This window comes from Mycobacterium sp. 48b (assembly GCF_048282725.1).
Classification (GTDB): domain Bacteria; phylum Actinomycetota; class Actinomycetes; order Mycobacteriales; family Mycobacteriaceae; genus Mycobacterium.
This window is the reverse complement of sequence record NZ_JBLVUL010000001.1, coordinates 5095504-5324522: the sequence shown is the minus strand read 5'-3', so window position 1 is coordinate 5324522 and position 229019 is coordinate 5095504. Positions and strand designations below refer to the sequence as shown.

At 67.1% G+C, this 229019-nt stretch carries 213 protein-coding genes, 2 tRNA genes and 3 pseudogenes (2 of these 218 only partly in view); 148 read left to right on the top strand and 70 right to left on the bottom strand.

Annotation, left to right across the window (positions count from 1 at the left end; genetic code table 11):
- A protein-coding gene (locus ACNQR1_RS25980) for an MmcQ/YjbR family DNA-binding protein (RefSeq protein WP_418048506.1) crosses the window boundary here: on the bottom strand, window positions 1–322 show its 5' portion. It extends 80 nt beyond the left edge of the window; 322 of the gene's 402 nt are visible here — the first part of the coding sequence; the start codon lies at window positions 320–322; the stop codon falls past the left edge of the window.
- A 97-nt stretch (window positions 323–419) separates the two neighbouring features.
- Between ACNQR1_RS25980 and ACNQR1_RS25975 the strand changes: the two genes are divergently transcribed.
- Both ACNQR1_RS25975 and ligA read left to right on the top strand, forming a co-directional pair.
- Window positions 420–1010: a class I SAM-dependent methyltransferase gene (locus tag ACNQR1_RS25975; RefSeq protein WP_418050509.1), complete on the top strand. Its 591-nt coding sequence runs from the start codon at window positions 420–422 to the stop codon at window positions 1008–1010.
- A gap of 30 nt (window positions 1011–1040) precedes the next feature.
- The gene (ligA, locus tag ACNQR1_RS25970) at window positions 1041–3143 is read left to right on the top strand and encodes an NAD-dependent DNA ligase LigA (protein WP_418048505.1); all 2103 of its coding nucleotides are present in this window, start codon (window positions 1041–1043) and stop codon (window positions 3141–3143) included.
- Window positions 3144–3156: 13 nt separating this feature from the next.
- Here the strand turns inward: ligA and ACNQR1_RS25965 are convergent, their stop codons facing one another.
- Complete coding sequence (locus ACNQR1_RS25965; protein WP_418048504.1) at window positions 3157–3816, bottom strand: amino acid-binding protein; 660 nt, start codon at window positions 3814–3816, stop codon at window positions 3157–3159.
- A 103-nt stretch (window positions 3817–3919) separates the two neighbouring features.
- On the opposite strand from ACNQR1_RS25965, the gene gatC reads away from it, so the two are divergent.
- The 3 genes from gatC to ACNQR1_RS25950 are packed head-to-tail and all read left to right on the top strand — an operon-like array spanning window position 3920 to window position 6831.
- Window positions 3920–4258 carry an Asp-tRNA(Asn)/Glu-tRNA(Gln) amidotransferase subunit GatC gene (gatC, locus tag ACNQR1_RS25960; RefSeq protein WP_418048503.1) on the top strand — a complete coding sequence of 113 codons (339 nt, stop codon included), beginning with the start codon at window positions 3920–3922 and terminating at the stop codon, window positions 4256–4258.
- A gap of 5 nt (window positions 4259–4263) precedes the next feature.
- Window positions 4264–5745, top strand: a complete 1482-nt coding sequence (gene gatA, locus ACNQR1_RS25955; protein WP_418048502.1) for an Asp-tRNA(Asn)/Glu-tRNA(Gln) amidotransferase subunit GatA — start codon at window positions 4264–4266, stop codon at window positions 5743–5745.
- A gap of 54 nt (window positions 5746–5799) precedes the next feature.
- On the top strand, window positions 5800–6831 hold the full coding sequence (locus ACNQR1_RS25950; RefSeq protein WP_019343140.1) for an ATP-dependent 6-phosphofructokinase: 1032 nt from the start codon (window positions 5800–5802) through the stop codon (window positions 6829–6831).
- Between the two features lie 6 nt (window positions 6832–6837).
- Here ACNQR1_RS25950 and ACNQR1_RS25945 read toward each other — a convergent pair whose 3' ends face one another.
- Window positions 6838–7530 (bottom strand): NAD(P)-dependent oxidoreductase, encoded by a 693-nt coding sequence (locus ACNQR1_RS25945; RefSeq protein WP_418048501.1) that lies wholly within the window; start codon window positions 7528–7530, stop codon window positions 6838–6840.
- Window positions 7531–7605: 75 nt separating this feature from the next.
- On the opposite strand from ACNQR1_RS25945, the gene ACNQR1_RS25940 reads away from it, so the two are divergent.
- On the top strand, window positions 7606–8079 hold the full coding sequence (locus ACNQR1_RS25940; protein ID WP_418048500.1) for a MarR family winged helix-turn-helix transcriptional regulator: 474 nt from the start codon (window positions 7606–7608) through the stop codon (window positions 8077–8079).
- A gap of 26 nt (window positions 8080–8105) precedes the next feature.
- Window positions 8106–9617, top strand: a complete 1512-nt coding sequence (gene gatB / locus ACNQR1_RS25935; RefSeq protein ID WP_418048499.1) for an Asp-tRNA(Asn)/Glu-tRNA(Gln) amidotransferase subunit GatB — start codon at window positions 8106–8108, stop codon at window positions 9615–9617.
- A gap of 7 nt (window positions 9618–9624) precedes the next feature.
- On the opposite strand, the gene ACNQR1_RS25930 is transcribed toward gatB, so the two are convergent.
- The gene (locus ACNQR1_RS25930; RefSeq protein WP_418048498.1) at window positions 9625–10284 is read right to left on the bottom strand and encodes a TetR/AcrR family transcriptional regulator; all 660 of its coding nucleotides are present in this window, start codon (window positions 10282–10284) and stop codon (window positions 9625–9627) included.
- Window positions 10285–10385: 101 nt separating this feature from the next.
- Complete coding sequence (locus tag ACNQR1_RS25925; RefSeq protein ID WP_418048497.1) at window positions 10386–11507, bottom strand: PQQ-dependent sugar dehydrogenase; 1122 nt, start codon at window positions 11505–11507, stop codon at window positions 10386–10388.
- A gap of 136 nt (window positions 11508–11643) precedes the next feature.
- On the opposite strand from ACNQR1_RS25925, the gene ACNQR1_RS25920 reads away from it, so the two are divergent.
- On the top strand, window positions 11644–12486 hold the full coding sequence (locus ACNQR1_RS25920; protein WP_418048496.1) for a DoxX family protein: 843 nt from the start codon (window positions 11644–11646) through the stop codon (window positions 12484–12486).
- A gap of 15 nt (window positions 12487–12501) precedes the next feature.
- Here ACNQR1_RS25920 and ACNQR1_RS25915 read toward each other — a convergent pair whose 3' ends face one another.
- Entirely contained in the window at window positions 12502–12843 is a 342-nt protein-coding gene (locus ACNQR1_RS25915) for a PH domain-containing protein (RefSeq protein ID WP_418050508.1), read from the bottom strand.
- Window positions 12844–13212: 369 nt separating this feature from the next.
- Here ACNQR1_RS25915 and ACNQR1_RS25910 point away from each other — a divergent pair, with 369 nt between their 5' ends.
- From ACNQR1_RS25910 to ilvC, 3 genes are all read left to right on the top strand, one after another.
- Window positions 13213–15075 carry an acetolactate synthase large subunit gene (locus ACNQR1_RS25910; protein ID WP_418048495.1) on the top strand — a complete coding sequence of 621 codons (1863 nt, stop codon included), beginning with the start codon at window positions 13213–13215 and terminating at the stop codon, window positions 15073–15075.
- Entirely contained in the window at window positions 15075–15587 is a 513-nt protein-coding gene (gene ilvN / locus ACNQR1_RS25905) for an acetolactate synthase small subunit (protein WP_090513090.1), read from the top strand. The genes ACNQR1_RS25910 and ilvN overlap by 1 nt, the downstream gene beginning before the upstream one ends.
- Before the next feature lie 67 nt (window positions 15588–15654).
- Window positions 15655–16656, top strand: a complete 1002-nt coding sequence (gene ilvC, locus ACNQR1_RS25900) for a ketol-acid reductoisomerase (RefSeq protein ID WP_418050507.1) — start codon at window positions 15655–15657, stop codon at window positions 16654–16656.
- A gap of 157 nt (window positions 16657–16813) precedes the next feature.
- Here ilvC and ACNQR1_RS25895 read toward each other — a convergent pair whose 3' ends face one another.
- The 5 genes from ACNQR1_RS25895 to ACNQR1_RS25875 all read right to left on the bottom strand — a co-directional run bounded on the left by ACNQR1_RS25895 (window position 16814) and on the right by ACNQR1_RS25875 (window position 19961).
- Complete coding sequence (locus tag ACNQR1_RS25895; protein ID WP_418048494.1) at window positions 16814–17065, bottom strand: hypothetical protein; 252 nt, start codon at window positions 17063–17065, stop codon at window positions 16814–16816.
- Between the two features lie 57 nt (window positions 17066–17122).
- A complete protein-coding gene (locus ACNQR1_RS25890) occupies window positions 17123–17455 on the bottom strand; it encodes a hypothetical protein (protein WP_418048493.1) in 333 nt (110 codons plus the stop codon).
- 111 nt (window positions 17456–17566) lie between these two features.
- Entirely contained in the window at window positions 17567–17818 is a 252-nt protein-coding gene (locus tag ACNQR1_RS25885) for a hypothetical protein (RefSeq protein ID WP_418048492.1), read from the bottom strand.
- Window positions 17819–17922: 104 nt separating this feature from the next.
- Window positions 17923–18534, bottom strand: a complete 612-nt coding sequence (wrbA, locus tag ACNQR1_RS25880; protein WP_418048491.1) for an NAD(P)H:quinone oxidoreductase — start codon at window positions 18532–18534, stop codon at window positions 17923–17925.
- Complete coding sequence (locus tag ACNQR1_RS25875) at window positions 18531–19961, bottom strand: phytoene desaturase family protein (RefSeq protein WP_418048490.1); 1431 nt, start codon at window positions 19959–19961, stop codon at window positions 18531–18533. Before ACNQR1_RS25875 ends, wrbA begins: the two co-directional genes overlap by 4 nt.
- 60 nt (window positions 19962–20021) lie before the next feature.
- Here ACNQR1_RS25875 and serA point away from each other — a divergent pair, with 60 nt between their 5' ends.
- From serA to ACNQR1_RS25860, 3 genes are all read left to right on the top strand, one after another.
- Window positions 20022–21608, top strand: a complete 1587-nt coding sequence (gene serA, locus ACNQR1_RS25870) for a phosphoglycerate dehydrogenase (protein WP_418048489.1) — start codon at window positions 20022–20024, stop codon at window positions 21606–21608.
- Complete coding sequence (locus ACNQR1_RS25865) at window positions 21605–22615, top strand: 3-isopropylmalate dehydrogenase (protein ID WP_418048488.1); 1011 nt, start codon at window positions 21605–21607, stop codon at window positions 22613–22615. The genes serA and ACNQR1_RS25865 overlap by 4 nt, the downstream gene beginning before the upstream one ends.
- A 169-nt stretch (window positions 22616–22784) precedes the next feature.
- Entirely contained in the window at window positions 22785–23399 is a 615-nt protein-coding gene (locus ACNQR1_RS25860; RefSeq protein ID WP_418050506.1) for a dihydrofolate reductase family protein, read from the top strand.
- A 12-nt stretch (window positions 23400–23411) separates the two neighbouring features.
- Here the strand turns inward: ACNQR1_RS25860 and ACNQR1_RS25855 are convergent, their stop codons facing one another.
- Both ACNQR1_RS25855 and ACNQR1_RS25850 read right to left on the bottom strand, forming a co-directional pair.
- Entirely contained in the window at window positions 23412–24752 is a 1341-nt protein-coding gene (locus ACNQR1_RS25855) for a hypothetical protein (RefSeq protein WP_418048487.1), read from the bottom strand.
- 27 nt (window positions 24753–24779) lie between these two features.
- Entirely contained in the window at window positions 24780–25970 is a 1191-nt protein-coding gene (locus ACNQR1_RS25850) for an MFS transporter (RefSeq protein WP_418048486.1), read from the bottom strand.
- Window positions 25971–26088: 118 nt separating this feature from the next.
- Here ACNQR1_RS25850 and ACNQR1_RS25845 point away from each other — a divergent pair, with 118 nt between their 5' ends.
- The 5 genes from ACNQR1_RS25845 (at window position 26089) to ACNQR1_RS25825 (ending at window position 29888) form a co-directional block, all read left to right on the top strand.
- Window positions 26089–27234, top strand: coding sequence for an alpha/beta hydrolase family protein (locus ACNQR1_RS25845; RefSeq protein WP_418050505.1), 1146 nt, complete (start codon window positions 26089–26091; stop codon window positions 27232–27234).
- A 60-nt stretch (window positions 27235–27294) separates the two neighbouring features.
- Entirely contained in the window at window positions 27295–28071 is a 777-nt protein-coding gene (locus ACNQR1_RS25840; protein ID WP_418048485.1) for a fumarylacetoacetate hydrolase family protein, read from the top strand.
- Window positions 28071–29531 (top strand): glutamate--tRNA ligase, encoded by a 1461-nt coding sequence (gene gltX / locus ACNQR1_RS25835; protein WP_418048484.1) that lies wholly within the window; start codon window positions 28071–28073, stop codon window positions 29529–29531. Before ACNQR1_RS25840 ends, gltX begins: the two co-directional genes overlap by 1 nt.
- A 141-nt stretch (window positions 29532–29672) precedes the next feature.
- Window positions 29673–29747: transfer RNA gene (locus tag ACNQR1_RS25830), tRNA-Gln, on the top strand.
- A gap of 68 nt (window positions 29748–29815) precedes the next feature.
- A tRNA-Glu gene (locus ACNQR1_RS25825) sits at window positions 29816–29888 on the top strand.
- Between the two features lie 191 nt (window positions 29889–30079).
- Here the strand turns inward: ACNQR1_RS25825 and ACNQR1_RS25820 are convergent.
- Entirely contained in the window at window positions 30080–30781 is a 702-nt protein-coding gene (locus ACNQR1_RS25820) for an IclR family transcriptional regulator (RefSeq protein WP_029111385.1), read from the bottom strand.
- Between the two features lie 117 nt (window positions 30782–30898).
- Here ACNQR1_RS25820 and leuC point away from each other — a divergent pair, with 117 nt between their 5' ends.
- The 3 genes from leuC (at window position 30899) to ACNQR1_RS25805 (ending at window position 33832) form a co-directional block, all read left to right on the top strand.
- Window positions 30899–32353: a 3-isopropylmalate dehydratase large subunit gene (leuC, locus tag ACNQR1_RS25815; protein ID WP_418048483.1), complete on the top strand. Its 1455-nt coding sequence runs from the start codon at window positions 30899–30901 to the stop codon at window positions 32351–32353.
- 13 nt (window positions 32354–32366) lie between these two features.
- On the top strand, window positions 32367–32960 hold the full coding sequence (leuD, locus tag ACNQR1_RS25810; RefSeq protein ID WP_418048482.1) for a 3-isopropylmalate dehydratase small subunit: 594 nt from the start codon (window positions 32367–32369) through the stop codon (window positions 32958–32960).
- A gap of 215 nt (window positions 32961–33175) precedes the next feature.
- Window positions 33176–33832, top strand: coding sequence for an HU family DNA-binding protein (locus tag ACNQR1_RS25805; RefSeq protein WP_418048481.1), 657 nt, complete (start codon window positions 33176–33178; stop codon window positions 33830–33832).
- Window positions 33833–33893: 61 nt separating this feature from the next.
- Here ACNQR1_RS25805 and ACNQR1_RS25800 read toward each other — a convergent pair whose 3' ends face one another.
- Genes ACNQR1_RS25800 through cofC form a run of 3 tightly spaced genes read right to left on the bottom strand, consistent with a single transcriptional unit; the run spans window position 33894 to window position 37785 of the window.
- Window positions 33894–34832 carry an NUDIX hydrolase gene (locus ACNQR1_RS25800; RefSeq protein WP_418048480.1) on the bottom strand — a complete coding sequence of 313 codons (939 nt, stop codon included), beginning with the start codon at window positions 34830–34832 and terminating at the stop codon, window positions 33894–33896.
- Between the two features lie 54 nt (window positions 34833–34886).
- Window positions 34887–37094: an RNA degradosome polyphosphate kinase gene (locus ACNQR1_RS25795; protein WP_418048479.1), complete on the bottom strand. Its 2208-nt coding sequence runs from the start codon at window positions 37092–37094 to the stop codon at window positions 34887–34889.
- 22 nt (window positions 37095–37116) lie between these two features.
- The gene (cofC, locus tag ACNQR1_RS25790; RefSeq protein ID WP_418048478.1) at window positions 37117–37785 is read right to left on the bottom strand and encodes a 2-phospho-L-lactate guanylyltransferase; all 669 of its coding nucleotides are present in this window, start codon (window positions 37783–37785) and stop codon (window positions 37117–37119) included.
- Window positions 37786–37867: 82 nt separating this feature from the next.
- On the opposite strand from cofC, the gene ACNQR1_RS25785 reads away from it, so the two are divergent.
- The 3 genes from ACNQR1_RS25785 (at window position 37868) to ACNQR1_RS25775 (ending at window position 41179) form a co-directional block, all read left to right on the top strand.
- Window positions 37868–38848, top strand: coding sequence for an NAD(P)H-dependent glycerol-3-phosphate dehydrogenase (locus tag ACNQR1_RS25785; RefSeq protein WP_418050504.1), 981 nt, complete (start codon window positions 37868–37870; stop codon window positions 38846–38848).
- Between the two features lie 29 nt (window positions 38849–38877).
- A complete protein-coding gene (locus ACNQR1_RS25780) occupies window positions 38878–39984 on the top strand; it encodes a cystathionine gamma-lyase (RefSeq protein WP_418050503.1) in 1107 nt (368 codons plus the stop codon).
- Window positions 39985–40045: 61 nt separating this feature from the next.
- Entirely contained in the window at window positions 40046–41179 is a 1134-nt protein-coding gene (locus tag ACNQR1_RS25775) for a D-alanine--D-alanine ligase family protein (protein WP_418048477.1), read from the top strand.
- Window position 41180: 1 nt separating this feature from the next.
- Here ACNQR1_RS25775 and ACNQR1_RS25770 read toward each other — a convergent pair whose 3' ends face one another.
- Both ACNQR1_RS25770 and ACNQR1_RS25765 read right to left on the bottom strand, forming a co-directional pair.
- Window positions 41181–41744, bottom strand: a complete 564-nt coding sequence (locus ACNQR1_RS25770; RefSeq protein ID WP_418048476.1) for a DUF3515 domain-containing protein — start codon at window positions 41742–41744, stop codon at window positions 41181–41183.
- 10 nt (window positions 41745–41754) lie between these two features.
- Window positions 41755–41997: an Lrp/AsnC ligand binding domain-containing protein gene (locus ACNQR1_RS25765; protein WP_418048475.1), complete on the bottom strand. Its 243-nt coding sequence runs from the start codon at window positions 41995–41997 to the stop codon at window positions 41755–41757.
- Window positions 41998–42103: 106 nt separating this feature from the next.
- On the opposite strand from ACNQR1_RS25765, the gene ACNQR1_RS25760 reads away from it, so the two are divergent.
- The 3 genes from ACNQR1_RS25760 to ACNQR1_RS25750 all read left to right on the top strand — a co-directional run bounded on the left by ACNQR1_RS25760 (window position 42104) and on the right by ACNQR1_RS25750 (window position 44144).
- Window positions 42104–43096 (top strand): thiamine-phosphate kinase, encoded by a 993-nt coding sequence (locus ACNQR1_RS25760; protein ID WP_418048474.1) that lies wholly within the window; start codon window positions 42104–42106, stop codon window positions 43094–43096.
- Window positions 43097–43120: 24 nt separating this feature from the next.
- Window positions 43121–43834 carry a uracil-DNA glycosylase gene (locus ACNQR1_RS25755; RefSeq protein WP_418050502.1) on the top strand — a complete coding sequence of 238 codons (714 nt, stop codon included), beginning with the start codon at window positions 43121–43123 and terminating at the stop codon, window positions 43832–43834.
- A 127-nt stretch (window positions 43835–43961) separates the two neighbouring features.
- Window positions 43962–44144, top strand: coding sequence for a hypothetical protein (locus tag ACNQR1_RS25750; protein WP_418048473.1), 183 nt, complete (start codon window positions 43962–43964; stop codon window positions 44142–44144).
- A gap of 102 nt (window positions 44145–44246) precedes the next feature.
- Here the strand turns inward: ACNQR1_RS25750 and rpmB are convergent, their stop codons facing one another.
- The gene (rpmB, locus tag ACNQR1_RS25745; protein WP_135453593.1) at window positions 44247–44441 is read right to left on the bottom strand and encodes a 50S ribosomal protein L28; all 195 of its coding nucleotides are present in this window, start codon (window positions 44439–44441) and stop codon (window positions 44247–44249) included.
- Window positions 44442–44701: 260 nt separating this feature from the next.
- Between rpmB and ACNQR1_RS25740 the strand changes: the two genes are divergently transcribed.
- The 4 genes from ACNQR1_RS25740 (at window position 44702) to ACNQR1_RS25725 (ending at window position 50928) form a co-directional block, all read left to right on the top strand.
- The gene (locus ACNQR1_RS25740) at window positions 44702–46342 is read left to right on the top strand and encodes a DAK2 domain-containing protein (RefSeq protein WP_418048472.1); all 1641 of its coding nucleotides are present in this window, start codon (window positions 44702–44704) and stop codon (window positions 46340–46342) included.
- On the top strand, window positions 46342–48591 hold the full coding sequence (gene recG / locus ACNQR1_RS25735) for an ATP-dependent DNA helicase RecG (RefSeq protein ID WP_418048471.1): 2250 nt from the start codon (window positions 46342–46344) through the stop codon (window positions 48589–48591). Before ACNQR1_RS25740 ends, recG begins: the two co-directional genes overlap by 1 nt.
- Window positions 48588–49295 carry an HNH endonuclease family protein gene (locus ACNQR1_RS25730; protein WP_418048470.1) on the top strand — a complete coding sequence of 236 codons (708 nt, stop codon included), beginning with the start codon at window positions 48588–48590 and terminating at the stop codon, window positions 49293–49295. The genes recG and ACNQR1_RS25730 overlap by 4 nt, the downstream gene beginning before the upstream one ends.
- A gap of 82 nt (window positions 49296–49377) precedes the next feature.
- Window positions 49378–50928 (top strand): acyl-CoA synthetase, encoded by a 1551-nt coding sequence (locus tag ACNQR1_RS25725; RefSeq protein ID WP_418048469.1) that lies wholly within the window; start codon window positions 49378–49380, stop codon window positions 50926–50928.
- 13 nt (window positions 50929–50941) lie between these two features.
- Here the strand turns inward: ACNQR1_RS25725 and ACNQR1_RS25720 are convergent, their stop codons facing one another.
- Window positions 50942–51784 carry an aldo/keto reductase gene (locus ACNQR1_RS25720; protein WP_418048468.1) on the bottom strand — a complete coding sequence of 281 codons (843 nt, stop codon included), beginning with the start codon at window positions 51782–51784 and terminating at the stop codon, window positions 50942–50944.
- A 5-nt stretch (window positions 51785–51789) separates the two neighbouring features.
- On the bottom strand, window positions 51790–52617 hold the full coding sequence (locus ACNQR1_RS25715) for an aldo/keto reductase (protein ID WP_418050501.1): 828 nt from the start codon (window positions 52615–52617) through the stop codon (window positions 51790–51792).
- A 13-nt stretch (window positions 52618–52630) separates the two neighbouring features.
- Between ACNQR1_RS25715 and ACNQR1_RS25710 the strand changes: the two genes are divergently transcribed.
- The 11 genes from ACNQR1_RS25710 to mutM all read left to right on the top strand — a co-directional run bounded on the left by ACNQR1_RS25710 (window position 52631) and on the right by mutM (window position 63540).
- Window positions 52631–53767: an alpha/beta hydrolase gene (locus ACNQR1_RS25710; RefSeq protein ID WP_418048467.1), complete on the top strand. Its 1137-nt coding sequence runs from the start codon at window positions 52631–52633 to the stop codon at window positions 53765–53767.
- A gap of 27 nt (window positions 53768–53794) precedes the next feature.
- The gene (locus ACNQR1_RS25705) at window positions 53795–54631 is read left to right on the top strand and encodes a DsbA family protein (protein WP_418048466.1); all 837 of its coding nucleotides are present in this window, start codon (window positions 53795–53797) and stop codon (window positions 54629–54631) included.
- The gene (locus tag ACNQR1_RS25700) at window positions 54628–55254 is read left to right on the top strand and encodes a vitamin K epoxide reductase family protein (protein WP_418048465.1); all 627 of its coding nucleotides are present in this window, start codon (window positions 54628–54630) and stop codon (window positions 55252–55254) included. The genes ACNQR1_RS25705 and ACNQR1_RS25700 overlap by 4 nt, the downstream gene beginning before the upstream one ends.
- A 34-nt stretch (window positions 55255–55288) precedes the next feature.
- Complete coding sequence (locus tag ACNQR1_RS25695) at window positions 55289–58708, top strand: pyruvate carboxylase (protein WP_418048464.1); 3420 nt, start codon at window positions 55289–55291, stop codon at window positions 58706–58708.
- Window positions 58705–59259: a 16S rRNA (guanine(966)-N(2))-methyltransferase RsmD gene (rsmD, locus tag ACNQR1_RS25690; RefSeq protein WP_418050500.1), complete on the top strand. Its 555-nt coding sequence runs from the start codon at window positions 58705–58707 to the stop codon at window positions 59257–59259. The genes ACNQR1_RS25695 and rsmD overlap by 4 nt, the downstream gene beginning before the upstream one ends.
- Before the next feature lie 40 nt (window positions 59260–59299).
- Window positions 59300–59776: a pantetheine-phosphate adenylyltransferase gene (gene coaD / locus ACNQR1_RS25685; protein WP_418048463.1), complete on the top strand. Its 477-nt coding sequence runs from the start codon at window positions 59300–59302 to the stop codon at window positions 59774–59776.
- 85 nt (window positions 59777–59861) lie between these two features.
- Complete coding sequence (locus tag ACNQR1_RS25680) at window positions 59862–60428, top strand: hemerythrin domain-containing protein (RefSeq protein ID WP_418048462.1); 567 nt, start codon at window positions 59862–59864, stop codon at window positions 60426–60428.
- Window positions 60429–60546: 118 nt separating this feature from the next.
- Complete coding sequence (gene sepIVA, locus ACNQR1_RS25675; RefSeq protein WP_044517497.1) at window positions 60547–61284, top strand: cell division protein SepIVA; 738 nt, start codon at window positions 60547–60549, stop codon at window positions 61282–61284.
- A 67-nt stretch (window positions 61285–61351) separates the two neighbouring features.
- Window positions 61352–61969: a YceD family protein gene (locus tag ACNQR1_RS25670; protein ID WP_418048461.1), complete on the top strand. Its 618-nt coding sequence runs from the start codon at window positions 61352–61354 to the stop codon at window positions 61967–61969.
- Window positions 61970–61995: 26 nt separating this feature from the next.
- Window positions 61996–62667 carry a ribonuclease III gene (gene rnc, locus ACNQR1_RS25665; RefSeq protein WP_418050499.1) on the top strand — a complete coding sequence of 224 codons (672 nt, stop codon included), beginning with the start codon at window positions 61996–61998 and terminating at the stop codon, window positions 62665–62667.
- A 6-nt stretch (window positions 62668–62673) separates the two neighbouring features.
- Window positions 62674–63540 carry a bifunctional DNA-formamidopyrimidine glycosylase/DNA-(apurinic or apyrimidinic site) lyase gene (mutM, locus tag ACNQR1_RS25660; protein WP_418048460.1) on the top strand — a complete coding sequence of 289 codons (867 nt, stop codon included), beginning with the start codon at window positions 62674–62676 and terminating at the stop codon, window positions 63538–63540.
- Between the two features lie 11 nt (window positions 63541–63551).
- On the opposite strand, the gene ACNQR1_RS25655 is transcribed toward mutM, so the two are convergent.
- Complete coding sequence (locus ACNQR1_RS25655; RefSeq protein WP_418048459.1) at window positions 63552–64406, bottom strand: hypothetical protein; 855 nt, start codon at window positions 64404–64406, stop codon at window positions 63552–63554.
- Between the two features lie 137 nt (window positions 64407–64543).
- Between ACNQR1_RS25655 and ACNQR1_RS25650 the strand changes: the two genes are divergently transcribed.
- From ACNQR1_RS25650 to smc, 3 genes are read left to right on the top strand one after another with little or no spacing between them, the layout of a single operon-like run.
- Entirely contained in the window at window positions 64544–64951 is a 408-nt protein-coding gene (locus tag ACNQR1_RS25650) for an OsmC family protein (RefSeq protein ID WP_044517502.1), read from the top strand.
- Window positions 64948–65256 carry an acylphosphatase gene (locus ACNQR1_RS25645; protein WP_090425053.1) on the top strand — a complete coding sequence of 103 codons (309 nt, stop codon included), beginning with the start codon at window positions 64948–64950 and terminating at the stop codon, window positions 65254–65256. The genes ACNQR1_RS25650 and ACNQR1_RS25645 overlap by 4 nt, the downstream gene beginning before the upstream one ends.
- A 26-nt stretch (window positions 65257–65282) precedes the next feature.
- Window positions 65283–68870 carry a chromosome segregation protein SMC gene (gene smc / locus ACNQR1_RS25640; RefSeq protein WP_418048458.1) on the top strand — a complete coding sequence of 1196 codons (3588 nt, stop codon included), beginning with the start codon at window positions 65283–65285 and terminating at the stop codon, window positions 68868–68870.
- A gap of 77 nt (window positions 68871–68947) precedes the next feature.
- On the opposite strand, the pseudogene ACNQR1_RS25635 reads toward smc, so the two are convergent.
- Window positions 68948–70312, bottom strand: a pseudogene (locus tag ACNQR1_RS25635) (PE-PPE domain-containing protein).
- 599 nt (window positions 70313–70911) lie between these two features.
- Here ACNQR1_RS25635 and ftsY point away from each other — a divergent pair.
- From ftsY to ACNQR1_RS25605, 6 genes are all read left to right on the top strand, one after another.
- Window positions 70912–72279: a signal recognition particle-docking protein FtsY gene (ftsY, locus tag ACNQR1_RS25630; protein WP_418050498.1), complete on the top strand. Its 1368-nt coding sequence runs from the start codon at window positions 70912–70914 to the stop codon at window positions 72277–72279.
- A 183-nt stretch (window positions 72280–72462) separates the two neighbouring features.
- A complete protein-coding gene (locus ACNQR1_RS25625) occupies window positions 72463–73818 on the top strand; it encodes an ammonium transporter (RefSeq protein WP_418048457.1) in 1356 nt (451 codons plus the stop codon).
- A gap of 6 nt (window positions 73819–73824) precedes the next feature.
- Window positions 73825–74163 (top strand): P-II family nitrogen regulator, encoded by a 339-nt coding sequence (locus ACNQR1_RS25620; protein ID WP_003881099.1) that lies wholly within the window; start codon window positions 73825–73827, stop codon window positions 74161–74163.
- An 81-nt stretch (window positions 74164–74244) separates the two neighbouring features.
- Window positions 74245–76743 (top strand): [protein-PII] uridylyltransferase, encoded by a 2499-nt coding sequence (locus ACNQR1_RS25615; RefSeq protein ID WP_418048456.1) that lies wholly within the window; start codon window positions 74245–74247, stop codon window positions 76741–76743.
- Window positions 76744–76806: 63 nt separating this feature from the next.
- Window positions 76807–78360 carry a signal recognition particle protein gene (gene ffh / locus ACNQR1_RS25610; RefSeq protein WP_064931284.1) on the top strand — a complete coding sequence of 518 codons (1554 nt, stop codon included), beginning with the start codon at window positions 76807–76809 and terminating at the stop codon, window positions 78358–78360.
- Between the two features lie 5 nt (window positions 78361–78365).
- Window positions 78366–79430, top strand: coding sequence for an amidohydrolase family protein (locus ACNQR1_RS25605; protein WP_418048455.1), 1065 nt, complete (start codon window positions 78366–78368; stop codon window positions 79428–79430).
- A 17-nt stretch (window positions 79431–79447) separates the two neighbouring features.
- Here the strand turns inward: ACNQR1_RS25605 and ACNQR1_RS25600 are convergent, their stop codons facing one another.
- The 3 genes from ACNQR1_RS25600 to ACNQR1_RS25590 all read right to left on the bottom strand — a co-directional run bounded on the left by ACNQR1_RS25600 (window position 79448) and on the right by ACNQR1_RS25590 (window position 82912).
- A complete protein-coding gene (locus tag ACNQR1_RS25600) occupies window positions 79448–81013 on the bottom strand; it encodes a diflavin oxidoreductase (RefSeq protein ID WP_418050497.1) in 1566 nt (521 codons plus the stop codon).
- A gap of 90 nt (window positions 81014–81103) precedes the next feature.
- On the bottom strand, window positions 81104–81931 hold the full coding sequence (locus ACNQR1_RS25595; protein ID WP_418048454.1) for a D-alanyl-D-alanine carboxypeptidase: 828 nt from the start codon (window positions 81929–81931) through the stop codon (window positions 81104–81106).
- Between the two features lie 78 nt (window positions 81932–82009).
- Window positions 82010–82912 (bottom strand): D-alanyl-D-alanine carboxypeptidase family protein, encoded by a 903-nt coding sequence (locus ACNQR1_RS25590; protein WP_418048453.1) that lies wholly within the window; start codon window positions 82910–82912, stop codon window positions 82010–82012.
- A gap of 32 nt (window positions 82913–82944) precedes the next feature.
- Here ACNQR1_RS25590 and ACNQR1_RS25585 point away from each other — a divergent pair, with 32 nt between their 5' ends.
- The 5 genes from ACNQR1_RS25585 (at window position 82945) to trmD (ending at window position 85523) form a co-directional block, all read left to right on the top strand.
- The gene (locus ACNQR1_RS25585; protein WP_418048452.1) at window positions 82945–83364 is read left to right on the top strand and encodes a nuclear transport factor 2 family protein; all 420 of its coding nucleotides are present in this window, start codon (window positions 82945–82947) and stop codon (window positions 83362–83364) included.
- Window positions 83365–83560: 196 nt separating this feature from the next.
- Window positions 83561–84037, top strand: coding sequence for a 30S ribosomal protein S16 (gene rpsP, locus ACNQR1_RS25580; protein ID WP_211153837.1), 477 nt, complete (start codon window positions 83561–83563; stop codon window positions 84035–84037).
- 8 nt (window positions 84038–84045) lie between these two features.
- Window positions 84046–84288 carry an RNA-binding protein gene (locus ACNQR1_RS25575; RefSeq protein WP_003881089.1) on the top strand — a complete coding sequence of 81 codons (243 nt, stop codon included), beginning with the start codon at window positions 84046–84048 and terminating at the stop codon, window positions 84286–84288.
- A gap of 10 nt (window positions 84289–84298) precedes the next feature.
- Entirely contained in the window at window positions 84299–84826 is a 528-nt protein-coding gene (gene rimM, locus ACNQR1_RS25570; RefSeq protein ID WP_418048451.1) for a ribosome maturation factor RimM, read from the top strand.
- A 13-nt stretch (window positions 84827–84839) separates the two neighbouring features.
- Window positions 84840–85523, top strand: a complete 684-nt coding sequence (trmD, locus tag ACNQR1_RS25565; RefSeq protein WP_418048450.1) for a tRNA (guanosine(37)-N1)-methyltransferase TrmD — start codon at window positions 84840–84842, stop codon at window positions 85521–85523.
- Here the strand turns inward: trmD and ACNQR1_RS25560 are convergent.
- Entirely contained in the window at window positions 85520–86476 is a 957-nt protein-coding gene (locus ACNQR1_RS25560) for a hypothetical protein (RefSeq protein ID WP_418048449.1), read from the bottom strand. The two genes, trmD and ACNQR1_RS25560, sit on opposite strands and share 4 nt — an antisense overlap.
- 324 nt (window positions 86477–86800) lie before the next feature.
- Between ACNQR1_RS25560 and rplS the strand changes: the two genes are divergently transcribed.
- From rplS to ACNQR1_RS25535, 5 genes and pseudogenes are all read left to right on the top strand, one after another.
- Window positions 86801–87142, top strand: a complete 342-nt coding sequence (rplS, locus tag ACNQR1_RS25555) for a 50S ribosomal protein L19 (protein ID WP_029111328.1) — start codon at window positions 86801–86803, stop codon at window positions 87140–87142.
- Entirely contained in the window at window positions 87108–88049 is a 942-nt protein-coding gene (lepB, locus tag ACNQR1_RS25550) for a signal peptidase I (protein WP_418048448.1), read from the top strand. Before rplS ends, lepB begins: the two co-directional genes overlap by 35 nt.
- Before the next feature lie 19 nt (window positions 88050–88068).
- On the top strand, window positions 88069–88854 hold the full coding sequence (locus tag ACNQR1_RS25545; protein ID WP_418050496.1) for a ribonuclease HII: 786 nt from the start codon (window positions 88069–88071) through the stop codon (window positions 88852–88854).
- Window positions 88851–89156, top strand: coding sequence for a DUF2469 domain-containing protein (locus ACNQR1_RS25540; protein ID WP_003881082.1), 306 nt, complete (start codon window positions 88851–88853; stop codon window positions 89154–89156). Before ACNQR1_RS25545 ends, ACNQR1_RS25540 begins: the two co-directional genes overlap by 4 nt.
- Window positions 89157–89178: 22 nt before the next feature.
- Window positions 89179–90270, top strand: a pseudogene (locus ACNQR1_RS25535) (amidohydrolase); the annotation flags it as partial.
- 144 nt (window positions 90271–90414) lie between these two features.
- On the opposite strand, the pseudogene ACNQR1_RS25530 reads toward ACNQR1_RS25535, so the two are convergent.
- The 4 genes and pseudogenes from ACNQR1_RS25530 to ACNQR1_RS25515 all read right to left on the bottom strand — a co-directional run.
- Window positions 90415–91123, bottom strand: a pseudogene (locus tag ACNQR1_RS25530) (dienelactone hydrolase family protein); the annotation flags it as partial.
- Window positions 91124–91147: 24 nt separating this feature from the next.
- Window positions 91148–92614 (bottom strand): protein adenylyltransferase SelO, encoded by a 1467-nt coding sequence (locus ACNQR1_RS25525; protein ID WP_418048447.1) that lies wholly within the window; start codon window positions 92612–92614, stop codon window positions 91148–91150.
- A gap of 19 nt (window positions 92615–92633) precedes the next feature.
- Entirely contained in the window at window positions 92634–93020 is a 387-nt protein-coding gene (locus ACNQR1_RS25520; RefSeq protein WP_418048446.1) for a DUF2237 family protein, read from the bottom strand.
- 27 nt (window positions 93021–93047) lie between these two features.
- The gene (locus ACNQR1_RS25515) at window positions 93048–94652 is read right to left on the bottom strand and encodes a PucR family transcriptional regulator (RefSeq protein ID WP_418048445.1); all 1605 of its coding nucleotides are present in this window, start codon (window positions 94650–94652) and stop codon (window positions 93048–93050) included.
- Window positions 94653–94764: 112 nt separating this feature from the next.
- Here ACNQR1_RS25515 and ACNQR1_RS25510 point away from each other — a divergent pair, with 112 nt between their 5' ends.
- Entirely contained in the window at window positions 94765–96267 is a 1503-nt protein-coding gene (locus tag ACNQR1_RS25510) for a CoA-acylating methylmalonate-semialdehyde dehydrogenase (RefSeq protein WP_418048444.1), read from the top strand.
- 13 nt (window positions 96268–96280) lie between these two features.
- Window positions 96281–97666 carry an aspartate aminotransferase family protein gene (locus tag ACNQR1_RS25505; RefSeq protein ID WP_418048443.1) on the top strand — a complete coding sequence of 462 codons (1386 nt, stop codon included), beginning with the start codon at window positions 96281–96283 and terminating at the stop codon, window positions 97664–97666.
- Window positions 97667–97758: 92 nt separating this feature from the next.
- Here ACNQR1_RS25505 and ACNQR1_RS25500 read toward each other — a convergent pair whose 3' ends face one another.
- Window positions 97759–98019, bottom strand: coding sequence for a hypothetical protein (locus ACNQR1_RS25500; protein WP_418048442.1), 261 nt, complete (start codon window positions 98017–98019; stop codon window positions 97759–97761).
- A 106-nt stretch (window positions 98020–98125) separates the two neighbouring features.
- Here ACNQR1_RS25500 and ACNQR1_RS25495 point away from each other — a divergent pair, with 106 nt between their 5' ends.
- The 5 genes from ACNQR1_RS25495 to ACNQR1_RS25475 all read left to right on the top strand — a co-directional run bounded on the left by ACNQR1_RS25495 (window position 98126) and on the right by ACNQR1_RS25475 (window position 104029).
- Window positions 98126–98899, top strand: coding sequence for an HAD-IIA family hydrolase (locus tag ACNQR1_RS25495; RefSeq protein ID WP_418048441.1), 774 nt, complete (start codon window positions 98126–98128; stop codon window positions 98897–98899).
- The gene (locus ACNQR1_RS25490) at window positions 98899–99804 is read left to right on the top strand and encodes an arginase family protein (RefSeq protein WP_418048440.1); all 906 of its coding nucleotides are present in this window, start codon (window positions 98899–98901) and stop codon (window positions 99802–99804) included. The genes ACNQR1_RS25495 and ACNQR1_RS25490 overlap by 1 nt, the downstream gene beginning before the upstream one ends.
- Before the next feature lie 82 nt (window positions 99805–99886).
- Window positions 99887–101986 (top strand): thiamine pyrophosphate-dependent enzyme, encoded by a 2100-nt coding sequence (locus ACNQR1_RS25485; RefSeq protein WP_418050495.1) that lies wholly within the window; start codon window positions 99887–99889, stop codon window positions 101984–101986.
- A gap of 13 nt (window positions 101987–101999) precedes the next feature.
- Window positions 102000–103229 carry a CoA transferase gene (locus ACNQR1_RS25480; RefSeq protein ID WP_418048439.1) on the top strand — a complete coding sequence of 410 codons (1230 nt, stop codon included), beginning with the start codon at window positions 102000–102002 and terminating at the stop codon, window positions 103227–103229.
- Window positions 103226–104029, top strand: a complete 804-nt coding sequence (locus tag ACNQR1_RS25475; protein ID WP_418048438.1) for an acyl-CoA thioesterase — start codon at window positions 103226–103228, stop codon at window positions 104027–104029. The genes ACNQR1_RS25480 and ACNQR1_RS25475 overlap by 4 nt, the downstream gene beginning before the upstream one ends.
- Window positions 104030–104032: 3 nt before the next feature.
- Here the strand turns inward: ACNQR1_RS25475 and ACNQR1_RS25470 are convergent, their stop codons facing one another.
- Both ACNQR1_RS25470 and ACNQR1_RS25465 read right to left on the bottom strand, forming a co-directional pair.
- Window positions 104033–104899 (bottom strand): hypothetical protein, encoded by an 867-nt coding sequence (locus ACNQR1_RS25470; protein WP_418048437.1) that lies wholly within the window; start codon window positions 104897–104899, stop codon window positions 104033–104035.
- On the bottom strand, window positions 104896–105915 hold the full coding sequence (locus ACNQR1_RS25465; RefSeq protein ID WP_418048436.1) for a hypothetical protein: 1020 nt from the start codon (window positions 105913–105915) through the stop codon (window positions 104896–104898). Before ACNQR1_RS25465 ends, ACNQR1_RS25470 begins: the two co-directional genes overlap by 4 nt.
- A 169-nt stretch (window positions 105916–106084) precedes the next feature.
- Between ACNQR1_RS25465 and ACNQR1_RS25460 the strand changes: the two genes are divergently transcribed.
- From ACNQR1_RS25460 to ACNQR1_RS25415, 10 genes are all read left to right on the top strand, one after another.
- Window positions 106085–106861: a FadR/GntR family transcriptional regulator gene (locus ACNQR1_RS25460; protein WP_418048435.1), complete on the top strand. Its 777-nt coding sequence runs from the start codon at window positions 106085–106087 to the stop codon at window positions 106859–106861.
- Window positions 106862–106993: 132 nt separating this feature from the next.
- Entirely contained in the window at window positions 106994–108112 is a 1119-nt protein-coding gene (locus tag ACNQR1_RS25455) for an ABC transporter substrate-binding protein (RefSeq protein WP_418048434.1), read from the top strand.
- Between the two features lie 523 nt (window positions 108113–108635).
- Window positions 108636–109853, top strand: a complete 1218-nt coding sequence (locus ACNQR1_RS25450; protein WP_418048433.1) for an MCE family protein — start codon at window positions 108636–108638, stop codon at window positions 109851–109853.
- On the top strand, window positions 109850–110878 hold the full coding sequence (locus ACNQR1_RS25445) for an MCE family protein (protein WP_418048432.1): 1029 nt from the start codon (window positions 109850–109852) through the stop codon (window positions 110876–110878). Before ACNQR1_RS25450 ends, ACNQR1_RS25445 begins: the two co-directional genes overlap by 4 nt.
- On the top strand, window positions 110878–111975 hold the full coding sequence (locus ACNQR1_RS25440) for an MCE family protein (RefSeq protein ID WP_418048431.1): 1098 nt from the start codon (window positions 110878–110880) through the stop codon (window positions 111973–111975). Before ACNQR1_RS25445 ends, ACNQR1_RS25440 begins: the two co-directional genes overlap by 1 nt.
- Window positions 111972–113426 (top strand): MCE family protein, encoded by a 1455-nt coding sequence (locus ACNQR1_RS25435; protein WP_418048430.1) that lies wholly within the window; start codon window positions 111972–111974, stop codon window positions 113424–113426. The genes ACNQR1_RS25440 and ACNQR1_RS25435 overlap by 4 nt, the downstream gene beginning before the upstream one ends.
- Window positions 113423–114733, top strand: coding sequence for an MCE family protein (locus tag ACNQR1_RS25430; protein ID WP_418048429.1), 1311 nt, complete (start codon window positions 113423–113425; stop codon window positions 114731–114733). Before ACNQR1_RS25435 ends, ACNQR1_RS25430 begins: the two co-directional genes overlap by 4 nt.
- Window positions 114734–116332 (top strand): MCE family protein, encoded by a 1599-nt coding sequence (locus ACNQR1_RS25425; protein ID WP_418048428.1) that lies wholly within the window; start codon window positions 114734–114736, stop codon window positions 116330–116332.
- A 47-nt stretch (window positions 116333–116379) separates the two neighbouring features.
- The gene (locus tag ACNQR1_RS25420) at window positions 116380–116877 is read left to right on the top strand and encodes a hypothetical protein (RefSeq protein WP_418048427.1); all 498 of its coding nucleotides are present in this window, start codon (window positions 116380–116382) and stop codon (window positions 116875–116877) included.
- A gap of 154 nt (window positions 116878–117031) precedes the next feature.
- Complete coding sequence (locus ACNQR1_RS25415) at window positions 117032–118678, top strand: GMC family oxidoreductase (protein ID WP_418048426.1); 1647 nt, start codon at window positions 117032–117034, stop codon at window positions 118676–118678.
- Window position 118679: 1 nt separating this feature from the next.
- On the opposite strand, the gene ACNQR1_RS25410 is transcribed toward ACNQR1_RS25415, so the two are convergent.
- Genes ACNQR1_RS25410 through ACNQR1_RS25400 form a run of 3 tightly spaced genes read right to left on the bottom strand, consistent with a single transcriptional unit; the run spans window position 118680 to window position 122342 of the window.
- Window positions 118680–119510, bottom strand: a complete 831-nt coding sequence (locus ACNQR1_RS25410; protein ID WP_418048425.1) for a CbbQ/NirQ/NorQ/GpvN family protein — start codon at window positions 119508–119510, stop codon at window positions 118680–118682.
- Complete coding sequence (locus ACNQR1_RS25405; protein ID WP_418048424.1) at window positions 119497–121206, bottom strand: nitric oxide reductase activation protein NorD; 1710 nt, start codon at window positions 121204–121206, stop codon at window positions 119497–119499. Before ACNQR1_RS25405 ends, ACNQR1_RS25410 begins: the two co-directional genes overlap by 14 nt.
- A 5-nt stretch (window positions 121207–121211) precedes the next feature.
- Window positions 121212–122342: a spirocyclase AveC family protein gene (locus tag ACNQR1_RS25400; RefSeq protein ID WP_418048423.1), complete on the bottom strand. Its 1131-nt coding sequence runs from the start codon at window positions 122340–122342 to the stop codon at window positions 121212–121214.
- A 140-nt stretch (window positions 122343–122482) separates the two neighbouring features.
- On the opposite strand from ACNQR1_RS25400, the gene ACNQR1_RS25395 reads away from it, so the two are divergent.
- On the top strand, window positions 122483–122968 hold the full coding sequence (locus ACNQR1_RS25395) for a MarR family winged helix-turn-helix transcriptional regulator (protein WP_418048422.1): 486 nt from the start codon (window positions 122483–122485) through the stop codon (window positions 122966–122968).
- Here ACNQR1_RS25395 and ACNQR1_RS25390 read toward each other — a convergent pair.
- Genes ACNQR1_RS25390 through ACNQR1_RS25375 form a run of 4 tightly spaced genes read right to left on the bottom strand, consistent with a single transcriptional unit; the run spans window position 122907 to window position 129117 of the window.
- Window positions 122907–125477: an AMP-binding protein gene (locus tag ACNQR1_RS25390; RefSeq protein WP_418048421.1), complete on the bottom strand. Its 2571-nt coding sequence runs from the start codon at window positions 125475–125477 to the stop codon at window positions 122907–122909. The genes ACNQR1_RS25395 and ACNQR1_RS25390 overlap by 62 nt on opposite strands.
- A complete protein-coding gene (locus tag ACNQR1_RS25385; RefSeq protein WP_418050494.1) occupies window positions 125474–126517 on the bottom strand; it encodes an ABC transporter ATP-binding protein in 1044 nt (347 codons plus the stop codon). Before ACNQR1_RS25385 ends, ACNQR1_RS25390 begins: the two co-directional genes overlap by 4 nt.
- Before the next feature lie 11 nt (window positions 126518–126528).
- On the bottom strand, window positions 126529–128100 hold the full coding sequence (locus ACNQR1_RS25380) for an ABC transporter permease (RefSeq protein WP_418048420.1): 1572 nt from the start codon (window positions 128098–128100) through the stop codon (window positions 126529–126531).
- Window positions 128101–129117, bottom strand: a complete 1017-nt coding sequence (locus ACNQR1_RS25375) for an iron ABC transporter substrate-binding protein (protein ID WP_418048419.1) — start codon at window positions 129115–129117, stop codon at window positions 128101–128103.
- Window positions 129118–129282: 165 nt separating this feature from the next.
- Here ACNQR1_RS25375 and ACNQR1_RS25370 point away from each other — a divergent pair, with 165 nt between their 5' ends.
- The 10 genes from ACNQR1_RS25370 to ACNQR1_RS25325 all read left to right on the top strand — a co-directional run bounded on the left by ACNQR1_RS25370 (window position 129283) and on the right by ACNQR1_RS25325 (window position 140170).
- On the top strand, window positions 129283–129651 hold the full coding sequence (locus ACNQR1_RS25370; RefSeq protein WP_418048418.1) for a YraN family protein: 369 nt from the start codon (window positions 129283–129285) through the stop codon (window positions 129649–129651).
- A gap of 1 nt (window position 129652) precedes the next feature.
- Window positions 129653–131164 (top strand): YifB family Mg chelatase-like AAA ATPase, encoded by a 1512-nt coding sequence (locus ACNQR1_RS25365; RefSeq protein ID WP_418048417.1) that lies wholly within the window; start codon window positions 129653–129655, stop codon window positions 131162–131164.
- Window positions 131161–132339 carry a DNA-processing protein DprA gene (gene dprA / locus ACNQR1_RS25360; RefSeq protein ID WP_418048416.1) on the top strand — a complete coding sequence of 393 codons (1179 nt, stop codon included), beginning with the start codon at window positions 131161–131163 and terminating at the stop codon, window positions 132337–132339. The genes ACNQR1_RS25365 and dprA overlap by 4 nt, the downstream gene beginning before the upstream one ends.
- A gap of 169 nt (window positions 132340–132508) precedes the next feature.
- Window positions 132509–133375, top strand: coding sequence for a siderophore-interacting protein (locus tag ACNQR1_RS25355; RefSeq protein WP_418048415.1), 867 nt, complete (start codon window positions 132509–132511; stop codon window positions 133373–133375).
- Window positions 133376–133398: 23 nt separating this feature from the next.
- Complete coding sequence (locus ACNQR1_RS25350; protein WP_418048414.1) at window positions 133399–134559, top strand: lactate 2-monooxygenase; 1161 nt, start codon at window positions 133399–133401, stop codon at window positions 134557–134559.
- Window positions 134560–134681: 122 nt separating this feature from the next.
- Window positions 134682–135305, top strand: a complete 624-nt coding sequence (locus ACNQR1_RS25345) for a TetR/AcrR family transcriptional regulator (protein WP_418048413.1) — start codon at window positions 134682–134684, stop codon at window positions 135303–135305.
- Window positions 135306–135327: 22 nt separating this feature from the next.
- Window positions 135328–136374, top strand: a complete 1047-nt coding sequence (locus tag ACNQR1_RS25340) for an oxygenase MpaB family protein (RefSeq protein ID WP_418048412.1) — start codon at window positions 135328–135330, stop codon at window positions 136372–136374.
- Window positions 136371–138293, top strand: coding sequence for an acyl-CoA dehydrogenase (locus tag ACNQR1_RS25335; RefSeq protein WP_418048411.1), 1923 nt, complete (start codon window positions 136371–136373; stop codon window positions 138291–138293). Before ACNQR1_RS25340 ends, ACNQR1_RS25335 begins: the two co-directional genes overlap by 4 nt.
- 68 nt (window positions 138294–138361) lie before the next feature.
- Window positions 138362–139258 carry a tyrosine recombinase XerC gene (locus ACNQR1_RS25330; protein WP_418048410.1) on the top strand — a complete coding sequence of 299 codons (897 nt, stop codon included), beginning with the start codon at window positions 138362–138364 and terminating at the stop codon, window positions 139256–139258.
- 30 nt (window positions 139259–139288) lie between these two features.
- Window positions 139289–140170, top strand: coding sequence for an alpha/beta fold hydrolase (locus ACNQR1_RS25325; RefSeq protein WP_418048409.1), 882 nt, complete (start codon window positions 139289–139291; stop codon window positions 140168–140170).
- 8 nt (window positions 140171–140178) lie between these two features.
- On the opposite strand, the gene ACNQR1_RS25320 is transcribed toward ACNQR1_RS25325, so the two are convergent.
- Entirely contained in the window at window positions 140179–140658 is a 480-nt protein-coding gene (locus tag ACNQR1_RS25320) for a M23 family metallopeptidase (protein ID WP_418050493.1), read from the bottom strand.
- Between the two features lie 318 nt (window positions 140659–140976).
- Here ACNQR1_RS25320 and rpsB point away from each other — a divergent pair, with 318 nt between their 5' ends.
- The 12 genes from rpsB (at window position 140977) to ACNQR1_RS25260 (ending at window position 153754) form a co-directional block, all read left to right on the top strand.
- A complete protein-coding gene (gene rpsB, locus ACNQR1_RS25315) occupies window positions 140977–141807 on the top strand; it encodes a 30S ribosomal protein S2 (protein ID WP_090425122.1) in 831 nt (276 codons plus the stop codon).
- Window positions 141808–141825: 18 nt separating this feature from the next.
- Window positions 141826–142653, top strand: coding sequence for a translation elongation factor Ts (gene tsf / locus ACNQR1_RS25310; protein ID WP_418048408.1), 828 nt, complete (start codon window positions 141826–141828; stop codon window positions 142651–142653).
- Between the two features lie 186 nt (window positions 142654–142839).
- Entirely contained in the window at window positions 142840–143694 is an 855-nt protein-coding gene (locus ACNQR1_RS25305; RefSeq protein WP_418048407.1) for an LLM class F420-dependent oxidoreductase, read from the top strand.
- 23 nt (window positions 143695–143717) lie between these two features.
- Window positions 143718–145202, top strand: a complete 1485-nt coding sequence (locus ACNQR1_RS25300) for an amidase (protein WP_418048406.1) — start codon at window positions 143718–143720, stop codon at window positions 145200–145202.
- A 163-nt stretch (window positions 145203–145365) separates the two neighbouring features.
- Entirely contained in the window at window positions 145366–146541 is a 1176-nt protein-coding gene (locus ACNQR1_RS25295; RefSeq protein ID WP_418050492.1) for an FtsX-like permease family protein, read from the top strand.
- A complete protein-coding gene (locus ACNQR1_RS25290) occupies window positions 146538–147104 on the top strand; it encodes an FtsX-like permease family protein (RefSeq protein WP_418048405.1) in 567 nt (188 codons plus the stop codon). The genes ACNQR1_RS25295 and ACNQR1_RS25290 overlap by 4 nt, the downstream gene beginning before the upstream one ends.
- A gap of 6 nt (window positions 147105–147110) precedes the next feature.
- On the top strand, window positions 147111–147839 hold the full coding sequence (locus ACNQR1_RS25285; RefSeq protein ID WP_418048404.1) for an ABC transporter ATP-binding protein: 729 nt from the start codon (window positions 147111–147113) through the stop codon (window positions 147837–147839).
- Window positions 147840–147865: 26 nt separating this feature from the next.
- Window positions 147866–149425, top strand: a complete 1560-nt coding sequence (locus ACNQR1_RS25280; protein WP_418048403.1) for an APC family permease — start codon at window positions 147866–147868, stop codon at window positions 149423–149425.
- Window positions 149422–151398 carry a primary-amine oxidase gene (locus ACNQR1_RS25275; protein WP_418048402.1) on the top strand — a complete coding sequence of 659 codons (1977 nt, stop codon included), beginning with the start codon at window positions 149422–149424 and terminating at the stop codon, window positions 151396–151398. Before ACNQR1_RS25280 ends, ACNQR1_RS25275 begins: the two co-directional genes overlap by 4 nt.
- A 154-nt stretch (window positions 151399–151552) precedes the next feature.
- Entirely contained in the window at window positions 151553–152113 is a 561-nt protein-coding gene (locus ACNQR1_RS25270) for a hypothetical protein (protein ID WP_418048401.1), read from the top strand.
- Window positions 152114–153277 (top strand): glutathionylspermidine synthase family protein, encoded by a 1164-nt coding sequence (locus tag ACNQR1_RS25265; RefSeq protein ID WP_418048400.1) that lies wholly within the window; start codon window positions 152114–152116, stop codon window positions 153275–153277.
- A gap of 21 nt (window positions 153278–153298) precedes the next feature.
- Window positions 153299–153754 carry a DUF350 domain-containing protein gene (locus ACNQR1_RS25260; protein WP_418048399.1) on the top strand — a complete coding sequence of 152 codons (456 nt, stop codon included), beginning with the start codon at window positions 153299–153301 and terminating at the stop codon, window positions 153752–153754.
- Here the strand turns inward: ACNQR1_RS25260 and ACNQR1_RS25255 are convergent.
- The gene (locus ACNQR1_RS25255) at window positions 153732–154883 is read right to left on the bottom strand and encodes a glycerate kinase (RefSeq protein ID WP_418048398.1); all 1152 of its coding nucleotides are present in this window, start codon (window positions 154881–154883) and stop codon (window positions 153732–153734) included. The two genes, ACNQR1_RS25260 and ACNQR1_RS25255, sit on opposite strands and share 23 nt — an antisense overlap.
- A 74-nt stretch (window positions 154884–154957) precedes the next feature.
- Window positions 154958–155398 (bottom strand): MarR family winged helix-turn-helix transcriptional regulator, encoded by a 441-nt coding sequence (locus tag ACNQR1_RS25250; RefSeq protein WP_418048397.1) that lies wholly within the window; start codon window positions 155396–155398, stop codon window positions 154958–154960.
- Window positions 155399–155434: 36 nt separating this feature from the next.
- Between ACNQR1_RS25250 and ACNQR1_RS25245 the strand changes: the two genes are divergently transcribed.
- The 4 genes from ACNQR1_RS25245 (at window position 155435) to ACNQR1_RS25230 (ending at window position 158474) form a co-directional block, all read left to right on the top strand.
- Window positions 155435–156127 (top strand): class I SAM-dependent methyltransferase, encoded by a 693-nt coding sequence (locus tag ACNQR1_RS25245; RefSeq protein WP_418048396.1) that lies wholly within the window; start codon window positions 155435–155437, stop codon window positions 156125–156127.
- Between the two features lie 146 nt (window positions 156128–156273).
- Window positions 156274–157023, top strand: a complete 750-nt coding sequence (gene pyrH / locus ACNQR1_RS25240; protein ID WP_301683902.1) for a UMP kinase — start codon at window positions 156274–156276, stop codon at window positions 157021–157023.
- Between the two features lie 15 nt (window positions 157024–157038).
- A complete protein-coding gene (gene frr / locus ACNQR1_RS25235) occupies window positions 157039–157596 on the top strand; it encodes a ribosome recycling factor (RefSeq protein ID WP_418048395.1) in 558 nt (185 codons plus the stop codon).
- Entirely contained in the window at window positions 157596–158474 is an 879-nt protein-coding gene (locus ACNQR1_RS25230; protein WP_418048394.1) for a phosphatidate cytidylyltransferase, read from the top strand. Before frr ends, ACNQR1_RS25230 begins: the two co-directional genes overlap by 1 nt.
- On the opposite strand, the gene ACNQR1_RS25225 is transcribed toward ACNQR1_RS25230, so the two are convergent.
- Complete coding sequence (locus ACNQR1_RS25225; RefSeq protein WP_418050491.1) at window positions 158385–159335, bottom strand: DMT family transporter; 951 nt, start codon at window positions 159333–159335, stop codon at window positions 158385–158387. The two genes, ACNQR1_RS25230 and ACNQR1_RS25225, sit on opposite strands and share 90 nt — an antisense overlap.
- Before the next feature lie 197 nt (window positions 159336–159532).
- Here ACNQR1_RS25225 and ACNQR1_RS25220 point away from each other — a divergent pair, with 197 nt between their 5' ends.
- Entirely contained in the window at window positions 159533–160396 is an 864-nt protein-coding gene (locus ACNQR1_RS25220) for a LysR family transcriptional regulator (protein WP_418048393.1), read from the top strand.
- 13 nt (window positions 160397–160409) lie between these two features.
- Complete coding sequence (gene rlmN, locus ACNQR1_RS25215; protein WP_418048392.1) at window positions 160410–161501, top strand: 23S rRNA (adenine(2503)-C(2))-methyltransferase RlmN; 1092 nt, start codon at window positions 160410–160412, stop codon at window positions 161499–161501.
- Window positions 161502–161617: 116 nt separating this feature from the next.
- On the opposite strand, the gene ACNQR1_RS25210 is transcribed toward rlmN, so the two are convergent.
- From ACNQR1_RS25210 to ACNQR1_RS25195, 4 genes are all read right to left on the bottom strand, one after another.
- Window positions 161618–162025, bottom strand: a complete 408-nt coding sequence (locus tag ACNQR1_RS25210; RefSeq protein WP_418048391.1) for a nuclear transport factor 2 family protein — start codon at window positions 162023–162025, stop codon at window positions 161618–161620.
- Window positions 162025–163509 carry an aldehyde dehydrogenase family protein gene (locus tag ACNQR1_RS25205; RefSeq protein WP_418048390.1) on the bottom strand — a complete coding sequence of 495 codons (1485 nt, stop codon included), beginning with the start codon at window positions 163507–163509 and terminating at the stop codon, window positions 162025–162027. The genes ACNQR1_RS25210 and ACNQR1_RS25205 overlap by 1 nt, the downstream gene beginning before the upstream one ends.
- Before the next feature lie 136 nt (window positions 163510–163645).
- Entirely contained in the window at window positions 163646–164203 is a 558-nt protein-coding gene (locus ACNQR1_RS25200) for a TetR/AcrR family transcriptional regulator (RefSeq protein WP_418048389.1), read from the bottom strand.
- Window positions 164204–164246: 43 nt separating this feature from the next.
- Complete coding sequence (locus tag ACNQR1_RS25195; RefSeq protein ID WP_418048388.1) at window positions 164247–165389, bottom strand: phosphotransferase; 1143 nt, start codon at window positions 165387–165389, stop codon at window positions 164247–164249.
- A gap of 56 nt (window positions 165390–165445) precedes the next feature.
- Here ACNQR1_RS25195 and ACNQR1_RS25190 point away from each other — a divergent pair, with 56 nt between their 5' ends.
- Window positions 165446–166627 carry a CaiB/BaiF CoA transferase family protein gene (locus tag ACNQR1_RS25190; protein WP_418048387.1) on the top strand — a complete coding sequence of 394 codons (1182 nt, stop codon included), beginning with the start codon at window positions 165446–165448 and terminating at the stop codon, window positions 166625–166627.
- Here the strand turns inward: ACNQR1_RS25190 and ACNQR1_RS25185 are convergent.
- Window positions 166615–168837, bottom strand: coding sequence for a glycoside hydrolase family 3 C-terminal domain-containing protein (locus ACNQR1_RS25185; protein WP_418048386.1), 2223 nt, complete (start codon window positions 168835–168837; stop codon window positions 166615–166617). The genes ACNQR1_RS25190 and ACNQR1_RS25185 overlap by 13 nt on opposite strands.
- A gap of 36 nt (window positions 168838–168873) precedes the next feature.
- Window positions 168874–169410: a TetR/AcrR family transcriptional regulator gene (locus ACNQR1_RS25180; RefSeq protein ID WP_418048385.1), complete on the bottom strand. Its 537-nt coding sequence runs from the start codon at window positions 169408–169410 to the stop codon at window positions 168874–168876.
- 87 nt (window positions 169411–169497) lie between these two features.
- Here ACNQR1_RS25180 and ACNQR1_RS25175 point away from each other — a divergent pair, with 87 nt between their 5' ends.
- Together ACNQR1_RS25175 and ACNQR1_RS25170 are read left to right on the top strand one after the other, a co-directional pair.
- Window positions 169498–170754 carry a cytochrome P450 gene (locus tag ACNQR1_RS25175; protein ID WP_418048384.1) on the top strand — a complete coding sequence of 419 codons (1257 nt, stop codon included), beginning with the start codon at window positions 169498–169500 and terminating at the stop codon, window positions 170752–170754.
- Window positions 170755–170762: 8 nt separating this feature from the next.
- Window positions 170763–170954, top strand: coding sequence for a ferredoxin (locus ACNQR1_RS25170; RefSeq protein WP_044517572.1), 192 nt, complete (start codon window positions 170763–170765; stop codon window positions 170952–170954).
- Window positions 170955–170979: 25 nt separating this feature from the next.
- Here ACNQR1_RS25170 and ACNQR1_RS25165 read toward each other — a convergent pair whose 3' ends face one another.
- A complete protein-coding gene (locus ACNQR1_RS25165) occupies window positions 170980–172209 on the bottom strand; it encodes a cytochrome P450 (RefSeq protein WP_418048383.1) in 1230 nt (409 codons plus the stop codon).
- A 29-nt stretch (window positions 172210–172238) separates the two neighbouring features.
- On the opposite strand from ACNQR1_RS25165, the gene ACNQR1_RS25160 reads away from it, so the two are divergent.
- Both ACNQR1_RS25160 and ACNQR1_RS25155 read left to right on the top strand, forming a co-directional pair.
- Entirely contained in the window at window positions 172239–173147 is a 909-nt protein-coding gene (locus tag ACNQR1_RS25160) for a cyclase family protein (RefSeq protein ID WP_418048382.1), read from the top strand.
- Window positions 173144–174322, top strand: coding sequence for an alpha-hydroxy acid oxidase (locus ACNQR1_RS25155; protein ID WP_418048381.1), 1179 nt, complete (start codon window positions 173144–173146; stop codon window positions 174320–174322). The genes ACNQR1_RS25160 and ACNQR1_RS25155 overlap by 4 nt, the downstream gene beginning before the upstream one ends.
- 45 nt (window positions 174323–174367) lie before the next feature.
- Here the strand turns inward: ACNQR1_RS25155 and ACNQR1_RS25150 are convergent, their stop codons facing one another.
- Both ACNQR1_RS25150 and ACNQR1_RS25145 read right to left on the bottom strand, forming a co-directional pair.
- Window positions 174368–175189 (bottom strand): thioesterase family protein, encoded by an 822-nt coding sequence (locus tag ACNQR1_RS25150; RefSeq protein WP_418048380.1) that lies wholly within the window; start codon window positions 175187–175189, stop codon window positions 174368–174370.
- Window positions 175190–175198: 9 nt separating this feature from the next.
- Window positions 175199–176068, bottom strand: a complete 870-nt coding sequence (locus ACNQR1_RS25145; protein ID WP_418048379.1) for an SMP-30/gluconolactonase/LRE family protein — start codon at window positions 176066–176068, stop codon at window positions 175199–175201.
- 75 nt (window positions 176069–176143) lie between these two features.
- Between ACNQR1_RS25145 and ACNQR1_RS25140 the strand changes: the two genes are divergently transcribed.
- The 8 genes from ACNQR1_RS25140 (at window position 176144) to ACNQR1_RS25105 (ending at window position 184494) form a co-directional block, all read left to right on the top strand.
- The gene (locus ACNQR1_RS25140) at window positions 176144–176848 is read left to right on the top strand and encodes an NIPSNAP family protein (RefSeq protein ID WP_418048378.1); all 705 of its coding nucleotides are present in this window, start codon (window positions 176144–176146) and stop codon (window positions 176846–176848) included.
- Window positions 176849–176865: 17 nt separating this feature from the next.
- A complete protein-coding gene (locus ACNQR1_RS25135) occupies window positions 176866–178095 on the top strand; it encodes a cytochrome P450 (RefSeq protein WP_418048377.1) in 1230 nt (409 codons plus the stop codon).
- Between the two features lies 1 nt (window position 178096).
- Window positions 178097–179065, top strand: a complete 969-nt coding sequence (locus tag ACNQR1_RS25130; protein WP_418048376.1) for a zinc-binding dehydrogenase — start codon at window positions 178097–178099, stop codon at window positions 179063–179065.
- A complete protein-coding gene (locus ACNQR1_RS25125) occupies window positions 179062–179874 on the top strand; it encodes an HpcH/HpaI aldolase family protein (RefSeq protein WP_418048375.1) in 813 nt (270 codons plus the stop codon). The genes ACNQR1_RS25130 and ACNQR1_RS25125 overlap by 4 nt, the downstream gene beginning before the upstream one ends.
- Window positions 179871–180614, top strand: coding sequence for an SDR family NAD(P)-dependent oxidoreductase (locus tag ACNQR1_RS25120; protein ID WP_418050490.1), 744 nt, complete (start codon window positions 179871–179873; stop codon window positions 180612–180614). Before ACNQR1_RS25125 ends, ACNQR1_RS25120 begins: the two co-directional genes overlap by 4 nt.
- Window positions 180596–182131, top strand: a complete 1536-nt coding sequence (locus tag ACNQR1_RS25115) for a flavin-containing monooxygenase (protein ID WP_418048374.1) — start codon at window positions 180596–180598, stop codon at window positions 182129–182131. The genes ACNQR1_RS25120 and ACNQR1_RS25115 overlap by 19 nt, the downstream gene beginning before the upstream one ends.
- 3 nt (window positions 182132–182134) lie before the next feature.
- The gene (locus tag ACNQR1_RS25110; RefSeq protein WP_418048373.1) at window positions 182135–183058 is read left to right on the top strand and encodes an alpha/beta hydrolase; all 924 of its coding nucleotides are present in this window, start codon (window positions 182135–182137) and stop codon (window positions 183056–183058) included.
- A 197-nt stretch (window positions 183059–183255) separates the two neighbouring features.
- Window positions 183256–184494: a MinD/ParA family ATP-binding protein gene (locus ACNQR1_RS25105; protein ID WP_418048372.1), complete on the top strand. Its 1239-nt coding sequence runs from the start codon at window positions 183256–183258 to the stop codon at window positions 184492–184494.
- A gap of 37 nt (window positions 184495–184531) precedes the next feature.
- On the opposite strand, the gene ACNQR1_RS25100 is transcribed toward ACNQR1_RS25105, so the two are convergent.
- Together ACNQR1_RS25100 and ACNQR1_RS25095 are read right to left on the bottom strand one after the other, a co-directional pair.
- Entirely contained in the window at window positions 184532–185005 is a 474-nt protein-coding gene (locus ACNQR1_RS25100) for an SRPBCC family protein (protein WP_418048371.1), read from the bottom strand.
- A gap of 28 nt (window positions 185006–185033) precedes the next feature.
- A complete protein-coding gene (locus tag ACNQR1_RS25095; protein WP_418048370.1) occupies window positions 185034–185741 on the bottom strand; it encodes a DUF427 domain-containing protein in 708 nt (235 codons plus the stop codon).
- A gap of 208 nt (window positions 185742–185949) precedes the next feature.
- On the opposite strand from ACNQR1_RS25095, the gene ACNQR1_RS25090 reads away from it, so the two are divergent.
- The gene (locus ACNQR1_RS25090) at window positions 185950–186540 is read left to right on the top strand and encodes a hypothetical protein (RefSeq protein WP_418048369.1); all 591 of its coding nucleotides are present in this window, start codon (window positions 185950–185952) and stop codon (window positions 186538–186540) included.
- Entirely contained in the window at window positions 186540–187406 is an 867-nt protein-coding gene (locus ACNQR1_RS25085; RefSeq protein WP_418048368.1) for an acyl-CoA thioesterase, read from the top strand. Before ACNQR1_RS25090 ends, ACNQR1_RS25085 begins: the two co-directional genes overlap by 1 nt.
- Window positions 187407–187428: 22 nt before the next feature.
- Here the strand turns inward: ACNQR1_RS25085 and ACNQR1_RS25080 are convergent, their stop codons facing one another.
- Entirely contained in the window at window positions 187429–187683 is a 255-nt protein-coding gene (locus ACNQR1_RS25080; protein WP_418048367.1) for a DUF2631 domain-containing protein, read from the bottom strand.
- Between the two features lie 87 nt (window positions 187684–187770).
- Window positions 187771–189105, bottom strand: a complete 1335-nt coding sequence (locus ACNQR1_RS25075) for a cryptochrome/photolyase family protein (protein WP_418048366.1) — start codon at window positions 189103–189105, stop codon at window positions 187771–187773.
- Between the two features lie 49 nt (window positions 189106–189154).
- On the opposite strand from ACNQR1_RS25075, the gene ACNQR1_RS25070 reads away from it, so the two are divergent.
- The 3 genes from ACNQR1_RS25070 to ACNQR1_RS25060 are packed head-to-tail and all read left to right on the top strand — an operon-like array spanning window position 189155 to window position 191397.
- Entirely contained in the window at window positions 189155–190024 is an 870-nt protein-coding gene (locus ACNQR1_RS25070; RefSeq protein ID WP_418048365.1) for a TIGR03619 family F420-dependent LLM class oxidoreductase, read from the top strand.
- 56 nt (window positions 190025–190080) lie between these two features.
- Window positions 190081–190557 (top strand): histidine kinase, encoded by a 477-nt coding sequence (locus tag ACNQR1_RS25065; RefSeq protein ID WP_418048364.1) that lies wholly within the window; start codon window positions 190081–190083, stop codon window positions 190555–190557.
- 21 nt (window positions 190558–190578) lie between these two features.
- Window positions 190579–191397 carry a DUF4097 family beta strand repeat-containing protein gene (locus tag ACNQR1_RS25060; RefSeq protein ID WP_418048363.1) on the top strand — a complete coding sequence of 273 codons (819 nt, stop codon included), beginning with the start codon at window positions 190579–190581 and terminating at the stop codon, window positions 191395–191397.
- 73 nt (window positions 191398–191470) lie between these two features.
- Here ACNQR1_RS25060 and ACNQR1_RS25055 read toward each other — a convergent pair whose 3' ends face one another.
- Both ACNQR1_RS25055 and ACNQR1_RS25050 read right to left on the bottom strand, forming a co-directional pair.
- Window positions 191471–191923 carry a nitroreductase family deazaflavin-dependent oxidoreductase gene (locus ACNQR1_RS25055; protein WP_418048362.1) on the bottom strand — a complete coding sequence of 151 codons (453 nt, stop codon included), beginning with the start codon at window positions 191921–191923 and terminating at the stop codon, window positions 191471–191473.
- Window positions 191924–191935: 12 nt separating this feature from the next.
- Complete coding sequence (locus tag ACNQR1_RS25050) at window positions 191936–192790, bottom strand: NAD(P)H-binding protein (protein WP_418048361.1); 855 nt, start codon at window positions 192788–192790, stop codon at window positions 191936–191938.
- A 92-nt stretch (window positions 192791–192882) separates the two neighbouring features.
- Between ACNQR1_RS25050 and sigI the strand changes: the two genes are divergently transcribed.
- From sigI to ACNQR1_RS25015, 7 genes are all read left to right on the top strand, one after another.
- Window positions 192883–193746 (top strand): RNA polymerase sigma factor SigI, encoded by an 864-nt coding sequence (gene sigI, locus ACNQR1_RS25045; RefSeq protein ID WP_418048360.1) that lies wholly within the window; start codon window positions 192883–192885, stop codon window positions 193744–193746.
- A gap of 150 nt (window positions 193747–193896) precedes the next feature.
- The gene (gene dxr, locus ACNQR1_RS25040) at window positions 193897–195081 is read left to right on the top strand and encodes a 1-deoxy-D-xylulose-5-phosphate reductoisomerase (RefSeq protein WP_418050489.1); all 1185 of its coding nucleotides are present in this window, start codon (window positions 193897–193899) and stop codon (window positions 195079–195081) included.
- Window positions 195078–196298, top strand: coding sequence for a M50 family metallopeptidase (locus ACNQR1_RS25035; RefSeq protein ID WP_418048359.1), 1221 nt, complete (start codon window positions 195078–195080; stop codon window positions 196296–196298). The genes dxr and ACNQR1_RS25035 overlap by 4 nt, the downstream gene beginning before the upstream one ends.
- A 10-nt stretch (window positions 196299–196308) precedes the next feature.
- On the top strand, window positions 196309–197466 hold the full coding sequence (gene ispG / locus ACNQR1_RS25030; RefSeq protein ID WP_418048358.1) for a flavodoxin-dependent (E)-4-hydroxy-3-methylbut-2-enyl-diphosphate synthase: 1158 nt from the start codon (window positions 196309–196311) through the stop codon (window positions 197464–197466).
- A gap of 55 nt (window positions 197467–197521) precedes the next feature.
- Window positions 197522–198376, top strand: a complete 855-nt coding sequence (locus tag ACNQR1_RS25025; protein ID WP_418048357.1) for a GNAT family N-acetyltransferase — start codon at window positions 197522–197524, stop codon at window positions 198374–198376.
- 119 nt (window positions 198377–198495) lie between these two features.
- Window positions 198496–200319, top strand: coding sequence for a penicillin-binding transpeptidase domain-containing protein (locus tag ACNQR1_RS25020; protein ID WP_418048356.1), 1824 nt, complete (start codon window positions 198496–198498; stop codon window positions 200317–200319).
- A 23-nt stretch (window positions 200320–200342) separates the two neighbouring features.
- Entirely contained in the window at window positions 200343–200930 is a 588-nt protein-coding gene (locus ACNQR1_RS25015; protein ID WP_418048355.1) for a DUF1707 SHOCT-like domain-containing protein, read from the top strand.
- A gap of 2 nt (window positions 200931–200932) precedes the next feature.
- Here the strand turns inward: ACNQR1_RS25015 and ACNQR1_RS25010 are convergent, their stop codons facing one another.
- The 3 genes from ACNQR1_RS25010 to ACNQR1_RS25000 all read right to left on the bottom strand — a co-directional run bounded on the left by ACNQR1_RS25010 (window position 200933) and on the right by ACNQR1_RS25000 (window position 203629).
- A complete protein-coding gene (locus ACNQR1_RS25010) occupies window positions 200933–201313 on the bottom strand; it encodes a PaaI family thioesterase (protein WP_418048354.1) in 381 nt (126 codons plus the stop codon).
- Window positions 201314–201383: 70 nt separating this feature from the next.
- Window positions 201384–202571 carry a sulfotransferase family protein gene (locus tag ACNQR1_RS25005; protein ID WP_418048353.1) on the bottom strand — a complete coding sequence of 396 codons (1188 nt, stop codon included), beginning with the start codon at window positions 202569–202571 and terminating at the stop codon, window positions 201384–201386.
- The gene (locus ACNQR1_RS25000) at window positions 202568–203629 is read right to left on the bottom strand and encodes a DUF1214 domain-containing protein (RefSeq protein WP_418048352.1); all 1062 of its coding nucleotides are present in this window, start codon (window positions 203627–203629) and stop codon (window positions 202568–202570) included. The genes ACNQR1_RS25005 and ACNQR1_RS25000 overlap by 4 nt, the downstream gene beginning before the upstream one ends.
- A gap of 41 nt (window positions 203630–203670) precedes the next feature.
- Here ACNQR1_RS25000 and ACNQR1_RS24995 point away from each other — a divergent pair, with 41 nt between their 5' ends.
- The 5 genes from ACNQR1_RS24995 to ACNQR1_RS24975 all read left to right on the top strand — a co-directional run bounded on the left by ACNQR1_RS24995 (window position 203671) and on the right by ACNQR1_RS24975 (window position 207956).
- Complete coding sequence (locus ACNQR1_RS24995) at window positions 203671–204255, top strand: TetR family transcriptional regulator (RefSeq protein WP_418048351.1); 585 nt, start codon at window positions 203671–203673, stop codon at window positions 204253–204255.
- Window positions 204256–204271: 16 nt separating this feature from the next.
- Complete coding sequence (gene map, locus ACNQR1_RS24990; RefSeq protein ID WP_418048350.1) at window positions 204272–205129, top strand: type I methionyl aminopeptidase; 858 nt, start codon at window positions 204272–204274, stop codon at window positions 205127–205129.
- Between the two features lie 10 nt (window positions 205130–205139).
- Window positions 205140–206645, top strand: coding sequence for a cobyric acid synthase (locus tag ACNQR1_RS24985; protein ID WP_418048349.1), 1506 nt, complete (start codon window positions 205140–205142; stop codon window positions 206643–206645).
- A gap of 9 nt (window positions 206646–206654) precedes the next feature.
- Window positions 206655–207329 (top strand): hypothetical protein, encoded by a 675-nt coding sequence (locus ACNQR1_RS24980; RefSeq protein ID WP_418048348.1) that lies wholly within the window; start codon window positions 206655–206657, stop codon window positions 207327–207329.
- Window positions 207330–207392: 63 nt separating this feature from the next.
- Window positions 207393–207956: an alpha/beta fold hydrolase gene (locus ACNQR1_RS24975; protein ID WP_418048347.1), complete on the top strand. Its 564-nt coding sequence runs from the start codon at window positions 207393–207395 to the stop codon at window positions 207954–207956.
- A 118-nt stretch (window positions 207957–208074) separates the two neighbouring features.
- On the opposite strand, the gene ngg is transcribed toward ACNQR1_RS24975, so the two are convergent.
- Window positions 208075–209862 (bottom strand): N-acetylglutaminylglutamine synthetase, encoded by a 1788-nt coding sequence (gene ngg / locus ACNQR1_RS24970; RefSeq protein WP_418048346.1) that lies wholly within the window; start codon window positions 209860–209862, stop codon window positions 208075–208077.
- Window positions 209859–211664, bottom strand: a complete 1806-nt coding sequence (locus ACNQR1_RS24965; protein WP_418048345.1) for an N-acetylglutaminylglutamine amidotransferase — start codon at window positions 211662–211664, stop codon at window positions 209859–209861. The genes ngg and ACNQR1_RS24965 overlap by 4 nt, the downstream gene beginning before the upstream one ends.
- A 97-nt stretch (window positions 211665–211761) precedes the next feature.
- Here ACNQR1_RS24965 and ACNQR1_RS24960 point away from each other — a divergent pair, with 97 nt between their 5' ends.
- Complete coding sequence (locus ACNQR1_RS24960; RefSeq protein ID WP_418048344.1) at window positions 211762–215088, top strand: SNF2-related protein; 3327 nt, start codon at window positions 211762–211764, stop codon at window positions 215086–215088.
- Here ACNQR1_RS24960 and ACNQR1_RS24955 read toward each other — a convergent pair whose 3' ends face one another.
- On the bottom strand, window positions 215089–216678 hold the full coding sequence (locus ACNQR1_RS24955) for an amino acid permease (RefSeq protein ID WP_418048343.1): 1590 nt from the start codon (window positions 216676–216678) through the stop codon (window positions 215089–215091).
- Window positions 216679–216866: 188 nt separating this feature from the next.
- Here ACNQR1_RS24955 and ACNQR1_RS24950 point away from each other — a divergent pair, with 188 nt between their 5' ends.
- Genes ACNQR1_RS24950 through ACNQR1_RS24920 form a run of 7 tightly spaced genes read left to right on the top strand, consistent with a single transcriptional unit; the run spans window position 216867 to window position 223359 of the window.
- Window positions 216867–218234 carry a glutamine synthetase family protein gene (locus ACNQR1_RS24950; RefSeq protein ID WP_418048342.1) on the top strand — a complete coding sequence of 456 codons (1368 nt, stop codon included), beginning with the start codon at window positions 216867–216869 and terminating at the stop codon, window positions 218232–218234.
- Window positions 218221–218982: a gamma-glutamyl-gamma-aminobutyrate hydrolase family protein gene (locus tag ACNQR1_RS24945; protein ID WP_418048341.1), complete on the top strand. Its 762-nt coding sequence runs from the start codon at window positions 218221–218223 to the stop codon at window positions 218980–218982. The genes ACNQR1_RS24950 and ACNQR1_RS24945 overlap by 14 nt, the downstream gene beginning before the upstream one ends.
- Window positions 218979–220343, top strand: a complete 1365-nt coding sequence (locus tag ACNQR1_RS24940; RefSeq protein ID WP_418048340.1) for an aldehyde dehydrogenase family protein — start codon at window positions 218979–218981, stop codon at window positions 220341–220343. Before ACNQR1_RS24945 ends, ACNQR1_RS24940 begins: the two co-directional genes overlap by 4 nt.
- Window positions 220344–221117 (top strand): 3-oxoacyl-ACP reductase, encoded by a 774-nt coding sequence (locus tag ACNQR1_RS24935; RefSeq protein WP_418048339.1) that lies wholly within the window; start codon window positions 220344–220346, stop codon window positions 221115–221117.
- 17 nt (window positions 221118–221134) lie between these two features.
- On the top strand, window positions 221135–221863 hold the full coding sequence (locus ACNQR1_RS24930; protein ID WP_418048338.1) for a FadR/GntR family transcriptional regulator: 729 nt from the start codon (window positions 221135–221137) through the stop codon (window positions 221861–221863).
- 9 nt (window positions 221864–221872) lie between these two features.
- Window positions 221873–222202 carry an ArsR/SmtB family transcription factor gene (locus ACNQR1_RS24925; protein ID WP_418048337.1) on the top strand — a complete coding sequence of 110 codons (330 nt, stop codon included), beginning with the start codon at window positions 221873–221875 and terminating at the stop codon, window positions 222200–222202.
- Window positions 222203–222258: 56 nt separating this feature from the next.
- On the top strand, window positions 222259–223359 hold the full coding sequence (locus ACNQR1_RS24920; protein WP_418048336.1) for a HoxN/HupN/NixA family nickel/cobalt transporter: 1101 nt from the start codon (window positions 222259–222261) through the stop codon (window positions 223357–223359).
- Here ACNQR1_RS24920 and mtr read toward each other — a convergent pair.
- Genes mtr through ACNQR1_RS24905 form a run of 3 tightly spaced genes read right to left on the bottom strand, consistent with a single transcriptional unit; the run spans window position 223356 to window position 226763 of the window.
- Window positions 223356–224741 (bottom strand): mycothione reductase, encoded by a 1386-nt coding sequence (mtr, locus tag ACNQR1_RS24915; protein WP_418048335.1) that lies wholly within the window; start codon window positions 224739–224741, stop codon window positions 223356–223358. The genes ACNQR1_RS24920 and mtr overlap by 4 nt on opposite strands.
- A gap of 9 nt (window positions 224742–224750) precedes the next feature.
- The gene (locus ACNQR1_RS24910) at window positions 224751–225791 is read right to left on the bottom strand and encodes an alpha/beta hydrolase (protein WP_418048334.1); all 1041 of its coding nucleotides are present in this window, start codon (window positions 225789–225791) and stop codon (window positions 224751–224753) included.
- A gap of 27 nt (window positions 225792–225818) precedes the next feature.
- Window positions 225819–226763, bottom strand: coding sequence for a TIGR03564 family F420-dependent LLM class oxidoreductase (locus ACNQR1_RS24905; protein WP_418048333.1), 945 nt, complete (start codon window positions 226761–226763; stop codon window positions 225819–225821).
- A gap of 94 nt (window positions 226764–226857) precedes the next feature.
- Here ACNQR1_RS24905 and ACNQR1_RS24900 point away from each other — a divergent pair, with 94 nt between their 5' ends.
- On the top strand, window positions 226858–227472 hold the full coding sequence (locus ACNQR1_RS24900) for a TetR/AcrR family transcriptional regulator (RefSeq protein WP_418048332.1): 615 nt from the start codon (window positions 226858–226860) through the stop codon (window positions 227470–227472).
- 127 nt (window positions 227473–227599) lie between these two features.
- Window positions 227600–229019 carry the 5' portion of a malate dehydrogenase (quinone) gene (mqo, locus tag ACNQR1_RS24895; protein ID WP_418050488.1) on the top strand. It continues 20 nt past the right edge of the window, so 1420 of the gene's 1440 nt are visible here — the first part of the coding sequence; it begins with the start codon at window positions 227600–227602; its stop codon lies beyond the right edge, outside the window.

Genomic DNA, 229019 nt, shown 5'->3' with positions numbered 1-229019 from the left:
CCCAATCCACCTTCGCCGCAGTGAAGTCCAGACCGAGCCACCCGAAGGGGCCCATGTAGGCCGGGAAGAAGAAGCGACTGTCCTGTTCGAGTGCCCGGCGGTCGCTTTCGTCGACCTTGATCAGCAGCGAATGCGGATACGGCAGCATCTCGCCGCGGCCCTCGGGTTTGACGTTGCCGCCATACATCGCGAACATCTTCGGCGCACAGAACACCGGCCGGCCCCACGAGACCTTCTCGAACGCCTCCGGGAAGCCCAGGGCGACGGTGCGGAGTTCGGCCAGGCCCAAGTCGTCGTCGCTGAACATGATCGGGTGCGGCATGTCGTCAGGGTAGCGGTAGGGGGCGGCCCGGCTGACCAGAATTTAGGCTAGCCTTACCTTGCTTATCGGCAGGAAGGTGGACATGCCCACGACTTGGTTGGATTCCCTCACCCGGCAGACCCGTCGAACGGGTGGATACCCCTATCCACATCAGGCCGCCTATTTCCTCAACAATCCGTTGCGCCGACTCAGCGGAGATGACGAGCGTGCCGTCAAGCGGCTCGACCTGACCGGATTCGAGCGGGTACTCGAAATCGGTCCGGGCCCTGGATACTTCAGCGTCGCGATCGCCCGCAACCTGCACCGAGGGCGACTGGACCTGCTCGACGTTCAGCTGGAGATGCTGGACAAATCGCGCAGCGCTCTCGACCGTGCCGAGTGCTACAACGTCAGTTTCCACACCGGCGACGCCGACGAAGAGCTGCCGTTCTACGACGACAGTTTCGACGTGGCGTTCCTGGCTTCGGCATTCGGCGAGATATCGGATAAGCGCGGGTGCGTCCGGTCCTTACATCGCATTCTCAAACCCGGTGCGCTGCTGGTGTTTCGAGAAGGATTTCCGGACCCGGACCGCCTCACCGTCGACGATCTGCGTGAGCTGGTGGAAGCCGACGACTTCGAGTTCTGCGATGCCACCGGGAACCGTTGGCACGACATCGTCAGGTTTCGGCGCTTGCCGCTGCCATGAGCTGTCGGCGGGCTCCGCTAGCCTGCGAGGGTGACCTCGAACGACACCGGAGACGCTGACCTGCGACGACGTTGGCAGGAACTCGCAGAAGAGGTGCGGGGGCACCAGTTCCGGTACTACGTCAAAGACGCGCCGATCATCTCCGATGCGGATTTCGACGCACTGCTTCGGCAGTTGCAGGCGCTCGAGGATGAGCACCCCGAGCTACGGACCCCGGATTCCCCGACCCAGCTGGTCGGCGGCGCCGGGTTCGCCACGGAGTTCGCGCCCGCCGAACACCTGGAACGGATGTTGTCGCTGGACAACGTGTTCGATACCGACGAGCTCTCGGCCTGGGCGGCCCGGATCAGCGGCGAGACGGGCGACGCCGCGCACTTTCTGTGCGAGCTGAAGATCGACGGCGTAGCCCTGGCGCTCGTGTACCGCGACGGCAGGCTGGTGCGGGCCGCGACCCGTGGTGACGGGCGCAGCGGTGAGGACGTGACGCTCAATGCCCGCACCATCTCCGACATACCGGAGAAGTTGACGCCCTCCGACGAGTTTCCGCTGCCTGCCGTGCTGGAAGTGCGCGGCGAGGTGTTCTTCCGGGTCGCCGACTTCGAGGAGCTCAACGCCGGACTGGTCGCCGAGGGCAAGCTCCCGTTCGCCAATCCCCGCAACAGTGCGGCGGGCTCGTTGCGTCAGAAGAACCCGGCGGTCACCGCACGGCGCAAACTCCGGATGATCTGCCACGGGCTGGGGCATATCGAGAGCTCTGGGGGATTCCCTTTCAAATCCCTGCATGATGCCTACCGGGCGCTGGGCCAGTGGGGCCTGCCGGTGTCCGAACACACGGCCAAGGTGTCCGACGTCGCCGCGGTCGCCGAGCGGATCGCCTACTGGGGTGAGCACCGCCATGACGTCGACCACGAGATCGACGGCCTGGTCGTCAAGGTCGACGAGGTGGCGCTGCAGCGTCGGCTCGGCTCGACCTCGCGCGCACCTCGCTGGGCGGTGGCCTACAAGTACCCACCGGAAGAGGCGACCACGAAGCTGCTCGACATCCGGGTGAGCGTGGGGCGAACCGGCAGGGTCACCCCGTTCGCCTACATGGAGCCCGTCAAGGTGGCCGGTTCGACCGTCGGGCTGGCCACATTGCACAACGCGACAGAAGTTCAGCGCAAGGGCGTGCTGATCGGCGACACCGTGGTGATCCGCAAGGCCGGCGACGTCATCCCCGAGGTGCTCGGCCCGGTGGTCGACCTGCGCGACGGATCCGAGCACGCGTTCGTCATGCCGACCAACTGCCCCGAATGCGGCACCGTGTTGGCGCCGGCCAAGGAGGGCGACGCCGACATCCGCTGCCCGAATACCCGCAGTTGCCCAGCGCAGTTGCGGGAGAGGGTGTTTCACGTCGCCGGGCGCGGCGCGTTCGACATCGAGGGACTCGGCTACGAGGCCGCCACCGCGTTGCTGCAGGCCGGCGTGATCACCGACGAAGGCGATCTGTTCACCCTGACCGCCGACCAGTTGCTGCGCACCGAGCTGTTCACGACGAAGGCCGGCGAACTGTCGGCCAACGGCAAGCGCCTGCTGGCCAATCTGGACAAGGCCAAGGCCCAGCCGCTGTGGCGGGTGCTGGTGGCATTGTCGATCCGCCACGTCGGTCCCACCGCGGCGCGGGCACTGGCCACCGAGTTCGCCAGCCTGGACGCCATCGTCGCGGCGAGCGAGGAGCAGCTCGCCGCGGTGGAGGGGGTGGGGCCGACGATCGCCGCCGCGGTCATCGACTGGTTCACCGTCGACTGGCACCGCGCGATCGTGGACAAATGGCGCGCCGCAGGGGTCCGGATGGCCGACGAGCGCGACGCGAGTATCGAGCGCACGCTGGAAGGTCTGTCGATCGTGGTGACCGGGTCCCTGCCCGGGTTCTCCCGGGACGAGGCCAGGGAAGCCATCATCAGCCGCGGCGGCAAGGCCGCCAGCTCGGTCTCCAAGAAGACCGCCTACGTCGTGGCCGGTGACGCACCCGGATCCAAGTACGACAAGGCCGTAGAGCTCGGGGTCCCGATCCTCGACGAGGATGGCTTCCGAACACTGCTCGCCGAAGGTCCGCAGGCTGCGCCCGAAGAGGCAGCGCCCGACGAGGGTTAGCCGCAGGGCCCGTCTAGCGCAGGATCGTGGCGACGATCCCGGCGAGGTACCCCAATCGGGCCACCTCGGATGGCCGGAACCCAGGGCCGCCGGGACGGCCCAGCACGACCGCGGTGTTCGGGTCGCCCAACGGCGCGGCGGCCAGCGTCGTGTCCATGTCACGCCACACCTGCGGCACCCAGTCCTCGGTGCCGTCGAGTGCGGCGGCCTGCTGCAACGGCAGCCACGGCGCCGACCGGGCCTGGGTCTCGGGAGCGCCGTGACTCCCGGCGATGCGTTCCACACCGGTTGCGGTGGAGCGGACCACGACACACCAGCTGACGCGCAGCACCCGGGGTGCTTCCTCGGCGAGCACCTTCAGCCGGTCGGCCTTCGAACGTGCGGCGGCGACATGGTCGATCAACTCAAGTTCGCGGTGTGCCTCCAGCAGCCCGGTATGTGGGCGGATGCTGTCGACGAAGACGCCCGAAAGGTTCTCGGCGGCAGTGATCAAGGTGTCCGGCATGGAGCCCTGCGGCAGATCGACGACCAGATCGTCGATCGCGTAACCGGCTCCGCGCTCGACGACGTCGAGCGACAGGATGTCGGCACCGACCGAGCCCAGCGCCACGGCGAGCGAGCCGAGGCTGCCTGGTCGGTCCTCTAGCTGGACCCGCAGCAGATACGAAGGCACGCGCATCACCTTTGCACAGCGGGCGGGCTCGGGCATGCCGGTGCGTCGTCTGGTGCACTGCCGACGGGAGCCCGATTTGGTGGCTTGACTAGGCTGCTTTGTCGTGTCGAAGATCTCCCGAGACGAGGTTGCCCATCTGGCGCGTCTGGCGCGTCTGGCGCTGACCGATGACGAACTGGACAGTTACGCCGGCCAGCTGGATGCCATCCTCGGCCACGTCAGCCAGATCCAGTCCGTCGACGTCACTGGCGTGGAAGCCACCGACAACCCGCTGGCGCGGCGGGCAGGAGCGCAGCGACCCGGGGAGGAATCCGGGATCGTCAATGTCAGCCGCCCTGACGTTGTCGAACCGTGCCTGACGCAGGAGGAAGCGCTGGCCGCCGCGCCGCGCGCCGAAGACGGACGCTTCGCGGTGCCGCGGATTCTCGGAGAGGGTGAATGACGAGCATGAGTGAGCTGATCCGTCGCGACGCGGCGACCCTGGGTGCCCAGATCGCGGCCAAGGAGGTCTCCTCGACCGAGGTGACCCAGGCGCACCTGGACCAGATCGCGGCGACCGACGAACGCTTCAACGCCTTCCTGCATGTGGCGGCGGATTCCGCGCTGGAGACCGCGGCACGCATCGACGCTGCCGTGGCCGCCGGTGAGACGCTGCCCTCGCCGCTGGCCGGGGTGCCGCTGGCACTCAAGGACGTCTTCACCGCGATGGACATGCCGACCACCGCGGGCTCGAAAATCCTTGAGGGATGGCGCGCGCCGTACGACGCGACCGTCACCGCCAAGCTGCGCGCAGCCGGGATCCCGATCCTCGGCAAGACCAACATGGACGAATTCGCCATGGGGTCGTCGACCGAGAACTCGGCCTACGGACCGACCCGTAACCCGTGGAACACCGAGCGGGTGCCCGGCGGTTCGGGCGGCGGTAGCGCTGCGGCGTTGGCCGCTTATCAGGCTCCGCTGGCGATCGGCACCGACACCGGCGGATCGATCCGTCAGCCGGCCGCGCTCACCGCGACCGTCGGCGTCAAACCGACCTACGGCACGGTCTCGCGCTACGGGCTGATCGCCTGCGCGTCCTCGCTCGATCAGGGCGGCCCGTGTGCCCGCACGGTGCTGGACACCGCGATGCTGCACCAGGTGATCGCCGGCCACGATCCGCGCGACTCCACGTCTGTCGATGCCCCGGTTCCCGATGTGATCGGTGCCGCCCGGGCCGGTGCGGCGGGCGATCTCAAGGGTGTGCGCGTCGGCGTCGTCAAGCAGCTGCGCGGCGAGGGATACCAGCCCGGGGTGCTGGAGTCGTTCAATGCCGCGGTGGCTCAGCTCACCGCGCTGGGCGCTGAGGTCAGCGAGGTCGACTGCCCGCACTTCGACCATGCGATGGACGCCTACTACCTGATCCTGCCCTCGGAGGTGTCGAGCAACCTGGCGAGGTTCGACGCGATGCGGTTCGGGCTGCGCGTCGGCGACGACGGTACGCACAGCGCCGAGGAGGTCATGGCGTTGACCCGGGCCGCCGGATTCGGCCCGGAGGTCAAGCGCCGGATCATGATCGGCACCTATGCGTTGTCGGCGGGTTACTACGACGCCTATTACAACCAGGCGCAGAAGGTGCGGACGTTGATCGCCCGCGACCTGGAGCAGGCCTACCAGAGCGTGGACGTCCTGGTGTCGCCGGCGACGCCGACGACGGCGTTCCGGCTGGGGGAGAAGGTCGACGATCCGCTGGCCATGTACCTGTTCGACCTGTGCACGCTGCCGCTGAACCTGGCCGGGCACTGCGGTATGTCGGTGCCGTCGGGCCTGTCGCCCGACGACGGCCTGCCGGTCGGACTGCAGATCATGGCGCCGGCCTTGGCCGATGACCGGCTGTACCGCGTCGGCGCCGCCTACGAGGCCGCCCGAGGCCCGTTGCCCAGCGCGTTGTAGACGCCATGCGCTTATGCCCGGCACGGTTGTGTCAGGCGGGGCAAGATGGTGCCCATGCGCATAGGAGTTCTCACCGGCGGCGGTGACTGTCCTGGCCTGAACGCGGTGATCCGGGCGGTGGTGCGTACCTGCGACCAGCGCTACGGCTCGTCGGTGGTCGGTTTTCTCGACGGCTGGCGAGGCTTGTTGGAGGACCGCCGTATCCAGCTGGCCAACGACGATCGCAACGATCGGCTGCTGGCCAAGGGCGGCACCATGCTGGGCACGGCGCGGGTCAACCCGGACAAGCTGCGGGCGGGCCTGGATCAGATCAAACAGACACTCGAAGACAACGGGATCGACGTGTTGATCCCGATCGGCGGTGAAGGCACGTTGACCGCCGCGCACTGGTTGTCCGAGGAGAATGTCCCGGTGGTCGGCGTGCCCAAGACCATCGACAACGACATCGACTGCACGGATGTGACTTTCGGCCACGACACGGCCCTGCAGGTGGCGACCGAGGCCATCGACCGGTTGCACAGCACCGCGGAATCGCACCAGCGCGTCATGCTGGTCGAGGTGATGGGCCGGCATGCCGGCTGGATCGCGCTCAATGCAGGCCTGGCCTCGGGCGCGCACATGACGCTGATCCCCGAACAGCCCTTCGATGTCGAGGAAGTGTGCCGGCTGGTCAAGAAGCGCTTCCAGCACGGATCGTCACACTTCATCTGCGTGGTGGCCGAGGGGGCGAAGCCGGCTGAAGGCACCATGCAGCTGCGCCAAGGCGGCATGGACGAGTTCGGGCACGAGAAATTCACCGGTGTGGCACAGCAATTGGCGCTCGAGGTGGAGAAGCGGATCAAAAAAGATGTGCGCGTCACGGTGCTGGGACACGTGCAGCGCGGCGGTACCCCGACGGCGTATGACCGCGTGCTGGCCACCCGGTTCGGTGTGAACGCGGCCGACGCCGCGCATGCCGGCGAGTTCGGGATGATGGTGTCGCTGCAGGGGCAGGACATCGGCCGGGTGTCACTGGCCGATGCGACCCGCCACCTCAAACTGGTACCGCAGTCCCGTTATGACGACGCGGCCGAGTTCTTCGGCTAGCCCTACTTACGCGCTCTTGAGTGCTTCGCGGCGTAGCAGCTGCCACATGGACGGGGTGTCGACAGTCGTGGAAATGGTCACGGTCGCACCGGCTTCGGGTGATCCGGCCAGCTTCAGCAGATAGTCGGCTAGATCGGTGCGCGACGTGAACGCGCCGACCGGGTCGCGCTGCCCGGCAAGGTATTCGGTGACGGTGGGCAGGTCGAACAGGCCCGACGGCCGCACAATCGTCCAGTTCAGTCCGCTGCCGGCAACGATGTCCTCCATCCGGCGCATGTCGGCGTAGAGCGTCTTGCCGAAGATGCGGCTGATCACGGGCTGCACCACGCGCAGCGCGAGCGGGGTATCGGTGCGGCCGGGGTAGTCGGCGATCGCGGTGGAGCTCACGACTGCCAGCCGGTCGACGCCGGTCGCGCGCATCGCCGTGACGATGTTGCCCACGCCGACGGAGTACGTGTCGACCGGATCCATGGTGAACGTGACACCCAGGGTGGACAGCACCGCGTCGGCGCCGTCGATCACAGCCGTGACCGCTGCGGCGTCGCGCACGTCGGCCTCGGCCACCGTGAGCGCGGCATCGGTGATCGGGAACTGTCCGGGATGACGGGTGACTGCCACGACGGTATGGCCGGCATCGAGTGCTTGGCGGGTGAGCAGACGTCCGGTTGCACCGTTGGCGCCGAAGATGACGATCCGCATGAGGTCTCCTCAAATAGTCACTAAGAGTGACAATCACAGTAAATGACAATCATCGACAGTGCTAGTGTCCGCATCGTGGCTGAGGAACCGGTCGGTGTGTCCGCGCTTGACCAGCGCATACCGTTTCTGCTGTCCCAACTCGGCGCCTATGTCGCCGAGGGGTTCAAGGCCAGGCTCGAACCGCTGGGCCTGCATCCGCGGGCCACCGCGGTCCTGCTGGCGCTCGCCGCCGAGGACGGGCAGTCGCAGCGCGAGCTGTACGAGCGTCTCGGCCTGCACCGCAACGTCATGGTCACGCTGATCGACACGCTCGAAGCCGAAGGGCTCGTCGAACGCCGGCCGCACCCCGAGGACCGGCGCGCATTCGCGGTGTCGCTGACCGAGCGGGCGCGCGAGGTGATCCCGGCGCTCGACCGGACGGGTCGCGCACTCGAGGATGAGGTGACCGCGTCGCTGACCGACGAGGAACGCGCCGTACTGAGAGACACGCTGCGGCGGTTGTCGGCCGCTGCGGGTCTGATCCCCGGCGTCCACCCCGGACTGGCCTGAAAAGGCGCCCAACTAGGATCGACACCATGTCTGTCGCTACCGCTGAACTCGTCGACTACGACGACGTCATCGCCGCCTACGAGCCCGTGATGGGCATGGAGGTGCACGTCGAGCTGTCCACGGCCACCAAGATGTTCTGCGGCTGCGCCAATCGGTTCGGTGCTGAGCCCAACACGCTCGTCTGCCCGGTGTGCCTCGGGCTGCCCGGTTCTCTGCCGGTGCTCAACGAGGCGGCCGTGGAGGCCGCCATCCGCATCGGTCTGGCGCTCAACTGCGACATCGCGCCGTGGGGCCGGTTCGCCCGGAAGAACTACTTCTACCCCGACCAGCCGAAGAACTACCAGATCTCGCAATACGACGAGCCGATCGCGATCAACGGATACCTCGACGTGCCGCTCGATGACGGCACCACCTTCCGCGTCGAGATCGAGCGTGCGCACATGGAAGAGGACACCGGGAAGCTGACCCACCTGGGCAGCGACACCGGCCGGATCGCGGGTGCGACGACCTCGTTGGCCGACTTCAACCGCGCCGGCGTCCCGCTGATCGAGATCGTCACCAGGCCGATCGAGGGGACCGGCGCGCGTGCACCGGAAATCGCCCGCGCCTACGTGACGGCCCTGCGGGATCTGCTGCGCGGCTTGGGCGTGTCCGATGTGCGGATGGACCAGGGATCGATGCGGTGTGACTCGAACCTGTCCCTCAAGCCGACCGGCGCTGCCGAGTTCGGCACCCGCACCGAGACCAAGAACGTGAACTCGCTCAAGAGCGTCGAGGTCGCGGTCCGCTACGAAATGCGCCGTCAGGCGGCGGTTCTCAACGCTGGTGGCACCGTCACCCAGGAGACCCGGCATTTCCACGAGGACGGTTACACCTCGCCGGGGCGCAGCAAGGAAACCGCGCAGGATTACCGCTACTTTCCCGAGCCCGACCTCGAGCCGGTCGCCCCGAGTGCCGAGTTGGTCGAGCGGCTGCGGCAGACCATCCCTGAGCTGCCGTGGCTGTCGCGCAAGCGGATTCAAGAGGAGTGGGGCATCTCGGATGAGGTGATGCGCGACCTGGTCAACGCCGGCGCGGTCGAGCTGGTGGCTGCCACGGTCGAGGAGGGTGCCTCCAGCGAGGCCGCTCGCGCGTGGTGGGGCAACTTCCTGGTGCAGAAGGCCAATGAAACTGAGGTCGAGCTGGACGCGCTGTCCATCACCCCGGCCCAGGTGGCGGCCGTCGTCAAGCTCGTCGACGAGGGCAAGCTGTCCAACAAGCTGGCCCGCCAGGTGATCGAAGGTGTGCTGGCCGGCGAGGGTGAACCCGAGCAGGTGATGGCCGACCGCGGGTTGGCGCTCGTCCGTGATGACTCGGTGATCCAGGCCGCCATTGATAAAGCGCTCGAGGCTCAGCCCGACGTCGTGGAGAAGATCCGCGGCGGCAAGATCCAGGCCGCCGGTGCGATCGTCGGTGCGGTGATGAAGGCCACCAAGGGTTCGGCCGACGCCGCCCGGGTCCGGGAGCTGGTCCTGGCCGCGTGCGGCCAGAGCGGGTAACCGCCCGTCAGCTCACCGGACCGGCGAACATCGTCATCGCCGCGGCGGCATATTGCTCGAGCCGCTCGCGCGGGTAGTTGTCGGGATCGTGTACGGCCAGTCGGCCCAGCATCTCGGCGAAAGACAGCAGGGTGTGGCCGAGCAGCTCGGGGTCCAGTGTGGAAAGCCGGGGATCCACTGCGATGCCGGCTTTCGCCATTTGCTCGACCTGGGTGAGGATCTGGTTGCGGGCGTTGCGGACCGCCGCGCGGTAATCCCGGGGAGCGCTGTCGGGCACGGTGAGGATGAGCCGCCAGCGGGTCGGGTTCTCCAACACGCAACGCAGGAACCCGGTGACGGTCGCGGTGTAGGCGTCGGTGGGACCCGTGACGGACAGATTCGTCGGCAGGGCGGTCAGTACCTGGCTCAACCCGTTCTGGTGTTCGCGGATCAGCAAGGCGGTCACCAGCTCGGTGCGCGTCCGGAATGCCGTGTAGAGAACAGGTTTGCCGACTCCGCCGGCCTCGGCGACCGCCTCCATCCTCAGCTCGTGCAAGGGGCAGTCGTGGAGCACGGCCATTGCCGCGTCCAGCAGTTGCTCGCGCCGTTCTTCACGCGGTAGCCGCGGTGCATATCTGCGGCGCTGGCGGTCAGGCACCCGGACAATGGTACGTGATAGCCCAACCATTTCTAAGGGCACATTGTGCGCGATGTATTCATATCGGCATGTCGACCTATCCGGCTCCGGTCAGTGCCGGAGGGTCGATCTATGTCGAAATGTCTTGTGCCTCAGGTGTTGTCGGCATTGCTGCGCGGGAAACCGCCGCCCTGCGGGAAGAGCGGGAAGACGACGTCGTCGAAGCTCTCCGCATCGCCGGCAGTCCGGTTCACGGTCGCGCCCCACACGTTGCCGTCCGGGGAGAGCTGCAACGCCCACGCGTGGCCGCGCACGTTCTCCCGGACCACCTCGGGGTCACCGGTGACCGCGCCGGTGTCCGGCGCCATCCGTACCGCGACGGTCTTCTTCGAGTCGACCAGGTTGACCAACACCGTGCCCTCCAGGGCAGCACACCCGGCGACACCCGGCCGGTCCGGCCAGGTCCACACAGTGGACACCTTGGAATCCTTGGTGATCCGCTGCAGCCGATCCGCGCTCGGGGTGCGGTCGGTGACGTAGAGCGAGCCGTCCGCCGAATCGACACACATGGAGCCGGCGGCGCCCAGGCCGCTGAGCGCCGTGGTGATCGGGGCCTGATTGACCGTGGTGGGCTGCTCGATGCGCAACACCTTGCCGGCCAGCGACCCGGGATCGGCGGCCAGTGCCGGATCGCCCGCGTCGCCCGTCTGTACCAACAGCGTGGTCTTGCTGGTGAAGGTCAGCGACCCCATGTTGCCGCTGGCGCCCTTGGGGATGCCGGTGAGAATCGGCTTCGGTACGTCACCGTCGGCGATGCGGATCACCCGGTTGTCGGTCGGCGTGCTGACGTAGGCGTACATCAGCCGGTCCTGGCCGTAGGTCGGCGACAAAACGATGTCCATCAGACCGCCGTCACCGGACGGATCGACGGGGATCGTCACCTTGACCTTCGGCTCGGCCTTCACCGACACCTGCTTGACGGCGCCGGTGAGCCGCTCGCCGACCAGAGCGGACTGGCTGTCGGGAAGCATGATCAAACCGCTGGTGCTGTCCAGGCAGCCCTGCATGACGCCCGTTGCCTTGCATTCCTTGGGGAACGGCTTGGCCGGCAGTGGTGGCGGAGGCGGCGGGGTCGTGGTCGGCCCCGGCTCCATCTTCGGTTCAGTGGTGAAAGGCTCGGACTGGGCCGCGTCGAACCGGGCACAGCCCGAACCGACCAGCATCGCGGCGCACAGAACGGCGGCCACCCCCGTCATCCGCCGGCGCGATTTCATGCCCGCCAGATTACGGATGACTCGGCAGTGCGCGCCACGTCGGGACCTCGCGTCGTCCCCATAGCAGCCCGATACCAGCCAGAAGCGCCGGGGTAAATACCCGGATCGAACCGAACTTGCACTTACCCTGGCAGCTGTGACCAGTCACTCGCAGGACCCACAAGCCTGGCAACGACCGGGTTACTCGGACGATTCCGCCAGGCCGGCCGGAGCCAGCCTGGTCGACCCTGAAGACGACCTGCCGTCGGCGACGTACGGCGGGGACTTCGAAACGACCGCGATTCCGCGCTACGACTCCAAATCGGGCGACCAGTCGGCATTCAGCATGGTCCCCGACCCTGAACCACTGCCGTATGTGCAGGGCGGCGGGCCTTCTCCGATTGGGCCCTTCTCGGCCGAACCCGCCGAGATCGAGCGGGACGAGTTCGTCGACGACCGCATCAAGGCTGCCGGGCGGCGGGGCACCCAGGACCTCGGCCTGCTGATCCTACGGGTGGCCCTCGGCGGCCTGATGATCATTCACGGCCTGCAGAAGGCGTTCGGTTGGTGGGGCGGTCCGGGACTGGACGGTTTCAACACCTCTCTGGGCGAGATGGGCTTCAAGAACGCCGACATCCTGACCTATGCCGCCACCGGCGGCCAGATCGCCGCCGGTGTCCTGCTGGTTCTGGGGCTGTTCACGCCGATCGCGGCGGCCGGCGCGCTGGCCTACCTGATCAACGGGGTGCTCGCGACGGCGATGGCGGCCCACGAGCAGGCCCGGCTCTCGGAAGTCATCACCGACGGCACCGAATACCGGATGATCGTCGTCGTCGCCGCGGCCGCGATCATCCTGACCGGGCCGGGGCGTTACGGATTCGACGCCGGTCGCGGCTGGGCCCGGCGGCCCTTCGTCGGATCGTTCGTGGCCTTGTTGCTCGGCGTGGCCGGCGGCATCGCCATCTGGGTCCTGCTCAACGGCGGCAACCCGCTCGGCTGACCCGCGCGGGACGCCTCAGGCGTACGGGTTCGGCACGCGGCCGCCGCTCACCTCGGTCAGCAACGGCAATGTCGCGAAGGTCACGGCAGGCAGGCGCAGGTCGGTTCCGTCGGTCAGATCCGCGATCGCCCAGGACGATCGGTCGAACCGCAGTCCTTTGATGTCACCCCAGGGCACCGTGCGGCTGCGCGTGAAGGACCGCGCGGTGACGGTGTCGGCATCGGCGGTGGTGCGATACCGGATGATGGCTGCCGACAACACAATCGGGATCACCAGCAGTACCGAGAACAAGGTCGGATTGCTCAGCACCAGGGTCAGCAGGCCCAGTGTCAGGAAGCCGACTGCCAGGTGCGCCATGGGCGATATTCGGATGACGACAGGGTCTGTTGCCGATCGTGCGCTCACAGGTTCATCCTTGCACCACCCGATGGGCAGGCCCGCCCGCCATCGCCGGGTAGCGGTCCCGGCGGGAAAGCAATTTGACCTTCAACCTGTACGGCAGCTACCGTCAAGTGCTATGCAGACCCCCGGATTGCTCGTAGTAATTGGTTGGCGCGTTGATGCCGCGCTGGCCCTCTGCCGGGCATAGCAAACCGCATCGACGCGCCACCCTCGTACAGCTACCGGCTGACGGGGGTTTTTTATTTGCCCAACAAGCGCGCCGGAATCATTGAAAAATTGAAGTTTCCTGAACAGGAATGTGACGCAAACCGTGAAGAGGACATCGTGAGCGCACCGACAACGCGACCGCCGGCCCGGTCAGGAGCCGCGCCTGCCAATGGCGCAGCCAAGACGAAATCAGATTCGGGACAGCCCAAGCGGGTTGCCCCGGTGCAGCTCACCGGCGCCCAGGCGGTCGTCCGGTCGCTCGAAGAGCTCGGCGTGGACGTCGTCTTCGGGATCCCCGGCGGCGCCGTGCTGCCGGTCTACGACCCGCTGTTCGATTCGCAGAAGCTGCGCCACGTGCTGGTTCGCCATGAGCAGGGTGCCGGCCACGCGGCCAGCGGCTATGCCCACGCCACGGGCAAGGTGGGCGTGATGATGGCGACCTCGGGTCCCGGCGCCACCAACCTGATCACCCCGCTGGCCGACGCCCAGATGGACTCCATCCCCGTTGTCGCCATCACCGGGCAGGTGGGTCGCAGCCTGATCGGCACCGACGCCTTCCAGGAAGCCGACATCACCGGCATGACCATGCCGATCACCAAGCACAACTTCCTGGTGCGCAACGGTGACGACATCGCCCAGGTGATGGCAGAGGCCTTCCACATCGCCAGCTCGGGACGCCCGGGTGCGGTGCTCGTCGACGTTCCCAAGGACATCCTGCAGGGCCAGTGCACCTTCTCCTGGCCGCCGCAGATGGACCTGCCCGGGTACAAGCCGAACACCAAGCCGCACAGCCGTCAGGTGCGTGAGGCCGCCAAGCTGATCGCCGCCGCGCACAAGCCGGTGCTCTACGTCGGCGGTGGTGTGATCCGTGGTGAGGCCAGTGCCGAACTGCTCGAGCTGGCCGAGCTGACCGGCATCCCGGTCGTCACCACGCTCATGGCCCGCGGCGCCTTCCCGGACAGCCATCCGCAGCACCTGGGCATGCCGGGTATGCACGGCACCGTGGCCGCGGTGGGTGCGTTGCAGAAGAGCGACCTGCTGATCGCCCTGGGCACCCGTTTCGACGACCGGGTCACCGGACAGCTGTCCTCGTTCGCCCCCGAGGCGAAGGTGATCCACGCCGACATCGACCCCGCCGAGATCGGCAAGAACCGGCACGCCGACGTGCCCATCGTGGGGGACGTGAAGGCGGTCATCACCGATCTGATCGAGGTCCTGCGCCGCGACGGAACGACCAGTGCCACACTGAAACTGGACGGCTGGTGGGAGTACCTGTCCGGGCTGAAGTCGACCTACCCGCTGAGCTACGGCCCGCAAAGCGACGGCAGCCTGAGCCCCGAGTACGTCATCGAGAAGCTCGGTCAGATCGCCGGACCCGAAGCGGTCTATGTCGCCGGCGTCGGTCAGCACCAGATGTGGGCTGCGCAGTTCGTGAAGTACGAGAACCCCAAGACGTGGCTTAACTCCGGTGGCCTGGGCACCATGGGCTTCGCCGTCCCGGCGGCCATGGGTGCCAAGTTCGCCCGCCCCGAGGCCGAGGTGTGGGCCATCGACGGTGACGGCTGCTTCCAGATGACCAACCAGGAGCTGGCCACCTGCGCCATCGAGGGCGCGCCGATCAAGGTGGCGTTGATCAACAACGGCAACCTGGGCATGGTGCGGCAGTGGCAGACGCTGTTCTACGACCAGCGCTACAGCCAGACCGACCTGGCCACGCACTCCCGCCGCATCCCGGACTTCGTCAAGCTGGCCGAGGCCCTGGGTTGCGTCGGACTGCGCTGCGAGCGGGCCGAGGACGTCGAGGACGTCATCAACCAGGCCCGGGCCATCAACGACCGCCCGGTCGTCATCGACTTCATCGTCGGTGCCGATGCGCAGGTGTGGCCGATGGTCGCCGCCGGTACCAGCAACGACGAGATCATGGCGGCCCGCGACATCCGGCCGCTGTTCGACGAGAACGACGACGAGGGGCATGCCTGATGAGCAACTCCACCCCCACCCACACCCTTTCGGTGCTGGTCGAGGACAAGCCCGGTGTGCTCGCCCGGGTGGCCACGCTGTTCTCCCGTCGTGGCTACAACATCCAATCCCTGGCTGTGGGTGCCACCGAGCAGAAGCACCTGTCGCGGATGACGATCGTGGTCAGCGTCGAGGAATCGCCGCTGGAGCAGATCACCAAGCAGCTCAACAAGCTGGTCAACGTGATCAAGATCGTCGAGCAGGAGGACGACAACTCCGTCTCCCGCGAGCTCGCCCTGATCAAGGTGCGCGCAGATGCGTCCAACCGCGGTCAGGTCATCGAAGCGGTGAACCTGTTCCGCGCCAAGGTTGTTGACGTTTCGACCGAGTCACTGACGGTCGAGGCGACCGGTACGGCGGAGAAGCTGGAGGCCCTGCTGCGGGTCCTGGAGCCCTACGGTATCCGCGAGATCGCGCAGTCCGGCATGGTGTCGGTCTCGCGCGGTCCCCGTGGTATCAGCGCAGTGAAGTAAGCACGTCAAGTAGCGTTAAGCGGCTGTAGAGCTAGAAAGAGAAGGAATATTTCGCATGGCAGTTGAGATGTTTTACGACGCCGACGCGGACCTGTCGATCATCCAGGGTCGTAAGGTCGCCGTCATCGGCTACGGCAGCCAGGGGCACGCGCATTCGCTGTCGCTGCGCGATTCGGGCGTGCAGGTCAAGGTCGGCCTGAAGGAGGGCTCGAAGTCCCGCGTCAAGGTCGAGGAGCAGGGCCTTGAGGTCGGCACCCCGGCCGAGGTGGCCAAGTGGGCCGACGTGATCATGGTGCTCGCGCCCGACACCGCGCAGGCCGAGATTTTCAAGAACGACATCGAGCCCAACCTGGAGGACGGCAACGCGCTGTTCTTCGGCCACGGCCTCAACATCCACTTCGGCCTGATCAAGGCCCCGGCCAACGTCACCGTCGGCATGGTCGCGCCCAAGGGCCCCGGCCACCTGGTGCGTCGCCAGTTCGTCGACGGCAAGGGCGTGCCCTGCCTGATCGCCGTCGACCAGGACCCCAAGGGCGAGGGCCAGGCCCTGGCACTGTCCTACGCCGCCGCGATCGGCGGTGCCCGCGCGGGCGTCATCAAGACCACCTTCAAGGAAGAGACCGAGACCGACCTGTTCGGTGAGCAGGCCGTGCTCTGCGGTGGCACCGAAGAGCTGGTCAAGGCGGGCTTCGAGGTCATGGTCGAGGCCGGCTACGCCCCGGAGATGGCCTACTTCGAGGTGCTGCACGAGCTCAAGCTCATCGTCGACCTGATGTACGAGGGCGGCATCGCCCGCATGAACTACTCGGTGAGCGACACCGCGGAGTTCGGCGGCTACCTGTCGGGCCCGCGGGTCATCGACGCCGACACCAAGAAGCGCATGAAGGACATCCTGACCGACATCCAGGACGGCACCTTCGTCAAGCGCCTGGTCGCCAACGTCGAGGGCGGCAACAAGGAGCTCGAGGCGCTGCGCAAGGCCAACGCCGAGCACCCGATCGAGGTCACCGGCAAGAAGCTGCGCGACCTGATGAGCTGGGTCGACCGGCCGATCACCGAAACGGCCTGATTTTCACGCCGACTGGCCAGTTGTTGCACGCGAGCATTGAAAATGCGTGCAACAACTGGCCTTTCGCGTTCTAGATGATCGTGTAGCCGATCGCCGCCAGGGTGCGGGCCACACTTCTGCCGTCCGCGCTGCCGGGTAGCTTTCCGCTGCCGTCGATCTACAGACCCTCACCGACGACGCCGTAGAGCTCGGTGGACACCGGGTCGTCGGGCTCGGCAGGCTCGATCCGGCCGTCCGGGTGAATGCACTGCGCTCGCATGGCCCACAACTGTTGTGAAGCGGCGACGACGTTGTACCCGTACAGCGGCGGGCTCACGTGATACAGCTCCATGTCTCCGACCGCGAACAACTTCATGACCGGATCCGTGTGTGGGACCGATCCCACCAACCGCGCGATTCCAGTGCTCACCGCTCAAATCTAAATGCGGTCAGCGGGGGTGCAGCGCACCAGTTTTCGTCCGATCAGCTAGCTGGCGCACCCGATCGGGGCCGGATCGCCGTTTTCCTGGGCGTTCGCACACGCTTCCTTGAACCAGGCGCCACCTGCGTTGCCGGTGGCATATCCACCGCCGGCCGCGCCGCGTGCGTATCCGCCGCCGGCATCGCCGGTCGCGTATCCGCCGCCGGCGTCACCGCGCGAGAACGCGCCGCCGGCGTGGTCGTTCACATAGCCACCGCCGCCCGGATCGCCCGGTGCGGCGAGCGCCCCTGCCGGGCTGAACAGTCCGGCGAACACCAGCGAAGCCGCCGCGGCGGCTCCACCGAGGACCGCCCTCAGTCGTGTTGCGTTGTGCTCCATCATCGTCACCCCCGGGTCGTGGCCCTGCGCGTCGCCGTCAGACCTGCCCAGCGCGCACATGAGCGCTCGAGTCCCGATTTTACGTGATGTACGTCACACTGGCCATCGTCGTCAGTGCGGGACGGCGACCTGCGGCGGGGTGGCCTTCGGGGTCTCGGGGCTCGTCGGCGGCGCCGTCGGGGCTTTGTCGCCGGCCGGTGCCCTCGGCCCACCCGTTACCGTCTCGCCGATCGTCATCTGCGGGATGGTGACGTCTTCTTCGATGTTCTGCATCGGTTTCCCCGAACCGCATGACGCCACCAACGCCGGCACGATGGCCGCTCCACCTGCGATTGCCGTGTGCTGCAGATACCTGACCGACACCTCGTCATCCCCTCGAATCGATGCAAAGGCTTGACTGAGTCGACTGTGGAGCGCCTGCACCCGACTCTGGCCGAGTTGCCCGAATCGGGCCCGAGCGTCGGCGGTTACGAACCCAGCCGCGCAGCCACACCGACCACCCGGCGGGCCAGGTGATCCAGCGCGTCGTAGGTGGCGTCGTCGAACTCGCCGATGTTGTCGTGGTTGGCGAGCAGACTCGCGCCGTACGGGTTGCCGTCGACGAACTTGAGCGGCTCGGTGTAGCCGGGCGGCACGATGATCCCGCCCCAGTGCATCAGGGTGACGTACAGCGTCAGCAGCGTGGTCTCCTGCCCGCCGTGTGCGGTGTTGGTCGAGGTGAATCCCGCGTAGACCTTGTCGGCGAGCTTGCCCTGCGACCACAGGCCGCCGAGTGAGTCCAGAAACGCCCGCAATTGCGAAGCGACGGAACCGAATCGGGTGGGGGAGCCGAAGATCACCGCATCCGCCCACACGATGTCGTCCCCGGTGGCCGCCGGAAGGTCTTTCGTGGCTTCGTAATTGGCGGTCCAGGCCGGATTGTGGGCGAAGGATTCCGGGGCCTGGGTCTCGGCGACATGGCGCAGGCGCACCTCGGCACCCGCGGACTCCGCGGCGGCGGTGACCCGCTGCGCCATCGTGGTGCCGTGGCCCGTCGCGGAGTAGTAGATGACGGCGACCTTGGGCGCAGAGGTTGTCATGGCGCCAGCTTAGGCAGATCCCTGATGCCGAATTCGCGTTTCAGTACGGTGCGGGCGGCGTAGAAGCCTGCCATTCCGTGCACTCCACCGCCGGGCGGAGTCGCCGATGAACACAGATACGCCTTGGGGATCGGTGTGGTCCAGGGGTCGACCCGCGGAGTGGGGCCCAGCAGGGCACTGGCCATGTTGTTGCCGCCGACGCCGATGTCGCCGCCGACGAGGTTGGCGTTGTGTCGGTCCATCCGCGAGGCGGGCACGCTGCGGACGGCGACCACCAGGTCGCGAAAGCCCGGTGCGAACCGTTCGAAGATCCCGGTCACGGTTTCGGCCAAGTCCAGTGTGGAGTTGTTGGGTACGTGGACGTAGGTCCACAGCGGCCGGCGGCCGGCGTCATCGATGCGCGACGGATCGGCGATATGGGGGAGTGCCGCCAACACCATGGGCCAGTCGGGGTGCCGGCCCGCGGCGATCTCGGACTCGGCCAGTGCCATCTGCGCGCGACTGCCGCCCAGATGCAACGTCGGCGCCTGAGCCAGACGCGGGTCACGCCAGGGAATCTCGCCGCTCAGCACGAAATCGACCTTCGCGACGCCCGGACCGTAGGCGTAGCGGCTCAACGCGCGGCCGTAGCGGGGCGGCAGGGTCTTGCCGTAGATCGACAGCAGCGCGGTCGGTGCCGTGTCGTAGAGCACCACACCCGGCGGCGGCTCGGTGACCTCGTGGCCGAGGATCAGTTCGCCGCCGTGCGCGGTGAGATCGGCGATCAACGCGTCGGGGATTGCCTGGGACCCACCGATCGGGATGGGCCATCCCACCGCGTGTCCCAGTGTCGCCAGCATCAACCCGGCACCTCCCGAAACCAGGGATGGCATGGTTGAAATCGTATGTGCGGCAACACCACTGAACAGAGCGCGGGCGTCCTCGCCCGTCAGTGTCCGCCACAACCGCGTGCCCTGGGCCAGCAGCCGGGGTGCGACACGCGCCGCGGCACCCAGCGACGGGGGTATCGACCGCTTGTCGCCGAGGATGAGGCCCACCACGCCGTCGCAATCGGCGGCGAGCGGTCCGAGCAGCCGTCGCCAGGAATCTCCGGAGTCCAATTCGGCGCAGGTGCGTTCGATGTCGCGGTAGCCGACCGCGGCGGGCCGGTCGGTCAGCGGGCTGGCATAAGAGATCTCGGGGACCGCCAGGCGCACCCCGCGGGCCTGCAGGTCGTAGGCGGCGAAGAACGGCGACGCCAGCGCCAGCGGGTGTACGGCCGAACAGATGTCGTGGCCGACACCGGGAAATTCCGGGTCGGGCAAGGTGCGGGCGCCGCCACCCGGCGTCGGCTGCGCCTCGATCACGCGTACCGACAATCCGGCCCGGGCGCAGATGACCGCGGCGGACAGGCCGTTGGGACCGCTACCGACGATTGTGACGTCCACGCCCATCAGTACACCGCACGCGGTTCGGCTGTGGTAGGGCGCACACACTAGGCTGTCCGCGTGAGTCTCCCCGTTGTTTTGATTGCCGACAAGCTCGCGGAATCGACCGTCGCCGCCCTCGGTGACCAGGTAGAGGTCAGATGGGTCGACGGTCCGGACCGCGAGAAGCTGCTCGCTGCCGTGCCGGAAGCCGACGCGCTTCTGGTGCGTTCCGCCACCACGGTGGACGCCGAGGTCATCGCCGCGGCCCCCAAACTGAAGATCGTCGCCCGCGCCGGTGTCGGCCTGGACAACGTCGACGTCGACGCCGCGACCGCCCGCGGGGTGCTCGTCGTCAACGCCCCGACCTCCAACATCCACAGCGCCGCCGAGCACGCCCTGGCCCTGCTGCTGTCCACGGCCCGGCAGATCCCGGCCGCCGACGCGACCCTGCGCGATCACACCTGGAAGCGGTCGTCGTTCTCGGGCGTCGAGATCTTCGACAAGACCGTCGGTGTCGTCGGCCTTGGCCGTATCGGACAGCTGGTCGCCCAGCGCCTTGCCGCCTTCGGCGCGCACATCGTGGCGTACGACCCCTACGTCTCGCAGGCCCGCGCAGCCCAGCTCGGTATCGAGTTGCTGCCGCTGGACGAGCTGCTCGGCCGCGCCGACTTCATCTCGGTGCACCTGCCCAAGACCAAGGAGACCGCCGGCCTGCTCGGTAAGGAGAACCTGGCCAAGACCAAGCCGGGCGTCATCATCGTCAACGCCGCCCGCGGCGGCCTGATCGATGAGCAGGCCCTGGCCGACGCCATCACCAGCGGCCATGTCCGTGCCGCCGGCCTGGACGTCTTCTCGAGCGAACCGTGCACCGACAGCCCGCTGTTCGAGCTGCCCCAGGTCGTCGTGACCCCGCACCTGGGCGCATCGACCGCCGAGGCGCAGGACCGGGCCGGCACCGACGTGGCCGCCAGCGTGAAGCTGGCGCTGGCCGGCGAGTTCGTGCCGGACGCCGTCAACGTCGGCGGCGGCGCCGTCGGCGAAGAGGTGGCGCCCTGGCTGGACCTGGTGCGCAAGCTCGGCCTGCTGGCCGGTGCCCTGTCCGACGCGGCTCCCGTGTCGCTGTCGGTGCAGGCGCGTGGCGAGCTGGCGTCCGAAGACGTCGAGATCCTGCGGCTTTCGGCGCTGCGCGGCTTGTTCTCGGCGGTGGTCGACGAGCAGGTGACGTTCGTCAACGCCCCGACGCTGGCCGCCGACCGTGGCGTGGCCTCCGAGATCAGCACCGCCACCGAGAGCCCGAACCACCGCAGCGTGGTCGATGTGCGCGTCGTGCACGCCGACGGCAGCGCGGTGAACGTCGCGGGCACCCTGTCGGGGCCGCAGCTGGTCGAGAAGATCGTCCAGATCAACGGCCGCAACTTCGACCTGCGGGCCGAGGGCTACAACCTCATCGTCCACTACAACGATCAGCCGGGCGCACTGGGCAAGATCGGCACCCTGCTCGGCGGGGCCGACGTCAACATCCTGGCGGCGCAGCTGAGCCAGGACGTCGACGGCGACAGTGCCATCGTCATGCTCCGGCTGGACACCGACGTGCCCGAGGATGTGCGTTCCGCGCTCGCCGCCGCGGTTGACGCCACGACGCTGGAAGTGGTCGACCTGTCATGAAACTCGCTGTGATCGCCGGCGACGGCATCGGTCCTGAGGTCATCGCCGAGGCACTGAAGGTGCTCGACGCGGTGCTGCCCGGGGTGGACCGGACGGAGTACGACCTCGGTGCGCGGCGCTACCACGCGACCGGGGAGACCCTGCCCGAGGGATTCGTCGACGAGCTCAAGGGCTACGACGCAATCCTGTTGGGCGCCATCGGGGATCCTTCTGTGCCCAGTGGTGTGCTCGAGCGTGGCCTGCTGCTCAACATGCGGTTCGCGTTGGACCACCACGTGAACCTGCGGCCGTCGAAGTTGTTCGCCGGGGTTTCCAGCCCGCTCGCAGGCAACCCGGAGATCGACTTCGTGGTGGTGCGCGAGGGCACCGAGGGTCCCTACACCGGTACCGGTGGCGCGATCCGGGTGGATACGCCGCACGAGGTGGCCACCGAGGTGTCCACCAACACCCGCTTCGGTGTGGAGCGAGTGGTGCGTTACGCGTTCGAGAAAGCCCGCGCGCGGCGCAAACACCTCACCCTGGTGCACAAGAACAACGTGCTGGCGTTCGCCGGCTCGCTGTGGAAGCGCACCGTCGATGAGATCGGCGCGGACTACCCGGACGTCGAGACCGCTTACCAGCACATCGATGCCGCGACCATCCACATGGTCACCGATCCCGGCCGGTTCGACGTGATCGTCACCGACAACCTGTTCGGCGACATCATCACCGACCTGGCGGCCGCGGTTTCCGGCGGTATCGGCCTGGCCGCCTCGGGCAATATCGATGCGACGGGCACCAACCCGTCGATGTTCGAGCCCGTGCACGGCAGCGCACCCGACATCGCCGGGCAGGGGATCGCCGATCCGACGGCCGCGGTGATGAGCGTGGCACTGCTGCTGACCCACCTCGGCGAGACCGACGCGGCGGCGCGGGTCGACAAGGCCGTCAGCGAGCACCTGGCCACCCGCGGCGACGCGAAGCTCTCGACCAGCGAGGTCGGCGAGCGAATCCTGTCGCTGCTGTAACGGCGGGGAACTTGACTCTGCGCTGAGAGATTCGACTCTGCGCTGAGGGCGTGGGCTACTCGTACTTCTACGCTCTCACCGCAGAGTCGATGGCTGATGTGGCGGCGCTAGTCAACTGCTCAGCGCCCAGCTGCGATGAGTCTGCCGATGCCCACTGGTCTGTATGGGCATGGGACTCATCGAGATCGAAATGTTCGCCACCCTGGACCTCGTCGCGCAGGCGCCGGGTGGCCCCGACGAAGACCCCGAGGGGTTCTCGTTCGGCGGCTGGCAGGCGCCGCTGATCGACGAGGTCTCGGGCGCGCAGGTCGGCGCTGCGTACGAGGGCACCGATGCGCTCCTGCTCGGACGCCGGACCTACGACATCTTCGCCGCCTACTGGCCGCACCAGACCGACGAGTTCGGCACGCTGTTCAACAGCATCCCGAAGTACGTCGCCTCCCGGGGTAAACCTGATCTGTCGTGGGCCGGCTCCTCTCAGCTCGGCCCGGATCTGGGTGCCGCGGTGCGCGAGGTCCGCGACAGGCATGAGCATGTCAAGGTCGTCGGAAGCCTGAATCTGGTCCAGACGCTGTTGCGCGAGAAGCTCTTTGATCGCATCGACCTCTGGCTGCATCCGATCATGCTGGGAGCGGGGAAGAAGGTGTTCGACGGGGGTGCGGTGCCCTCCAACCTCACCCTGCTGCAACCGCCGGTGGCCAGCCCGAGCGGCATCGTGTTCCTGTGCTACGGCCTCGCCGACGGTACCCCGGGGACCGGGGACATGAGCGCACCGGAGCAGTGAGCCCGATGAGTGTCAGGGCGCGACCGCGACGGCGGTGGCCGCCACGTCTGCGATGTGCACGAGCTGATCGCCCTGGCGTACGGACAAGCTTGTGACGGTGGATCGTTGGTTGGCCTGTTGCTGATCGGGGGGCCGGGGCGCGGCGGCGATCACCACCGCGTCGCCGTCGGGTAGCGGGTAGTCGCGATACGTCCCGTCCGGGGCGATCCGCGTCCACCGGGTGCCGTTCAGTTCCCACACGCCGCCGTCGGGCGTGGGCGCGGAGCGATTCGTCGGACACGTCTCGGCGCCGGCGGTGGCCCGCAGCTTGCCGTCGGGCGTCCACCACACGGCACCGGTCTGGTTGCCGTAGAAGTAGGGCCTGGGGGTCGCATCGAAGGCGCCTGCCGGAAATCCGGCGGCCTGGCGGCCGGTGGCCGTGTCGAGCACCGTGACCCGGTGTCGGTCGCAGGGGCCCGTTTTGGCGGCGGCACCGGTCTCATACGCCAATCGGGTTCCGTCGGGGCTGAAGATCGCCGATATCCACTGCCTCGTCGGTTCGTGATCGACATCGCGAACCGTTCCGTCGGTATCGACCAGAAACAGACGATCGGCTTGGGCGAATCTGTCGGAGCCGTACTTCTTTACGATGGCCACGCGTCCATGACCCGCTCCGATCACATTTCCGGTGAAGTCTTGGGCCTCGGCGGGGACTGCTTGTCGTTCGGGCGTTCGCGGCGGCAGTTGGACCGTTCGCCACACCCCTGGCGTCGCATCTGGCCGGCTGACATCCAGCTGCATCAGGGTCACCTGACCGTCGGGAGCATCCGTTGCAGACGGGGCCTGCCAGACGACTGTGCTGCCCTGCAACGCATATGGGGCGCCGGGCCGGCCCGGCCGTCGAGAATCCGTTCGTGATTCGGCCGGGATGGCCGCCTCGTGTGTCTGACGGCTTGCCACATCTATCCACACCAGCGCGGCGTGGATATCACCGCCGTCGTACGGGTATCGCCCGGCCTGCTCATCGGCGTACTGCGCGAAGGCGTACTTTCCGTCGGTGGTGAAGCCCGGCGCGCTCAAACCCGCGAACCTGGATGCACCAACTTGTTTGGTCCACGTGGCAACCGGCGTCGGGCCCTGAGCCAACACGAAACGCACCTCCCCGGAGTCGAACCACGGGGTGGCCCTCGGAATGGTGTAGGCGATCAGCGGTCCGTGGGTGTCCGGCGAAGCGGTCGGGGAGGGTGGGCTCGACGGCTGATCGGCCACGTGACAGGCGTTGGTCGCCAGCGCGAGCGCCAAGACGGCGATGAGACGACCGGTTGTTCCGGGCCGCCACGCAGCCCCGAAGCGAGTGGCAATGCCCGAACCCATCAGAGCAGCGTATGTGCCGCCTCGGTCCTATTGCCCTTCGCGCACCGGATCGGCCGGTACCAGCGGCACCGCGATCAACGGCAGCAACGCACACACCAAGAACGCCGCCGGGTAGCCGGCCACACCGATCAGCGCACCGAACAACGGCGCCGAACTGGCGGTCGCCAGGTGCTGGCTGGTGTTCTGCATGCCCAGTGCGCGTCCACTCCAGAACGGGCCGGCGATCTCGGCGATCGCCGTGAACGCCAAACCGTTGTCGGACACCGTGATCACCGACGCGATCACGATCAGCGCGACGCTGATCGGTGAACCCAGCCAATCGGTGAGCGCCAGCAGCCCCATCGTCGCTGCCGCCGCCAACGCGATCGTCCGGATCGGTCGCAGCCGCTGCCCGACCACGTCCGACCAGCGGCCCGCGGCGATGCGCCCCGCCGCGCCGAGTAATTGGGCGAAGGTCACCAGCGTGCCCGCCGACGCCGCGGACCAACCGCGATCACTCATGAGCCACACCAGGGTGAACGTCCACACCAAGCCCTGGGGGACCACCAACAGCACCGACACCGCGTGGATGCGCCACAACACGTTTGAGCCCCGGTAGGGGTTGGCCAGGTGTTCGGCCGGCGCCTCGTGCCGGGGTGGCCGTGGTGGATCCAGCACCCCCACAGCGCAGATCACTGCCGACAGCACGCACACCACCGCGGGAAACAGCAGCGCCGTCGCGGTGCCGTGACTCTCGGCCAGGCGCGGAATCACCAACGCGCCCAGACCGACACCCAAAGGCGTTGCCGTCTGCCGGATTCCCATCGCCAGCCCGCGCTGTTCGGGTGGGAACCAGCCGACCACTACTCGCCCGCTCGCCGAATTACTGCTGGCCGCAGCCATTCCACCCAGCAACAGGAACAGCCCGACGGTCACCAGGGAGTGCGCCGCGGCCGCCCCGAACGCTGCCGCGGCGGTCAATGCCGAACCCACGGTCAGCACAATCCGTTCGCCCACCCGGTCGACGACGTATCCCCAGGCGATCAGGGTCACCACCAGCCCGAAGCTCGGCATCGCCGCCAGCAGGCCGGCCTTGGCCAGATCCAGGCCGAGCTCGGCGTGCAGGGTGGGGATGAGAAACGCCGCGCCGTTGATGAACACGTTGGCGCAGGTGGTCGCGGTGAGTGCGATCGCCAACATCGACCAACGGCGGAACGTGCTGATCGACGAAACGGGCATGGGTGCATCGTGTCACGGATGTCTCAAAATGTTGAACTTGCATCTCAAAATATGAGAAGCGTGTGCGCTGCCATAAGCTGTGGCGGTGAAGTTGTGGGCGGCGGCAACCGTTTTGCTGATGTGTGGACTCCTGACGACTCCGACCGCGGCGGCGGCCGCGCCGAACTGGTCAGGCCTGGATGCTCGTCACTACGACGCCCCGATTCCGGTGGCCGGCACGCTGATCGAGACGGTCCCGTTGGATCCCGCGCTGTCGGTACCGGGCGCGGCGAGCGCCTACCGCATCCTGTATTCGACTGTTGATCAACATGATTCGCCAGCGCTCAGTACCGCTGCGGTGTTCGTGCCGCAGGGCCCGGCGCCCGAGGGCGGCTGGCCCACGATCGCGTGGGCGCACGGCACGGTCGGACTCGGTGACGATTGCGCACCGTCGGCGCAGCCGCGCAGCGCAAGGGATGTCGAATATCTGACGCACTGGCTCGAACAGGGCTACGCCGTCGTCGGCTCCGATTACGCCGGGCTGGGTACCCCGGGCCTGATGAGCTACCTCAACAGTGTGGCCACCGCGCACAGCGTGGTCGACTCGGTGATCGCGATGCACCACATGGACCTGTCGTTGTCGCCGAAATGGGCCATCGTCGGTCAGTCCCAGGGCGGCGGGGCCGCGGTCAACAGCGCGCGCTGGGCCACCGAGTTCAGCCGGGGGACCGGCCTGGACTACCGCGGTGTGGTGGCCACCGGCACGCCGTTCAATGTCGAGAGCATCGTCAAACAGGCCGGGCCGGACATGGCGCTGCCGCCGAATCTGGGTCCCGCGGCCAACAGCTACACCGGCTACATCCTCGCCGGTGTGCGGGAGGCGCGGCCCGAACTGGACATCGACAGCGTGCTCACCCCGGCCGGGCTGGATGCGGTCGACAAGGCCGAGACGCTCTGCAAGCCGCAGCTCGACCAGGAGCTCACCGGAATGACGCCGACCGGTTACTTCCGTGCGCCGCTGTCCACCCTGCCCGGAGCCTCGGAAGCTCTCGACGCCTACCTGGGCACGCCGACCAGCGGTTACGACCGGCCGATCTTCCTCGGCGTCGGACTCCTGGACCGCGACGTCCCGCCGAACATGTCGCTGCAGCTCGACGAGCAGCTGCGGGCAAACGGGCAGAACGTCACCCTCAAGGTCTATCCCGGCGAAGATCACTCGGGCACCGTCCTGGCTTCCGTCCCGGACTCCACGCCGTTCCTCGCCGCGGTGTTCGCGGGTGACTGACGGAAACTGACAGGAGGCGTCAGCACTGGGCGTAAGACGCTGCGCACTACCCTGGTCAAAATGCGCTTAGGTCGAATCGCCAGTCCCGACGGCGTCGCTTTCGTCAGTGTCGAAGGCGACGGTGCCGATGCCGTCTGCAAAGAGATCGCCGAGCATCCGTTCGGCAATCCCAACTTCACCGGACGGAGCTGGCCGCTGGCCGACGTCCGCCTCCTGGCCCCCATCCTGGCCAGCAAGGTGATCTGCATGGGCAAGAACTACGAAGCCCACGCCGCGGAGATGGGTGGGGCGGCTCCCGAGGATCCGGTGATCTTCCTCAAGCCCAACACCGCGATCATCGGCCCCAACGTGCCGATCCAGCTACCGGCCGACGCCAATCCGGTTCACCACGAGGGTGAGCTGGCCATCGTCATCGGGCGGCCCTGCAAGGACGTGCCGGCCGCGCGTGCTGCCGAGAACATCCTGGGCTACACCATCGCCAACGACATCTCGGCGCGTGATCAACAGGCCAAGGACGGTCAGTGGATGCGGGCCAAGGGCCACGACACCTTCTGCCCTGTGGGCCCGTGGATCGTCAACGACCTCGACCCCTCGGACCTGGAGATCCGCACCGAGGTGAACGGAGAGTTGCGTCAGCGCAGCCGGACCTCGCTGATGATCCATGACATCGGCGCCATCGTCGAGTGGGTCTCGGCGGTGATGACGCTGCTGCCCGGAGACCTGATCCTCACCGGAACCCCCGAGGGCGTCGGACCCATCGAGGACGGGGACACCGTCAGCGTCACCGTCGAGGGCATCGGCACCCTTACCAATCCCGTTGTGCGTAAAGGAAAGTAATGACGAGTTCAAATGTCAGGGTGCGGTTCTGCCCGTCGCCGACCGGAACCCCGCACGTCGGGTTGGTGCGCACTGCGCTGTTCAACTGGGCCTACGCCCGGCACACGGGCGGAACCTTCGTCTTCCGGATCGAGGACACCGACGCCGCGCGTGACAGCGACGAGAGCTACGCCGCGATCCTCGACGCCCTGCGGTGGTTGGGGCTGGACTGGGACGAGGGTCCCGAGGTCGGCGGTCCCTACGAGCCGTACCGGCAGTCGCAGCGCAGCGAGATCTACCGGGACGTGATCGCCCGCCTGCTCGAGGCCGGCGAGGTGTACGAGGCGTATTCGACGCCAGAAGAGGTCGAGGCACGCCACCACGCCGCAGGCCGGAACCCCAAGCTGGGATACGACAATTTCGATCGCACGCTCACCGATGAGCAGCGCGCGGCTTTCGCCGCCGAGGGGCGTAAGCCCGTGCTGCGCTTGCGTATGCCCGACGAGGACCTCGGCTGGACCGATCTGGTGCGCGGTCCGGTGAGCTTCCCGGCGGGCTCGGTGCCGGATTTCGCGATCACGCGGGCCAACGGAGATCCGTTGTACACCTTGGTCAATCCGGTCGACGACGCGATGATGAAGATCACCCATGTGCTGCGCGGCGAGGACATCATGCCCTCGACGCCGCGACAGATCGCGCTGTACCGGGCGCTGATGCGGATCGGCGTGGCCGAGCGGGTGCCTGAGTTCGCCCATTTGCCAAGTGTTCTCGGTGAGGGCAACAAGAAACTCTCCAAGCGTGATCCGCAGTCGAATCTGTTCCTGCACCGCGACCGCGGCTTCCTGCCGGAGGGTCTGCTGAACTACCTGGCACTGCTGGGCTGGGGCATCGCCGACGATCACGACGTGTTCAGCCTCGACGAGATGGTGGCCGCGTTCGACGTGGCCAACGTGAACTCCAACCCGGCGCGCTTCGACCAGAAGAAGGCCGATGCGATCAACGCGGAGCACATCCGGCTGCTCACGCCGGAGGATTTCACGGCCCGGCTGCGCGGCTATCTCGATGCCCACGGTCACGACACCGGTTTGGACGACGCGGCATTCGCCGAGGCCGCCGCTCTGACCCAGACCCGCATCGTCGTGCTCGGCGATGCGTGGGGACTGCTGAAGTTCTTCGACGACGACTCCTACGAGATCGACGAGAAGGCCGCCGCCAAGGAGCTGCGTGAGGAGGCCGCACCGGTCCTGGATGCCGCTCTGAGCGCCCTGGAGGCCGTCGGGGAGTGGAACACCGCCAACATCGAGGCAGCGCTCAAGACGGCGCTTCTGGACGGTCTTGAGCTCAAGCCCCGTAAGGCGTTCGGACCCATCCGCGTCGCCGTCACGGGCGCGACGATCAGCCCGCCGCTGTTCGAGTCCATGGAACTGCTGGGCGCCGACCGCAGCCTGACGCGGTTGCGGGCCGCCCGGGCCGCGCTGTGAACGCCCGGACGTGACGGGGCTTGGTAAAGAGAGCCGAAAATCTTTGGTAGTCTGCTCGTCGGCCCGAAAAGCAAAACGGGGGAGCCCCCGCTGAGCCGATCGGATCGAAATTGCCTGTGACCTGCGGTGATGGGCAATTATTGGGGTATGGTGTAATTGGCAACACAGCGGTTTCTGGTACCGCCATTCTAGGTTCGAGTCCTGGTACCCCAGCCATCCGGACGGCATCAGACGGATTAGGTGAGCACGACCGCCTAGGCTATGCTGACCATCCGGAAGTTCTAGCCCCCGTCGTCTAGCGGCCTAGGACGCCGCCCTCTCACGGCGGTAGCGTGGGTTCGAATCCCATCGGGGGTACAGAAGTAAAAGCGCCCAGTTCTCACGAACTGGGCGCTTTTGCGTTATCCGGATACAGCCCTGCCCACACCCCTTCGCCACGCCAGAGTGGCTCTGGGTGTCGAACGTCACGCCGGCGTGACGGCCCTGGGATTTCGACGCGACTCCGGGCCCGCCACGCCGGGCCGCTCAACCGCGCGCTGAGATTCGTCTCACAGTCGGCGGGTGAGCGCGTCGGCCGCGGCGAGCAGATCGGCGGCCCAACGGGCCCCGGGCCGCCGGCCCATGCGGTCGATCGGTCCGGATACCGACACCGCAGCGATCACGGCGCCCCGGCCGTCGCGCACCGGCGCCGAGACGCTGGCCACTCCTGGCTCACGCTCGGCGGCGCTCTGTGCCCAGCCGCGCTTGCGGACCTCGGCCAGCGTGCGGTCGGTGAACTTGGCGGCCGGCAGCACCGCCTGCTGGGTGGCCGGGTCGGCATAGGCCAGTAGCACTTTGGCGCCCGAACCGGCCGTCATCGGGAGATGGGTGCCCACCGGCACGGTGTCGCGCAGCCCGGCCGGAGGCTCCAGTGCCACCACGCAGACCCGGGATTGCCCTTCGCGCCGGTACAACTGCACGCTCTCGCCGGTGATCTCACGCAGGCGGGGCAGGACTGCGGCTCCTGCCGCCAGGAGCGGATCGTTGACGTGGGAGGCCAATTCGGTCAATGCCGGGCCCAGACGCCAGCGTCCGTCGCCGTCGCGGGCCAGCAGGCGGTGGGTTTCCAGCCCGGCGGCCAGCCGGTGTGCGGTCGCGCGGGGCAGTCCGGTCCGCTCGCAGAGTTCGGCCAGCCCGCAAGGTGACTCGGCCACGGTGTGGAGCACACCCACCGCTTTGTCGAGAACGCCGATGCCGCTATCATTTCTCACAGAGAGATACTAGCGTCTCGCATTGTGAGATGACAGGCGAGATGACGACAGTACCGCCCAGCCCTGGCGGACTCTTGATGCAAGCCCGCATTGCCTTAATCGAATCGAGAAGCAGCGATGGACCAATCGACACAGACATCCGTGAAGCCGCGCACCCTGGCCGAAAAGGTTTGGGACGACCACGTCGTGGCGCGCGGTGAGGGAGAGGGCGCGGCCAGGGAGCCCGACCTGATCTACATCGACCTGCATCTCGTGCACGAGGTCACCAGCCCGCAGGCGTTCGACGGCCTGCGATTGGCGGGCCGGCCGGTGCGACGGCCTGACCTGACGATCGCCACCGAGGACCACAACGTGCCCACGGTCGACATCGACAAGCCGATCGCGGATCCGGTTTCCCGCACCCAGGTCGAGACATTGCGGCGCAACTGCGAGGAGTTCGGTATCCGGCTGCACCCGATGGGCGACGCCGAACAGGGCATCGTGCACATCATCGGACCGCAGCTGGGGTTGACCCAGCCGGGCATGACAGTGGTGTGTGGGGACAGCCACACCTCGACCCACGGTGCGTTCGGCGCCATCGCCATGGGCATCGGCACGTCCGAGGTCGAACACGTGATGGCCACGCAGACACTGCCGCTCAAGCCGTTCAAGACCATGGCGGTCAACGTCGACGGCGTGCTGCCGCCCGGCGTCAGCGCCAAGGACATCATCCTGGCCGTGATCGCCAAGATCGGTACCGGCGGCGGCCAGGGGCACGTCATCGAATACCGGGGCAGTGCCATCGAGGCGCTGTCCATGGAAGGCCGGATGACGATCTGCAACATGAGCATCGAGGCCGGCGCCCGGGCCGGCATGGTCGCCCCGGACGAGACCACCTTCGAATTCCTCAAAGGCCGTCCGAACGCTCCCAAGGGCGCGGACTGGGACGCCGCTGTCGCGGCGTGGAGCCAGTTGCGTACCGACGAGGGCGCCGAATTCGACACCGAGGTCTACCTGGACGCCGCCGCGTTGAGCCCGTTCGTGACGTGGGGCACCAACCCGGGTCAGGGCGTCCCGCTGTCGGCATCGGTCCCGGATCCGGAGCTGATGGGCGACGACGCGGAGCGTCAGTCGGCGGAGAAGGCTTTGGCCTACATGGATCTTCGACCGGGGATGGCCATGCGTGACATCGCCGTGGACACCGTCTTCGTCGGGTCCTGCACCAACGGGCGGATCGAGGATCTGCGGGTGGTCGCCGACGTCTTGCGCGATCGCAAGGTTGCCGACGGAGTCCGGATGCTGGTCGTGCCGGGCTCGATGCGGGTCCGGGCCCAGGCCGAATCGGAAGGTCTCGGCCAGATATTCACCGCTGCGGGCGCCGAATGGCGCCAGGCCGGATGCTCGATGTGTCTGGGGATGAACCCCGACCAACTGTCCCCGGGGCAGCGCTGTGCCTCGACGTCGAACCGGAATTTCGAAGGCCGGCAGGGCAAGGGTGGCCGCACCCACCTCGTCTCGCCGGCCGTCGCGGCAGCCACCGCCGTACGCGGAAAGCTGGCGTCCCCTGCCGATCTGCCTGCCGCGTCCCGCTGAGAGGAACCCAAGAATGGAAGCGTTCAACACTCACACCGGCATCGGCGTCCCGCTGCGCCGGTCCAATGTCGACACCGACCAGATCATCCCGGCCGTCTATTTGAAGCGGGTAACCCGAACGGGTTTCGAGGATGGTTTGTTCGCCGCGTGGCGCACTGATCCGTCGTTCATTCTGAATCTCCCGCCATTCGACAAAGGCTCGGTGTTGGTCGCCGGACCCGATTTCGGTACCGGATCATCACGCGAACATGCCGTCTGGGCGCTCATGGACTATGGCTTCCGGGTGGTTATCTCATCCCGTTTCGCCGATATTTTCCGCGGCAACGCCGGCAAGGCCGGGCTATTGGCGGCCGAAGTCGCCCAAGACGATGTCGAGCTCTTATGGAAGCTGATCGAGCAGAATCCTGGGCTGGAAATCACTGTGAATCTTCAAGATCGAAATATCGTCGCCGGAACGGTTGTGTTGCCGTTCAGAATTGACGACTACACGGCTTGGCGCCTGCTCGAGGGACTCGACGATATAGGCCTTACGCTGCGGAAACTCTCCTCGATCGAGGAATACGAGAAGCGCCGCCCGGCCTGGAAGCCGCGCACTCTGCCGGCCTGATCGGAGGCCTCTCAGGGGTGCTTCGGCACCCGAATTCGCCGCCTGCCAAACCTGTTCTGGACCCAACCTGGCGGAGTCCAAGTGGGGCAAGCGGATTGCCAGATTGTTCGCTAGCTACGCCTGAAATTGCGCGTGGCTCTTGGAAATCAGTGGTCGCAGGGTTTACCGTGTCCTCTAGTCGGTCCAAGGAGGACCACTGGTTTCGGAGGTTTTGGATGAACAAAGCGGAGCTCATCGACGTACTCACAACCAAACTGGGCACCGATCGTCGGCAGGCTACCGCCGCGGTGGAGAACGTTGTGGACACCATCGTCCGCGCGGTGCACAAGGGCGACAGCGTCACGATCACCGGCTTCGGTGTCTTCGAGCAGCGCCGGCGCGCTGCCCGTGTGGCGCGTAACCCGCGCACCGGCGAGACGGTGAAGGTCAAGCCCACCTCGGTGCCGGCTTTCCGTCCGGGCGCTCAGTTCAAGGCGGTTGTCTCTGGGGCGCAGCGTCTCCCGTCTGACGGCCCGGCCGTCAAGCGCGGTGTCACCGCTGGCCCGGCCAAGCGTGCTGCTGCCAAGAAGACCGTCGCCAAGAAGGCGCCGGCCAAGAAGGCACCGGCCAAGAAGGCCGCGACCAAGGCACCGGCCAAGAAGGCCGCGACCAAGGCACCGGCCAAGAAGGCCGCGACCAAGGCTCCCGCCAAGAAGGCCGCGACCAAGGCTCCCGCCAAGAAGGCCGCGACCAAGGCACCGGCCAAGAAGGCCGCGACCAAGGCTCCCGCCAAGAAGGCCGCGACCAAGGCTCCCGCCAAGAAGGCCGCGACCAAGGCACCGGCCAAGAAGGTGGCTGCCAAGAAGGCACCGGCCAAGAAGGGCCGCAAGTAATTACGGTAAAGGCACGTCGTGAGCCGTAGGTGAGCTCACGACGTGCCTTTCCTCGTGCGGTCTACCGGGGCTTGGACAGGGGACTGCACATATGGTCGGCCGCTATCAGCCGATCGTCCGCGATCGACAGCGCCCACACGCTGCCCTTGCGGTTTCCCGTGGTGGCGGGTCGCACCCGGTCCCGCTCGCACCACCAGGAGATCAGACCGGGGATCACCTTGCCTTGTGAGCAGATAACCGGTGTACCCGCGCGGGCGGCGATGTCGAGCAATCGATGGCGCGTCGCCTTGTGATCGTCGGCGTAGGCCTCTTCGGTCAGCGTCGGCTCATTGTGGATGTCCACACCGAGTTCCTGGGCCAAGGGCTCCAGGGTCTGATGGCAGCGCAGCCGATCGGCCGCGTAAAGCGTTGTGGCACCGAATGCCAGTAGTTGGGCGACCAGAGCCTCGGCCTGGGCCCGGCCCTTCTTGTCCAGCGGACGCTTACGGTCGTCGCCTTTGAAACGTGATCGCCGCCCCGCCGTACCGTGCCGGACGACGAGCACAGTCTTGGTACCTGGAGGGTATTTGTTGAAGCGGCGCAACACTTTTCGGTCATGCGGGTAGACCACCTGATCCATGGCGGCATTCACCGGCAGCCAGAGGAGCTTGTCCACCTCGTCGTTGGGGGTGAAGTCGCCACCGGTTGCGCGCGCTGCCCAGTACCAGACTCGTTTGGTCCCCTGGGGGATGTCGTAGGAAGTCGAGCCGAGCCGGCGCCCGAGTTCTGCGGTGTACCCCGTCTCCTCGTGAACCTCGCGTACGGCGGCGACGGGTTCGGTCTCGCCGAGTTCCACCTTGCCCTTGGGCAGTGACCAATCGTCGTATCGCGGACGGTGGATGACTGCCACCTCGGGCATGGGCGTGCCCGCGGTGTCCTCGCCGTCGCGCCACAACACGGCACCCGCTGCGGGCACCAGCTTGGTGCCTGCCTTGGCCGCCTTCGTGCTGTCGTCGGACACCTCAACTCCTGCAGGTCATTCACCGTCAGGGCAATCAGCCCGGACAGGTGGGGATCAGGGGTGCCGGTGACGTTCCATCAGCGACACCTGGTGGTCGCGAACCGTCTGCCCCTCCTGGGGCAGCGCTGTCCAGTGACCATCGTGTCGCAACTCCCAGCACCGGGTGGCCGGATCCATCGCGGACTCGAACACCTCGTTGAGTTGCGCGGTCAGCCTCGGATCCTTGACCTGAGCCATCACTTCGACACGGCGGTCGAGATTACGATGCATCATGTCGGCACTGCCGATCCAGAACTCGTTGATGGCGCGGAAGTGAATAATCCGCGAGTGCTCGAGGAAGCGCCCGAGGATCGAGCGCACCCTGATGTTGTCAGAGTATCCGGGAACGCCCGGGCGTAGGGCACAGATGCCCCGGACCACGATCTCGACCGGGATGCCGGCCTGCGATGCCCGATAGAGCGCATCGATCACCTGCTCGTCGACCAGTGCGTTGGCCTTCAACCGGATTCCGGTCGTGGCACCCTCATGGTGCGCGGCGATCTCCCGGTCGATGCGCTCGACGATGCCCTTGCGCACACCGCGCGGAGCCACCAGCAGATTGCGGTAGGAGTCCTTGCGTGAGTAGCCGGTCAGTGAATTGAACAGATCGGTCAGGTCGGCGCCGATGTCGGGATCGGCGGTGAGCAGGCCCACGTCTTCATACAGCCGCGCGGTTTTCGGGTTGTAGTTGCCGGTGCCGATATGGCAGTAGCGCCGGATCGTCGACCCCTCGCGCCGGACCACGAGGCATGTCTTGCAGTGGGTCTTCAGGCCGATCAACCCGTAGACCACATGCACGCCGGCTTGTTCGAGTGCCCTGGCCCACTTGATGTTGGCCTGTTCGTCGAAGCGGGCCTTGATCTCGACGAGCGCGACCACCTGCTTGCCTGCCTCGGCCGCGTCGATCAGCGCGTTGACGATCGGAGAGTCGCCGGAAGTGCGGTAGAGCGTCTGTTTGATCGCCAGCACATTGGGGTCGGCGGCGGCCTGCTCGATGAAGCGTTGCACCGTGGTCGAGAACGAGTCATAGGGGTGGTGCACCAGCACGTCGCCGTCGCGCAGCGTCGAGAAGATGCTCTTGGGGGTCTCGCGTTCACCGAAAGCCGGTGGGGTGGCGGGTACGAACGGCCGGTCCTTGAGTGCGGGCCGGTCCACGGCATAGATCTGCCAGAGCGCGGACAGGTCCAGCAGCCCGGGCACCTCGATGACGTCGCCGGGCGCCACATCCAGTTCCCGCAACAGCAGTTCGAGCATGCTCTCGGTCATGTCGTCGGACACTTCGAGCCGCACCGGCGAGCCGAATCTGCGCCGCGCCAGTTCGCGCTCGAGCGCCTGCAGCAGATCCTCGTCGCGATCCTCTTCGACTTCGAAGTCGGCATTGCGGGTGATCCGGAACGCGTGGTGCTCGACGATCTCCAGGCCGGGGAACAGCACCGGCAGGAACGCCGCGATGAGTTCCTCCATGGGCAGGAACCGCACCGCCGTCGATCCATCGGTGGGAGCGCTGAGTTCCACGAAGCGGCCGACGTTGTCGGGCACCTTGATCCTGGCGAAGTGTTGTCCGCCGTCTTCGGGATGTTTGACGGTGATCGCCAGGTTCAGGCTCAGCCCGCTCACGAACGGGAACGGGTGTGCCGGGTCCACCGCGAGCGGGGTGAGGACGGGGAACACCTGCTCGTGGAAGTAGGTGGAGAGCTTGGCGCGTTCGGCGTCGTCGAGCTGTGCCCAGTTGACGATGACGATGCCCTCTTCGGCCAGCGCCGGGCGGACCGAGCTGAGGAACACGTTGGCGTGCCGGTTGGCGATCTGTTGGGTGCGTTCGTTGATGCGGCGCAGTTGCTCACGCGGCGACAGGCCATCGGCCGAGCGCACCGAAAGTCCCATCTCGTCGCGGCGTTTGAGTCCTGCCACCCGGACCATGTAGAACTCGTCGAGGTTGGACGCGAAGATCGCCAGGAACTTGGCCCGCTCCAGCAACGGCAGAGACGTGTCGGCGGCCAGGGCCAGCACCCGGGCGTTGAAGTCCAGCCAGCTCAGCTCGCGGTTGAGGTACCGGTCCTCGGGCAGCGCGTCGTCCACTGCCGGCGAGGTGGCCGCCGGTGGTGCTTCAGGTGCCGCGGACTCGATGGGCTGCCCCGATGCGGTTGAGGTGGTGTCCCGTTGCGAGTCGTCCGACCGGGTCGCCGGCTCGGCTTCGGTGGCTTCGCTCATCTGTCCGATCATTCCCTATGTCAGGGGTACGGGGCTACCTACTCGCGTGCCTGCCGAGGGTGCGCGTGGTCGCCGCCCCGACGCCGAGGCGTCGCGCGGCTTGAAGATCGTCGGGCGTGTCGATGTCGCAGCGCAGACCGGGCCACGCGCCGGTGAGTTCGATCGCACCGGAGTGTCGATGGCGCGCAGCCGAATCGGATCCGAAGTGCGGAGCCAGCGAAGTGCCGAACGCGAACAGCGCCGAGGTTCCGGTGCCGTGCCGGTCTCCGACGAAGCTGCGTTGATAGCCGCGGGCCAGGGCCAGGGCCTCGGCCAGTTCCTGAGGCTGGAGGGCCGGCAGATCTCCTTGGAGAACAACGATATTCGGTGCGGTGGAGCGGAGTTCGGCCTCGGCCGCGCTGATGGCGTTGTTGAGCGGGTCACGATGACCGGCTGGTGTCGGATCCATCAGCACCCCGGCGCCGAGCTGCCTGGCGGCGTCGGCCGCGGTGTCGTCGGGGGTGACGACGGTCACCGGGGCGATGGAGGACGCGGCGGTGATGGTGTCGACGAGCATCGCCAGCACCACGGCTTCGCGCGTGGGCGCGGAGAAGATGGGCGCCAGCCGGGTTTTGGCGGCCGACAGCCGCTTCACCGCAATCACCAGCGTGACGTCAGCGGCCTGGGTTGCTGCTGCGGCGTTGTCGCTTCGGGAGCCGCTCATGGGTTCATCCTGCCAGCCCGGCCGGCGGCGGCGAGTGGCGCAGCCGCCGGGATAGGGTGAGCGGGTGGTAGAGGCTGCGGTGATGGGTGCCGGTGCGTGGGGGACGGCGCTGGCCAAGGTGCTGGCGGACGCGGGTAATCCGGTGACGATGTGGGCCCGTCGTCCCGAGGTTGCCGACGAGATCAACAACCAACATCGCAACAGTCGATACCTCGGCGACGTCGTGCTGCCCTCGACCATCCGGGCCACCACCGATCCGGCCGAGGCGCTGGACGGTGCCTGCACGGTGCTGCTCGGGGTTCCGGCGCAGCAGCTGCGGGCCAATCTGGAGGGCTGGAAGCATCTGATCGGTGACGATGTGACTCTGGTGAGCCTGGCCAAGGGAATCGAACTGGGCACGCTCATGCGGATGAGCCAGGTCATCGTCCAGGTCACCGGGGCCGATCCGTCCCGGGTCGCGGTGGTGACCGGACCGAACCTGGCCAGCGAGATCGCCGATGAGCAGCCCGCGGCCACCGTCGTCGCGTGTAGTGACTCCGGGCGTGCTGTGACGCTGCAACGCGCGCTGGCCACCGGATACTTCCGGCCCTACACCAACGCCGACGTGATCGGTGCCGAGGTGGGCGGGGCCTGCAAGAACGTCATCGCCCTGGCCTGCGGAATGGCTGTGGGAGTGGGGCTGGGGGAGAACACCGTTGCCGCCATCATCACCCGCGGGCTGGCCGAGGTGATGCGGTTGGGCATTGCGCTGGGCGCCACCCCCGCCACGCTCGCCGGGCTGGCCGGTGTCGGAGATCTCGTGGCCACGTGTACCTCCAGCCATTCCCGTAACCGCACGTTCGGTGTGCGACTGGGCAAGGGCGGCACCATGGAATCGGCGTTGACCGCGGCAGGCGGACATGTCGCCGAGGGCGTGGCCTCGTGCGAATCGGTGCTGGCGCTGGCATCCAGCTACGGCGTGGAGATGCCGCTGACCGATGCCGTTCACAGGGTGTGCCACAAGGGATTGTCGGTTCACGAGGCAGTTGCGGGGCTGTTGGGGCGCAGTACCAAACCGGAGTGACGGCCTCCGGACGCGAGGAGGTAGCAGGTATGGACGGCATGTACGGAGACTCCACCCGGAGCGTGAAAGCCGTTGGTCTGGAATCGATTCCGGGACAACCCGTGGCCCCGGTCCCGGTGCCGGCGTCGACGTACCATCTCTCGCCCGACGAAACCGAGCCGCTCGACAGCTATGGGCGCAGCTCCAACCCGTCATGGCGACAACTGGAAGCAGCGCTTGCCGAACTGGAAGGGGCCGCTGCCGCCCTCACGTTCGGGTCCGGCATGGCCGCGATCACCTCCGCGCTGCGCGTGCTCGCCAAACCCGGAACCACACTGGTGGTCCCTGCCGACGGCTACTATCAGGTCCGCCGGTATGCGGCTGAATACCTTGCGCCGCAAGGGATCACTGTGATCGAGGCGAATGTAGCCGATATGTGTGACGCGGCCGCAGGCGCTGACGTGGTGCTCGCAGAGACACCGGTCAACCCCGGTCTCGACGTCGTCGACCTGCACCGGCTGGCGATGACCTGCCGCGGTCGCGGCGCAACTCTCGTCGTGGACAACACCACCGCCACACCGCTGGGTCAGCAACCACTTTCGCTTGGCGCCGATCTCGTGGTGGCCAGTGCCACCAAATCACTGTCGGGGCACAGCGATCTGGTGGCCGGCTACGTGGCGGGCAGCCAGCCCGAGCTGATGGCGGCGGTGGAGCGGGACCGGCTGCTGGCCGGTCCGATCCTGGGCGCCTTCGAGGCGTGGCTCGTGCTGCGCAGCCTCGGCAGCGCCGGACTTCGTTTCGAACGGCAGTGCCAGAACGCCGCTGCTCTGGCGCTGATGCTGCGCACCCATCCGGCGGTGCGCTCGGTGCGTTATCCCGGGCTGCCCGAAGATCCGGCACACGAGCTGGCGGCTGCCCAGATGAAGCGGTTCGGCGGATTGGTGTCGATCGAGTTGGCCGATGCCGCGGCGGTCCATGCCCTGGTGGACCGCAGCGCGCTGCTCATCGCCTCGACCAGCTTCGGCGGGATTCACACCTCGGTCGACCGCAGGGCCCGTTGGGGGGACCCGGTGCCTGCCGGATTCGCCCGCATCTCGGCCGGGATCGAGGACACCGAAGACCTGCTGACCGACGTCGACCAGGCGCTTCGGGGGTGAACGCCCAGGTCAGGATGCGCCGAAATGCAGGGGCCGACCGGGACGGTAGCCTCTCTAGGTTGTGACAGGCCGCAATCAGACCGGATCCCGAACGCGCGTCGCCGTCGTCTACGGCGGGCGTAGCTCGGAGCACGCGATCTCCTGCGTATCGGCAGGCAGCATCCTGCGCAACCTCGACCCCGAACGGTTCGAGGTGGTCGCGGTCGGGATCACCCCCGACGGTTCGTGGATGTTGACCGACGGACGCCCCGAGACCCTTGCGATCACCGACGGTCAGCTGCCCGAGGTCACCGAGACATCCGGCACCGAACTGGCGCTGCCCGCCGCCCCAAACCGCAGTGGCCAGCTCCTGGCGCTCAGCAACGGCCCCGGTGAGCTGCTGGCCGCCGTCGACGTCGTCTTCCCTGTGCTGCATGGTCCCTACGGCGAGGACGGCACCATCCAGGGCCTGCTGGAGTTGGCCGGGATTCCCTACGTGGGCTCCGGCGTGCTGTCCAGCGCCGCCGGGATGGACAAGGAGTTCACCAAGAAGCTCCTCGTCGCCGAGGGCCTGCCGATCGGCGACTTCGTCGTGCTGCGCCCCAGCCGCGACGATTCAGCTCCGACGCTGAGTCTTGAACACCGGGAACGCCTCGGCCTGCCCGTCTTCGTCAAGCCCGCCCGGGGTGGCTCCTCGATCGGCGTCAGCCGGGTCGCGGCGTGGGATGAGCTGCCCGCGGCGATCGAGCTCGCGCGCCGCCACGATCCCAAGGTCATCGTCGAGGCCGCGGTGCCCGGCCGAGAGCTGGAGTGCGGTGTACTCGAATTCCCGGACGGCAGCATCGAGGCCAGCACGGTGGGCGAGATTCGGGTGGCCGGAGTGCGCGGCCGCGAAGACGGCTTCTACGACTTCGCCACCAAATATCTTGTCGACGCAGCCGAATTGGACGTGCCCGCCAAGGTCGACGACGACGTCTCCGAGGAGGTCCGCCGGCTGGCCGTGCGCGCGTTCACCGCGATCGACTGCCAGGGGCTGGCCCGCGTCGACTTCTTCCTGACCGACGACGGACCGGTGATCAACGAGATCAACACCATGCCGGGGTTCACCACCATCTCGATGTTCCCGCGCATGTGGGCGGCCAGCGGCGTCGACTACCCGTCGTTGCTCACGGCGATGGTCGAGACGGCGCTGGCGCGGGGCACCGGCCTGCGCTGAATCAGCGCGCCGGAGCCGGTGCCGGCTCCTGCGCAGGCATGGTGCGGGCGATCTGGCCGGAGATCTGCTGGATGGGTGTCGGCCCGGAGCCGGCGGGCAGGGTCAGCGCGACGTATACCGGGCGGTCTACCGCGTACCACGTGCTGCGGCCCTGATCATCGGCGGCCGGGCCTGCTTCTCCCACCCGGAACCACTGGATCTCGTCGACCACCTGCAACGGGGTGCCCACGACGAAATCGGTGGGGCGTTCCAGCCCGCAGCGCAGGACGACGGGCTCGGTGTCGGGTTCGGCACGCCAGGCCGCGGTACCCGGAGGGGTCGGGTCGACGGTCGGGGCACGGCGGAAATCACCGAGCTGCTGGGGGAGTGCGTTAAGCAGGTCGTGGCACTGCTGGCTGTCGGCCTGCGGTGCGGGTATCGCCGGGATGGCGACGGGTTGCTGCTCGGGTGAACGCTGCCGGGACGCCGCAATACCGAGGACGGTGATCAGCACCGAGACCGCGACGACGACCGCCGCGATCAGCAGGGCGCGTGGTGGTCCATCGGTGGTGTGCGAGTCGGTCACACCACCAACTCTATGGCTGGCCGGCGTTGGCGATCGGGCAGGTCAGGGTCCGGGTGATCCCGGGTACCTGCTGCACGGCGGGTACCACGTCGGACTGCAGCAGCGGCAGAGTGTCGGCGCTGATGCGCAGCACCACGTCATAGGGCCCGGTCACGTACTCCGCGGACACCACACCCGGCAGGGCGGCGAGTTGTTTGGCGACGACCTCGGCGCGGCCCACCTCGGTCTGGATCAGCACGTAAGCCTCCACCACCGGCTGTCTCCTCCATCTCGCTGCATAAACTGCTGGCCGCAGGCACCAAACGTACCGCAGGTCGGGTCCGGGTTCAGGACGCGGCAGCCGACCGGCAGGAGGCCACATGACCGGCGAGACCATCGGTAGCGATTCCGGGGACGACAACGACGACACCTTGGCGGGAGCCGGGGAATTCGGCGTCATCGACCGGTTGGTGGCCGGGCGCACGCAAGCCGAGGCGGTGACGCTGGGCCCGGGTGACGACGCGGCCGTGGTCGCGGCGGCCGACGGCCGCACGGTGGTCTCCACCGACATGCTGGTCCAAGACCGCCATTTCCGGCTGGACTGGTCGACGCCGCACGATATCGGCCGCAAGGCGATCGCCCAGAACGCTGCCGACATCGAGGCGATGGGCGGCAGGCCCACCGCATTCGTGGTGGCGTTCGGCGCCCCCTCGGACACCGCTGTCTCCGTCGCGGCGGGCGTGGCGGACGGACTGTGGGACGAGGCGGGTCGGCTGGGCGCGAGCATCGCAGGCGGAGACCTGGTCCGCGCGCCACTGTGGGTGATATCGGTCACGGTGCTCGGCGACCTCGGTGGCCGGGAACCGGTGTGCCGCAGCGGTGCCCGGGCCGGCGACACCGTGGCAGTAGCCGGCGAACTGGGTCGTTCGGCGGCCGGATATGCCCTGTGGGAACGCGGCATCCAAGGGCACGCCGGATTCGCGGAATTGCGCCGGCGGCACCTGACCCCGCAGCCGCCCTACGGGCAGGGCTCGCGCGCAGCCGACGCCGGGGCCACCGCGATGACCGACGTTTCCGACGGCCTGCTCGCCGATCTGGGCCACATCGCGACGGCATCGGGGGTCGGCATCGACGTGGACAGGAGCCTTCTCGACGGCGACCGGCAGGCGGTTGCCCAGGCCGCCGCGGAAGTGGGCGCCGATCCGTGGGAGTGGGTGCTGGGCGGTGGTGAGGACCATGCGCTGGCCGCGACCTTCCCGGGCGCACTGCCACCGGGCTGGCGGGCCATCGGGCGGGTGCTCGACAGCCCGGCGACGGTACTCGTCGACGGCGGCGCGTGGGCCGGAAATGCGGGATGGCAGTCGTTCGACTGAAGACTCACGCTAAGTTGGGTGTCCGTGACTGCGGATGCGACGAGCGAATCGACAGGTGCACGCCCCCTGAATGAACTTGTCGAGGATGGCTGGGCCCGCGCACTCGAGCCGGTGGGCGCGCACGTCGCGCAGATGGGGGAATTCCTTCGCGCGGAACTCGCCGCGGGCAGGCGCTATCTACCTGCCGGACCGAATGTTCTGCGCGCCTTCACCTTTCCGTTCGACAAGGTGCGGGTGCTGATCGTCGGACAAGATCCGTATCCGACGCCCGGGCATGCCGTCGGCCTCAGTTTCTCGGTGGGTGCCGACGTGCGCCCGTTGCCGCGCAGTCTGTCGAACATCTTCACCGAGTACACCCAGGATCTGGGGCATCCGCAGCCGGCCAACGGTGACCTCACCCCGTGGGCACAGCAAGGCGTGATGTTGCTCAACAGGGTGCTCACGGTGTCTCCCGGAACCCCGGCCTCGCACCGGGGCAAAGGCTGGGAAGCGGTGACGGAGTGCGCGATCCGGGCGTTGGTCGCGCGCAAGCAGCCAATGGTGGCGGTGCTGTGGGGCCGTGATGCCTCGACGCTGAAGCCGCTACTGGCCGAAGGTGACTGCGCGACGATCGAATCGCCGCATCCGTCGCCGTTGTCGGCGTCGCGGGGATTCTTCGGTTCGCGCCCGTTCAGCCGGGCCAATGAACTGTTGCAGCAGAGAGGCGCCGAACCGATCGACTGGCGGTTGCCCGGCTGAGGGTCAGGGCTTGGGGATCGCCGGTGCCTGCGGAATGGGAGGCGGAGCCGGGATCCCCGGCGAGGGGATCTCGATCGTCACGTCCCCGTCGCCTTCGCCCGGGGAGGTCGGCATCTGAGCGGGTGACGTGGGCGCAGGCGAAACCGGGGTTTCGATGATCGTGGTCTCGGTATGCGTCGCCGGGCCGTCTGACGTCACCGGTATCTCGGTCGTCGAAGGCGTCTCCGAGGTGGTGGTGTTGTCCTCGGATGCGGTGCCGCCACACGCGGTGAGGATCGACCCGACCGCGACGGCGGCAGCGAACGTGTGAAGCGGTGCATGTGATGCACGACATAGGGTCATGACGGGAGGACGTACCCCGTCGTGACCTCAGGTAAACAGGACTGTCGCGCGCCCGTCAGGGCGAGCGAGGTCAGCCGCGCGAGACCTTGCCGGCCTTGATGCAGGAGGTGCAGGCGTTCACGCGCTGCTTGTTGCCACCCGGACGCGCCACGGTACGCACCGACTGGATGTTCGGATCCCAGCGTCGGCTGGTCCGCCGATGCGAGTGCGACACCGACTTGCCGAAGCCCGGGGCCTTTCCGCAGATATCGCACACGGCAGCCATATCAACAACTCCTCGAAATCAGTCTTGGGGGGTTGGGCCCGCTCGCCGCAAAACGGCGGGGCTCAGCCCGACAACCTGATCAGAATACCGGGAGGCCAGAGGATCGCCAAAACGGCCCGTGAACACCACCCCAGGTTGTCCACAGCCGGCGGTGCTCTGATCAAGTTTGTCGCCGTCAGTCGATAGGCTGGCGCCCACGGCGGTGACCGCGGGGGATGGCCGCGGGGTTCTGTGGGATCTGATGGGGATTGGGAGGTCCGATGTCGGCTCGGCGGCTGGACGCCCCCGCTCTGCGGGCCTGGGCCCACGCTGCCGTCGACGACCTGATCATCCATTCCGACGAGATCAACCGGCTCAATGTGTTCCCCGTGGCCGATGCGGATACCGGGACAAACATGCTGTTCACGATGCGTTCGGCATGGGCCCATGTCGACGCCGAACCGGCCGATGCGGACATCCCGGCAGTCGCCAGCGCGTTGGCTGCCGGGGCGTTGCAGGGGGCGCGGGGCAACTCCGGGGTGATCCTGTCGCAGATTCTGCTCGGCCTGGCCGAGATCATCACCACCGCGGCAGCCCAGCGTGACGGCGACCTTCCGGCCGTGGACGCGGCGCTGTTCGGCGCGGCGCTGCACCACGCCGCCGCCCTGGCCGTCACCTCGATGGGTGAGCCGGTGCCGGGGACCATCGTGTCGGTGCTGCAGGCCGCGGCCGAAGCGGCCGCCCGCTGCGCGGCCGAGGGTGGTGACGTCGCGGCGGCGGCTGCGGCCGCCGGAGAGGCCGCATCGGCCGCCCTGGACCGCACACCGCAACAACTCGACGTGCTGGCCAAGGCCGGCGTGGTCGATTCCGGTGGTCGCGGTCTGTTGGTCCTGCTGGACGCGATGACGTCCACGCTGGTCGGCCATGCGCCCCGGCGGCCGGTCTACACCCCGGCCTCGCCGCAGGCCGCATTCGCTGTCACAGGCCTGGCGGCCGCCGAGGCCCCGCCGCAGTTCGAGGTCATGTACCTGCTGACCGGATGCGGTGCACCTGCCGTCGAGGGGTTGCGGGCCGCGCTAGAGCGCATGGGCGAGTCGGTGGCGATCGCGGCTTCGGGCAGCGACCAGTACTCGGTTCACGTCCACGTCGACGACGCCGGGGCGGCGGTGGAGGCCGGGCTCGCGGTCGGGTCCTTGAACCGCATCCAGATCACCGCGTTGACCGTGACCCCTGGCCTCAAGGCCGCCGGCGGCTGGGCTCACGAGCGCGCGGTGCTGGCCGTCGTCGACGGGGACGGTGGCGTCGAACTCTTCGCGGGTGAGGGCGCGCACGTCCTGCGGCCCGACGATGGCGAGCCCGTCAACGCCCAGCAGTTGTTGCGCGCCCTGATCGACGTCGGTGCTGCCCAGGTCATGGTGCTGCCGAACGGCTATGTGGCCGCCGAGGAGTTGGTGGCGGGCTGCACCGCGGCCATCGGGCGGGGTGTCGATGTCGTGCCGGTGCCGGCCGGCTCGATGGTGCAGGGGCTGGCCGCACTGGCCGTCCACGACGACAGCAGGCAAGCGGTCGACGACGGGTACACCATGGCGCGAGCGGCCGCCGGCGCGCGGCACGGCGCGGTGCGGATCGCCACCGAAGAGGCGTTGACGTGGGCGGGCACCTGCAAGCCAGGCGACGGGCTGGGCATCGCCGGCGATGAGGTGCTGATCGTGGGACCCGACATCACCACGGCCGCCGCCGGGTTGATCGACCTGTTGATGGTGGCGGGTGGAGAGCTGATCACGGTGCTGACCGGCGACGGTGTGGACGTCACCGTGGGGCAGGAGCTGAAGGCGCATGTGCATCGCGAGCACCTCGGCGCAGAGCTGGTGACCTATCACACCGGCCACCGCGGCGACGCCCTGCTGATCGGGGTGGAGTAGTGGTCAACCTCGGCGATCGCCTCGAGTTCGTCATCGGCAAGAAGAACGCGGACAAGCTGAACGCCAACTTCGGCCTACGCACGGTCAACGACCTGTTGCGGCACTACCCGCGCAAGTACAGCGACGGCATGTCGGTGCGCGGTGAAGGCGAGGCGCTCGACCTGGAGGAGGGTGAGCACGTCACCTTCATCGAGGTCGTCACCGAAACCAAGGTCGGCGACATGAAGCCGATCTTCAACAAGACCACGGGTAGGCCGAAGAGCCGAAAGTGGTTGCGGGTCACCCTGGGGGAGCACCGCCCCGCCGTGACAGCGACGTTCTTCAACGCCGGGTGGATGGTCGACAAGCTGGAAACCGGCACACGGCTCATGCTCTCCGGCGAGGTCAAGTACTTCCGCAACGCCCTTCAACTGGACCATCCGGCGTTCCTGGTCTTGAATCCACCGCCCGGCAAGCAGATCGGGACAAAGTCGCTCAAGACCATCGCAACCGCATCGGGAGCCACCGGGGAAGAGATGCTCGCGGAGTTCGAGCGCGATTTCTTCCCGATTTACCCGGCCTCGAAGCAGGTGCAGAGCTGGGACATCTACGCATGCGTGCGTCAGACCCTCGATGTTCTCGACCCGGTCCCGGATCCACTGCCGGAATCCTTTGTGCGCGAACATAATCTGATGTCCGAGGATGCGGCACTACGGGCCGTTCACCTGACAGAGAACGCTGCCGAACGTGAGCGGGCCAGTGAGCGGCTGACCTTCGACGAGGCCATCGGTCTCCAGTGGGGTCTGGTGGGCAGGCGTTACAGCGAGTTGAGCGAATCCGGGCCTCCCGCACCGCCAGTCGACGGCGGGTTGGCGGCCGCCATGCACAGCCGGATGCCGTTCGAGCTGACCGCAGGGCAATCCGAGGTGCTGGAGGTGATCTCGGGCGAGCTGGCCTCGACGCGGCCGATGAACCGGATGCTGCAGGGCGAGGTGGGTTCGGGCAAGACCATCGTCTCGGTGCTGGCGATGCTGCAGATGGTGGATGCGGGCTACCAGTGCGCCTTGCTCGCGCCCACCGAAGTGCTTGCCGCCCAACATGCGCGCTCGATCCGCGACGTGCTGGGGCCGCTGGCGATGATGGGGCAGCTCGGCGGCGCCGAGACGGCAACCGGTGTCGCGCTGCTGACCGGGTCGATGACGGCACCGCAGAAGCGTGCCGTCCGTGGCGAGGTGGCGTCGGGACAGGCCGGCATCGTGGTCGGCACGCACGCCCTGCTGCAGGATGCGGTGGAGTTCCACAACCTGGGCATGGTGGTCGTCGACGAACAGCACCGGTTCGGCGTCGAACAGCGGGATGCTTTACGCGCCAAGGCACGCGACGGTTTGACCCCCCACCTCCTGGTGATGACGGCCACGCCGATCCCGCGCACCGTGGCGCTGACGGTGTACGGCGATCTGGAGACCTCGACGTTGCGTGAGCTGCCCCGTGACCGTCAACCCATCACCACCAACACCATCTTCATCTCGCAGAAGCCGGCCTGGCTGGACCGGGCCTGGGCGCGCATCCGCGAGGAGGTGGGCGCGGGGCGACAGGCCTACGTGGTCGCCTCACGGATCGACGAGTCGGACAAACCCGGAGACAATAAGGACGGGCGCGGCGGCCCGCCGCCCGTCACGGTGGTCGAACTGTTCGACCGGTTGCGTGCGGGCCCGCTGGCCAGGTTGCGGCTGGGGCTCATGCACGGCCGGTTGTCCGGCGACGAGAAGGACGCCGTAATGGGCGCCTTCCGGGCCGGCGAGATCGACGTGCTGGTGTGTACCACCGTGATCGAGGTCGGTGTCGACGTGCCCAACTCGACCATGATGGTGGTGATGGACGCCGACCGGTTCGGCATCAGCCAGCTGCATCAGCTGCGCGGCCGGATCGGTCGTGGTCAGCATCCCAGTTTGTGCCTGCTGGCCACCCGGCTTCCCGAGACCTCGAAGGCCGGTGAGCGGATCAAGGCCGTGGCCGGGACGCTCGACGGTTTCGCGCTGGCCGATCTCGATCTGGATGAGCGTCGTGAGGGAGATGTGCTGGGCCTCAACCAGTCCGGGCGCACCATCAACTTGCGCTTCCTGTCCCTGCGGGATCACCTAGAGGTGATCCAGGAGGCCCGGGCGTTCTGCGAGCAGCTCTACGAGCAGAGCCCACACGATCCCGGAATGGATCTGCTGGCAGCACAATTCGTCAACACCGACCGCGTCGAATACCTGGACAAGGCATGACCCGCCGCCGGCTGTGGTGGCTGGCCGCGGCAGTCGCGCTCGCGGTGGTGGTCGCCGTCCAGGTGACCACCTCGACGCCCGATGCCGTGCGCTTCGCCGCCCAGGCGCAACCGCCGAGCCTGGCCCCCGGGGTGGATCTGTTGGCCGGGCTGCCGGAAGTGCCGATACGGGTGCGCGGCAACGACTATCGTCGCGCGGCGTTCGGTGAGTCCTGGGACGACGACAACAGCGCGCCCGGTGGCCACAACGGCTGCGACACCCGTAACGACATCCTCAACCGCGATCTCGTCGACAAGACGTTCGTCGCGATCAAGCGGTGTCCGGTCGCCGTGGCGACGGGCACGCTGCACGATCCGTATACCAATGCGGTGGTGTCGTTCGTCCGCGGCAACCAGACGGGTGCCGCGGTGCAGATCGACCACATCGTGCCGCTGGCACTGGCCTGGGATCTGGGGGCCCGAGGCTGGCCCGACGATCTGCGGCTGCGGTTCGCCAACGATCCCGCCAACCTGCTGGCGGTCGCCGGTAAACCCAATCAGGACAAGGGCGATCAGGAGCCCGCCCATTGGATGCCGCCCAATCGGGCGTTCTGGTGTCAGTACGCGGTGCAGTTCGTGGAGGTGCTGCGCGGCTACGCGCTCCCGGTCGACACCGCGTCCGCCGGAGTCCTCCGTGAAGCCGCGGGCACCTGTCCGACGGGCTGAGCGGGATTCTTTCGCGGCGTTGTCAAAACGTACCGCCACCTGTGCCGACCGGTTAACCTCTGGGAAGGCATAGAGGTGTGCGATGTATCTGACTCAAGGGCTACGGCGCGCGGCGCAGATCCGCCCGCGCGAAGAATCCACGGTGTTCAGGCAGCGGCGGCGCATCTGGTCGGAGACGGCCGACCGTGTCGCGCGGATCGCGGCTGGGCTCAAGGACATTGGCGTAGTACCCGGCGATCGTGTCGCGATCCTGGCGCTCAACAGCGATCGCTATTTCGAACTGCTGTACGCCATCCCGTGGATGGGCGCCGTCATGGTGCCGATCAACACCCGGCTGGCTGCGCCGGAGATCCGGGCCATCGTCGAGGATGCTGGGGCGCGGGTGTTGTTCGTCGATGATGCGATGCAGGCCCATGCTGCCGCATTGGCCGGACAGGCATCGACACTCGAGTCGATCTTCTACCTCGATGACGGCGCGACACCCGCCGGCATGCGGCCCTCCGAGCAGTTGGTGGCCGGGCCTGCGATGGCAGATGCGGGCGCCGGCGGTGACACGCTCGCCGGCCTGTTCTACACCGGCGGCACCACGGGCAAGCCCAAGGGCGTGATGCTGAGCCACGACAACCTCGTGGCGAACGCGATGAATGTCATTGCCGGGATGTACTACGACCAGGACATGGTCTACCTCCACTCCGCCCCGATGTTCCATCTCGCCGATGGCGGTGCGACGTTCGGTGTCACCGCCTGCGGGGGACGCCACGTCTTCGTGCCGCGATTCGATGCCGCCGACTGCCTGCAGACGATGCAGCAGGAGCGGGTCACTCACGCCGTGTATGTGCCGACCATGATCAACATGCTGGTGAACCACCCCGCCGTTGGCGACGTCGACCTCTCTCGTCTCGCCTACATCACCTATGGGGCATCACCGATGCCGGAAGGCATGTTGCGCAAGGCGCTTGGGGTCTTCCCGAGCTGCAGATTCATCCACGCCTACGGCATGACCGAAGCGGCGCCGGGTCTGACGCTGCTACCACCGCGCTACACCACCCTCGACGGGCCGTATGCGGGCCGCATCAAGTCATGTGGGCAGGCCGTGCTCACGGCCGAGGTGAGGATCGTCGACGGGGAGCGAAACGAATTGCCCCGCGGGGCAATCGGTGAGGTTGCGGCCAGCGGACCGATGATCATGTTGGGGTACTGGAACAAGCCCGGGGAAACGGCAGCGGTGCTCGAAGACGGTTGGTTCTACACCGGTGATGCCGGCTACATGGATGACGAGGGATTCGTCTTCATCGTGGACCGGCTCAAGGACATGATCATCACGGGCGGCGAGAATGTGTATTCGGCCGAGGTCGAGGACGCCATCTCGCTCATGCCCGATGTCGCCGAGGTGGCCGTGATCGGAATCCCTGACCTCAAGTGGGGTGAGTCCATCCACGCCGTGATCGTGCCGCGCCCCGGAACCACCCTTACCGCCGAGAGCGTGATCGCACACTGCGGCACGCAGATCGCCGGCTACAAGTGCCCACGCTCGGTCGAGTTCCGCAACGCCGCGCTCCCGCTGTCCGGCACCGGCAAGGTGCTGAAACGCGAACTGCGGGAGCCCTTCTGGAGTGCCGGATCGGCTGAGTGATGCCGGGTTGCGGCTACCCCGTGAAAGTCGCCGGGTCCGGCCGGAACCGGGTGCCGTCATCGAGGCCGTTGAGGCTGTCCATCTGCTCGGTCGTCAGCTCGAAGCCGAACACGTCCAGGTTGGACGCGATCCGATCCGGGTTGGTGGACCGCGAGATCACGATGTTGCCCAACTGGATGCTCCAGCGGATCAGCACCTGCGCCGGGGTCCTTCCATGCGCCTCGGAGATGGACGTGACGGCCGGGTTGTCGAGCAGGTTGCCGACGCCGAGCGGGCTGTAGGCCTCCGTGGCGACGTTGTACTGAGCGTTGGCGGCCCGCCAGGCACTCTGGTTGAGCAGCGGGTGCAACTCGATCTGGTTGACCGCGGGGGTGACGAACGTCAGGTCGACGATGGTCGACAGGTTCTCGGGACTGAAGTTGGACACGCCGGTGGAGCGGGCCATGCCCTCCTGCTTGAGCGCCATCAGCCCACCCCAGCTGTCGACATACTTGCCGACGTCGCTGCCGGGCCAATGGATCAGGTAGAGGTCCACATAGTCCAGACCGAGGCGCTCCAGGCTCGCCCGTCCGGCGTTCTGGGACGACTGGAAACCGTGATCGGTGACCGCCAGCTTGGTGGTGACCGAGATCTCCTCGCGCGGAATGCCCGATGCCGCGATGGCACGGCCGACGCCGGCTTCGTTGCCGTATGCGGCGGCCGTGTCGATCAGCCGGTGGCCCGCCTCCAGGGCCGCCGAAACCACACGCTCTGCCTCGGAATCCGAGAGTCCGCCGACGCCCAGACCGACAACGGGAATCGTACGGTCGTCGTTGAGCGTGACGGTGGGAATCGCAGCCCCGTCCGAGGAGGTCATGTCACCTATCCTGTGAAGTTGAAGGTTCGCGGATCGGGACCCAGGCGCGTGTCCGTGTTCAACGAGGCGATGGCCGCCATATCCGTTTCGTCCAGGTCGAAATCGAACACGTCGAAATTACTGACAATCCGCTCGGGGTTCACCGACTTGGGGATGACGATATTACCCAGATGTATATGCCACCTAATCAGTACCTGTGCGGGGGTTTTGCCGTGCCGTTCGGCGATGCCGGCGATCACCGGATCGGCCAGTAACGACCCCTGGCCCAGCGGGCTCCATGCCTCGGTGGCGATGCCCAATTCGGCGTGCACCTCACGGAGCTCGTTCTGCGGCAGCAGCGGGTGCAATTCGATCTGATTGACCGCGGGCACGATGCCGGTCGAGTCGATGAGCACGGTGAGGTGTTCGGGCGCGAAGTTACTCACCCCGATGGAGCGCACCCGACCCTGATCGTGCAGGTGCGCGAAGGCCTTGAACGTGTCGACGTAGGCGTTGTTGGCCGGCACGGGCCAGTGGATGAGGTACAGGTCGAGGTAGTCGACACCGAGCCGGTCCAGGCTGGCGTCGAACGCCGCCAGCGTCGAGTCATACCCCTGGTCGCTGTTCCACAGCTTGGTCACCAGGAACACTTCTTCGCGAGGAACCCCGGAGTTGACCAGGCCGCGGCCCGTCTCGGGTTCGTTGCGGTACGCGGCGGCGGTGTCGATGTGCCGGTAGCCTGCCTGCAGCGCCGCCGTCACCGCGCGTTCGGTCTCTTCGGCAGGGGTCTGCCAAACCCCCAACCCGACCTGCGGTATCGAATTACCGTCGTTGAGCGTGACACGAGGACTCACAGAGGGATCAGCCATGACTGAAAGTCTGCCAGCAGGGCAGCCCCTGGGCGGACCTGACGGTCGTCGCGGGGAAGGCGTCAAACAGCTGCTGCTGGCGCGGGCGACCAAGGTCACCCTGGCGGCTATCCCGCGGATCTCCGACCGGGTCAAGCGCCTGCTGCTCGGTGGGCGTTCGGTGACGATCGACGGCAACACCCTGGACACCACGCTGCAATTCACCCTGGCCGCCGAGCACGCGGCCGGTGTCGGAGGCCTGGTCGCCGACCACAGCCCGGAGTCGGGCGTCGCGGTCTCGCGGGCGGCGCTGCGGGCGACCGCAGCGATGATGAAGGCCCGCATCGATGCGGATGTGAGCGAGATTTCGATTCCGGGACCGGCCGGGCCCATCCCGGCGCGACGGTATGTCCCTGACGGTATGGGCTCCCCGGCTATTTCCGCGCTGCTGCTCTACTTCCACGGCGGCGGCTTCGTGCTCGGTGACCTCGACACCCATGACAGTCTGTGCCGGCTGATCTGCCGGGACGGGGGAATCCAGGTGATCTCCGTCGACTACCGGCTCGCGCCCGAACACAAGGCGCCCGCCGCAGTCGACGACGCGTACGCCGCCTACCGCTGGGCGCTCGACCATGCAGCCGGTCTCGGCGCCACGCGCATCGTGGTCGGCGGAGACAGCGCGGGCGGCAACCTGGCTGCTGTGGTGGCTCAACAGGCCCGCGATTCCGAACTGCCGCTGCCCGCGCTGCAGCTGCTGCTCTATCCGGTCACCGACATGTCCAGCGACACGCGATCCAAGACCCTGTTCGCCGACGGCTTCTTCCTGAGCACACGCGACATGGACTGGTTCTCGGCGCACTACCTCGACGGTGCCGAGGTGACCGCCGAGGATCCGGTGATCTCACCGCTGCTGAACGAGGATCTGACGGGCCTGCCGCCCGCACTGGTGGTCACCGCCGGGTTCGATCCGCTGCGTGACGAGGGCAACCGCTATGCGAGAGCCCTGCAGGACGCCGGGGTGGTGGTGGATCTCCGCGAAGAGCGGTCGATGATGCATGCGTTCGCCAACTTCTTCCCGCTGGGAGGCGGTAGCGCCACCGCGACGAGCGCAATGATCTCTGCCCTGCGCGCACATCTCAGCCACGCCGAAAGCTGACCTGGCAGCGCCGGTACGCTTGTCGACGTGGCCAAACCGAAGAAGACCGCGAAGTACGACCTCAAGGCGGCTGACCGCAAGCGCAACCTGTGGGTTCAGATCGGGCTGACAGCTGTTGTGGTGCTGTTCGCCGTCGGCCTGGTGCTCTACATCGTGACGACCGGCCACAAGCGCCCGGCCTCCGGGGAGGCCCGTGCGGTGCACGTGTCGGCGCCCAACGTGATCACCAAAGAGGGCACCTCTGAGCCCAAGGTGACGCTGAGCCTCTTCGAGGACTTCCTGTGTCCCGCGTGCGGTCATCTGGAACAGCAGTTCGGCCCGACCATCAACAAACTGATCGACGCCGGTGCGGTCGCCGTGGACTACCACATGGTGGCGATCCTGGACAAGGCGGGCAACGGCTACTCGTCGCGGGCCGGCGGCGCCGCCTATTGCATCGCCGACGAGTCCATCGACGCATTCCGCCGATTCCACTCCGCGCTCTACACACCCGGAATCCAGCCGGAGGAGGGCAGCGGTGTCTACCCGGACAACGCAAGGATCATGGAGCTGGCCCGCCAGGCCGGTGCCGCCGGTGACGTGCCCGACTGCATCACCAAGGGCCGGTACGTCGAGATGGTTCAGGGCATGGCCGCGGCCACCGGGATCAACTCGACACCGACCATCCGGTTCAACGGTGAGGACTACAACCCGACGACGCCCGACGCCCTGATCGCCAAGGTCAAGGAGGTCGTCGGCGACCTGCCCGCGTTGAGCGGCCCGGCCCCCGGTCCCGGCGCACCCGCGGCACCTGCCGCACCTGCCGCACCCGCGGCACCCGCGGCACCCGCAGCACCTGCCACTCCGGCGCCGGCCAAGCCATGACCGATACCGCCGCGTCCGAGCTCGACGAGCCGGGGACCGAGAAGGCCCCGGGAGTGGCCGTCGGCAAGGCCGGCGCGGTCTGGATCCTGATTGCCGGTGTCCTCGGTCTGGCCGCGGCGCTGGCGCTGACGATCGAGAAGATCGAGCTTCTCATCGATCCGTCCTACGTTCCGACCTGCAGCATCAACCCGGTGATCTCATGCGGCTCGGTGATGACCACCTGGCAGGCATCGGTCTTCGGATTCCCCAACTCGCTGATCGGAGTGGTCGCCTTCACGGTCACCCTGGTCACCGGGGTGCTGGCCGTGGCAGGCGTTCGGCTGCCGGGTTGGTACTGGGCGGGGTTTGCGGCCGGAACGCTGCTCGGTGCCGTCATGGTGCACTGGCTGATCTTCCAGAGCCTGTACCGCATCGGCGCGCTGTGCCCGTACTGCATGGTGGTGTGGTCGGTGACCATCCCGCTGTTGGTGGTGGTGAGTTCCATCGCGCTTCGCCGGCTGCACACCAACGGGGTCGCCCGGGCGATCTACCAGTGGCGGTGGTCCATTGTCGCGCTCTGGTTCACCTCACTTGTGCTGTTGATCTTGGTGCGTTTCTGGGAATACTGGTCAACGCTGCTGTAACACTTCCGAAATAACTTGTCGGTTAGGTCTACCCGTGATTTCCAAACTGTTAGTTGCCAATCGTGGCGAGATCGCGATCCGTGCGTTTCGTGCTGCCTATGAGATGGGCATCGCGACGGTGGCGGTGTATCCGTACGAGGATCGCAATTCGCTGCACCGTCTGAAGGCCGACGAGTCGTATCAGATCGGCGAGATCGGCCATCCGGTACGGGCGTACCTGTCTGTGGACGAGATCATCAGGGTCGCCAAGCATTCCGGCGCGGACGCGGTCTACCCGGGCTACGGGTTCCTGTCGGAGAACCCTGAGTTGGCGTCGGCCTGCGCGGAAGCGGGAATCACCTTTGTGGGGCCCTCGGCGCAGGTTCTGGAATTGACCGGCAACAAGGCGCGGGCGATCGACGCGGCCCGGGCCGCGGGACTGCCGGTGCTGGCGTCTTCGGCGCCGTCGTCGTCGGTGGACGAATTGGTCTCTGCCGCACGGGATATGACGTTCCCGCTGTTCGTCAAGGCGGTGTCCGGTGGTGGTGGGCGTGGTATGCGCCGGGTGACCGATCACGAAGCGCTGCCCGAGGCGGTGGAGGCGGCGTCGCGTGAGGCGGAGTCGGCGTTCGGCGATCCCGAGGTGTACCTGGAGCAGGCCGTCATCAACCCGCGCCACATCGAGGTGCAGATCCTGGCCGATACGCAGGGCAACGTGATGCACCTGTTCGAGCGGGATTGCAGCGTGCAGCGCCGGCACCAGAAGGTCATCGAGCTGGCGCCCGCGCCGAACCTGGATCCTGCTCTGCGCGAACAGATCTGCTCGGATGCGGTGGCCCTGGCCCGCCAGATCGGCTACAGCTGCGCGGGCACCATCGAGTTCCTGCTCGACGAGCGTGGTCATCACGTGTTCATCGAGTGCAATCCACGGATCCAGGTGGAGCACACGGTGACCGAAGAGATCACCGATGTGGACCTGGTGGGCTCGCAGTTGCGGATCGCGGCCGGGGAGAGCCTGGCCGATCTGGGATTGAGCCAGGACTCGCTGGTCATTCGCGGGGCGGCGATGCAGTGCCGGATCACGACCGAGGATCCGGCCAACGGATTCCGCCCGGACACGGGCCGGATCACCGCCTACCGGTCACCTGGCGGTGCGGGTGTTCGTCTCGACGGCGGCACCAATGTCGGGGCCGAGGTGTTGGCGCATTTCGACTCGATGCTGGTCAAGCTGACCTGTCGGGGACGGGACTTCTCCACGGCCGTCTCGCGGGCCCGGCGTGCGCTGGCCGAGTTCCGCATCCGCGGTGTGTCGACGAACATCCCGTTCCTGCAGGCCGTGATCGAGGACCCGGATTTCCGGGCCGGGCGGGTCAACACCTCGTTCATCGATGATCGGCCGCAGTTGCTGACCGCGCACACTCCTGCCGATCGCGGCACCAAGATCTTGAACTACCTGGCCGATGTCACGGTGAACAAGCCCAACGGCGAGCGGCCGACGGGGGTGTATCCGCAGGACAAGCTGCCGGCGTTGGACCTGTCGTCGGTGCCTGCGCCGGGCTCCAAGCAGCGTCTGGTGGAGTTGGGGCCCGAAGGTTTCGCCCGGTGGATGCGTGACAGCAAGGCGGTCGGGGTCACCGACACGACGTTCCGTGATGCGCACCAGTCCTTGTTGGCGACCCGGTTGCGGTCGACCGGCCTGCTCAAGGTGGCGCCGTATGTGGCCCGGACCATGCCGCAGCTGTTGTCCATCGAGTGTTGGGGTGGGGCGACTTACGATGTGGCGCTTCGCTTCTTGAAAGAAGATCCGTGGGAGCGGCTGGCCGCCCTGCGCGAGGCTGTGCCCAATATCTGTCTGCAGATGTTGTTGCGGGGCCGCAACACCGTGGGATACACGCCGTATCCGGAATTGGTGACGTCCGCTTTCGTTCAAGAGGCCACGGCAACGGGGATCGATATCTTCCGGATCTTCGACGCGTTGAACAATGTCGAGTCGATGCGTCCGGCGATCGATGCGGTGCGCGAGACCGGCACGTCGATCGCCGAGGTGGCAATGTCCTATACCGGGGATCTCAGTGACCCCGGTGAGAACCTGTACACGCTGGATTACTACTTGAAGCTGGCCGAGCAGATCGTGGATGCGGGTGCGCACGTGCTGGCGATCAAGGACATGGCCGGGTTGTTGCGTCCGCATTCGGCGCATCTGCTGGTGAGTGCGTTGCGGTCGCGGTTCGACCTGCCGGTGCATGTGCACACCCATGACACCCCGGGCGGGCAGTTGGCGACGTATCTGGCGGCCTGGCAGGCCGGGGCGTCGGCAGTCGACGGTGCGGCCGCGCCGTTGGCGGGTACGACCAGTCAGCCGGCGTTGTCCTCGATCGTGGCCGCCGCCGCGCACACCGAGTACGACACGGGGCTGTCGCTGGACGCGGTCTGCGACCTGGAGCCGTACTGGGAGGCGTTGCGCAAGGTCTACGCGCCGTTCGAATCAGGGCTTCCGGCGCCGACGGGGCGGGTGTACACCCACGAGATTCCCGGCGGGCAGCTGAGCAACCTGCGTCAGCAGGCCATCGCGCTGGGGTTGGGGGACCGGTTCGAGGAGATCGAGACCAACTACGCCGCGGCCGATCGGGTGCTGGGGCGGTTGGTGAAGGTGACCCCGTCGAGCAAGGTGGTCGGGGATCTGGCGCTGGCGCTGGTGGGTGCCGGGGTCAGTGCGCAGGAGTTCGCCGCCGATCCGGCGAAGTACGACATTCCTGACAGTGTGATCGGGTTCCTGCGTGGCGAACTCGGTGATCCGCCGGGCGGATGGCCAGAGCCGTTGCGCACCAAGGCCCTTGAGGGCCGCGGACCCGCGAAGCCGATCCAGGAGCTCTCGGTCGAGGACGAGGCGCTGCTGGCCGCGCCCGGGCCCAAGCGGCAGGCGGCGTTGAACCGGTTGCTGTTCCCGGCGCCGACCAAGGAGTTCGAGGCGCACCGCGAAACCTACGGCGACACCTCGAGCCTGAGTGCCAATCAGTTCTTCTACGGATTGCGCTACGGCGAGGAGCATCGTGTCGAGCTCGAGCGCGGTGTGCAGTTGCTGATCGGTCTTGAGGCCGTCTCCGACGCCGACGAGCGGGGGATGCGCACGGTGATGTGCATCCTCAACGGGCAACTGCGTCCGATCACGGTGCGTGACCGCAGCATCGCCAGTGAGGTTCCGACGGCGGAGAAAGCGGACCGCAACAACCCGGATCATGTCGCGGCCCCGTTCGCCGGTGTCGTCACCGTCGGTGTCGCCGCGGGCGACACCGTGGAGGCCGGCGCCACCATCGCCACCATCGAGGCGATGAAGATGGAAGCCGCGATCACCGCGCCCAAGGCCGGCACCGTCGAACGCGTGGCGGTCGCTGCCACGGCCCAGGTCGAGGGTGGTGACCTCCTCGTGGTGGTGGGTTCGGCGGGCAGGAGCGAACCGACCGTGGAATCGATCTGACCCGCATCATCGCCGGTGCGCTGGGTGGCCGCCGGATCGCGGTGCCCCGCAGCGGCACCCGACCGACCTCCGATCGGGTCAGGGAGGCTGTGTTCAACGCGTTGACGGCGCGGCTGGATTTCGCGGGTTTGTCCGTGCTGGATCTGTATGCCGGTTCGGGAGCGCTTGGCCTGGAAGCACTTTCGCGTGGCGCGACCTCGGCGACCTTTGTCGAGGCCGACGCGCGCGCGGCCGCCGTCATCGCCGCCAACATCGCCTCCCTCGGCGTCCGTGCCGCCACCGTACGCCGCGGGAGCGTCGACTCGGTGCTGGCCGGGGGCACAACGCGGCCGGTGGATCTGGTGTTCGCCGACCCGCCGTACGACCTCGACGACGCTGCGGTCGATGCGATGCTCACGGGGTTGGCCGACGCCGGGTGGGTGGCTGCGGGCAGCGTCGTGCTGGTGGAACGGCGCGCGTCGAGTGGGCCCGTGAGCTGGCCCGCGGGCTGGGACGAGCTGAGTTCCCGCCGCTACGGCGACACCCGCGTCGAACTCGCCGAAGTGGGCTAGCGGGTCGGTCGCGGCGGCGGGGCCTGTACCGTCGTCACCCATGAGTGGCGCGGTATGCCCCGGCTCCTTCGACCCGGTGACCCTTGGCCATGTCGACATTTTCGAGCGCGCGGCGGCGCAGTTCGACGAGGTCGTGGTGGCGGTGCTGGTGAACCCCAACAAGAAGGGCATGTTCGACCTCGACGAGCGAATGGCGATGATCGCCGAGTCGACGGCGCACCTGCCGAATCTGCGGGTCGAATCCGGTCAGGGCCTGGTGGTCGATTTCGTCAAGGCGCGCGGGCTGACCGCGATCGTGAAGGGTCTGCGTACCGGCACCGACTTCGAATACGAGCTGCAGATGGCGCAGATGAACAAGCACGTGGCCGGCGTCGACACCTTCTTCGTCGCGACGACACCGCAGTACTCGTTCGTGTCGTCATCGTTGGCCAAGGAAGTTGCCTCGATGGGTGGCGACGTCTCGGCGCTGCTGCCCGAGCCGGTCAATCGCCGGTTGCAGGACAAGCTCGGCGGTTAGCCCGCCGCACCGACGGGTATCTGGTTCGAATGGCGCTCAGCCCATGCGCCCTGTTCGCAAACCAGATTCCCGCGGAGGTTCCGCTGTGCCCAAGACATTCGTTCAAAACACCGACGACGTTGTGAAGTTCCTCAAAGACCAGCACAACCTGATCAAGGACCTGTTCGAGGAGGTTTTCTCCGCCTCCACCGCCGAGGCCCGCGAGAAGGCCTTCGTCGAGTTGCGCCAGATGCTGGCGGTGCACGAGACCGCCGAGGAGATGGTCGTGCATCCACGGGTCCGTCGTGAGGTCGCCGAGGGCGACGAGATCGTCGACGCCCGGCTGCACGAGGAACACGCCGCCAAAGAGCAACTGTCCAGGCTGGAGAGCATGGACATCGACTCCGCGGGATTCCTCGCCGAGCTGGCCGACTTCCGGGACGCGGTGATCGATCACGCCGAACACGAGGAGAACGAAGAGTTCGACAAGTTGCATCGCAAGCTTGCCGCCGACGACCTCGAACGGATGGCCAAGGCTGTCCAGGCTGCCGAGGCGATCGCGCCTACCCGGCCGCATCCAGGTGTCGAGTCGGCAGGGATGAACTTCGCTGTCGGTCCGTTCGCATCGATGCTCGATCGCGCGCGCGATGCGATTGCTTCCGCCTTGAAGTGATCAACGCCGCACGTCGCGTTGCCACGAACCGGCGGCGACACACCGATTGTGCTCCCAAGTCACAGGCGTAACACCAGGCACACTAGTCACTAACAACGACGACCTGGAGGGTTTTGCCGTGTACCGAGTTTTTGAAGCGCTCGACGAGCTCGGCGCGATCGTCGAAGAAGCGCGTGGTGTGCCGATGACCGCCGGTTGCGTGGTCCCGCGCGGTGATGTGCTCGAACTGATCGATGACATCAAGGACGCGATCCCCGGTGAGCTCGACGATGCCCAGGACGTGCTCGACGCGCGTGATTCGCTGCTGCGCGAGGCCAAGGAACACTCCGAGTCGGTGATGTCCAAGGTCAATGCCGACGCCGACGGCATGATCAATCACGCCAGGGGTGAGGCCGACCGACTGCTGGCCGACGCCAAGGCGCAGGCCGACCGGATGGTCGCCGAGGCCCGTCAGCACAGTGAGCGCATGGTCGGCGAGGCGCGTGAGGAGGCGGCGCGGGTCGCGACCGCGGCGAAGCGTGAGTACGACGCGACCACGGGCCGCGCCAAGGCCGAAGCCGACCGGCTGACCGAAAACGGCAACATCTCCTACGAGAAGGCCGTGCAGGAAGGCATCAAGGAGCAGCAGCGCCTGGTGTCCCAGACCGAGATCGTCTCCACCGCCACCGCCGAGGCCACCCGGCTCATCGACGCGGCGCACGCCGAGGCCGACCGGCTTCGCGGCGAGTGCGACATCTACGTCGACAGCAAACTGGCCGAGTTCGAGGACTTCCTCAACGGCACCCTGCGCTCGGTCGGCCGCGGGCGTCACCAGCTACGCACGACCGCCGGCACGCACGACTACGCCACTCGCTGACGGCCTTGTGCAGTTTCCGGCGCGCACTGCGTCGTGGCGCGTTCTGACGCCGCCGTAGGATCGATGCATGGCGACGCATGCGAAATCGGCTGGGCGGGGAGGGCCTGAAAGGCGCAGTGCTTCCCGATCGCCACTGGTGATCGATGTCTCCCGGCTGGGCCGGCGGCCAGGTTCGTTCCTGGCCCATCAGGAGACGGTGCCCAGCCCGGTGCGCATCGGGGCCGAGCTGGTCGCCATCGAGAAGGGCGCCCCCCTCGAACTCGACCTGCAGTTGCAGTCGGTGTCGGAGGGCGTGCTGGTCAGCGGGACCGTATCGGCCCCCACGGTCGGCGAATGTGCGCGCTGCCTGACCGAACTCACCGGTGACGTCGAGATCGACCTCACCGAGCTGTACGCGTACCCGGACAGCACCACCGACGAGACCACCGAAGCCGACGAGATGGGTCGGGTGGGCGCGTCCGGTCAGTCCGACACGGTGGATCTGGAACAGCCGATCATCGACGCGGTCGGATTGGCGTTGCCGTTCTCCCCGCTGTGCCGTCCGGTCTGCCCCGGGCTGTGCCCCGATTGCGGTGTGGCGCTGGCAACCGCAGAGCCGGGGCACCACCACGACAAGATCGATCCCCGCTGGGCCAAGTTGGCCGGGATGCTGCCCGAAGACGAGCGGCCCGGGGGCGACGAGTGACCGACCCGACCGACTCGCATGCCGCGCTGCTGGAAGTACTCGGTGTCGAACTGCCCGCCGAACTGCTCACGATCGCGTTGACGCATCGCAGCTACTCCTATGAGAACGGTGGCCTGCCGACCAACGAGCGGCTGGAGTTTCTCGGGGATGCGGTGCTGGGGTTGACGATCACCGAGGAGCTCTATCACCGCCACCCCGAACGCTCGGAGGGTGATCTGGCCAAGCTCCGGGCCAGCATCGTCAACACTCAGGCGCTGGCCGATGTCGGCCGTGGCCTCACCGACGGCGGTCTCGGCAGCCACCTGCTGCTGGGCAAGGGGGAGGAGAACTCCGGCGGCGCCGATAAGTCCAGCATCCTCGCCGACGGCGTCGAATCACTGCTCGGCGCAATCTATCTGCAGCACGGCCTGACCACGTCGCGGGAGGTGATCCTGCGGTTGTTCGGCGAGCTGCTCGACACCGCCCCGACACTCGGCGCCGGTCTGGACTGGAAGAGCAGCCTGCAGGAGCTGACCGCCGCACGCGGGCTCGGTGCGCCGTCCTATGTGGTCACGTCCACCGGGCCCGACCACGACAAGGAATTCTCGGCGTCGGTGGTGGTGGCCGATGTCGAATACGGCAAGGGCGTGGGACGTAACAAGAAAGAGGCCGAGCTCAAGGCGGCGGCCGCGGCCTGGACCGCACTCGACAATGCGTGAGCACCGATGCCCGAACTGCCCGAGGTAGAGGTTGTCCGCCGCGGATTACAGGAACATGTTGCGGGCAAAACGATTTCAGCGGTACGCGTGCATCATCCGCGTGCCGTGCGCCGTCACGAGGCCGGTCCAGCCGATCTGACCGCGCGACTGCTGGGAGCCCGCATCACCGGAACCGGACGCCGGGGCAAGTACCTCTGGCTGACGCTGGGGGAGGATGGCAGCGAGGACGCGACCGATGCCCTGGTGGTGCATCTGGGGATGAGCGGTCAGATGCTGTTGGGGCCGCTGCGTGACGACCGGCATCTGCGGATCGCCGCGCTCCTAGACGACGGCACCGCCCTGAGCTTCGTCGATCAACGGACGTTCGGGGGCTGGCAGCTGGCCGATCTGGTGACGGTCGACGGCGCCGCGTTGCCTGCGCCTGTCGCTCACATCGCGCGCGATCCGCTCGACCCGCAGTTCGATCGAGACAGCGTGGTTACCGTGTTGCGGCGCAAGCACTCTGAGATCAAACGTCAGCTGCTCGATCAGACCGTGGTGTCCGGTATCGGCAACATCTACGCCGACGAGGCGCTGTGGCGGACCAAGGTCAACGGCGCCAGAACCGCAGCGCTGCTGCCGCGCCGCAGGCTGGCCGAGGTGCTCGATGCCGCCGCCGCGGTGATGACCGATGCGCTCAGCCAGGGCGGGACGTCATTCGATTCGCTCTACGTCAACGTCAACGGCGAATCCGGTTACTTCGAACGGTCTTTGGACGCCTACGGCCGCGAAGGGGAGCCGTGCCGTCGGTGCGGTGCGGTGATGCGCCGCGAGAAGTTCATGAACCGGTCATCGTTCTACTGCCCGAAATGTCAGCCCCGTCCCCGGGGCTGACCCGGAACCGATCACGGCATGCTGGGCATGCCCGGCATGTCGGACATGCAGATCTTCCACGATCCGCTTTCCTTGCGCAGGTACAACTTGCCCGGGCCCGCGCTGCTGGAGATGTCGACGACCGCCTTGTTCCCGTCCACCGTGATCTTGGTGATCTCTGCCGTCCCGCTCGAACCGGTGGTCTTCGGGATGTCGATCGCATCCAGACCGCCGATCTTGTCGAACAGGTCCTGATCGGCCTGGCAGAAGTAGGGCAGGGCTTCGTTGAGGTCGCTGGTGCTCGTCATCACCTCGTCGAGGAAGTCCCGGACCTCCTGCTCGGCGTCGCTCATGCCGGCCGATTGTGACGATCCCGCGTTGTTGCGGCCGTCGTTCGAATCGCCGCTCAGCGCGAAGATGGCGACGCCGCCGACCAGGAGCACCACGGCCAGCACGGCGCCGGCGATCGCCAGCCACTTGCCGTTGCCGCCCTTGGGCGGCTGGGGAGCGGGGTAGCCGTAGGGCTGCTGCGGCGCGCCGTAGGGCTGCTGGGCTCCGTAGGGCGATCCATAGGGCTGCTGGGGTGCACCGTACGGAGCTCCGTACGGAGACTGGGGCTGCTGAGGTGCCCCGTAGGGCGCGCCATAGGGCTGCTCAGGTTGCTGAGGTGCCCCGTAGGGCGCGCCATAGGGCTGCTCAGGTTGCTGGGGTGCCCCGTAGGGCGAGCCGTAGGGCTGTTGGGGCGCGCCATAGGGCGAGCCGTAGGGCTGCTCAGGGTTGGCGCCGGTGTTCGGGTATCCCTGAGACCCGCCCGGCTGATACGGCTGCTGCCAGGGCTCGGGAGAGCCCGATGGCGGGGTGGGCGGATTGCTCGGCGGGTACGTCACGGTGCTCCTCGGCGATGTCGGTCTGCCGAGTCTATCGTCGCGGCATGGTTCACCGCCGTGGTGAACGGCGCCCGAAAGCGGGGCGCGCGGCCATTACCGCTGGAATAACCGTGTGTCGCGACGTGTAGAAATACCGCATGACCGAACTATGGGTTGACCGCACCGGCGTGCGCCGGTATGTCGGGCGCAGTTCACGCGGTGCCGAGGTACTCGTCGGCAGTGAGGACGTCGAGGGTGTGTTCACCCCGGGTGAGCTGATGAAGATCGCCCTCGCGGCGTGCAGCGGGATGTCCAGCGATCAGCCGCTGCGTCGGCGCCTGGGCGACGACTATCCGGCGACCATCAGGGTGTCCGGGCCGGCGGACCGGGAGCAGGAGCGCTACCCGCTGCTCGAGGAGAAGCTCGAAATCGACCTGTCGGGTCTTTCGGAGTCCGAGGTGGCCAGGCTGTTGACCGTGGTCGAGCGCGCCATCGACCAGGTCTGCACCGTGGGCCGCACCCTCAAGTCCGGCACCGAGGTGAAGTTCGAGGTCGCCACTCGATGACCGGGCCGGAACTCCCCGCGGCCGGGCCCGATGCCGAGGTGCGGTTGAGCGCCTGGGTACACGGTCATGTGCAGGGTGTGGGGTTCCGGTGGTGGACCCGGGCGCGTGCGCTGGAGCTCGGTCTGACCGGGTTTGCTTCGAATCGGCCCGACGGCCGGGTGCATGTCGTGGCGCAGGGGCCGCGGGCGAAATGTCAGCGATTGCTTGAGCTGCTGCAGAGCGGAGAAACGCCAGGGTCGGTGGATAACGTCGTCGCAGATTGGGCGGATGCCGACGCCCCGATGGCGGGGTTTCACGAACGGTAGCCGAGTCGGCGGTAGGGTTTGACTCCGTGCACCTCAAGAGTCTGACGCTGAAGGGCTTCAAGTCCTTCGCCTCGCCGACGACTCTGCGCTTCGAACCCGGCATCACCTGCGTCGTCGGGCCCAACGGCTCGGGTAAGTCGAACGTGGTCGACGCCCTCACCTGGGTGATGGGAGAGCAGGGCGCCAAGACCCTGCGCGGCGGCAAGATGGAGGACGTCATCTTCGCCGGCACGTCCTCGCGGGCGCCGCTGGGCCGCGCCGAGGTGACCCTGACCATCGACAACTCCGACAACGCGCTGCCGATCGAGTACTCCGAGGTGTCGATCACCCGCCGCGTGTTCCGTGACGGCGCAGGCGAATACGAGATCAACGGCAGCAGCTGCCGGCTGATGGACGTGCAAGAGCTGCTGAGCGACTCCGGCATCGGCCGCGAGATGCACGTCATCGTCGGCCAGGGCAAGCTCTCCGAGATCCTGGAGTCGCGTCCCGAGGATCGCCGCGCCTTCATCGAGGAGGCCGCCGGGGTTCTCAAGCACCGCAAACGCAAGGAAAAGGCGGTCCGCAAGCTCGAGTCGATGGCGGCGAACCTGGCCCGCCTGACCGATCTGACCACCGAGTTGCGCCGCCAGCTCAAGCCGTTGGGCCGCCAGGCCGAGATGGCGCGGCGCGCGGCGACGATCCAGGCCGATCTGCGTGACGCCCGCCTGCGCCTGGCCGCAGATGATCTGGTGAGACGGCAGGTGGAGTTCCACAACACCAACCAGGCCGAGACCACACTGCGCCGCGAGCATGACGAGGCGACCGCCCGGCTCGAGACGTCGACCGTCGAACTGCAGGCACATGAAGCCGCGGTCGCCGAGCTGACCCGGCGCGCCGAAGCGGCACAACAGACCTGGTTCCGGGCCTCGGCCCTGGCCGAACGGGTCAGCGCCACCGTGCGCATCGCGACCGACCGGGCCCAGTTGTTCGAGGCGGAGGCCGAGGTCTCCAGCGGCCAGGACCCCGAGGCGCTCGAAGCCGAGGCCGACGAGGTGGCCGAGCTCGAGATGGAGCTGCTGGGCGAGCTCGAAGAGTCGCGCATCGTCTTGGAGACCGCCCGCGCGGAGCTGGCCGAACGTGAACACGTCGCCGCCGAGGCAGAGCGGGCGCATCTGGCCGCCGCCCGGGCCGAGGCCGACCGGCGCGAAGGCCTGGCCCGATTGGCCGGGCAGGTCGACACCATGCGCACCCGCGTCGAGTCGATCGATGACGGGGTCATGCGGATGTCGGTCAACATCGAGGAAGCCGCCGCCAAAGCCCAACTGACACAAGCCGAATTCGAGACCGTGCAGAGCCGGGTCAGTGAACTCGATGCCGGAGAAGTGGGTCTGGACGAGCAGCACGACCGCTCGGTGGCGGCGCTGCGGATCGCCGATGAACGGGTGGCCGAACTGCAGTCGGCCGAGCGTGCCGCCGAACGGCAGGTCGCCTCGCTACGGGCCCGCATCGAGGCACTCTCGGTCAGCCTGGACCGACGCGACGGTGCCGCCTGGCTGCAGAAGAACCACAGTGGCACAGGACTTTTCGGCAGCATCGGGGAATACCTGAAGGTGCAGCCCGGGCATGAGGTGGCGGTGGCCACGGTTCTGGGTGCGGCTGCCGACGCATTGGCCGCAGAGGATTTCGGTGTCGCCGCAGCCGCAGTCGCGGCGCTCAAGGAATCCGACGGTGGCCGGGCGGCCCTGTTGCTGGGTGACTGGAAGACCAACGGGTCGTCCCCGTCGGGTGTACTTCCCGACGGCGCGATCTGGGCCAACGAGGTTGTCACCGTTCCGGATCGGTTGCGCCCGGCGATCACCGCGATGCTCGCCGGGGTGGCGGTGGTGACCGATCTGCCCGCCGGGGTGCAACTGGTGTCGGCGCGACCGGACCTGCGGGCGGTGACCGCGGAAGGCGACCTGGTGGGGGCCGGTTGGATCAGCGGTGGCTCGGACCGCAAGCCCTCCACGCTGGAGATCAGTGCCGAGATCGACAAGGCCCGACACGAACTGGACGTCGTGGAGCGGCAGACCGGGGAGCTGGCCGCCGCACTGTCGGGTGCGTTGACCGAGCAGGCGGCCCGACAGGAGTCGGCCGAGGAAGCCATGGCCGCCCTCAACGAATCCGACGCCGCGATCTCGGCCATCTACGAGCAACTCGGCCGCCTGGGACAGGACGCCCGCGGCGCCGGCGACGAGTGGCAGCGGCTGATCCGCCAGCGCGACGAGCTCGAGGCCGGCCGTACCAAGACGGTCGAGGAACTCACCGAACTCGAGTCGCGACTGCACAACGCCGAACAGCTTCCGATGTTCGAGGCCGAACCCGTGGACCGTCAGGCCTCGATGGCCGCCGCGGAGGCGGCCCGTTCGGTCGAGGTGGAGGCGCGACTGTCGGTCCGCACCGCCGAGGAGCGCGCGAATGCGGTTCGCGGACGCGCTGATTCACTGCGCCGCGCGGCCGCTGCCGAGCGTGAGGCCCGGGTGCGTGCGCAACGGGCCCGGGAGGCCCGCGAACATGCGGCGCGGGTGGCCGCGGCGGTGTCGGAGTCCGGACGCATTGTGGCCCAGCGGTTGAGCGCCGTGGTCTCGGTGGCCTCGCGCATGCGCGACGAGCTGGCGACCGAGCGTCAAATTCGGGCCACCGCGCTGTCCGAGGTACGCGAGACGGTCACCGAACTCAACGCGAGGATCACCGCGCTGACCGACGCCCTGCATCGTGACGAGATGGCCAAAGCGCAAGCGTCACTCCGTATCGAGCAGCTCGAGGCTCAGGTGCTCGAGCAGTTCGGGATGCCCGCGGCGGACCTGATCGCCGAGTACGGCCCGCAGATCGCGTTGCCACCCAGTGATCTGGAGATGGCCGAGTACGAGCAGGCGCGTGAGCGGGGCGAGCAGGTCATGGCACCCGCGCCGATGCCGTTCGACCGGCCGACCCAGGAGCGCCGGGCCAAGAAGGCCGAACGGGAACTTTCCGAGCTGGGCCGGGTGAATCCGCTTGCCCTGGAAGAATTTGCGGCGCTGGAGGAGCGTTACAACTTCCTGTCCACGCAGCTTGAGGACGTCAAGGCGGCGCGCACCGACCTGCTGGATGTGATCGCCGATGTCGATACACGCATCCTGCAGGTGTTCACCGAGGCCTATGTCGATGTGGAGCGCGAGTTCGAGCAGGTGTTCGCCACGCTGTTCCCCGGCGGCGAGGGCCGGCTGCTGCTGACCAATCCCAGTGACATGCTGACCACCGGCATCGAGGTCGAGGCCAGACCGCCGGGCAAGAAGATCAAGCGACTGTCGCTGCTGTCCGGTGGTGAGAAGTCGCTGACCGCAGTGGCGATGCTGGTGGCGATCTTCCGGGCCCGCCCGTCCCCGTTCTATGTGATGGACGAGGTCGAGGCCGCGCTCGACGATGTGAACCTGCGCCGGCTGATCAGCCTGTTCGAGCAGCTACGGGAGAAATCCCAGCTGATCGTGATCACCCACCAGAAGCCGACCATGGAGGTCGCCGACGCGCTCTACGGTGTGACCATGCGCGGTGACGGCATCACCACCGTGATCTCGCAGCGGATGCGGGGGCAGGAACTGGCGGCCAACCCGAGCTGATCGGGTGCCGAGCGGGCGGGTGGGCCCGGATTCCCCCGCGGATCCGGACCTCGCCCCGCCCGCGCCACCGGTGCGCCCTATGCCGCGGCGCGGTGGCTACGGCGCGGCGTATCTTTCCTGCCGCTGTCTTTCGACTCCGTGGTTCCGGATTCGGGCTGGGCCGAACCGCTTTCGTCGGAGCGATGGACTCTGCGCGTCGGACGCCGGTCGTCGTCTGATCCATCGGACTTGACACTTTCGGACGCCTTGGGCGCGAGTGCCTGCCGCACCGACTGCCGGATCCGCTCGGCCGCCGATCTCGGCTTGGGCGGCGTCTTGGTCTTGGCTTCGGTCTTGATGTCGGCCTCGGCCTTGACGGTGTCGACGGCCGTGTCGAGGTCGGTGCCGGCCTCAGGATCCTTCGGCTCGGGTTCTGCCTTCGGGGTGTCGGTGTCGGTGTCGGTGTCGGGTGTGGGCTGTGTGCCCCGCACGTGCAGCCGGGTATGTCCGGGCTGCGGGCGCTGCGGCACCGATGTCTGGGGAGCCGGCTTCTCGGGCACCGACTTGTCCAGTGCGGCAACGTCTTCTGTGTGGCTGTCAGCCGTGTCGTCGGTGTGGATGCCCAGGTCCGCGAGTGCATTGCGCACACCCTCCCTGGCCGCGGCCCTCAGGTCGGATGCCAGCTTGTCGAGATCGATGTGGGGTATCAGCCCGGCCCGGGTCGGGACACCCATGTTGGCCGGCGTGCGGTCATAGGCGAGCTCGATCAGCACCCGCAGTGTGGGCTCGGCCAGGTCGATCACCGGCGCGGGGATTCCCAAGTCGCGCAACGGCTGCAGCAGCGGAAGGTGCTCGGTGTGCACCAGGTAGTAGGTGGTGTTGCCGGAGGTGTAGGACTCGTACGTGCTCGGATCGTCGAGGTTCACCACCGATGACCCGTAATTGGGATGAAGGTAGAAGTAGCCCATCAGGGCGTTGAGGTCGGCCAGCAGGTTGAGTGGGTATTTGGGGAAGTCGGCGATCAGGTCGTACTGGCGGGCGACGTCGATCGTGGTGTATTCGTCGTCCGGGGTGGCGCCGTCGAAGCTCACCCCGAGGATCGGGATTTAGAGACCCTCGAACCGGGCCAGGATTCCACCGTTGGGCCGGTTCGGGTTGGCCACGAACACGAATGACAACTCGTCAGGGGAGGGCACTGTGGCGCCCTGGGCGCGGAGCTCGGCCAGGTTCCGCTTCTCCCGGGTGGCGATGTTGGCACTCTGCGAGTAGCCGACGACGACTTTTTCTCCCGATGTGTTCAGTACGGCGTTGTTGAGGCTGAGCACACCGCGGGCGACCGAGGTGTCGAAGCTGATGTCGGTCAGGCTGGTGGCGGGCCAGAACGCCTCGGGTGTCTGCACCCATTGCAGGTCGTCCTCGTCGAGGTGCCGGTCGGACAGATAGGTGTTGTTCACCTGGTCCATGTAGGTGCCCGCACCCCATTGGTGCGGATCTCCCAATGCCTTCATTCCGGTTCCGCCCATGATGAGCGCCGTGGCCGCCAGTTGAACCAACGTCGTCATGCTCGCCGTCACGACGAGCCCGACGGTGCCGACCAGGGCGACCAGCGTCAGTGCCAGCCCCCTAAGCGCACGAATGTGCATCCTTGTCCTCCCTTTCGCAAAAATCCCATGGGAAGGACCACACGCCGACCAAATGCTGAAGTCATTCCCGACCCAACTGGATCGTGAACCACATTCACGTCTGCTGTCAGCGAATTGAAAGAAGTGCGCCTGAAAACCATGTTTTCACAGTTAGAGAGGCATTTTCGAATGATTTACGCCATGACGACAGCTAAGCCGTAGGAGATATCTACGGCTGGCGCGTACGTGTTTTTCGAATTGGTGCTGAGCGAGAAGATACCGCGTCGGTACGGTCGTGTACCACGGTTTTGGGCAATCTGATGCACCGATGTTCCGGCCGGGTCGGATATGGCCGGTCTGCGCCGGCGGACAGGCGGGAAATGGGGCAGGTCGTACCCGCACCGCCGCCCTGAGACAATGACGGCGTGACAGAAGGTGCGTTGTTGGGTCTGTGGATCGCTATCGCGGTCGTCGCCGTTCTCGTCGTCGTCGCGCTCACCGTGGGGCTGGTGCGGTACCGCCGCCGGCGGATCAGCCTGTCCGAGCGTGACGCCACGAAACCGATCGACCGCTCCGGCGGCTACACGGCCTCCTCGGGCATCACGTTCAGCCAGTCGGGTACCGCGACGGTCGAGCGCATCGACACCAGCGGGCTACCCGCGGTGGGCGATGACGCCACCATCCCGCGTGACGCACCCAAACGCACCATCTCCGATGTGCAGCTGCCGGAGCCGCCGGTCGAGCCGGTCGCACCGCAGAAACCTGTCGAAGCGGCCGAGCCCGAACCGGCCGAGCCGGAAGTGGTCGAGCCGGAAGTGGCCGAGCCGGTCCCGGCCGCCGAGCCGACCGAGACCCCCGATCCGGTCGCCGCCGCGGTCGAGGACATCGCCCCGGCCGAAGGGCGGATGGACCGGTTGCGGGGCCGGCTCGCCAAATCGCAGAACGCGCTGGGTCGCAGCATGCTCGGGTTGCTCGGCGGCGGCGATCTCGACGAGGACTCCTGGGAGGCGGTCGAGGACACCCTGTTGATCGCCGACCTCGGCCCGGTGGTCACCGAATCCGTCGTCAACGCATTGCGTGAGCGGATGGCCAGCAAGAGCGTGCGCAGCGAAGCCGACGCGCGTGCGGTGCTGCGCGAGGTGCTGATGTCGGAGCTGCGGCCCGAGTTGGACCGTTCGATCAAGGCGCTGCCGCATGCCGACAAGCCGTCGGTGCTGTTGGTCGTCGGCGTGAACGGCACCGGCAAGACCACCACGGTGGGCAAGTTGGCGCGGGTGCTGGTGGCCGACGGCCGCCGCGTCGTGCTCGGCGCCGCAGATACGTTCCGTGCCGCGGCCGCCGACCAGTTGCAGACCTGGGCCGCGCGGGTGGGCGCAGAGGTGGTGCGGGGTGCAGAGGGGGCCGACCCCGCATCGGTGGCGTTCGACGCCGTGGACGAGGGCGTCAAGGCCGGAGCTGATGTCGTGGTGGTCGACACTGCCGGCCGCCTGCACACCAAGACCGGCCTGATGGACGAACTCGGCAAGGTCAAGCGGGTGGTGGAAAAGCGTGCCGCCGTCGACGAGGTGCTGCTGGTGCTCGATGCCACCATCGGCCAGAACAGCCTGCCGCAGGCCAAGGTGTTCGCCGAGGTCGTCGACATCACCGGGGTGGTGCTGACCAAGCTCGACGGCACCGCCAAGGGTGGGATCGTGTTCCGGGTCCAGCAGGAACTCGGTGTTCCGGTCAAACTCGTCGGGCTCGGTGAGGGCCCCGACGACCTCGCACCGTTCGAGCCCGCGGCCTTTGTCGACGCCCTTCTGGGCTGAAAAACCGGCCGAAAAACCCGGGGAAACGCACGGTGTAACACCGGCGAAACGCAGCCTGGCTATCCGTTCACACGAGCGAAACGCAACGGCGCCTTGGCTGAAACATCCACTCAGCATTGTCTTGGACCAGGTCAATGGTCGTAAATCCTTGCGGCCGTGGCGTGGTGAAGGAGGAAACTGCGAGTGGAGCAATTCCCGATATTGGGTGCGCCGGACACCGGTGACACAGCATGGATGCTGGCCAGCGCCGCACTTGTGCTGTTGATGACGCCGGGCCTGGCCTTCTTCTACGGCGGCATGGTCCGTGCCAAGGGCGTACTCAACATGATCATGATGAGCGTCAGCGCGATGGGCGTCGTGACCGTGCTGTGGGCGCTGTACGGCTACTCGGTCGCATTCGGTGATAACACCGCGGGCGTGATCGGCAATCCGGCACAGTTCTTCGGTCTCAAGGGTTTGATCGGGGGGAACGGTTCGGCCGATGCGCCCATCGCGTTGGTCGGCACGATCCCGGCCTCCGTGTTCGTGGGCTTCCAGCTGATGTTCGCGATCATCACGGTCGCGCTGATCTCCGGCGCTGTCGCCGACCGGATGAAGTTCGGCGGCTGGTTGCTGTTCGCCGCGCTGTGGGCGACCGTTGTCTACTTCCCGGTCGCGCACTGGGTCTTCGACTTCGATGTCAAGGGCTCCGACGGTGAGACCGTGATTCACCACGGAGGATGGATCGCCAACCAGCTCAAGGCAATTGACTTCGCCGGCGGTACCGCCGTGCACATCAACGCAGGTACGGCCGGCCTGGTCCTGGCCATCATCCTCGGCAAGCGGCTCGGTTGGCCCGGTACACCGATGCGCCCGCACAACCTCCCGTTCGTGATGCTCGGCGCCGGCCTGCTGTGGTTCGGCTGGTACGGATTCAACGCCGGTTCTGCGGTGTCGGCCAACGGAGTTGCCGGTTCGACCTTCGTCACGACCACAGTCGCGACCGCAGCAGCCATGCTGGCCTGGCTGCTGACCGAGCGCATCCGCGACGGGCACGCGACCTCCCTGGGTGCGGCATCGGGCATCGTCGCCGGACTGGTGGCGATCACGCCGTCCTGCTCGTCGGTGAATGTGGTGGGCGCACTCGTGATTGGTGTTGCCGCAGGCGTCCTGTGTGCGCTGGCGGTGGGCCTGAAGTTCAAGTTCGGTTTCGACGATTCACTCGACGTCGTGGGTGTCCACCTGGTGGGCGGCATTGTCGGTACGTTGCTGGTAGGCCTGGTGGCGACCAAGGAGGCGCCTGCGGCTGTTGCCGGTCTGTTCTACGGCGGCGGGTTCGATCAGTTGTGGCGACAGGCGGTCGGGGCGGGCGCTGTTCTGCTCTATTCGGCGGTGGGTACCGCTATCTTGGCGTTGATTGTGAAATACACCGTGGGCCTGCGCCTGGACAAAGAAGAGGAGGCTTCCGGTATCGACGAGTCCGAGCACGCCGAGGGCGGCTACGACTTCGTCGCTGTCGGAACCGGTTCTGTTCTTGGTCGTCACGGCGGGGAGGAATAAGGAAATATGAAGCTGATCACTGCGATCGTCAAACCGTTCACGCTGGAGGATGTCAAGACCGGCCTTGAGCAGACGGGCATTCTGGGAATGACCGTCAGTGAGGTCCAGGGCTACGGCCGTCAGAAGGGCCACACCGAGGTCTACCGCGGTGCTGAGTACTCGGTCGATTTCGTGCCGAAGGTCCGGGTGGAGGTCGTTGTCGACGACTCCGCGGTCGACAAGGTCGTGGACGTCATCGTGCAAGCCGCACGGACCGGCAAGATCGGTGACGGCAAGGTGTGGGTCAGCCCGGTCGACACCGTGGTTCGGGTGCGTACCGGTGAACGAGGAGCTGACGCGCTGTAGTCGGAGCGTCCGTCGAGACGCCTTCTCCCCGGCCAGCAATCGCGTGAGCACAACCCGGTGATCGGCCGGGGAGGAGTCGAGATGACAGTGAACAACCCAGAATCCGCCGGAGCCTCTCCTCAGGGGGCTCCGGCGGATTCGTCCCGGCCCGCCAGCGATCTGACGGCGGCGACCCGGCAGTTGCTCAGCGGGGGATCGCGCCAGCTGGATGCGGCAGCACTCCGCAACGCGTTACTCGATCTGCACGAATTCTGGCTCACCACAAAGGCTGCCGAGATCGGGATCACCGCCACCAGTGGATTCTCGATCGTGGCCACCGGAGGTTTGGGCCGCGGTGAGATGTTGCCGTACTCCGACCTCGATCTCACGCTGCTACATGACAACATGCCGGTCGAACTTGTCTCCGAGGTGGCCGAGAAACTCTGGTACCCCCTGTGGGACGCGAACATTCGTATCGACCACAGTGTGCGGACGGTCCCTGAGGCGCTCAAAGTCGCAGGTGAGGACATCGCGGTGGGTCTGGCGATGCTCGACGCGCGTCATATCGCCGGTGATGCCGATCTGTCGGCGCTGCTGGTCGGCGGGTCCCGCAGGCAGTGGCGGATCGGAATCGCCTCGCGGTTCGACGAACTCGTCGAGCATGCGCAGTCGCGGTGGGAGCGCAGCGGCCAGATCGCGCACCGAGCCGAACCGGACCTGAAATCGGGTCGGGGTGGCCTGCGCGACGTTCAACTGCTCAACGCGCTCGCGATAGCGCAACTGGCGGACGTGTATCCGAGCCGGGCTCTGGCCTCGCCGACCGGAACTCTGGGCGATGCGCACCTGGCGCTGCTCAATGTTCGTACCGAGCTGCACCGGGCCTCCGGCCGAGGCCGGGAGTTGTTGTTGGCCCAGCATGCCGACGAGATCGGCGCTGCCTTGCGGATCGGGGACCGTTTCGATCTGGCCCGCACGCTCTCGGATGCCGCCCGGACCGTCAGTTACTACGTGGATTCCGGGATTCGCACCGCCGCCAATGCCTTGCCGCGGCGTGGCTTCGCCGCTTTGCGCCGGCCAGTGCGACGTCCCCTCGACGAAGGGGTGATCGAGTACGCGGGCGAGGTGATCCTGGCCCGCGACGCCCGCCCGGAGCGCGATCCCGGCCTGATCCTTCGGGTCGCGGCCGCATCGGCGGTCACCGGGCTGCCGATGGCGGTGTCCACGTTGAGCCGGTTGGCCGAAACCGCACCTGAACTGCGTACGCCCTGGCCTCGTCAGGCGCTGAAGGACCTGCTGGTGCTGCTCGCATCCGGTCCCGCGGCGGTCGCCACCATCGAGGCTCTGGACCGTACCGGACTGTGGGGCCGGTTGTTCCCGGAGTGGGGCGCGGTGCGGGACCTGCCCCCGCGTGATGTCGTACACACCTGGACAGTTGACCGGCATCTGGTCGAAACAGTCTCGCGGGCAAGTGCTTTCACCACCCGGGTATCACGTCCGGACCTGTTGTTGCTGGGCGCGCTGTGCCACGACATCGGCAAGGGTCGCGGCGGCGACCACAGCGTGATCGGGGCGGAACTGGCCACCCAGATCGGCACCCGGCTGGGGCTGTGGCCGTCCGACATCGACGTGCTGTCGAAGATCGTCCGGTACCACCTGCTGCTACCCGACACGGCGACCCGACGAGATCTGCAGGACCCCAAGACCATTGACGGCGTTGCCGATGCACTCGGCGGCGATATGGTGCTCTTGGAGCTGCTGCACGTGCTGGCCGAGGCGGATTCACTGGCCACCGGACCGGGGGTGTGGGGCGACTGGAAGGCCTCGCTGATCGGTGACCTGGTCCGGCGGTGCCGCCTGGTGATGGCCGGTGAACCGCTGCCGCAGCCCGATCCCATCGAGCCACGGTTCATGGCGCTGGCCTCCGAAGCCGGTGTGCATGTCGAACTCACCGAGGGCGACAGCCCGCACATCTACAACGTGACGATGATCGCGGCGGACCGTCGCGGCCTGTTGTCCAAGGCGGCCGGCGTGCTGGCGTTGAACTCGCTGCGGGTCCACTCGGCCTCGGTGAACAGTCACGAGGGCTCGGCGATCAACACCTTCGCGGTGTCCCCGCATTTCGGTGCCCCGCCGCCCGCCGAACTGCTGCGTCAGCAGTTCATCCTGGCCCTCGACGGCGAACTGGACGTGATCGGTGCCCTCGAGCGACGTGACCTGGAGGCCGCCCAGCATCCGACGACCCGGGCCGGCGAAATCCTGGCCTCGGTGCCGGCCAATCACGTACCCGCCCCGCCGCGCATCCTGTGGTCGTCGGGCACCGCTCCCGGAGACCTGATCGTCCAGATCCGCACGATCGACAGGTCCGGTTTGTTGGCCCGGCTGACCGCGGTGTTCGAGCGGGACGGCGTGGATGTCTCCTGGGCGAAGGTGACCACGCTGGGCTCCTCGGTGGTCGACGTGTTCTGCATCACCGCACCGGCACTGGCGGCCGACGAGGTGGGCCGGGCCGCGTTCCGGGAGGAACTGGAACGCGACATGTTCGCGATCCTGCCGGCGCCGCCGCCGGCCAAGCCGGCCAAACCGGCCGAGCACGCCAGCTGACCTCCGAGCGGGCACGCTGGTGGGCTCACCACCCCGCCCGGGCCCGGCCGCTAGGCTTACCACGTGTTTGAGAGCTTGTCTGACCGGTTGACCGGAGCCCTGCAGGGCCTACGCGGCAAGGGGCGGTTGACCGACGCCGATATCGACGCCACGGCGCGCGAGATCCGGTTGGCCCTTCTGGAGGCCGACGTCTCGCTGCCGGTGGTGCGTGCCTTCGTCGCGCGCATCAAGGATCGCGCCAAGGGCGCCGAGGTATCGGCCGCGCTGAATCCCGCGCAGCAGGTGGTCAAGATCGTCAACGAGGAGCTGATCGGCATCCTCGGCGGCGAGACCCGTCAGCTGGCCTTCGCGAAGAACCCGCCGACGGTGATCATGCTCGCCGGTCTGCAAGGCGCCGGTAAGACCACGCTGGCCGGCAAGCTGGCGAAATGGCTCAAGGGACTGGGTCACACCCCGTTGCTGGTGGCGTGTGACCTGCAGCGGCCCGGCGCGGTCAACCAGCTGCAGATCGTGGCCGAGCGCGCCGGTGTGGCTTCCTTCGCCCCGCACCCGGGCACATCGCCCGACGGCCTGGAGATCGGCGGCCACGGTGACCCGGTGGCGGTCGCGACGGCCGGTATGGCCGAGGCCCGGGCCAAGCACTTCGACGTCGTCATCGTCGACACCGCCGGCCGGCTCGGCATCGACGAGGAGCTGATGGGTCAGGCCGCGGCCATCCGCGACGCGGTGAAGCCCGACGAAACCCTGTTCGTGCTCGACGCGATGATCGGTCAGGACGCCGTGGCCACCGCCGAGGCATTCCGCGAGGGCGTCGGTTTCACCGGTGTCGTGCTGACCAAGCTCGACGGTGACGCGCGTGGTGGTGCCGCGCTGTCGGTGCGTGAGATCACCGGTGTGCCGATCCTGTTCGCGTCCGCGGGGGAGAAGCTCGAAGACTTCGACGTCTTCCACCCTGACCGGATGGCCAGCCGCATCCTGGGCATGGGCGACGTGCTCACCCTCATCGAGCAGGCCGAGCAGGTTTTCGACCAGCAGAAGGCCGAGGAGGCCGCCGCCAAGATCGGCTCCGGAGAGCTGACGCTGGAGGACTTCCTCGAGCAGATGCTGGCGATCCGCAAGATGGGCCCCATCGGCAACCTGCTGGGCATGCTCCCCGGGGCAGGCCAGATGAAGGACGCACTCGCCGCGGTCGACGACAAGCAGCTCGACCGGGTGCAGGCCATCATCCGGGGCATGACCCCGGCCGAGCGGGCCGATCCGAAGATCATCAACGCCTCGCGCCGGCTGCGTATCGCCAACGGCTCCGGCGTCGAGGTGTCCGAGGTCAACCAACTCGTGGACCGGTTCTTCGACGCCCGCAAGATGATGTCGTCGATGGCCGGCCAGATGGGCATGCCGTTCGGGCGCAAGAATTCCCCGCGCAAGGCCGCCAAGGGCAAGAACAAGCAGGCCGGTAAGAAGAAGGGCCGGGGTCCGACCCCACCGAAGAACCCGTTCGGCGCTGGCATGCCCGCCGGCTTCCCGGACCTGTCCAACATGCCCAAGGGCCTGGACGAATTGCCGCCCGGTCTGGCCGATTTCGACCTGTCGAAGCTGAAGTTCCCGGGTCAGAAGTAGCTTCGGTGAGCGCGCTCCACGTCCGGGGATGCGGTCTCCCTGACGGCGAGCCCGTCGAGTGGTGGATCGCTCGGGGCGTGCTGAGCGCCGAGCCGATTGCCAACGCCGACACCGTCTTCGACGGCGGGTGGATCATCCCCGGCCTGGTCGACGCGCATTGCCATGTGGGCCTCGGGCCCCATGGGGCCGTCGACCTGGACGAGGCGGTCACCCAGGCCGAAACCGAACGGGACGCGGGCGCCCTGTTGTTGCGGGACGCCGGTTCACCGGTGGACACGCGGAGTTTCGACGAACGCGAGGACCTGCCGCGCATCATCCGGGCCGGCCGGCACCTCGCTCGCCCCAAGCGGTATTCGCCCGGGCTGCCGATCGACATCGAAGACGAGTCGCAGCTGCCCGCCGCGGTGGCCGAGCAGGCGCGCTGGGGCGACGGCTGGGTGAAGCTGGTCGGCGACTGGATCGAGCGCGGCGTCGGGGACCTGGCGCCGCTGTGGTCCGACGAGATCCTCAAGGCGGCGATCGACGCGGCCCATGCCGAGGGAGCGCGGGTGACGGCGCACGTGTTCGGCGAGGATGCCCTGCCCGGGCTGATCAACGCCGGGATCGACTGCATCGAGCACGGCACCGGGATCACCGACGACATCATCGAATTGATGCTCGAACACGGCACGGCGCTGGTCCCCACCCTGATCAACATCGACAATTTCCCCGGTATCGCCGATGCGGCGGGCAAGTATCCGGCCTACGCCAAGCACATGCGGGACCTCTATGCGTCCTGTCGCCCCCGGGTCGGCGCGGCCTACGAGGCCGGGGTGCCGATCTTCGCGGGCACCGATGCCGGCGGCATGATCGCCCATGGCCGCATCGCCGACGAGATCGAGGCGCTCAAGGGCATCGGGATGAGCCCGACCGCCGCGCTGGGGGCGGCCAGCTGGGATGCTCGGGCCTGGCTGGGCAGGCCCGCGCTGGAGCACGGGGCCTCCGCGGACCTGGTCTGCTACACCGACGATCCGCGTCACGGTGGGGTCAGCCACCCGGATCTGGTGATCCTGCGCGGCCGGGTGTACTGAACCGCCGCGGGTGAGCCCTAATACACGTCGCGCAGGTAGCGGTGGGTCTTGATCAGGTCGTTGACGTAGGCGTGCGCGGCATCGGCGTCCATGCCACCGCTCTCGGCCACGATCTCGTGCAGGGCGGCATCGACATCCTTGGCCATGCGGTCGGCATCGCCGCACACATAGAGGTGGGCGCCGTCCTGCAGCCAGGCGAACAGCTCCGCTGAGTTCTCCCGCATGCGTTGCTGCACATAAACTTTCGCGTCCTGGTCGCGGGAGAACGCCACATCGAGCCGGGTCAGGGTGCCGGACTCGGTGAATCCCGTCAGCTCCTCGCCGTAGAGGAAGTCGGTGGCCCGGCGCCGGTCCCCGAAGAACAGCCAGGACCGGCCCGGGGCGGCGGCGGCCTGCCGCTCCTGAAGAAACGCCCGGAACGGCGCGATACCGGTGCCCGGCCCGATCATGATGATCGGTACATCGCCGGCAGGCAGCCGGAAATGGTGGTTGGGGCGCAGGTGGACCCGCACCTGCCGGGTGCGCTCGGCCAGGTAGGTCGAGGTCACGCCGCCGTGCCGCCGGTCGGCGCCGGGGTAGCGCACGGTGGCCACGGTCAGGTGTATGTGATCGGGGTGCGTCAGGGGGCTTGAGGCGATCGAGTAATCGCGGAACTGCAACGGGCGCAACGTATCGACGACCTCGTCGACCGTGAGGTCGGCCCGCTTGACGAGATCGAGGACGTCCTCGCCATAGGCGGCGGCCCCGGCCAACTCCTGCAGCGCACGCGACGGTGTGCGGATCTCGAGCCGCTCGGCGAGCAGAACACCCAGCGTCTCATCGGTTTCGGCTACGCGGTGCTCGGGCCCCACCTTGAGTTCGGTCAGGATCGCCGCGACCAGCTCGGGGTCGTTCACCGGGTGTACGGCCAGCGAATCGCCGGCCTGGTAGGCGATCCCGGAACCGGTGAGGTCGAGTTCGTAGTGGCGGACCTCTTTGTCGGATTCAGCAGCGGTGAGCAGTCGATTGACCGTCAGCGGCGCGGCGAACGGATGGTTGCGTTCCTGGCTGCGGTGCGGGGGATCGGCCGGGGGGTTCTCGACGACGGTGACTGCACCGCCGGCGGGGCCGGACCGGGCCGCGGTGATCTGCTTGACCAGGTCGGTGGTCCAGGCCGCGGCGGGCTCTTCGTAGTACCCGTCGACGTCGACTCGGTCGGTCAGCCGGGTCGCCCCGAGCTCTTCCAAGCGCGCATCGAGGAGTTTGCCTGCGTTGCAGAACAATTCGTAGGACGTGTCTCCCAGGGCCAGCACCGCGAAACTCATGTGCTCGAGTCGCTCGGTCGAGGCACTGATCGCCTCCCAGAACAACGTGGCGGTGTCAGGGAACTCGCCGTCACCGAAGGTTGACACCACCACGATGAAATGCGTTGTGGTGGTCAGACTGTCGAGTTCGACCTGGTTGAGTTCGACGGCCTCGGCGGGGATCCCGGCGGCCGTGGTGGCTTCGGCGAACGACATGGCGGCGTCTTCCGAGTTACCCATGTCGGTGCCATAGGCGACCACCAACGAGAACTCACGGTCGGACACATCGGCTCCCCTCATCGCGCGCGGGCGCACCACGCGAATTTAGGGTTACCTTAGTTTGTTGCGAGTCCCGGTGGGGCCCTACCTTTTACCCCTCGGCGATCGCCGTCAGTGTGAGAAGCCGTAGTCGAACAAGTCGATCGCCTGACCGTACAGATCGCCGGTGCCGTACATCTGGACCACGATCAGGCGTCGGTTACCGCGTTGGGCGGCACCCACATACGTCTTGCGGGCCAGGTCGGTGTATCCGGTCTTGCCTGCGATGTCGCCGGGGTAACGCCGGAGCAGCTCGTTCTGGTTGGTCAGGGTCTTGCCCGGGAACTGGGCCGACGGCTGGCCCATGATCTGTGCGATCAGCGGGTACCTCAGCGCCGCCCGCAGGATCACCGCGAGGTCGTGCGGGGTGGTGACGGTTTCCCAGCCGGGGCCGTCGAGGCCCGACGGCGAGGAGGCCCGGGTGTTGCGGGCGCCGACGGCGGCCGCCTTGCGGGTCATCGCCGCCACGGTGGCGGGCTGACCACCGAGCATGTCGGCGAGCATGTTCGCCGCATCGTTGCCCGACACCATCAGCAGCGCTTCGAGCAGCTGGCGGGTCGTGTACGGCTGACCTGGCTTCAGGCCCACGCACGAGCATTCGACCTTGGTGTGCGACTCGTTGGCCCGGGCGAAATTGTCGGGCCGCAGGTGGTCGAGCACGACCATCGCCAACAGCGGCTTGATGGTGCTGGCCGGGGCATACGAGCCGTTGGGATCTTTGGCCGCCAGTACCTGGCCGGTGTCCATGTCGGCGACCAGCCAGGCCTTGGCCGGCCCGTCGGGGATCTGGGCGCCCGCCGGCTGAACACCGGGCTGCGCAGCGACCGGCGGAGCCACGATGGCCGCGGCTGCCATCGCCGTGCCGAGGCCGAGCGAGAGCGTCACGAACAGTCTTCGCACGCCGGACGACGCTACGGAGCTTCGGACTCGATCAGCGCGCGGTCAGGTTTCCTTCGGATATCGACTGGACCGCGCAGCCTAGAGCGACCCGATGCTGGAGGACCGATCCTGGGCGAAACCCCAGTCCAGGAGCGTCGCGGCCTGGTCCCAGTAGGTCGGGCCGCCCTCTTTGATCAGTCCGTACATCATCGTCACCATCAACCGGCGACCGTCACGCTGTGCGGCGCCGACGAACGTCTTGCGGGCGATGTCGGTGAACCCCGTCTTGCCGCCGATGGCACCGGGGTAGCGATGCAACAGCTCGTCCTGGTTGACCAGCACCCGATCGCCGGTCTTGCTGGGAAATGTGGTCGACGGCATGGCGGTGATCTGTGCGAAGACCGGGTTGGCCATCGCTCCGCGGAAGATCGTCGCCATGTCGTGCGGTGTGGACCAGAACGGCATGCCGGGCCCGTCCAATCCCGACGGCGTCGCGACGTTGGTGTTGGTCGCCCCGAGCGCGACCGCCTTGGCGTTCATCTTGGCCACGGCCGCCTGGGGACCGCCGACCATTCGGGCCAGGGTGTTGGCGGCGTCGTTGCCCGAGGCGAGCAGTGCAGCCTCCAGCAGTTGGCGCGCGGTGTAGGTCTGCCCGGGCGCGACTCCGGCGCAGTTGCACTCGACTTTGGTATCGGCGTCGTCGGCCACGATCGTGGTGTCCAGCGGGACCTCGTCGAGCACCACCTGCGCCAGCAGGGTCTTGATGGTGCTCGCCGGTGCGTACCGGGTGTTCTCGTTGCGGGCCGCCAATACCTGGCCGGTGTCGAGGTCGGCGACCACCCAGCCCTGTGCGGGACCGTCCGGGATGGGCGCGGATCCGACCTGCTGCACATCGAGATCGGCTCGGGCCACCGGCACTGCCCCGGGTACCGATGAGAGCGGGATGAGCGCGACGGCGACCGCGGCCGTCGCTGCAACAGAGAACCTGACGAACCTCCCCATGGCGGGCCAGCCTAATCGTGTTGAATCGAGACATGTTGAGCCTGGCCGAGATTTCGGATCGTCTGGAGATCCAGCAGTTGTTGATCGACTACTCCACGGCGATAGACCGCCGACTGTTCGATGACCTCGATGCGGTGTTCACCGCTGACGCCTATATCGACTACCGGGCGATGGGCGGTATCGACGGTCAGTACCCGGAGGTCAAGGCCTGGTTGGCCGAGGTGCTGCCGAACTTCCCGGCCTACGCGCACATGCTCGGCAACTTCGATGTCACGATCGAGGGTGACAAGGCTTCCTCCCGCACGATCTGCTTCAACCCGATGGTGCTGCCGGGGCTGGAGCAACAGGTGTTGTTCTGTGGGCTCTGGTACGAAGACGAGTTCGTGCGGACCGGCGACGGCTGGCGGATGAGCCGCCGCGTCGAGACCAAGTGCTTTGACAAGGTCGTCTGAGTCATCCGGGCCACAGGTGGCCTGATTCGGCGCGATTTTGGCCGGTACTGCCTGCTCTGGCACAATTGGCGGCTGTCTGCCGTGCGACTCGTTCAATGCGCTGCGCGGCGGTCACACACGTAAGGCAAAACCGGATCGGGCAATTCCGCCCGCATCGCCGAATTGCAGCGTGACACTCAAGGAGAAGTGCTCAACCATGGCTGTCAAGATCAAGCTCACCCGGCTTGGCAAGATCCGCAACCCCCAGTACCGCATCGCCGTCGCCGACGCGCGCACCCGCCGCGAAGGCCGCGCCATCGAGGTCATCGGCCGCTACCACCCCAAGGAAGAGCCGAGCCTGATCGAGATCGATTCGGAGCGCGCGCAGTACTGGCTGGGTGTCGGCGCCCAGCCCACCGAGCCGGTGCTGGCCCTGCTGAAGATCACCGGTGACTGGCAGAAGTTCAAGGGCCTGCCGGGCGCCGAGGGCACGCTGAAGGTCAAGGAGCCCAAGCCGTCCAAGCTGGACCTGTTCAACGCGGCGCTGGCCGAGGCCGAGAGCGGCACCGGTGCCGCGGCCGTCACGCCCAAGAAGAAGAAGGCTCCCAAGAAGGACGAGGCTGCAGCCGAGACCGCCGAGGCTGAGGCCCCGGCTGCCGAGGCCGCTGCCGACGAAGCCGCAAGCGAGAGCTGAGCATCGCAGTGAGTTCTGTCGTGGTCGACGCCGTCGAGCACCTGGTCCGCGGCATCGTGGACAATCCCGACGACGTACGCGTCGACATGGTCACCAGCCGCCGCGGGCGGACCGTCGAGGTGCACGTTCACCCCGACGACCTGGGCAAGGTCATCGGCCGTGGCGGTCGCACCGCCACCGCGCTGCGGACCCTGGTCGCAGGCATCGGTGGGCGCGGCATCCGCGTCGACGTGGTGGACACCGACCAGTAGCGTCGGATCCATGGACCTGGTTGTCGGGCGGGTTGTCAAAGCTCACGGCATTTCCGGCGAGGTCGTCGTCGAGGTTCGTACCGACGACCCCGACGCCCGGTTCACCCCTGGCGTGGCCCTTCGGGGCCGCGCCAAGGGGGGTGCCGAGCGCAGTTTCTCGGTCGAGTCCGTGCGTGATCACGCCGGCCGGCTACTGATCCGGCTGGCCGGTGTCGCCGATCGGAATGCGGCCGACGAGTTGCGGGGCACGGTGTTCATCGTCGACACCTCCGATCTGCCCGCTATCGATGATCCCGACGAGTTCTATGACCACGAACTCGAAGGCCTGCGGGTCGTCACCGTTGACGGCACTGCGGTGGGCGTGGTCCGGGAGGTACTGCACACCGCGGCAGGCGAACTGCTGTCGGTCAAGGCCGATGCGGACGGCCGCGAAGTGTTGATCCCGTTCGTCAGCGCCATCGTCACCTCGGTGTCCCGGGAGACCGGAACCGTCGTCATCGATCCTCCGGACGGTCTGCTGAACCTGGACCTGGTCTAGAAGGTGCGCAACTGTGCACATTGATGTCCTCACCATCTTCCCGGCCTACCTCGATCCCATCCGGCAGTCGTTGCCGGGCAAGGCGATCGACGCAGGCATCCTTTCCGTGGCCGTGCACGACCTGCGGAACTGGACCCACGATGTGCACCGTTCGGTGGACGACTCACCGTACGGTGGGGGACCGGGAATGGTCATGAAAGCGCCTGTGTGGGGTGCTGCGCTCGACGAAATCTGTTCCGAGGAAACACTTCTGGTGGTGCCGACGCCCGCGGGCCGCCCGTTCACCCAAGCTGTCGCCGAGCGGTGGAGTGCAGAGTCCCACCTGGTGTTCGCCTGCGGACGGTATGAGGGGATCGACCAGCGCGTGGCCGACGACGCGGCTCGTCGGATGCGCGTCGAAGAGGTTTCCATCGGTGACTACGTCCTCAATGGCGGTGAGTCGGCGGCCCTGGTCATGATCGAGGCGGTGGTCCGGTTGATGCCCGAAGTGCTGGGCAATCCCGCTTCGCACCAACAGGATTCGCATTCCGACGGCCTGCTCGAAGGGCCCAGTTACACCCGGCCGCAGAGCTGGCGTGGGCTCGAGGTGCCCGATGTGCTGCTGTCAGGGGACCACGCCAAGGTCGCGGCGTGGCGCCATGAGCAATCCCTGCAACGCACCCGCGAGCGCAGGCCGGACCTGCTCGACGAATCCTAGAGCCGGCCGCCGGGGAACATCGTCTTGACGGCGTCGGTGATGGTGTCGCGCGCGGTGGCGGCGTTCGTGGGCTGCAGTGAGCCGATCACCATGATGAAACGACGATCGGGGCCGATCACGCCGGTCGACAGGTGCATCCAATCCGAACCGATACAGCACATCCAACCCTGCTTGACCGCGACCGGTTCGGCGTAAAGGCCTTCGGGAATGCCGAATCGCTGCGGGTAGATGCCGCCCGGTTGCGTGCCGTCGATGGCGTTCGGGGTGGACTGGGCCAGGTTGGACAGGATGACGTTGGCCTGTTCGGCGGGAAGGCCGCCACTGCCGTTCATCAGCATGTCGTAGTAGCGCACCAGATCGGCCGCGGTGCTGATGGTGTTCCACCACCGCCCGTCGTTCGGCGGGCGTGTCGAACCCAGGCCGTAGCGGGCAGTCACCCGGTTGACGATGGCGCTGCCACCACTGCGGTTCCAGAAGACCTCGGCGGCGCTGTCGTCCGAGGAGCGCAGCATCACATCGAGGTTCTCGCGGTCCTCGGGGCTGAGTACCGTGTGACCCTTGGCTTCCTGCAGGAGCAGGTCGTCGGCGATGAACAACTTCACCACCGACGCGATGGCGATGGGTGTCCGGTTTCCGTTGGACACCGTTTGGCCGGTGTTGCGGTCGAGGACCAGCAGTGTGACCTCGGCGCCGGCGTCGGCGGCGTCATCGGTGGCCTGTTGCGCCCGGTCCTCGAGGCCGATGAAGGCGGCGGCGGGTTCCCCGGGCGACGCCTCGGGCAGCGGAGCCAGGCTGCCCTGGGGGACGACGACGGTCAGCTGGGGCGCGCCGGGTAGGGCAGGGGGCGTTCCGTAGACCCGTGCTTCGCAGCCGACGGTGACGACGGACATCGCGACCACTGCCGTCATGCTGGCCGCGCTCGCAATCCTGAGCCTCGACGGCGCCCGTCGCATGGTCCTCCTTGAACCGTCAATAAAATCCGATGGGCTGTGCAGGACCGGCGCATCGGTGGGTGAAGCCTAACTGTTTGCCTTGGGGAGCGCGTGCTTAGTTGTGCTCGAAGTATGCTGCCGGAGTCGGTACAGATGGGTGCGGCGACTCGCCGGATTTCACGGTATGGGGACCCGTCTGGCACAATTGAGCAGTTGTCTGCGCAGGGCTGGGCCGGCTTGTCCGCGTTCCGCTGCGAGATACACCCCGATACACCCGAAAATAGCTTCGGCTGCGCGCCATGGGCGCGCCCGTCCGGAGCCGCGAACAACAAGGAAGTGTCACCGATGAACACGCTGGACTTCGTCGATCAGGCGTCGCTGCGCGACGACATCCCGACCTTCAGCCCCGGCGACACCGTCAACGTGCACGTGAAGGTGATCGAGGGCTCGAAGGAGCGCATCCAGGTCTTCAAGGGTGTCGTGATCCGTCGCCAGGGTGGCGGCATCCGCGAGACCTTCACCGTGCGGAAGGAAAGCTACGGCGTCGGCGTCGAGCGGACCTTCCCGGTGCATTCGCCCAACATCGATCACCTCGATGTCGTGACCCGCGGTGACGTGCGTCGCGCCAAGCTCTACTACCTGCGCGAACTGCGTGGCAAGAAGGCGAAGATCAAGGAAAAGCGCTGAGCGCGCTGCTCCGCCTGACGAAGCACTCGTCGCGGGACCGGTCACAACGCTCGCTACTGTGGTGCCTGTGACCGGACCCACCGATTCTGCTGACGCGCGCTCGGAGGGCAGCCTCGAAGCCGACTCCGAACCGCAGTCACCGGCCGCAGAGGCGCCGGACGAGTCGCCCGAGAAGAAGCACTCCACGGCGCGCGAGATCGCCATTCTGGCCACCATCGCCCTGGTGCTCTATTACGTGACGCTGACGTTCATCGCGCGTCCGTACCTGATTCCGTCGGAATCGATGGAGCCCACGCTGCACGGCTGTGCCGGCTGTGTGGGTGATCGGATCATGGTCGACAAGGTCACTTACCGGTTCTCCCATCCGGAGCCCGGTGATGTGGTGGTCTTCAAGGGGCCGCCGTCGTGGAACATCGGTTACAAGTCGATCCGTTCGGACAACACCGTCGTCCGCTGGGTGCAGAACGCCCTCTCGTTCGTGGGGTTTGTGCCGCCGGACGAGAACGACCTGGTCAAGCGGGTTATCGCGGTGGGTGGTCAGACCGTGCAGTGCCGTGCGGACACCGGTCTGACGGTCGACGGGAAACGTCTCGACGAGCCGTACCTGGACCCGGCCACCATGATGGCCGACCCGGGTATCTACCCGTGCCTGGGTCCTGAGTTCGGGCCGGTCACCGTCCCGCCCGACCGCCTGTGGGTGATGGGTGACAACCGGACGCATTCGGCCGACTCACGTGTGCATTGCAGCAATCTGCCCGCCGACGCGCGGAAAGGTCTGCAGTGCACCGGCGACCCGATGGCCGGCACCGTTCCGGTGGAGAATGTAATCGGAAAGGCACGGTTCATCGCCTGGCCACCGTCCCGATGGGGCGGTATCAATGGCGTGAACCCGCAGACCGACTCCTAGGAGCTGCCCTGTGCCTCCAGTGGTGAAGACGTGGCCGCCGCGAACGGTGATCCGGAGGTCATCCGGCCTGCGCACCCTGGAATCCGCGCTGTATCGCAACGGTCTCGGCCCGGTCGCCGGGGTGGACGAGGTGGGCCGCGGGGCCTGTGCGGGGCCGCTGGTCGTGGCCGCCTGCGTGCTCGGACCCAACCGGATGGACAGCCTGGCGTCTCTCGACGATTCCAAGAAGCTCGGTGAGCGGGAGCGGGAGCGGCTGTTTCCCCTTATCCGCCGGTACGCGCTGGCGTATCACGTGGTGTTCATCCCGTCGGATGAGGTGGACCGGCTCGGCGTTCACGTGGCCAATATCGAGGGCATGCGGCGGGCGGTGGCGGGGTTGTCCCTGCGGCCCGGATACGTGCTGTCCGACGGATTCCGGGTACCGGGCCTGGCGGTGCCGTCTTTGCCGGTGATCGGGGGAGATGCGGCGGCCGCGTGTATTGCGGCGGCCAGCGTGCTGGCCAAGGTCAGCCGGGACCGGTTGATGGTCGAGATGGAGCAGCACCATCCCGGTTACGGGTTCGCCGAGCACAAGGGGTACAGCACGGCGGCGCACTCCGCGGCGTTGACCGAGTTGGGGCCGTGTGTGGAGCACCGCTACTCGTATGTGAACGTGCGGCGGGCCGCAGAGATCACCGGGGTGCGGCGGGCCGCAGAGATGGCAGACGTGCGACGGGAGATGGCACCAATGCGGCATGCTGAAGCGGGGTACGTAAAGATGATCGACAGGGCATCAGCACAACCAGAAGGACAGCACACCAGATGAGCGCCGAGGATCTCGAGAAGTATGAAACCGAGATGGAGCTCTCGCTTTACCGCGAATACAAGGACATCGTCGGGCAGTTCAGCTACGTCGTAGAGACCGAGCGCCGGTTCTACCTGGCGAACAGCGTGGAGCTGATTCCGCGCAACTCCGAGGGCGAGGTCTATTTCGAGTTGCGGCTCGCCGACGCCTGGGTGTGGGACATGTACCGCCCGGCCCGGTTCGTCAAGCAGGTGCGCGTCATCACGTTCAAGGACGTGAACATCGAAGAGGTCGAAAAGCCCGAGTTGCGGTTGCCGGAGTAGCAGCGAACAGGGGGGCGACGCGATGGCGGCAGTCAACACCGGATCCGACGAAGTCCGGCGACATGCCGAGGCGGTCCTGGCGCACCTGCCTGAGGTTCGCACATGGCAGGAGCCGCTGTACCGGGATCTGCATCAGCATCCCGAACTCTCGCATCAGGAACGGCGCACGGCCGGTGTGGTCGCCGCCCGCCTGCGCGAGTCCGGTCTGGCCGTCCATGAAGGTGTCGGAGGAACCGGCGTGGTCGGGGTGCTGGGCAACGGCGACGGTCCTCGGGTGCTGATGCGGGCGGATATGGACGCGTTGCCGGTGGCCGAAGCGACCGGTCTGCCCTATGCGAGTGGCGAACCCGGCGTGATGCATGCGTGTGGTCACGACGTGCACGTGACGTGCCTGCTGGGTGCGGCTGAGTTGATGGCCCGGGCGACGGATCACTGGCGCGGCACCCTGATTGCGGTTTTCCAGCCCGCCGAAGAGGTGGGCGACGGGGCGCGCGGGATGGTCGATGACGGCCTGGCCGATCTTGTCGGCCCGGTCGATGTGGCGTTGGCGCAGCACGTATTTCCGGCGCCGGCCGGGCAGCTGCGTACCCGCAGCGGCCCGGTGCTGTCTGCGGCCGACAGCATGAGAATCACGGTCTACGGTCGTGGCGGGCACGGTTCCATGCCGCAGGCCACGGTGGATCCGGTGGTGCTGGCGTCGATGATCGTCATCCGATTGCAGACGATCGTGTCCCGCGAAGTTGATCCGAGCCAGACGGTCGTGCTGACCGTCGGCAGCATTCAATCGGGGACCAAGAGCAACGTCATCGGCGATCATGCGGTACTCGAACTCAACCTGCGCACGTTCGACGAATCGGTGCGCACCGCGGTGCTCGCCGCGATCCGGCGCGTGGTCATCGCCGAGTGCCAGGCGTCCGACTCGCCGCGCGACCCGGAATTCGAGTTGTACGCCAACTTTCCGCTGACCGTCAACGACGATGCGGTGACGGCTCGTGTCGAGGCGGCGTTCCGTGAGTACTTCGGCGACCGGGCGCAGACCATGCCGGCCGGGTCGGCCAGTGAAGACTTCAGCGACATCCCGGCTGCGCTGGGAGTGCCCTACACCTATTGGGGTTTCGGCGGTATCGACGAGGAGACCTTCAGCGCGGCGGTGGCCGCCGGTCGCGCTCGCGTGGACATTCCGGTGAACCATTCACCGCGGTTCGGCCCGGTGCTCCAGCCGACGTTGGACACCGGTACGGAGGCGCTGGTGGTGGCCGGGCTCAGCTGGCTTCAGCCTTGAGGTGTTCGCCGAAGAACGCGAACACCCGCGCCCAGGCGTCGGCGGTGGCGGCTTCGTTGTAGCCGAAGCCGGCGATTCGGAGAAAGGCCTGTCCGGGCAGTTGATTGGCGAAGCTGTGCCCGGCGTCGGGGTAGACCTTGATGTCGGCCGGGATGTTCTTGTCGTCGACGACGCGCTGCAACCGGGCCCCTGCGCCGATGCCCAAGGGATCGCGGCGGCCGAAGCTGGCTACAACCGGGCACGAGGCGTCCAGTGTCTGGTCGAGCCGCCGCGGCAGCGGGGTGCCGTAGAAGGGGGCTGATGCGCCAAACCCCTTGGGGCCCAGGACGAGTGCGAATTGTCCGCCCATGCAGAACCCGGCGATGCCGACAGCCCCGGTGCACTGCGGGTGCGCGAGCAGGTGATCGCGGGCGGCCAGGATGTCGTCGAGCGCCCGGCCGCGCTGGGTGAGGAGTTCTCGCATCACCCGCGTGATGCACCGGGCGCGGCCGCCCCGGGCGTAGAGATTGGGTGTGAGTGAGAGATAGCCGGCGGCTGCGACGCGTTCCGAGATCGCCTCGTTGTCCGGGCCGTAGCCGATGGCATCGTGGATGATGACCACGCCGGGCCACGGTCCCTGGCCATCGGGAAGACTGAGTAGAGCGTCGATCGGGCCGGCCGGGGTGTCCACGGTGATCGTCGTCACCTCACCGAGGGTAGCGGGCGATGGTCAGGTTCCGCAGAACGTGCGGTAGGCGCCGAAGTCGTCGGGCGCGGGCGCGGCATACCGTTCGAGGCCGGGGCGTTCGTCGTAGGGCGCCGCGACGGCCTGCATGAGGCGCCGGACGGGCTCAAGGTCATCGTTCATCGCCGCGGTCAGCGCTTCCTCGACCAGGTGATTGCGGGGGATGTACACGGGATTCACCCGGTCCATCGATTCGGCATCGGGGTGCAGGCCGTGCCACCGCGCCAGCCACTCGTCGAACCCGCGGGCGATCGCGGACTCTCCGCGCGCGGTGCGCCCGAGGTCGCAGAAGAACGACGTGTAGTCAGATCGGTTCTGCTGCAACAGCGCAAGCAGGTCGTCGATCAGAGCGCGCGCCACGTCGTCATCGACATCGGCGGGCAGCCCGAGCTTGGCGCGCATACCGGCCGACCATGCCGCGTCGAACTGCGGCCCGAAGGTGTGCAGTGCCTGGGTGGCCAGCTCGACGGCTTGTTCGCCGTCGTCGGCGAGCAGGGGGAGCAGGGTTTCGGCGAAGCGGGCCAGATTCCACGCGGCCACCGCGGGCTGGTTGCCGTAGGCGTATCGGCCGCCGTGGTCGATCGAGCTGAATACCGTTGCGGGATCGAAGGTTTCCATGAACGCGCATGGACCGTAGTCGATGGTTTCGCCGGAGATGGTCATGTTGTCGGTATTCATCACGCCGTGGACGAACCCGACCAGCATCCACTGCGCCAGCAGCGAGGCCTGTGCCGAGATGACCGCCTCGTACAGCGCAAGGTACGGGTTGTCGGCGTCGGCCGCTCCCCGATGGTGGCGGGCGATGGCATGGTCGGCCAGCCGGCGCAGCAGCCCGATGTCTCCGGCGGCCTGGGCGTGCGCGAAGGCGTACTGGAAACTGCCGACCCGCAGATGGCTGCCCGCGATCCTGGCCAGCACCGCCCCGGGCTGCAGGGTGTCGCGCCGGACGTCCCGGCCGGTGGCGACGACGGCCAGTGCCCGGGTCGTCGGAATGCCCATGGCGTGCATCGCCTCGCTCACGATGTACTCGCGCAGCATGGGTCCCACGACGGCCAGGCCGTCGCCGCCGCGGGCGAACGGGGTGCGTCCCGACCCTTTGAGATGCAGGTCGCGGGAGCGGTCACCGGGACCGACGAATTCACCGAGCAGCAGCGCTCGGCCGTCACCCAGGCGTGGGACGTACCCGCCGAACTGATGACCGGCGTAGGCCTGGGCGACGGGAGTGGCGCCCTCGGGAACGACGGTGCCCGACAGCAGACCGAGCCCGTCGGGGCTGCGCAGCCAGGAGGTATCGAGGCCGAGGTCGTCCGCCAGGGGCTCGTTGAGCACGAGCAACCGCAGTGCCGGGGCCGGCTCGGCCTGCCACGCGACCGCCATTTCCGGAAGGGCGCGGGCGAATCGGTTGTCCAGTCCGACCTGGGGCGGCCGGGTCGGGTCGGGTGCGACGCTCACAGGTCGAGCCTACGGAGCCTCAGAGGCTGCCGAGGTCGTCGGGCACATCGACGGCGTATTGCTGAAGGACGTCGAGGGGAACCAGGTCGAGGGTGCGCTCATGGGTGGCTGCCAGCACCACCGGGGCCGCCTTGCCGTCGTTGTGTGCGCGTAACCAGTTGACCGCGGTCACGCACCAGCGGTCGCCGGGCGTCAGGCCCGGAAACCGGTATTGCGGTGCCGGCGTCGACAGGTCGTTGCCGATGGACTGCTGATGTTCGAGGAACTCGGCGGTCACCACCGCACAGATGGTGTGCCGGCCCGCGTCGGCGTCGCCGGTCGAGCAGCACCCGTCGCGGTAGAAGCCGGTGAGCGGATCGGTGCCGCATTCCTCCAGTGGGCCACCCAGCACGTTTCGATCAGCCATGTGATCAGTATGGGTGCCGAAACGGCGTCAGCGTGGTGGCTGCAGGGCGGCGCTGCGTTGCGCGTCGAGCACCAGCAGCGCCACGTGCAGGGAAGTCATCGATTCGCCGTCGTCGAGGTTGACGCCGAGCCGGCGTTCGATCGAGGTCAGCCGGCTGTAGAGGGCGGGGCGGCTCATGTGCAGGCGTTTGGCCAGCGCGGACTTGTTGCCTGCGAGTTCCAGGTAACCGCGCAGCACTTCCACGTCGTCGCTGCTCTGCTCGGCATCGTGGATCAGCAGGGTCTTGAGTTCGGTTTCGGCGAACATCTGGACGCGCGGATCGTCGAGCAGCAGTGTGATCAGACCGCGCAGGCGGACATCGGAGGCGCGCACGAACGGGCGCGTCAGATCCGACATCGATGCTGCGACCTCGGCGACGTGGGCGGCTTCGCGCAAGCCGTGGACGGCGTCGGCGAACGCACTCGCGTCGCCGCCGACGGCGATGACGACCTTGTCGGTGTCCCCACCGCGCACGATGGTCTCCCGCCAGCCTTCGGCGAGACGTCGCAGCGTGGCTTCGGCGCTGGATCCGCGTCGGGGGTTCAGCGCCAGCACCAGGCCGATCTCACCGTCCCGCCGTATCGAGCAGATCGCGCTGTGCCCTTGGGCTTTCACACTGTGGGCGACCGCATCGAGGATGCGGATGTTGCGGCGTTGCGTGCCGACCGGGTCGAGCCGGTCCGGTGGGGCGCCCACCCGGACGGTGGCCGGCAGGTAGGGCCCGCCGGCCCGCAGGCCGAGGGCCAGGGCCCGGGCGTCGGCCTCGCGGTCGTCGTCGATCCGTCCGGCCAGGACGTCGTCGATCAACCCGCTCTGCGCCTGATGTTCGAGGCCGGAGCGGCCGCGTTCGGCCATTCGGTGAAGGGCCAGCGCCTGGGCGGCGCGTTCGAGGACCATCGTGGTCTTGGCCGGTGCGAACGGGGCGTGCGGCACGATCAGCCTGCCCCATTCCTCGGTGCGCGGGCCCACGGCGGTCGTGGCCCACGGTTCGGTCATCGCCCGGGACCGGCGCTGCCAGTCGGAGAGCACGCCGGTGGCCGGTTCGTTGCGGGGCGAGATCGCCAGCACCTGGTGCGAGAGGTCCTCGAGCACCACCGACTCATCGATCATCTCGGCCGCAGCTCGCACGATGTCGGCCATCGTCGGGCGCTTCATGCTCAACTCGGTGAAGGTTTTGTGGGTGCGGTGGGCGAATTCGAGCTCCTCGTACTGGTCGGCGACGATGAGCCGGTGCACGGCCTCGGTGACCTCGACGAACCTGGTCTCCCGGTGGAGCACCACGAGCGCAAGTCCGAGGGTCTGGGCCGTCTCGCCGACGTTGGCGGGAAGCGAATCGATGCGGGTGCCCAGCTCGACGACCACCCCGACGACGCCGGCGCGCTGCATCCGCCGCAGGTAGTCACGGGGTGCGTCGCGCAGCGCGGCGCCGGTGGTGAGCACCAGTTCGCCGCCCTGCAGCAGGCCCGCGAGATCGGGCATATCGCTGACGTGGACCCACCGCACCGGGCGTTCGAGTTGCTGCGCGCTGAGTACCTCGGGCTCGCCGGCCTGCACCACGGGGAGCCCGATGATGTCGCGCACGGTCGGGATCATTTACAAAGTGTAATGAACGGGTGAAATGGACTTACAGGTTGATGGCTCCGGCGGGGTCGGTGGTGGCTCAGAGTGAGAGCCGTACCCCAATGCCGCAGGAAGGTTCGGACCTATGAGCAATGTCATCCAGCACTGGCGCGACGGCAAGATCTTTGCCGGGACTTCGACTGACACCGCTCCGGTAACCAACCCGGCCACGGGTGCGGTGACCGGTGAGGTCGCACTGGCCAGTGTGGACGACGCACGTGCGGTGATCGACGCTGCGGTGGCTGCGTTCCCGGCCTGGCGTGACACGTCGCTGACGGTGCGGACTCGCGTTCTGTTCCAGTTCAGGGAGCTGCTCAACTCCCGCAAGGAAGAGCTGGCCGCGCTCATCACCGCCGAGCACGGCAAGGTGCTCTCCGATGCCCTGGGCGAGGTGAGCCGTGGCCTCGAGGTCGTCGAATTCGCCTGCGGTATCCCGAGTCTGCTCAAGGGCGGATTCAGCGAGAACGCCTCGACCAACGTCGATGTGCACTCCGTACTGCAGCCGCTGGGGCCGGTCGGGATCATCTCGCCGTTCAACTTCCCCGCCATGGTGCCGATGTGGTTCTTCCCGATCGCGATCGCCGCGGGCAACACCGTGGTGCTCAAGCCGTCGGAGAAGGATCCCAGCGCTGCGCTGTGGATGGCCCGGCTGTGGGCTGAGGCCGGCCTGCCCGAAGGCGTCTTCAACGTGCTGCAGGGTGACAAGACCGCGGTCGACGAGCTGCTGACCAACCCCAAGATCAAGGCGATCTCCTTCGTCGGCTCCACCCCGATCGCGCAGTACGTCTACGCCACTGCCACCGCGGCAGGCAAGCGGGTGCAGGCGCTGGGCGGCGCCAAGAACCACGCCGTGATCCTGCCCGATGCCGATCTGGACCTGGCCGCCGATGCCATGGTCAACGCCGGTTTCGGTTCCGCGGGTGAGCGCTGCATGGCCATCTCGGCCGCGGTCGCCGTCGGCCCGATCGCCGACGATCTGGTGGCCAAGATCGCCGAGCGCGCCGCCACCATCAAGACCGGTGACGGGACCAAGGATTCGGACATGGGCCCGCTGGTCACCAAGGTGCACCGCGACAAGGTGGCCTCCTACATCGATGCCGGCGAGGCTGACGGGGCGAAGGTCGTGCTCGACGGCCGTACCGTCATGGATGGGGCGGGTCAACGGGATTCGGGTGGCTTCTGGCTGGGCCCGACCCTGCTCGACAACGTCACTCCCGAGATGAGCGTCTACACCGACGAGATCTTCGGCCCGGTGCTGTCGGTGCTGCGGGTCGAGACCTACGACGAGGCTCTGGAGTTGATCAACAACAACCCCTACGGCAACGGCACGGCGATCTTCACCAACGACGGCGGCGCCGCGCGGCGTTTCCAGAACGAGGTCGAGGTCGGCATGGTCGGCATCAACGTGCCGATCCCGGTTCCCATGGCCTACTTCAGCTTTGGCGGCTGGAAGGCATCGCTGTTCGGCGACAGCCACGCGCACGGCGCCGAAGGCGTGCACTTCTTCACCCGGACCAAGGCCATCACCACTCGCTGGCTGGACCCCAGCCACGGGGGCATCAACCTCGGCTTCCCCGAGAACAAGTGAGAGAATTTCACCCATGACTGTGATTCAAGAGTCCGCCGCGCTGCCCAACGGGTTGACCGTCGAGGCGGCGAAGGCCGAGGCCGCGCGGGCCTATGAGCTCGACCGCGCACACGTGTTCCACTCCTGGTCGGCGCAGGAGGAGATCTCGCCGATGACGATCACCGCCGCGCAGGGTTCGTACGTGTGGGACGGCGACGGCAACCGCCTGCTGGACTTCTCCTGTCAGCTGGTCAACACCAACATCGGCCACCAGCACCCGAAAGTTGTTGCCGCCATTGCCGAGCAGGCCGCCAAGCTGTGCACGGTGGCCCCGCAGTACGCCAACGCGGCCCGTTCGGAGGCGGCCCGACTGGTCGCCGAGCGCACCCCCGGTGAGCTGAACAAGGTGTTCTTCACCAACGGCGGCGCCGACGCGGTCGAGCATGCGGTGCGCATGGCCCGTCTGCACACCGGCCGTTACAAGGTGCTGTCGCGCTACCGCGCCTACCACGGTGGCACCGACACTGCGATCAACCTGACCGGTGACCCGCGGCGCTGGCCCAACGACCGCGGCAACGCCGGCGTCGTGCACTTCAACGGACCGTTCCTGTACCGCTCGTCGTTCTACGCCGAGACCGAGGAACAGGAATCCCAGCGCGCGCTGGAGTACCTCGACAAGCTGATCCAGATGGAGGGCCCGTCGACCATCGCCGCGATCATCCTGGAGTCGATTCCGGGTACCGCCGGCATCATGGTGCCCCCGCCCGGCTATATGGCCGGGGTGCGGGAGATCTGCGACCGCTACGGCATCGTGTTCATCGCCGACGAGGTGATGGCGGGATTCGGCCGCAGCGGAAAGTGGTTCTCCATCGACCATTTCGACGTGGTGCCGGACCTGCTCACCTTCGCCAAGGGCGTCAACTCCGGTTACGTGCCGCTCGGTGGTGTGGCGATCAGCCCGGCCATCTATGAGACGTTCGCCCACCGGCCGTACCCGGGCGGTCTGACGTACTCCGGGCATCCGTTGGCCACCGCGGCCGCCGTCGCGACCATCAATGCCATGGCCGACGAGGGCATGGTCGAGAACGCGGCCAAGATCGGCGCCGAGGTTCTGGCACCGGGCCTGGCCGAGCTGGCCGCCAAGCACCGCAGCGTCGGCGAGGTGCGCGGCGCGGGCGTGTTCTGGGCCGTCGAGCTGGTCGCCGACCAGCAGACCCGGGAGCCGTTGGCACCCTACGGTGGCTCCAGCCCGGCGATGAACGCCGTGGTCGGCGCGTGCAAGGCCAACGGCCTGCTGCCGTTCGCCAACTACAACCGCGTCCACGTGGTGCCGCCGTGCAACGTCTCGGAAGAAGAGGCGCGCGAGGGTCTGGCGATCCTGGACAAGGCGCTCGACGTGGCCGATCAGCACACCAACTGATCTTTGGCGCACGTCGTCACCGCGACTGTGCTCAGGGACAAGAATCGCGGCCGCGAAAATTCTGTCCCTGGGTGCAGTTTCGGTGAATGGCCTTAACTGCCGTTGCCAACGATGAGGTCTTTGATCTCGGCCAGGTGTTCGTCGATGGAGCTGAAGCGGGCGCGGGTCTCCTGGCGGAAATCCGCCAGTTCGCGCTCGACAGAGGTGAGGTGTCCCTCCACAGATGTGAGCCGCGTACCGTGCTCGCGCTGGTTGGCGCCGAGGGCATTGACGGCTGCAAGCACCGCGCGGTAGTCAAACTGGGAAGCCTCAAGCGCAGCCACTCGAGCTTCGAGGTCTTCCAAGGTCGCCATCGCCCCATCGTAAAGGCGTCCAGATCTGACGGCCATGCCAATCGGCTCACCCTGTGGATAACTTCGTTGACCCCTGATCCGCGGCACAAGTTGGGACACTGGACTCGTGCGTTCACCTGCCCAGTGCTGGCTAACCGACATGGACGGCGTCCTGGTGCGCGAAGAACATGCGCTCCCGGGTGCCGCCGAGTTCCTGCAGACATTGGCCGAACAGGAACGGCCATTTCTGGTGCTGACCAACAACTCGATCTTCACGCCGCGTGACCTGGCCGCCCGCTTGGCACGATCGGGCTTGATCGTCCCCGAGGCGGCGATCTGGACGTCGGCACTGGCGACGGCGGCGTTCCTCGACGATCAGCTGCCGGGTGGCTCGGCCTATGTGATCGGTGAGGCCGGGCTGACCACCGCGCTGCATGAGGCCGGTTACACCCTGACCGACATCGCGCCGGACTACGTCGTGCTGGGGGAGACCCGCACATATTCGTTCGAGGCGATCACCAAAGCTGTCCGGCTGATCCTCGGCGGTGCCCGGTTCATCGCCACCAACCCCGACGTCAGCGGACCGTCGGCGGAGGGCCCGCTGCCCGCGACCGGATCGGTGGCCGCGATGATCACCAAGGCCACCGGACGGGATCCCTACTTCGTCGGCAAGCCCAATCCGATGATGTTCCGCAGCGCGCTCAATCGGATCGAGGCGCACTCGGAGAACACCGTGATGGTGGGGGACCGGATGGACACCGATGTGGTGGCCGGCATCGAGGCGGGCCTGGACACCATCCTGGTCCTCACCGGTTCGACGTCGGTCTCCGACATCGAGCGCTATCCGTTCCGGCCCAGCCGGGTACTGCCGTCGATCGCCGAGGCGATCGAGCTGATCTGATGACCTCTGTCGAGCTGATCGGGGTGCCGTTCGATGGTTATGGCCGACGTGGCAACCAGGCGCGGGCCGCGCAGGCACTGCGGGATGCCGGCTTGCTCAACACTTTTGGTGACGACCGCGTCGTCCGGGCCGACGATCTTGACCTGCCTGCCCCCGATCCCCGGCGTGGACCGTCGACCGGCTTGATGAACGAGCCCGCTTTACTCGCGATGACGTCGTCACTCCATGACAGAGTTCTCGATGCATTGGTGGCCGAACGGTTCCCGGTCGTGTACGGCGGTGACTGTTCCACTCTGCTGGGCATCGCCACCGCGCTGCGTGACCATGCCCACAACGTCGGCTTGGTCTTCATCGACGGCCACGAGGACACCATGCCGCTGGACGTATCCGAGGATGGGGAGGCGGCGAACACCGAGATCGGGCTGCTCCTCGGGTTGACGGGGCGGACCCTCACCGGGCCGCTGGCCCGGCAGCTGCCTGCGCTGCGGCACGAGTTATTGGTGGTGCTGGGCCCGCGCGACGACAGCTGGCGGCGGCAGTTCAACGTCGGCACCCTCGCCGACTGCGGCGTGTGGCTGGCACCGCTGGCCGAAGTGGCGCGCGATCCGGCTGCCGTCGGTCGTCGGGCCATGGGCCACCTGACGCGCAACGCGGAGCGCTGGTGGCTGCACATCGACTTCGACGTGCTGGATCCGGCCGAGTTTCCGTCCCAGGGATTGCCCGATGTTCAGGACGAGCCGGGCGGCCTGACCTGGAGCCAGCTCACCGAACTCGTGCTGACCTTGCGCAATACCGCCACGCAGTGCGTCGGGTGCAGCATGGCGATCTATGACCCTGACCAGGATCCGTCCATGGCGGGCGCCGGTCAGGTCGTCGAATTCGCCAGGCTTGCCCTGGCGCACTAGGCGAGGTTCTCAATCAGCCGCTGATTCAGGAGGCCCGGTGACCGAAGCCATCGATGAACACTTCACCGCGACAGTCTCGGCGATGAGCACGCCGGGCCCCGGCGAAGTGCCCGCACTGAACGTGCCGAATCCCTTGGAGCTCTTCGATGCTCAGCTGGGTAGCCGGCATCTGGACCTGGCCGCACGTTGGCTGCGCTCACAGGGGCGGGGCTTCTACACCATCGGATCGTCCGGGCACGAGGGCAATGCCGCCGTCGCCGCGGCACTGCGCCCGAGTGATCCGGCGCTGCTGCACTACCGGTCGGGCGGCTTCTACCTGGCTCGCGCCGCGCAGGTCGGCGGCTCCGATCCGCTGCGTGACGTGCTGCTCGGGTTGGTGGCCGCCACCGCCGAACCGATCTCCGGCGGACGGCACAAGGTCTTCGGCCGTCACGACCTGAGCATCATTCCGCAGACCTCCACCATCGCCTCACATCTGCCACGGTCGGTCGGGGTGGCCTTCTCGGTCGCCCGCACCCGCAAGCTCGGCGTGGCTTGCCCGTGGCCCGAGGACGCGGTGGTGGTGTGCAGTTTCGGGGATGCCTCGGCCAACCACTCGACGACTCTGGGCGCCGTCAACGCGGCCCTGCACGCCACCTACCAGGGCCTGCCGATGCCGCTGCTGTTCGTCTGCGAGGACAACGGCATCGGCATCAGCACGCCGACTCCGCGCGGCTGGATTGCCCATGCCTATGCGGGTCGGAAGGGACTGCGGTACTTCGCGGCCGACGGCTGCGATCTCGTCGACGCCTTCGGAACGGCACGCGCCGCAGCCGATTGGGTCCGCCGCGAACGCAAGCCCGCGTTCCTGCATCTGCGCACGGTGCGGTTGATGGGGCACGCGGGTACCGACTACGAGCAGGCTTACCGGCGGCCCGCCGACATCGTCGCCGACTATGAGCTTGATCCGGTGCTCAACACCGCGAGAACACTTGTGGCCCAATGTATCCTGACGCCAGAGCAGGTACTGGACCGATACGAGGGCAAACGTGCCGAGGTGATGGGCCTGGCCCGCGAGGTCGGCGATTGTCCGCAGTTGGACAGCGTGACGGCGGTGATGCAACCGCTGCGCGAAACTCTCGACGACGCCAGGGCGGTGCCCGTCGCGGCCCTGGACGGCTCCGGGGGTCCGCCGCTGACCGTGGCTCTGGCCATCAACCGGGCGCTGCAGGAGGTACTGGAGGTGCACCCGGAGACGATCGTGTTCGGCGAGGACATCGCCCGCAAAGGCGGGGTCTACGGGGTCACCCGCGGCCTGCAGGCCGCTGCCGGGCCCGCGCGGGTGTTCGACACCCTGCTCGACGAACAGACCATCCTCGGCCTGGCACTGGGTGCGGGCGTCTCGGGTCTGCTGCCGATACCGGAGATCCAGTACCTGGCCTATCTGCACAACGCCGCCGATCAGATCCGCGGCGAGGGAGCCACGCTGCAGTTCTTCTCCAACCGGCAATACCGCAACCCGATGGTGGTGCGGATCGCCGGCTACGGCTACCAGAAGGGATTCGGCGGTCACTTCCACAACGACGACTCGATCGCCGCGATCCGCGACATCCCCGGCGTGGTGATCGCCTCACCGGCCCGGCCCGACGACGCCGCGGCCATGCTGCACGCTTGCGTCTCCGCCGCGAAAACTGCCGGCGCGGTCTGCATCTACCTCGAACCGATCGCCTTGTACCACAGCAAGGATCTCTACGCCGACGGCGACCAGCAGTGGCTGGCGCCCTATCCACAGCGGCCTGCGCGCATCGGTGCGGCCCGGACCTACGGCGACGGCGCCGACCTGACCATCCTGACGTTCGCCAACGGACTGTGGATGAGCCTGCGGGTGGCCCGTCGCCTTCGCCGGGCCGGGATCGCCGCCCGGGTGGTCGACCTGCGCTGGCTGTCGCCACTGCCGGTCGAGGACATGCTGCGTGAGGCGGATGCGACCGGCCGGGTGCTCATCGTCGACGAGACCCGCCGCACGGGGGGTGTGGGTGAAGGCGTGCTGGCAGAACTCGCTGACCACGGCTTCGCCGGCCGGGTTCAGCGGGTCTCCAGCGCCGACAGCTTCATCCCGCTGGGCGATGCCGCACTGGAGGTGCTGTTGTCCGAGGACACCATCGAGGCCGCCGCGGTGAAACTGGTCGGCGAACGGTCTTGATAGCTTGACTCCCATGGCCGAATCCGTAACGCCGGACCCGACCCGTCCGCTGGCCGGCGTGCGCATCATCGAGATCTCCAGCTTCGTCGCCGTGCCGCTGGCCGGCATGACCCTGGCCCAGCTGGGGGCGGATGTGGTGCGGGTGGACCCCATCGGGGGCGCGGCCGACTACCACCGCTGGCCGCTGACCGACGGTGGCGACAGCATCTACTGGGCCGGGCTGAACAAGGGCAAGCGCTCGCTGGCTGCCGATATGCGCTCACCCGACGGACAGCAGCTGGTACAACGGCTGATCGCCGAGGCCGGCGTGCTCATCACGAATGTGGCCGGACGGCAATGGCATTCGTACGACGTGCTGTCGGCGCTGCGTCCTGACCTGATCCATGTCGAGGTGTCAGGGCGTGCCGACGGCGGTACCGGCGTGGACTACACGGTCAACGCCGGGCTGGGCTTCCCGATGGTCACCGGACCTGCGCAACTGGCCACCCCGGTCAACCATGTGCTGCCGGCCTGGGACGTCAGCTGCGGGCTGTACGTGGCGCTGGCGGTCAGTGCCGCGCTGCGCCACCGCGATTCCACCGGTGAGGGCGCACGGATCAGCATTCCCTTGGAGAACGTCGCGCTCGCCACGGCGGGCAACCTCGGGTTCCTGACCGAGGTGATGATCAACGGCACCGGCCGCGAACGGCTCGGCAACACCCTGTACGGCACCTACGGCCAGAACTTCACCAGCAGCGACGGCGTCGGATTCATGCTCGTGGCGCTGACCGGCCGCCATTTCCGCGACCTCACCGAGGTCACCGGGACCACCAAAGCCGTTGCCGCCCTTGCCGAGGCATTCGGAGCCGACTTCAGTGACGAAGGTCAGCGCTACACCCACCGCGACGCCCTGACCGGATTGTTCACCCTGTGGTTCAGCGAGCACACTGCCGAGGAGATCAGCGCAGCGCTCTCGGGCACGTCGGTCCTCTGGGAGCGGTACCGCAGCTTCGCCGAGGTCGCCGTCAACGAGCGGGTGGTCGCCAATCCGCTGTTCACCCCGCTGGAGCAGCCCCGTATCGGTACCTACCTGGCGCCAGGCCTACCCGTATCCATCGGCGGGATGTATCCGCCCGCCGTTCCCGCACCGGCGCTCGGTGACGACACCACCGCCGTGCTGGCCGACCATTTGGGGCTCGGTGCGGACGAGATCGCCGCACTGACCGAATCCGGCACCGTCGCAACAGGTACCGACGCTCCGTGAGCACCTTGCTGAAGCTGTTGGACCTCCGTGCCGGCGACGGTGAGGTGTTCACCGGCCGGGCCAGCGGCCCGGAGGGCAAGCGGGCCTACGGCGGTCTGCTGGCCGCGCAGAGCCTGGCGGCCGCATGCCGGACGGTGGCAGATGACCGCGCGCCGACCAACATGCACCTGCAGTTCCTGCGCGGCGGGGACGCCGGGGAGGGTGCCGAGTATCGCGTGCAGCACGTGTACGACGGACGCACGGCCTCGGCCCGCCGCGTCGAGTCCTACGAGCACGGCCGCATGCTGACGACGGCGACGGTGTCATTCGCGACGGAACTCGCCGGGCCCGAGCACGGCTTGAGTGCGATGCCGCACGATCCGGACGTGCTGCCGTGCACCGGCCCGCCCGGGCCCGCGCCCTCGCTGCCGCTCGACGAGTTCGACATCCGGATCGCCGACGACGGGACGGACCAGGAATTCGTGCGCCGGATGTGGTGGCGGGTCACCACTGAACTGCCCGAGGATCCGTTGGTGCACATGCTGATCGCGGTGTATATCACCGATCTGTACGGCATCGATCCGGCGTTGGCCGTACACGGGCACAGCATGCGTTCCCGCAGCCACCGCAGTGGCACGACTGATTCGTCGATCTGGTTTCACCGCCCGGTGCGGGCCGGAGAGTGGAATCTGCTGGAGTCGCGCTCGCCCGCTGCCGCGCGGGGCCGCGGCCTGATCACGTCGAGCCTGCTTCGCGCCGACGGCGCGGTCGCCGCCACCCTGGTGCAGGAGGGGCTGGTCGTCGAGCGTGATCCGGCGTGACCGCTACGGTTTCGGCCCCAGGCAGTTGTCCGGACTCCAGTCGTTGAGGTGGCGCACTCCGTGGACTACGTCGACGAAGTGCGGAGCGATGAAAGTCTTCGTGATCGCCATCAGCACCATCAGGATGCCTATCGTGGCGAACCCCGACACGACGGCAGTCCTCAGCGAGGCGCGCTCGCCCGGTAGCCGATCCCAGCGGGTGTAGAACAGCAGCGCCGCGAAATGCCATGAGCCGTAGATGAGTACGTTGAGACCCCACATGCCGACGCCGTTGTCGAAGCAGTAGTTGTAGCCCGAGTAGGCGAAGGTTTCGCCGAGAGGCATGATGCCGGCCAGGAGTAGGCACAGGACGGCGTGACGGGCCGGCGAGTCGCGGGCCAGGACCCCGCCGGTGCGGTCCAGCAGTTGGCTGAGCACCCGGTAGAGGGTTCCCAAGATGACGGTGTAGAAGCCGAACACGCTGATGGTCATGGGCAACATGAACAGCGGTACGCCATTGGGATTCCATGCCGTGTGGAATGCGAAGTGGCCGTGCAGCACCTCATACCAGGGGTCGGTGCCGACGAACCCGCCCAGCACGGCCCAGATGGTCAGGAAGACACCCATCCGGAAGCCGTACAGCTCGGTGAGTGGGCGCCCGCGGTCTTCGGGAACCCGGAACACCAGCGGCCAGATGAGGGTGCCGAGCGCCATCACGATCGCCTGACCGACCAGTGCGGGGTCATTGGGACGCTCGTAGCTGAGATTCATCACGACCAGCCCTTGCAGCGGAACCGTGACGAGAAACCACACCAGATAGATGATCTCGGTGCGCCGCTTGCCGGGATTCGCCGCCAGGAGATGGAACTTGTGCGGTTCTGCCTGGGTCATCGCCCGCGTGCGAGGTCGAAGGACGTCATCACCATATCGAGGATCTCGGGAGTGAGCAGCGCACCGGCGTACTCGACCCAGCACCAGCTGCGTTCGGGATCCCTGCCCGACGAACCGGGCACCAGACGGCCGAAGTAGTGGATGTAGCTGCCGGACGTGTCGAACGTGAATGTGTATGTGTCCGAACCGATGTTGGCGTCCAGCCTGGTCAGCTTGCCGGCGCCGTCGAACGTCGGCGTTGCGGTGATGTCGTCGTATGCGGTGGTCACTCCGTCGACGACCTGATAGCCGGGGCCGAACGCGACGCCGTCGCGCCCCTGCCAGAAACAGCCGCCGCCCCATTCTCCGTCCGGGTACTCGTGTACCCACGACACCCACATACCCTGCAGGTGCCTGGCGATGGGGAGCTCCGGATACACCAATCCGGGTGGCCCGTAGGCGTAGTCCTGGTGCAGGTAGCCCGAGACGGGTACACCCTCGATGGTCCCGGTGGCGGCCATCAGCTCATGGCGGTAGTACACCTGCTCGGTGACACCGCGCTGCTCTGGAACATGGACGGTGAACACGTCGGTGACGTTCATACCGTGCATTTCCCAGCGCCCGCTCGCATCGTGCCAGTGGAATCCGCCGGCGTCGCGCTCGATGCGTCCGCTGGGATAGCTCAGCGTGACCTTCTCGTCGGCGTCGGCATAGGTCATCGGCTCGAACCAGTCGATGTTCGAGTACTCCGCGAACAGGTGCGGCGGGTCGGGATCGAACGACGCGGGCAGCTTCTTGAAGCCGGTGATCGGTGACACCACATGTGTCATTCCGGCGATGAAGTCATCGGCCCCGCGCAGTCCCCAATATGTCTTTCCCGCAGCATCATTGACCACGGCGCCGATCCACATGCCGGCGAGCCCGACATCCGGCGCCGGAGTCCAGTCCCGTCGATAGTGGTCAAGGGTGGGCGGATGCGTTGCCACCGTGAACTCGAAGTTGCTCACTGGCCAGCCCCCAAGGGTGAAGTCGATCATGCCGCGGATGTTGTCCCGGCTTCCAGAGCCCTATTTAAATATCTAGATATATCCTTTGTAAAGGACGCGGAGCGACACGGGGCTGACGGCTACTACCCCGATTGGGCCATCGGATAGTTTGGTCGTTGTTCGAGGTGTTGCTCCGAATGATCGGACGGTAGGGAGACGAGTGGCCAAGCCGACTGCGGCGAAGGGTGGAACGTCCGGCGGCTCAGCGTCGGGAAAACCCAAGCAGATTGCCGACGAACTGCGCGACCTCATCATCGCCGGAAGGCTCGATGAGGGTGACCTCCTGGGCACCGAGGCCGAGTTGTTGGAACGCTTCCAGGTGTCGCGTCCGTCATTGCGCGAATCGTTGCGCATCCTGGAGGCCGAAGGTCTGATTTCGGTGCTGCGGGGTGCATTGGGCGGTGTGGTTGTACACCGGCCCGATCAGCGCATGACGGCTCGAGCGGCGGCCCTCGTGATGCAGTCTCGCAGCATCTCGCTGGCCGATGTATTCGAAGCCAGTGCCGTTATCGAACCCGCCTTGGCACGTATGGTCGCGTTGTCCCGCGGACGTGAACGTGCCGCTGTGCGCCTACGTGAGTTCGTGGTCGAGATGAAGCGCACCGTTCAGGATCCGACAGCCTGCACCACGGCGATGGTTGGTTTTCACAGCGAGATGGTGCAGCTGGCCGGCAACCAGACCCTGATCATCATCTGCGAAATGATCAATGAGGTCATTACCCGTGCGGCAGTGGCTGATGTCCTGACGCGAAGCCAAGGGGAGCCGGTTACGTCGCGGCGTCGCACGATCCGTGAGTTCGAGCAGCTCGTCGATTTGATCGCTGCCGGGGACGGTGACGGAGCGCAATCCCACTGTGCCGCGCACATGGCCCGGGTGCGGCGGGCTCTGCTCGGCGAGCGTGGCAGTTCGACGATCGAGGTAAACCGGCATCGGTGACACAGGTGACGGCGCCCAAAACCTCTACAGGCTTCTCTGGACGCGGGACTTGATGATGCGTTAGCTTGGATTGATTTGAATTGTCAGACGTATCGCCGGGCCTGCCTGGCACTCGACATGCGGGAGGCACCCGTGGCCGACGTGACCCCGGCACGCATCGGGTTGCTCATCGATTACCTGGACGAGAACGGCAACTACGACGAGAACGTCCTTCCTGCACTGCAACTCGTCGCTGACGAGTATCTGGAGCGTGGAATCCTCGAACGTCCGGTTGAATTCGTCATCCGTGCCGTCCAGGGTCTGCCGAAGGGGTCGTTTCGGGCGGTGCGCGACGCCTTCTTCGAGTTGGTCGAGCAGGACGCGTTGGTGATTTTCGGCCCCTGGGTGTCCGAGAACGGGGTCGCACTGCGCCCGTACGTCGAGGGACTGGCCCAGGTGCCGATCATCACCATGGCTGCTTCCGAAAGCATGCTTGGCGATTGGGTTTTCGGACTTCCGGCTGGTTCCATGGAGGAGGAACCGATCATCATGGCCACCGTCGCGTCGCTCGATGGGTGCCGCACCGTGGGCGTGGCGTTCGAGGACAGTCTCATTGGCCGCGAGTATCTGCGAACGACGCGGGAGGCCTGCCGAGATGCGGGATTGACGATCACCGCAGAGGTGGCGATTCCTCAAGTTGAAAGCGACAAGCATGCCGCCATGGCTACCTTGGCGCACGGCAAGCCCGACGCGGTCATGCACGTCGGCTTCGGGCTGGGAATCATCGGCATGAATGCTGCACTTCACCACATCGGTTGGATGCCGCCGCGCTATACGACGACCGCATTCGAATTCGCCGCGACCAGTCCGTGGTGGCGTGAGCAACTCGCCGGCTGGATCGGTCTTGACCAGTACGACGAGCGGAATCGGACTGCGCAAGCCTTTCTGGATCGATTCGAGGGCGCCCACGGGCGGCGCCCCGAATACTTCTTCCCCTTGTACTGCTACGACGTTGGCAGGCTGATGATGACCGCGCTCGCCGGTGCTCGGCCCTTGACCGGTCTGGCTGTCAAAGAGGCGTTGGAGCGCATCAAGATGCTGCCCGCTGCGACCGGTGCCCCCGGGACCCGGTTGAGGTTCGGAAAGTTCATCCGGCACGGTTGGGTGGGCAGTGAATTCCTGGTCGCGAGGCGAGTGCTTCCTGACGGCAGCGCGTCAGTACTGCACGCCACCATCGAGGGACACGTGAATGACCCTCTGGTGCTCCGCTAGTCGCTTTTACATCTATATGTATCTTGCGCGTCTTCGCGCGTGACGCAAGGAAGTTGTCCGGCAAACAGCGGGCGGCAGTGAGTGGTCGCGCCTGATATCGCAGCGACGAGTGGTCACTTCGGCCCTGTGAACTGCTTGTAAGCGATACATCCTGTGCGGTCAATGCCGTCGGGTCGCCATCGAGGGATGCTCGCAAAGGGTAGACAACGCGTCGCGTGCTGCGTTATACCTTTAGAGGTATGCGGTCTTCGGTATCCGGGTGATCGCACGCGGAGCAGATCCGAATCAGCTTGCGGCGATCAGGGGTGGGGGACTCTGGAGCGCGCCGCGGCCTCGATCGGCACCGCGAAAGCGTTGCCGCCGAGGTGATGTGGTCGGCCGCCGCCACGAGGTGCGGTGGTCAGCCTCCGCAGCAGGCGTGATAGCGGACTTGGGAGGGGGTGAATCGCCGGTGGGCCGACACGGGGATCGATCCGATGTGGCGGAAGCGCGGGCGAGCGCGGAAACGCGCCGACGTGCCTCGGTGGCAGCGGTGAAGCCGAACTCCAGCGTTGGGCGTGTCTGGCCGCGTCCGGTGGCCGGGTTGATCACGGTGCTGATCATCGGACTGGCGATCATCATGGTGGCAGTGTTGTTTCGCGGTGATCTGAACTCAGCGGCCCCGGTCACGGTGCTGTCACCCCGCGCGGGACTGGTGATGAACCCCGATGCCAAGGTGAAACTGCGGGGCGTTCAAGTCGGAGCCGTCAAGTCGTTAGAGACCTTGCCCGACGGACGCGCGGTATTGCACCTGGCGATGGATCCTGCCCAGCTGCAGCAGATTCCGGCCAACGTCGGGGTTGATATCTCGTCGACCACGGTGTTCGGCGCGAAGTACGTCCAGCTCATTGATCCAGTGGATCCATCCCCGCAGGCGATGGTTCCCGGTCAAGTACTCGACGCCTCACGGGTCACGGTCGAAGTGAACACCGTTTTCGAGCAACTCACCGCGGTGCTCGCGACAATCGACCCGGCCAAACTCAACCAGACGCTGGGCGCGATCGCCTCGGCCGTCAACGGCCGCGGGCACTCGATCGGTCAAATGCTGGTCGACCTGGACACCTACCTCGCCACCATCGAGCCCGGATTGCCGGCGTTGAGTCACGATTTGGCCACTGCCCCAACCGTGCTCAACACGTATGCCGATGCAGCACCCGATCTGTTGACTGCTGCCGGCAATGCGAGCCGGATCAGCCAGAGCATCGTCGACGAGCAGCACAACCTCGATGCGTTTCTGGTCAGCATGATCGGGCTCGCCGATGTCGGCAACGACGTCCTGGCGACCAACCGCGCCGCACTGACCGATGCCGTGCATCTGTTGGCGCCGACGACCGATTTGACCAGCCAGTACAACCAAGCCTTGTACTGCATGATGGGCGGTTTGATCCAAGCCGCCTACATCAAACAACCGCAGGTACCCGGTGCCATGGTCAACGCGGGGTTCGTCCTGGGCAAGGAGCGCTACCGGTACCCGATAGATCTGCCCAAGGTCGCGGCCACCGGTGGCCCACAATGCGTCTCGGGTCTACCCAACGTGCGCTATCTGTCACGCCCGCCGTTCATCATCGCCGACGTCGGCACCAACCCCGCTCGATACGGCAACGAAGGCATCCTGTTGAACACCGATGGCCTCAAGCAGACCCTGTTCGGACCGCTTGCTGGTCCGCCGAGAAACTCCGCACAAATCGGTCAACCCGGATGAGGCACGCGACGAGGGTCACGGCGGTCAAGTTCGGTGTGTTCGGTGTCGTGATGGCGATACTGACCGCCTGCTTGTTCGTTGTTTTCGGCCAGTACCGGACCGGATCCTCGCAGGACTACTCAGCAGTATTTGCCGACGCTTCCAGCCTGAAGAAGGGGGACTCGGTGCGGGTGGCGGGCATCCGAGTCGGCACCGTCACCAGCGTCAAACTACGGCCGGACACCACCGTGCTGGTCAGCTTCGACGCAGATCGAAACGCGGTGCTCACCAACGGAACCAGGGCGATTGTGCGCTACCTCAACCTGACCGGAGACCGCTACCTCGAACTCGCCGCTGCGCCAGGACCCACTACCATCCTGCCCGCCAAAGCCCAGATTCCCATCGAACGCACCGCGCCGGCCCTCGACCTCGACTTGCTTCTGGGTGGGCTGTGGCCGGTAACTCAGGGATTGAATCCCGACGACGTCAACGCGCTGACCCAATCGTTGCTTCAGGTCCTGCAAGGGCAGGGCGGTGCCCTGCAATCGCTGCTGGCGGAAACCTCCTCGTTTACCACCGACCTCGCCAACAACGATCAACTCGTTCAGCAACTCATCGACAACCTCACCGCGGCAGTGGGCACGCTGGCCAAAGACGGCGAGAAGTTCTCCGGCACGATTGATCGCCTCCAACAGTTCACCAGCCAACTCGCCGCCGACCGCGATCCCATCGGCAACGCAATCACCGCCCTTGACAACGGAACCGCGTCGCTGGCCGACCTGCTCACCCACGCGCGCCCACCATTGGCCGGCACCGTCGACGAACTCAACCGCCTCGCCCCCAACCTGGAGACGCAAAAAGACCACCTCGACGCCGGGCTGCAGCGAATGCCGCACAACTACCGCAAGCTGGCGCGCCTGGGCGCCTACGGCAGCTTCTTCAACTACTACCTGTGCGGCGTGGCAGTGCGTGTCACCGATCTTCAAGGACACACAGCGGTCTTTCCCTGGATGAAGCAAGAAACGGGAAGGTGCTCGGACAACTGATGCTGAAATACCTTGGACCCCAGCTGATCCGACGCGGCTTCATCGGTGTCGTCGTTATTCTTCTGGTCATTGCCGTCGGGATGCGAAGCCAACAGTTGGTGTCCTGGGCCACCGAGATCCGATACCAGGCCTTGTTCGATCAGGCCGGCGGGTTAACCGTAGGCAACAACGTCACCATGTCGGGAACGAAAGTCGGCACCGTTTCGGGTGTGGAGCTTCACGATGGGCAGGCCCTGGTGACCTTCACACTCAGCAGTGACATTTCGCTGGGTACGCAAACCACCGCCCATATCCGCACCGGTTCGTTGTTGGGACAGCGGGTGCTGACGGTGAACACCGCCGGGCCTGGCCGGATGCGAGCCCTCGACGTCATCCCGTCGACCCGCACCTCATCGCCGTACTCGCTCACCGAGGCCGTGGGCGACCTCACCACCGACATCGCCGGCACCGACACCGACACCCTCAACCAGTCCCTAGATACTCTCTCGGCCACCATCGAGGCGATATCTCCGGAACTGGCACCGACTTTCGACGGCCTGACCCGACTGTCTCGGGCACTCAATGCGCGTAACCAAACGTTGGGTGAGTTGTTCAAACACATCAGCGAGGTCAGCGCGGTCCTGTCCGAGCGCAGCCAACAAGTCAACACGCTCATCCTCGACGGCAACGCATTGCTCGACGTTCTCGTGCAAGTGCGCCAGGGCATTGTTGACCTGCTCGCCAACACCTCGGCGGTGGCCAACCAACTCACCGACTTGGTGCGCGACAACGAGGCTGAACTAGCGCCCACGCTCGACAAACTCAACGCCGTCACCGCGGTGCTGGAGAAGAACCGCGACAACATCGCCAAGGCACTGCCCGGCTTGGCGAAGTACGAGCTGAGCACCGGTGAACTGGTCTCCAGCGGTCCGTACTACCAAGCCCAAATCGCCAACTTGAGCATGCCGCAGCTGTTGCAGCCCTTCTTGGACTATGCCTTCGGATTCCGCAGAGGAGCCGACGCAGGGCAGCCACCGGACAATGCGGGCCCTCGTGCCGAATTTCCGTTCCCGCGAAACGGCATCCCGCAACCACAAGAACGATGGGGACCGCCATGATCGCTCGCCGCCGCACCGCGCTGGCCGGTGCACTCATAGCGTTGACCCTCGCGGCCAGTGCTGTGCTGGTGCACGCCTCGTTCTTCGGCGTCAAAACAGTGACCGCCTACTTCAGCTCTGCCACAGCCATCTACCCGGGCGATGACGTCCGAGTCGCGGGAATCAAAGTCGGGACCATCACCGCCATCGCCCCCGAAGGCGACCAGGTGAAAATGTCGCTGGACATCGACAGTGGCGTGCCCATCCCCGCAGATGCCAAAGCCGTCATCGTCGCTGCCAACTTGCTCGCTGCCCGCTACGTGGAACTCACCCCGGCCTACCGGTCCAGCGACCCCCACACCAACGGTCCCACCATGGCCGACCACGCCGTCATCCCGATCGATCGCACTGCCGTTCCGGTCGAGTGGGACGAGGTCAAGTCTCAACTGATGCGCCTGGCAACAGAATTGGGGCCAAACAGCCAGGTATCGACTCCAGCGATCGCACGATTCATCGACACCACCGCCAACGCACTCAACGGCAACGGCGACAAACTTCGCGAAACCTTGAACCAGCTGGCCGGCGTCGGGCGCATCCTGGCCGACGGCAGTGGCAACATCGCAGACACCGTCAAAAACCTGCAGACATTGGTCACCGCGCTGCGCGACACCAACCCCCAAATCGTGCAATTCCAGGGCAGGTTCGCCACGTTGACCAGCATCCTCGATGAGAACCGCACCGATCTCGATGCCGCACTGAACAATCTGTCCTCGGCACTCGGTGAAGTCCAACGTTTCATCGCCGGCACCCGTGATAAAACCAGCGAACAAGTCCAGCGGCTGACCAATGTCACCTCCAACCTCGTCGAGCACCGCAAGGACCTCGAACAACTTCTGCATGTGACACCGACCGCGCTCGCCAACGGCTACGCCGACTACAACCCGGACACCGGCACCATTCTCGGCTCGATCTCGTTCACGAACTTCTCCAATCCGGTGCAGTTCGTGTGTGCCGCAATCGGCGCCGTCAAGAACACCACTGCAGCCGAAACCGCGAAACTGTGTGCGCAGTACCTCGGTCCCGGCCTGGACCAGCTCAACTTCAACAACTTGCCGTTCCCGATCAACCCCGCGTTGGCCCCCTCGCCGCGCAACGTCCTCTACACCGATCCCGCGCTGGCACCCGGCGGGACGGGAGGCGCTCCCGTGCCTGCCGAACAGCCTCCATCGGTTTCGGCCTTCACCGGGGCGGGCGACGTGCCTCCGCCTCCGGGTTGGAACCAACCGCCCGCGCCGCCGGGCCGGTATACACCGCTGCCCGCAGCGCCATCGCCGGCGCTCTATCCCGGCGCACCGCCGCCCACCGCCCCCAGCGTCGAGAACCTGCTACTACCTTCTCCCGCGCTGCAACCGCCACCTTTGCCCGAGCAACCTGGGCCCGTGCCACCCACTGAAGGGACGCCCCGACCATGACCGTTCGGTATTCAGCGGGAGTGAGCGTGGCGGTGATCGCCGCTACGGTGCTCACGTTGTCGGGTTGTGCATTCAACGGAGTGAACTCCCTGCCGCTGCCCGGCACCGTCGGACATGGACCCGGGGCCACCGTCTACCACGTGGAGATTGCCAACGTGGGTACGCTGGAGTCGAATTCACCGGTCATGATGAACGACGTCGTTGTCGGAAGTGTCGGTGCGATGACGCTCCGCGACCAGCACGCCGACGTCGAAGTCCGGCTGCAAAGCGGAGCCAAAGTCCCAGCCAATGTGGTCGCCACCGTCGGGCAGACCAGCTTGCTGGGATCACAGCACCTGGCGCTGGACCCGCCACCCGGGCAGCCACCGGTGGGACACATCGCACCTGGGTCCACCATTGCGCTGAACCGATCATCGACCTACCCCTCGACCGAGCAGACGTTGTCCTCACTGTCAGCGGTGGTCAACGGCGGAGGCCTGGGCCAGTTCGGGGACATCGTGCACAATTTCAATGCGGCATTGTCCGGCCGCCAGGACGCTATCCGCGACCTCATCACCCGCCTCGACAAGTTCGTCGGCGTGTTGGACCGTCAACGCGGAGATCTGATCGCCTCGATCGATGCCCTTGGCCGACTGGCCGGCACATTCTCCAGACAACACGAGGTGATCACCGAGACGCTGCGCACACTTCCCTCCGCGCTCGATGTGCTCCTGGCCGAGAAGCCACGCATCATCATCGCCCTCGACAAGTTGCGGGTCTTCAGCAACACCGCTACCGCGCTGATCAACGACACCCAGGCCGACCTGGTGAAGAACCTGCAAAACCTCCAGCCCACCGTTCGTGCACTGGCCGATGCCGGCCCGGGCATCATCGACGGCCTGATGTACGCCACAGTCTTTCCCTACGGCCAGAATGTGATTGACCGCGGCCTCAAGGGTGACTACATGAACCTGTTCGCCGTGGCTGACCTGACCGTTCCGCGCCTCAAACGCGGCCTGTTCCTGGGAACCCGCTGGGGTGTGGATGGAGCAGTACTGGCGCCGGCCCCCGGAGACCCCGGCTATGACTGGTACTACACCAACAATCCGCTCGGCGCGCCGCTCGCTGTGCCGCCGGAAGGCACCGAGTTTGCCCCTCCGCCCCCGCCAGTCGGGCCACCGGTGATCCTTCCCGGTGGGCCCGTCCCACCCGCAGCCGCTCCGCCCTCGAGTGCACCGCTGGGATCACCGCCACCGGCGGCGGCCGTGCCCCCCGAACCGCCAAGCGAGGAGTCACCCCTGCCCTCAGCAGATGAGGGGGGCCGCTGAATGCTCACTCGGTTGGTCCGGATTCAGTTGGTGCTCTTCGCGATCGGCTCGATCGCGGGTCTGGTCACCATGGTGGTGGTCTACATGCAGGCGCCGACGCTGCTGGGTATGGGACGTATCACCGTGACGGTGGAGCTGCCGGGAACCGGTGGGCTGTACCGCTTTTCCAACGTGACCTACCGCGGTGTGCAGGTCGGCAAGGTGACGGCGATCTCGCTCATCCCGCGCGGTGCCAAAGCGACCCTGTCGCTGGATGCCTCACCAAAAATCCCTGCAAACCTGAAGGCTGACGTGCGCAGCGTATCGGCGATCGGTGAGCAATACCTCGACCTGAAACCCATCTCGGACGCGCCCCCGTACCTGCACGACGGTTCGACGATCGCCAAGGCAGACACAACCATTCCACAACAAGTCGGGCCACTGCTAGACCAAACCAGCGCGCTGATCAAAAGCATCCCCAAAGACAAACTCGGACTGCTGCTCGACGAAAGCTTCAAGGCGTTCAACGGCGCCGGCTACGACCTGGGATCCCTGATGGACGCATCGGCCAAAGTCTCGGCCGGCCTGAACGATGTGCGCGACCCCACCAGAGCCCTCGTCGAGGACTCCGCGCCGCTACTCGATTCGCAGGCCGCTGCCACCAACGACCTGCGGACTTGGGTGCGCAGCCTGGCCAACATCACCACAACGCTGGTAGATGACGATCAACAGATCAGGAAGGTGCTCACGGATGGACCGGCATCGATCAACGAAGCATCCCGGCTCTTCGAACAGGTCAAGCCGACACTGCCGGTGCTGCTGGCCAACCTGACCTCGATCGGACAGATTCTGGTCACCTACCGCCCCGGCCTCGAACAAATCCTGGTGTTACTGCCACCTTTCGTCGCCAACATCATCTCGGCCGCACCCGATCACAATCCGACCGGGCTGGGGCAAGGCGATTTCACCATGTCATTCGGGGACCCACCGTCATGCACCGTTGGGTTCCTCCCGCCAAGCCAATGGCGCTCTCCGGAAGACACCTCCGAAGTGGACACCCCTGATGGCCTCTATTGCAAACTGCCCCAAGACTCACCGCTGGCGGTACGCGGCGCGCGAAACTATCCCTGCATGAACAAGCCAGGAAAGCGGGCCCCGACGGCCGAAATCTGCAACAGCGACGAGCCGTTTGTACCCCTGGCGATGCGCCAACATCTCACAGGCCCTTACCCACTGGACCCCAACCTGATCGCCCAAGGCGTGCCGCCCGACGCCAGGGTCGCCAACGACGACCACATCTTCGGCCCGACCAACGGCACCCCCATGCCGCCGCCGGCCGCGCAAGACCCGGCCCCTGGCGGACCCATCCAAATCCCGCCACCTACAGCACCGCCCGATCCCGCGCCGCCACCACCCGAAACTGACGCCACGGTACCGGCAGCACCAAGCGCATTCGGCGGCAACAACACTCACGCAGAGCCCGCGGTCGTCTTCGCGCACTACGATCCCAAGTCCGGACGCTACGTCTCACCTGACGGCCAGACCTATCAGCAGGCCAACCTCGTTGCCTCACGGCGGGCAGCGAACTGGAAAGACCTCGTGATGGAGGATCATCCATGACATCGACGCGAACCGTAAGACGGCAACCAGCGGCCACTGCACTGCCAATGCTCGTTCTGATCGCTGCGGCGACCGTGGCGGCATTGACCAGCGCTCCGAGCGCGACCGCTGCATTCTGCGACCCCACGCTCAACGGCGCCTACCGTGCAGTGTCCGACGGGACATGGGCGAAAACCAACGAGATCTTTCACGACGAAGCCACCGTGACCAGCACCTGGACGGTCAGTACGACATGCAGCTCCGAAACATACGACTGTGCAGGCGAAGTGAGCAGCAGCCAAGGGTGGGACGCCCCAATCCGATGCGACTCAGCCGGGCTGTGGTCAGTGCGGAGACACCTCGACCGGTGGGAGCCGTGCCACGACGGCACCGCTGCGCCAGCCGATCAGCTGCTGTACTTTTCGCCTGACCTGTCGGGATCGCCGAGCTTCGATGAGGTGAGTTCGTTCTCCGGTTGGGACCGCACCGTAGGCATCAGCGGTGGCTGCGGAATCAACCGGCCGCTGGTCATCGAGATGCCATTCCAGCTCACCCGCATTCAATGACGCGTGAGGAACCGTCGCCGCGAACCGAAACCAGCGTAGCGCCCTGTGCCGGAGGGCATCTGGTTCGTCCGGCCGGAGGGTGGCACCGAATGAGCTACTGTCAGTACATACTTCATAAACTGAAATAACACTGGGCCAGTGAAAGGTCTTGAGAATGAAGCGAGTACCGGTGACCAAGGATTCGGCAGGGTTGAAGTCAGCGGACTATGTGGTCGTGGGATCAGGTAGTGCAGGTGCGATCGTGGCGCGACGACTGGCCGACAGCGGCGCGACCGTCATCCTGATCGAGTCGGGCCGCCGGCGGCGTGGCCCGCTGGTCACCGTTCCCGGCATGTGCGGAGCCATCCACGCCGTCACATCGCTTCAACGGCTGGTCACCTGGCCCGCGTACAGCGTTCCGCAACGACATATGAAGGGCCGCACCCTGCCCCAGTCGCATGGCCGGATCCTCGGCGGCGGCAGCGCGATCAACGGGATGGCCTTTGTGCGCGGCAACCGGCAGAACTACGACGACTGGGCCACTGGTGGAGCGAAAGGCTGGGCGTTCTCAGAGGTTCTGCCCTCGTTCCGCAGGCTGGAGAGTTTCGAGGACGGTCCCAGCGAGCTGCGCGGCGGACATGGCCCCATCGCCGTCGAACGCGCCACGGGGTTGGCGCCTATCACCGAAAGATACATGGCCGCACTCGCGGAAACCGCCGGAGTCGGCATCAACAACGACTACAACGGCGCGCAGCAGACCGGGGTGGCGCCACTACAGCAGAGCGCCGGTGCGGGCCGAAGAGTGGGTACCGACCGCGGGTATCTATCGGACGCGCCGCCGAATCTTCGCGTACTCACCGGTGTCACTGCCACCCGGGTGATCACGGAAGCCGGGCGCGCAACGGGCGTGGAACTGGTCGCCGGCCGCAACCGGAGACCGATCGGCCCGGTACACGCGAACCGCGAGGTGATCGTCAGCGCAGGTTCCCTCGGTTCACCGCGGCTTCTGATGCTCTCGGGCATCGGCCATGCGGCGCACTTGCGTGACCATGGGATCAAGGTGATAGCCGACCTGCCCGTCGGTGACAATCTGCACGACCACTTGTTCGTGCCGATGTCCTATCAGGCTCGTGGCGGGCGCAGCGCATCACCGCTGAGTTTCGCCGGCGCGGCGGTACGTGAATGTGTGCGCCCGCGGTCGACGTACCTGGCGCACACCCTGTTTGAAGCGGTGGCGTTCCTCGATAGCGGCGTAGGAACGGGCACCGACGTTCCAGACCTGCAAATGTTCATTCTTCCGATGAGCTATCCGGAGAATCAGGACAGCCCGGGTCTGCACTTGGCCGCCGAGTCCTCGTCTTCGCTGACGCTCATGCCGACGATGATTTATCCCGAGAGCCGGGGAAGCGTGCGCTTGGCGTCGGCTGATCCGTTCACTGCTCCGCTGATCGATCCCAACTACCTGGCTGAGCCCCGAGACGTAGCGACATTGGTGGCCGGCATGGAGCTGGTCCGAGAAACGTTGACTCACCAGGCGATAGCGCGGGAGGTTGGCGGCGAGGTGCTGCCCGGTTCGAATCACACCGGCGCTGACCTGGCCGACTTTGTGCGCCGAAACGCCTCGGGTGTGTATCACCCGGTCGGGACCTGCCGGATGGGAACCGACGAACGCGCCGTCGTCGATCCCGAGCTACGGGTCCGGGGAGTGGAAGGGTTACGAGTCGTCGATGCGTCGATCATGCCGAGCATCGTCGGCGGCAACACCAATGCTGCGGCGATGATGATCGGAGAACGGGCCGCCGAACTGATCACCGGCGGCTGATTCAGTTGCGAGGTTGGCCCGCCAGATAGACCTCGAGCAACTGCCGAAGGCTGGAGCCCACGGCGTGGTCGTCGGTCAGTGGCGCGACGATGGCAGCCTCGGCAGCCTCACGCACCGACAGGCCGGCCTGGGCAAGGCGGGCTGCGGCAATCAGCACGCGGGTCGAGGCAACCTCTCTGAGCCCGGCACCGTCAAGGCGGCGGATCGCCTGGGCAAGCCGGACTAGATCCTCGGCCACGTGGGCACCGATGCCGCTTTCACGCTGCACGATGATCCGTTCTACATCTTGTTCTGGATAGTCGAATTCGATGGCGACCATGCGCTGGCGGCTGGAATCTTTGAGATCTTTGAGAACGCTCTGGTAGCCCGGATTGTAGGAGACGACCAGGCAGAATTCTGCTGCAGCGGTGAGTGTTTCACCAAGTCGTTCGATCGGCAGTGTGCGGCGGTGATCGGCGAGGGGATGAAGCACCACTGTGGTGTCCTGCCGGGCCTCCACCACCTCATCGAGATAGCAGATCGCACCTTCGCGAACCGCGCGCGTCAGCGGGCCGTCGACCCATTCGGTTTCCCCGCCACGCAACAAGAACCGCCCGACGAGGTCGGCGGTGGTGAGGTCGTCGTGACACGCCACGGTGATCAGCGGGCGTCCCATCTCATGAGCCATCGCCTCGACGAAGCGTGTCTTGCCGCAGCCGGTCGGCCCCTTGAGCATTACGGGCAGTTGTTGTCGGAAAGCGGCTGCGAACACTCGTTCTTCATTGCCGACGGCGTGGTAGAACGGACGCGCCACGGCGCGGGATGTGTCAATGGCAGCGTTAGGCGTCGGCATCAGATCGATGGTCCTTTCGGTGTCCTGACTGGTTTCGGCGGACTTCCGCGGTACGCAGAGCCGCTTGGCAGAGGGTGGCGATGACCGGCGCCAGCTGATCGGGCCGGGGGACTGCGGCGTAGGCCGCGGTGCCGAAGACGAGTGGCAGATCCTCTGACGGAGCCGTGGCGCCCACCGTCAGGCACAGACACCCGGTACCGCGGCTGCGTACTTCGGCGAGTGCCTTTCGAAGATCTCGGGCGCCGTGATCCAGGTCGTATCCGTGATCGAACGCCAGGCCGTCCGAGACAACGATCAGCAGGCGTCGGGTGGTGCCCCCACTTTGGTTGATGATGCTGGCGCCGTGCCGGATCGCGGCACCCAATCGTGAGTATCCACAAGGTTCTAGCTGATTCAGGCGGGCGAGCAGAGAACGCTCGTTGCATTCGGCAAACGTCTTCAACGTTGTCAGCCGGACGTTGTGTCGTCCGTGTGAGGAACAGGCGTATACGGCAACGCGGTCACCGAGCCGCTGCATGGTCGTCGCCAGCGCTGCAACCGCGATTCGTTGGTGGTCATGGATCCGAACTCGCCCGACGCCGGGCTCGGCGGTTGACCCCGAGATGTCGAGGAGGATCAGCGCAGACAGATCACGACGATCGCGGCCCGTCGCGAGATAAAATGCTCCGTCAGATTCCTGTGTAGTGAGTGCGCAAACCCGGTCCTCGACGGCGGCGTCGAGGTCGATGTCGTCTCCGTAGGGCTGCCGACGGCGGATCCCGAAACCGGTACCCAGCCGAGACAGTGGCCGTCGCATACCCAGATCAGGGTTGACCATCGAACCTTGCGGGCGGTCATCGGACTCGACCACGCGCACAGTGCACCACTCGGGCCGGTAGCGTCCGCTCCTTGAATCCCACTCCGGATACCGAAACCCTCTGCCGGATGGCGATGTAACGGGATCGTCCGCGACCTTGGTCCCGATCACCGCTGTGGAGCGCGCGTGCCCCGCTGCACTCAGCTGCGACATCGACCGTCCCCCGACCGGCCCGTCCGTACCGGCCAGGCCTGCTCCACGCAACAATGCGCGCAGGAGGCGCCCCATCAGTAGAGAGCCGTTTGCGGCGGAGAAGAAGAAACTGTCGTCGGGCATCTGGGTCGGCGGCACTGGATGTGTCGACCCTTCGGCGGCGGCGGCGGCGCTGCGCTCGCCCGAGTCTCGGCACTCGGGAGTTGCCGCATCAGTGGGCAGCGCCGCCAGTACCTGGCGTGGCCGAATTGCTCCCAGATACAGACCGGACTCCGGGAAGGCTGAACCGGTGCGTGCGAGGGCGAGAGAGGCTGCCGGTGAGTCGCTGAGCCGTGCGATGTCGTCGCGAATCATGTAGGCGAGTGACCGCGGCAGAAGATCTCGCAGTTCGGCGACGGCCCGCGGCCCCTCAATCTTCAGATATCTGCGGCGTAATCGACTGTGCCACAGCAGGGATCGCATCAGCTCGGACGAAAGGCTGCCCGCGCCGATCAGTGCTGAGTGCACCACCACCGCCTCGATGGCCTTTCGCGGATCCTCGCTGAGACTGAGCGTGATGGTGTGGCCGTCGGACCACGCCTGCTCGCCCGGTCTGCCGGCCACCACCTCGACCGGTCGGCCGGCGACCGCCGATGCAAGCATGTTGTGCACGTGCGGCGTGCGGTCATGGCCTGGCTCCGCCGCCACGGCAGTCACCGGGGATTGCAGCGGTTGGACTCCGTGGTGATATCCGTAGGCCGGCCGTCGGGTTGCCCGATCTGCCACGTGCTGCCTTTCCCGGCCGCGAATGGTCCTGGGGCGCCCTGAGATTGGTAGTATCCGCGTGGATCCCAGGTCTTGGCCTCTGGGTAGGGCCACGGGCAGGCGACGACGGAGGCCGCTCCCGTCGTACGTGCCAGCCAGAATGCTGAGCTGAAACTCATCATCGCGACGTTCAGGATGATCGCCATCACCAGAAACGTCGCCAGCTTGGGTCGACGATTGTGCAATGGCAGTCGTTGGGCGATCTTGTCGGCCTGCGATTTTCCGGTGTCGTCCCGATACAACAGAATCGACGCCGGGATCATGATGACCGTGATGAGCACGCTGGCCATCAAAAGCGGGAACTGACTGTTCTTGCCCACGTCGATAGAGCCGAATTCGACCACGTGGCTATAGGTGAGGAACTGGGTGCGTGTGAGCAGGATCTCTTGGGCGGCATCCCACATCACGCCGATGGCGAATGTCAGCACAGCTATCGAGATCAGTGGGTGGCGCCAAACGAACGCGTCAGGGCCTCGACGTCGCTGTAGTGCCCGCAGGATCGGCATGGCCAGGAAATAGGGCAGCAGGACATATGGTGCATAGATCACTGACGTCAACGGTTCGATCACCGGAGAGATGTTGAGCCACGGCCAATCTCGGGGGAAGTGCCACAGGTCCGGGTTGTAGACCAGGCCGATCGCCCAGTTGTTGATCGGGTCCCACCAGAAAAGGGTGCTGGACGCGAGGATCATCAGGATGACCGGATGCCCGGGATGCCGCCTCCAAACCACCACCGAAGCAACGATCGTGACGGCGAGGAGCAGTGCGCCCAATATCTGCCCCCACAAGACGAAATCGATGCTGGACCACAGTGGTTGCACCGGAGATGGTTTGCCTGCGCCCGCTGGATTCGCGTTCTCGGGCGAGGCCGGCCCATTCTTCTCCGCGGTCACCAGAATGACGACCCCCACCGCAGCAACCATCACCCAACAGGTGAAGGCCTTCCAGGACAGCGGCGCACGCAAGCGTCCGTCATGGTCGGCTACCGAAGGTTGGTGGACACGAGTTGATGGCTTCATAGCACTCCGCACTGTTTCCCGTGACAGGTGACGCGCGAGGTTTACCCCGCCCGAGTAAGACAGTAGCGCACATATTTCAGATAATGAACTATTGGTTGGATATCGGCCCTGGAACGCGAGGCCAGGTAGGGTATGGCGTCGTGGCTGACACCATCGGAGCTGCCGACGACAGCGACATCGTGGACTTTCTCGGTGCCGCGACAGACATCCGGCGCATGATTTCAACCCTCACCACGCCTGTGGCTCGTGAGTACGGAATCTCCGAGCGGGCACTGGGCATCATCTTCCTGGTCCATGCCGGGCTCGACCGTCCCGGCATGCTCATCGACTACCTCAACGTATTGCCGAGCACGATCACCTCAGACATCGACAAGCTCGTCGCCGCAGGCCTGTTGCGACGGACGCCATCGAACGACGACCGGCGGGGCGTCCGCATCGAGGCGACCCGTCGAGGCGCCGGCGCGCAAAAGAAGTCACTGCGCCAGTTGCACGACTTCTTCAGCGCCAAGGCGGCCGGCGTGGCCCTCGAAGAACTTCATGCCTGCATCGCCACGCTCCGCAAGCTCAGCGGCGTTCCGCAGTCCTCAGTTCCCAATCCGCATCGCAAGGCCGACGACGCCTCTTGATCGAGAACCGTCGGGTCATGGATGTGCCCCACAATCGAAGGTCAGTTCCCTGGTCCGAGCCGGCGGCAACAGATGCGACGTAGTTCCGGGCCGCGTTGACCAGATGTGTGAGTGCGATACCCACGATCAGAGCGACCGACACACCGAGCACCCTGTGGTCGCCGAACAACGGATAGACCTGATAGTGGGTCAGGTACGTGTACAGCGACGCCTCGGCGAGCAGACCGCAACCAGTCGCCACGATTGCGGGACAGCGCACCGCGGGTAACCAGATCAACAGTGCGAATCCGGCCAGCACCAGGGTTTCTCGGCCACTGTTGTTGAAGTAGCCGTGCACGCCGACCGCCAGCACCGCCGTGACGATCATCCGCTGCCAGGTGGCCGTGGCCTTGGCCGCCGCCCATCCGGCCGCGAAGAACCAGAACGCCAGCACTGTGAACCAGGCCTCGCGGCCCAGCCCGAATCCAGCCAGGTCGTACCGCAATACCAGCCCCAATGCCAGGAACGCCGCGGCGAAGGCGAAGGGACGCCGCCGCTCCAGCCGGTGTGCGCCCGGCAGCGCGCACACCGCGGTCAACGCCACCAGGATCCAGAACAGCACCTCGACGAACCACAACCGCCCGGCGGTCATGCTGTCGTGCGGTCCGAGGAACTTGTTGGCCAGCAACAGGTTCGACGCGTGGTAATCGTCGGTCAGGACCAACGCGACGGCGACCCAGGCGATGGAGGGCACCGCGATCCAGGCGAGCGTGTTGCGCAGGTGGCGCAACCGCGTCGACCGCGGGACGGGAGCCAGGCAGAACCGGCCGAAGTTGTAGCCGGCCACCCCGAGCAGGATGTGCGCACCGCCCCACAGTGCGAACAACTCGGCGTGTGAGCCGACGATGAGCAAAATGGCCGCGGCGCGCAGGGCGACGCTGGTTTCGACGGTGGCCCATCGGTGTGGTCGGAGCGCGCAGTGGTGCTCCATGTCCCGCAGCGTCATCCGGTGCCAATCCGTCGGCAGCCGGCCCAGGGCGCGTTCCAGCCGCACCGACATCGCCACATAGGACAACGAGTTGCCCCCGAGGTCGACGAAACTCGCGTCGCGGTCGATGGAAGCGGCGGGGACATGCAGAACCTCGGCGAACAGATCCCTCAGGTCCGCGACGGCGGTCACAGGCGGTTCGGCGGCACGCGTGCGCACCGCGGCGTAGTCGGGCTTGCCCGAAACCAACCGGGGCAGTTCGGCGACGAGCACAGCACGCACCGCGCCGGCGGGCACACCCGCCAGGGTCGCGGTCAACTGCTGCACTTCGCCGGCGGTGACGGTACCCGTGTCGATGGCTGCCACCGTAAGCGTTTCGCCGTCTTCGGCGCACAACGCCGTCAGCCCACGTTCGGCCAGCGTGGTCTGTAGACAATCCAGATCGATGCGCAGCCCGAACAGCTTCACGAACCGGCTACTGCGGCCGACGATCTCGTACAGCCCGTCAGCTGTGCACCGGGCGATGTCGCCGGTGCACAGCTCATTCACGGTGGCGCCCAGGGCCAGATCCTCGGCTCGGTCGGCGTACCCGAGCATCACATTGGCTCCGCGGTAGACCAGTTCGCCGGTGCCGGCGGGCCACGCGGCGCCCGGGCGGATGGACAGGCTGCCACCAGGGATGGGACGACCGATGGCTCCGGGGTGTGACATGGCCAATTCCGGAGGCAGATAGGCCATCCGGGCGGTCGCTTCCGTGGCGCCGTACATCACGAACAGCTGCCAGCCGCGGTCTCGCCCCAGCGCTGCGTACCGGCGCACGTGCTCGGCTGCCATCTGCCCGCCGGCCTGGGTGATGTACCGCAGGTGGGGGAGGTCCCTGGTGTCGAAGCCGATGCGGTCGAGCAGCTCGAAGGTGTGGGGCACACCGGCGAGGGTGGTGCCACGGTGGCGGGTGAACAGGTCCCAGAACTCGTCGTCGACCACCGAGCGTTCCGTGAGGATCAGCCCTGCGCCGCGCAGCAGGTGGCTGTTGACCACCGAAAGCCCGTAGCAGTACGACAGCGGCAAGGTGGTTGCGGCCCGGTCGGTTTCACTGATGCCGAGGTACTCGGCGATGGCGGCGGCGTTGCTGGCCAGGTTGGTGCGCGACAGGCGGACCAGCTTCGGTGACCCGGTGCTGCCCGAGGTCGACATCAGCAGCGCGAGGTCGTCGTGAAGTCGGTGCGTGCTGTGGATGCGCCGGTGGTGGATGCCCGCGGCGTCGATCACGGTATCGGGGGAGTAGGTCCGTAGGATCTCGTGGTGATCGCCGCCCGCGGGGACGGGCAGGGCTACATGGCCGCCGGCGAGGGCACCCAGGTAGTGCACCAGGGCGGGCAGGTCGTTGCGAGCTTCGAGGAGCACCAGTCGTCGTTCGGTGCCCAGCGCCGTCGCGGCCTGCGCCACCAGATCGGCGAGGGTCGAGTAGCTGACCTGCTCGGTCTCGGTCACCACTGCGATCCGGTCATCGTGCGCGCGCAACGCCTCGGCGATGTGGCTCAAGGCAATGCCGTTCCCGCGCCACGCACGTCGATCCGCACCTTGGTGTCGCAGGCCGGCGGATTGAGGCTGTGCTGCCGCACGACGATGGGCTCACCGGCCGCCGGCGGTTCGATGGTGAGCAGCACGTCGTGGCCGAGGAACTCGGTGGCGACCACAGTCCCCACGGCGGCCGCCGCTTCGGTGTCATCGGCGCTGTCCGAAATCGCCGTGGCGACAAGCTGTTCAGGGCGCAGTACCAGTGTGCACGGACCGTCGGCGGCGCCGGCCTGGACCGGGATGCGGCCCAGCGCGCTGTCGGCCCATCCGGAGGTGACGGTGCCGGGGACCGTGATGCAATCTCCGAGGAACTCGGCGGTGAACCGGTCGGCGGGTTGGCGGTACACCTGCTCGGGTGTTCCGACCTGGGTGAACCTGCCCTCGCGCATCACCGCGACCTGATCGGAGATCGACAGCGCCTCCTCCTGGTCGTGCGTCACGATCAGGGTGGTCACCCCGGTGTCGGACAACGCCCGGGCCACGGACTTGCGGGTGGCCGCGCGCAGCCCCGTGTCCAGGGCGCTGAACGGCTCGTCGAGCAGCATGACCACCGGCCGGCGGGCCAGGGCGCGGGCAAGTGCGACGCGCTGCTGCTGGCCGCCGGAGAGCTGGTGTGGCCGGCGCTGCGCGTACGAGGAATCCAGGGACACGGTGTCCAGCAGCTCGCCGACCCTGGCCCGGGCCGCGGCACCCCGCTCGCGCAGACCGTAGGCCACGTTCTGGGCCACCGTGAGGTGCGGGAACAACGCGCCGTCCTGCGCCACATACCCGACATCACGGCGATGTGGGGCGACAGTGTTTGTGGCGCTTGCCATCTGGCGTCCGGCGATGGTCACGGTGCCCGCGTCGGGGGATTCGAAGCCGGCGATCACCCGCAGCAGCGTGGTCTTGCCGCAGCCGGACGATCCGACCACCGCGGTGATGGTGCCCGGCGTCAGGGTGAGGTCGATGCCGTCGAGCACCACAGTGCCGTTGAAGGACTTGTGCAGTCCACGTACCTGCATAACGTCGTCGGTCACAGGGCAGCCACCTTCGTCGACTGGCGCAACAACATCAAGGTCACCGGGATCGACAGCGCGATCAGCATCAGGGCGTACGGTGCCGCAGCGGCGTAGTCGAGTTCGCTACTCAACGACCAGAATCTCATCGCGAGGGTGCGGGTGCCGGTGGGTGCCAGCAGCAGCGTCGCGGTCAATTCTGTTGCGACCGAGACGAATACCAGCGAGGCGCCGGCAGCGGCGGCCGGGGCGGTCAGCCGGAGGGTGACTCGCACGAACGTGCGCGCAGGCGAAGCGCCGAGCGAGCGGGACGCCTCTTCCACCGACGGCGGCACCTGCGCCAGGCCGGACCGCAGGCTGACCAGCGCGCGCGGCAAGAACAGCAGCACGTAGGCGCAGATCACCAGCGCCGCAGTCTGATAGAGCGGGGGAGCATAGCGGATGGCCACGGTGACCAGGGCGAGCGCGGTGACGATGCCGGGCATCGAGCTGGTGATGAAGTTGGCGCCCTCGATCGAGCGGGCCAGCAGACCGCTGTAGCGAACGGCGACCCATGCGAACGGGAAGGCCAGCACGGTCGTCAGCACCGCGGCAACGGCGGCCAGCGTTGCCGTCTGAGCCAGTGCGCTGCCGATCTCTTCGAGCTCCCACACCTGCGCGCCGCCGATCCAGAGCCAGCGCGTCAGCGTCCACAACGGCACCCCCAACGCCAGCGCGGCCAGCACCAGCAGCCCGGCGGTGGCAGGCAACGTGGTGCGGCCCAGGCGCATTGGTGTGCCGGCGCGCTGGGCACCGGAACCGATCCGGGCGAACCGGGCGTTGCCGCGGGCCGCGGCTTCGGCGACCAAAAGCAGCAGGCACAACAGGACCAGGACGGCGGCCAGGGTGGCGCCGGCGGCCCCGTCGAAGGTGGCCTGGAACTGGTCGAAGATCGCGGTGGTGAAGGTCGAGAAACGGATCATCGCGAACGCGCCGTACTCGGCGAGCAGGTGGACGCCGATCAACAGGGCGCCGCCCAGGATCGCCAGGCGTAGCTGCGGCAGCACCACCCGAAAGAACACTCCCGACGATCCGGATCCCAGCGCCCGGGCCGAGTCCTCCAGCGCCGGATCGATACGGCGCAGGGTGGCCGCGGCGGGCACGTAGACGAACGGGAAGTACGACAGCGTCGCGATCAGAATGCCTGCCGGCATCCCGTGCAGCGTCGGCAGCACGCTGACCCAGGCGTAGCTGTTGACGAATGCCGGAACCGCCAGCGGCGCGACGAACACCGGCCGCCACCACGTGCGTCCTGGCAGATCGGTGCGCTCAACCAGCCAGGCCGCACCGACCCCGAGCACCACGCACACCGGTACGGTGATCACCACCAGACCCACGGTGTTGAGCAGGAGTTCTCCGACGCGTGGTCGCACCACCAGCTCGATCACCCGGCCCGGACCGGTGCTGATCACGGACCAGGCGACGTAACCCAGCGGGATGAAGGTGGCCGCCAGCAACAGCACCACGGCAGTGCTCAGCGCCGGGCCCGGCCTGGCGCCGGCCGGACGTTGCGCGACCGGCTGAGCGGGCGGTGCTTCTGTCGCGACCAATTACAGCAAGCCAGCCTTTGTCATCAGGTCGGTGACCTTGGCGGCATCGAGGGTGGACGGGTTGACCGCCGGAGCCTGCAACGTGTCCAACGGGGGCAGGGCCGGGTTGGCGGCGACGCCACTGGCGACGGGATATTCGAACGAGGTGCCCTTCTGCAGCACCTCCTGCCCGGACTTGCCGGTGACGAACCGCAGGAACTGCTGCGCCTGGTCCTGCTTCTTGCTGGATTTCAGCACGCCGCCGCCGGACAGGCTGACGAAAGCTCCGGGATCTTGGTTCTTGAAGTAGTGCAGCGCGGTGTTGCCGCTGATCTCCTTGGTCTTGGCCTGATCGCGGAACCAGTAGTAGTGGTAGATGATCCCGCCGTCGATCTGCCCGTCGTTGACGGCGCGTAGCGTGGCGATATTGTCCTGGAGCACAACGGCATTGGTCTTCAAGCCGGCCAGCCATTGCGCGGTGGCCTGCTCGCCTTTGAGCTCGAGGATGGCCGCGACGATCGCCTGGAAATCCGCCTTGGCCGGCGGTGCACCCCATCGGCCCTTCCACTGCGGCTGCTGCAGATCCATGATCGATTGCGGCAGCCGGTCGACCGGGAGCTTGGCCTTGTTGTAGACGAAGACAGTCGAGCGCGCCGCCACGCCGGTCCACTTGCCCGACGACGGCCGGAACTGGGCCGGGACCTGGTCGAGAGTCGGCTGCCCGACGTCGGCGAACAGCCCGGCCTTCTCGACGGCAGCCATCGCCGGGGAGTTCTCGGTGAGGAACACATCGGCGGGCGAGGCGTTGCCCTCGGCCACCAGCTGGTTGCCGAGCTCGGTGTCGCCGCCCTGCCGGTAGGTGACCTTGATCCCGGTCTCCTTGGTGAACGCGTCGATCCATTCCTTGGTGAGGGATTCGTGCTGGGCGTTGTAGATGAGCAGCTCGTCAGAGCCCGAACCGGAACACGCCACCAGGCCGACGGTCAGGGCAACGGCAGACAGGACAACAGCAACCCGGCGGCTCCAACGTGTGAGCATCAAGTGAATCCTCTCGGTATTAGCTGAGCATCACCTAAGGGACACTACCGGGGTGGGCTCGCCGAGAGAGCTGCAACGGTCCGCCGCCTGTGGATGAAATCGACGCTGGGGATAACTCCGCCTGACCGAGCTGATCGTGTCGGAGGGTGTCACCACGGTGTGGGCATGAGTTCTCTGACACGGGCCGAGATCGGCGCACTGGGTGAACAGTTGGCGGTCGAGCATCTGGCGGCACTGGGGTTGCGCACGTTGACGCGCAACTGGCGGTGTCGCTACGGCGAGCTCGACGTGATCGCCGAAGAGGCCGCCACCAACACCGTGGTCTTCGTCGAGGTGAAGACCCGCACCGGGGACGGCTTCGGCGGCCTGGCCGAAGCGGTCACGGCACAGAAGGTGCGCCGGATCCGGCGGCTGGCGGCGCTGTGGCTGGCCGAGCAGGATGCACACTTCGCGGCACTGCGCATCGACGTGATCGGGGTGCGCCTGGGCCGGCGCCGAGAACCGGAGCTGACGCACCTCAAGGGGGTGAGCTGAAATGGGTTTGGGGAGAGCATATTCGGTGGCGATTCGCGGGGTGGACGGCGTGATCGTGGAGATCGAGGCAGACATCACCTCGGGGCTGCCCAGCGTGAACCTGGTGGGGCTGCCAGACGCCGCCCTGCAGGAATCACGGGATCGGGTGCGGGCGGCGATCACCAACTGCGGCAACGAGTGGCCCATGTCGCGCCTCACGTTGGCCTTGTCGCCGGCCACGCTGCGCAAGGTCGGCTCGGTCTACGACGTGGCGCTGGCGGCGGCGGTGCTCTCGGCGCACACCAAGACGGCCTGGGCGCGGCTGGAGAAGTCGGTGCTGCTCGGTGAGCTCGCCCTCGACGGCCGGGTCCGGCCGGTGCACGGTGTGTTGCCTGCGGTCCTGGCCGCCAAGCAGGAGGGCTGGCCCGTGGTGGTGGTGCCCGTCGACAACCTGGCCGAGGCCAGCCTGGTCGACGGCATCGAGGTGCGCGGCGTGGGGACGTTGCGGCAACTTCAGGCCTGGCTCGACGGCAAGGGGGATCTCCAGGCCCGGCTCGCTGCGCCAGGGCGGGCACCGGAGCCGACTGCAGACCTCGCCGACGTGGTCGGGCAGGGCCAGGCCCGCTACGCCGTCGAGGTGGCGGCAGCGGGTGCCCATCACCTGATGCTCACCGGACCACCGGGGATCGGGAAAACAATGCTGGCGCAACGGCTCCCGGGGCTACTGCCGCCGCTGTCGTCGGCTGAATCGCTTGAGGTGACAGCGGTCCATTCGGTGGCGGGACTGTTGGCGGGGGACACACCGTTGATCACCCGGCCACCGTTTGTGGCTCCGCACCACACTTCGAGCGTCGCCGCACTGGTCGGAGGCGGAAGTGGGTTCGCGCGGCCCGGAGCGGTCAGCCGGGCACACCGTGGCGTGTTGTTCCTCGACGAATTCGCCGAGATGGGGTCCAGTGCCCTGGAAGCGTTACGAACTCCGTTGGAGGACGGCGAGATCCGGTTGGCCCGCCGCGACGGGGTAGCCTGTTATCCGGCACGGTTTCAACTGGTTCTGGCGGCGAACCCGTGCCCTTGCGCGCCGCCCAATTCGGCCGACTGCGTCTGCTCCGCCCAAGCCAAACTCCGGTACCGGGGCAAGTTGTCGGGCCCACTGGTGGATCGCGTCGACCTGCGGGTAGAGCTGTACCCGGTGAGTGCGGGGGCCTTCATGCCGCAGTCGGGCGAGTCCAGTGCAGCGGTGCGCGAGCGCGTCGCCGCAGCGCGCCTCGCCGCCAATGAACGGTGGAAACCGTATGGGATCGCCACCAATGCCGAGGTCAGCGGCTCGCTGCTGCGCCGAGAATTCCGACTGGCCAAAGCTGCGATGGGGCCGTTGCAGTCCGCACTCGACCGTGGCGTGATCAGCATGCGCGGTGCCGACCGGTGTCTGAGGGTGGCCTGGACGCTGGCGGATCTGAGCGGACGGACCATGCCCGCCCATGAGGACGTCGCCGCCGCGTTGAGCTTCCGGCAGGCCGGCGGTGTGTCATGACCGACGAGGTGCGGCGCGCATGGGCGTATCTGTCGCGGGTGGTCGAACCGCCGTGCCCGCAGGTGACGGCCTTGGTCACGCAGGTCGGCCCGGTCGAGGCGGCCGACCGGATCAAAGCCGGTGACGTCGATGCGGCCGTGCTGCGCCGAGTCGAGGCACGCCGGGAATTCGATTGTGCGGCAGCGGACCTGGATGTGCTCGACAGAATGGACGGGCGGTTGATCACGCCCGATGACGACGAGTGGCCGCTGCTGCGATTCCGGGCTCTGCGCGGGGGTGAGGCACTCAAACGGTCGAACGGACACCCGCCGTTGGTGTTGTGGGCGGTCGGGCCCGTGCGCCTCGACGAGGCGGCCGAGCGGGCCGCGGCGATCGTCGGCACCCGCGCGGCCACCGCCTACGGCGAGCACGTCGCCGCCGAGTTGGCCGCCGGTCTGGTCGGACGGGACGTGGCGGTGGTGTCCGGTGGGGCCTACGGCATCGATGGAGCCGCGCACCGCGCAGCGTTGGCGTGTGAGGGTGTGACGGTCGCGATCGTGGCCGGTGGCTTGGACAACCCGTACCCGGCCGGACACAGCGCACTGTTCCACCGGATTCGCCAGGATTGTCTGTTGATCAGCGAGTACCCGCCCGGGACGGCGCCGGGCCGGTTGCGGTTCCTCACCCGCAACCGTTTGGTGGCCGCCCTTTCCGGGGCGACGGTGGTGGTGGAGGCCGGTTTGCGTAGCGGCGCGGCCAATACCGCGGCCTGGGCCAAGGCGCTGGGCCGATCGGTGTGTGCCGTTCCGGGTCCGGTGACCTCGGCTGCGTCGGCGGGCTGCCATGCGCTGCTGCGGAATGGTGCTGACCTGGTCGACCGGGCCGAGCAGATCGTCGAACTCGTCGGCCGGGTAGGCGAACTGGCCGCGGAACCGGAGCATCCGGCTACCCCCCTCGACGGGCTCGCGGCGGTCGAGAAACAGGTCTACGACGCCTTGCCGGCGCGCGGTGTCCACACCGTGGACGAGATCGCGATCCTGGCTGCCCTGCCGGCGCACCAGGTGCTGGGGCCGCTGACGATGTTGGAACTGGCCGGCCTGGTCGAGAGCGCCGATGGATGCTGGCGGATCGCCCGTAGGCGCCGGGGTCGGCCCCCAGCTCCCGGGCCAGCAGGGGACGAACAGGTATCCGCCTGAACTTGCGCACAGACCTCGCCGCGATGGGACGGCCTTGCTGCAGGAACGGCCGGCCGCGGCCCAGGGGAGACCGCAGGCCCGATTTTCGTAGCGCCCAGGCCGGCCACGGGTCTCCGTATAGTCGATGAGGCGGCTGATAACCGAGCGGCAGATGATCTTTGGAGGCGCCATGGCAGGACGACCAGTGCACACATTCCAGGTGGTGCATCGCGAGCAGCTGACCCCTCATATGGTCAGGTTGGTGCTGGGTGGATCAGGTGAGGGGACCGGCTTCGACACGTTCTCGCCCAATGACTTCAGCGACGCCTACGTCAAGGTCGTCGTCGTTCCTGCTGTCGTGGATGTGTCGACCCTGCCGAAACCGTTGACGCTGGACAGCTTTCAGGAGTTGCCCGTTGAGCTGCGCCCCGCGGTGCGGACCTACACCGTGCGCACCTTCGACAAGGAACGCGGCGAGATCACCATCGACTTCGTCGTGCACGGTGAGCAAGGCGTGGCCGCGCCCTGGGCGGCGGCCGCCGTGCCGGGCCAACCGGCCTACCTGATGGGACCCAGTGGGGCCTATACCCCGGACCCGGCTGCCGACTGGCATCTGCTGGCAGGTGACGAGGCGGCTCTGCCGGCCATCGGTGCGGCCCTGGAGTCCTTGCCCGCGGATGCGACCGGCAAAGTTTTCATCGAGGTCGCCGGCGATGAGGACGAGATCGAGCTGACCGCTCCGGCCGGCGTCGAGGTCAACTGGATCCACCGCGGTGGCCGCGCGGATCTGGTCGGCGACGACAAGGCCGGAGACAACGCACCGCTGATCGCGGCGGTCAAGGAGGCGGACTGGCTGCCGGGCCAGGTGCAGGTGTTCATCCACGGCGAGGCTCAGGCCGTCATGCACAACCTGCGCCCCTACATCCGCAAGGAGCGCGGCGTCGCGGCGAAATGGGCCGCGTCGATCTCCGGTTACTGGCGCCGCGGGCGCACCGAGGAGACCTTCCGGCAGTGGAAGGCCGAGCTGGCGAAAGCGGAGGCCGACACCGCGGGCTGAGGCCAGATGGCAAGGTAGCCGTCATGGCCTACGGCGACTATCAACTCGAGATCTACCTGCAGGGGCTGTCGGGCGTGCTGCCGACCATGCCGATGGACTACGCGGGACTGGAGTCCAAGGCCCAGGCGGCTATGCCCGCCTCGATCTGGTCGTATGTGGCCGGCGGGGCCGGTGACGAGCGCACCCAACAGGTCAACCGCACCGCGTTCGACCGGTGGGGTCTGATGCCGCGCATGCTCAACGCGCACCGGGAACGCGATCTGTCTGTCGACCTGTTCGGGCTCACGTTGCCCACGCCGTTGTTCATGGCCCCCATCGGCGTGCTGGGGATCTGCGGGCAGGACGGTCACGGTGACCTGGCCGGCGCACGGGCCGCCGCCCGCACCGGAGTCCCGATGGTGCTGTCGACTCTCACCGAGGACCCGCTCGAAGATGTTGCGGCCGAATTCGGTGACACCCCGGGCTTTTTCCAGCTCTACACCCCGACCGACAAGGATCTGGCGGCCAGCCTGGTGCAGCGCGCCGAGAAGGCCGGATTCAAGGGCATCGTCGTCACGCTCGACACCTGGGTGCCGGGTTGGCGGCCCCGGGATCTGGCCACCTCGAACTTCCCGCAGTTGCGCGGCAAGTGCCTGGCCAACTACACCAGCGATCCGGTGTTCCGCGCCGGCCTGCAACAACCGCCCGAGGAGAACCCGCAGGCAACCGTGCTGCGCTGGGTCAGCCTGTTCGGCAATCCGCTCACCTGGGACGACCTGCCGTGGCTGCGGTCGCTGACCAAGCTGCCGCTGATCCTCAAGGGCATCTGCCATCCCGATGACGTCCGGCGGGCCAAGGACGGTGGCGTCGACGGTATCTACTGCTCGAATCACGGTGGGCGCCAAGCCAATGGCGGCCTGCCCGCGATCGACTGCCTGCCGGGGGTGGTCGAGGCGGCCGACGGGCTGCCGGTGTTGTTCGACTCGGGTATCCGCAACGGCGCCGACATCGTCAAGGCACTCGCATTGGGCGCGACCGCGGTGGGCGTGGGCCGGCCGTATGCCTACGGGCTGGCACTGGGTGGCGCCGACGGCATCGTGCACGTGCTGCGGTCGCTGCTCGCCGAGGCCGACCTGATCATGGGGGTCGACGGGTACCCGACGCTGGCCGATCTCACGCCCGAGGCACTGCACCGGGTCGACTGACCGTCTTGTCACGCTGGCGTGGCGCTGGGGGCTGACAGCCACGCCGACGTGACAAAGAAACGCAAAATCCCAGGTGGACAGCTCTGGCGTCACGATTATTCATCGGTGTAGCATTTTCCTTCATGAGTGTAGAAACCGTCCGCGGGAGGGCCGCACATCTGGGGCCCGAGCGGCGGCGCCCCCAGGTGCTGGATGCGGCCCTGGCGATTGCGGTGACCGAGGGGGTCGCTGCGGTCACGATCGGCGCGGTGGCGCAGCGACTCAAGGTCACCCGGCCGGTGGTGTACTCGTGCTTCCCCCACCGGGTGGAATTGCTGAGGGCCTTGCTCGAGCGGGAGCTGGCGCTACTGGTCCAGGGGGCGATCGACGCGCTGCCCTACGGGCGTGCGGATGCCGACGAAACCGTCTTCGTCGACGGCTTCCAGGCGCTGCTGGAGACGGTGGCCGGTCGGCCCGACTCCTGGCGGCTCGTGATGAGTGCCGACCCGGACCCGGCCGTGGCCAAACACTTCCGTAGCGGTCGCGCGCTGATGGTCGGCAAGGTCTCCCGACGGCTGGCGCCCACGCTGGAACGGTGGGGCACCACCGATGCCGACAAGAAGCTGCCTGTGCTGGTCGAGCAGTTCGTGTCCACCTGTGAAGGCGCGGTGCGGACCTTGTTGCAAGACGACGGAAAAAACTGGACCCCAACCACATTGGGTGAATTCATCGGATCGGCCACCTACCGGGCGTTTCGCGCCGCCTGATCCAGAACAGAGGAGTTGTCACATGTCTGATCTCCAGCCGATGGCTGACTACGGATTCTTCGGGCCGGGGTCGGTGACCTGGAAGGTCTGGGGTCACGCGACCACACCGATCATCGGACTGCAGCGCGCCGTGGTGGTCGAGGAACTCGACCCGGCCCTGATCGCCGCGGTCGACACCACCGGCGCCAACTACGACCGGCCTCGCACCCGTTACGACCGGACCGTGCGGTACTTCGCGATGGTCGCTTTCGCCGACACCGAATCGGTGCTCAAGACCGCCGATGTGCTGGTGAAAGTCCACTCGAAAGCCATTGGCACCGAACCGCTGAGCGGCAACAGGTACGACGCCAACGATCCCCGGTCGCAGCTGTGGATCCTGCTCACCGGCTGGCATTCGGTGCTCAAGGCCTACGAACTGTACGGCGGCGGAAAACTCACGACCGACGAAGAGGCCCGCTACTGGCAGGACTGTGCCCGGGCCGCCGAGTTCCAGACCTGCGATCCGGCTGACGTCCCCCGGACCCGTGACGGCATCAACGAGTACTTCGAGCAGATGCGGCCACACCTCGCGGTCAGCGAGGCGGCCCGCGCGATGATGGACCACCTCCTCAACGCCAAGGTGGTGTTGCCGCCCGCGCCGCGGATCGCGAAGCCGGTCGTGGAGATTCTCAACTGGTTCCTCCGTGCCGGCACCATTGCGACCATGCCGCGGTGGATGCGCCGGCTCAGTGGATTCGACCAGCCACGCGTGGTGGACCTGGCGGTGCGGCCGGTGCTCAAGCTCGGGTTCGGCATAGTCGACCGGGTACCGCGGCTGAAGCTTTTGGTGGCCAAGATCATTGCGCCGTCGGTGGTGCCCATCGCAGGCCCCTACATCATGGGCATTGCACCGCGCTCGGACGAAGTGCTCAGCCCTGAAGAAGGCCGCAGGCGCTACGGGTACGTCAAACCCGCCGAAGCGCACAAGGAGTTGCGGGCCCGCCAGTACGAGCGGGTGTTCGGGCAGGGACAACTGCCCAGCGACGAGGGCCTCATCGAATCTCAGTCCTACCTAGGGAGTTTGGCGTGACCGCACGATCCGATGTCCTGTTCGACCCGAACCGGACCGACTTCGGCCAGTTCGACACCAGAACCCGGGAGATCTTCAGGGCCACCATCGAGTTCTTCGAGTCCCACGGTAAGCGTTGGCTCAAGCAGCAGGACCGGGATCGGGTCTGGTACAGCGACTTTCTCGATCTGGTCAAGCGGGAGGGCATCTTCGCGACGTTCCTGACCCCGGCGTCGGAGGCCGGCGGGGATCCGGACAAGCGCTGGGACACCGCACGCAACGCCATGTACAGCCAGATCCTCGGGTTCTACGGCATGCAGTACTGGTACGTCTGGCAGGTCACGATTCTCGGTCTCGGGCCGATCTGGCAGTCGGAGAACACCGTGGCGCGCAAAAAGGCTGCCGCCCTGCTGGATTCGGGGGAGATCTTCGCCTTCGGACTGTCGGAGCAAGCCCACGGCGCCGACGTGTATTCGACCGACATGGTGCTGACCCCCGGCGCCGACGGCTCGTACACCGCGACCGGCGGCAAGTACTACATCGGCAACGGCAACCTGGCCGGCATGGTCTCGGTGTTCGGCCGTCGCTCCGACAAACCGATCATCGACAGTGCTGATCTCGACCGGCGCCGTCCCGCCCAGGACTTCGAGGGGTACCTGTTCTTCGCGGCCGACAGCCAGCACTCGAACTACCACCTGCGCAAGAATGTCGTCGACGGCCAGATGTACGTCGCGGCGTTCGACCTGGAGGACTATCCGGTCAGTGCCGACGACATCCTGCACGAGGGCAAGGCGGCGTTCAACGCAGCGATCAACACCGTCAACATCGGCAAGTTCAACCTCGGGTTCGGGGCGATCGGGGCCTGCGAGCATGCCATGTACGAGGCCGTCACCCATGCCGAGAACCGTGTGCTGTTCGGCCAGCGGGTCACCGAGTTCCCGCAGATCCGCCGCATGCTCGCCGACGGCTACGCCCGCTTGATCGGGATGAAGCTCTACAGCGAGCGGGCCGTCGACTACATGCGCAGTGCAAGCCCGGACGACCGGCGCTACCTGTTGTTCAACGCGATCGAGAAGATGAACGTCACCCGCGAGGGCGAGAAGATCGTGACGTTGCTCGCCGACACCATCGCGGCCCGGGCGTTCGAATCCGACATGTACTTCACCATGGCGCTGCTGGGGCTCACCGGCTTGCCGCGGCTGGAGGGCACGGTGCACGTCAACATGGCGCTGTCGCTGAAGTTCATGCAGAACTACATGTTCGGCGCGTCCAGCGTCGGACTTGTGGCGCTGTCCGCATTACCGGTCGGCCGGGCCCCGGCACCGCTGGTGAGCGTGCTCGCCGGTGGTTTGCGTGCGGCCGGCGGCGCTATCGCAGGGTCGCCTGTGGCGCAACGCATTCCACAACTCAAAGCGCTACTGGCCGAGGTCCCGGAGATTCCGACGCGCAGGGATGCGGCCGATGACGACTTCTTGTTCCGGCAGGGGCCCAGCAGCGGGTTGGCGAAAATCAGGTTCGGCGACTGGCAGTCGGTGCTGCGCCGGTTCTCCTCGACGCCGAATGTCGCGGTCTTCCTCGACCAGGCCCGGGCGGTGCAGACCCTGCTCGCGGTGGCGACGCCCACCGCGGATCAACAACGCAACGTCGACTTCCTGTTCGCGATCGGCGAGATGTTCACCCTGATCCCGTACGCCCAGCTGATCCTGGAGCAGGCGGAGATCGAGGCGATCGACCCCGATCTGATCGATCAGCTCTTCGAGGTGCTCGTCACCGACATGTCCACGCACGCGACCAAGCTGCACTGCCATCCGGACGCCTCCGCGGTGCAACAGCAGCGCGCTCTCGACATCGTCAAGCAGCCCGTGGCCGACGCCGCGCGCCGCGGTCGTGTGGTGGCAGCTGTGCGCGGACTGTCCGGCCGCTACGAGATGAACCCGTGATGGTCACGCGACGGTAGCGGCCCGGCGCGTCGGGTGCGGGCCGGGCCCACTTCTGCCACGGTGGCACCGTGCCCGCAGTCCAAGATGTGCTCGCCGAGTTCGACGAATACCTGGCGCTGCAGTGCGGCAGGTCGGAGCACACCCGACGGGCGTACCGGGGTGACCTGGTGGCGTTGTTCGACTTCACCGGCGGTGGTCTGGACACCGTGACCCTGCCGAGGCTGCGGTCCTGGCTGGCCGGCCAGTCCGCGGCCGGAGCGGCCCGGACCACGCTGGCGCGGCGGACCTCCACGGTCAAGACCTTCTGCACCTGGGCGGCCCGGCGGGGATTGCTACCCGACGATGCCGCGGCCCGGTTACAGGTACCCAAGGCGCACCGCACCCTGCCCGCGGTGCTGCGTCGCGATCAGGCCATCGACGCCATGGAAGCGATCAATTCCGCTGCCCGCGAAGGTGATCCGCTGGCACTGAGGGACCGGCTGATCGTGGAGATGCTCTACGCCACCGGGATCCGGGTCAGCGAGTTGTGCGGGCTGGACATCGACGACCTCGACACTTCACGCCGGGTGCTGCAGGTGCTGGGTAAAGGCAACAAGCAGCGCACGGTCCCCTTCGGAGAACCCGCACACGCCGCGTTGAGGGCCTGGCTCGCCGACGGCCGTCCCGCCCTGGCGACTGCCGATTCCGGCCCGGCACTGTTGCTCGGGGCCCGCGGGAAGAGACTCGATCCGCGTCAGGCCCGCACGGTCGTGCACCAGACGGTCTCTGCCGTCGACGGAGCCCCCGACATCGGACCGCACGGGCTGCGGCACAGTGCGGCCACCCACCTGCTCGAAGGTGGCGCCGACCTCCGCGTCGTGCAGGAGTTGCTCGGGCACACCTCGTTGGCCACCACGCAGCTCTACACCCATGTCACCGTCGAACGACTGCGCGCAGTGCACGACCAGGCCCACCCGCGAGCCTGACGTCGCCGCATGCCAGGGCCAGGAGAAGCTGTGATCCGATCCGTCGTGGATCTGCCGTCCGGACCCGTCTCGTATCTCAGCTGGGCGCCGCACCACCCCACGTCGACCGTGGTGTTGCTGCACGGCGGCGGCGTGGACAACGCCTCGTTGTCCTGGGGCGGCATCGGCCCGCGGCTGGCCGAAGCGGGTTATCGCGTCATCGCGCCGGACCACCCCGGCTACGGCCAGAGTCCGCCGGCCCGATGGCAGGCGACTCAGGACCGGCTGGTCGGCTACGTGGCGGAGTTCGTCGACGGGATGGAGTTGAACAGCTATGTGATCGGCGGGTTGTCGCTGGGCGGTGGCATGACGATCGGCCACGTGCTGGACCGTCCGGACCGGGTCGCCGGAGCGATGCTGCTGGGCAGCTACGGCATCATGCCGCGGCTGTCGGACGGACCGCTGTCGGGCGCCCGTCAGCTGGTCACCTGGGCGACGCTTCGCACGGGTCTGCTGGGTGCGGTGACTCGTTGGGTCGGCACCAACCGGGCGGCGATGACCCACAGCATGCACGCGCTGATCAGGGATCCAGAACAGCTGACCGACGCGTTGATGGACGAGATCATGACCGCGGCGGCACAACCCGACGGATTCCACGCGTTCGAACAGTGGCAACGCGACCAGGTCCGGTGGAACCTGCTGCGCACCGACTACACGCCGCGGCTGGTCGAAATGAGGTGCCCTGCGCTCGTCATCCACGGCGATCGTGACCCCGGTGTTCCCGTCGGGCGAGCCCGCGCCGCAGCCGAGCTGATCCCGGATGCGCGCCTGACGGTCGTCGACGGCGCCGGACACTGGGTCCAGCGCGACCGGCCGGACGGCGTGCTCGACGCGATCCGCGGATTCCTGCGGGACATCAACGCAGCAGCTTGAGCGCATTGTCAAGGATGCAGCGGCTTGAGCCGGACCGGAGTCTCGGCCAGCAACCCGAGCGGATCGACGTAGTCGGCCCGGGCCGCGGCACCCCACATCGCACCCCAGTGCAGGCACGCCGCCGCCCCACAACCGGGATGACCGGCCAGGAGCGTGCCGAGCAGCTGGCCTCCGCTCACCGTCTGACCGGGCCGCACGGCGGCCTGAACGGGTTCGTAGCTGGTCCGTAGCCCACCGGGGTGGGCCAGCGAGACCACCGGGCGGCCCGCCAGCACGCCGGCGAACACCACGGTGCCCGGGCCTGCGGCATAGACGGGTTGCCGGGGTGCGGCCGCCAGGTCGACACCCCGGTGACCGCGGTTCCAATTGGGGGAGGGGGCATCGAAATCCCTGGTCACAACCGGTCGTGGAGATATCGGCCAGTGCAGCCGCGCGCCTTCGGCGTGGGCGGAGCCCGGCCACGCCCCGACCACGGTCAGCACCAGCATCGTCGCGGCAAACCTCACCACCTCAGTTCAGTGCCGCTCCGCGCCGTGCGGAAGCCCTGAAACCGCAGCTGTGGATGAATGCGCCCCTCTTTGCCGCGTGGTAAAAGCACCCCTGTTCAGCGTGTAAACTTCTACCCGCAGCTCGCTAGCGGGCTGACTTCGCGTGTCTGCGCATTCGACTGCCTCAACGGGGTCGTACCCGGATGCCGACGGTCCTGACCTGGGATTTCCCAGATCGGGTTCGGCAACCAGCGGGCACCAGGGCCTGGCATCACCCGACGCCGGGCGACAACCGACATACAAAGGAACCATCTACTCATGGCTGTTGTAACCATGAAGCAGCTGCTGGACAGCGGCGCCCACTTCGGGCATCAGACCCGGCGCTGGAACCCCAAGATGAAGCGGTTCATCTTCACCGACCGCAATGGCATCTACATCATCGACCTGCAGCAGACGCTGACCTACATCGACAAGGCCTACGAGTTCGTCAAGGAGACGGTCGCCCACGGTGGCACCGTCCTGTTCGTCGGCACCAAGAAGCAGGCGCAGGAGTCGATCGCCGAAGAGGCCACCCGCGTCGGCATGCCCTACGTGAACCAGCGCTGGCTGGGCGGCATGCTCACCAACTTCTCCACCGTGCACAAGCGCCTGCAGCGCCTCAAGGAGCTCGAGGCCATGGAGCAGACCGGTGGCTTCGAGGGTCGCACCAAGAAGGAAATCCTCATGCTCACGCGTGAGAAGAACAAGCTTGAGCGCAGCCTCGGTGGTATCCGGGACATGCAGAAGGTGCCCTCGGCCATCTGGGTCGTCGACACCAACAAGGAGCACCTGGCGGTCAACGAGGCCATCAAGCTGGGTATCCCGGTCATCGCGATCCTGGACACCAACTGCGATCCCGATCAGGTCAACTACCCGATCCCGGGCAATGACGACGCCATCCGTTCGGCTGCCCTGCTGACCAAGGTCGTCGCCTCCGCGGTGGCCGAGGGCCTGCAGGCTCGCGCCGGCCAGGGTGCCGGTGAGAAGCAGGACACCGAGGGCGCTGAGCCGCTCGCCGAGTGGGAGCAGGAGCTGCTGGCCGGCGCGACTGCCGGTACCGCTGAGGGCGAGGCTGCTGCTGCACCCGAAACATCCACTGACGCTTCGTAATCCAGGAGAAGTCTTTAAATGGCTAACTACACCGCTGCCGACGTCAAGCGACTGCGGGAGCTGACTGGCGCCGGCATGCTCGACTCGAAGAACGCTCTGGTCGAGGCCGGCGGCGACTTCGACAAGGCTGTCGAGCTGCTTCGTATCAAGGGTGCCAAGGACGTCGGCAAGCGCGCTGAGCGTGCCACTGCCGAGGGTCTGGTCGCGGCCAAGGACGGCGCGCTGATCGAGCTCAACTCCGAGACCGACTTCGTCGCCAAGAACGCCGAATTCCAGGAGCTCGCCGACCAGGTCGTCGCGGCCGCTGCCGCTGCGAAGGCCGGCGACGTGGACGCCCTCAAGGCCGCCAAGGTCGGCGACACCACCGTCGAGCAGGCCATCGCGGACCTGAGCGCCAAGATCGGCGAGAAGCTCGAGCTGCGTCGGGCCGCCTACTTCGACGGCACGGTCGAGACCTACCTGCACAAGCGGGCTGCGGACCTGCCGCCGGCCGTCGGCGTGCTGGTCGAGTACACCGCCGGCGACGCGGACAAGGGCAAGGAGGCCGCGCACGCGGTCGCCCTGCAGATCGCCGCGCTCAAGGCCAAGTACCTCACCCGTGAGGACGTGCCCGAGGACATCGTCGCCAACGAGCGTCGTATCGCCGAGCAGACCGCGAAGGAAGAGGGCAAGCCCGAGCAGGCTCTGCCCAAGATCGTCGAAGGTCGAGTCACCGGCTACTACAAGGACGTCGTCCTGCTCGACCAGCCGTCGGTGTCTGACAACAAGAAGACCGTCAAGGCCCTGCTGGACGAGGCCGGCGTCACCGTGACCCGCTTCGTGCGGTTCGAGGTCGGTCAGGCCTAAGCACCAGAAGACTCGGGCGGCACACGATACTGCCCGTCGCAAAACCCCGCGCTCATTCCGGCGATCCCGGAAAGTGCGGGGTTTTGTTCATTCGTGACATGGTCGGTGCCGGGTAGTTGCTCACGCAGGGGCAAGAGGCTTTGCCGATGTGGGAGTGTGGCAGGTACCAATGGTGTTGGAGGTGACATGCGCGTAGGAGTGGTGTTTCCGCAGACGGAACTCGGTGGAGATCCGGGAGCCGTGCGCGCCTACGGCCAGCGTGTCGAAGAGCTGGGCTTCACCCACATCCTCGCCTACGACCACGTCGTCGGCGCAGATCCGGCCGTCCACCGGGACTGGGCGGGGCCCTACGACCTGTACACCACGTTCCACGAGCCCATGGTGATGTTCGGTTATCTGGCCGCGGTCACCTCGCTGGAACTCGTGACCGGAGTGGTCATCCTGCCGCAGCGCCAGGCCGTGCTGGTGGCAAAACAAGCGGCCGAGGTCGACCTGCTCACCGGCGGGCGGCTACGCCTGGGTGTGGGGCTGGGCTGGAATGCGGTCGAGTACGAGGCACTCGGCGAAGACTTCGGGAACCGCGGCAAACGGTCGGAAGAGCAGGTCGAGCTGATGCGCCGGCTGTGGACCGAATCGTCGGTGACATTCGAGGGTCGCTACCACCGGGTGACCGGCGCCGGCCTGGCGCCGCTGCCGGTGCAGCGCCCGATCCCGGTGTGGTTCGGAGCGGCCTCCGCGAGGGCGCTGGAGCGCGCCGGTCGGCTGGGCGACGGCTGGTTCCCGATGGTGGGGCCCGGCCCGGAGCTCGAGGACGCACGTGCGCGGGTTGAGCGCGCGGCCGTAGCCGCCGAGCGCGATCCGTCCAGCATCGGTATGGAGGGCCGCGTTGGCTGGGTGGGCGACCCGGACAAGGCGGCGGCCGACATCGCCGCGTGGGCCGACGCCGGAGCCACCCACGTCACGGTGAACACCATGGGCGCCGGGCTACGCACCGTCGACGAGCATCTGGCCGCGCTGCAGAGCGTGGCTCGGACGCAATAACGGCGGCTTGCTAGCGTCGGGGCGTGACTAGCGGTCAGCGCGGAGCGCGAAAAGTCCCGACCCGTGTCAGCGCCTTCGGCGATGATGCCCTCGGCGAGCACGACGCCGTCGGCCTCGTCGAGGAACTGCGAGCCGGCCGGGTATCTGCCGCCGACCTGATCGAGGCCGCCGTCGCGCGGGTGGAGGCGGTCAACCCCACCCTCAACGGACTGGCGTTCGAGGCCTTCGACCGGGCCCATGCCCGCGGCGCCGCTCCCAGCGCCTTCGGCGGGTACTTCGACGGTGTCCCGACCTTCGTCAAGGACAACACCGCCGTGCAGGGGATGCCGACCATGAGCGGCACGGATGCTTGGGAACCTCGGGCCGAACCGGCCAACGGTGACTTCGCCCGTGCCTACCTCGCCACCGGTCTGGTGCCGCTGGGCAAGACCCGGCTCTCGGAGTTCGGTTTCAGCGCGTCGTGCGAACATCCTCGGCTGGGCCCGGTGCGCAACCCATGGAACCCCGTCTATACGGCAGGCGCGTCGTCGTCGGGTTCGGGTGCCTTCGTCGCGGCGGGCGCCGTGCCCATCGCGCACGCCAACGACGGGGGCGGCTCGATCCGCATCCCCGCCGCCTGCAACGGGCTGGTCGGCCTCAAGCCGACCCGGGGCCGGCTGCCGCAGGACAAGAACATGCGGATGATGCCGCTGCGGATCGTGTCCGACGGGGTGCTCACCCGATCGGTGCGTGACACCGCCGCGCTCTACCGCGAGATGGAGAAGGTCTACCGCAATCCCAAACTTCCACCGATCGGCGACGTCAGCCGTCCGGGAAAGCAGCGGCTGCGCATCGCGGTGTGCACGCAATCCGTCGTGCACGACGCGGGCCCGGAGATGACGGAGCTGACGCACAAGACCGCCGCGCTGCTCGAGGAACTCGGCCACCGGATCACCGTGATCGGCAACCCGGTCCAAGCGCGTTTCAAGGATGACTTCCTGCTGTACTGGGCGTTCCTGGCATATGCGTTGGTGCGCGGCGGGAAGCGGTCTTTCGGCCCGAGCTTCGATCGAGACAAGCTGGACAATCTCACGCTGGGTCTCGAACGACACGCATCGCGCAATCTGCACCGGGTCCCGACCGCGACTGCGCGGTTGGCCCGGTCGCGGCGGGTCACCGAGCGGCTGTCCAACAGCTATGACGCCGTGCTCATGCCCACCCTGGCCGAGCCCACCCTGGAGATCGGCCGCCTCGACCCGACCGCGGACTACGAGCAGATCATCGACCGGCTGCTGGGCTGGGTGGCGTTCACACCGCTGCAGAACGCCACGGGAGATCCGGCGATCTCACTGCCGCTGGCCCAGACGGACGCCGGCCTCCCGGTGGGCATGATGCTTTCGGCGACCCGCGGCCGGGAAGCCCTGCTTCTGGAACTGGCCTACGAGCTCGAAGAGGCCAGGCCCTGGGCGCGCATTCAGGATCCGGCCCCCGCCGCCCCACGCAAACGCGCGCGAAAAGCAGTGAAATAAGCGGTTTTTGAACTCGTCGGCCAGGCCTGACGACGAAATCCGTTGCATCGGCGACATCATGACGTAACGCCGATCAGCGGGTGTTAACTCGCGCGACACTGCGATCTGCTCCGGGGGAAACACACGGCTCGCAGCATTCCCCACTGTGGAGACCGTAGCTTCGATACCGTCGTCTCAAGCATCCACAGCCCGTCGATCGCCGGAGATCGCGACTACTGCGGTGCGGACCGGGGGCACCTTCGGGTGTCTGATTCGATTCGCACTGGCCAACATTCGTCGCAGGCCCGAACGGTTTGTGTTGTCAGTGCTCGGGATCGCGCTGGCCATCGCGTGCGTCACCGTGGTGCGCACCATCTCGGCGAGTTTTGCGCTCACCGGGGCTGACTCGGTCGTCGATGTACTGGGTGACGCCCAGTTGTGGGTGGTGCCGGCCGCCGGTGTGCACTATGACAACGAGGCCCGCGCCCTGGTTGCCGATGGACCGCCTCCGGCGTTCGACCTGCCCGACGGCTGGCACGGCCGGATGACGATCTCTGGTGTGACGGTGATCGACGGCGCTGCGGTGTCCCTACGCGGCAGTGATGAAGTACCTTCTGGCCAAGCATATTTGGGCTCCGGATTGGCGGGCCGGTTGGGGGTCGCGTCCGGAGATGTGATCGACGTGGGGGCTCTGCCGCTCACTGCGAAGGTCTCAGGGGCGGGGGAGTCGATGACCGTGGCACCCGCGCTGGCCCGACTGCTCGTCGGCGACAACGGCTGGTGGACGGTCACGGCGCCGCCGGGCGACGAACATCGCCGCGACCTTGCCCAGACCTTCGGAGCCGCCGTGGGGTTACCGGCCACGGCCGACCCGTCGGTGCAGCCGGAGCCCGGCGGTCACGGTCTGATCTACGACACGGTCGGCGGCTCGGGTCCGCTCAGCTTCGAGCAGAAGTTCTCGGCGCTGTTCTCGGGGCAGGTCACCGGCTCGACCTTGGGGCTGATCTCCACCATCGGGCTCGCTCTGGGATTCGTCATCGCGGTGTCGTCCTTCCTGGCTGCAGTCGCCGAACGTAAACGCGAATTCGGGATCATGAGCAGCATCGGACTGGCCGACGAGGTGCTGTACTTCTTCCTGGTCGAGTCGGCGATCGTCTTCATGGCGGCCTACGCGGTCGGTGTGATCGGAGCGGGAATCGCTGTGGCACTGGTTATTCCGGAGATCGCCACACTGACCGCATGGGCGCAGGCAGCCGGAATGGTAGCTGCGTTCCTGCCCGCTATGGCCATCGTCGGCGCCCTGGTGCCCGTGCACCGGCTCCTGCAGCAACGTCCGGTCGACCTCCTGGGGGCAAGGTGAACAGCAAGGGCCTGGCCTACGGATGGCTGTCCGCCCGGCGGCGGATCCGCGAGATGGGGCTGCCGGTGGTGACCACTGCCACCGGGGCCTTCCTGGTGGTGCTGGTGTTCGGGATGTCGTCGGGGATCCGTGCACAGTCGGCGGCACTGGGTCACGCCGAGGAGATCAACCGGGCGGTGCTCCTGATCGCGGTCACCGTGCTGCTCGTCGGGGTAGTCGAAGTCGCGGTGGCGACCACCCGAACCGTGGCGCACCGTACCCGTGAACTCGGGGTGCTCGGAGCCAACGGCATACCCCGCGCGCCCGTCATCGCAGCTCTCCTGGTCGAACCGGTGGTGGCCGCCGTCCTGGGCTCACTGATCGGTGCGGCCTGCGCAGGTGCCACCGGCATCGTGGTCTCGCTGGTAGGCCTGGCGCCCACCGGGGTGTCCTACTCCGGGTTGGCAGTCGGCGCGGCGATCGCCGTCGGGGTCAGCGTCGCGGCCGCGGTCGCAACGAGTTTCGTGCCCACATTCAACGCCGCATCACGTCCACCCATTCGATCCCTGACTTCGGGAGGCTGAGCCAGCATGACCGCACTTCACGACACCGCCGCTGCTGCAATGGAAGACGCCGACCCGGTCAAGAAGCCCGTCATCGCGGTCAGCAACGTCTGGAAACTGCACAAGCTCGGCGACGAGGTGGTCAAGGCCCTCGTCGCCGCCGAACTCCAGGTGATGCCGGGGGAGTTCGTCTGTCTGATGGGCCCGAGTGGCAGCGGAAAGTCCACACTACTCAACATCATCGGCGGGCTGGACCGTCCGACCAAGGGCACCGTCACGATCGGCGGACAGGACACCGCGCAGTTGACGGAGAGCCAGTTCGCGGCGCTGCGGCACGACACCATCGGCTTCATCTTCCAGAGCTACAACCTGATCCCGTTCCTGTCCGCGGTCGAGAACGTCGAGCTTCCGCTCATGTTCGAGCCGTACGACCGGAAGTCGTTGCGCAAGCGCGCAACCGAACTGCTCGAGTTGGTGGGTCTCGGGCACCGAGTGCATCACCAGCCCACGAAGATGTCGGGTGGTGAACAGCAGCGCACCGCGATCGCACGGTCGCTGATCAGCAGCCCGACGCTGGTACTTGCCGACGAGCCGACGGCCAACCTCGACCACCGCACAGGGGAGACGGTGGTGCGCATGCTGCGTGACCTGTGCTCGACATTGGGCGTCACGGTCGTCGCAAGCACCCACGATCCCACGGTGGCCGATGAAGCGAGCCGTGTCGTCCGGATGCGGGACGGACAAATCGTCAGCTGAATCAACGGTATTGGGAGACGACTCAAATGACTCAAGAACTGGCCGCGCTCGCGAGGAGCAATCCGACCGAGGCCGCGGCGTCAGAGCGCGACAAGCTGATGACGACCGAGCTGGTCCCCGAACAGATCCTGCCCAAGGTGATGAGCACTTTCGGACTGACCGCGGCCTATGTCTTCATCATCTGTTGGATCACCGGCTCTTCGGTGATGGCGACAGGTGGGTGGACCGCCATCCCCATGTGGGTGCTGGGCATTCTCACGTTCCTGGTCCCCGCAGGCATGGCCGTGGTGGAACTCGGCAACCTGTGGCCCGGGCAGGGCGGTGTCTACATCTGGGCCACCCGGACGATGGGTGAGACCTGGGGCTTCATCGGCGGCTACCTGTCGTGGGTGCCGGTGATCCTCAATGCCGCATCGTCGCCTGCGGTGGTCCTCTCATTCCTGTTGCTGGCCTTCCACGCCGAGCTCGGTGTGATGACGAGCGTCATCCTGCAACTGGTGATCTTGTGGACGGTGGTCGGCCTGGCACTGGCAAAACTCGCCGCCAATCAACGGATCATGAACGTCGTCTTCGTGGTGTTCGGCATCCTTGCGCTGACGATCTTCATCTCGGGCGTGCTCTTCGCGGTGAAGAACGGTTCGGCGACGCCGTTCAGTTGGTCCGAAGCGACGATTCCCAACTTCGCCGTATCGGGCTTCCTGTATGGCACCGTGCTGCTCTACCTGCTCGGTGTGGAGACGCCGTACAACATGGGCGCGGAGTTCCTGTCGGTGCGCAAGAGCGGCCCGCGAATGATCCTCTGGGGTTCGACCGCGCTGGTCGCCATCTACCTGCTGACGACGCTGGGCACGATGATGGCGTTGCCCACCGCGGAGATCGACGCCGTGACGGGTGTCATCGGCATGCTGGACGTCGCGGGATTCCCCGGGCTGATGGAGATCTGCGCCGTCGTGCTCGCCTTGATCATCGTGGTCGCGTTGATGACGTATCAGGTGGCCTACTCACGGTTGATCTTCGTCTCCGGGCTGGAGCGGCACCTGCCGCGGATCTTCACCCATCTCAACCCGCGCACCCGTAATCCGGTGTCCGCCATTCTGATCCAGGGGGTCATCTCCTCTCTGATCCTGGTCGGTCTGTACTCGCAGAGCAGCCTGGTCAACACGACGATCTTCCTCCAGGGTGGCCTGTCGACCGTGTGGCTGCTTTCCGGCTTCTTCTTTCTGATCCCGGTCGTCATCGCCCGCAAGAAGTACGCCGATCGCTATGAGAACGAGACGTTCTGGCGCATCCCCGGCGGCATGGTCGGTGTCTGGATCACCGTGATCGTCGGCACCCTCGGCACCATTGGCGGCGTCTACTACTCGTTCGCGAAATCATGGCTGACCAGTGCCGGGGTCGGGGATGCCGAGTGGATGAAGTGGGTGGGCAGCATCAGCGTCGGCATGTTCGCACTCGGGTTGGTGGTCTACGTCTTCGGCCGCCGCTCGGCGCACAAGGTCTCGCAGGAGGATGCCCTGGCTCATCTCGCCGTGTTCGACCTCACCGCAGAAGGCACGACTGCCACCAAGGAGGATCTTCCCCGATGACCATGGACAGCACCCTGGTGCCGACCGAGCCCACCGATGCCGCAAGCCGCTATCCACTCGATCCGCTGACCGGTGCCGAGATCGAGGCGGCGGCGGCTGTCATCGCCGAATCGGACTACGCCACAACGACGTTGAAGTTCGTGATGATCCAGCTGGCCGAGCCGGCCAAGACTGCGACGCTGTCGTTCTCAGGGGAGGTCGAGGTCCCGCGTCAGGCGTTCGTGACGATGTACGACGGTGCCGCCAAGCTGATCTATGAGGCCGTCGTCGATCTGGACGCGAGGGTGATCGATTCGTGGACTCCGATTCCCGGCCGATTCCCCTCCTATCTGGTCGAACACATGACGGGGGTGGAGGAGAAGGTGCGGGACGACCCCCGCTGGCAGGAGGCCATGCGCAAGCGGGGCGTGACCGACTTCAGCCTGGCAATGATCGATCCGTGGCCGGCCGGATACTACGGCGCGCAGGACCACTACGAGAACTCGCCGCTGATCTGCCGGCCGCTGACTTTCATGCGCGCGGCACCGTCGGAGAACGGGTACGCGCGGCCCGTCGAGGGCCTGATCGTCACGTTCGACCTGGACAACATGGAGGTCATCGACATCGAGGACCACGGCGCGGTCCCGTTACCGTCCAAGGGCGGCAACTACTCCGGGCAGTTCATGTTCACGCCCGACAACCGGCCCGCGTTCACGCAGTTTCGTGACGATGTCAAGACGATCGACATCACCCAGCCCCACGGGCCCAGCTTCACCGTCGACGGATGGAATGTCACCTGGCAGAAATGGTCGTTGCGGGTCGGGTTCAACCCCCGCGAGGGCCTGGTCCTGCACGAGGTGACCTACACCGACCGTGGCGAGGTCCGGCCCATCATGTACCGCGCCGCGCTATCGGAAATGGTGGTGCCATACGGTGATTCGTCGCCGACGCACTGGAACAAGAACGTCTTCGACATGGGCGAGGTGGGGATGGGCTTCTCGGCCAATCCGTTGACCCTTGGCTGTGACTGTCTCGGTGAGATCTTCTACTTCGACGGAACGGTCAACGACTCCAGCGGCAACGCCGTCACCATCCCCAACGCCATCTGCATGCACGAGGAGGACTACGGGATCTCGTGGAAGCACACCGATTTCCGCACCGGCGAGGTCGAGGTCCGGCGGTCCCGGCGGTTGGTGATCTCGATGATCTGCACCGTCGGCAATTACGAGTACGGCTTCTTCTGGTACTTCTACAACGATGCGTCCATCGAGATGGAGGTCAAACTCACCGGGGTGCTGACCACCGGTGCGGTTCCCGCCGGCGAGACCCCGCGCTGGGGCAAGATGGTGGCACCCGGGATGTACGGTCCCAACCATCAGCACTTCTTCAACTTCCGGATGGACATGAGCATCGACGGTCCGGGAAACAGTGTGTACGAGGTGGATTCGATCCCCGAGCCGAACCCGGAACTGAACCCGCACCACAATGCCTGGATAACGCGGGACACCCTGGTGGCCTCGGAGTCCGAAGGGGCCCGGGACTGGGAGTACTCGACCGGCCGGTACTGGAAGGTGGTCAATCCCTCCAAGCTCAACGAGTTCGGCGCACCGGTCGGCTACAAGCTGATGCCGAAGGACATCGTCCCGGTCATGGTGCAGCAGGGGTCCGTGATCTATGACCGGGCCCGGTTCGTCCAGCACAACCTGTGGGTCACCCGATACGACCCCAGGGAACTCTTCGCCGCGGGGGACTACATGTATCAGTGCGCCGATGCCCAGGGACTGCCGCAGTATGTCGCCGACGACGCGCCGCTGACGGATACCGACCTGGTGCTCTGGTACACCGTGGGTGCCCACCATGTGGTCTGCCCGGAGGACTGGCCGGTGATGCCGTGCCACTACACCGGCTTCAAGCTCAAACCGGTGGGGTTCTTCGACGGCAACCCGGCGCTCGATGTTCCGCCGTCGCCGCCGGCGGCGTGCCACCACCACTGAGTCGCGGGCCCCTGACTGGCGCGGATGCCCTCGGATACCGGTGAACCGGGGGCCTCCGCGTCGGCTCGTGCGAACATTTCGTCAACTGCCGGGGCAACAAGTGGCTGCTTGCTCTTATGATGACCGGCAGGTGTCAGAGTTTGCGGGGGTGTGAATGACGTCTGGGCCAGACGAGCAGTGGAGCGAGAGCCAGGACGGTCGGGGATCGATACGTTGGCAGGATCCGGCTACGACCACGCCGCGGCCACCGACCGTGGCCGAGGCACGCCAGCGAGACAAAGCGCAGAAGGCGCGCGAGGCCGCCGAAGAGTGGGCGAGGCAGCAGGAGGAGCAGCGCGAGCGCCGCGCCGCCACCGGCAAGAAGGTTCTGATGGGCTCGGTGGCCGTGGTCGGCGTGGTGGGCGTGATCGCGCTGGGCTACCACCTGCTGCACAAAGAGGAGATCGCGGCGTCCTGCGTCAAGGAGGGCACCAACGAGGTGGTGCCCGATTCGTATTGCTCCAGTGGCCACAGCGGTTCCGGGGGCACGTTCATCTACCTGGGCTCGCCGTACCGGTACTACTACGGCGGCAACAACGGCGGCGTGGGCACCATCGCCCGGGGCGGGACCATCGAGCAGCCCAAGGGCACCACGGCCAAGACCAAGTCGGGGACGTCGATCTCGCGCGGCGGCTTCGGTTCGTCGTCGAGCTACGGCAAGAGCTCGGGGAGCTGAATGCGCCGTCAACGTAGTTCCCCGCGAGCCGGCTGGGAACAGATCGTCGCCGACCAAGGCATGTGCTACGGGACCCCGGCGCGCGACGCGACCGGCGCCGACCGCCCGTACTGGGACGAGTCGGTGCACTACGTCTTCGACATGGACGAGGTGCTCTCGATCGAGGCCTCGGTGGAGGTGCTGCACTCGATGTGCCTGGAGGCCGTCGAGAACGTCGTACTGACCGGGCGTTACCGTGACTTCGGGCTTCCCGAATGGAGCTGGGAGCACATCGAGAAGTCCTGGCGCCGCAGTGACCCGCACCTGTACGGCCGCTTCGATCTTCGGTACGACGGCCGCCGGCCGCCGGTGCTGCTGGAGTACAACGCCGACACCCCGACCACACTGCTGGAGGCGGCGATCCTGCAGTGGCACTGGAAGACTGACGTCTATCCGGACGACGATCAGTGGAACTCGTTGCACGAGAAGCTGGTTGCCCGTTGGAAGGAAATCCGCGACCGCCTGCCGGGAGCCGAGACGTATTTCACTTGGTCGGGCGCCGAGCTCAGCGGCGAAGATCATGTGACGGTTGCCTACCTGCAGGAGTGCGCGGCCGAGGCCGGCCTGAACACCGTGGGCCTGGCGATCGAGGACATCGGGTTCGACGCGGACCTCGATCGGTTCGTCGACCTCGCAGAAGCGCCCATGGACTCCATCTTCAAGCTCTACCCGTGGGAGTGGATGCTCGACGACGATTTCGGTCGCCGGGCGGTCGAGCAGATGCCCGCCACCATGTGGGTCGAACCGCTGTGGAAGACGCTGTTGAGCAACAAGGCGATCCTCGCGGTGCTGTGGGAGATGTATCCGGGCCACCCGAATCTGTTGCCCGCCTACGTCGATGACCCGCACGAGCTGACCGAGTACGTGCGCAAACCCAAACTGGGACGTGAGGGTGCCAACATCACCATCGTCGGTGCCGGGTACGAGACCGAGACCGGCGGCGTGTACGGCGAAGAGGGCTACGTGTACCAGTTGCTCGATCCGCTACCGCAATTCGACGACATGCGCCCCGCGTTGGGCGCGTGGATGGTCGGCGACGAATCCGCCGGACTCGGGATCCGCGAGACCTCCGGTCTCGTCACCGACAACGGCGCTGCCTTTGTGCCACACCGCATCCCGCAGTGACCCGGAAGGAACAACTCCAATATGACTACCACCACGGTTGCGCTCGGCTCCGATTACTGGTCGCTCCTCGGTCACGGGGTTTCGGCGATCGTCCTGTACTCGATCGTCGGTGTGGCGCTGATGGTCCTGGGTTTCTACGTCATCGACTGGACCACGCCAGGTCCGTTGCGGACCCTGGTGCAGGCCGGGCGTCCCAACGCCGCTGCAGTGGCGGCCTCCGGCGTGATATCGATGGCATTCATCGTCGTGCTGGCCATCTACAGCTCGTCGGGTGACCTGATCCAGGGCCTGATCACCACGCTGGTGTTCGGCCTGTTGGGCATTGCGGCCCAGGCGTTCTCGGTGCGGCTCGTCGGTGCGATCAAGGGTATCGACATCGGCGGCGTCCTGGCCTCCGAGAAATTCACCCCACAGGTCCTGGTCGTGACGGCTTCCTATGTGGCCTTCGGCCTGATCATCGCGGCGGCGATTCTCTAGCTTCCCGCTCGAGAGTCCGGCACACCTCGGTGGCCGCGCGCGTCAGTGCGGCGGGGCCGTCGCGCAGCGCCTGATCCAGCGGGGTGCCCGGCGCGGTGATGGCCACCAGCTGGTCGACGCCGTTGGCCAGGAGCACGTCGGCGTCGGCGGACACCCGGCCGCCGAAGATCACCACCCGGGTGCCGGTGCGTGCGGCCACCTGGGCCACGCCGAACGGTGTCTTTCCCAACATGGTCTGGGCGTCGACGCTGCCCTCGCCGGTGAAAACCCAGTCCGCCCCGGTCAGCGCCTGCTCGAGTCCGACGGTCTGCGCGATCACTTCGACACCCGGAGCGCATTCGGCGGCGAGGAACTCCAGCAGGCCGAAGCCGAGTCCGCCGGCGGCTCCGGCTCCCGGGCGGTCGGGATCGGCGTGGCCGAGCGCGGTGCCGGTGACTTCCACCAACCGGGTCAACGCGGCTTCGAGCACCTCGACGTCGTCGGGGGTGGCCCCCTTCTGCGGGCCGAAAACCGCACTGGCACCACCGGTTCCGAGCAACGGCGCGGTGACGTCGGATGCGATTCGGACCCGGACATCGGCCAATCGGGGATCCAGACCCGAGACGTCGACCTGATGTAGCCGGGCCAGGGCCGCGCCGCCGGGCGGCAGCGCGGAGCCGTCGGCATCGGTGAAGGACACGCCCAGCGCGGTGAGCATGCCGGCCCCGCCGTCGTTGGTGGCCGAACCGCCGATCCCGATCAGCAGCTCGGTCGCGCCGTGATCCAGCGCCGAGATGACGAGCTGTCCGACCCCGAATGTGCCGGCACGCAGGATGTCCCGGTCCGCCGGCGCCACCAGCTCCAAGCCCGAGGCGCCGGCCATCTCGATCACGGCCAAGCGGCGCTCGGCGACGTAGCCGTAGGTGGCCCGCGCTGGGCGCCCCAGTGGATCGCTGACCTCGACCGTGACCCGATCGCCGCCCAGCGCGTCGACGACGGCGTCCACGGTGCCTTCACCGCCGTCGGCCATCGGTACCCCGATGCACTCGGCGTCGGGCAGGACCGACCGGACGCCCTCGCGCAAGGCTGCCACCGCTTGCGACGCGGTCATCGACTCCTTGAAGGAGTCCGGGGCCAGCACGATCTTCATTGGCTGGCGACATTACCCACTGCGGCTCTGCTCGGCGCGCCGTAGCGGGCCGCCCTGGGGCCGGCCGGGGGAGTTCACGTCACGGCATGGGCCAGCAGCCGCTTGAGTTCACGTCGCTGTTCGGTGTCCAGCGCTTCGAGCACTTCGTCCTCGGCGGCCAGCACCGCCGCTTCGGCGCGTTTGAGCAGTTCGGCTCCCTCGGCCGTCAGTTCGGCCGGCAGCGCCCGTCCCGACTCGACGGTGGCGGGTCGGCGTACCGCGCCGCGGTCCTGCAGTCCGCGCAGCACGTTGTTCATGGCTTGCGGCGAGACGTTGGTGTGGCGCGCGAGTTCGGCATTGGACTGACCGGGGCCCATGGACAGGACTCGCAGGCACACGAATTCGGGCAGTTTGAGCCCGAGCGGTTGCAACTGTGCGGCGACCTTGGGCTGCAGCACTGCGACCACGCGGTACATCAGGTATCCGAGCGGCTGTTCCTCCAGGACGCCCCGCGTATCGGAATTCATATCAAGCATATTGACACATATCAACCAGGTTGATATACCGGACGTATGACCACACCAAGCGAAATGTCTGACGCAATGTTCGAATCGGCTTACCGCGGTGAGGCTCCCGACTTCGCCGGGGCGCGCCCGCCGTGGAGCATCGGCGAACCACAGCCCGAGATCGCGGCGCTGATCGCCGAAGGCAAAGTCCACGGTGACGTGCTCGACGCCGGCTGCGGCGAAGCCGCTACCGCGCTGTACCTGGCCGAGCAGGGATTCACCGCGGTCGGGTTGGACCAGTCGGCCACCGCCATCGACATGGCCCGCGCCGAGGCCGCCAAGCGGGGCCTGACCAACGCCAGCTTCGAGGTCGCCGACATCAGCGCGTTCACCGGCTATGACGGCCGCTTCGGGACGATCATCGACTCGACGCTGTTCCACTCCATGCCAGTGGAACTCCGGGACGGCTACCAGCAGTCGATCGTGCGTGCCGCCGCACCCGGCGCCTCGTACTTCGTGCTGGTGTTCGACAAGGGGACGATGGGGGACAGCGGGCCCGCCAATCCGGTCACCGAGGACGAACTGCGCGAGGTTGTCGGCAAGTACTGGGTGATCGACGATGTCCGGCCGGCCCGGATCCACGCCCACGTGCCACCGGAATTCGCGAACTTCGCCGATTTCGCCGGAATGGGCATCCGCGACGAGGCCAACGGCCGCAAATCGATGGCGGCCTGGCTGCTTCAGGCGCACCTGGGATAGCTGCCGGCTGACCAGCGCCCGCCGGCGACACTCGGTCCGCGAGGGCTCCCCCCGCTAGGTGTGCTGCCCGCCATAGGGCAGGATAGAGAGGCCGTCCAGGGGTAACCCGGGTGGCTCTCTACATGCGAGGAGTGCCGAGGAGACCGATGGCGGATCCGAATGTCGCCGGCGAGGGCGCAGCACCCATTCGTCCCTTCTATACGAGGGTTCTGCTGAAGCTTGGCGGAGAGATGTTCGGCGGCGGTGAGGTCGGCCTCGACCCCGACGTCGTGCATCAGGTGGCCCGCCAGATCGCCGCGGTGGTGCGCAGCGGTGTCCAGGTCGCGGTCGTGATCGGCGGCGGCAACTTCTTCCGCGGCGCCCAGCTGCAGCAGCGCGGGATGGAACGCACCCGCAGCGACTACATGGGCATGCTCGGCACCGTGATGAACAGCCTTGCGCTGCAGGACTTCCTGCAGAAAGAGGGCATCGACACCCGCGTGCAGACCGCCATCACCATGGGGCAGGTCGCCGAGCCCTACATCCCGTTGCGCGCCGTGCGGCACCTGGAGAAGGGTCGCGTCGTCATCTTCGGTGCCGGCATGGGACTTCCGTACTTCTCCACCGACACGACCGCTGCGCAGCGGGCGCTCGAAATCGGGGCCGACGTGGTGCTGATGGCCAAGGCCGTCGACGGCGTCTACACCGCCGATCCGCGCGAGGATCCGAACGCCGAGCTGCTCACCGAGGTCAGCCATCGCGAGGTCATCGATCGCGGCCTGCGGGTCGCCGATGCCACCGCCTTCAGTTTGTGCATGGACAACCGGATGCCGATGCTGGTGTTCAACCTGCTCACCGAAGGCAATATCGCCCGCGCGGTGGCGGGTGAGAAGATCGGAACACTGGTCACCACCTAAACGGGAGAAGCCGACGTGATCGACGAAACTCTCTTCGACGCCGAAGAGAAGATGGAAAAGGCCGTGAGTGTGGCCCGTGACGACCTGGCCACCATTCGGACCGGCCGGGCCAATCCGGGCATGTTCTCCCGAATCAACATCGACTACTACGGGGCGATGACGCCGATCACCCAGATGGCGAGCATCAACGTCCCCGAGGCGCGCATGGTCGTCATCAAGCCGTACGAGGCGTCGCAGCTCAAGCCGATCGAGGACGCGATCCGCAACTCCGACCTCGGGGTCAATCCGACCAACGACGGCAGCATCATCCGGATCTCCATCCCGCAGCTCACCGAGGAGCGCCGCCGCGAGCTGGTCAAGCAGGCCAAGTCCAAGGGCGAGGACGCCAAGGTGTCGGTGCGCAACATCCGTCGCAAGGCGATGGAAGAGCTGAGCCGGATCAAGAAGGACGGTGAAGCCGGCGAGGACGAGGTCGGACGTGCCGAGAAGGACCTCGACAAGTCCACCCACACCTACACCAGCCAGATCGACGACCTGGTCAAGCACAAGGAAGGCGAACTGCTGGAGGTCTAGTGACCGATCAGCAAATACCTTTCGTGACAAACACACCGGTCGGAGAACCGCAGAAGAAACAGTCCCGGGCCGGCCGTGACCTGCCGGCGGCCATCGCCGTCGGCGTCGTCCTCGGCGCCCTGGCGATCGGCACCCTCCTGTTCGCGCCGATCTGGTGGCTGCCGTTGCTCGCAGTGGCCATCGCCATCGCCACGCACGAGGTGATCCGCCGGCTGCGCGAACACGGTTACGCATTGCCGACCGTCCCGCTGCTGCTCGGTGGCCAGGCGATGATCTGGCTGACCTGGCCGTTCGGGGCAGCAGGTCTGCTGGGCGCCTACGGCGGGACGGTCGTCGTCTGCATGGTGTGGCGTCTGGTCGGCCAGGGCCTGGACCAGCAACCGGTCAATTACCTGCGCGACATCGCCGCCACGATCCTGCTGGCCACCTGGGTGCCGTTGTTCGCGGCCTTCACCGCACTGCTCATCTTCGCCGACCACGGCGGAGCCCGGGTGTTCACCATCATCGTCACCGTCGTCTTCGCCGACATCGGCGGTTACGTCGCGGGCGTGCTGTTCGGTAAGCACCTGCTGGCGCGGGCGATCAGCCCCAAGAAATCCTGGGAAGGCCTCGGCGGTTCACTGCTGTTCGGCATCGCGGCTGCCGTTGTCTCGGTGGCGTTCCTGCTGGACAAGCCGGCGTGGGTGGGCGTGCCGCTGGGCCTGTTGCTGGTCATCACCGGCGTGCTCGGTGACCTCGTCGAATCTCAGATCAAGCGTGATCTCGGGATCAAGGACATGGGCACGCTGCTACCCGGCCACGGCGGGATCATGGACCGGATCGATGCGATGCTGCCGTCGGCCGTCGTCGGCTGGATCGTCCTGACGCTCCTCGCCTAGACCGCGTTTGCCGCGTGCGCCCGAGGCGTTCAGCCAGCACGCGATCGCACCGAGAACCAGTCCCGCGGCGATGCCGACGTTCACCCGCTCGCCGAGCATGAACCAGGACAACACCCCGGCGACCGCGGGGATGACGCAGAACAGCATCGCGACCGCCGAAGCGCCGTGCAGATTGATGGCCCGCACGTACAGCGACACCCCGAGTGTGGCGTTGAGCAACACCACGCCCGCCACCGCCAGCACGGCCCTGGTGAGGTCGTGCACCTCGACCGGGGTGGTGAGCGCGAGTGCCACGGCTGGGATGAAGGCGACGGCGTTCTGCACGGACGTCGAGGCCCGGAAGTCGACATCGGAGCAGAACCGCTGTTGATAGACCCCGCCGGCGGCCAGGCCGAGCAAGGCCACCAACAGCAATCCGACAGCCGGATCGATCCCACCCGAGGCCATCAGTCGCGTCGCGCATGCTGCCAGTACGGCGGCAACGCCCAGCACCAAGGCGAGCACCCGGCGTGGTGTCAACCGGTCGTGCAGGAACATCGCGGCCAGCAGGGCCGTCGCGACCGGGTTCATCGCAATGACGACGGCGCAGAGCACGGCCGGCGCGCCATGCTGAATCGCGATGTAGAGCGCGCAGAACTGCACGGCCTGCATGAGCACACCGGCAACCGCGACGTGGAGCAGCTTGCGGCCGGTGGGGAAGCGGACCCGGGCGAGCGCGGCCCAGGTACCGAGGAACAGGCCGGCCAGGCCGAACCGGAAGGCCAGCACCGCCATCGGGGAGAGGGCGTGCACCGCGAGGTTTCCGATCGGATAGCCCAGGGCGTAGAAGAACGTCACGGTCGTCGCCGTGCGCATCGGCATCGGCTGAATCGCTCCTCGCGTGCGCATCGCGGTGGTCGCCATGATCCCCATCGTGGGTGAGCGGCGTACCGCCGGTCCAACGATTATCGGCAATCACGATTGATCGCAGATACTGATCGTTATGGCGGAATGACTCGGTGAATAGAAGGAAATATCTGGTTTTTGATCGTAATCGCTGATCGGAGTACCTTGGCGGCATGGGTCAGGTGCTGGACATCGCACCGCTGCGCAGCTTGGTGGCGGTGGCGGACTGTGGCGGGTTTCACCGCGCCGCCGCGGTGTTGCACATGACGCAGTCCGCGGTCAGTCAGCACGTGCGGCGCATCGAGGCCGTCGTCGGCGGTCCCGTCGTGGAACGGTCCGGCCGCGGGGTCGCGTTCACCGAACTGGGGCATCGCGTCCTCGGCCACGCGCGGGCCATCCTCGCCGCGCACGACGCGGCGTTGACAGATCTCGGCGCGGCCGAGGAGCAGGTGCTGCTGATCGGCGCCACCGAGCACGGCGCCGACGTCATGCTGCCTGCCCTCACCTCGGCACTGGGCGAGCGGTTGCCCAACTGGCGGTTGCGGTTTCGTCTCGACCGTAATGTGACGCTCGCCGATGCCCTGGAACACGGTCTGGTCGATCTCGCGGTGATGCTCGACGGTTCCGGGCTGGATCCCGCTCATGCCTCCGGAACGCTTGCGCTGAAGTGGGTTTCGAGCCGCAATTTCGCTGCGCATGCCGATGCGGCGGCCGGTCAACCGTTGCCCGTGGTGATGTTCTCCGAACCGTGCACGTTGCGTGAACCCACGTTCGCCACGCTCGACCGGTGCGGGACCGACTACCGCATCGTCGCTGAGTCCGCGAACCTGTCCGGCTTGTTCGCAGCGGTGCGTTCCGGTCTGGGTGTGGCACTGCTGCCGATGATCGGCCGGCTGCCCGACGGGCTGTGCCTGGCCGAGGGGCTGCCCCCGGCCAGCCGCGCATCGGTCTTCGTCCGCGGGCGTGCCGGGGTGGACTCCGATGTCCTGGACACCGTCGAACGGACCGTTCACGACGTTCTCGCCGAACAAGCCTGATACTGGAAAGAACATGAAGCATGAATTGGTCTTCGAAGCCCCGCGCCGCGGTATGCCGCCGCGCCACCTTGCCGACCTCGACGAGGACGGCCGTGCGGAGGCTGTCGCCGAACTGGGGTTGCCGAAATTCCGGGCCAAGCAGCTGGCCAACCAGTACTACGGCCGGCTGATCGCCGACCCGAAGCAGATGACCGACCTGCCGACCGCCGTGCGTGATCAAGTGGCCGAGGCCCTTTTTCCGGCACTGATCGATCCGGTGAAGCAGATCCAGTGCGACGCGGGGGAGACCCGCAAGACGCTGTGGCGCGCGGGCGACGGCACGACGTTCGAGTCGGTGCTGATGCGCTATCCGCAGCGCAACACGGTGTGTATCTCCTCGCAGGCCGGCTGCGGAATGGCCTGCCCGTTCTGCGCGACCGGGCAGGGCGGCCTGATGCGCAACCTGTCCACTGCCGAGATCCTCGAACAGGTCCGCGCGGCGTCGTCGGCCATGCGGCTCGAACATGACGGACGGCTGTCGAACATCGTCTTCATGGGCATGGGTGAGCCGCTGGCCAACTACAACCGGGTGGTCGCCGCCGTCAAACGCATCATCGCGCCGCCGCCGAACGGTTTCGGGATCAGCGCCCGGTCGGTGACGGTGTCGACGGTGGGTCTGGCGCCTGCCATCCGAAGGCTCGCCGACGAGCGACTGGGCGTCACCCTGGCGCTGTCTCTGCACACCCCTGACGACGAACTACGCGACACCTTGGTGCCGGTGAACAACCGGTGGAAGGTCGACGAGGTGCTCGATGCCGCGCGCTACTACGCCGACGTCACCGGTCGGCGCGTGTCCATCGAATACGCGTTGATCCGCGACATCAACGATCAGCCCTGGCGGGCAGACCTCTTGGGTAAGAAGCTGCACGGCAAGCTCGGCCAGCTGGTACACGTGAACCTCATCCCGCTCAACCCCACGCCGGGCAGCAAGTGGGACGCCAGTCCCAAACCGGTCGAACGTGAGTTCGTCAAACGCGTTCAGGCCAAGGGGGTGTCGTGCACCGTGCGCGATACCCGCGGGCGGGAGATCGCCGCGGCCTGCGGTCAGCTGGCCGCCGAAGGCTGAGTTTTCTGCGCCGAGACTGCGCCCAGATCACCGAGACAGCGCCCAGATCGCGTTCGGCCGGGAAATGGCGATCTGTACGCAGTGTCGGTGGGCTGTAGGCAGTCTCGGGAGCGGGTCTATACCGGCGGGTTGGTGAACCAGAGGTTCTCCTCGCGCAGGCTGCGGCTGCGCCAGCCGTCGGGCGTGCGCACCAGTTCGTGGTGGTAGTACCCGCCGCACGCACTGATCTCCGCCATCCCCGGCAGCTGCATGGGGTTGTAGAACATCGCCCGCACGGTCGCGGTGTCGCCGTCGCCTTCGAGGATCTCGATGTTGGTGATGTAGTGCATGGTCCACGGCAGCACCCCGAAGTTGGCGGCGAACCAGTCGACCACCTCATCGCGGCTGCCCACGATGGCTCCCGCCGACGAGTAGTCGATGTGGGCGTCCTCGGTGAACACCGATCGGTACAGCTCCCAGTCCTTGGAGTCGACTGCCCGGGCATAGCGGTACAGCAGGGCCGAGATCTCGGAATGGTCGCTCACTACTCGGGCATCCCGATGGTCTTGGACTCGAAGTACTCCTTGAAGCCCTCCTCGCCGTTGCGCCGGCCCAGCCCGCTCTGCTTGGAGCCGCCGAACGGGCTGTTGATGCCGAAATGGCTGCGGCTGTTGATCGTGACGTTGCCGGTCCGGATGCGTCGCGCGACGGCGAAGGCCCGGTCCACGTCGCCGGACGACACCTCTCCGGACAGGCCGTAGATGGAGTTGTTGGCGATGGCGACCGCTTCGTCGTCGGAGTCATACGGGGTGACCGTCAGCACGGGTCCGAAGATCTCCTCCTGCGCGACCTGTGAATCGGGGTCGACGTCGGCGAGCAGCGTGGGCTGGGTGTAGTAGCCCGTGGGCAGGTTCTCGGGCACCCCGCCGCCGGTGACCAGGCGTGCCCCGGAATCGATGCCCGATTTGATGAGCCCGAGCACCTTGTCGCGCTGGGTCGCGCTGATCTGCGGGCCCTGCATGATGCCCGGCGTCCACGGGTCCCCGACGGGAAAGTTCTCCATCGCGCCCTTGAGGAGCTCGATGCCCTCGTCATACCGGCTGCGGGGGAGCAGGATTCGGCTGGGCAGGATGCAGGACTGCCCGCTCATGACGCAGGCCATCATCGCCGCGATCGGCAGCGCCGAGTTGAAGTCGGCGTCGTCGAGCACGATGTGGGCCGACTTGCCGCCCAGTTCGAGCATGGTCTTCTTGACGGTGGAGGCGCCGGCGGCCAGGATGGCGCGGCCTGTCGCGGTCGACCCGGTGAAGGTGATCATGTCGACCCGCGGGTCCGCCGACAGCGCGGCGCCGACCTCGTTGGCGTTGGACACCACCACGTTGAACACACCGGCCGGGATGTCGGTGTGTTCGGCCACGATGCGGCCCAACTCGGTACCTGACCACGGCGTGAGCTGTGCGGGCTTGAGTACCACGGTGTTGCCGGCCATCAGCGCCGGAACCGTCTCGGCGATGTTGAGGTAGAACGGCACGTTCCACGGGGTGATCGCGCCGACGACACCGACCGGTTCGTAGGCGATCTTGCGTCGCGCCGGCCCCAGCTGGGTCTGGTGCACGCCGTTGTCGACGACGTACTCGAAGTTCTTGCCGTGCTCGGCCCAGTGCTTGACCTCGCCGATCGGGTCCTCGATCTGGGAGCCCGTGACGGTCACCGGACAGCCGACCTCGGTGACCAGCACCCGGCGCAACCGTTCCTTCTCGGCTTCCAGCGCGTCGTGCAGCTGCATCAGGCAGTGGTGGCGGAAGTCGACGTCGCGGCTCCAGTCGGTTTCGTCGAACGCCCGTCGCGCGGCGCCCACGGCGCGCTCGATGTCGGCCACCGTGCCGTCGGTGGCTTGGCCGGCCACCTGCTCGCTGGCGGGGTGGATGACGTCGAATTTCGCACCGCTGCCGGTGTATTGGAGTTCACCGTCGATGAGCATCCGCTCGTCACCGGCGAGCACGCCGGTGTCGCTCTGCACCTGAGTCATAGGAGACAGCTTTACAAAAATTGCGTGTCGTGTCACCCCTTTGGAAGAAGCATTGACCGATCGCCAAGTCTCTGCGATCGTAGAGTGTCGTTGGCGCGTGGGCAGGAGGTGTGGAAGGGCGGACAGCAGAGGTAGGTCAGCTCGCGTCGGGCTGTTTGATGCCGACGGCGTGGCGCAACTGTGCCAGGAATTGGTCACCGTCGTCGCTGCGGACGATGTAGTGCGAGACCGCGACCCGGATCGCGGTGGCGGCCTTGACCGGGGCATTGGCGCCCGACAGGAGTTTGAGCAGCCGAGCGCGCATCAGTGGTATGACGTTGGCCAGTTGGGCGATCACGACTTCGGGTTCGATGTCGACCAGCCGTACCCCGGAATACGACTGCTGGTACTGCACGATGAAACGCAGTGCGGCGTCGAGCTTCTCGGTGCCCCGCAGGCCGACGGTGGCACGGCTCATGCCATGGTCGAACATCTCGCGCTCGTAGGTGCCGAACGCGTCGAGAAGTTCCTGCTTGTCGGCGAACCAGCGGTACAGCGTGGGCCGCGAGACGCCGGCCTGCAGCGCCACCTCGGACAAGCTCAGCTTGGTCTGGCCGCTGCGGGCCAGCACCTCGGCTGTCGCGACCAGGATTCGGTGGCGCGTCGAGGTGTCTTCGACTGTGGCGTCCCGCCGTGCGGGTGCAGGTTCATTCACATCCAGGCCTTGGTTGATCGTGGTTCACCAAATGGTAGGACCATCACAGCAACTTCTTGAGCATTGCCACAGTCTCCAGGTCGGCCAATGCCGCCACGCCCCGTTTTGCGCCTTCGGTGGCGATCCCTTCATCCTGCATTCCGCCGAGGCCCGCGGTGATCACCGGCGCGGCGTAACCGTAGATCGCCCCGAGGCGATAGCGGCTCCACAACTCGTCGCGATCCAGCGTGGGACCGCCGGCCGCGGCCAGTGCACTGCGGTACTCGTCGAGCAGGTCGCGTTCGGCGGCCTGGCGGTCAGCCGTGGTCATGCTCGTGATCAGGGTGTACGCCAGTTCCCGGCCCGGATGCCCGCGGCGCACTGCCTGCCAGTCGAGCAGGCCGGCCTCCCCGTTGCGGAAGAACAAGTTGCCCGGATGTGCATCACCGTGCATCACGGTGTGTGGCCCCTGATCGAGCAGTTGGGCCGCTGCGCGATAGTTCTCGTCGATGAACCGGCCGTCGGCCACCGGGATGTCCGTGCTCTCGGCCAGGCGTTTTGTCGAGAGCTTGAGCAGTGAGCCGGTCAGCAGTGAGGTGTGATCGCCCGACGCCGAGTACAGCCAGCCCAGCGGCCCGCGTCCGCTGCGTTTCGGCAGGCGGTCCCAGAATGCGGCGTGCACCCGGGCGAGCAGCTGGACCGTCAGGGCGGCCCGGTCCTTGTCCAGTGGATGCAGCGTGTCGGGGAACTCGCAGGCCTGCAATGTCAGGTCTTCCAGCACCAGTACAAATCGGCCGGTCAGTGCGTCGAAGGCGGCGCCGTGGGCTCGGGGTACCCCGGGCAGGCCCTCGGCCAGTTGTTGGTAGAACCGGACCTCGGTGTGCGCCAGCCGGCCCAGCTCACCCATCATCCGGGTGGCCACGGTTTCGGCGGGCATCTTGACGAACACCGACTCGGGCACGTCGTTCGGGCCGCTGAGCGCCAGGCGGGCGCGCGACGAGGTGCCGGCATCGCCGCCGATCACCGATACCGACTCGACCCGGTGGCCGGTGAGGCGGGACAGATGGCCCGCGTCGAGGTGCCCGATGTGGCGGGGCAGTGACCGCATGCCCCCGATGACCGCGTCGGTTGCGATACGTTGCACGCCGTGGCCGATATGTGCGGCCAGGCCGGCAGCGGGGACAAGGCGGCGGGCCGATGTGAGCATTCGGAGAGTTTACAATTGCGAGCGAAATTGTAAAGCGGTTTGGGAAAGGGGTGGCGATGGCGGGTCCGATGGAGGGGTTTCGGGTCGTCGAGCTGGGCGTCTGGGTCGCCGCACCGGCGGCCGGAGCGCTGCTGGCCGACTGGGGTGCCGACGTCATCAAGATCGAACCGCCGTCGGGAGACCCGGCAAGAACCTTCGGCCGGATGCTGGGCCTGGATCCGGACCTGGGCGTGGCGGCCAATCCGCCTTTCGAGATGGACAACCGGTCCAAACGCAGCATCGTGCTGGACCTCGGCACCAGCGAGGGTCGTGACACCGCGAGCGAATTGCTTTCCACTGCAGATGTTTTCCTGACCAACGTGCGGCCCGCGGCGTTGCGGCGGCTCCAGCTGGACTTCGAGACCGTCGCGGCACGCAACCCGCGCCTGGTGTACGGGCTGATCACCGGATACGGACTGACCGGACCGGAGGCGGACCGCGCGGCCTACGACGTCGCCGCGTTCTGGGCCCGCGCCGGCCTGGCCGACTTGCTCACCCGGCCCGGGGACACCCCGCCGTTCCAGCGCGGTGGGATGGGAGACCACTCGGCGGGGATGACGCTGGCAGCCGCGGTGTGTGCCGCACTGCTGGCCCGAAACCGCACGGGGGCCGGTCAATTGGTCAGCACGTCGCTCTACCGCCAGGGCGCCTATACCGTCAGCTTCGATCTCAACACGGTGCTGATGAGCGGCGAGCAGGTCGCGATCGGCCAGCGTGAGGCGATGGCCAACCCGTGCATGAACAACTACGCCGCCGGTGACGGGAAACGCTTCTGGATCGTCGGGCTGCAGGGGGACCGGCACTGGCCCGCGCTGTGTCGCGTGGTGGACCGCGAAGACTGGTTGACGGACGCGCGTTTCGCCACCGCGCGCGACCGGTACGTCAACGCGCGTGAGCTGATCGCCGAGCTGGACGCCATCTTCGCCGAGCATCCGATGGAGCGCTGGGCCGTCCTGTTCGACGAGGAGCCCGACTTCTTCTGGTCACCGATCAACAGTCTCGACGACGTGATCGCCGACGAGCAGTTCCACGCCGCCGGGGGAATCGTCGATGTGCCCGACGGGATTTCGGCGGTCCCGATGGTGGCCAGCCCGGCCGACTTCTCGGCCACTCCGTGGCAGCCGCGCATGGCGGCCCCGGCGCTCGGCGCCCACACCGACGAGATCCTGGCAGAACTGCGCGGGCGTCAGGACCGCTGAGCGTTGATGCCCGCGAGCAGTTCGTCGAGCTGCTCGCGGGTGACCTTGCCCGCCGAGAAGGCGGCCATCCGTCCGATCGGCACCGATTCCAGCATCCGCAGCAGATTGCTGCCCAGTGCGGAATCGGTTGTGCCGAAAGGGGAGGCGCTGCCCAGCACCGCCAGAATCGTCTGCGATGCCACCGGGTCGGCGATCAGCTCGCCCAGCGTCGAATCGCGGGTGAACGGCTGTGTCGGCACGTCGCCGGCCAACGTCACCGCCGCCGTCAGCCGCAGGTCCCGGCTGGACGCGCCGACCGACACCATGTACTCGCCGGGCTCGACAATCCAGTGCTCGGCAGTCGTGCTCCAGTACGCGAGATCATCTCGGCTGATCGGGATTTCGACCGTGCGCTGCTCGCCGGGTTCGAGCGTCACCGAAGTGAAACCGGCCAGCCACCGGACCGGTCTGCCGACGAGCGAACCGGGTAGCCCGGCGTAGACCTGCACCACCTCACGGCCTGACCGGGCGCCGGCGTTGGTCACCGTCAGCCGCACGGACAGCCCCGTATCGGGAGCGTCGACCTCGAGACCGGAATAGTCGAACCAGGTGTAGGACAGGCCGTGGCCGAAGGGGAACGCCACCGGCATGTCCCGGCTGTCATACCAGCGGTAGCCGACGAACATCCGCTCGCCGTAGACGGTATGGCCCGATTCGGACGGAAAGTTGAGGTAAGCAGGAGAATCCTGCAGCCGCAACGGAACCGTCTCGGCCAGCCGGCCCGACGGGTTGACGATGCCGAACAGCACATCGGCCAACGCTCCGCCCCCGGCCTGCCCGAGCAGGGCGCCGTCCACGACGGCCGGGGCCAGGGCCGCGACAGCGTCCAGGCGCACCACGCCGCCATGGGACAACACCACCACGGTGCGGGGCTGGGCCCGGACCACGGCGCGCAGCAGATCCAGCTGGGCGGCGGGCAGATCGATGTGATCGCGGTCGTAGCCCTCGGACTCCTCTTCGGCGGTGAGACCGAGGAACACGATCGCGGCGCCGGCGGATTCGGCTGCGCCGGCCGCGGCCGCGACATCGCTTCCCGAACAATGGCTCACCGGGTGATCGCCTGCGAGCCTGCAGATCTCGTCCAGCGGGATGTCGAGGCGGGTCGGGTTGACATGGGAACTGCCGCCGCCCTGGTATCTCGGCTCCTGGGCGAATCCGCCGATGACCGCCAGCGGCGACGGTGCCAGCGGCAGCAGGCCGCCGTCGTTCTTCAGCAGCACGATGGCCCGCTGCGCCGCCTCGCGCGCCAGCTCGTGATGTGCGTCGACCTCGGCGGAGCCGAATGATGCTCCGGTGTCGTCACTTTCGGTGACCTTCGCGACCAGCCGAGCCACCCGGCCGGCGGCCCGGGCGACGACGTCGGCGTCCAGGGACCCGGCACGCACCGCGTCGACCACCTCGGTGTCGGAGAGGCCGCCCGTCGTGGGCATCTCCAGGTCCAGGCCCGCGGCCACGGCCGCAACCCGGTCCGCCACCGCGCCCCAATCGCTGACCACCGCGCCGTCGAAACCCCACTCGTCGCGCAGCACTGTGGTCAACAGCCAGGCGTTCTCGGACGCGTAGACCCCGTTGATCCGGTTGTAGGAACACATCACCGTCCATGGCCGGGCCCGGCGCACCACGATCTCGAAGGTCCGCAGATAGATCTCCCGCAACGTGCGGGCGTCGACGTCGGAGCTGGCCCGCATCCGGTCGTGCTCGGCGTTGTTCACCGCGAAATGCTTGAGCGACGCACCGACACCGCGGCTCTGCACCCCGCGCACCCACGCCGCGCCCAGCGTCCCCGAGAGCAGCGGGTCCTCCGAGTAATACTCGAAGTTGCGCCCGCACCGCGGATCGCGCTTGATGTTGACTCCCGGCCCGAGCAGGACATGCACGCCCAGTGCGCGGCTTTCGTCGCCCAGTGCCCGGCCGACTCGCTCCACCAATTCGGGATCCCAGGTCTGGCTGAGTCCGACCGCAGGGGGAAAGCAGGTCGCCGGCTCACTGCCGGAAAGGCCGAGATGATCTGTGGCACTGCCGGATTGCCGGCGTACCCCGTGCGGTCCGTCGGTCAGCACGATCGCTGGCACCGAGTCGATCGCCTTGGTGGTCCAGAAGCTCGCGCCGCTGCCCAGCGCGGCCTGTTCGGTCAGGTCGAGCCCGACGGTGGGATCAGCTGAGTCGGTCACCGGGCCCAGGGTAGTGCCGGAAGTGAAAAGTCCTGGTCAGTGCGGATTCTTCGCCCTGGCCGCGTGGCGTAGCTGTGCCAGGAAGTCGTCGGCGTCGTCGCTGCGCACCAGGTAGTGGCAGACTGCCACCCGCACCGCGGTGGCCGCGGCGATGTCGGCATCCGGACCGGTCGTCAGCCGTTGCAGGCGTTCCCGCATCAGCGGGATCACCTGGGTGAGCCGTTTGATGACGTGTTCGGGTTCGATGTCGACCATGCGTAGTCCCGGATAGGACTGCTGATATTCGACCACCGTGCGCAGCGCTGCGTCCAGGTGCTCGTTCTCGGGCAGATCCGCGGAGGCCTGCGCCACGGCCTGTTCGTAGTACTTGCGCTCCCACTCCACGAAGGCGTCGAGCAGTTCCTGTTTGGAGGCGAACCAGCGGTAGAGGGTCGGCCGGGAAACCCCGGCCTGCAGGGCGACCTCGGACAGGCTGAGCTTGGTCATGCCGTTGGCGCCCAGCACCTCGGCGGTGGCGGCCAGGATTCGCCCGCGGGTGCTGCTGTCGTCGTCGATGGACGATATTTCCGCCATGCCCACAGCTTTACAAACTATCGCCGAACTGTCACGCTAATTCGTGGCGCGACACCGTGGTCGAACGCCGTGCAGGGAGGGAATACCGTGACAGTCGCCAGCTCACCGCAGGCACGCGAATACAGCCCGTTCGACATCACGTCGCACGATTTCTGGAGCCGGCCCTTCGCCGAGCGGGACGAGACATTCGCTCAACTGCGTGCCGGTGAGGGCCTGAGCTGGCATCAGCCGCTGTCGACGCTGTTCGACGTCGAAGAGCCCGGGTTCTGGGCGGTGACCCGCCGCGCCGACATCCAGTTCGTCAGCCAGCATCCTGAATTGTTCACCTCGACCCAGGGCGTTGCGCTGGACCCGATGCCGGCCGACGTGCAGAAGTTCGCCACGTTCTTCCTGATGATGGATCCGCCCGAGCACACCACGTACCGCCGCCTGATCAGCTCGGCGTTCACCCCGCGGAACGTGCGCAAGATCGAGGAGCAGATTCACCGCAACGCCGTTGCCGTCGTCGACGATCTGATCGGTGCCGGGGATGTCGACTTTGTCGAGGCATGCTCGGCGCAGCTGCCGATGCGGACGATCTCCGACATGCTCGGTGTGCCCACTGCCGATCAGCCCGCACTGGCCAAGGCGGCCGAGAAGTTGTTCAGCATGAGCGATGACGAGTACTCGTCGCTCGAAGAGCGTGCGATGGCCACGATCAACGAGATCATGCTGATCTCGAACACCGGAGTGGAGCTGGCCAAGTTCCGGCGGGCCAATCCCGGTGACGACCTGATGACGAGCATCGTCAACGCCGAGGTCGACGGGCACCGGCTGACCGACGAGGAGATCGGGGCGTTCCTGATCCTGCTCGCCTCGGCGGGCAACGACACCACCAAGCAGACCACCACTCACGCGATGATGGCCTTGGCGGCCAATCCGGACCAAAAGGATTGGCTCTTGGAGGATTTCGACAACCGGATCGGTCTAGCCACGGAGGAATTCGTGCGGTGGGCCACCCCGGTGATCCAGTTCGCGCGGCACGCCACCGAGGATGTCGAGCTGGCCGGCCAGCAGATCAGGGCAGGCGAGAAGGTCGGCCTGTTCTACTGCTCGGGCAACCGGGACGAGTCGGTGTTCGCCGACCCGCAGCGTTTCGATCTGAGCCGTTCTCCCAACCCGCAGGTCGGGTTCGGTGGCGGTGGCCCGCACTTCTGTCTGGGCAATCAGCTGGCCAAGACCGAGCTGCGACACCTGTTCCGTGAGTTGCTGACCCGGTTGAAGACCGTCGAATTCGGTGAGCCCGAACTGCTGTACAGCAGCTTCGTGCACGGCATCAAGCGCGTGCCCGCGCACGTCGCGTAGGCCGGAAAATGCGCGTCGAAGTCGATCTGGGCAAGTGCACCGGGCATGGAATCTGCGAGTCGATCGCCGAGGACGTGTTCGAGGTCTCCGACGAGGGCATGGTGCACATCCACGGCGATGACCACCCCGAGAGCGACCGGGAACGGTTGCAGCAGGCCGTGACCCAGTGCCCGGCGACGGCACTGCGGATGCAGGGTTGATAACTGGCCACTGGCGGCCGAAGCGTCAGCCCAGCGACACAAGTACCCGGCTCGGCCCGCGCACCGTGTAGTTGGTGCCGTAGTCGAGCGGACCGGCCAGCTGCCAGTCGCCCACGGTGTCGATCAGTTCCTCCACGAAGATCTGGGCCTCCAGGCGGGCCAAGTTCATGCCGAGGCAGCTGTGCAGGCCGAAGGCGAAACCCAGGTGCGACAGCTTGCGCCGGGTGATGTCGAAGTCGTCGGGGCGCTCCCAGCGTCGCGGATCCCGGTTCGCCGCGCCCAGTAGCAGGGTGATTCGTTCGCCGTCGGCCACGGGGACGTCACCGATGGCGGTGCCGTCGCCGACCACATCGCGGAAAATGGAGTGCGACACGGTTTCCAGGCGGTGCACCTCTTCTGCGGCGTCGAGGGCCAGGGTGGGATTCGACTGGAGGATTCGGCGCTGATCGGGGTGGCCGGCGAGCGTCGCCACGATCTGGGCGAGCAGCTTGGCGGTGGTCTCGTTGCCGGCGAACACCAACTGGGTGTTGCTCGCGACGATCTCCTGTTCGGTCATGTGCTCGCACGCATAATCGTGGCCGACCATCGTGCCGATCAGATCCCAACTGCCTTCGGCCGGGCATCCGCGGCGAGGTAGCTGCTCCCGGATGTAGGAATTCAGTTGGGCCGTGGCGTGTTTCCCGGCGGCGATCAGCTCGGCGCCGTGCTCGCCGGGCATGCTGTAGCCCTCGGCGGAAGCGCCCATCGCGTCGCTCCACGCTGTGAACTGGCCGACCATCTCCTGCTCCACGCCGAGCATGTGGGCGATCACCTCGGTCGGGATACCGCGGGTGAGCTCCGAGACCACCTCGACGGACTCCCCGTCGCGCAGTCTGGCGGCGACGGGCTCCAGCCGGGCCCGCACGATGCCGGTGATCACCGGGCGCAGCGCCGCCAAGGTCCTCGGCCGGAAATCGCCGGACCAGATCGACCTGATCCGGTCGTGGTGCGGGCCGTCGTAGAACTCCATCGTCGGTCCGCCGAACACCGCGGCGTGCTCCACCTGGCCGCGCTCGGAGCCGAACCGTGAAGGTGCACTGAGGATCTGCTTGACCAGGTCGAACTCGCCGACCATCCACCGGTTGATCCGCTCGTTGAAGACGACTCCACCCAGCTCCCGGATCTCGCGGTAGCGCGCCCACGGATCGGCGACGAACGCCGGGTCGGTGGTGTCGAACGACAGCAGCGGAAAGTGGGCGGCGACCATAGCTGCCATGTTGACAATTGTATGTAATTCTGTAAAGCGTGAGTTTCAAAGACCTCGGCCGCGAACTGTCCAACTGGGGCCGATGGGGGCCTGATGACCAGATCGGGACCCTCAACCTCGTCGAGCCGCACCATGTGCAGGCCGCCGCTGGTGAAGTCCGTTCGGGCAAGGTGTTTCAGCTGAGCATCCCGGTGGGCAAGGACGGTCCGCAGAGCGGGATCGGGGGCCGGCTCAACCCGGTTCATCTGATGTCGATGCAGCCCGACGACTGGGAGCCGCACGGGCTACAGGTCGCCGACGACTGGATCATCATGCCGCTGCAGTCCGGCACCCAGTGGGATGCGTTGTCGCACGTGGCCTACGACGACAAGCTGTACAACGGCTACTCGACCGACCAGGTCCGCACCCGCGCCGGGGCCCGTCGGTTGGCCGTCGACGCCTTCACCGACCGGATCGCCGGGCGGGGGGTACTGCTCGACATCGCCCGGTTGCACGGAGTGGACTGGCTCGAGGGCGGTACGGCGATCACCCCGGCCGACCTCGAGGCAGCCGAAAAGGCGCAGGGCGTGACCGTCGGAGAAGCCGACTTCCTGCTGGTGCGTACCGGCTGGCGGGGCAGACTGCTGGCCCTTGGCCGCGACGACTGGATGTCCACCGAGCCGGGGCTGGGCATCGACTGTGCGCGCTGGTTGCGTGACCGCGGTGTCGCTGCGGTGGGCAGTGACAACTGGGCCATCGAGGTGATTCCCAGCGAGACGGGGGAGACGCTGCCGCTGCACTGCATCCTGATCCGCGACATGGGCATGCCGCTGGCCGAGATCCTCGACCTCGACGCGCTCGGTGCCGACTGTGCCGGTGACGGCATCTGGAGTTTCCTGTTCGTCGCGCCGCCGCTGCACATCAGCAACGCCGTCGGGTCCCCGGTCACGCCCATCGCGATCAAATGAGCCCGGCATTCCAGTACCGGCTGCGTACCCGCGCGCCGCTGGTTGATGTCGAGGACTACCGGCGCGCAGCGCGCCGGGCCCTGCCCGCGATGGTGTGGGCGTACCTCGACGGCGGGGCCGAAGACGAGCGCACGTTGCGGGGAAATCGCAGCGCCTTTGCGAATTGGTCACTGCGCCAACGGGTTCTGGCCGGGCACACCGGCGCTGACCTGGGTGTGACGATCGACGGGCAACGACTCGAACTGCCGGTCGTGCTGGCCCCCACCGGGCTGACCGGTCTCGCGCACTGGTCCGGTGAGCTGGCCGCCGCGCAGGCTGCCGAGCGGGCCGGGACCCGTCTGACGCTGTCCACGGCATCGTCGTACTCCATCGAGGAAGTCGCGGCGGGCACCTCGGCCGACCACTGGTTCCAGCTGTATCCCTGGGGCGACGGACCGTTCTCGGATTCGATGCTCGGCCGGGCCCGCGACACCGGTTATCGCACCCTGGTGGTCACCGTCGACGTTCCGGTGCAGGGCAACCGCACCGGTGAGCGGCGCACCGGCATGGGGCACCCGCCGATCCTGACTCCACGGCGTATCGCCGACGCCGCGATCCGTCCGCACTGGTGGTACGGACTCCTGCGGCATCAGCGGATGACCATGCGCAGCCTCACCCATACCGCCGGTGCGAAAGGGGCCGTGGAATCGGTCGGCATCCAGAATCGCCGGATCCGGCCGGACCTGAGTTGGCGCGACGTCGCCGCGCTCCGCGAGCGCTGGGACGGCCCGTTCGTCGTCAAAGGTGTGCTGGAGCCCGAGGATGCGGTGCGCGCGATCGATGACGTGGGGGCCACCGGGGTGGTGGTGTCCAATCATGGTGGGCGCCAACTCAACGGCGCCACCGCCTCGGTCGACGCGCTGCCCGATATCGCCGACGCCGTCGGCGGACGTGCCACCGTGCTGCTGGACAGCGGCGTGCGCACCGGTACCGACATCGTGACGGCGCTGGCTCTCGGCGCCGACGCGGTGATGGTCGGCCGGCCCTACATCTACGGGCTGGCCGTGGCGGGCGGTGCCGGAGTGGGCGCGGTGCTGGACATCCTGGCCGCCGAGATCCGCTCGACGCTGACCCTGATGGGTGTGGCGAGTGTGGCTGAGCTGAATCGCGACGTTCTCCGGCGAGCAGACACGTAGGTACCCGTTGTCCCGCGATTCTGGGTACCTACACGTCTTCTCGCGCTAGGAACGCTTGGGAGGACGCGGCCGCACCAGCACCGACTGCTGGATCGCGCCGACCGCGCCGGCCTGGTCGAACAGTGTCCCCACCGTGGCACCGATGCCGTCGGGCCCGTAGTTGGTGTCCGCGCGGATGCCGATCCACTCCCCGTCGGGCACCCGGTGGATGTGCACCACCAAATCGGTGTTGAGGAACGTCCATTTGCGGATGTCGATCTTGGAGCCGATGCCGTTGGCGTCGTCGGCCACCGCGAACAACCGCTGCAACGGCGTCATCGGCTCGCCCTTGACCACGTCGACGGTCGGCTTGAGCCAGGACTCACCCGGGCCCGGCGCCTGCGGCACCGTCAGCCAGCGCCAGTCCACGCTGTGCACGTAGTTGGTCTCCCAGTTCTTGGCCATGTCCCGGCTGCGGGCCTGCTCCAGCGGCGGTAGTGGCTCGACGCCGGTGTACGCGAGCGCCGTGGTGTCCAGTCGCGACATCCGCCACCCGCCGGCCCGCGCCACCACGCGGGGAGCGCCGTCCGGCCCGGGCGCCAGCATTTCGGCGCTGACCAGTTCGATCTGCTTGCCGGGTCGCTCCAGCTGCGACCGCACCCACAAGTCGCCTTCCGACGGCACCCCGCCCATGAGATCGATGGCCACCCGGCTCAACCGGGTGTCGGCGCGGTGCTCGCAGCGTTCCAGCGCACGCACCAGCAATGCCGACACCGGAGCGCCGTGCTGGATCGCCGCCGACCAGGTGCCCCGCGCCATGTCGGTCGCGCGGAACTTGTCACCGATCGGGTCGTTCTCGTCGATCAGCTCGTAGTAAGAGTCAGACATATCTACCGTTCAGTGGTGGTGATGGGTGTCGTGATCGCCCGGTGCGGGCGTTTCGACCATCAGTGCCTCGACCCGCGACAGTTTGGTGCCGATCAGGCGCTCGGGATAGGCATCGGTGGTGGTGACCAGGAACAGGGTGCGTCCCTCGGTGCCGCCCAGGGCGCACGCGATCGCGGTGCGCCCGCCGGCGTCGACCCGGTGCGTGACCGTCGCCTCGCTCTGTCCGTCGACGGCGAACCGCTGGAATTCCTGCGCCAGGGTCAATGCCGCCCACACTCCGCCCTCGGCGTCGATCGCGAGGCCGTCCGGCGGGCCGTCGAGCCCCTCGGCGAACACCCGCCGGTCGGCGAGGCCGCCGTCGGCGTCGATGGTGAAGGCACTCAGTCGCCGAGCGGTGGATTCGGCGACGATCAGGGTGGTGCCGTCCGGCGTGATCGCCATGCCGTTGGGAAAGTCGAGATGCTCGGCGACAACGGTGACCTGGTCGTCGGGGTCGATGCGCACGATCACCCCATCGGTGCGGGCTTGGGATCCGACGTACGCCCGGCCGTGCTCGTCGACCACCATGTCACCGAGCGCCGCGGGGACCAGGTCACTCAGATCGGCCAGCAGCTCGACGGTGTCACCGTCGTAGCGCAACACCTGGCGGCGCTCGGTGGACACGATCAACAGGGTGCCGTCGGGCCGAAAACCGAGCCCGGACGGCGAATGCCCGGGCACGGGCAGGGTGGTCATGGACCCTGACAGCGTGACCGTGTGCACGGCTTCGCCGAGCATGTCGGAAAACCACAGCAGGCCCTCGAACCAGCGCGGCCCTTCGCCGAAACAGAAACCATGCGCCAGTTCGGTTGTCCCGGTTTGTTCGGTTCCCGACGTCATGTCCCCGCACCTTTACAAAACACGTCCCAAGTGTCACGCTCGCATGGTGCCACTGTCAACTATCGGAGCGTCGTGATGAAGAAGTTCTACGGCCACACGCTGCTGTATTTGCACGAGACCATCGACCTGGGATCGGGTCGGACCGACCAATTCACGGAGACCTTCGGCGAGGTCTACCGACCGATGATGGAGGACCTCGGCGCGCGACTGTTCGCGATCTGGGAAACCACGCCCTACAACGGGCACTGGCCACAGGTGACGATCATCTGGGAGATCGACGCATTCGCCGACTACGCCCGCATCGGCAAGGCGCAGGCGGTCGGCGGCAGTCACGATAAGCCCGCGCTGCAGTGGGCGTCGTACCTCTCGGAGCTCGGCGCCCGCGGTGAGGGACGAATCATGTACGCCGGCAAGTACAACAGGACGCTCGCGCAGCTCCAAGAGGCCAACTTCGGGGCCGGCCTGGTGATCCAGGAGATCATGGAGACCAAGCCCGGGCGCCAGGACGACTACATCCGGGAACTCGAGCGGTTGTACGTGCCGTGGTCGGAGAGCACCGGAAAGCGTTGGCTGGGTTCGTTCATCACCACGTTCCGGTTCAACGAGGTGATCCACTACTGGGCGCTCGACGACGATTGGGACTGCTTCGAGAACCACTACCCGTCGTGGAAGGGCAACCCGCCCGCGGAGATCGTCACCTGGATGAGCGTGGCCCCCGCGCTGCGCGACGGCTGGGAGGATTCGATCCTTTCGGCGCTGCCGCCGTCACCGCTGAAGTGAAGGCGGCCATGAACTCGATGAAACAGCCTGTGCTGCAGGATTTCACCTACGATCCGTTCGATCCGGACGTGATGGCCGACCCATTGCCGTACTACCGGATCCTGCGCGACGAGTACCCGGTGTACTACATCGACAAGTGGGACACGTATGCGCTGTCCCGTTTCGACGACATCTGGAACGTGCTCGGAGTCAACGACGGAACCTTCGTCGCATCCGAGGGCACGCTGCCGGCCGCCAATGTGCTGGCGCATCGCAACGACGGCCCGGTGGCCGATCCGGAGTTGCATCCCATGCCGTTCCATGCCAACTTCGATTCACCGCTCTACGAGAACGTGCGGCGGTGCACGTCGGCGCAGTTCCGGCCGCGATCGGCAGCGAAGCTGGCCGAGCGGATCCGGACCCTGGCCAACGAGCGTCTGGACGAGTTGCTGCCGCGGGGCACCTTCGACCTGACGCAGGATTACGGCGGCATCGTCGCCGCCGCCATGGTCTGTGAATTCGTCGGATTACCAGTCGATCTGGCACCGGAAGTGCTGGCCACGGTCAACGCGGGCAGCCTCGCGCAGCCCGGGGAGGGGGTCGAGGTGGGTAACGCCCGCCCCGGGTACCTGTCCTACCTCACCCCGATCATCGAGCGGCGACGCGCAGAAGGTCATGACGGCAGCGTGCCGATCGCCGACGCCCTGATCGACTTCCGGCTGCCCGACGGGTCGGCACTCGGCGACATGGAAGCCGCCGTGCAGATGCTCGGGGTGTTCATCGGCGGTACCGAAACGGTCCCGAAGATCACCGCGACCGGGTTGTGGCAGTTGCTCCGGCACCCCGACCAGATGGCCGCAGTGCGTTCCGATCTCGACGGCAATGTGCCGGTGGCCCGGGAAGAGATCATCCGGCACAGCGCCCCCGCGCAGTGGTTCGCCCGGACCGTGCGGCGGCCATACACCGTTCACGGCACCACCATCAATCCCGGCCAACGTGTCATCACGCTGTTGGCGTCGGCGGCCCGCGACGAACGGGAGTACGACAATCCGGACGATTTCGTGTGGAACCGGCCCATCGAACGCCTGTTGTCGTTCGGCCACGGACAGCATTTCTGCCTCGGCGTCCACGTGGCCCGGTTGGAGATCACCATCATGATCCAGGAGTTCCTCAAACGCGTGCCCGATTACCACATCGATGAGGGTGCGGCGTGCCGGCCGCCGTCGAGTTTCCAGTGGGGCTGGAACAACATTCCCGTGGAGGTGTGACGTGTGGTCGTATCGGCTCGTCGCCCCGTATACGTTCGAGCGGCAGGATGTTTCAGAGCCTTCTGCTGAGTCGCTGGCCGACGGGCAGGTGCTGCTCGACTTCCTGGCCGCCGGTATCTGCGGCAGCGACCTCCCCGGATTCCGCGGCACCCAGGGCAAGCTGCCGGGGGACACCGGTTGCTGCGCGGCGGAGATGAACGGCTTCCCGATCCACGAGATCGTCGGTGAGGTGCTGGCCAGTCGGCATCCGGACCACCGACCGGGGGAGCGCGTGGTGGGCTGGGCGTCGGGCTTTGACGGTCTGATGGGCCGCGTGATCGCCGACGGAGCGGGGCTGGTCTCCTACGACCCGGCGCTGGCCCCGGAGCTGGCGGTCGGCCTGCAGCCGCTGGCATGTGTCCTGTATGCCGTCGAGCAGTTGCCGGATCTGGAAGGCCGTCACGTCGCGATCATCGGCCAGGGCTCGATCGGCCTGCTGTTCTCCTACGCGGCAAAGGCTTTGGGTGCCGCGCGGGTCACCGGCGTGGACCCGGTGGACCGCACTTCGGTGAGCGCCCGATTCGGGGTGGACGATCCGGTCCGGGCCACGAGCGACCGTTGGGTCAGGCACCTGGGGCCGGCCGGCAAGCCCGATGTCGTCATCGAGGCTGTCGGGCACCAGGTCGCCACGCTGAACCACGCATTGGAGGCCGCCGCGTTCGGAGGCACGGTGTTCTACTTCGGGGTGCCCGACGACGACAGCTATCCGATCAGCATGCGCACCATGTTGCGCAACAACCTCACATTGAAATCCGGTGTGACACTGGACCGTCAGCGTGTGTTGCGCCGGGCCGACGAGTTCGCCCGGGAACATCCCGACCTCTTGGCCGGCTACGTGACCCATACATTCGGCTCGGACGATGTACAGGCGGCGTTCGAACTGGCCTGCCGCCCGGTTCCCGAGCGCGTCAAGATCGCGATCACCCGATGAGCCCCAGCAGACTGCAGGACGCGCTGGCATCCAACGCCCAGGTCTGGGGCGGCTGGGTGGTCGGGCCGACGATCCTCGGCCCCGAGGAGTTCGCCGCGGCCGGTTACCACTACGTCGGATTCGACGTTCAGCATGGGTATCTCGACGATGCCGACGTGGCACTGCTGCTGCGACGGCTTGAGCATGTCCCGATCGCCACCGCGGTGCGGTTGCCCTCGGCCGACCCGGCACCGATCGGCCGGGTGCTCGACGCGGGGGCCGACGCGGTGATCATCGCCATGGTGGAATCCGCCGAGCAGGCCGCCGCGGCAGTCGCAGCCACCCGGTACGCCCCGGCAGGTGTGCGCAGCTTCGGGCCGCTGCGGGCCGGCCTCGGACACGACACCGCCGAGCTGGAAGCCCGGGTGAGCGTGTTCGCGATGATCGAGACCGCGCGCGGTCTGGCCGCTGCCGACGAGATCTGTGCGGTACCGGGCCTCACCGGGATCTATGTCGGCCCGGCCGACCTGGCCATCTCGATGGGATACCAGCTCTCCGACGCCTGGACGCACCCCGAGGTGCGGGCGGCGATGGTCACGGCCCTGACGGCCACCCGCACGGCCGGACTGGTCAGCGGAATCCATGCCGGGGCGGGAAAACTCGGAAATACGATGGCCGACTTGGGTTTCCAGATGATCACCTTGGCCTCTGAATCTCAGGCGTTACGCCGTGGTGCCGCCGAGCACCTCAACGAGGCAACAGGACGCGCCGGCGATCCGCCCGTGCCAGGGCAGGCCGCGACCGGCACCGAACGAGGAGGCTACAACTGAACGCAGGAGCAGGGCCGGGCAGCCGCGTCGCACTGGTCACCGGTGCCGCACGCGGCCAGGGTGCGGCCATCGTGCGCCGACTGGTCGCCGACGGCTACCGGGTGACTGCCGGGGATCACGTGATCGACGAACTCACCCCCACCACAACCCAGTTCGGCGAAAACGTGCTGGCGGTCGAACTGGACGTGACATCACCAGAGCACTGGCGGGCCGCAGTGGCAGCCACCTTGGCCCGATTTGGCGGGCTCAACGCGCTGGTGAACAACGCCGGTGTGCTGCACAGTGCCTCGATCGCCGAGGAAACCCCGAGCGGTTTCGAGGACCTGTGGCGGGTGAATTGCCTGGGACCCTTCCTGGGACTGCAGGCCGTGCTCGAGCCGCTGCGGCGGGCGGACAACGCCGCGGTGGTGAACACCTGCAGCACCGGCGCCCTGCGGCCGTTTCCGCACCACGCGGCGTACGGTTCGTCGAAGTGGGCACTGCGCGGGCTCACCCAGGTGGCAGCTGCCGAACTCGGTCGCGACGGAATCCGGGTCAACGCGATCTTTCCCGGACCCGTCGAGACGCCGATGCTCGACGAGTCCACCAAGGCCCGGCTGACAGAGCGGGCGACGTTGGGGCGGCTGGGCAAGCCGAGCGAGATGGCCGACGCCGTGGCGTTCCTGTTGTCGGACCAGGCGGCGTTCATCACCGGCTCGGAGCTCGTCATCGACGGCGGCCAATGTCTGCAGATCGGATGAAGCGGATGCCCAATTCGCAACTGTCCGTGGGGATCATCGGCGCCGGGCCGGGCGGGCTGGCGCTCGGAATCTTCCTGAAGAAGGCAGGTTTCGGCAACTTCACCATCTTCGACCGCGAGGATGGCGTCGGTGGAACCTGGCGGATCAACACCTATCCGGGCCTGGCCTGCGACGTGAAGTCACACCTGTACTCCTACTCCTTCGACCTCAACGCCGGCTGGAGCCGGCTGTGGGCCGGGCAACCGGAGATCCTGGAGTACTTCGAGCGGTGCGCCGAGCGCTACCAGCTGGGCCCGCATCTGCGCTTGAACACCGAGATCACCGCGGCGCGATGGGATTCCGGCGCCGGCAACTGGGTGTTGACCACCGGGGCCGGTGTGCAGCACCGCTTCGACATCGTGGTCTCGGCGATCGGGCTGTTCACCCAGCCGCTGCAACCGGACCTGGTGACCGAGGAGCCGTTCACCGGCACCCTGATGCACACCGCTCAGTGGGATCACAGCGTCGCGCTCGACGGGGCCAGGGTAGCCGTGCTCGGTACCGGATCGACTGCCTCCCAGGTGGTTCCGGAAATGGCGAAGGTCGCCGACAAGGTGTACTCGGTCCAGCGCTCGGCGACCTGGGTGCTGCCGAAACCGGACCGGCCCTACACGGAGCGGGAACGCTGGCTGTTCGCCCATGTGCCGTTCGCGAAGAAGATCTACCGGACCCGGCTCTGGCTGCGCAGTGAGTCCAACATCGCCGTCATCGAGAACGGCAGCGACAAGACCCAGGAGTTCAAGGCGCTCGCGCTCAACCTCCTCGAATCAACCGTGGCCGACGAGCAATTGCGGGCTCAGCTCACCCCGGACCATCCGCTGGGCTGCAAGCGATTGGTGTTCTCGCCGGATTTCATCGCCACGCTGACCCGGCCCAACGTCGAGGTGGTGTCCAGCCCGGCCCGTGCGCTGCGGTCCCGGTCTCTGGTCACCGAGGACGGCCGGGAACTCGACGTCGATGTGGTGGTGTGCGCGACCGGCTATGCGGCGGCGGACTATCTGGGCCAGATCGAGGTGACGGGCGAGAACGGGGTGTCGCTGCACGACACCTGGAGTGATGGGGCGTTCGCCTATCTGGGAATGGCGGTGCCCGGTTTCCCCAATTTCTTCATGCTGTACGGGCCCAACACCAATGTGGGCTCCAACAGCGTCATCTTCATCCTGGAGGCACAGGCCCGCTACGTGGTGCGGGCACTGAAACACCTTCGGCGCAAACGCAAGTCCTATGTGGCGGTGCGCCCCGGCGCCATGGCCGCGTTTCTGGCCGACATCGACCGGTGGATGCAGGGCACCGTGTGGCTGACCCGGTGCAGCAGCTACTTCCGGGCTCCCAGCGGCCGGGTGGTCACCCAATGGCCGCGCAGTGCCCGCGCGTTCTGGTCGATGACCCGCCGGTTCCGGTCCGCCGACTACACTTTCGAACCGCCCACCAACTACCCGGCCCCGGTCACCGCGGCCGCCGATCGGACGGACGGCTGAGCCATGCCCTGGCTGGAGCGCCTCGACCCCGCATTGCGCGGTTTCGCCGAGGCCCGCACCGATCTGACCACGGATCAGTTGGGCGTGGTGCGGACCTCCCTGGATCAGCGACGCCGTGATGCCGCGCAGGTTTTGGATACGCCGGGCGTGGAGATCGTCGGTGCCCGCGTGGCGCTGGGCCGGCGCACCATCCCGGTGCGGATCTACCGCGGTGGCCCCTCGCCGTCACCCGCGGTGCTGTACTGCCATTCAGGTGCCTTCGTCCTGGGCAACCTCGACACCGACCAGATCCAATGCGTGGAGTTGGCCCGGCGGGCCCGGTGCACGGTGATCTCGATGGACTATCGGTTGGCGCCCGAGTATCCCTACCCGGCCGCCTTCGACGACGCGATGGTGGTGCTCAACTGGGCCGCAACGCTGGCCGGCGAGCTCGACATCGACGCGGGCCGCATCGCGGTGGCCGGCAACAGCGCGGGCGGCTCTCTGGCGGCGTTGCTGGCACAACACGCCGCAGCGGGTTCCGCACCGCCGGTGGTGTTCCAGGCATTGCACCAGCCGGTACTCGACGACCGGCCCACCCGGTCGAAAGAGGAGTTCGCCGACACTCCGGGCTTCGACGGTCCGGCGACCGTGGCGATGTGGCGGCATTATGCCGGCGGCCGGGACGTGCCGGAATCGGCCGTGCCCGCCCGGGCTGCCACGCTGACCGGAGTGGCGCCGGCACTGATCACCTGTTCTGAACTCGATCCGCTGCGCGACGAGGCGATCGACTACGCGCGTCGGCTGTTGGTCGAGGGCGTTGCCACGGAGCTGCATCTGTTCCCCGCGACGTGTCACGGCTTCGATTCGCTGGTTCCTGAGTGGGAGGTCAGCCAACAGCTCTTCGCGCTACAGGGCGCGGCGCTGCGCCGTGCGCTGTACGGTTGAGCTGGTAGCTGGGCCATCACGGCGGGTGCTCGGCGGTGGTTGTGATCGACGTTGTGGGCAATAATGCAGTTCTGTTGCAAGTGAAACTCGCGCGGACAATCGGTACGGCCGGTGCGACGACGGCCTCGGCGGTGCGGCGGCGCACCCGAGGGGCAACCTGGTCGCGTCGGGAGCGAGTGAGCGATTGAGAGGTATTTATGTCGGCCGACGACGACCGGCTTATGTACTCCGGAGATGCCAAACATGCCAGGGACCCGCTGTCGTACGGCGGGCTCGACGCCCTCCTGGGCGGACCGGTCGCGGCGTTGCCGAGCGGGCGGTCCCGGCACGGTGATGCCAGGGTGTCGACGCCACCGATCGTTCTCACCTCGAATTTCGCCGCCCCCCGCGAAGCGGAGATCACCACCAAGCTCCCGGTGATCCCGGGCAGGCCCATCAGTGGGTCGTCCTCGGCCGGTAGTTGGATCTTGGAGCAGCCGATCCCGCCGGCCGGACCCGGCGAGCCGCGCGCCATCGACAACCTCTCCCGTGTCGGCGTGCGCTCCTCGGTCAAGATGCAGCCACGCCGCGGCTGGCGGCGGGCGGTGTACGTCACCACCCGCCTCAACCTCGGGTTGTCCCGCGACGAACTCTACGAACTGGACCTGTACGCCAGGGTGCGCCGCACGGCCCGCGAGTCCCACCAGATCGGGGTGTTCGGCCTGAAGGGCGGCGTCGGCAAGACCGCCGTCACGGTGGCACTCGGATCCGTGCTCAGCGCGGTCCGCGGCGACCGGATCCTGGCCGTCGACGCCGACCCGGCCAGCGGCAACCTGGCCGATCGCGTCGGACGGCAGTCCGCAGCGACGGTGGGCGACCTCCTGGCTGCCAAGGACCTGTCGCGGTACAATGACGTCCGGGCCTTCACCAGCATGAACGAGTCCAAGCTCGAGGTGCTGTCCAGCGACGAGTACAGCGGTGCGAGCCGGGCGTTCAACGATGCCGACTGGAACGCCGCCACTGCCGCGGTCTCCAAGCACTACAACCTGGTTCTGGCCGACTGCGCAGCGGACATGTTCGCGCCGGCGGGCCGCGGCGTGCTGGCGACGGTGTCCGGTGCGGTCATCGTGGCCAGTGCCTCGATCGACGGTGCCCGGCAGGCCGCGGTGACCATGGACTGGCTGCGCCACAACGGCTACCAGGATCTGCTGAACCGGTCTTGCGTCGTGGTCAACCACGTCGGCCCGCGCAAACCCAACGTGAACACCGGCGACCTGGTCCACCAGTTCCAGAAGCATGTGGCCCCGGGCCGGGTGTTCGTGTTGCCGTGGGACAAGCACATCGCCGCGGGCACCGAGATCCATTTCGATCTGCTGCGGCCGGCGTTCCGGCGGCGCACGCTGGAGTTGGCGGCGGCGTTGTCCGACGATTTCGAGGGCGGCGCGGCGCTCGCCTGATTCGCGGCTCAGCCGCGAATCAGGCCTGATTCGCGGCTCAGCCGAGTGCCAGCTCCCGAGCCACCGCAGCGTGATACCGATCGATGTTGGCCGGATTGACCACACGGAACAGCGCGTCCGGCAGCGGGGAATCCTTGTAGGCCTCGATGGTCATCGTGCGGCTGAACAGCGTGATGTCGTTGCCCGGGCGGGTGAACTGATACTGCACGGTGATGCGGCCTTCCATGCCGCCGTTTCCTTCGGCGTCATGGCCGAGCCGGCCCACCGAGTTGAACACCCACATGCGCGGTCGCATCGCGATCGCCAGATGCCAGGTGTAGATCTGCGCTCCGTCCGGTCCGGCCTCGGTCCAGGTGTCGCCTACCTGCAGCGGTAGCCGTTCCGGCAGGCCGCCGATATGCGCGCTGCCCGGATATGTCTTCACCCAGTTCGCCGGGTTGGTGACGAAGTCGTACACCTCCTCGGCGGATTGGGTGAAAGCCGTCTCGGAGCTGGTGGTCACGATGCCCAATGGTGTTCGCTTTCCTCGGTGTTGCAGGTCAGAGTTCGCAACCGCAGCCGGCCGACGCCCCGGACGAGGGAAGTTCGGCGAGCACGTCCACGCGGCTCGGGTCGAAGCTGAGGAACCCCTGGATCGGCAGGGACTCCGGTGGGGTGTCGGGGTAGCTCCATGCCACGTCGGCGATCACCGTGTCGCCGACGACCGCCGACCAGTAGGTGGCCGTGCCCTTGTAGTTGCAGTACGACGTGGTCGGGCTGGGCCGCAGCAGTTCGGTGCGGACCCGGGCGGGATCCACATAGAGCCGCGGCTCCAGGGCCGTCTCGAAGACGATCACGGTCTCGTCGGTGTCGACGAGGACCGCGTCGGCGGCCGTCACCCGCAGACCCCGGCGGGTCGGCCGGCAGTCGACCCGGTGGTAGGGGTTGGGCGGGTAGTGCACCAGCTTGCGGCCCTCTTCGAACCACGCGTCGACGGCATCCCAGGGCACCGCGACATATCCCGGCGCCTCGGGTACCGGCTCGTGCGGAAGGTCGCCGACCTCGTCGCTGCGGAAGGCGTAACTGAGCGGGTGGCCGGCGCGGTGCACCATCAGTGCGTGTTCGGTGTCGAGCACCGCGGCGTCGCCGCGGAACGCTTGGATGCGGCGCGGGTGGGGCTCGACATAGACCGAGCCGTCGGCCAGCTGGGGCGTGAACCAACCGGCCGGTTGTGTACTCAACGGACCCCGCCCTGCGACGAGACTCATTGCAGCACCTCCAATTTGGCTGACGAGATTAAACCCGGGCGCGTCTGTGGGACGCATCGGTGCCGATCGTCCGGCAGACTTTTGCGTCAAGATAGAAGCTTTACAGATTCTCTTCAGAATGTCACGCTGTTGGGTGAGGCGGGCCACACCGCAACACCCCCGCCGACAGTGCCGGCCGATCAGCCAATGGACCCGGATTGGATGCCCTATGTCCCCACAGTCAGGAATGTCCGCGCAGTTGTCCGAGGTGCGCGGCGGCGATACGCCCGCGATCCCGTTCGCCCGCCCGCGGGTCCGCCCCGAGAAGGCCCTGCAGTACGAGTTGAACGTGGTGGCCGACGGCGTCGCCGACGTGGTGTCGGGCATCGGCGGATGGTTGTTCGACCGGGCGATGGCGGGCTGGCGGGTCAGCGTTGCCGTCGACGAGGTCGGGGATGAGCGCGCTCTGCGCATCCTCGGGCTCAAAGCTGTTGGCCTGAGCGGCCTGTGGCGATCGGCGGAGGCGGACGCGGTCGTGATGACGGCCATCGGCACCTCCCGCTTCGAGTCGGGTGACCACGGGCTCACCGTGCGCAATCCCGATGGCGACGTGGTCTTTTTCGGGTCTCGGGGTCCAGAGGGTCTGGGCTTGGAGGTCCAGCGGGCGCGGTATCGGCCGAGTGCGGCCGCGCTGGCGTTCAAGGCCTACGCCTTGGCGGTGGCCGGTGCGGACCCAGGGGCGGCAGATCGGGTGGAGACGGTGTTCCGGTGCGGGCGGTCCGCGGGCCTGCTCGACGCCGACCTGGTTCCGGTGTGTTGATGGCGGAGCAGGCATCGGTCGCGGGCCTGCTCGAGGTGTTCGACGTGACGCCCGCAAGCGCTGATCGATTCGTCGGCGTGACCGGGCCGGCCGGAACCGACGGCAGGCGGGTGGCCAAGGGTGCACAAGCGCTGGGTCAGGCCATCGTCGCGACGGCAAAGCGGTTCCCGGACAAGATGATTCGGTCGGCACATGCCGTCTTCACCCGACCGGTCGAAATCGACTCGACGGTCGAGCTGGCAGTCAGTGTGGTGCACGAGGGGCGCTCGACGGCGACAGCGGTGGTCACTGTGGGCCAGGGTTCACGGCTGTGTGCGACCGTGACCGTACTGGCCGATGTGCCCACCGTCGATGTGGTCAGCCACCAGGCGTTGCGGCCCGATGTCGAGACACCGGACGACGCCCACCCGGCCGGGCAGGCCATGCTCGGCCACGAACTGCGACTCGTCGACGTGGTCGACGTCAACAGTCCCGACGAGGTGGGTCCGCCCGAACTCTATGCCTGGCTGCGCTACGACCCGATCCCCGAACGCGACGACCTTGCCAAGGCACTGCTGGCGTATTTCACCGGGCAACTCGGTATCTCGACCACGATGCGACCGCATCGCGGGATCGGCACCGCGCAGGCGCACGCCACGGTGTCCACGGCGTTGATGTCGACGTCGGTCAGTTTCCACGAGGCCGCCGAGTGGGACGGCTGGCTGCTCTACAGCCACGAGAGCACCGCGGCCGGACAGGGGATGTCCTACGTGCGCGGTCAGGTGCACACCGAGGACGGCGAGCTGCTGGCGTCATTCGCCCAGGAGGGGCTGATCCGCCCGATGCGACCGGTGGACGAATCGATCGATGTGCCGGCCCGGTTGTAGGGCCGGCATGCGCGGTGTGCGGCTAGCGGATCCAGCCGCGGCGACGCAGCCAGATGTTGCGGGCCACGGCCAGCAGGATGAGCGCCGCGAACGTGATGAGGAACCAGTTCTCGACGTGTCCGATGTGGTTGCCGTGCATCATGACCAGCAGGAAGAGTGCGGACAGGATGCCGCCGAGGTGGATCACCTTGATGTTCAGATCCGACCAGCCCCACGCGGCCGAGGGCACTTCCTCGACGTCGACGCCGTTGTTGCGCTCCACCTCGGTGCTGGCCACTTTTGCTCCTCAGGATCGAACTGGCTTCTGGCTTGGCTTGCGGACATTCTGGCATACGACGCTGTGTCGTATGCCGGCCGTGGGGGGTCAACGCAGGTGTCGGTACCGCCGCAGTGCCTCCAGCCGCTCCTCGGCGTGGTCGACGATCGGTTCCGGATACGACGTCGGCCGGTCGCCACGCAGTTTGTGCACGTCGGCGACATCGGCCAACTCCGGGACCCAGCGCCGGATGTAGTCGCCGTCCGGGTCGAATTTCGCGCCCTGCAGGCCCGGATTGAAAACGCGGAAATACGGCGCGGCATCGGTGCCGCAGCCCGCTGCCCATTGCCATCCGTGCTGGTTGTTGGCCACATCGCCGTCGATCAACTGGTCGAGAAACCAGCGCGCGCCCCATTGCCAGGGCAGATGCAGATCCTTGACCAGGAACGACGCCACGATCATGCGCACCCGGTTGTGCATGAATCCGGTGGTGGCCAGCTGGCGCATCCCGGCATCGACGATCGGGAACCCGGTCCGGCCGTCCTTCCACGCCTCGAATGCCCGCATCGCGGCCTTGTCGTCGTCCACTTCGATCGCGTCGAAATCGCGGTTCCAGTTCTGCCACGCGCTGTCGGGCCAGTGGTGCAACACCGCCGCGTAGAAATCTCGGAAGGCCAGCTCGCGCAGGTAGGCGTCGTGACCGGAGCCGAGATCGACTGCCATGGTCCGAGGATGGATGGTGCCGAACTTGAGGTGCGCCGACATCCGGCTGGTGGTGTCGAGATCAGGACGGTCGCGCTGCGTCGGGTAGTCGGCCAGGTCCTGCTCCACGAACTGCCGCCACTGCTCGCTCGCCGCGCGCTCGCCCGCTCCGATAACCAGATCGTCGGTGGCAGAAGGAATGTCGACGCGATCAGCGATGCCGTCCGGTACCTGTCCGGGGTCGATCCACTGCGCCGAACCGGGGCCGGAATCCGCCGGGGCACGCCAGCCGTGTCCGCGCCAGGCGCGGAAGAACGGCGTGAACACCTGATACGGGGCGCCATCGGATTTCGTTATCCGGCCGGGGGACACCAGGTAGCCCGATCCCGTTGCACACAGGTCGATTTCGCCGAGGGCCGCCTGGACCGAGTCGTCGCGACGCCGCCCGAACGGAGAGTGGTCCTGCGAGATGTGCACCGAGGTGGCGCCTGCGGCCCGGGCCAGTGCCGGAATCCGCTGCTCTGGCCGGCCGCGAGTGACCAGCAGTCTGCCGTCGAGGTTGTCGGACAGCTCGCGCAACGCCCGGTACAGATAGTGCAGCCGGCGCGCACCCGAGGATGCCTCCAATCGTGGATCGAGCACGTAGCAGGCCAATACCTCGCCGTCGGTTTGTGCTGCGTCCAGCAGCGCGGGATGGTCGTGACAGCGCAGGTCTCGCCGAAACCAGAGCAGCGTGGGCATGCGTCCATGCTGCCTGTGAACACACCGAAAAACACGGAGGGTTTGGTAGATGCAGTTCTGGAGCGGTGCGGCATTCATGGATGTCGCCGACGCGCTGACGGTGGCACCGTTGCTCGACGAGGCCGGATACCACGGCATGGTGTGTTCGGACCACATGATCTACCCGCGCGAGCTGTCCTCGCCCTACCCGGATTCCGCGACCGGCAAGCCACCGTGGGCACCCGAGACCGGCTGGCCGGACTCCTGGGTGCTGATCGGGGCGATGGCGGCGCTCACGCGTCGGCTGCGTTTCTCCAACGCCGTGTACGTTGCCCCGGCGCGTCCGCTGCTCGAGGTCGCCAAGCAGGTGGCAACGGCCGCGGTGATCTCGGGTGGGCGGGTGTCCCTGGGTGTGGGGGTCGGCTGGATGCGGGAGGAATTCGAGCTCATGGGCCAGGATTTCGACACCCGCGGTAAGCGGCTCGACGAGATGATCCCGGCGCTGCGCGAGATCTGGCGCGGCGGTTGGGTTTCGTACGAGGGCCGCTACTACTCGGTCCCCGAGCTGATGATCGAACCGCACCCACCTGAGCCGGTACCGATCCTGTGCGGCGGCGAATCCGAGGCGGCGCTGCGGCGCGCGGCGCGATCCTGTGACGGCTGGATCGGCTACGCCTACACCCTTGAGCAGGCGACCCCTTACACGGCCCGGCTGGCCGAGCTGCGGCATGACTACGGGCGGGAACACGAGCCGTTCGAGATCATCCTGGCCCTGCTCGATCCGCCCGCGCCGGATCTGTACAAGCGGGCCGAGGATCTCGGGATCACCGCGGTGATGTGCGCGCCGTGGCTCACCACTCCCAACGGTGCCACCGGCGTCGATCGGTTCCGTGGTCCGATCGAGCACTTCGCGGAGACCGTCATCGCAAAAGTGGGGTAGCCGGGACGTCAACGATGACGCTTGCGGTGACATCATTATGATGTCACCATGACATCATGGATTTGCAGCCCTATGTCGAGACCGTCCGGCACGAACTCGGCGTCGCCGCCGCAGCGGGAGGCGCCGAGGCCGAGGCGTTGGCCCAGCGGCTGACCGCACCGCTGGAATCGGCCTTGCGGCTCGCGCTGCTGGAAGCCATGTCCGAAGCGGCCGAGCAGATCACGCGTGAACTCGCGCCTGGATCCGTACATGTCCGGCTCAACGGTCGTGACCCCGAGTTCACCGTCGAGCCCGCCGAGGCCGAGGGCTCCGCCGCAGTGCCGGCCGTCGACGTCCCCGACGACGACGGTGGCGGTACCTGGCGGGTGTCCCTGCGACTTCCGGAGAGTCTGCGCGCCGGGGTGGAGGGCGCTGCCCGCCGTGACGGCGTGTCGGTGAACACCTGGCTCGTACGTTCTGCCGCGGCGGGCCTCGGTGGGGCCGGGCGTGAGCGCCGTGGTGGCGACAAGACCTTCAGCGGCTGGGTCCGCTGAACCCGACCGAAGGAGAATCCGATGCCCACGTTCCACACCTCCGAACCCATCACCGCCGTCGTCGAGGTCGTCGCCGGTGCGGTGCGCCTGGCGGCCACCGACCGGGACGACATCGTGGTCGACATCAAGCCGCGTGATCCCGAACGCGCCTCCGACGTGCGTGCGGCCGAGCAGGCCCGCGTCGACTTTCACAACGGCACCCTCACGGTGACCGCGGGCAGAAAGGTCTTGTCGCTGGGTCGAGGGGGAGCGGTCCGCGTCGACATCGCCCTGCCGACGGGCTCCCGGCTGAACCTGTCCTCCGCATCGGCCGACATCGACGCGGACGGCGTCTATTCGGACTGCCGTTGCGCCACTGCCGGCGGTGCCGTTCGGGTGGCGAAGATCACGGGAAACATCAAGGCGGACAGCGCTTCCGGAGATGTTTCGATCGGCGCTGTCGCGGGTGACGCCCGGATCGCCACTGCGTCGGGCGATGCGTCGATCGACCGCGCCGACGGAGATGTCAGGTTCCAGGCGGCCAGCGGCAGTCTGGTCATCGGGACGCTGCGTGGGCAGGTCAAGCACCAGGCCGCATCAGGTTCTGTCAGGGTCGGTGTCGGGATCAGTGGCGCCCTGAGTGCTCAAACCGGCAGCGGTGAAGTCGAAGTCGGCATTCCGGAGGGCACCGCCGCGCGGCTTGAGCTCAAGACCCACTCCGGCACCGTCGACAACGGCTTGCAGGCCTCCGACGGGCCGGCCGACGGCGACGAGACGTTCATGGTGCACGCCCGCACCGGGTCGGGAGACATCTCGGTCCGCCGCGCTGTCGGTCCGGTCTCCGCGGATCAATCCTCATAGGCGGCCAGTGGTCTGCTGTGCCTCGCTGCGCCGCGGATCACTGCTCGATGGTGACTGCAATCCGCGGCGCAAGCTAGGCGGGATCGAACCGGAACACCGTCAAACGCCCGGCCAGGTTCTCGAATTCGTCTGGCGTGCCGTCGGTCACGAGTCCGCTGCGTTTGGCAAAACCGACTCCGACCGGCACCTTGACCGCGAACGCGCGCAGCACCGGACGCGACTGGTCCGGTGTCAGTTCGACGATCCGGACCTGTCGAGACCGACGGCCCCGCGTCAACGTCCCGGTACCGGCTGCGCGGGCATTGGCCGCCCAGTCCGAGCCGGGATAGCCCGCGACCGTGTAGAGGCCACCGTCGTGGTCGAACGGCGTCATCGGAGTACTGCGCAGCTTGCCGGTCTTGCGTCCCGGGACGGTGAGCACCATGGCCGGCCCGGTCGGGAGCCCGAGGCGCTGCACCGCCATCATCACCTTGTTCATCGGCTTGAGCCACCGCGGTGGCTGCGGCTCGGTCGCGTGTGCTGACATCTCTTGTCCTCCTCAACTGTTGGCGAAACTATTGGTGAACAGCCGACGGTGTGCGTCGACCCAGTCGGCGAACGCGGTCGCCGGGCGTCCGAGAATCTTGTCGACCTCATGGGTGACCAGTGCCGGGTGTTCGACGGTGTCGGCGAGCAGGCCCATGTAGGCGTCGGCGAACGCCGCCGGGAAGCCCAGGCCGACGAACCGCTCCCGCACCACCTCGGTGGGCACCTCGCGGTAGCGCAGTGGCCGCCGTAGTACCCGCCCGATCGTGTCCACCAGTTCGGTGTTGGTCAGTGCCTGCGGTCCCGTCAGTGGGATCCGTTGTCCGACAAGATCGTCGGTGAGCAGTGCCACGGCGGCCACGGCGGAGATGTCGGCATCGGCGATCACCGCGGTGGATGCGGCGGCGTACGGACCGCTCACCACATCTCCGGCGTGGATCTGTGCCGACCACATACCCGCGAAATTGGAGGCGAACACCGTGGGGCGCAGGCTGACCCATTCCAGGCCGGAGGCCACGGCCAGTTGCTCGACTTCGCGGTTGCGGTCCCCACGCACGCGCGACGGTTGCCGGGAGTCGTCGTCATCGGCGTTGATCGCCGACAACGCGACCAGACGTTTCACACCCGCGGCGCGGGCCATCTCGACGGTCGGGCCCAAATCCTCTCCCAGCGCGCGGGAGTTGAGGAAAACCGACGAGGCGCCCGCCATGCCATCGGCGCAGGAGGCGACGAGTTCGACAGCGGGCGGAAACCCGGCGGTTTCGGGTCTGCGGGTGACGGCGCGCACCTGGGCACCGGCACGGACGAGTTCGGTGACGAGCGGGCGGCCGACGTTGCCGGTTGCGCCCGTGACGAGAATTGTGTTCATGCGATCAAGGACGGAGCAGCCGTCCGGAAAGTTACAGCGAGAGACGGTTCGGAATCCGGTAACTTTCCGGGCCCCGGATTCGTCGTAGTGACATGAACCGATCAGCGGCTGTCGAGGCGGCGTGGCGGGCACACCACCCGTATCTGGTCAATCTCGCCTACCAGATGGTGGGTGACATCGGGGATGCCGAGGATGTCGCCCAGGAGGCATTCCTGCGGCTCGCCCGCATGGACCACGAGCACCTCGACGACGTACGGGCCTGGCTGACCGTGGTGACCGGGCGGCTCTGCCTCGATCACGTTCGATCGGCCCGTTCCCGGCTGGAACGGCCCGATCCGGGCCTCGTGCTGGAATCCAAGGCGTCGGCGGACGCGGACCCGGCCGACCGCGTCACGCTGGACGACGAGGTGCGTGGCGCCTTGTTCGAAGTTCTGAACCGTCTCAGCCCCGGAGAGCGCGTGGCATTCGTGTTGCACGATGTCTTCGCGGTGCCGTTCGACGAAATCGCCGCGACGGTCGGAAGGCCGGTGGGCACCTGCCGGCAGCTGGCTCGCCGGGCCAGGGCGAAGTTCACCACCGCGGCACACGGTCCGGTCGATGTCGCCGCCATCGAACACCGTCAGGTGATGGAGAAGTTCATCTCCGCGTGCGCCACCGGCGACGTGCAGGCGTTGACCTCGGTGCTCGACCCGACCGTGTGGGGCATTGGAACGATCCTCGCCGATCCGGCCCCTGCGCCGCAGATCAACCACGGTCCCGACGCCGTCGCGACGAACCTGCTGCGCTACCTGGGCCCGGGCGCGACGCTGGTGTGTGGGGCGGCCGGAGAGCCGGTTCTCCTCGCATACGACCATCGCCGGCTGTTCGCGGTCGTCACGCTGACCATCCGGGACGGCCTGGTGCTCAAGATCGAGGCCACCGCGGACCCGTCGGCCCGGGCAGCGGGTCGGTCTTGAGTGCGACCGCGGGCTCGACAAGGCGGACATCCTCATTTTCTGGACAGGATCCACGGGTCCCGTGACGGCGAGTGCGGCGGCAGGCGATTTTGGCCGACGCATTAGGGAACGCCACTCTCAGCGCGGCACAATGGACCGGTGAGCGACAGAATGCGCGTGCTGATACTCGGAAGCACCGGATCGATCGGCACCCAGGCGCTCGAGGTCATCGCGGCCAACCCCGACCGGTTCGAGGTCGTCGGTCTCGCTGCCGGCGGAGGCAACCCCGATCTGCTCGCCGCCCAGCGCGCAGCGACCGGGGTCGGCAACATCGCCGTCGCCGACGAGCGGGCCGCCGACAAGATCGGCGACGTGACCTACGCCGGGGCCGACGCGGTCACCCGGCTGGTCGAGAACACCGAGGCCGATGTGGTGCTCAACGCACTGGTGGGGGCATTGGGTCTGGCGCCGACGCTGGCCGCCCTGGCCACCGAGGCGCGCCTGGCCCTGGCCAACAAGGAGTCGCTGGTCGCGGGCGGGCCGCTGGTGCTCAAGGCGGCCGCGCCCGGGCAGATCGTTCCGGTGGACTCCGAACATTCCGCGATGGCCCAGTGCCTGCGCGGCGGCACCGCCGACGAGGTCGCCAAGATCGTGCTCACCGCCTCGGGCGGTCCGTTCCTGGGATGGTCGGCCGCCGACCTGGAGTCGGTCACCCCGGAGCAGGCCGGCAAGCATCCGACCTGGTCGATGGGCCCGATGAACACGCTGAACTCGGCGACCCTGGTCAACAAGGGCCTGGAGCTGATCGAGACCCACCTGTTGTTCGGCATCGACTACGACCGCATCGAGGTCGTGGTGCATCCGCAGTCGATCGTGCACTCGATGGCGACCTTCACCGACGGCTCGACACTGGCTCAGGCCAGCCCCCCGGATATGAAACTGCCGATCGCGCTGGCGCTGGGCTGGCCGGCCCGGGTTCCCGGCGCGGCCCTGGCCTGCGACTTCACCACCGCCTCCACCTGGGAGTTCCTGCCGCTGGACAACGAGGTGTTCCCCGCGGTGAACCTGGCGCGGGCGGCCGGAACCCGCGGCGGCTGCCTGACCGCGGTGTACAACGCCGCCAATGAAGAAGCAGCGGAAGCCTTCCTTCAGGGGAGGATCAACTTTCCCGCCATTGTGCAAACCGTCGGTGACGTGTTGCACGCTGCCGACCGGTGGGCCGCCGAACCCGCTACCGTGGAAGACGTACTCGATGCGCAGCGGTGGGCCAGAGAACGAGCACGGCAGGCCATCGACAAAAACATCGAGAAGAGCTTCGAGCAGAAATCCGTCAGAAAAGGGCTCGTCACCAAATGATGTTCGTTATCGGCATCGCGCTTTTCGCGCTGGCCATCCTGGTATCGGTGGCCCTGCACGAGTGCGGGCACATGTGGGTGGCGCGCGCCACCGGCATGAAGGTGCGCCGCTACTTCGTCGGATTCGGCCCGACGTTGTGGTCGACGCGGCGCCCCAACGAGCTGGGGGAGACCGAGTACGGCATCAAGGCCATCCCGCTGGGTGGGTTCTGCGACATCGCAGGCATGACATCGGTCGACGAGATCGCGCCGGAGGACCGGCCCTACGCCATGTACAAGCAGAAGGTGTGGAAGCGCGTCGCCGTGCTGTTCGCCGGGCCCGCGATGAACTTCATCATCGGGCTGGTGCTCCTCTACGCCATCGCGATCATGTGGGGCTTGCCCAACATCAAGCAGCCCACCACCGCCATCGTGGGTGAAACCGGTTGCGTTGCAGCGCAACTGAGTCTGGACAAGATGGACGAGTGCACGGGGCCGGGCCCGGCGGCACTGGCCGGCATCCAGGCCGGCGACGAGATCGTCAAGGTCGGCGACACGAAGGTGTCCGACTTCACCCAGATGGCCGCCGCGGTGCGCAAGCTCGACGGCCCGGTGACGATCGAGCTCAAGCGTGACGGTCAGACCATGACGAAAGTCGTCGACGTGACCCAGACGCAGCGCTTCACCAGCGCCGATGCCAAGACGCCCGCGACCGTCGGCGCGATCGGTGTCAGCGCGGTCAAGGTCGCCCCGCCCACGCCGTACAACCCGATCGCCGCGGTGCCTGCGACGGTGTCGTTCACCGGCGACATGATCGTCGAGTTGGGCAAGTCGCTGGCCAAGATCCCCACCAAGATCGGTGCCCTGGTGCACGCCATCGGCGGCGGTGAGCGGGACAAGGAAACGCCCATCAGCGTCGTCGGCGCCAGCATCATCGGCGGTGAGACCGTCGAGGCCGGATTGTGGGTGGCGTTCTGGTTCTTCCTGGCGCAGTTGAACTTCGTGCTCGGCGCGGTCAACCTGGTGCCGCTGCTCCCGTTCGACGGCGGCCACATCGCGGTGGCGACGTACGAGAAAATTCGCAACATGCTCCGTGCGGCCCGCGGCAAAGTCGCCGCAGGCCCGGTCAACTACCTCAAGCTCATGCCGGCCACCTACGTGGTGTTGTTGGTCGTGCTCGGCTACACACTGCTGACCGTCACGGCAGACCTGGTCAACCCACTCAGCATCTTCCAGTAGGAGATCCCACATGACAGCGTCCATCGGTTTGGGAATGCCCGCGCCCCCGGCACCCACACTGGCGCCGCGGCGTAAGACGCGCCAGCTCGATGTGGGCGGCGTCGGCATCGGCAGCGAGCACCCGATCGCGGTGCAGTCCATGTGCACCACCAAGACTCACGACGTCAATTCGACGCTGCAGCAGATCGCCGAGCTGACCGCCTCGGGCTGCGACATCGTCCGGGTGGCCTGCCCCCGGCAGGAGGACGCCGACGCGCTCGCCGAGATCGCCCGGCACAGCCAGATCCCGGTGATTGCCGACATCCACTTCCAGCCCAAGTACATCTTCGCCGCGATCGACGCCGGCTGCGCGGCCGTGCGCGTCAACCCGGGCAACATCAAGGAGTTCGACGGCCGGGTCAAGGAGGTGGCCAAGGCCGCCGGTGATGCGGGTATCCCCATCCGTATCGGCGTGAACGCCGGGTCGCTGGATCCGCGGCTGATGCAGAAGTACGGCAAGGCCACCCCCGAGGCGCTCGTCGAATCGGCCCTGTGGGAGGCGTCGCTGTTCGAGGAGCACGGCTACGGCGACATCAAGATCAGCGTCAAGCACAACGACCCCGTGATCATGGTCGAGGCGTACCGGCAGTTGGCCGCCCAGTGCGACTACCCCCTGCACCTCGGCGTGACCGAGGCCGGACCGGCGTTCCAGGGCACCATCAAGTCCGCGGTGGCATTCGGCGCGTTGCTGTCCCAGGGGATCGGCGACACCATCCGGGTGTCCCTGTCCGCACCGCCGGCCGAAGAGGTCAAGGTCGGCAACCAGATCCTGGAGTCGCTGAACCTGCGGCCGCGCGGCCTGGAGATCGTGTCCTGCCCGTCCTGCGGACGAGCCCAGGTCGACGTGTACACACTGGCCAACGCGGTGAGCGCGGGCCTCGACGGACTCGACGTCCCGCTGCGGGTCGCGGTGATGGGCTGCGTGGTCAACGGTCCGGGGGAGGCCCGCGAGGCGGATCTCGGGGTTGCCTCCGGCAACGGCAAGGGCCAGATCTTCGTCAAGGGTGAGGTCATCAAGACCGTCCCCGAGGCGCAGATCGTCGAGACACTCATCGAAGAGGCCATGCGCCTGGCGGAAGCGGCGGATTCAGATGATGCCACCGGTTCGCCAGTGGTCACCGTAAGCTGATAGCGACCCTGCGAGCGGGGTCACCCCACCTTGGCTTGAGCAGAGGGAATCGCCAATGTCGGCACCGCCGCTGTTCCGACTCGTCGACGAGCGACGGGTTTCCGTGGTGCGTGACGCCACCCCCTGTCTGCAGGTGTTCGACGAGGACCCGGTGGGGTCCTGCATGGTGGCCGCACGTGTCGCCGAATTCGGTGTCGAGCACGGCGCGATCGGCGGGGAGCTCTGGACGAGGCGCGGTGTGGCCGAGTCCCTGTGCTACGCCGGCCCCAATCTGATCCCGTTGCGTGGGGATGCCGAGGATCTCAAGGCGTTTGCGGACAAGGCGATGAGCACTGCGCGCCGGTGTTCCTCCCTGGTCGGCCGCGCCGAACTGGTGATGCCGATGTGGCGGCGGCTGGAATCCGTGTGGGGTAGTGCCCGTGATGTCCGCGAGCAACAACCTTTGATGGCGCTGAACTCGATGCCGCAGTGCGCGATCGACCCGGCGGTCCGGCCGGTCCGCATGGAGGAACTCGACGCCTACCTTGTCGCGGCGATCGACATGTTCATCGGCGAGGTCGGTGTCGACCCGAGACTGGGGGACGGCGGCCGTGGCTACCGCCGCCGGATTGCCGGGCTCATCGCCGCGGGCCGGGCGTGGGCCCGGTTCGAGCGCGGCGAGGTGGTGTTCAAGGCGGAGGTCGGGTCGCAGTCTCCGTCGGTCGGCCAGATCCAGGGTGTGTGGGTGCATCCCGAGTGGCGCGGCCACGGGCTGGGCACCGCGGGGACGGCCGCGCTGGCGGCCGCCGTGGTGGGGTCGGGCCGTATCGCGAGCCTCTACGTCAACAGCTACAACACCGTCGCCCGGGCGACCTACGACCGCATCGGATTCGAGCAGGTCGGCACGTTCGCGACCGTGTTGCTGGACTGAGTGCTGCTGCTCTCGACCCGTGAAGCCGGACGGGCAACTTGTCGGTCTCGCGACAGTCTCGGTTCGGTATCGGTGCGCCTCCGACGAAACCGGCGTCCGCGTTTCTAACATCAGCCTCAATGGCAACTCAAACAACATCAGTCACACGGACCGCCGGCCTGTTGACGGTCGTCGCAGTCCTCGGGGCAACGGCTCTGAGCGCCTGCACCCCGCGGCCCGACGGGCCCGAGCCCGCTGCCGAGCAGTTCTTCGCGGCACTGGCGACTGGTGACACCGCGGCCGCCGCGGCGTTGGCCGATCGGCCCGGGGACGCCAAGACCGCCCTCAGCGAAGCATGGAACGGCTTGCAGGCCACCCGACTCGACGCACAGATCCTGGGCTCGAAGTACTCCCAGGACACCGGCAGCGTCACCTACCGCTACACCTGGCACCTGCCCAAGAACCGCACCTGGACCTACGACGGACAGCTCAACATGATCCGCGACGAGGGCCGGTGGGAGGTGCGCTGGAACGCGACCGGACTTCACCCGAGACTGGGCGAGCACCAGACCTTCGCGCTGCGGGCCGACGCCCCGCGACGGGCCTCGGTCAACGAGCGGGGCGGCACCGATGTGCTGGTTCCCGGCTACATCTATCACTACGCGCTGGACGCCAGGGCGGCCGGCGCCGCGCTGATGCCCACGGCCCGGGCGGTGGCCGACGCACTGCGCCCGTTCGACCCCGGCCTGGGCGACCCTCAGCGGCTTGCCGAACAGGCCAGCGCGTCCGCTCAGCCGATGAGCCTGATCACGCTGCGGCAATCCGACAATGACCGGATCGCTCCTGCCCTCGGGCGGCTGCCGGGCGTCGTCCTCACCCCTCAGCCCGAAATGTTGCCCACCGACGAGACTTTCGCTCCGGCGATCGTCAACGAGGTCAAAAAATCGGTGGCCGACCAACTCAACGGGCAGCCGGGCTGGCGGGTGGTCACGGTCAACCAGAACGGCGTCGACGTCGATGTGCTCAACGAGGTGGCGGGCGATCCGGCACCGTCGATCACCATCAGCCTGGACCGTGCCGTGCAGAACGCCGCGCAGAACGCGGTCAACACCACCGGCAAGCAGGCGATGATCGTCGCGATCAAACCGTCCACCGGCGAGATCCTCGCGGTCGCGCAGAACGCGGCCGCCGACGTCGCCGGACCACTGGCGACCATGGGCCAGTTCCCGCCCGGTTCGACGTTCAAGATGGTCACCGCCGGTGCCGCCATCGAGCGCGACATGGCAACGCCCAACACGCTTTTGGGCTGCCCCGGCACGCTCGACATCGGCCACCGGACCGTCACCAACTACGACGCGTTCGATCTCGGCACGGTGCCGATGTCGCGGGCCTTCGCCAATTCGTGCAACACCACCTTCGGTGAGCTCGCCAGCCGGATGCCTCCGCGCGGCCTCAGCCAGGCCGCCGCACGCTACGGCATCGGCACCGACTACCAGGTGGACGGCATCCCCACACTGACCGGTTCGGTGCCGCCGACGGTGGACCTGGCCGAGCGCACCGAGGACGGCTTCGGCCAGGGCAAGGTACTCGTCAGCCCGTTCGGCATGGCGCTGGCGGCCGCGACCGTGGCGGCAGGACGGACACCCGTGCCGCAGCTCATCGAGGGACGCCAGACCATGGTCGACCGTGCCGGCGCCCCGATCAGCCCGAAGATGATCGACGGACTGCGGCCGATGATGCGTCTGGTGGTCACCAACGGCACGGCCAAGGACCTCAACGGCCTCGGCGATGTGCGCGGGAAGACCGGTGAAGCCGAGTTCATGGGTGGCTCGCACTCCTGGTTCGCCGGATACCGCGGGGACATGGCGTTCGCGGCGCTCATCGTCGGCGGCGGCAGTTCGGAATACGCGGTGCGGATGTGCAAGACCATGTTCGACGGTCTGCCCCCCGACTACCTGGCCTGAACGGCGGTACCGTTGAACCTGCCATGACAGGGATCAATGAACAATCCGTGGACCTTCGCGTCTCGGATGCCGACCGCAACGGCACACTGCGGCGGCTGCACAATGCCGTGGCACTCGGGCTGATCGACATCGCCGAGTTCGAGGAGCGCTCGGCGATGGTGTCGCGGGCCCGTCTGCACTCGGACCTCGACGCGTTGGTGGGCGACCTGCCCGGCCCCGGAGCGATCGTCACCACCGCCACCGACCGGGTCGAGTTGCGCGGTGTGCTCGGCTCGCTGAAACGCCAGGGCGAATGGACGGTTCCGACCCGGCTGGCATTGGTGCGCCGGATGGGTTCGGTGGAGCTGGACCTGACCCGGGCCCGCTTCGCCGGGCCGATGGTGGTCATCGAGCTGGACATGAAATTCGGGTCGGTGGACATCCGGCTGCCAGAAGGGGCCAGCGCGTCGATCGACGACGTCGAGGTGATCGTGGGCAGCGCCGACGATCATCGCCGCGACGCACCGGCCGATGGCACCCCGCACATCATCCTGACCGGCAAGGTGGTGTGCGGTTCGGTGGATATCCGTGGGCCGCGGCGCAACTGGAAGCTGACGTTGCGCCGGACCTGAGGTCAGCGTGGCTCGAGCACCGCGAATGTCAGCGTCGCGCGCGCGGCGAGTCGATCTCGGGTGATGTCGGTGACATCGACCGACGTCACGATGAGGCGTTTGCCGGCCCGCACAATCTTGGCCTCCGCACGGGCGGTGCCCATGATCGGTGCCAGGAAGTGGATGTTGAGGTCGGCGGTGGTCACGTCATAGCCGACTCCGCTGGCATTGCCGGCCAGCATCCCTGCCGCGATGTCGATCAGGGTGGCGACCAGTCCGCCCTGCAGGGCGCCGCGGACGTTGGCGAGGTCGGGCCGGTTGTCCATCTCAAGCACCAGCCGGTCAGCGCTCGACTCCACCTCGCGGTAGTCCAGCAGTTGCAGCACATGAGCGGTTTCGGTCATCGTCGTGCCTCGATCATCCCCGTACGGTAACACCATTACCGGTTATCGAGAGTGTCACTCTCCTCAGGGCTCACCGCAGCGCCTCGGTGGGCACGCCGAACCGCTCCTGATAGCCGGTGACCTGGGCACGCACCTCCCCGGCGTCGAGACCGGTGTTGCTCCAGGTGTAGCGCGCACCGCCGTTGTCTCCGGGGTGAGCGGTCAGGAAGTCCCGCATGCGCTGCTCGGCCACGGGGGTGAATTCGCGGTCCAGTGCTTCGTAGATGCCGCGGATCGTGGTGAACGGGTCGCGGATGAAGTCGGCGAACTGGACGTCGACGATCTGGCCCGGGGCCAGAATCCCGGAGTCGCGGGCCTTCATCGAGTTCTCCAGTCCCACGACGATCTCCTCACGCGACTGCTGGGCACACTCGGTGATGTCGCTGTGATCGGAGGCCAGCCGCCGCAGGTGCGTGGTGAGTGCGGCGATCGAGGAGATCACGTTGAGCGGATCGCGGTGGGTCTGCACGATCAGCGCATCCGGGTACTCGGAGACCAAGGCGTCGAGCTGCCACAGATGCGCGGGGGATTTCAGCAGCCACTGCGTCGGTGCTCCGACACCAGGCACTCCGGATTGCAGGTGCTGCAGGAACATCCGGTGGTAGCGGTAGGCGTTGCGGTGGTCGGCATCATGGAGCAGCCAGCGATAGTAGGTGGGCAGCCGGTACTGGGTCGAGAAGATCATGCTGCAGAACTGCCCGGCCGAGATCCGTACGCACTCCTGCCCGACCAACGCACCCATCGGGTGATGAGCCAGCAGACCGGGCACCAGCTGCTCCGACATCTCGATGTTGGCCTGGATCTGGGCGATGCGCGGATCTGTGGCGTAGGTGCCGGGCTGCGGCAACGGCCACGGCGCGTCGACCTCCCACGTGAGCGGCGGCCGTAGCGCGGGATCCTGGGCCAGCAGGTCGAACAGGATCGTGGTGCCGGTGCGCGGCTGGCCGACGATGAAGATGGGCCGCTCGACAGGAGTGGCTGCCACTGCCGGATCATCCTTGCGCCACTGCATGATCCGAAGGCGGTGCACCAGTGGGTTGACGATGTCCATGACGGCGATCTCGACGCCCAGATCGTTGAGCCGGGCTTCGCCGGCCAGCCCGTCGGCCAGACGCGTGAGATCCTCGCGCCAGCCGTCGGGTTCGCCGAAGTCGTCGCCGCCTGCGATCTCGCAGGCTTGTGCGATCAGAGTGTCGGGATCGAACCGGTGCCGGGTCATCGCACCGTCACCTTCACCTCGGGCGCGGCCGGGTTGTCCAGCCAGCGCAGCACCACGAACCCGCGGCGACGGCCACCCGTGTCCAGCCAGTGACCGTGGCCGGAATCCTTGTTGCCGATGGCAATTCGGACCCTTCCGTCGGCACCCGGCGCGACGCCTCTATCGGTCACCGAACTGTGTCTGCGCCGCGGCTCGATGCACTCGTGCCAGATGTTCTCCAGCGTCACGTTCCAGTAGCGCGTGTCCGGCGGGGTGAACTCGAGCTGCAATGTCTCGTCGTCGGCGAGGTCGAACGTGCCGATCATGTAGAGGTTGTCCGGTGTGGTGTCCGCGGATCCCAGCGCGGCGGCTTCGGCGGTGACGAGCTCATTGGGCCGGGTCAGCAGTTCGGGCTTGATGGTGCGGTGCAGCGTCGTCAGCTTCATCAGCGTCCAGGCCATCGCGGTGAACTGCTCGGCCACCTCGGCGTCGCTCAGTGCGTGCGGGGGACCGGCGTCGAGGGTCTCGATCTGCAGGGTCGCCGGGGTCTCCGAGGCCGCGTCGCCGATGTACTCGCGCACGACGATCGAGGCCGCGTCGGCGGGGATCTGCAGCCACTGCGCGCCGTCGAGCCCGTCCGGCTGCTCGGCCGAGACGATGATCGTGAACGAGTCGCCGTCGAGCTTGAGCTCGGTGTCGCTGAGATAGCCGGCCATCCGCCGCGGAGTCATGCCGGTGCCGGCCAGCACCTGGAAACCCAGATAGGCGGTGGTGCCCCGGCTTCCGGTGATCCGGTAGGTGCGGTCGCCGCGGATCATCGCGAGCAGGTAGCGCCCGTCGGGATTGGGACCGCCGACCAGCCTGGTGGGCGAGCACATGTCGAAGAACCACGGCAATTCCGGATCGGCCTCCACGGACAGTTCCGAGCACAGGGCCGTCACCCGGGACGCCGCCCGCAGCCCGTCGAGCAGTTCGCGCTCGTCGCGGGCGTCGGCTTTCACGATCTCGGTGATGTCACCGAGCATCTTCTGGACGAAACACCAGGCGTCGAGGGTTTCCGGGGCACGTTCTTCACTCATGCGAGACACAATCTCAAATGAGACGTAGTCTCATATGGGAAATGACCGAACCGATCCCTTTGAACATCCGCAAGCGGCAGGCCACCCGCGACCGGATCGCGGCCTGCGCCGCGACGCTCGTGGCCGCCGGCGGGCTCGCCGGAACCACGGTGGAGCAGATCGCCGCCGAGGCGGAGGTCGGACGGGCCACCTTCTTCCGGTACTTCTCCTCCAAGGAGGACGCCGTCGCCGACGGGATGACCAGGCACTGGCTGGACGTGATCACCGCGCAACTGGCCGCCCAGCCCAGCGGATTGTCGGCACGCGACGCCGTGCTGGCGGCGTTCCACGACCTCGGCGACGGTTTCGACACCATCAGCGATCAAGTGCGTGAGCTGGCCGTATTGACCCGCTCGTCGCCGGCGCTGAACGCCTGGACCCTGCAGATCTACGTCGGCTACGAGATGGCGATCGCCGAGCTGGTGGCGCCCAGGTTCGCCGACCTGACCGCGGACGACGCCCGGCCGCGCCTCATCGGTGCGCTGGCGATGGCGTCGGTGCGCATCGCCCTCGACGACTGGCTCGAACACGGCGGGTCGCTGCCGCAGCGGGTGCGCACGGCGCTGGGGGCGTTGTCGGTGAGCTGACGATTAAGCTGTCCACATGCCAGTTCGTACCGCCCTGCGCCCCGGCGTGCTCTCACCGACCCTGATGGTCCCCAAGTCGATCCCTCGGCCGGAGTACGCCTGGCAGCCCACCGTGCAAGAGGGCAGCGAACCCTGGGTGCAAACCCCCGAGGTGATCGAGAAGATGCGCGTCGCGGGCCAGATCGCGGCAGCGGCCCTGGCCGAGGCCGGCAAGGCCGTCGCACCCGGCGTCACCACCGACGAGCTGGACCGCATCGCCCACGAGTACATGATCGATCACGGTGCCTATCCATCGACGCTGGGCTACAAGGCATTCCCCAAATCCTGCTGCACCTCGCTGAATGAGGTGATCTGCCACGGCATCCCGGACTCGACGGTGATCGAGGACGGAGACATCGTCAACATCGACGTCACCGCATACATCGACGGAGTGCACGGCGACACCAACGCCACCTTCCTGGCCGGCGACGTCTCCGAGGAACACCGGCTGCTCGTGGAACGCACCCACGAGGCGACCATGCGGGCCATCAAGGCGGTCAAGCCCGGCCGCGCGCTGTCGATCGTCGGCCGGGTCATCGAGGCCTACGCGAACCGGTTCGGCTACAACGTCGTCCGTGACTTCACCGGCCACGGCATCGGCACCACGTTCCACAACGGGCTGGTGGTGCTGCACTACGACCAGCCCGCGGTCGAGACCGTGCTGGAACCGGGCATGACCTTCACCATCGAACCGATGATCAACCTCGGGTCGCTGGACTACGAGATCTGGGACGACGACTGGACCGTGGTGACCAAGGACCGGAAGTGGACCGCTCAGTTCGAGCACACGCTCGTGGTCACCGAGGACGGCGCCGAGATCCTCACGCTGCCGTGAACCACGCACCGTGAGCGGGGCGCTGCTGGTCGCCGGGACCACCTCCGACGCCGGCAAGTCCATGGTCGTGGCCGGGCTGTGCCGGTTGTTGGCCCGCAAAGGCCTGACCGTGGCGCCGTTCAAGGCGCAGAACATGTCGAACAACTCGGCGGTCACCGTCGACGGCGGCGAGATCGGCCGGGCTCAGGCCATGCAGGCCCGCGCCGCCGGGCTGGCACCCAGCACCCGGTTCAACCCGATCCTGCTCAAACCGGGCGGTGACCGCACCTCGCAGCTGGTGGTCCGCGGCCAGGTGGCCGGGACGGTGGCCGCGGGCGACTACTTCACCCACCGGAACCGGCTCGCCGCGGTCGTCGCGGACGAATTGGCCTCGTTGAGATCCGAATTCGACGTCGTGATCTGTGAAGGAGCCGGTTCGCCTGCCGAGATCAACCTGCGTGCGACCGACCTGGCCAACATGGGACTGGCGCGCGCCGCGGACCTACCGGTCGTCGTGGTGGGCGACATCGACCGCGGCGGCCTGCTGGCCCACCTGCACGGCACCGTGGCGGTCCTGGCTCCCGAGGACCAGGCGCTCATCGCGGGATTCATCGTGAACAAGTTCCGCGGCGAACCCGCCCTGCTGCAACCGGGGCTACACCAGCTGCAGGAGCTGACCGGCCGGCCCACCTACGGGGTGATCCCGTTCGACGACGGAATCTGGCTCGACACCGAGGATTCGGTGTCGGTCCGGCCGGGCGGCATGGTGGGCACACCGCAACCGCCGCGTGGCGCGCAGACGCTGACCGTCGCCGCCGTCAGACTGCCACGCATCTCCAACTCCACCGACATCGAGGCGTTGGCCTGTGAACCGGGCGTCGCGGTGCGGTGGGTCGCCGATGCCGCCGACCTCACCGGTGCCGACCTCGTGGTGATCCCCGGCAGCAAGGCCACGGTGAGCGATCTGGCCTGGTTGCGCCAACGCGGCCTGGCCGAGGCCATTCTCACGCACGCTGCGCAGGGCCGCCCTGTGCTCGGTGTGTGTGGCGGGTTCCAGATGCTGTGCCGTCGCATCGACGACGCCGTCGAGGCCGGGGCAGCCGGAGCCGTAACCGTCGAAGGCCTGGGTCTGCTCGACGCCGACATCGAGTTCGCCGTCGACAAGACGCTGCGGCACTGGGAAGAACCCTTGTGGGGCTATGAGATCCATCATGGCCAGGTGACCCGCGCGACGGACGAGGACTGGCTGGGCGTCGGGCTGCGCCGCGGCGCGGTCTACGGCACCCACTGGCACGGCTTGCTGGACAACGACGAGCTGCGCCGCGCCTGGCTCACCGAGATCGCCGCCGGCGCCGGGCGTGGCGGGTTCGTGGTTGCTGACGACATCGATGTGCGGGGCCGGCGCGATGCCCAGCTGGATCTGATGGCCGACCTGCTGGCAGCCCATCTCGACCTCGACGCCGTGCTGGACCTGGTGCGACATGGTGCGCCGTCCCGGCCCACCATGAGCACTGCGCTCCTCGCCCCACCTCGGTAACCTGGGCAGATGATTCGGCGCCATCGATCGGTGGCAGCTTTGTTCGGGCTGGTCGCCCTGCTGACGGTGACCGGCTGCGCTCCGGTGATCGCCGGCTCGCCCACGTGGCCCGGCGCCACGCTGGAGAAGGTGTTGCTGACGCCCGCCGATTTCCCGCCCGGGGTGCAGTTCGATCGGGTCACCGATGACGGCGCAGGCCCGGGCGGATCGAGTGGACCGCCGCCGATGTTGTCCACGCCGGCCGGCTGCAGTGACGGGTTGACCAGGGTGATCGCCGAATCCGCCGAGCGCGGCCCCGGCAGTGCGGGACAGATCGTCGTGGCCTTCGACGGGGCGCGCATGGTGTTGACCGTGCTGACCTCGCCGCTGCCGTTGGACCGGCTGGCCGCCACGGCCGAGCGGTGCGCACAGTTCTTCACCTACTTCGATCCGTCGGACAGCGGCATCCCGATGACCACCACCAAGCTGGCGGCGCCGCGTGCGACGGCGTTGGCCTATCAGCAGACGATGCGACTGGGCGCCGGCGAGCAGAGCATCTTCTTCGCCTTCGAAAACGTCGGCAACTGGGCGGTTTTCGGCATTGCCTTCCCCACGCAGGATCCGACGATCGTTGCCAAAGGTGCATTGCCGCAGACATTTCTGGATGTTTTCGGGATGCAGGCCGAGCGTCTGGCGGCCCGCTGACGCGGTCGTCAGGACAATGCTGATTCCGGCCCGCCCGAGGCTACTGGACGGTAGGTTGTCCGAATGCTTACCACCGTCGCGACGATCGACGGATACACCACACCCGTCGACGTCTCGGGGCCCGACAAGGGTTCCACCGTGGTGGTGCTGAGCGCCGGCCATCACGGGCCTGCCGCCTACGAGCCGATCTGCAGGCGGTTGCACACTGCTTCACTGCGCACGGTGATCATCGGACCCGATCCGCGGCTGACCGCCAAGTCGGTCGTCGGCATCCTCGATTCGCTCAACATCAAGTGGGCTTTGCTGGTAGGCGACCGCCTCGGGGGAGAACTGGCCTGGGAGCTGGCCGCCACCCGGCTCGACAAATTCATCGGGTTGGTGGTGGTCGACCGCGGCCATCCCCGCGTCGCCGACGCCACGGGAGTGATCCGCGACGACGATTGCCCACCGGTGGAGATGAACACCACCGTGCTCGTCAGCACCCCCGCGGCCCGTGCCGTCGCCAAGGCCAGCCAACGCTATGTGTATGGCGACTTCCGGCTCGTGGAGATGCCGGGCCGGCGCAACGCCGGTGACTCGACCGCACAGCTCGCGGCCGAGATCGTGCTGCGAACCAGCAGTTGGTGACCTGCGCTCAAATCCAGGACGCCCACGGTTTGTCACGCTGGAGTGGCTCCGGCCGCCGAGTGTCACGCTGGAGTGACAACGCGGGGTATGCGCGCGCTCAGTCAGCCGCCACAGGCGCTCAGTCAGCCGCCTCCGAAGGCGTCCAGGCTTGCGGCAAACCCGGCTGCTGCGGGAACAGGAAATCCACGAACGCGGCGGCCGTGGGTTGCGGCTCGTGATTGGCCAGGCCCGGGCGTTCGTTGGCCTCGATGAAGACGTACTCGCGGCCGGTCACGTCGGGGACCAGCAGGTCGATGCCCGTCACCGGGATACCGATCGCCTCGGCGGCGGCCACACCCACCCGGCACAGCTCGGGGTTCACCTCGGCGGTGACGTCGTGGATCGTCCCGCCCTGATGCAGGTTTGCCGTCCGTCGCACCCGCAGCCGCTCGCCCTCGGGCAGCACGTCGTCGAATGACCATCCGGCCTCGGCGACCGTCCCCTTGGTGACGTCGTCGATCGGGATGCGCGATTCTCCGCCGGTGGCGGCCGCGCGGCGGCGCGACTGCGTCTCGATGAGCTCACCGATGGTGTGTCTCCCGGTACCGACGATCTCGGCGGGCCGGCGGATGGCGGCGGCCACCACCTTGCCGTTGATCACCACCAGGCGAAGATCGTCGCCGGCGGCGCGCTGCTCGATCAGCACCTCCGGGTACTGCTCGCGGGCCCGGTGCAACGCCGCGTCGAGTTCGTCGCCGCCGTCCACCCCGACGGTGATGCCCTTGCCCTGCTCCCCGCGGGTGGGCTTGACCACCACATCGCCGACCTCGGCCAGAAACTCGTGGTCCTCGTGGTCGAAGGTGGCCAGCCGGCCCTTCGGCACCGTGATACCGGCGTCGGAGACGATGCGCCGGGTCTGGCGCTTGTCGTCGCAGCGGGCCATCGCCACCGCAGAAGTGAACTCCGACAGCGACTCTCGGGTGATGACTGTGCGCCCGCCGTGGGACAGCCGCATCTCGCCCGCGCCCGCGTCGAGCACCTCGACCCGAATACCCCGACGCATCGCCTCGTCGGCGATGATCCGCGCGTACGGGTTCAGATCGTCGACCGTCTCCGGCGGATGGGTGAACAACGGCTCGTTGATGGCGTTCTTGCGCTTGACGGCCAGCACCGGCACCCGGTGGAAGCCCAGCTTCTCGTACAGGGCGATCGCGGCGGAATTGTCATGGGCCACAGACAGATCCAGGTAGGCCCGGCCCCGTTCGCGGAAGATGCCGGCCAGCGTCCGGGTCAGTGCATCGCCGACCCCGGGCAGCCCGGCCGCCGGGTCCACCGCCAGGCTCCACAGGCTCGACCCGTCCTCCGGGTCGGCGAACAACCGCTTGTGGTCCACACCGGTGACGGTGCCCACCACGGAGCCGTCGTCATCGCGGACCGCGACCAGATAGACCACCGCGGGAGTCAGGGTGTGGTTGTGCCAGATGACATCGACGGGTGCGGGCACCATCCCGCACCGTACGTACACCCGGTTCATCGCGTCGGCGTCGCTCGGTGTCTGCAGGGTGCGCACGGTGAACCCGACGGGTTCGGCCGCGGCGAGGTCGTCGGTGAACCGCAGCCGATAGGTGTGGCTCGGGTCGATGAACAACTCGGCGGGGGAGCGGGCGATCAGTACGTGCGACTCGCGCGCATAGATGCAGATGTCGCGCCGGCCCGGACCTTCCTGCTGCAGCACCTCGGCGAGTTGCTCGGGATCGGCGAAGGTTTGCCCGAAAATCAGGCGACCCCAACCCAATTCGAGCACCACATCGTCGGCCATGGCATCGACGAGGTGCTGCGGTGAAGCATCGTGCAGGCCGAGCGTGATCGCCTCGGTGTGGTCGGACCCCAACGAGGCGGCCGACGCGTCATGGTCGGTGGCGGTCACGCCGCGGACCCCGTCACCCCGTGGCGCTGCAACCACAATTCGAGCAGCGCGATCTGCCACAACTCATTGCCCCGCAACGGGGTCAGTCTGCCGTTCGGGTCGGCCAGCAGGCGATCGACGGCCTCGGGACGGAACAGGCCGCGCTCCTTGGCCTCCGGCGCATACAGCGCATCACGGACCATGTCCAGATACGGCCCTTCGAGGTGGGTCAACGCCGGGACTGGGAAGTATCCCTTCGGGCGATCGATGACCGCCGCCGGAATCACCCGGCGCGCAGCCTGTTTCAGTACGCCCTTGCCGCCGTACGCGGTCTTCAGACCCGGCGGGCAGGTGGCGGCCAACTCGACGAGTTCGTGATCGAGGAACGGCACGCGGCCTTCCAGCCCCCACGCCATGGTCATGTTGTCCACGCGCTTGACCGGATCGTCGACCAGCATCACGGTGGTGTCCAGACGCAACGCCCGGTCTACGCCGGTCTCTGCGCCCGCCGCGGCGAAGTGGTCGGTGACGAACACCCCGCTGGGATCACCGTCGGCCCGGTATCCGTCACTGATCAGCGCGCCCACTCCGGCGCTGTCACGGTCGAAGAACGCGCCCCGGTAGCTGGCCACCGAGCCGTCCAGACCGGCCGCGCCCGGTTCGGCCATCGGCGGATACCAGTGGTAACCGGCGAAAACCTCGTCGGCGCCCTGTCCGGACTGCACCACCTTGACGTGCTTGGCCACTTCCTGGCTGAGCAGATAGAAGGCCACGCAGTCATGGCTGACCATCGGTTCGCTCATCGCACCGATCGCACCGTCGAGCGCCGGCAGCATGCGGTGGGTGTCGATGCGGATCTGGTGGTGGTCGGTCTCGAAGCGCTCGGCGATGATGTCGGAGTATTTGAACTCGTCGCCGGCGACCCCGCCCACGGACTCGAAACCGATCGAGAAGGTGGACAGGTCGTGCTGGCCGGCCTCGGCGAGCAGCCCGACGATCAGAGACGAGTCGACGCCGCCCGACAGCAGGCATCCGACCGGCACGTCGGCGACCAACCGGCGCTCGACCGCTCGCCGCAGCGAGGCCAGTACCGCGTCCTCCCAGTCCCTTTCCGACCAGTCGGCCCGGTCGGCGTTGCGGGTGAAGTCCGGCGACCAGTACACCGTGGTGTGCCGGCTGCCGTCGGGTTCGATCGCGACCACCGACGCGGGCGGCACCTTCTTGATGCCCTGCAGGATCGTCAACGGCGGCGGAACCACCGAATGGAACGTCAGGTAGTGGTGCAGCGCGATCGGGTCGATCCGAGTGTCGACTCCACCGCCGGCCAGCAGGGCGGGCAGCGACGACGCGAACCGGATCCGGTGGGCGTCTTCGGTGATGTAGAGCGGCTTGATACCCAGCCGGTCCCGGCCCAGCAGCACTCGGCCGGTGTCCCGCTCGACGATCGCGAACGCGAACATCCCCATCAGGTGCTCGACGAAGCGGTCACCCCAGTGGTGGTAGGCCTTGAGCAACACCTCGGTGTCGCTGTGCGAGAAGAAGCGGTAACCGTGCCCGGACAGTTCCCGGCGCAGCTCTTGGTAGTTGTAGATGCAGCCGTTCCAGCAAACGGTCAATCCCAGTTCGGGATCAACCATGGGCTGGGCGCCCGCTTCGGTCAGGTCAATGATTTTCAGGCGGCGGTGACCCAGTGCGACCCGGCCTTGCGACCACACACCGGCCGCGTCCGGACCCCTGGGTGCCATCGCGTCTGCCATGGCCGACACCGCTGAAATATCCGGCGTACGGCCATCGAGACGCACCTCCCCGGCGGCTCCACACATCAGTTCGACCCTACACAGGATCTGTCGGCTGCGCGCTACCCGCGGTGTGTCGGGGGTGTGACAAAGACATGTCGGACAGTGGCCCTATTCTCCTCACATGAGGCCTGGATTCGGCTTCGGCATAGCCCGTGACGAGCTGATTCGCGACTTCGGCGCGGAGTCGACCGTGCGTGGTGAGCGGTATGCCGCCGAGGGGCGGATCCGTGACGTCGAGTTCGACGACGACGAGCGGCTGCTGCGCGGACGGTGTGTGGGCTCGCATGGTCAGTTGTATGTCCTTGAGGTCGGACTGTCCCCGGGAAGTCGGGCGGTCGTCGAGTGGGCACTGTGTTCATGCCCCGTGGGGTCGTTCTGCAAACATGCGGTTGCCCTCGTGCTGACCGCCGCGCCGCCGGACCCGGCCCACTCGCCGGTGGAGCGTTGGCGCTACGTACTCGACAAGGTGCTCGACGAGGTCGCCGTGCCCGACGGCGGCGGCAAACCGATCGCGCTGGAATTCTCGGTGGGCGCCCCGACCCGCTACCGCCCGGGCACGGTGTTGATGCTGCGCCCCCTGAGCCTCGGCAAGCGCGGTACCTGGATCACCCGCGCGCTGACCTGGCGGCGCCTCGTGGACTACCCCGACGCCGGAGAGTTCGACCGTGACCAGTACCGGGCGGTGCGGACGCTGGTCGCGGAGATCGCGCGTCACACCCAGCCACACGGCGGCGAGGCGATGGTGCTCAACGGAATGCCGGCCACGCTGTGGTCCCGGCTGGAGGAGGTGCTGGACGCGGGTGTGACCGTTCTGGCCGACACCGCCGGTGGCATCCGTGCGGTCGAGCTGGTCAAGAACGTCCACCTCCGGTTGGACTTCGCGGCCGAGGGCCGCGGCGGGGCGGTGATGTCGGTGGCACTGATCGTCGACGGACAGGACAGCGACCCCGACGGCGTCGGACTGATCGGGATGCCTGCGCCGCACGGGATGTTCCAGGTTGTCGATTCGGTACTGCGGCTCGGGGCGTTCGACCCGGTGCCGGGGCGCACCATGGCCGAGTTGCTCGGTCACCGCGAGCAGGTACACATCCCGCCCGACATGGCGCGTCAACTCGCGGTCGACATCCTGCCGCGCCTGGCAGGCAGTGTGGACATGGAGGTCGCCGAGGGGCTGTTCGTCCCGCCGACCATCACGGGCCCGATGGCCACGCTGACGGTGAAGGCCGTCGACGGCGGCGCGCGGGTGTTCTGGAGTACGCGCTACCAGGTCAACGATCAGCACCACGACTTCGATCCGATGGCCGCGGCAGGGTTGGTCGGATACCGCGACGTCGCCGCCGAACAGGAACTGTGGCAGCGGGTGCTGCCCGCGCTGCAGGTGGTCGCGGCGGCCGCCCAGGACTGGAAACGCCAAGCGGCGCAGCATGTCAACCGCCGGATAACCGCGACGCTGGACACCGATTCCGTCCACGAGTTGCGGGCCATCGTCAACGCGGCGGGCGTCCTGGACGCGGTTGCCGTGGCGTCGCAGCGCACGCTGCTGGGCGGGGTGAGTCTCTCCCTGGTGGAGGCTGCGGTGCTGTGCGATCAGACCCTGCCGCAGCTGGACTGCTTCTCGGATCTGACGATCGACGCCGCTGACCGGTACCGGGCTGCCGGCGCTGATCCGGTGCTGTCGTTCTCCGGGGACAGCTCGGTGCCCGGTGACTGGTTCAACCTGAACATCACGGTGAGTGTCGACGGCGAGACGGTCGCACTGCCCGAGGTGATCCGCGAATTGTCCTCTGGTGCAACGCATATGCTGCTGCCATCGGGCATGTACTTCCGCCTTGACACGCCCGAGCTGGTCCGGTTCAGAGCCTTGCTCGACGAAGCTCGGGCGCTCGGCGAGATCGACGGGGAACGGGTCAATGCCGCGTCGATGAACATCACCCTGTGGGACGAACTCCTCGAGCTCGGCATCGTCGACGCGCAGCTCGCCCGGTGGCGGGCCAATCTGGCCCGTCTGGCCGCCGCACGGCCTCCCGTGCCCGTCGACCCTCCGGCCGGCCTCGACGCGGAACTGCGCGACTACCAGCGTGATGGGCTGGACTGGCTTTCTTTCCTGTGGGACAACGGGATCGGCGGGGTACTCGCAGATGACATGGGCCTCGGGAAGACGGTACAGACGCTGGCGCTCATCGCCCGTGCCGTGGCCGGCGGCGCGGGCAAGTTTCTGGTGGTCGCGCCGACCAGCGTGGCGCGCAACTGGGTTGCCGAATGCCGCAAGTTCACCCCTGGACTGAACGCGGTGGTGGTGACCTCGACCAATGCCCGGGCAGCCGCCGGACTGGCCGAACAGGTGGCCGCGGCGGACATCGTCGTCACGTCCTACACGCTGCTGCGCATGGATGTCGCCGCGTACTCGCAAATCCAGTGGGCCGGGATGGTTCTCGACGAAGCACAGTTCGTCAAGAACCATCACAGCAAGACCCATCAGGCCGCGCGTCTGCTCGACGTTCCGTTCAAGTTGGCCATCACCGGCACCCCGATGGAGAACAACCTGATGGAGTTGTGGTCGCTGCTGTCGATCACGGTGCCCGGGTTGTTCCCCTCGCCCAAGGTGTTCGAGACGTATTTCCGCAAGCCGATCGAATCAGGCCAGGCCGACGACCTGCTCCCGGTGCTGCGCAGGCGGATCAAGCCGGTGCTGTTGCGGCGCACGAAAAGTCAGGTGGTCAGCGAGCTGCCGCCGAAGAGCGAACAGGTGCTCACCATCGGCCTCGGCGCCAAACATCGCAAGATCTACGACACGCGGCTGGCCCGGGAACGGCAGAAGGTGCTGGGACTGCTGGGGGACTGGGAGAAGAACCGGTTCCAGATCTTCCGGTCGCTGACCCTGCTGCGGCAACTCAGTCTGCACCCGGGTTTGGTCGACGACTCCGCACGCTCGGTGGGATCGGCCAAGATCGACTTCCTCGTCGAACAGCTCGACCAGCTGGTCGCCGAGGGGCACAGCGCGCTGGTGTTCAGCCAGTTCACCGGGTTCCTCGCCATCGTGCGGGCCCACCTGGATTCCGCGGGTGTCGCCTACAGCTACCTCGACGGTTCGGTGGACTCCGACGGAAGGGCCAGAGCCATCGAGGAATTCGGCGCCGGAACCAAGCAGGTGTTCCTGATCAGCCTGAAAGCGGGTGGATTCGGGCTCAACCTCACCGCCGCCGACTACTGCTTCCTGTGCGACCCGTGGTGGAGTCAGGCCGCGGAGGCTCAGGCCGTCGACCGGGCCCACCGCATCGGGCAGACCCGGCCGGTCAGCGTCTATCGGCTGGTCGCAGAGAACACCATCGAGGAGAAGGTGGTCGCATTGCAGGACCGCAAACGGGCCCTTTTCGCCGCGGTGGTCGACGACGGAGATCTGTTCGGCTCGACCATCTCCGCCTCCGATATCCGCGAACTGCTCGGCTGATCAGCCCGGCAGTTCGGCGGCCGGGGCGTCCACCTGCTTGATCGGTCCGGTGAACCAGTGCTTCACCGAGACGTGCCAGTAGATGAACAGCAGCACCAGTACGCCACCGACCAGCAGCGGGGTGTAGTTCACGAACTTCCACTGGAAGCTCGGATCCCACGGCATGCCGCCCAGCGAGGTCGGGAACATCGCGATGACCGAGGTGACGATGATCTCGACGATCGCCACCGGCGCCATCCACCTGTACTTGTTTCCGACGTTCCACCGGCCTTGCTCGAACGAGTCGCCTGCCTTCCACCGGAAGTAGATCGGCACCGCGAAGCACAGGTAGAGCCCGACCACGCCGATCGAGACGACGGCATAGAACGCGACCGGTGAGGGCACTTCCACTCCGTTGACCGGAATCTTCACCGGCACGATGGCGGGCAGCGTGATGATGGCGGCGATCACCGCGGTGATGATGACGGCGTTGGCGGGCACGCGGGTCGCGCTGACCTTCGACCACAGCTGGTGTCCCGGGACCGCGCGGTCGCGGCTGAATGCGAACAGCATGCGCGACGCGCTGGTCTGGCAGGCGGTGGTGCAGAAGAGCTGACCCGCGGTGGCGATCAGCAGCACGATGCCGGCCCACTTCGATCCCAGTGCCTGGGTGAAGATCGTCGCCACCGCTCCACCGTTGGCCGACACCTCGTCGGAGTTCTGCACGGCGAACAGGAACGACAGCAACAGGATCCAGCCGCCGATCGCCGAGTAGAAGATCGACTGCCAGATCCCCTTCGCGGCGGCATTGGCCGCACTCTTGGTCTCTTCGGACAGATGCGCCGATGCGTCATATCCGGTGATCGTGTACTGGGTCAGGATGGCCGAGATGGGTAATACGAAAAGCAGGAATCCCCATCCGGATGTGGAGCCGGAGAAGATCCCGGAGTTGTTGATGGTCTTGGCGAAAACGTCGGAGACGCTGGCGTGTTGGTCCGGGAGCAGCCACAGGATGGCGATCACCGCGGTGGCGCCCGCGACATGCCACCACACCGAGATGTTGTTGATGACGGCCAGCAGGTGTGACGAGAAGATGTTGATGACCGCCGAGAGCGCCAGAATGATCAGGAACATGATGAACACCCGGGTCAGGCTGTAGTCGGCGAGCCAACTCTCACTGAAAGTGCCCAGGGTGAGGTCGAGGAATGTCGCGCTGCCGTAGGACACCGAGGCCAAGATCGCGATCAGGCCGATCAGGTTGAGCCAGCCGGTGTAGAAGCCGGCCTTCGGGCCGCCGAGTTTGGAAGCCCACCAATAGATTCCGCCGGAGGTGGGATAGGCGGAGACGAGTTCGGCCAGGCAGAATCCGATGATCAGGATGAAGACCGAGACGATCGGCCAGCCCCAGGCGATGGCTGCCGGGCCGCCGTTGTTCCAGCCCAGACCGAACGAGGTGAAGCAGCCGGCCAGGATCGAGATGATGGAGAACGAGATCGCGAAGTTGGAGAATCCCGACCAGGACCGCTGCAGTTCCTGGACGTAACCGAGCTTGGCAAGATGTTGTTCGTCGTCGGTGAGGTGTTCGGTGAGTTCTTCGTGCCCCTCGGGCATGGCGGCTCCTCGTGTGCAGGGCGTGGGCGGTCTGCACACGGACAATAGAGCGTTATTGGTCTGCTGTCCTACCTTTCGAGCGTGACAATCATGCTGAATCGGGGCACGATCATGACGTTATCGGTGAGGCAATGGTCGGCTCGACGTCAGGTTGGCCACCGAGTCCCACACGGGCAGGAGGGTGCGCAATGAGCCAGAACCCCGGCATGCTGGCACGGGCCGACCTGGAGCAAATGGTGGCGGCGGGAGAGATCGACACCGTCGTCGTCGCCTTCTGCGACATGCAGGGCCGGCTGACGGGCAAGCGGGTTTCGGGACGGTTGTTCGTCGAGGAGGTCGCCGCGCACGGCGCCGAGTGTTGTAACTACCTGCTCGCAGTCGATGTCGACATGAACACCGTCGGTGGCTACTCGATGTCGAGCTGGGACACCGGGTACGGCGACATGGTGATGACCGCCGACTTCAGCACCTTGCGCTTGATCCCGTGGCTGCCCGGCACCGCGCTGGTGATGGCAGACCTGTCGTGGCTCGACGGCAGCCCGGTCGAGCAGGCGCCGCGCAGCATTCTCAACCGGCAGATCGACCGGCTGACCGAGCGGAAGCTGGTCCCCTACGTCGGGACCGAGCTCGAATTCATGGTGTTCGACAACACCTTTCGTGAGGCCTGGGCTGCCGGCTACCGCAACCTGACACCGGCCACCGACTACAACGTCGACTACGCCATGATGGCTTCCACCCGGATGGAGCCATTGCTGCGCGACATCCGCCTCGGTATGGAGGGTGCGGGACTGTACTGCGAGGGCGTCAAGGGGGAGTGCAACCTGGGTCAGCAGGAGATCGCGTTCCGCTACGACCACGCCCGCAGCACGTGCGACAACCACACCATCTACAAGAACGGTGCCAAGGAGATCGCGGACCAGCACGGCAAGAGCCTGACGTTCATGGCGAAATTCGATGAACGCGAGGGCAACAGCTGTCACATTCACATCTCGCTGCGCGGCGAGGACGGGTCACCGGTCTTCGCCGACGAGACCGGCCCGCACGGGATGTCGCCCATGTTTCGCAGCTTCATCGCAGGCCAACTGGCCACGCTGCGTGAGCTGACATTGTTCTACGCACCGAACATCAACTCCTACAAGAGGTTTGCCGACGGCAGCTTCGCGCCCACGGCTATCGCCTGGGGGATGGACAACCGCACCTGTGCGCTGCGCGTGGTGGGTCATGGGGCGGGCATGCGGGTGGAATGCCGGGCGCCGGGAGGCGACGTCAACCAGTACCTGGCCGTGTCGGCCCTGATCGCCGGTGGCCTGTACGGCATCGATCACGAGATGGAACTGCCCGACGCGCTGCCGGGCAACGCCTATGCCAGCGAGGCGCAGCGGTTGCCCACCACCCTGGCCGAGGCGGCCGAGTTGTTCGCGAAGTCCGAGGTGGCACGCGCGGCATTCGGGGACGACGTTGTCGAGCATTACCTGAACAACGCGCGGATCGAATTGGCAGCCTTCAATTCCGCGGTGACGGACTGGGAGAGGGTGCGCGGTTTTGAGCGGCTCTGATTCCTCCGGTGCGGGCGTCCGGGTCGGGCCCGTGATCGGCATGACGACGTATCTGCAGCAGGCGCAGACGGGGGTCTGGGATGTGCGGGCCAGCTTCCTGCCGCAGGTCTACTTTGAAGGCATCACCCGGGCCGGTGGGACGGCAGTGCTGCTGCCGCCCCAAGCGGTGGACCGCGACATCGCCAACCGGGTGCTCGACCGCCTCGACGGTCTGGTGATCACCGGCGGCCCGGACGTCGACCCGGCCCGCTACGGACAACAGCCGCATCCGGCCACCAATGAACCGGACACCGGGCGTGACGCCTGGGAATTCGCTCTGCTGGAAAGTGCCCTGCAGCGGGGCATTCCGGTGTTGGGCGTGTGTCGTGGGGCGCAGGTGCTCAACGCCGCGCTCGGTGGCACGCTGCACCAGCATCTGCCCGATGTCATCGGGAGCACCCATCACCAGAAGGGCAATGCGGTGTTCGGCACCTCGACGGTACGTACCGTGCCGAACACCCGGCTGTCGGCTCTGATCGGCGAGTCCTCCGATGCGCAGTGCTATCACCATCAGGCCATCGACCTACTGGGCGAGGGCCTGGTGGTCAGCGCCCGGGATGCCGACGGGGTGATCGAGGCCGTCGAGCTACCCGGCGACGTGTTCGTACTGGGCGTGCAATGGCATCCGGAGGAGACTCTCGATGACCTGAGGCTGTTCGCCGCCCTGGTCGATGCGGCCGGAACCTATGCAACAGAAAGGATCTCATGACATCCAGCCAGGTCATCAATCCGGCCACCGAGGAGCTGCTGACCACCGTCGACCTCCTCGACGTGTCCGCCGTCGATGACGCGGTGGCGCGTGCCGCCGAGGCGCAGCGGGCATGGGCCCGGCTGGCGCCGGCCGAGCGGGCGGCAGGCTTGCGCGCGTTCGCCGCCGCGGTCGACTCCCACGTCGACGAGCTGGCGGCTCTAGAGGTCGCCAATTCGGGGCATCCGATCGGGCAGGCCGAATGGGAGGCGGGCCACGTCCGGGATGTGCTGCAGTTCTACTCGGCGACTCCGGAACGGTTGAACGGCAAGCAGATCCCGGTTGCCGGCGGCCTGGACGTCACGTTCAACGAACCGCTGGGTGTCGTCGGCATCATCACGCCGTGGAACTTCCCGATGACCATCGCCGCGTGGGGCTTCGCCCCGGCTCTGGCCGCAGGCAACGCGGTGGTGCTCAAGCCCGCCGAGTGGACCCCGCTGACCACGATCAGGCTCGGTGAACTCGCCGTCGAATCGGGTTTGCCGGCAGGGCTTTTCCAGGTGCTGCCCGGCAAGGGCTCGGTGGTCGGGGAACGGTTCGTCACCCACCCCGGCGTGCGCAAGGTGGTGTTCACCGGATCCACCGAGGTGGGGATGCGCGTGATGGCCGGGGCGGCGGCCCAGGTCAAGCGGGTGACCCTGGAATTGGGTGGCAAGAGCGCGAACATCGTGTTCGACGACTGCGATCTGGAGAAGGCCGCGGCCACCGCGCCGTACGGGGTGTTCGACAACGCCGGACAGGACTGCTGCGCGCGTAGCCGGATCCTGGTGCAGCGCAAGGTCTACGACCGCTTCATGGAGCTGCTGGAACCGGCGGTCAAGGGCGTCGCGGTGGGAGACCCCACCGTCCGCGGCACCGAGATGGGGCCGTTGGTATCACGCCCGCACTGGGAGTCGGTGTCGTCCTACGTCCCCGACGATGCCCCGGTGGCATTCCGCGGTTCGGCACCGGACGGTCCCGGGTTCTGGTTCCCACCAACGGTGTTGACGCCGCAGCGCGCCGACCGCACCGTGACCGAGGAGATCTTCGGTCCGGTGGTGACGGTGCTGCCGTTCGAGGACGAGGCCGATGCGATTGCGCTGGCCAACGACACGCCCTACGGCTTGTCGGGCTCGATCTGGACCGATGACCTCTCGCGCGCGGTTCGGGTGTCGCGGGCGGTCGAATCGGGCAATCTCAGCGTCAATTCACACTCGTCGGTGCGTTACAACACGCCGTTCGGCGGGTTCAAGCAGTCCGGCCTGGGGCGCGAACTCGGGCCCGACGCACCACTGTCTTTCACCGAAACCAAGAATGTCTTCTTCGCAGTAGAGGAGTTGTAGATGGATCTGACCCAACGCCTGGCGGGCAAGGTGGCCGTCATCACCGGTGGCGCGAGCGGCATCGGCCTGGCCACCGGACGGCGGCTGCGCGCGGAGGGCGCCACGATCGTGGTGGGTGACATCGACCCGGCGACGGGCGAGGCCGCCGCCGAGGAACTCGACGGACTGTTCGTCGGCGTCGATGTGGCCGACCAGGATGCCGTCGATCATCTCTTCGACACTGCGGCGGCGACATTCGGTTCGGTCGACATCGCCTTCAACAACGCCGGGATCTCGCCGCCCGACGACGACCTGATCGAGACCACCGAACTGCCGGCCTGGCAGCGGGTCCAGGACGTCAACCTGAAATCGGTGTACCTGTCCTGCCGGGCCGCCCTTCGGCACATGGTGCCCGCGGGCAAGGGATCGATCATCAACACCGCCTCGTTCGTCGCGGTGATGGGTTCGGCCACCTCCCAGATCTCCTACACCGCATCCAAGGGTGGAGTGCTGGCGATGTCCCGCGAACTCGGGGTGCAGTACGCGCGGCAGGGGATCCGGGTCAACGCCTTGTGCCCCGGCCCGGTGAACACGCCGCTGCTGCAGGAATTGTTCGCCAAGGATCCCGAGCGTGCGGCCCGGCGGCTGGTGCACATACCGCTGGGCCGGTTCGCCGAGCCCGAGGAGTTGGCCGCGGCGGTGGCGTTCCTGGCCAGTGACGACTCGTCGTTCATCACGGGCTCCACGTTCCTGGTGGACGGCGGCATCAGCTCGGCCTACGTCACGCCGCTGTGACACGCTGGTAGCTCACCATGACAGCCGAACCGGACCCGCAGCCCGCCGCGGCGGCAGGTGCCCTGCTGCGTCCGGTCCGGCTGGGCAACGCCTTCGAGGACACCGTCGGCCGGCTGCTGGAGACGATCCGGCTGGGCGTGCTGGGTCCGGGGGAGTCGTTGCCGCCCGAGCGTGAGCTGGCCGCCCGCCTCGGGGTCAGCCGCGACACGGTCCGGGAGGCGATCAAATCGCTGGCCGACGCCGGCTACCTGGTGTCCAAGCGGGGGCGGTACGGCGGCACCTTCCTGGCGCAAGAGCTTCCCCGGCACACCGCCGACGGCCCGAGGCCGACGCGCGAGGAGATCGATGACGCGTTGCGGTTGCGCGAGATCCTCGAGGTCGGAGCGGCGCGGATGGCGGCCGGGCGTACCCTGAGCGCGGCCGAGCGCGATGGCCTCTGGTCGCGGCTGGCCGATGTCCGCGCCGCCGAACCTGACGATTACCGCCGGTTGGATTCGCGGTTGCACCTGGCCATCGCGGAGGCGGCGGGGTCCCCGTCACTGGTGCCGCTGATCGCCGAGAACCGCATGCGGCTCAACGCCCTGCTGGATCAGATCCCGTTGCTGCCGCGCAACATCGCGCACTCCGACGAGCAACACGAAGCGATCGTCATGGCGATCCTGGCCGGTGACGGTGAACGGGCCGCGGAGGCCATGCTGGCCCACGTCGGGGGATCTTCGGCCTTGCTGCACGGCTTTCTGGATTAGATTCGTACCGTGGTCCAGCACGGCAAAGAGGTCCAGGTCGAGCGCGCGTCATCGGCCCTGGCCGATGTCGACACCTCAGGGTGGGCGCAGCGTTTCGATCTGCTGTCCGACCCGCACCGACTGGAGATCCTGCTCGGCCTGCACCGGGCGCCCGGTATCTGTGTCGGCGATCTGGCCACCGCCCTGGGTCGTTCGGAGAACGCGGTGTCCCAGGCGTTGCGGGTGCTTCGGGACCAGGGTTGGGTCACCTCGACCCGGGTCGGCCGCACGGTGAATTACCGCCTCGACGACGAGACGGTGCACGACCTGCTGCATTGGATCGGGGCACGGCACGGCTGAAACCGTGTTCATCTGTTCATCTGGACAGATATCTGGTGCCGTCCTAGGCTCGACAAATGACCATTGGCGCGGTTCCCGAGGTGACGACGACGAAGCCGCGGCCCTTCGACCGCGCCGATTGGACGTCGATCGCGAGGGTCGCCGCGGTCGTGCTGTTGTTGCACGTATTCGGTTGGGGCGTGCTGATTTTCGGGGTCGCGCCGCAACACATCACGTTGGGGTCGGCCGGTGTGTTCGGGGTCGGGCTCGGGGTCACCGCCTACCTGTTGGGCGTGCGGCACGCCTTCGATGCCGACCACATCGCCGTCATCGACAACACCACCCGAAAGCTCGTCGGTGAGGGCACCCGGTCGCTCTCGGCCGGATTCTGGTTCTCGCTGGGGCATTCCAGCGTGGTGTTCGGACTCGCCCTGCTGTTGGCGTTCGGAGTCCATGCACTGGCCGGACCGGTGCAGAACGAGGATTCGCCGATGCTGCAGACCCTCGGGCTGGTGGGGTCGGTGGTGGCCGGGACGTTCCTCATCCTGATCGGCCTGACGAATCTGTTCGCCGCTGTCGGGATCGCCAAGACCTTCCGCGCCATGCGTAGCGGAAACTTCGACGAGGCCGAGCTCGAACGTCAACTTCAACAGCGGGGCTTTTTGGCCCGTCTGCTCGGCCGGTTCATGCGACGGGTGAGCAAGCCGTGGCACCTGTACCCGGTCGGCTTTCTGATGGGCCTGGGCTTCGACACCGCAACCCAGGTGGCACTGCTGGTGCTGGCGGCGGGTGCGGCAGCGTTCACCTTGCCCTGGTACGCCATCCTCGTGCTGCCGGTGCTCTTCGCGGCAGGGATGAGCCTGTTCGACAGCGTGGACGGAATCTTCATGTCGCGGGCCTACGGCTGGGCGTTCCTGCAGCCGGTCCGCAAGGTCTATTACAACCTGACGGTCACCGTGTTGTCGGTGATCGTGGCGCTGGTGATCGGCGTCATCGTTCTGGCCGGTCTGCTGGTCGAGCGCCTCGGCATCACCACGGGCCCGCTGGCATTCATCGGTTCGGCCGACCTCGAGTTCGTCGGGTTCGCGATCGTCGGTCTCTTTGTATTGAGCTGGATTGTGGCCCTGGGGATCTGGCGGTTCGGCCGGATCGAGGAGCGTTGGGCCGCGCGGGCCTAGTCGGTCAGGCCCAGCAGCGCGTTCTCGATCACCTCGGGTAGCGCCGGATGAATCCAGTACTGGCCCCGGGCAACTTCATGGGCGGTCTGGCCGAAGCTCATCGCCTGGATCAGCGGCTGGATGATCGAAGACGCCTGATGGCCCATGATGTGGGCGCCCAGGATCTTGCCGGTGGCCCGATCGCCGATCAGTTTGGCGATGCCGGTGGTGTCTTCCATCGCCCAGCCGTATGCGGTGTCGCCGTAGGCCTGGATCTTGGTGACGACGTCACATCCCTCGTCGCGGGCCTGCTCCTCGGTCAACCCGACCGTGGCGATCTGCGGGTCCGTGAACACCGCCGAAGGCACGAACCGGTGATCGCTGCGCACCATCGCGCCGGTGTCATCCCAGTCGCGCAGCAGGTTCTCCTTGACGACCCGGGACTCGTGGTTGGCCACATGCTTGAGCTGGTACTCCGAGGACACGTCGCCGAGCGCGAAAACGCCACGTGCCGTTGTCCGTTGGTATTCGTCGACGATGACCAGACCGTCCTCGTCGATTTCCACTCCGGCGAGCTCGGCGTCGAGCAGATCGCCGTTGGGGACCCGGCCCGTGGCCACCAGCAGCATGTCGGCGGGCAGCGTCTTGCCGTCGTCGAGTTCCAGAACGATCTGGTCGCCCTCGTGACGTGAGCCGATCACGTTCTCATGGGTCCGCACGTCCCACTTCTCGGCGGCCAGCGCGCTGAACTCCCGGCAGATCGTCTCGTCGCAATGGCTGAGGAGGCAGTCACCGCGGACCACGATGGTGACTCGCACACCCAACGCCGAGAACACATGGGCGAACTCGGCAGAGACGAACCCGCCGCCGACGATCACCAGGTGTTCGGGCAGCTCGGGGATACGCATGACGTCATCGCTGGTGTAGTACGTGACGCCGCAGTCCAGGATGGCCGGCGGCACGTAGGCGCGTGATCCGGCCGCGATCACCACCTGGTCGCTGCTGAATTCGTCGCCGGCTTCGGTGCGCAGCGTGTAGCGGCCGTCGGCGGTCTTGCGTCCGAACCGGGTATGGCTGGCGTACACCGTGATGTTCGGGTCGTTGCGGCGATAGTCCTCGCCGCCGGCGGCGATCGGGTCGATGCGGCCGAACACCCGCGCGACGATGTCGGGCCAGCGCACCTTGTCGATGTGCGAATCGATGCCGTACCGGGCGGATTCGGCGACGGTGTTCGCGACCTCGGCGGCGTAGACGAACATCTTGGTCGGGATGCAGCCGACGTTCAGGCAGGTGCCGCCGAACGTGCCCTGCTCGCAGATCGCGACTTTCTTGCCGGCGTAACGCTCGTCGAGAATGCTGTTGCCCGAGCCGGTGCCGATGATCGTCAGGTCGTAGTGCTCCATGTGCGCTCCCTATCCGGAAGATGTTGTGCTCGGCCGGGTTTGCAGGCTGAGGTAGTAGTCCAGCCAGCGGTCGAGCTCGCGATAGGCCGCTGCCCGGGCGTCGGCCATCGAGAGGAAGACGTCGTGTTTGGCGTCGGTGATCGGAGCCACCGTGGTGTGGTTACCCACGCAACCGGACCACCGCGCGATCTGACTGACATCGAGCACCGCATCACCGCGCTGCATCGCCGCCGGATCGGCGGCTTCGGTGACACTGCGGTCAGATCGGAGGATCAGGTTGGGCACGCCGACGTCCAGGCCGCGGTGCAGGCGGGCCTGTCCGCGACGGATGGCGTTGATCCATCCGAGCGTGACGGGAAAGCCCCCCAACGGTTTCCACTCCAGGTTGTAGTCGAATTCCCCACCGTAGTCACGGTGCAGCGTGGTGCCGTAGCCGCCCTCCGTGGGCTTGCGGATCACCGAGAGCTTGCGCAGCCGGGCCAGCGCGATCAAGGCGGCCGACGTGGGAGCGGTGCGCAGGATCGCCGGTCCGTGCAGGTCGAAGAAGGGGCTGTTGAGCACCAGTCCGCCGACATTGTGGCCGGCGAGTCGGCCGCTCCGGCGCAGCCGGTCGGCGAACAACGTCAGGATCAGGCCGCCCGCCGAGTGCCCGTACAGGCACACCGTGGCGTTGCCGGTGTCGGCGGCGATGGCTGTCAGGGCCCGCTCGAGTTCGGTGTCGTAACGCGCCAGATCGGTGGTGAAGTGCGGGGTCTGCCCGTCGTGGCGGGAGCGACCGCACTTGGGCAGGTCCAGCGCGTAGAACGAGAACCCGCGCTCGGCGAATCGATCGGCGACTTCGGTGTGGAAGAAGTAGTCGGTGTAGCCGTGCAACGCCAGCACGGCGTGGCCCGGTCCGTCCTGCCCGTCTGGCGCAGTGCCGCCCGGACCCCGGCGTACCAGCGTGGCGACCAGGTCGCCTTCGCCGTCGGGATCGGGTCCTGCATCGATGGTCTGCTGCCAGAACCCCGGCAATACATCCGGCTCCCAGGCGGGCTCCCGTGACGTCACGGTTCCACCCTAGCCGCGCACCGAAAGTCAGAGCCGCAACGATGCCAGGAATTCGATGGTCTTCGTCACGGTCGCGGCGCCGTCGGACGACGGAACCTCCTTGGGCGAGGCGACGAATTCGGTGACCCCGATGTCGGCGAACCGGCGCAGCTGCTTTTCCACCGCAGCCTCGTCGCCCACGACGCAGACCTCACCGATACCTGCCGCGCCTTCCTTGTCCAGCACTGCGCGATAGGCCGGCGCCTGCCCCGCGATGTCGAATGCTGCCGCCAGCGCATCGCGAGCGGGGCGGGGGTCGTCGGTGAGCACCACGGGCAGTCCGGCGATCACCTGGGGGGTGGGCCGGCCCGCGCGGGCCGCAGCCCGGCTCAGCCGCGGAATGATGTGCTCCTCCAAGGCTTTCGGTCCGGCCCAGCTGGTGATCGTGCCATCGGTGAGTTCACCCGCCAGGTCGAGCATCTGCGGCCCGAGCGCTGCGGTGACGACCGCCGGTGCCGGCGCGCCCGGAATGGTCACCTGCCCGGTGGTGGTGATCCGGGGTCCGTGGTGCTCGACGGGCTCTCCGGCCAGCGCCGGGATGAGTACCTCCAGATACTCGCGCAGGTATGCCGCGGGCCGCTCGTAGGAGTAACCCAATGCTTCGACCATGAACGGGTGGCTGACGCCGATACCGAGGGTCAGGCGGCCGCCTGCGGCGGCGTTGGTGGTCAGTGCCTGACGGGCCAGTGCCAGCGGATGCTGCGTGTAGGCGACGACGACTCCGGTTCCCAGCCCGATGCGGCTGGTGCGGCCGGCGGCGACGGCCAAGGCGGTGAGCACATCCCACGACGCCATCCCGGCCATCGGCGGCAGTTGCGGCATCCATGCCCGGTGAAAGCCGGATCGATCGGCGGCGATCACGGGTTCGATGACGGCGTCGAGGCCGTGCGGGGTGGGGCCCGGATCAGGGACGGACATGACAGAAAGACGCATGCGCTGCTCCCGGAGATAGAATGCGGAGACTCTCTCCGGTAAATATATGGAGACCGTCTCCGTTTGTCGAGGCGAGTCGAGAGGAGCGGTGACCATGACGGGCCCGAACCCCAGCCCGCGCCCGTTGCGTGCCGATGCCGCCCGCAACCGGCAGGCGCTGCTGACCGCCGCCGCCGACGCGTTCGCCCGGCACGGTGTCTCGGCGTCACTCGATGACGTAGCCCGCGCGGCAGGGGTGGGCCCGGGCACGCTGTACCGGCATTTCCCGACTCGCGATCAGTTGGTGCGCGCGGTCATCGACGACGGACTGTGGGCCCTGCGCGACCACGCGGAGTCACTGCTGGACGCCGCCGATCCCGTTGCCGCCCTGACGGAGTGGCTCGATGCCTACATCAGGCAGGGCAACGTCTACGACGGGCTGGCCCGCACCCTGGTCGATGTCGCACCCGACGGTGAAGAGGTGCAGGGTTGCCGGGCCGCGCGCCAGGCCGGGGCGCAGTTGATCGCCCGGGCGGTGGCATCCGGAGCGATCCGTTCCGATGTCGGCGTCGACGACATCCTGGACCTGGCCGCCGGGATCGCCTGGGTCGGCCAGCAACCCGATCGGGACGGGAACCAGCGCATCCGGCTGGTCCGGCTGCTCATCGACGGGCTGCAGGTGACGGATAGCACTACCATGCCTGGCCAACTGGGATTCGTCGCGCGATAACCTTGGCATAACAGAAAGCCGTCGACGTCGACGGGCCGCGCAATACGAAGGACGAGCGATCAGGGTGTCTGAGGCAAACGTGGGTACGACCGAGAAGACTGACGTCGTGCTGGTTGGGGCCGGCATCATGAGCGCAACCCTCGGCGCTCTGATCCGGCTGCTGGAGCCGGACTGGTCCATCACCATGATCGAGCGGCTCGACGGCGCTGCCGCGGAGAGCAGTGATCCGTGGAACAACGCGGGCACCGGACACTCGGCGCTGTGTGAGCTCAACTACACCCCCGAGCTGTCCGATGGCTCCATCGACACCTCCAAGGCCATCAACGTCAACGAGCAGTTCCAGGTGTCGCGGCAGTTCTGGGCCTACGCGGCGGAGAACGGCGTGCTGCCCGACGTGCGCGGCTTCCTCAACCCGATCCCGCACGTCAGCTTCGTGCACGGCGCGAACAACGTCGATTACCTCAAGCGTCGGCACGAGGCCCTGGTCGGCAATCCGCTGTTCGCCTCGATGGAGTTCATCGACGACAAGGACGAATTCGCCCGCCGGCTGCCGTTCATGGCCGCCAAGCGGGACTTCTCCGATCCGGTCGGGTTGAACTGGTCGCAGCACGGCACCGACGTCGACTTCGGCGCGCTGTCGCGTCAGCTGATCGGCTACACCGCACAGCGCGGGATGAACACCCTGTTCGGCCACGAGGTCCGCAACCTGAACAAGGAATCGGACGGCAGCTGGACGGTCAAGGTGACCAACCGCCGCACCGGCCTCAAGCGCAAGTTCAATGCCAAGTTCGTGTTCGTCGGCGCCGGCGGCGGCGCGCTGCCCCTGCTGCAGAAGTCGGGCATCCCGGAGGCCAAGGGCTTCGGTGGCTTCCCGGTGGGCGGTGCGTTCCTGCGGACCAACAACCAGAAGCTGACCGCGGGCCATCAGGCCAAGGTGTACGGACTCCCGCCGCTGGGTGCCCCGCCGATGTCGGTGCCGCACCTGGACACCCGCGTGATCAACGGCAAGTCCTGGTTGCTGTTCGGCCCGTTCGCGGGCTGGACGCCGAAATTCCTCAAGCAGGGCAAGTTCACCGACCTGCCGTTCTCGGTCAAGCCGAACAACATCATGTCGATGCTCGGTGTCGGGCTCACCGAGATGGGCCTGGTCAACTACCTCGTCGGCCAGCTGCTGCTCAGTGAGGCCGCGCGGGTCGACACTCTGCGGGAATTCGCGCCCAGCGCAGTCGATTCCGATTGGGAGTTGGACATCGCCGGTCAGCGTGTTCAGGTGATCCGGCGTAAGGGTGCCGGTGGCGTGCTGGAGTTCGGTACCACCGTGCTCACGGCGGCCGACGGCAGCATCGCCGGTCTGCTCGGCGCCTCGCCGGGTGCGTCGACCGCGGTGCCGGCCATGCTCGACGTGCTGGAGCGCTGCTTCACCGATCGGTACCAGAGCTGGCTGCCCAAGCTCAAGGAGATGGTGCCGTCGCTCGGCACCAAGTTGTCCAACGAGCCCGGCCTGTTCGAGGAAGTCTGGGCGTGGGGGACCAAGGCGCTCCAACTGG

Bases quoted from the DNA above. Each gene is read 5' to 3' on its own strand.
- gatA (WP_418048502.1), top strand. From the start codon at position 4,264: ATGAGTGAGCTGATCCGTCGCGACGCGGCGACCCTGGGTGCCCAGATC.
- ACNQR1_RS25950 (WP_019343140.1), top strand. From the start codon at position 5,800: ATGCGCATAGGAGTTCTCACCGGCGGCGGTGACTGTCCTGGCCTGAAC.
- ACNQR1_RS25945 (WP_418048501.1), bottom strand. From the start codon at position 7,530: ATGCGGATCGTCATCTTCGGCGCCAACGGTGCAACCGGACGTCTGCTC.
- gatB (WP_418048499.1), top strand. From the start codon at position 8,106: ATGTCTGTCGCTACCGCTGAACTCGTCGACTACGACGACGTCATCGCC.
- ACNQR1_RS25930 (WP_418048498.1), bottom strand. From the start codon at position 10,284: ATGGTTGGGCTATCACGTACCATTGTCCGGGTGCCTGACCGCCAGCGC.
- ACNQR1_RS25925 (WP_418048497.1), bottom strand. From the start codon at position 11,507: ATGAAATCGCGCCGGCGGATGACGGGGGTGGCCGCCGTTCTGTGCGCC.
- ACNQR1_RS25915 (WP_418050508.1), bottom strand. From the start codon at position 12,843: ATGGCGCACCTGGCAGTCGGCTTCCTGACACTGGGCCTGCTGACCCTG.
- ilvN (WP_090513090.1), top strand. From the start codon at position 15,075: ATGAGCAACTCCACCCCCACCCACACCCTTTCGGTGCTGGTCGAGGAC.
- ilvC (WP_418050507.1), top strand. From the start codon at position 15,655: ATGTTTTACGACGCCGACGCGGACCTGTCGATCATCCAGGGTCGTAAG.
- ACNQR1_RS25890 (WP_418048493.1), bottom strand. From the start codon at position 17,455: ATGGAGCACAACGCAACACGACTGAGGGCGGTCCTCGGTGGAGCCGCC.
- wrbA (WP_418048491.1), bottom strand. From the start codon at position 18,534: ATGACAACCTCTGCGCCCAAGGTCGCCGTCATCTACTACTCCGCGACG.
- ACNQR1_RS25865 (WP_418048488.1), top strand. From the start codon at position 21,605: ATGAAACTCGCTGTGATCGCCGGCGACGGCATCGGTCCTGAGGTCATC.
- ACNQR1_RS25860 (WP_418050506.1), top strand. From the start codon at position 22,785: ATGGGACTCATCGAGATCGAAATGTTCGCCACCCTGGACCTCGTCGCG.
- ACNQR1_RS25855 (WP_418048487.1), bottom strand. From the start codon at position 24,752: ATGGGTTCGGGCATTGCCACTCGCTTCGGGGCTGCGTGGCGGCCCGGA.
- ACNQR1_RS25850 (WP_418048486.1), bottom strand. From the start codon at position 25,970: ATGCCCGTTTCGTCGATCAGCACGTTCCGCCGTTGGTCGATGTTGGCG.
- ACNQR1_RS25845 (WP_418050505.1), top strand. From the start codon at position 26,089: ATGTGTGGACTCCTGACGACTCCGACCGCGGCGGCGGCCGCGCCGAAC.
- ACNQR1_RS25840 (WP_418048485.1), top strand. From the start codon at position 27,295: ATGCGCTTAGGTCGAATCGCCAGTCCCGACGGCGTCGCTTTCGTCAGT.
- gltX (WP_418048484.1), top strand. From the start codon at position 28,071: ATGACGAGTTCAAATGTCAGGGTGCGGTTCTGCCCGTCGCCGACCGGA.
- leuC (WP_418048483.1), top strand. From the start codon at position 30,899: ATGGACCAATCGACACAGACATCCGTGAAGCCGCGCACCCTGGCCGAA.
- leuD (WP_418048482.1), top strand. From the start codon at position 32,367: ATGGAAGCGTTCAACACTCACACCGGCATCGGCGTCCCGCTGCGCCGG.
- ACNQR1_RS25805 (WP_418048481.1), top strand. From the start codon at position 33,176: ATGAACAAAGCGGAGCTCATCGACGTACTCACAACCAAACTGGGCACC.
- ACNQR1_RS25795 (WP_418048479.1), bottom strand. From the start codon at position 37,094: ATGATCGGACAGATGAGCGAAGCCACCGAAGCCGAGCCGGCGACCCGG.
- cofC (WP_418048478.1), bottom strand. From the start codon at position 37,785: ATGAGCGGCTCCCGAAGCGACAACGCCGCAGCAGCAACCCAGGCCGCT.
- ACNQR1_RS25785 (WP_418050504.1), top strand. From the start codon at position 37,868: ATGGGTGCCGGTGCGTGGGGGACGGCGCTGGCCAAGGTGCTGGCGGAC.
- ACNQR1_RS25780 (WP_418050503.1), top strand. From the start codon at position 38,878: ATGGACGGCATGTACGGAGACTCCACCCGGAGCGTGAAAGCCGTTGGT.
- ACNQR1_RS25760 (WP_418048474.1), top strand. From the start codon at position 42,104: ATGACCGGCGAGACCATCGGTAGCGATTCCGGGGACGACAACGACGAC.
- rpmB (WP_135453593.1), bottom strand. From the start codon at position 44,441: ATGGCTGCCGTGTGCGATATCTGCGGAAAGGCCCCGGGCTTCGGCAAG.
- ACNQR1_RS25740 (WP_418048472.1), top strand. From the start codon at position 44,702: ATGTCGGCTCGGCGGCTGGACGCCCCCGCTCTGCGGGCCTGGGCCCAC.
- ACNQR1_RS25730 (WP_418048470.1), top strand. From the start codon at position 48,588: ATGACCCGCCGCCGGCTGTGGTGGCTGGCCGCGGCAGTCGCGCTCGCG.
- ACNQR1_RS25725 (WP_418048469.1), top strand. From the start codon at position 49,378: ATGTATCTGACTCAAGGGCTACGGCGCGCGGCGCAGATCCGCCCGCGC.
- ACNQR1_RS25720 (WP_418048468.1), bottom strand. From the start codon at position 51,784: ATGACCTCCTCGGACGGGGCTGCGATTCCCACCGTCACGCTCAACGAC.
- ACNQR1_RS25710 (WP_418048467.1), top strand. From the start codon at position 52,631: ATGACTGAAAGTCTGCCAGCAGGGCAGCCCCTGGGCGGACCTGACGGT.
- ACNQR1_RS25700 (WP_418048465.1), top strand. From the start codon at position 54,628: ATGACCGATACCGCCGCGTCCGAGCTCGACGAGCCGGGGACCGAGAAG.
- coaD (WP_418048463.1), top strand. From the start codon at position 59,300: ATGAGTGGCGCGGTATGCCCCGGCTCCTTCGACCCGGTGACCCTTGGC.
- ACNQR1_RS25670 (WP_418048461.1), top strand. From the start codon at position 61,352: ATGGCGACGCATGCGAAATCGGCTGGGCGGGGAGGGCCTGAAAGGCGC.
- mutM (WP_418048460.1), top strand. From the start codon at position 62,674: ATGCCCGAACTGCCCGAGGTAGAGGTTGTCCGCCGCGGATTACAGGAA.
- ACNQR1_RS25650 (WP_044517502.1), top strand. From the start codon at position 64,544: ATGACCGAACTATGGGTTGACCGCACCGGCGTGCGCCGGTATGTCGGG.
- ACNQR1_RS25645 (WP_090425053.1), top strand. From the start codon at position 64,948: ATGACCGGGCCGGAACTCCCCGCGGCCGGGCCCGATGCCGAGGTGCGG.
- ACNQR1_RS25620 (WP_003881099.1), top strand. From the start codon at position 73,825: ATGAAGCTGATCACTGCGATCGTCAAACCGTTCACGCTGGAGGATGTC.
- ACNQR1_RS25615 (WP_418048456.1), top strand. From the start codon at position 74,245: ATGACAGTGAACAACCCAGAATCCGCCGGAGCCTCTCCTCAGGGGGCT.
- ACNQR1_RS25600 (WP_418050497.1), bottom strand. From the start codon at position 81,013: ATGAGGGGAGCCGATGTGTCCGACCGTGAGTTCTCGTTGGTGGTCGCC.
- ACNQR1_RS25590 (WP_418048453.1), bottom strand. From the start codon at position 82,912: ATGGGGAGGTTCGTCAGGTTCTCTGTTGCAGCGACGGCCGCGGTCGCC.
- ACNQR1_RS25585 (WP_418048452.1), top strand. From the start codon at position 82,945: ATGTTGAGCCTGGCCGAGATTTCGGATCGTCTGGAGATCCAGCAGTTG.
- rpsP (WP_211153837.1), top strand. From the start codon at position 83,561: ATGGCTGTCAAGATCAAGCTCACCCGGCTTGGCAAGATCCGCAACCCC.
- rimM (WP_418048451.1), top strand. From the start codon at position 84,299: ATGGACCTGGTTGTCGGGCGGGTTGTCAAAGCTCACGGCATTTCCGGC.
- ACNQR1_RS25560 (WP_418048449.1), bottom strand. From the start codon at position 86,476: ATGCGACGGGCGCCGTCGAGGCTCAGGATTGCGAGCGCGGCCAGCATG.
- rplS (WP_029111328.1), top strand. From the start codon at position 86,801: ATGAACACGCTGGACTTCGTCGATCAGGCGTCGCTGCGCGACGACATC.
- ACNQR1_RS25540 (WP_003881082.1), top strand. From the start codon at position 88,851: ATGAGCGCCGAGGATCTCGAGAAGTATGAAACCGAGATGGAGCTCTCG.
- ACNQR1_RS25520 (WP_418048446.1), bottom strand. From the start codon at position 93,020: ATGGCTGATCGAAACGTGCTGGGTGGCCCACTGGAGGAATGCGGCACC.
- ACNQR1_RS25515 (WP_418048445.1), bottom strand. From the start codon at position 94,652: ATGATCCCGACCGTGCGCGACATCATCGGGCTCCCCGTGGTGCAGGCC.
- ACNQR1_RS25510 (WP_418048444.1), top strand. From the start codon at position 94,765: ATGAGCAATGTCATCCAGCACTGGCGCGACGGCAAGATCTTTGCCGGG.
- ACNQR1_RS25505 (WP_418048443.1), top strand. From the start codon at position 96,281: ATGACTGTGATTCAAGAGTCCGCCGCGCTGCCCAACGGGTTGACCGTC.
- ACNQR1_RS25500 (WP_418048442.1), bottom strand. From the start codon at position 98,019: ATGGCGACCTTGGAAGACCTCGAAGCTCGAGTGGCTGCGCTTGAGGCT.
- ACNQR1_RS25490 (WP_418048440.1), top strand. From the start codon at position 98,899: ATGACCTCTGTCGAGCTGATCGGGGTGCCGTTCGATGGTTATGGCCGA.
- ACNQR1_RS25485 (WP_418050495.1), top strand. From the start codon at position 99,887: ATGAGCACGCCGGGCCCCGGCGAAGTGCCCGCACTGAACGTGCCGAAT.
- ACNQR1_RS25480 (WP_418048439.1), top strand. From the start codon at position 102,000: ATGGCCGAATCCGTAACGCCGGACCCGACCCGTCCGCTGGCCGGCGTG.
- ACNQR1_RS25470 (WP_418048437.1), bottom strand. From the start codon at position 104,899: ATGACCCAGGCAGAACCGCACAAGTTCCATCTCCTGGCGGCGAATCCC.
- ACNQR1_RS25465 (WP_418048436.1), bottom strand. From the start codon at position 105,915: ATGATCGACTTCACCCTTGGGGGCTGGCCAGTGAGCAACTTCGAGTTC.
- ACNQR1_RS25445 (WP_418048432.1), top strand. From the start codon at position 109,850: ATGAGGCACGCGACGAGGGTCACGGCGGTCAAGTTCGGTGTGTTCGGT.
- ACNQR1_RS25440 (WP_418048431.1), top strand. From the start codon at position 110,878: ATGCTGAAATACCTTGGACCCCAGCTGATCCGACGCGGCTTCATCGGT.
- ACNQR1_RS25435 (WP_418048430.1), top strand. From the start codon at position 111,972: ATGATCGCTCGCCGCCGCACCGCGCTGGCCGGTGCACTCATAGCGTTG.
- ACNQR1_RS25430 (WP_418048429.1), top strand. From the start codon at position 113,423: ATGACCGTTCGGTATTCAGCGGGAGTGAGCGTGGCGGTGATCGCCGCT.
- ACNQR1_RS25425 (WP_418048428.1), top strand. From the start codon at position 114,734: ATGCTCACTCGGTTGGTCCGGATTCAGTTGGTGCTCTTCGCGATCGGC.
- ACNQR1_RS25420 (WP_418048427.1), top strand. From the start codon at position 116,380: ATGCTCGTTCTGATCGCTGCGGCGACCGTGGCGGCATTGACCAGCGCT.
- ACNQR1_RS25415 (WP_418048426.1), top strand. From the start codon at position 117,032: ATGAAGCGAGTACCGGTGACCAAGGATTCGGCAGGGTTGAAGTCAGCG.
- ACNQR1_RS25410 (WP_418048425.1), bottom strand. From the start codon at position 119,510: ATGCCGACGCCTAACGCTGCCATTGACACATCCCGCGCCGTGGCGCGT.
- ACNQR1_RS25400 (WP_418048423.1), bottom strand. From the start codon at position 122,342: ATGAAGCCATCAACTCGTGTCCACCAACCTTCGGTAGCCGACCATGAC.
- ACNQR1_RS25385 (WP_418050494.1), bottom strand. From the start codon at position 126,517: ATGCAGGTACGTGGACTGCACAAGTCCTTCAACGGCACTGTGGTGCTC.
- ACNQR1_RS25375 (WP_418048419.1), bottom strand. From the start codon at position 129,117: ATGCTCACACGTTGGAGCCGCCGGGTTGCTGTTGTCCTGTCTGCCGTT.
- ACNQR1_RS25370 (WP_418048418.1), top strand. From the start codon at position 129,283: ATGAGTTCTCTGACACGGGCCGAGATCGGCGCACTGGGTGAACAGTTG.
- ACNQR1_RS25365 (WP_418048417.1), top strand. From the start codon at position 129,653: ATGGGTTTGGGGAGAGCATATTCGGTGGCGATTCGCGGGGTGGACGGC.
- dprA (WP_418048416.1), top strand. From the start codon at position 131,161: ATGACCGACGAGGTGCGGCGCGCATGGGCGTATCTGTCGCGGGTGGTC.
- ACNQR1_RS25355 (WP_418048415.1), top strand. From the start codon at position 132,509: ATGGCAGGACGACCAGTGCACACATTCCAGGTGGTGCATCGCGAGCAG.
- ACNQR1_RS25350 (WP_418048414.1), top strand. From the start codon at position 133,399: ATGGCCTACGGCGACTATCAACTCGAGATCTACCTGCAGGGGCTGTCG.
- ACNQR1_RS25345 (WP_418048413.1), top strand. From the start codon at position 134,682: ATGAGTGTAGAAACCGTCCGCGGGAGGGCCGCACATCTGGGGCCCGAG.
- ACNQR1_RS25340 (WP_418048412.1), top strand. From the start codon at position 135,328: ATGTCTGATCTCCAGCCGATGGCTGACTACGGATTCTTCGGGCCGGGG.
- ACNQR1_RS25320 (WP_418050493.1), bottom strand. From the start codon at position 140,658: ATGCTGGTGCTGACCGTGGTCGGGGCGTGGCCGGGCTCCGCCCACGCC.
- rpsB (WP_090425122.1), top strand. From the start codon at position 140,977: ATGGCTGTTGTAACCATGAAGCAGCTGCTGGACAGCGGCGCCCACTTC.
- tsf (WP_418048408.1), top strand. From the start codon at position 141,826: ATGGCTAACTACACCGCTGCCGACGTCAAGCGACTGCGGGAGCTGACT.
- ACNQR1_RS25305 (WP_418048407.1), top strand. From the start codon at position 142,840: ATGCGCGTAGGAGTGGTGTTTCCGCAGACGGAACTCGGTGGAGATCCG.
- ACNQR1_RS25285 (WP_418048404.1), top strand. From the start codon at position 147,111: ATGACCGCACTTCACGACACCGCCGCTGCTGCAATGGAAGACGCCGAC.
- ACNQR1_RS25280 (WP_418048403.1), top strand. From the start codon at position 147,866: ATGACTCAAGAACTGGCCGCGCTCGCGAGGAGCAATCCGACCGAGGCC.
- ACNQR1_RS25275 (WP_418048402.1), top strand. From the start codon at position 149,422: ATGACCATGGACAGCACCCTGGTGCCGACCGAGCCCACCGATGCCGCA.
- ACNQR1_RS25270 (WP_418048401.1), top strand. From the start codon at position 151,553: ATGACGTCTGGGCCAGACGAGCAGTGGAGCGAGAGCCAGGACGGTCGG.
- ACNQR1_RS25265 (WP_418048400.1), top strand. From the start codon at position 152,114: ATGCGCCGTCAACGTAGTTCCCCGCGAGCCGGCTGGGAACAGATCGTC.
- ACNQR1_RS25260 (WP_418048399.1), top strand. From the start codon at position 153,299: ATGACTACCACCACGGTTGCGCTCGGCTCCGATTACTGGTCGCTCCTC.
- ACNQR1_RS25255 (WP_418048398.1), bottom strand. From the start codon at position 154,883: ATGAAGATCGTGCTGGCCCCGGACTCCTTCAAGGAGTCGATGACCGCG.
- ACNQR1_RS25250 (WP_418048397.1), bottom strand. From the start codon at position 155,398: ATGCTTGATATGAATTCCGATACGCGGGGCGTCCTGGAGGAACAGCCG.
- ACNQR1_RS25245 (WP_418048396.1), top strand. From the start codon at position 155,435: ATGACCACACCAAGCGAAATGTCTGACGCAATGTTCGAATCGGCTTAC.
- pyrH (WP_301683902.1), top strand. From the start codon at position 156,274: ATGGCGGATCCGAATGTCGCCGGCGAGGGCGCAGCACCCATTCGTCCC.
- ACNQR1_RS25225 (WP_418050491.1), bottom strand. From the start codon at position 159,335: ATGCCGATGCGCACGGCGACGACCGTGACGTTCTTCTACGCCCTGGGC.
- ACNQR1_RS25220 (WP_418048393.1), top strand. From the start codon at position 159,533: ATGGGTCAGGTGCTGGACATCGCACCGCTGCGCAGCTTGGTGGCGGTG.
- rlmN (WP_418048392.1), top strand. From the start codon at position 160,410: ATGAAGCATGAATTGGTCTTCGAAGCCCCGCGCCGCGGTATGCCGCCG.
- ACNQR1_RS25205 (WP_418048390.1), bottom strand. From the start codon at position 163,509: ATGACTCAGGTGCAGAGCGACACCGGCGTGCTCGCCGGTGACGAGCGG.
- ACNQR1_RS25195 (WP_418048388.1), bottom strand. From the start codon at position 165,389: ATGCTCACATCGGCCCGCCGCCTTGTCCCCGCTGCCGGCCTGGCCGCA.
- ACNQR1_RS25190 (WP_418048387.1), top strand. From the start codon at position 165,446: ATGGCGGGTCCGATGGAGGGGTTTCGGGTCGTCGAGCTGGGCGTCTGG.
- ACNQR1_RS25180 (WP_418048385.1), bottom strand. From the start codon at position 169,410: ATGGCGGAAATATCGTCCATCGACGACGACAGCAGCACCCGCGGGCGA.
- ACNQR1_RS25170 (WP_044517572.1), top strand. From the start codon at position 170,763: ATGCGCGTCGAAGTCGATCTGGGCAAGTGCACCGGGCATGGAATCTGC.
- ACNQR1_RS25165 (WP_418048383.1), bottom strand. From the start codon at position 172,209: ATGGCAGCTATGGTCGCCGCCCACTTTCCGCTGCTGTCGTTCGACACC.
- ACNQR1_RS25155 (WP_418048381.1), top strand. From the start codon at position 173,144: ATGAGCCCGGCATTCCAGTACCGGCTGCGTACCCGCGCGCCGCTGGTT.
- ACNQR1_RS25150 (WP_418048380.1), bottom strand. From the start codon at position 175,189: ATGTCTGACTCTTACTACGAGCTGATCGACGAGAACGACCCGATCGGT.
- ACNQR1_RS25145 (WP_418048379.1), bottom strand. From the start codon at position 176,068: ATGACGTCGGGAACCGAACAAACCGGGACAACCGAACTGGCGCATGGT.
- ACNQR1_RS25140 (WP_418048378.1), top strand. From the start codon at position 176,144: ATGAAGAAGTTCTACGGCCACACGCTGCTGTATTTGCACGAGACCATC.
- ACNQR1_RS25135 (WP_418048377.1), top strand. From the start codon at position 176,866: ATGAAACAGCCTGTGCTGCAGGATTTCACCTACGATCCGTTCGATCCG.
- ACNQR1_RS25125 (WP_418048375.1), top strand. From the start codon at position 179,062: ATGAGCCCCAGCAGACTGCAGGACGCGCTGGCATCCAACGCCCAGGTC.
- ACNQR1_RS25115 (WP_418048374.1), top strand. From the start codon at position 180,596: ATGTCTGCAGATCGGATGAAGCGGATGCCCAATTCGCAACTGTCCGTG.
- ACNQR1_RS25110 (WP_418048373.1), top strand. From the start codon at position 182,135: ATGCCCTGGCTGGAGCGCCTCGACCCCGCATTGCGCGGTTTCGCCGAG.
- ACNQR1_RS25105 (WP_418048372.1), top strand. From the start codon at position 183,256: ATGTCGGCCGACGACGACCGGCTTATGTACTCCGGAGATGCCAAACAT.
- ACNQR1_RS25095 (WP_418048370.1), bottom strand. From the start codon at position 185,741: ATGAGTCTCGTCGCAGGGCGGGGTCCGTTGAGTACACAACCGGCCGGT.
- ACNQR1_RS25090 (WP_418048369.1), top strand. From the start codon at position 185,950: ATGTCCCCACAGTCAGGAATGTCCGCGCAGTTGTCCGAGGTGCGCGGC.
- ACNQR1_RS25085 (WP_418048368.1), top strand. From the start codon at position 186,540: ATGGCGGAGCAGGCATCGGTCGCGGGCCTGCTCGAGGTGTTCGACGTG.
- ACNQR1_RS25075 (WP_418048366.1), bottom strand. From the start codon at position 189,105: ATGCCCACGCTGCTCTGGTTTCGGCGAGACCTGCGCTGTCACGACCAT.
- ACNQR1_RS25070 (WP_418048365.1), top strand. From the start codon at position 189,155: ATGCAGTTCTGGAGCGGTGCGGCATTCATGGATGTCGCCGACGCGCTG.
- ACNQR1_RS25065 (WP_418048364.1), top strand. From the start codon at position 190,081: ATGGATTTGCAGCCCTATGTCGAGACCGTCCGGCACGAACTCGGCGTC.
- ACNQR1_RS25060 (WP_418048363.1), top strand. From the start codon at position 190,579: ATGCCCACGTTCCACACCTCCGAACCCATCACCGCCGTCGTCGAGGTC.
- ACNQR1_RS25055 (WP_418048362.1), bottom strand. From the start codon at position 191,923: ATGTCAGCACACGCGACCGAGCCGCAGCCACCGCGGTGGCTCAAGCCG.
- ACNQR1_RS25050 (WP_418048361.1), bottom strand. From the start codon at position 192,790: ATGAACACAATTCTCGTCACGGGCGCAACCGGCAACGTCGGCCGCCCG.
- sigI (WP_418048360.1), top strand. From the start codon at position 192,883: ATGAACCGATCAGCGGCTGTCGAGGCGGCGTGGCGGGCACACCACCCG.
- dxr (WP_418050489.1), top strand. From the start codon at position 193,897: ATGCGCGTGCTGATACTCGGAAGCACCGGATCGATCGGCACCCAGGCG.
- ACNQR1_RS25035 (WP_418048359.1), top strand. From the start codon at position 195,078: ATGATGTTCGTTATCGGCATCGCGCTTTTCGCGCTGGCCATCCTGGTA.
- ispG (WP_418048358.1), top strand. From the start codon at position 196,309: ATGACAGCGTCCATCGGTTTGGGAATGCCCGCGCCCCCGGCACCCACA.
- ACNQR1_RS25025 (WP_418048357.1), top strand. From the start codon at position 197,522: ATGTCGGCACCGCCGCTGTTCCGACTCGTCGACGAGCGACGGGTTTCC.
- ACNQR1_RS25020 (WP_418048356.1), top strand. From the start codon at position 198,496: ATGGCAACTCAAACAACATCAGTCACACGGACCGCCGGCCTGTTGACG.
- ACNQR1_RS25015 (WP_418048355.1), top strand. From the start codon at position 200,343: ATGACAGGGATCAATGAACAATCCGTGGACCTTCGCGTCTCGGATGCC.
- ACNQR1_RS25010 (WP_418048354.1), bottom strand. From the start codon at position 201,313: ATGACCGAAACCGCTCATGTGCTGCAACTGCTGGACTACCGCGAGGTG.
- ACNQR1_RS25005 (WP_418048353.1), bottom strand. From the start codon at position 202,571: ATGACCCGGCACCGGTTCGATCCCGACACTCTGATCGCACAAGCCTGC.
- ACNQR1_RS25000 (WP_418048352.1), bottom strand. From the start codon at position 203,629: ATGAGTGAAGAACGTGCCCCGGAAACCCTCGACGCCTGGTGTTTCGTC.
- ACNQR1_RS24995 (WP_418048351.1), top strand. From the start codon at position 203,671: ATGACCGAACCGATCCCTTTGAACATCCGCAAGCGGCAGGCCACCCGC.
- map (WP_418048350.1), top strand. From the start codon at position 204,272: ATGCCAGTTCGTACCGCCCTGCGCCCCGGCGTGCTCTCACCGACCCTG.
- ACNQR1_RS24980 (WP_418048348.1), top strand. From the start codon at position 206,655: ATGATTCGGCGCCATCGATCGGTGGCAGCTTTGTTCGGGCTGGTCGCC.
- ACNQR1_RS24975 (WP_418048347.1), top strand. From the start codon at position 207,393: ATGCTTACCACCGTCGCGACGATCGACGGATACACCACACCCGTCGAC.
- ACNQR1_RS24965 (WP_418048345.1), bottom strand. From the start codon at position 211,664: ATGTGTGGAGCCGCCGGGGAGGTGCGTCTCGATGGCCGTACGCCGGAT.
- ACNQR1_RS24960 (WP_418048344.1), top strand. From the start codon at position 211,762: ATGAGGCCTGGATTCGGCTTCGGCATAGCCCGTGACGAGCTGATTCGC.
- ACNQR1_RS24955 (WP_418048343.1), bottom strand. From the start codon at position 216,678: ATGCCCGAGGGGCACGAAGAACTCACCGAACACCTCACCGACGACGAA.
- ACNQR1_RS24950 (WP_418048342.1), top strand. From the start codon at position 216,867: ATGAGCCAGAACCCCGGCATGCTGGCACGGGCCGACCTGGAGCAAATG.
- ACNQR1_RS24940 (WP_418048340.1), top strand. From the start codon at position 218,979: ATGACATCCAGCCAGGTCATCAATCCGGCCACCGAGGAGCTGCTGACC.
- ACNQR1_RS24935 (WP_418048339.1), top strand. From the start codon at position 220,344: ATGGATCTGACCCAACGCCTGGCGGGCAAGGTGGCCGTCATCACCGGT.
- ACNQR1_RS24930 (WP_418048338.1), top strand. From the start codon at position 221,135: ATGACAGCCGAACCGGACCCGCAGCCCGCCGCGGCGGCAGGTGCCCTG.
- ACNQR1_RS24920 (WP_418048336.1), top strand. From the start codon at position 222,259: ATGACCATTGGCGCGGTTCCCGAGGTGACGACGACGAAGCCGCGGCCC.
- mtr (WP_418048335.1), bottom strand. From the start codon at position 224,741: ATGGAGCACTACGACCTGACGATCATCGGCACCGGCTCGGGCAACAGC.
- ACNQR1_RS24905 (WP_418048333.1), bottom strand. From the start codon at position 226,763: ATGCGTCTTTCTGTCATGTCCGTCCCTGATCCGGGCCCCACCCCGCAC.
- ACNQR1_RS24900 (WP_418048332.1), top strand. From the start codon at position 226,858: ATGACGGGCCCGAACCCCAGCCCGCGCCCGTTGCGTGCCGATGCCGCC.